Annotated in this window: 200 protein-coding genes, 3 tRNA genes, 5 pseudogenes and 1 riboswitch (2 of these 209 only partly in view); of the genes and pseudogenes, 119 read left to right on the top strand and 89 right to left on the bottom strand. The window is 71.0% G+C overall.

Annotation, left to right across the window (positions count from 1 at the left end):
* A protein-coding gene (locus ACQEVJ_RS06450; RefSeq protein WP_433098151.1) for an ROK family protein crosses the window boundary here: on the top strand, positions 1-1,191 show its 3' portion. Its footprint begins 72 nt before the window's first position; only the last 1,191 of its 1,263 coding nucleotides appear in the window; its start codon lies beyond the left edge, outside the window; it ends in the stop codon at positions 1,189-1,191.
* Here ACQEVJ_RS06450 and ACQEVJ_RS06455 read toward each other — a convergent pair.
* Positions 1,178-2,377 carry a cytochrome P450 gene (locus ACQEVJ_RS06455; protein ID WP_433098153.1) on the bottom strand — a complete coding sequence of 400 codons (1,200 nt, stop codon included), beginning with the start codon at positions 2,375-2,377 and terminating at the stop codon, positions 1,178-1,180. The two genes, ACQEVJ_RS06450 and ACQEVJ_RS06455, sit on opposite strands and share 14 nt — an antisense overlap.
* 199 nt (positions 2,378-2,576) lie before the next feature.
* On the opposite strand from ACQEVJ_RS06455, the gene ACQEVJ_RS06460 reads away from it, so the two are divergent.
* Complete coding sequence (locus ACQEVJ_RS06460; RefSeq protein WP_433098155.1) at positions 2,577-2,921, top strand: MmcQ/YjbR family DNA-binding protein; 345 nt, start codon at positions 2,577-2,579, stop codon at positions 2,919-2,921.
* A 139-nt stretch (positions 2,922-3,060) separates the two neighbouring features.
* Here ACQEVJ_RS06460 and ACQEVJ_RS06465 read toward each other — a convergent pair whose 3' ends face one another.
* Both ACQEVJ_RS06465 and ACQEVJ_RS06470 read right to left on the bottom strand, forming a co-directional pair.
* Complete coding sequence (locus ACQEVJ_RS06465) at positions 3,061-3,732, bottom strand: FadR/GntR family transcriptional regulator (RefSeq protein ID WP_433098157.1); 672 nt, start codon at positions 3,730-3,732, stop codon at positions 3,061-3,063.
* Positions 3,733-4,092: 360 nt separating this feature from the next.
* Positions 4,093-4,749 (bottom strand): TetR family transcriptional regulator, encoded by a 657-nt coding sequence (locus tag ACQEVJ_RS06470; RefSeq protein WP_433098159.1) that lies wholly within the window; start codon positions 4,747-4,749, stop codon positions 4,093-4,095.
* A gap of 209 nt (positions 4,750-4,958) precedes the next feature.
* Between ACQEVJ_RS06470 and ACQEVJ_RS06475 the strand changes: the two genes are divergently transcribed.
* Together ACQEVJ_RS06475 and ACQEVJ_RS06480 are read left to right on the top strand one after the other, a co-directional pair.
* Entirely contained in the window at positions 4,959-6,026 is a 1,068-nt protein-coding gene (locus tag ACQEVJ_RS06475; RefSeq protein WP_433098161.1) for an acyl-CoA dehydrogenase family protein, read from the top strand.
* Positions 6,026-7,198, top strand: a complete 1,173-nt coding sequence (locus ACQEVJ_RS06480; protein ID WP_433098163.1) for an acyl-CoA dehydrogenase family protein — start codon at positions 6,026-6,028, stop codon at positions 7,196-7,198. Before ACQEVJ_RS06475 ends, ACQEVJ_RS06480 begins: the two co-directional genes overlap by 1 nt.
* Before the next feature lie 36 nt (positions 7,199-7,234).
* On the opposite strand, the gene ACQEVJ_RS06485 is transcribed toward ACQEVJ_RS06480, so the two are convergent.
* Positions 7,235-9,124: a hypothetical protein gene (locus ACQEVJ_RS06485; protein ID WP_433098165.1), complete on the bottom strand. Its 1,890-nt coding sequence runs from the start codon at positions 9,122-9,124 to the stop codon at positions 7,235-7,237.
* A gap of 283 nt (positions 9,125-9,407) precedes the next feature.
* Between ACQEVJ_RS06485 and ACQEVJ_RS06490 the strand changes: the two genes are divergently transcribed.
* From ACQEVJ_RS06490 to ACQEVJ_RS06505, 4 genes are read left to right on the top strand one after another with little or no spacing between them, the layout of a single operon-like run.
* Complete coding sequence (locus ACQEVJ_RS06490; protein WP_433098167.1) at positions 9,408-10,523, top strand: ABC transporter ATP-binding protein; 1,116 nt, start codon at positions 9,408-9,410, stop codon at positions 10,521-10,523.
* Positions 10,520-11,194 carry an ABC transporter permease gene (locus ACQEVJ_RS06495; RefSeq protein WP_433098169.1) on the top strand — a complete coding sequence of 225 codons (675 nt, stop codon included), beginning with the start codon at positions 10,520-10,522 and terminating at the stop codon, positions 11,192-11,194. Before ACQEVJ_RS06490 ends, ACQEVJ_RS06495 begins: the two co-directional genes overlap by 4 nt.
* Positions 11,191-11,853: an ABC transporter permease gene (locus ACQEVJ_RS06500; protein WP_433098171.1), complete on the top strand. Its 663-nt coding sequence runs from the start codon at positions 11,191-11,193 to the stop codon at positions 11,851-11,853. Before ACQEVJ_RS06495 ends, ACQEVJ_RS06500 begins: the two co-directional genes overlap by 4 nt.
* A gap of 39 nt (positions 11,854-11,892) precedes the next feature.
* A complete protein-coding gene (locus ACQEVJ_RS06505; protein WP_433098174.1) occupies positions 11,893-12,813 on the top strand; it encodes an ABC transporter substrate-binding protein in 921 nt (306 codons plus the stop codon).
* A gap of 87 nt (positions 12,814-12,900) precedes the next feature.
* On the opposite strand, the gene ACQEVJ_RS06510 is transcribed toward ACQEVJ_RS06505, so the two are convergent.
* The 15 genes and pseudogenes from ACQEVJ_RS06510 to ACQEVJ_RS06580 form a co-directional block, all read right to left on the bottom strand.
* Positions 12,901-13,674 (bottom strand): Cof-type HAD-IIB family hydrolase, encoded by a 774-nt coding sequence (locus ACQEVJ_RS06510; protein WP_433098176.1) that lies wholly within the window; start codon positions 13,672-13,674, stop codon positions 12,901-12,903.
* The gene (locus ACQEVJ_RS06515; protein ID WP_433098178.1) at positions 13,671-14,495 is read right to left on the bottom strand and encodes an inositol monophosphatase family protein; all 825 of its coding nucleotides are present in this window, start codon (positions 14,493-14,495) and stop codon (positions 13,671-13,673) included. Before ACQEVJ_RS06515 ends, ACQEVJ_RS06510 begins: the two co-directional genes overlap by 4 nt.
* Complete coding sequence (locus tag ACQEVJ_RS06520; protein ID WP_433098180.1) at positions 14,486-15,250, bottom strand: HAD family hydrolase; 765 nt, start codon at positions 15,248-15,250, stop codon at positions 14,486-14,488. Before ACQEVJ_RS06520 ends, ACQEVJ_RS06515 begins: the two co-directional genes overlap by 10 nt.
* Positions 15,247-16,377 (bottom strand): ABC transporter ATP-binding protein, encoded by a 1,131-nt coding sequence (locus tag ACQEVJ_RS06525; RefSeq protein ID WP_433098182.1) that lies wholly within the window; start codon positions 16,375-16,377, stop codon positions 15,247-15,249. Before ACQEVJ_RS06525 ends, ACQEVJ_RS06520 begins: the two co-directional genes overlap by 4 nt.
* Positions 16,378-18,204, bottom strand: coding sequence for an ABC transporter permease (locus ACQEVJ_RS06530; RefSeq protein ID WP_433098184.1), 1,827 nt, complete (start codon positions 18,202-18,204; stop codon positions 16,378-16,380).
* A gap of 141 nt (positions 18,205-18,345) precedes the next feature.
* A complete protein-coding gene (locus ACQEVJ_RS06535) occupies positions 18,346-19,005 on the bottom strand; it encodes a DUF47 domain-containing protein (protein WP_433098186.1) in 660 nt (219 codons plus the stop codon).
* Positions 19,002-19,982, bottom strand: coding sequence for an anion permease (locus ACQEVJ_RS06540; protein ID WP_433098188.1), 981 nt, complete (start codon positions 19,980-19,982; stop codon positions 19,002-19,004). Before ACQEVJ_RS06540 ends, ACQEVJ_RS06535 begins: the two co-directional genes overlap by 4 nt.
* Positions 19,982-21,832 (bottom strand): 3D-(3,5/4)-trihydroxycyclohexane-1,2-dione acylhydrolase (decyclizing), encoded by a 1,851-nt coding sequence (gene iolD, locus ACQEVJ_RS06545; protein WP_433098190.1) that lies wholly within the window; start codon positions 21,830-21,832, stop codon positions 19,982-19,984. The genes ACQEVJ_RS06540 and iolD overlap by 1 nt, the downstream gene beginning before the upstream one ends.
* The gene (gene iolB / locus ACQEVJ_RS06550) at positions 21,829-22,641 is read right to left on the bottom strand and encodes a 5-deoxy-glucuronate isomerase (protein ID WP_433098192.1); all 813 of its coding nucleotides are present in this window, start codon (positions 22,639-22,641) and stop codon (positions 21,829-21,831) included. Before iolB ends, iolD begins: the two co-directional genes overlap by 4 nt.
* Complete coding sequence (locus tag ACQEVJ_RS06555; RefSeq protein ID WP_433098194.1) at positions 22,638-23,513, bottom strand: Cgl0159 family (beta/alpha)8-fold protein; 876 nt, start codon at positions 23,511-23,513, stop codon at positions 22,638-22,640. Before ACQEVJ_RS06555 ends, iolB begins: the two co-directional genes overlap by 4 nt.
* The gene (gene iolC, locus ACQEVJ_RS06560) at positions 23,506-24,513 is read right to left on the bottom strand and encodes a 5-dehydro-2-deoxygluconokinase (RefSeq protein ID WP_433112593.1); all 1,008 of its coding nucleotides are present in this window, start codon (positions 24,511-24,513) and stop codon (positions 23,506-23,508) included. The genes ACQEVJ_RS06555 and iolC overlap by 8 nt, the downstream gene beginning before the upstream one ends.
* Positions 24,514-24,554: 41 nt before the next feature.
* Complete coding sequence (locus ACQEVJ_RS06565; protein WP_433112596.1) at positions 24,555-25,142, bottom strand: sugar phosphate isomerase/epimerase family protein; 588 nt, start codon at positions 25,140-25,142, stop codon at positions 24,555-24,557.
* Between the two features lie 9 nt (positions 25,143-25,151).
* Positions 25,152-25,244: pseudogene (locus tag ACQEVJ_RS06570) on the bottom strand (inosose dehydratase); the annotation flags it as partial.
* Positions 25,245-25,402: 158 nt separating this feature from the next.
* Positions 25,403-26,404, bottom strand: a complete 1,002-nt coding sequence (locus ACQEVJ_RS06575; RefSeq protein WP_433098196.1) for a Gfo/Idh/MocA family protein — start codon at positions 26,402-26,404, stop codon at positions 25,403-25,405.
* A gap of 109 nt (positions 26,405-26,513) precedes the next feature.
* The gene (locus tag ACQEVJ_RS06580) at positions 26,514-27,257 is read right to left on the bottom strand and encodes a GntR family transcriptional regulator (protein ID WP_433098198.1); all 744 of its coding nucleotides are present in this window, start codon (positions 27,255-27,257) and stop codon (positions 26,514-26,516) included.
* A 201-nt stretch (positions 27,258-27,458) separates the two neighbouring features.
* On the opposite strand from ACQEVJ_RS06580, the gene ACQEVJ_RS06585 reads away from it, so the two are divergent.
* Positions 27,459-28,628 (top strand): ABC transporter substrate-binding protein, encoded by a 1,170-nt coding sequence (locus ACQEVJ_RS06585; RefSeq protein ID WP_433098200.1) that lies wholly within the window; start codon positions 27,459-27,461, stop codon positions 28,626-28,628.
* 55 nt (positions 28,629-28,683) lie between these two features.
* Here the strand turns inward: ACQEVJ_RS06585 and ACQEVJ_RS06590 are convergent, their stop codons facing one another.
* Complete coding sequence (locus ACQEVJ_RS06590) at positions 28,684-29,958, bottom strand: phytase (RefSeq protein WP_433098202.1); 1,275 nt, start codon at positions 29,956-29,958, stop codon at positions 28,684-28,686.
* Between the two features lie 163 nt (positions 29,959-30,121).
* Here ACQEVJ_RS06590 and ACQEVJ_RS06595 point away from each other — a divergent pair, with 163 nt between their 5' ends.
* On the top strand, positions 30,122-30,601 hold the full coding sequence (locus ACQEVJ_RS06595; protein ID WP_433098204.1) for a flavin reductase family protein: 480 nt from the start codon (positions 30,122-30,124) through the stop codon (positions 30,599-30,601).
* On the opposite strand, the gene ACQEVJ_RS06600 is transcribed toward ACQEVJ_RS06595, so the two are convergent.
* Positions 30,594-32,285: a S49 family peptidase gene (locus tag ACQEVJ_RS06600; RefSeq protein WP_433098206.1), complete on the bottom strand. Its 1,692-nt coding sequence runs from the start codon at positions 32,283-32,285 to the stop codon at positions 30,594-30,596. The genes ACQEVJ_RS06595 and ACQEVJ_RS06600 overlap by 8 nt on opposite strands.
* Before the next feature lie 92 nt (positions 32,286-32,377).
* On the bottom strand, positions 32,378-34,033 hold the full coding sequence (locus ACQEVJ_RS06605; protein WP_433098208.1) for a glycosyl hydrolase family 18 protein: 1,656 nt from the start codon (positions 34,031-34,033) through the stop codon (positions 32,378-32,380).
* A 215-nt stretch (positions 34,034-34,248) separates the two neighbouring features.
* Between ACQEVJ_RS06605 and ACQEVJ_RS06610 the strand changes: the two genes are divergently transcribed.
* Both ACQEVJ_RS06610 and ACQEVJ_RS06615 read left to right on the top strand, forming a co-directional pair.
* Positions 34,249-35,391, top strand: coding sequence for a sensor histidine kinase (locus ACQEVJ_RS06610; protein WP_433098210.1), 1,143 nt, complete (start codon positions 34,249-34,251; stop codon positions 35,389-35,391).
* Positions 35,388-36,044, top strand: coding sequence for a response regulator (locus ACQEVJ_RS06615; RefSeq protein WP_433098212.1), 657 nt, complete (start codon positions 35,388-35,390; stop codon positions 36,042-36,044). The genes ACQEVJ_RS06610 and ACQEVJ_RS06615 overlap by 4 nt, the downstream gene beginning before the upstream one ends.
* On the opposite strand, the gene ACQEVJ_RS06620 is transcribed toward ACQEVJ_RS06615, so the two are convergent.
* Positions 36,034-36,768, bottom strand: a complete 735-nt coding sequence (locus tag ACQEVJ_RS06620; protein WP_433098214.1) for a DUF2306 domain-containing protein — start codon at positions 36,766-36,768, stop codon at positions 36,034-36,036. The genes ACQEVJ_RS06615 and ACQEVJ_RS06620 overlap by 11 nt on opposite strands.
* 162 nt (positions 36,769-36,930) lie before the next feature.
* On the opposite strand from ACQEVJ_RS06620, the gene ACQEVJ_RS06625 reads away from it, so the two are divergent.
* Positions 36,931-37,914, top strand: a complete 984-nt coding sequence (locus tag ACQEVJ_RS06625) for an NAD(P)-dependent alcohol dehydrogenase (protein WP_433098216.1) — start codon at positions 36,931-36,933, stop codon at positions 37,912-37,914.
* A gap of 27 nt (positions 37,915-37,941) precedes the next feature.
* Here the strand turns inward: ACQEVJ_RS06625 and ACQEVJ_RS06630 are convergent, their stop codons facing one another.
* Positions 37,942-38,907, bottom strand: a complete 966-nt coding sequence (locus ACQEVJ_RS06630; protein ID WP_433098218.1) for a helix-turn-helix transcriptional regulator — start codon at positions 38,905-38,907, stop codon at positions 37,942-37,944.
* Positions 38,908-38,968: 61 nt separating this feature from the next.
* Here ACQEVJ_RS06630 and ACQEVJ_RS06635 point away from each other — a divergent pair.
* Positions 38,969-39,616, top strand: a pseudogene (locus tag ACQEVJ_RS06635) (epoxide hydrolase family protein); the annotation flags it as partial.
* 151 nt (positions 39,617-39,767) lie between these two features.
* Positions 39,768-40,124 (top strand): alpha/beta fold hydrolase, encoded by a 357-nt coding sequence (locus tag ACQEVJ_RS06640; protein ID WP_433113334.1) that lies wholly within the window; start codon positions 39,768-39,770, stop codon positions 40,122-40,124.
* A gap of 51 nt (positions 40,125-40,175) precedes the next feature.
* Here the strand turns inward: ACQEVJ_RS06640 and glgB are convergent, their stop codons facing one another.
* The 4 genes from glgB to ACQEVJ_RS06660 are packed head-to-tail and all read right to left on the bottom strand — an operon-like array spanning position 40,176 to position 47,656.
* Positions 40,176-42,413: a 1,4-alpha-glucan branching protein GlgB gene (gene glgB, locus ACQEVJ_RS06645; RefSeq protein ID WP_433098220.1), complete on the bottom strand. Its 2,238-nt coding sequence runs from the start codon at positions 42,411-42,413 to the stop codon at positions 40,176-40,178.
* 47 nt (positions 42,414-42,460) lie between these two features.
* Positions 42,461-43,828 carry a maltokinase N-terminal cap-like domain-containing protein gene (locus ACQEVJ_RS06650; protein WP_433098222.1) on the bottom strand — a complete coding sequence of 456 codons (1,368 nt, stop codon included), beginning with the start codon at positions 43,826-43,828 and terminating at the stop codon, positions 42,461-42,463.
* On the bottom strand, positions 43,825-45,576 hold the full coding sequence (treS, locus tag ACQEVJ_RS06655) for a maltose alpha-D-glucosyltransferase (RefSeq protein WP_433098224.1): 1,752 nt from the start codon (positions 45,574-45,576) through the stop codon (positions 43,825-43,827). Before treS ends, ACQEVJ_RS06650 begins: the two co-directional genes overlap by 4 nt.
* Before the next feature lie 31 nt (positions 45,577-45,607).
* The gene (locus ACQEVJ_RS06660) at positions 45,608-47,656 is read right to left on the bottom strand and encodes an alpha-1,4-glucan--maltose-1-phosphate maltosyltransferase (RefSeq protein ID WP_433098226.1); all 2,049 of its coding nucleotides are present in this window, start codon (positions 47,654-47,656) and stop codon (positions 45,608-45,610) included.
* Between the two features lie 378 nt (positions 47,657-48,034).
* On the opposite strand from ACQEVJ_RS06660, the gene glgP reads away from it, so the two are divergent.
* On the top strand, positions 48,035-50,632 hold the full coding sequence (gene glgP / locus ACQEVJ_RS06665; protein WP_433098228.1) for an alpha-glucan family phosphorylase: 2,598 nt from the start codon (positions 48,035-48,037) through the stop codon (positions 50,630-50,632).
* A gap of 68 nt (positions 50,633-50,700) precedes the next feature.
* A complete protein-coding gene (locus ACQEVJ_RS06670; RefSeq protein WP_433098230.1) occupies positions 50,701-51,759 on the top strand; it encodes a glycosyltransferase family 4 protein in 1,059 nt (352 codons plus the stop codon).
* A gap of 150 nt (positions 51,760-51,909) precedes the next feature.
* On the opposite strand, the gene ACQEVJ_RS06675 is transcribed toward ACQEVJ_RS06670, so the two are convergent.
* Entirely contained in the window at positions 51,910-52,293 is a 384-nt protein-coding gene (locus ACQEVJ_RS06675; protein WP_433112599.1) for a transposase, read from the bottom strand.
* A 355-nt stretch (positions 52,294-52,648) separates the two neighbouring features.
* Positions 52,649-52,786 (bottom strand): annotated as a pseudogene (locus ACQEVJ_RS06680) (helix-turn-helix domain-containing protein); the annotation flags it as partial.
* Between the two features lie 293 nt (positions 52,787-53,079).
* On the opposite strand from ACQEVJ_RS06680, the gene ACQEVJ_RS06685 reads away from it, so the two are divergent.
* Entirely contained in the window at positions 53,080-53,853 is a 774-nt protein-coding gene (locus ACQEVJ_RS06685; RefSeq protein WP_433098232.1) for an enoyl-CoA hydratase/isomerase family protein, read from the top strand.
* Between the two features lie 21 nt (positions 53,854-53,874).
* On the opposite strand, the gene ACQEVJ_RS06690 is transcribed toward ACQEVJ_RS06685, so the two are convergent.
* Entirely contained in the window at positions 53,875-54,750 is an 876-nt protein-coding gene (locus ACQEVJ_RS06690; RefSeq protein WP_433098234.1) for an alpha/beta fold hydrolase, read from the bottom strand.
* A gap of 43 nt (positions 54,751-54,793) precedes the next feature.
* Positions 54,794-57,502: a LuxR C-terminal-related transcriptional regulator gene (locus ACQEVJ_RS06695; protein WP_433098236.1), complete on the bottom strand. Its 2,709-nt coding sequence runs from the start codon at positions 57,500-57,502 to the stop codon at positions 54,794-54,796.
* Positions 57,503-57,663: 161 nt separating this feature from the next.
* Between ACQEVJ_RS06695 and ACQEVJ_RS06700 the strand changes: the two genes are divergently transcribed.
* The 8 genes from ACQEVJ_RS06700 (at position 57,664) to ACQEVJ_RS06735 (ending at position 68,083) form a co-directional block, all read left to right on the top strand.
* A complete protein-coding gene (locus ACQEVJ_RS06700; protein WP_433098238.1) occupies positions 57,664-58,032 on the top strand; it encodes a hypothetical protein in 369 nt (122 codons plus the stop codon).
* Between the two features lie 12 nt (positions 58,033-58,044).
* Positions 58,045-59,265 (top strand): DUF6395 domain-containing protein, encoded by a 1,221-nt coding sequence (locus ACQEVJ_RS06705; RefSeq protein ID WP_433098240.1) that lies wholly within the window; start codon positions 58,045-58,047, stop codon positions 59,263-59,265.
* Entirely contained in the window at positions 59,250-60,104 is an 855-nt protein-coding gene (locus ACQEVJ_RS06710) for a M55 family metallopeptidase (protein WP_433098242.1), read from the top strand. Before ACQEVJ_RS06705 ends, ACQEVJ_RS06710 begins: the two co-directional genes overlap by 16 nt.
* Positions 60,105-60,188: 84 nt before the next feature.
* Positions 60,189-61,772: a flavin monoamine oxidase family protein gene (locus ACQEVJ_RS06715; protein ID WP_433098244.1), complete on the top strand. Its 1,584-nt coding sequence runs from the start codon at positions 60,189-60,191 to the stop codon at positions 61,770-61,772.
* The gene (locus ACQEVJ_RS06720; protein WP_433098246.1) at positions 61,773-62,288 is read left to right on the top strand and encodes a YbaK/EbsC family protein; all 516 of its coding nucleotides are present in this window, start codon (positions 61,773-61,775) and stop codon (positions 62,286-62,288) included.
* 106 nt (positions 62,289-62,394) lie between these two features.
* Positions 62,395-64,680, top strand: coding sequence for a protein kinase domain-containing protein (locus ACQEVJ_RS06725; protein WP_433098248.1), 2,286 nt, complete (start codon positions 62,395-62,397; stop codon positions 64,678-64,680).
* An 11-nt stretch (positions 64,681-64,691) separates the two neighbouring features.
* A complete protein-coding gene (locus tag ACQEVJ_RS06730; RefSeq protein ID WP_433098250.1) occupies positions 64,692-66,635 on the top strand; it encodes a serine/threonine-protein kinase in 1,944 nt (647 codons plus the stop codon).
* Between the two features lie 206 nt (positions 66,636-66,841).
* Positions 66,842-68,083 (top strand): serine/threonine-protein kinase, encoded by a 1,242-nt coding sequence (locus ACQEVJ_RS06735; RefSeq protein ID WP_433098252.1) that lies wholly within the window; start codon positions 66,842-66,844, stop codon positions 68,081-68,083.
* 29 nt (positions 68,084-68,112) lie between these two features.
* Here ACQEVJ_RS06735 and ACQEVJ_RS06740 read toward each other — a convergent pair whose 3' ends face one another.
* On the bottom strand, positions 68,113-68,580 hold the full coding sequence (locus ACQEVJ_RS06740; RefSeq protein WP_433098254.1) for an alpha/beta fold hydrolase: 468 nt from the start codon (positions 68,578-68,580) through the stop codon (positions 68,113-68,115).
* An 828-nt stretch (positions 68,581-69,408) separates the two neighbouring features.
* Here ACQEVJ_RS06740 and ACQEVJ_RS06745 point away from each other — a divergent pair.
* Complete coding sequence (locus ACQEVJ_RS06745; RefSeq protein ID WP_433098256.1) at positions 69,409-70,188, top strand: electron transfer flavoprotein subunit beta/FixA family protein; 780 nt, start codon at positions 69,409-69,411, stop codon at positions 70,186-70,188.
* Positions 70,189-70,198: 10 nt separating this feature from the next.
* Positions 70,199-71,152 carry an electron transfer flavoprotein subunit alpha/FixB family protein gene (locus ACQEVJ_RS06750; RefSeq protein ID WP_433098258.1) on the top strand — a complete coding sequence of 318 codons (954 nt, stop codon included), beginning with the start codon at positions 70,199-70,201 and terminating at the stop codon, positions 71,150-71,152.
* A 69-nt stretch (positions 71,153-71,221) separates the two neighbouring features.
* On the opposite strand, the gene ACQEVJ_RS06755 is transcribed toward ACQEVJ_RS06750, so the two are convergent.
* Together ACQEVJ_RS06755 and ACQEVJ_RS06760 are read right to left on the bottom strand one after the other, a co-directional pair.
* The gene (locus ACQEVJ_RS06755) at positions 71,222-72,436 is read right to left on the bottom strand and encodes an MFS transporter (protein WP_433098260.1); all 1,215 of its coding nucleotides are present in this window, start codon (positions 72,434-72,436) and stop codon (positions 71,222-71,224) included.
* Positions 72,437-72,575: 139 nt separating this feature from the next.
* Positions 72,576-73,067, bottom strand: coding sequence for a TetR/AcrR family transcriptional regulator (locus ACQEVJ_RS06760; protein ID WP_433098262.1), 492 nt, complete (start codon positions 73,065-73,067; stop codon positions 72,576-72,578).
* Between the two features lie 102 nt (positions 73,068-73,169).
* Here ACQEVJ_RS06760 and ACQEVJ_RS06765 point away from each other — a divergent pair, with 102 nt between their 5' ends.
* A complete protein-coding gene (locus ACQEVJ_RS06765) occupies positions 73,170-74,324 on the top strand; it encodes a cysteine desulfurase family protein (protein WP_433098264.1) in 1,155 nt (384 codons plus the stop codon).
* A gap of 165 nt (positions 74,325-74,489) precedes the next feature.
* Here ACQEVJ_RS06765 and ACQEVJ_RS06770 read toward each other — a convergent pair whose 3' ends face one another.
* The 3 genes from ACQEVJ_RS06770 to ACQEVJ_RS06780 form a co-directional block, all read right to left on the bottom strand.
* The gene (locus tag ACQEVJ_RS06770) at positions 74,490-75,044 is read right to left on the bottom strand and encodes a hemerythrin domain-containing protein (protein WP_433098266.1); all 555 of its coding nucleotides are present in this window, start codon (positions 75,042-75,044) and stop codon (positions 74,490-74,492) included.
* A complete protein-coding gene (locus tag ACQEVJ_RS06775; protein WP_433098268.1) occupies positions 75,041-75,961 on the bottom strand; it encodes a Rieske 2Fe-2S domain-containing protein in 921 nt (306 codons plus the stop codon). The genes ACQEVJ_RS06770 and ACQEVJ_RS06775 overlap by 4 nt, the downstream gene beginning before the upstream one ends.
* A gap of 126 nt (positions 75,962-76,087) precedes the next feature.
* Entirely contained in the window at positions 76,088-77,128 is a 1,041-nt protein-coding gene (locus ACQEVJ_RS06780; RefSeq protein ID WP_433098270.1) for a DUF695 domain-containing protein, read from the bottom strand.
* 76 nt (positions 77,129-77,204) lie between these two features.
* Here ACQEVJ_RS06780 and mnmA point away from each other — a divergent pair, with 76 nt between their 5' ends.
* The gene (gene mnmA / locus ACQEVJ_RS06785) at positions 77,205-78,290 is read left to right on the top strand and encodes a tRNA 2-thiouridine(34) synthase MnmA (protein WP_433098272.1); all 1,086 of its coding nucleotides are present in this window, start codon (positions 77,205-77,207) and stop codon (positions 78,288-78,290) included.
* A gap of 2 nt (positions 78,291-78,292) precedes the next feature.
* On the opposite strand, the gene ACQEVJ_RS06790 is transcribed toward mnmA, so the two are convergent.
* A complete protein-coding gene (locus ACQEVJ_RS06790; protein ID WP_433098274.1) occupies positions 78,293-78,925 on the bottom strand; it encodes an MBL fold metallo-hydrolase in 633 nt (210 codons plus the stop codon).
* Positions 78,926-78,944: 19 nt separating this feature from the next.
* Here ACQEVJ_RS06790 and ACQEVJ_RS06795 point away from each other — a divergent pair, with 19 nt between their 5' ends.
* The 7 genes from ACQEVJ_RS06795 (at position 78,945) to ACQEVJ_RS06825 (ending at position 86,176) form a co-directional block, all read left to right on the top strand.
* Positions 78,945-79,949, top strand: coding sequence for a methionine synthase (locus ACQEVJ_RS06795; RefSeq protein ID WP_433098276.1), 1,005 nt, complete (start codon positions 78,945-78,947; stop codon positions 79,947-79,949).
* Positions 79,950-80,177: 228 nt separating this feature from the next.
* Complete coding sequence (locus ACQEVJ_RS06800) at positions 80,178-80,639, top strand: hypothetical protein (RefSeq protein ID WP_433098278.1); 462 nt, start codon at positions 80,178-80,180, stop codon at positions 80,637-80,639.
* A 262-nt stretch (positions 80,640-80,901) separates the two neighbouring features.
* Entirely contained in the window at positions 80,902-83,313 is a 2,412-nt protein-coding gene (gene ligA / locus ACQEVJ_RS06805; RefSeq protein WP_433098280.1) for an NAD-dependent DNA ligase LigA, read from the top strand.
* A 182-nt stretch (positions 83,314-83,495) separates the two neighbouring features.
* Positions 83,496-84,116, top strand: coding sequence for a hypothetical protein (locus ACQEVJ_RS06810; RefSeq protein ID WP_433098282.1), 621 nt, complete (start codon positions 83,496-83,498; stop codon positions 84,114-84,116).
* Between the two features lie 28 nt (positions 84,117-84,144).
* Complete coding sequence (locus ACQEVJ_RS06815; protein ID WP_433098284.1) at positions 84,145-84,438, top strand: winged helix-turn-helix domain-containing protein; 294 nt, start codon at positions 84,145-84,147, stop codon at positions 84,436-84,438.
* A gap of 20 nt (positions 84,439-84,458) precedes the next feature.
* On the top strand, positions 84,459-85,340 hold the full coding sequence (locus ACQEVJ_RS06820; RefSeq protein ID WP_433098286.1) for an ABC transporter ATP-binding protein: 882 nt from the start codon (positions 84,459-84,461) through the stop codon (positions 85,338-85,340).
* A 98-nt stretch (positions 85,341-85,438) separates the two neighbouring features.
* Positions 85,439-86,176, top strand: a complete 738-nt coding sequence (locus tag ACQEVJ_RS06825; protein WP_433098288.1) for an ABC transporter permease — start codon at positions 85,439-85,441, stop codon at positions 86,174-86,176.
* 140 nt (positions 86,177-86,316) lie between these two features.
* Here the strand turns inward: ACQEVJ_RS06825 and ACQEVJ_RS06830 are convergent, their stop codons facing one another.
* Together ACQEVJ_RS06830 and ACQEVJ_RS06835 are read right to left on the bottom strand one after the other, a co-directional pair.
* Positions 86,317-87,753, bottom strand: coding sequence for an ATP-binding protein (locus ACQEVJ_RS06830; protein WP_433098290.1), 1,437 nt, complete (start codon positions 87,751-87,753; stop codon positions 86,317-86,319).
* A gap of 254 nt (positions 87,754-88,007) precedes the next feature.
* On the bottom strand, positions 88,008-89,432 hold the full coding sequence (locus ACQEVJ_RS06835; protein ID WP_433098292.1) for a glycoside hydrolase family 6 protein: 1,425 nt from the start codon (positions 89,430-89,432) through the stop codon (positions 88,008-88,010).
* Between the two features lie 308 nt (positions 89,433-89,740).
* On the opposite strand from ACQEVJ_RS06835, the gene ACQEVJ_RS06840 reads away from it, so the two are divergent.
* From ACQEVJ_RS06840 to ACQEVJ_RS06870, 7 genes are all read left to right on the top strand, one after another.
* A complete protein-coding gene (locus tag ACQEVJ_RS06840) occupies positions 89,741-91,882 on the top strand; it encodes a putative bifunctional diguanylate cyclase/phosphodiesterase (protein WP_433112602.1) in 2,142 nt (713 codons plus the stop codon).
* Positions 91,883-91,978: 96 nt separating this feature from the next.
* A complete protein-coding gene (gene gatC / locus ACQEVJ_RS06845; RefSeq protein WP_030506108.1) occupies positions 91,979-92,278 on the top strand; it encodes an Asp-tRNA(Asn)/Glu-tRNA(Gln) amidotransferase subunit GatC in 300 nt (99 codons plus the stop codon).
* Positions 92,275-93,765, top strand: coding sequence for an Asp-tRNA(Asn)/Glu-tRNA(Gln) amidotransferase subunit GatA (gene gatA, locus ACQEVJ_RS06850; RefSeq protein ID WP_433098294.1), 1,491 nt, complete (start codon positions 92,275-92,277; stop codon positions 93,763-93,765). Before gatC ends, gatA begins: the two co-directional genes overlap by 4 nt.
* Before the next feature lie 25 nt (positions 93,766-93,790).
* Complete coding sequence (locus tag ACQEVJ_RS06855) at positions 93,791-95,035, top strand: AAA family ATPase (protein WP_433098296.1); 1,245 nt, start codon at positions 93,791-93,793, stop codon at positions 95,033-95,035.
* Positions 95,035-95,670, top strand: a complete 636-nt coding sequence (locus ACQEVJ_RS06860) for a DUF4276 family protein (RefSeq protein WP_433098298.1) — start codon at positions 95,035-95,037, stop codon at positions 95,668-95,670. Before ACQEVJ_RS06855 ends, ACQEVJ_RS06860 begins: the two co-directional genes overlap by 1 nt.
* A complete protein-coding gene (gene gatB, locus ACQEVJ_RS06865; protein ID WP_433098300.1) occupies positions 95,663-97,171 on the top strand; it encodes an Asp-tRNA(Asn)/Glu-tRNA(Gln) amidotransferase subunit GatB in 1,509 nt (502 codons plus the stop codon). The genes ACQEVJ_RS06860 and gatB overlap by 8 nt, the downstream gene beginning before the upstream one ends.
* 349 nt (positions 97,172-97,520) lie before the next feature.
* The gene (locus ACQEVJ_RS06870; RefSeq protein WP_433098302.1) at positions 97,521-99,485 is read left to right on the top strand and encodes a VanW family protein; all 1,965 of its coding nucleotides are present in this window, start codon (positions 97,521-97,523) and stop codon (positions 99,483-99,485) included.
* A gap of 51 nt (positions 99,486-99,536) precedes the next feature.
* Here ACQEVJ_RS06870 and ACQEVJ_RS06875 read toward each other — a convergent pair whose 3' ends face one another.
* Complete coding sequence (locus ACQEVJ_RS06875) at positions 99,537-100,724, bottom strand: PQQ-dependent sugar dehydrogenase (RefSeq protein ID WP_433098304.1); 1,188 nt, start codon at positions 100,722-100,724, stop codon at positions 99,537-99,539.
* Positions 100,725-100,790: 66 nt separating this feature from the next.
* On the opposite strand from ACQEVJ_RS06875, the gene ACQEVJ_RS06880 reads away from it, so the two are divergent.
* From ACQEVJ_RS06880 to ilvC, 5 genes are all read left to right on the top strand, one after another.
* A complete protein-coding gene (locus tag ACQEVJ_RS06880) occupies positions 100,791-101,711 on the top strand; it encodes a 2-hydroxyacid dehydrogenase (RefSeq protein WP_433098306.1) in 921 nt (306 codons plus the stop codon).
* A gap of 300 nt (positions 101,712-102,011) precedes the next feature.
* Entirely contained in the window at positions 102,012-104,648 is a 2,637-nt protein-coding gene (locus tag ACQEVJ_RS06885; RefSeq protein WP_433098308.1) for a putative bifunctional diguanylate cyclase/phosphodiesterase, read from the top strand.
* A 217-nt stretch (positions 104,649-104,865) separates the two neighbouring features.
* On the top strand, positions 104,866-106,686 hold the full coding sequence (locus ACQEVJ_RS06890; protein WP_433098310.1) for an acetolactate synthase large subunit: 1,821 nt from the start codon (positions 104,866-104,868) through the stop codon (positions 106,684-106,686).
* Positions 106,687-106,735: 49 nt separating this feature from the next.
* The gene (gene ilvN / locus ACQEVJ_RS06895) at positions 106,736-107,260 is read left to right on the top strand and encodes an acetolactate synthase small subunit (protein ID WP_030506098.1); all 525 of its coding nucleotides are present in this window, start codon (positions 106,736-106,738) and stop codon (positions 107,258-107,260) included.
* Positions 107,261-107,316: 56 nt separating this feature from the next.
* Positions 107,317-108,309: a ketol-acid reductoisomerase gene (ilvC, locus tag ACQEVJ_RS06900; protein ID WP_357043142.1), complete on the top strand. Its 993-nt coding sequence runs from the start codon at positions 107,317-107,319 to the stop codon at positions 108,307-108,309.
* Between the two features lie 130 nt (positions 108,310-108,439).
* On the opposite strand, the gene dacB is transcribed toward ilvC, so the two are convergent.
* From dacB to ACQEVJ_RS06920, 4 genes are all read right to left on the bottom strand, one after another.
* Positions 108,440-110,029 (bottom strand): D-alanyl-D-alanine carboxypeptidase/D-alanyl-D-alanine endopeptidase, encoded by a 1,590-nt coding sequence (gene dacB, locus ACQEVJ_RS06905; RefSeq protein ID WP_433098312.1) that lies wholly within the window; start codon positions 110,027-110,029, stop codon positions 108,440-108,442.
* A gap of 81 nt (positions 110,030-110,110) precedes the next feature.
* Complete coding sequence (locus ACQEVJ_RS06910) at positions 110,111-110,644, bottom strand: FHA domain-containing protein (RefSeq protein ID WP_433098314.1); 534 nt, start codon at positions 110,642-110,644, stop codon at positions 110,111-110,113.
* A gap of 123 nt (positions 110,645-110,767) precedes the next feature.
* Positions 110,768-111,703: a CAP domain-containing protein gene (locus ACQEVJ_RS06915; RefSeq protein WP_433098316.1), complete on the bottom strand. Its 936-nt coding sequence runs from the start codon at positions 111,701-111,703 to the stop codon at positions 110,768-110,770.
* Positions 111,704-111,874: 171 nt separating this feature from the next.
* Positions 111,875-112,513: a DinB family protein gene (locus tag ACQEVJ_RS06920; protein ID WP_433098318.1), complete on the bottom strand. Its 639-nt coding sequence runs from the start codon at positions 112,511-112,513 to the stop codon at positions 111,875-111,877.
* Between the two features lie 89 nt (positions 112,514-112,602).
* Between ACQEVJ_RS06920 and ACQEVJ_RS06925 the strand changes: the two genes are divergently transcribed.
* Positions 112,603-113,658, top strand: coding sequence for a sigma-70 family RNA polymerase sigma factor (locus tag ACQEVJ_RS06925; RefSeq protein WP_433098320.1), 1,056 nt, complete (start codon positions 112,603-112,605; stop codon positions 113,656-113,658).
* Here the strand turns inward: ACQEVJ_RS06925 and ACQEVJ_RS06930 are convergent.
* Positions 113,572-115,017, bottom strand: a complete 1,446-nt coding sequence (locus ACQEVJ_RS06930) for an MFS transporter (RefSeq protein ID WP_433098322.1) — start codon at positions 115,015-115,017, stop codon at positions 113,572-113,574. The two genes, ACQEVJ_RS06925 and ACQEVJ_RS06930, sit on opposite strands and share 87 nt — an antisense overlap.
* A 124-nt stretch (positions 115,018-115,141) precedes the next feature.
* Positions 115,142-116,029, bottom strand: coding sequence for a hypothetical protein (locus tag ACQEVJ_RS06935; protein WP_433098324.1), 888 nt, complete (start codon positions 116,027-116,029; stop codon positions 115,142-115,144).
* Between the two features lie 406 nt (positions 116,030-116,435).
* Here ACQEVJ_RS06935 and ACQEVJ_RS06940 point away from each other — a divergent pair, with 406 nt between their 5' ends.
* From ACQEVJ_RS06940 to ACQEVJ_RS06965, 6 genes are all read left to right on the top strand, one after another.
* Entirely contained in the window at positions 116,436-117,089 is a 654-nt protein-coding gene (locus ACQEVJ_RS06940) for a DUF4872 domain-containing protein (protein ID WP_433098326.1), read from the top strand.
* A gap of 68 nt (positions 117,090-117,157) precedes the next feature.
* On the top strand, positions 117,158-118,747 hold the full coding sequence (gene serA / locus ACQEVJ_RS06945; RefSeq protein ID WP_433098328.1) for a phosphoglycerate dehydrogenase: 1,590 nt from the start codon (positions 117,158-117,160) through the stop codon (positions 118,745-118,747).
* A 312-nt stretch (positions 118,748-119,059) separates the two neighbouring features.
* Positions 119,060-119,182, top strand: a complete 123-nt coding sequence (locus ACQEVJ_RS06950; RefSeq protein ID WP_433098330.1) for a hypothetical protein — start codon at positions 119,060-119,062, stop codon at positions 119,180-119,182.
* Positions 119,183-119,236: 54 nt separating this feature from the next.
* The gene (locus tag ACQEVJ_RS06955) at positions 119,237-120,445 is read left to right on the top strand and encodes an ROK family protein (RefSeq protein WP_433098332.1); all 1,209 of its coding nucleotides are present in this window, start codon (positions 119,237-119,239) and stop codon (positions 120,443-120,445) included.
* Positions 120,446-120,521: 76 nt separating this feature from the next.
* Positions 120,522-121,568, top strand: coding sequence for a 3-isopropylmalate dehydrogenase (locus tag ACQEVJ_RS06960; protein ID WP_433098334.1), 1,047 nt, complete (start codon positions 120,522-120,524; stop codon positions 121,566-121,568).
* A 144-nt stretch (positions 121,569-121,712) separates the two neighbouring features.
* A complete protein-coding gene (locus ACQEVJ_RS06965; protein WP_433098336.1) occupies positions 121,713-122,804 on the top strand; it encodes a branched-chain amino acid aminotransferase in 1,092 nt (363 codons plus the stop codon).
* A 97-nt stretch (positions 122,805-122,901) separates the two neighbouring features.
* Here the strand turns inward: ACQEVJ_RS06965 and ACQEVJ_RS06970 are convergent, their stop codons facing one another.
* The gene (locus ACQEVJ_RS06970; RefSeq protein ID WP_433098338.1) at positions 122,902-123,495 is read right to left on the bottom strand and encodes a hypothetical protein; all 594 of its coding nucleotides are present in this window, start codon (positions 123,493-123,495) and stop codon (positions 122,902-122,904) included.
* Between the two features lie 235 nt (positions 123,496-123,730).
* Positions 123,731-124,384: an O-methyltransferase gene (locus ACQEVJ_RS06975; protein WP_433098340.1), complete on the bottom strand. Its 654-nt coding sequence runs from the start codon at positions 124,382-124,384 to the stop codon at positions 123,731-123,733.
* A gap of 273 nt (positions 124,385-124,657) precedes the next feature.
* Here ACQEVJ_RS06975 and cimA point away from each other — a divergent pair, with 273 nt between their 5' ends.
* The 4 genes from cimA to ACQEVJ_RS06995 all read left to right on the top strand — a co-directional run bounded on the left by cimA (position 124,658) and on the right by ACQEVJ_RS06995 (position 128,779).
* Complete coding sequence (gene cimA, locus ACQEVJ_RS06980) at positions 124,658-126,232, top strand: citramalate synthase (protein ID WP_433098342.1); 1,575 nt, start codon at positions 124,658-124,660, stop codon at positions 126,230-126,232.
* Positions 126,233-126,623: 391 nt separating this feature from the next.
* Positions 126,624-127,007, top strand: a complete 384-nt coding sequence (locus ACQEVJ_RS06985) for a group I truncated hemoglobin (RefSeq protein WP_433098344.1) — start codon at positions 126,624-126,626, stop codon at positions 127,005-127,007.
* Positions 127,008-128,129, top strand: coding sequence for a globin domain-containing protein (locus tag ACQEVJ_RS06990; RefSeq protein ID WP_433098346.1), 1,122 nt, complete (start codon positions 127,008-127,010; stop codon positions 128,127-128,129). It abuts the gene before it with no gap.
* On the top strand, positions 128,126-128,779 hold the full coding sequence (locus tag ACQEVJ_RS06995; RefSeq protein ID WP_433098348.1) for a DivIVA domain-containing protein: 654 nt from the start codon (positions 128,126-128,128) through the stop codon (positions 128,777-128,779). Before ACQEVJ_RS06990 ends, ACQEVJ_RS06995 begins: the two co-directional genes overlap by 4 nt.
* 31 nt (positions 128,780-128,810) lie before the next feature.
* On the opposite strand, the gene ACQEVJ_RS07000 is transcribed toward ACQEVJ_RS06995, so the two are convergent.
* The gene (locus tag ACQEVJ_RS07000; RefSeq protein WP_433098350.1) at positions 128,811-130,481 is read right to left on the bottom strand and encodes a heparinase II/III family protein; all 1,671 of its coding nucleotides are present in this window, start codon (positions 130,479-130,481) and stop codon (positions 128,811-128,813) included.
* A gap of 201 nt (positions 130,482-130,682) precedes the next feature.
* Here ACQEVJ_RS07000 and ACQEVJ_RS07005 point away from each other — a divergent pair, with 201 nt between their 5' ends.
* Positions 130,683-131,282 carry an HD domain-containing protein gene (locus ACQEVJ_RS07005; protein ID WP_433098352.1) on the top strand — a complete coding sequence of 200 codons (600 nt, stop codon included), beginning with the start codon at positions 130,683-130,685 and terminating at the stop codon, positions 131,280-131,282.
* 71 nt (positions 131,283-131,353) lie between these two features.
* Here the strand turns inward: ACQEVJ_RS07005 and ACQEVJ_RS07010 are convergent, their stop codons facing one another.
* Positions 131,354-131,734, bottom strand: coding sequence for an antibiotic biosynthesis monooxygenase family protein (locus ACQEVJ_RS07010; RefSeq protein ID WP_433098354.1), 381 nt, complete (start codon positions 131,732-131,734; stop codon positions 131,354-131,356).
* An 85-nt stretch (positions 131,735-131,819) separates the two neighbouring features.
* On the opposite strand from ACQEVJ_RS07010, the gene ACQEVJ_RS07015 reads away from it, so the two are divergent.
* Both ACQEVJ_RS07015 and gltX read left to right on the top strand, forming a co-directional pair.
* Positions 131,820-132,590, top strand: coding sequence for a fumarylacetoacetate hydrolase family protein (locus ACQEVJ_RS07015; protein WP_433098356.1), 771 nt, complete (start codon positions 131,820-131,822; stop codon positions 132,588-132,590).
* Between the two features lie 28 nt (positions 132,591-132,618).
* Positions 132,619-133,947 carry a glutamate--tRNA ligase gene (gene gltX, locus ACQEVJ_RS07020; protein WP_433112606.1) on the top strand — a complete coding sequence of 443 codons (1,329 nt, stop codon included), beginning with the start codon at positions 132,619-132,621 and terminating at the stop codon, positions 133,945-133,947.
* Here gltX and ACQEVJ_RS07025 read toward each other — a convergent pair.
* Positions 133,844-135,181, bottom strand: a complete 1,338-nt coding sequence (locus tag ACQEVJ_RS07025; RefSeq protein ID WP_433098358.1) for an MATE family efflux transporter — start codon at positions 135,179-135,181, stop codon at positions 133,844-133,846. The two genes, gltX and ACQEVJ_RS07025, sit on opposite strands and share 104 nt — an antisense overlap.
* A gap of 55 nt (positions 135,182-135,236) precedes the next feature.
* Between ACQEVJ_RS07025 and ACQEVJ_RS07030 the strand changes: the two genes are divergently transcribed.
* Positions 135,237-135,776 (top strand): PadR family transcriptional regulator, encoded by a 540-nt coding sequence (locus tag ACQEVJ_RS07030; RefSeq protein ID WP_433098360.1) that lies wholly within the window; start codon positions 135,237-135,239, stop codon positions 135,774-135,776.
* Between the two features lie 3 nt (positions 135,777-135,779).
* On the opposite strand, the gene ACQEVJ_RS07035 is transcribed toward ACQEVJ_RS07030, so the two are convergent.
* Complete coding sequence (locus ACQEVJ_RS07035) at positions 135,780-137,774, bottom strand: M3 family metallopeptidase (protein WP_433098362.1); 1,995 nt, start codon at positions 137,772-137,774, stop codon at positions 135,780-135,782.
* A 251-nt stretch (positions 137,775-138,025) separates the two neighbouring features.
* On the opposite strand from ACQEVJ_RS07035, the gene ACQEVJ_RS07040 reads away from it, so the two are divergent.
* From ACQEVJ_RS07040 to ACQEVJ_RS07055, 4 genes and pseudogenes are all read left to right on the top strand, one after another.
* Positions 138,026-138,097, top strand: a tRNA-Gln gene (locus ACQEVJ_RS07040).
* 43 nt (positions 138,098-138,140) lie between these two features.
* Positions 138,141-138,213: transfer RNA gene (locus ACQEVJ_RS07045), tRNA-Glu, on the top strand.
* 13 nt (positions 138,214-138,226) lie between these two features.
* A tRNA-Glu gene (locus ACQEVJ_RS07050) sits at positions 138,227-138,299 on the top strand.
* A 510-nt stretch (positions 138,300-138,809) separates the two neighbouring features.
* Positions 138,810-139,187, top strand: a pseudogene (locus ACQEVJ_RS07055) (ester cyclase); the annotation flags it as partial.
* On the opposite strand, the gene ACQEVJ_RS07060 reads toward ACQEVJ_RS07055, so the two are convergent.
* The 3 genes from ACQEVJ_RS07060 to ACQEVJ_RS07070 all read right to left on the bottom strand — a co-directional run bounded on the left by ACQEVJ_RS07060 (position 139,184) and on the right by ACQEVJ_RS07070 (position 142,468).
* The gene (locus ACQEVJ_RS07060) at positions 139,184-139,906 is read right to left on the bottom strand and encodes an MgtC/SapB family protein (RefSeq protein WP_433098364.1); all 723 of its coding nucleotides are present in this window, start codon (positions 139,904-139,906) and stop codon (positions 139,184-139,186) included. The pseudogene ACQEVJ_RS07055 and the gene ACQEVJ_RS07060 sit on opposite strands and share 4 nt — an antisense overlap.
* A 104-nt stretch (positions 139,907-140,010) precedes the next feature.
* On the bottom strand, positions 140,011-141,714 hold the full coding sequence (locus ACQEVJ_RS07065) for a hypothetical protein (RefSeq protein WP_433098366.1): 1,704 nt from the start codon (positions 141,712-141,714) through the stop codon (positions 140,011-140,013).
* A 37-nt stretch (positions 141,715-141,751) separates the two neighbouring features.
* Positions 141,752-142,468 (bottom strand): IclR family transcriptional regulator, encoded by a 717-nt coding sequence (locus ACQEVJ_RS07070; protein ID WP_079312748.1) that lies wholly within the window; start codon positions 142,466-142,468, stop codon positions 141,752-141,754.
* A 139-nt stretch (positions 142,469-142,607) separates the two neighbouring features.
* On the opposite strand from ACQEVJ_RS07070, the gene leuC reads away from it, so the two are divergent.
* From leuC to ACQEVJ_RS07095, 5 genes are all read left to right on the top strand, one after another.
* Positions 142,608-143,993, top strand: coding sequence for a 3-isopropylmalate dehydratase large subunit (gene leuC / locus ACQEVJ_RS07075; RefSeq protein WP_433098369.1), 1,386 nt, complete (start codon positions 142,608-142,610; stop codon positions 143,991-143,993).
* 31 nt (positions 143,994-144,024) lie between these two features.
* Positions 144,025-144,612 carry a 3-isopropylmalate dehydratase small subunit gene (gene leuD / locus ACQEVJ_RS07080; protein WP_433098371.1) on the top strand — a complete coding sequence of 196 codons (588 nt, stop codon included), beginning with the start codon at positions 144,025-144,027 and terminating at the stop codon, positions 144,610-144,612.
* A complete protein-coding gene (locus ACQEVJ_RS07085) occupies positions 144,591-144,851 on the top strand; it encodes a hypothetical protein (protein ID WP_433098373.1) in 261 nt (86 codons plus the stop codon). Before leuD ends, ACQEVJ_RS07085 begins: the two co-directional genes overlap by 22 nt.
* Before the next feature lie 53 nt (positions 144,852-144,904).
* Positions 144,905-145,201: an HU family DNA-binding protein gene (locus ACQEVJ_RS07090; protein ID WP_142562214.1), complete on the top strand. Its 297-nt coding sequence runs from the start codon at positions 144,905-144,907 to the stop codon at positions 145,199-145,201.
* 262 nt (positions 145,202-145,463) lie between these two features.
* A complete protein-coding gene (locus tag ACQEVJ_RS07095) occupies positions 145,464-147,482 on the top strand; it encodes a SpoIIE family protein phosphatase (protein ID WP_433098375.1) in 2,019 nt (672 codons plus the stop codon).
* Here the strand turns inward: ACQEVJ_RS07095 and ACQEVJ_RS07100 are convergent.
* Positions 147,461-148,972, bottom strand: a complete 1,512-nt coding sequence (locus tag ACQEVJ_RS07100; protein WP_433098377.1) for an MFS transporter — start codon at positions 148,970-148,972, stop codon at positions 147,461-147,463. The two genes, ACQEVJ_RS07095 and ACQEVJ_RS07100, sit on opposite strands and share 22 nt — an antisense overlap.
* A 151-nt stretch (positions 148,973-149,123) precedes the next feature.
* Between ACQEVJ_RS07100 and ACQEVJ_RS07105 the strand changes: the two genes are divergently transcribed.
* A complete protein-coding gene (locus ACQEVJ_RS07105; protein ID WP_433098379.1) occupies positions 149,124-149,495 on the top strand; it encodes a YciI family protein in 372 nt (123 codons plus the stop codon).
* A complete protein-coding gene (locus ACQEVJ_RS07110) occupies positions 149,492-150,706 on the top strand; it encodes an RNA polymerase sigma factor (RefSeq protein WP_433098381.1) in 1,215 nt (404 codons plus the stop codon). The genes ACQEVJ_RS07105 and ACQEVJ_RS07110 overlap by 4 nt, the downstream gene beginning before the upstream one ends.
* A gap of 3 nt (positions 150,707-150,709) precedes the next feature.
* Here ACQEVJ_RS07110 and ACQEVJ_RS07115 read toward each other — a convergent pair whose 3' ends face one another.
* Together ACQEVJ_RS07115 and ACQEVJ_RS07120 are read right to left on the bottom strand one after the other, a co-directional pair.
* On the bottom strand, positions 150,710-150,892 hold the full coding sequence (locus ACQEVJ_RS07115; protein ID WP_433098383.1) for a hypothetical protein: 183 nt from the start codon (positions 150,890-150,892) through the stop codon (positions 150,710-150,712).
* Positions 150,893-151,120: 228 nt separating this feature from the next.
* A riboswitch (M-box (ykoK) riboswitch) is annotated at positions 151,121-151,290 on the bottom strand.
* Between the two features lie 141 nt (positions 151,291-151,431).
* Positions 151,432-151,632, bottom strand: coding sequence for a hypothetical protein (locus tag ACQEVJ_RS07120; RefSeq protein WP_433098385.1), 201 nt, complete (start codon positions 151,630-151,632; stop codon positions 151,432-151,434).
* Positions 151,633-151,703: 71 nt separating this feature from the next.
* Here ACQEVJ_RS07120 and ACQEVJ_RS07125 point away from each other — a divergent pair, with 71 nt between their 5' ends.
* On the top strand, positions 151,704-152,972 hold the full coding sequence (locus ACQEVJ_RS07125) for an MFS transporter (protein ID WP_433098387.1): 1,269 nt from the start codon (positions 151,704-151,706) through the stop codon (positions 152,970-152,972).
* On the opposite strand, the gene ACQEVJ_RS07130 is transcribed toward ACQEVJ_RS07125, so the two are convergent.
* A complete protein-coding gene (locus tag ACQEVJ_RS07130) occupies positions 152,969-153,733 on the bottom strand; it encodes a TetR/AcrR family transcriptional regulator (protein ID WP_433098389.1) in 765 nt (254 codons plus the stop codon). The genes ACQEVJ_RS07125 and ACQEVJ_RS07130 overlap by 4 nt on opposite strands.
* A 198-nt stretch (positions 153,734-153,931) precedes the next feature.
* Here ACQEVJ_RS07130 and ACQEVJ_RS07135 point away from each other — a divergent pair, with 198 nt between their 5' ends.
* On the top strand, positions 153,932-155,395 hold the full coding sequence (locus ACQEVJ_RS07135) for an MFS transporter (RefSeq protein ID WP_433098391.1): 1,464 nt from the start codon (positions 153,932-153,934) through the stop codon (positions 155,393-155,395).
* A gap of 113 nt (positions 155,396-155,508) precedes the next feature.
* Here ACQEVJ_RS07135 and cofC read toward each other — a convergent pair whose 3' ends face one another.
* Complete coding sequence (cofC, locus tag ACQEVJ_RS07140) at positions 155,509-156,159, bottom strand: 2-phospho-L-lactate guanylyltransferase (RefSeq protein WP_433098393.1); 651 nt, start codon at positions 156,157-156,159, stop codon at positions 155,509-155,511.
* A 77-nt stretch (positions 156,160-156,236) separates the two neighbouring features.
* Here cofC and ACQEVJ_RS07145 point away from each other — a divergent pair, with 77 nt between their 5' ends.
* From ACQEVJ_RS07145 to ACQEVJ_RS07155, 3 genes are all read left to right on the top strand, one after another.
* The gene (locus ACQEVJ_RS07145) at positions 156,237-157,034 is read left to right on the top strand and encodes a lysophospholipid acyltransferase family protein (protein ID WP_433098395.1); all 798 of its coding nucleotides are present in this window, start codon (positions 156,237-156,239) and stop codon (positions 157,032-157,034) included.
* Positions 157,035-157,087: 53 nt separating this feature from the next.
* Positions 157,088-158,095 (top strand): NAD(P)H-dependent glycerol-3-phosphate dehydrogenase, encoded by a 1,008-nt coding sequence (locus tag ACQEVJ_RS07150; protein WP_433098397.1) that lies wholly within the window; start codon positions 157,088-157,090, stop codon positions 158,093-158,095.
* 87 nt (positions 158,096-158,182) lie between these two features.
* Entirely contained in the window at positions 158,183-159,298 is a 1,116-nt protein-coding gene (locus ACQEVJ_RS07155) for a D-alanine--D-alanine ligase family protein (RefSeq protein WP_433098399.1), read from the top strand.
* Here ACQEVJ_RS07155 and ACQEVJ_RS07160 read toward each other — a convergent pair whose 3' ends face one another.
* A complete protein-coding gene (locus ACQEVJ_RS07160) occupies positions 159,299-159,754 on the bottom strand; it encodes a DUF3515 domain-containing protein (RefSeq protein WP_433098401.1) in 456 nt (151 codons plus the stop codon). It lies immediately after the preceding gene.
* A 23-nt stretch (positions 159,755-159,777) separates the two neighbouring features.
* Positions 159,778-160,011 carry an Lrp/AsnC family transcriptional regulator gene (locus ACQEVJ_RS07165; protein WP_030506047.1) on the bottom strand — a complete coding sequence of 78 codons (234 nt, stop codon included), beginning with the start codon at positions 160,009-160,011 and terminating at the stop codon, positions 159,778-159,780.
* Between the two features lie 65 nt (positions 160,012-160,076).
* Here ACQEVJ_RS07165 and ACQEVJ_RS07170 point away from each other — a divergent pair, with 65 nt between their 5' ends.
* From ACQEVJ_RS07170 to thiD, 3 genes are all read left to right on the top strand, one after another.
* The gene (locus ACQEVJ_RS07170) at positions 160,077-161,027 is read left to right on the top strand and encodes a thiamine-phosphate kinase (RefSeq protein WP_433112609.1); all 951 of its coding nucleotides are present in this window, start codon (positions 160,077-160,079) and stop codon (positions 161,025-161,027) included.
* 70 nt (positions 161,028-161,097) lie between these two features.
* Complete coding sequence (locus ACQEVJ_RS07175; protein ID WP_433098403.1) at positions 161,098-162,582, top strand: hypothetical protein; 1,485 nt, start codon at positions 161,098-161,100, stop codon at positions 162,580-162,582.
* Between the two features lie 177 nt (positions 162,583-162,759).
* The gene (thiD, locus tag ACQEVJ_RS07180; RefSeq protein ID WP_433098405.1) at positions 162,760-163,557 is read left to right on the top strand and encodes a bifunctional hydroxymethylpyrimidine kinase/phosphomethylpyrimidine kinase; all 798 of its coding nucleotides are present in this window, start codon (positions 162,760-162,762) and stop codon (positions 163,555-163,557) included.
* Between the two features lie 93 nt (positions 163,558-163,650).
* On the opposite strand, the gene rpmB is transcribed toward thiD, so the two are convergent.
* Complete coding sequence (rpmB, locus tag ACQEVJ_RS07185; RefSeq protein ID WP_079312702.1) at positions 163,651-163,836, bottom strand: 50S ribosomal protein L28; 186 nt, start codon at positions 163,834-163,836, stop codon at positions 163,651-163,653.
* 206 nt (positions 163,837-164,042) lie between these two features.
* Between rpmB and ACQEVJ_RS07190 the strand changes: the two genes are divergently transcribed.
* The 12 genes from ACQEVJ_RS07190 to ftsY all read left to right on the top strand — a co-directional run bounded on the left by ACQEVJ_RS07190 (position 164,043) and on the right by ftsY (position 177,991).
* Positions 164,043-165,611: a DAK2 domain-containing protein gene (locus tag ACQEVJ_RS07190; protein WP_433098408.1), complete on the top strand. Its 1,569-nt coding sequence runs from the start codon at positions 164,043-164,045 to the stop codon at positions 165,609-165,611.
* A 36-nt stretch (positions 165,612-165,647) separates the two neighbouring features.
* Positions 165,648-167,810 carry an ATP-dependent DNA helicase RecG gene (gene recG, locus ACQEVJ_RS07195; protein WP_433098410.1) on the top strand — a complete coding sequence of 721 codons (2,163 nt, stop codon included), beginning with the start codon at positions 165,648-165,650 and terminating at the stop codon, positions 167,808-167,810.
* Between the two features lie 397 nt (positions 167,811-168,207).
* On the top strand, positions 168,208-168,777 hold the full coding sequence (rsmD, locus tag ACQEVJ_RS07200; RefSeq protein WP_433098412.1) for a 16S rRNA (guanine(966)-N(2))-methyltransferase RsmD: 570 nt from the start codon (positions 168,208-168,210) through the stop codon (positions 168,775-168,777).
* Positions 168,778-168,794: 17 nt separating this feature from the next.
* Entirely contained in the window at positions 168,795-169,271 is a 477-nt protein-coding gene (gene coaD / locus ACQEVJ_RS07205; RefSeq protein WP_139580059.1) for a pantetheine-phosphate adenylyltransferase, read from the top strand.
* A 70-nt stretch (positions 169,272-169,341) separates the two neighbouring features.
* Positions 169,342-169,896: a YceD family protein gene (locus ACQEVJ_RS07210; RefSeq protein ID WP_433098414.1), complete on the top strand. Its 555-nt coding sequence runs from the start codon at positions 169,342-169,344 to the stop codon at positions 169,894-169,896.
* A 1-nt stretch (position 169,897) separates the two neighbouring features.
* A complete protein-coding gene (gene rpmF, locus ACQEVJ_RS07215) occupies positions 169,898-170,077 on the top strand; it encodes a 50S ribosomal protein L32 (protein WP_030506036.1) in 180 nt (59 codons plus the stop codon).
* A 353-nt stretch (positions 170,078-170,430) separates the two neighbouring features.
* Positions 170,431-171,180: a ribonuclease III gene (rnc, locus tag ACQEVJ_RS07220; RefSeq protein ID WP_433098416.1), complete on the top strand. Its 750-nt coding sequence runs from the start codon at positions 170,431-170,433 to the stop codon at positions 171,178-171,180.
* 16 nt (positions 171,181-171,196) lie between these two features.
* On the top strand, positions 171,197-172,072 hold the full coding sequence (gene mutM, locus ACQEVJ_RS07225) for a bifunctional DNA-formamidopyrimidine glycosylase/DNA-(apurinic or apyrimidinic site) lyase (RefSeq protein ID WP_433098418.1): 876 nt from the start codon (positions 171,197-171,199) through the stop codon (positions 172,070-172,072).
* A 44-nt stretch (positions 172,073-172,116) separates the two neighbouring features.
* Entirely contained in the window at positions 172,117-172,386 is a 270-nt protein-coding gene (locus ACQEVJ_RS07230) for an acylphosphatase (RefSeq protein WP_433098420.1), read from the top strand.
* Between the two features lie 188 nt (positions 172,387-172,574).
* A complete protein-coding gene (locus ACQEVJ_RS07235) occupies positions 172,575-172,769 on the top strand; it encodes a hypothetical protein (RefSeq protein WP_433098422.1) in 195 nt (64 codons plus the stop codon).
* A 260-nt stretch (positions 172,770-173,029) separates the two neighbouring features.
* Entirely contained in the window at positions 173,030-176,758 is a 3,729-nt protein-coding gene (locus tag ACQEVJ_RS07240; RefSeq protein ID WP_433098424.1) for a chromosome segregation SMC family protein, read from the top strand.
* Between the two features lie 51 nt (positions 176,759-176,809).
* The gene (gene ftsY / locus ACQEVJ_RS07245) at positions 176,810-177,991 is read left to right on the top strand and encodes a signal recognition particle-docking protein FtsY (protein WP_433098426.1); all 1,182 of its coding nucleotides are present in this window, start codon (positions 176,810-176,812) and stop codon (positions 177,989-177,991) included.
* Between the two features lie 46 nt (positions 177,992-178,037).
* Here the strand turns inward: ftsY and ACQEVJ_RS07250 are convergent, their stop codons facing one another.
* Complete coding sequence (locus ACQEVJ_RS07250; protein ID WP_433098428.1) at positions 178,038-179,108, bottom strand: PLP-dependent cysteine synthase family protein; 1,071 nt, start codon at positions 179,106-179,108, stop codon at positions 178,038-178,040.
* 328 nt (positions 179,109-179,436) lie between these two features.
* Between ACQEVJ_RS07250 and ACQEVJ_RS07255 the strand changes: the two genes are divergently transcribed.
* Positions 179,437-180,030, top strand: coding sequence for a sigma-70 family RNA polymerase sigma factor (locus ACQEVJ_RS07255; protein WP_079312684.1), 594 nt, complete (start codon positions 179,437-179,439; stop codon positions 180,028-180,030).
* 115 nt (positions 180,031-180,145) lie between these two features.
* Here ACQEVJ_RS07255 and ACQEVJ_RS07260 read toward each other — a convergent pair whose 3' ends face one another.
* Positions 180,146-180,949: an EamA family transporter gene (locus ACQEVJ_RS07260; RefSeq protein ID WP_433098430.1), complete on the bottom strand. Its 804-nt coding sequence runs from the start codon at positions 180,947-180,949 to the stop codon at positions 180,146-180,148.
* A gap of 98 nt (positions 180,950-181,047) precedes the next feature.
* On the opposite strand from ACQEVJ_RS07260, the gene ACQEVJ_RS07265 reads away from it, so the two are divergent.
* From ACQEVJ_RS07265 to ACQEVJ_RS07285, 5 genes are all read left to right on the top strand, one after another.
* Positions 181,048-181,680: a helix-turn-helix domain-containing protein gene (locus ACQEVJ_RS07265; RefSeq protein WP_433098432.1), complete on the top strand. Its 633-nt coding sequence runs from the start codon at positions 181,048-181,050 to the stop codon at positions 181,678-181,680.
* A 121-nt stretch (positions 181,681-181,801) separates the two neighbouring features.
* The gene (locus ACQEVJ_RS07270) at positions 181,802-182,107 is read left to right on the top strand and encodes a hypothetical protein (RefSeq protein WP_079312678.1); all 306 of its coding nucleotides are present in this window, start codon (positions 181,802-181,804) and stop codon (positions 182,105-182,107) included.
* Between the two features lie 34 nt (positions 182,108-182,141).
* Positions 182,142-182,963 carry a polysaccharide deacetylase family protein gene (locus ACQEVJ_RS07275; protein WP_433098435.1) on the top strand — a complete coding sequence of 274 codons (822 nt, stop codon included), beginning with the start codon at positions 182,142-182,144 and terminating at the stop codon, positions 182,961-182,963.
* A complete protein-coding gene (locus ACQEVJ_RS07280) occupies positions 182,960-184,465 on the top strand; it encodes a helicase HerA-like domain-containing protein (RefSeq protein ID WP_433098437.1) in 1,506 nt (501 codons plus the stop codon). Before ACQEVJ_RS07275 ends, ACQEVJ_RS07280 begins: the two co-directional genes overlap by 4 nt.
* 58 nt (positions 184,466-184,523) lie before the next feature.
* Positions 184,524-185,150 carry a DUF2461 domain-containing protein gene (locus tag ACQEVJ_RS07285; protein ID WP_433098439.1) on the top strand — a complete coding sequence of 209 codons (627 nt, stop codon included), beginning with the start codon at positions 184,524-184,526 and terminating at the stop codon, positions 185,148-185,150.
* Positions 185,151-185,226: 76 nt separating this feature from the next.
* Here the strand turns inward: ACQEVJ_RS07285 and ACQEVJ_RS07290 are convergent, their stop codons facing one another.
* Both ACQEVJ_RS07290 and typA read right to left on the bottom strand, forming a co-directional pair.
* On the bottom strand, positions 185,227-185,874 hold the full coding sequence (locus ACQEVJ_RS07290) for a superoxide dismutase family protein (RefSeq protein WP_433098441.1): 648 nt from the start codon (positions 185,872-185,874) through the stop codon (positions 185,227-185,229).
* 280 nt (positions 185,875-186,154) lie between these two features.
* A complete protein-coding gene (gene typA, locus ACQEVJ_RS07295; RefSeq protein ID WP_433098443.1) occupies positions 186,155-188,008 on the bottom strand; it encodes a translational GTPase TypA in 1,854 nt (617 codons plus the stop codon).
* Between the two features lie 706 nt (positions 188,009-188,714).
* On the opposite strand from typA, the gene ACQEVJ_RS07300 reads away from it, so the two are divergent.
* Positions 188,715-189,470 carry an alpha/beta hydrolase gene (locus tag ACQEVJ_RS07300; RefSeq protein ID WP_433098445.1) on the top strand — a complete coding sequence of 252 codons (756 nt, stop codon included), beginning with the start codon at positions 188,715-188,717 and terminating at the stop codon, positions 189,468-189,470.
* Between the two features lie 177 nt (positions 189,471-189,647).
* Here the strand turns inward: ACQEVJ_RS07300 and ACQEVJ_RS07305 are convergent, their stop codons facing one another.
* Together ACQEVJ_RS07305 and ACQEVJ_RS07310 are read right to left on the bottom strand one after the other, a co-directional pair.
* Complete coding sequence (locus tag ACQEVJ_RS07305; RefSeq protein ID WP_433098447.1) at positions 189,648-191,084, bottom strand: aldehyde dehydrogenase; 1,437 nt, start codon at positions 191,082-191,084, stop codon at positions 189,648-189,650.
* A gap of 122 nt (positions 191,085-191,206) precedes the next feature.
* The gene (locus ACQEVJ_RS07310; protein WP_433098449.1) at positions 191,207-194,269 is read right to left on the bottom strand and encodes a M14 family zinc carboxypeptidase; all 3,063 of its coding nucleotides are present in this window, start codon (positions 194,267-194,269) and stop codon (positions 191,207-191,209) included.
* Between the two features lie 212 nt (positions 194,270-194,481).
* On the opposite strand from ACQEVJ_RS07310, the gene ACQEVJ_RS07315 reads away from it, so the two are divergent.
* Positions 194,482-195,378 carry a coiled-coil domain-containing protein gene (locus ACQEVJ_RS07315; RefSeq protein WP_433098451.1) on the top strand — a complete coding sequence of 299 codons (897 nt, stop codon included), beginning with the start codon at positions 194,482-194,484 and terminating at the stop codon, positions 195,376-195,378.
* Here ACQEVJ_RS07315 and ACQEVJ_RS07320 read toward each other — a convergent pair.
* Positions 195,360-196,640, bottom strand: a complete 1,281-nt coding sequence (locus ACQEVJ_RS07320; RefSeq protein ID WP_433098453.1) for a GH1 family beta-glucosidase — start codon at positions 196,638-196,640, stop codon at positions 195,360-195,362. The genes ACQEVJ_RS07315 and ACQEVJ_RS07320 overlap by 19 nt on opposite strands.
* 76 nt (positions 196,641-196,716) lie before the next feature.
* Here ACQEVJ_RS07320 and ACQEVJ_RS07325 point away from each other — a divergent pair, with 76 nt between their 5' ends.
* On the top strand, positions 196,717-197,361 hold the full coding sequence (locus tag ACQEVJ_RS07325; RefSeq protein ID WP_433098455.1) for a TetR family transcriptional regulator: 645 nt from the start codon (positions 196,717-196,719) through the stop codon (positions 197,359-197,361).
* Positions 197,362-197,682: 321 nt separating this feature from the next.
* Here the strand turns inward: ACQEVJ_RS07325 and ACQEVJ_RS07330 are convergent, their stop codons facing one another.
* On the bottom strand, positions 197,683-197,892 hold the full coding sequence (locus ACQEVJ_RS07330; protein WP_433098457.1) for a hypothetical protein: 210 nt from the start codon (positions 197,890-197,892) through the stop codon (positions 197,683-197,685).
* A 477-nt stretch (positions 197,893-198,369) separates the two neighbouring features.
* Here ACQEVJ_RS07330 and ACQEVJ_RS07335 point away from each other — a divergent pair, with 477 nt between their 5' ends.
* A complete protein-coding gene (locus ACQEVJ_RS07335) occupies positions 198,370-199,065 on the top strand; it encodes a hypothetical protein (RefSeq protein WP_433098459.1) in 696 nt (231 codons plus the stop codon).
* A gap of 185 nt (positions 199,066-199,250) precedes the next feature.
* Positions 199,251-200,093, top strand: a complete 843-nt coding sequence (locus tag ACQEVJ_RS07340) for an ATP-binding protein (RefSeq protein ID WP_433098461.1) — start codon at positions 199,251-199,253, stop codon at positions 200,091-200,093.
* Between the two features lie 89 nt (positions 200,094-200,182).
* Here the strand turns inward: ACQEVJ_RS07340 and ACQEVJ_RS07345 are convergent, their stop codons facing one another.
* The 5 genes from ACQEVJ_RS07345 to wrbA form a co-directional block, all read right to left on the bottom strand.
* A complete protein-coding gene (locus tag ACQEVJ_RS07345; protein ID WP_433098463.1) occupies positions 200,183-200,494 on the bottom strand; it encodes a hypothetical protein in 312 nt (103 codons plus the stop codon).
* The gene (locus ACQEVJ_RS07350; RefSeq protein WP_433098465.1) at positions 200,491-201,078 is read right to left on the bottom strand and encodes a hypothetical protein; all 588 of its coding nucleotides are present in this window, start codon (positions 201,076-201,078) and stop codon (positions 200,491-200,493) included. The genes ACQEVJ_RS07345 and ACQEVJ_RS07350 overlap by 4 nt, the downstream gene beginning before the upstream one ends.
* Entirely contained in the window at positions 201,075-202,979 is a 1,905-nt protein-coding gene (locus ACQEVJ_RS07355) for a hypothetical protein (protein WP_433098467.1), read from the bottom strand. The genes ACQEVJ_RS07350 and ACQEVJ_RS07355 overlap by 4 nt, the downstream gene beginning before the upstream one ends.
* Before the next feature lie 581 nt (positions 202,980-203,560).
* Positions 203,561-203,875: a YciI family protein gene (locus ACQEVJ_RS07360; RefSeq protein ID WP_433098469.1), complete on the bottom strand. Its 315-nt coding sequence runs from the start codon at positions 203,873-203,875 to the stop codon at positions 203,561-203,563.
* A gap of 8 nt (positions 203,876-203,883) precedes the next feature.
* Positions 203,884-204,492 carry an NAD(P)H:quinone oxidoreductase gene (gene wrbA / locus ACQEVJ_RS07365; RefSeq protein WP_433098472.1) on the bottom strand — a complete coding sequence of 203 codons (609 nt, stop codon included), beginning with the start codon at positions 204,490-204,492 and terminating at the stop codon, positions 203,884-203,886.
* Between the two features lie 123 nt (positions 204,493-204,615).
* Here wrbA and ACQEVJ_RS07370 point away from each other — a divergent pair, with 123 nt between their 5' ends.
* Positions 204,616-205,206 carry a TetR/AcrR family transcriptional regulator gene (locus ACQEVJ_RS07370; RefSeq protein ID WP_433098474.1) on the top strand — a complete coding sequence of 197 codons (591 nt, stop codon included), beginning with the start codon at positions 204,616-204,618 and terminating at the stop codon, positions 205,204-205,206.
* 15 nt (positions 205,207-205,221) lie between these two features.
* Here the strand turns inward: ACQEVJ_RS07370 and ACQEVJ_RS07375 are convergent, their stop codons facing one another.
* The 3 genes from ACQEVJ_RS07375 to ACQEVJ_RS07385 form a co-directional block, all read right to left on the bottom strand.
* Positions 205,222-205,371, bottom strand: a complete 150-nt coding sequence (locus ACQEVJ_RS07375; protein ID WP_433098476.1) for a hypothetical protein — start codon at positions 205,369-205,371, stop codon at positions 205,222-205,224.
* 740 nt (positions 205,372-206,111) lie between these two features.
* Positions 206,112-207,023 (bottom strand): aldo/keto reductase, encoded by a 912-nt coding sequence (locus ACQEVJ_RS07380; protein WP_433098478.1) that lies wholly within the window; start codon positions 207,021-207,023, stop codon positions 206,112-206,114.
* A gap of 45 nt (positions 207,024-207,068) precedes the next feature.
* Positions 207,069-208,733, bottom strand: coding sequence for a pentapeptide repeat-containing protein (locus tag ACQEVJ_RS07385; protein ID WP_433098480.1), 1,665 nt, complete (start codon positions 208,731-208,733; stop codon positions 207,069-207,071).
* Between the two features lie 221 nt (positions 208,734-208,954).
* Between ACQEVJ_RS07385 and ACQEVJ_RS07390 the strand changes: the two genes are divergently transcribed.
* Positions 208,955-209,353, top strand: coding sequence for a MerR family transcriptional regulator (locus ACQEVJ_RS07390; protein WP_433098482.1), 399 nt, complete (start codon positions 208,955-208,957; stop codon positions 209,351-209,353).
* A 55-nt stretch (positions 209,354-209,408) separates the two neighbouring features.
* On the opposite strand, the gene ACQEVJ_RS07395 is transcribed toward ACQEVJ_RS07390, so the two are convergent.
* Positions 209,409-211,313 (bottom strand): ABC transporter ATP-binding protein, encoded by a 1,905-nt coding sequence (locus tag ACQEVJ_RS07395; protein ID WP_433098484.1) that lies wholly within the window; start codon positions 211,311-211,313, stop codon positions 209,409-209,411.
* A 229-nt stretch (positions 211,314-211,542) separates the two neighbouring features.
* Here ACQEVJ_RS07395 and ACQEVJ_RS07400 point away from each other — a divergent pair, with 229 nt between their 5' ends.
* The 3 genes from ACQEVJ_RS07400 (at position 211,543) to ACQEVJ_RS07410 (ending at position 214,684) form a co-directional block, all read left to right on the top strand.
* The gene (locus tag ACQEVJ_RS07400) at positions 211,543-212,829 is read left to right on the top strand and encodes an ABC transporter substrate-binding protein (protein WP_433098486.1); all 1,287 of its coding nucleotides are present in this window, start codon (positions 211,543-211,545) and stop codon (positions 212,827-212,829) included.
* A gap of 80 nt (positions 212,830-212,909) precedes the next feature.
* Entirely contained in the window at positions 212,910-213,794 is an 885-nt protein-coding gene (locus ACQEVJ_RS07405) for a carbohydrate ABC transporter permease (RefSeq protein ID WP_433098488.1), read from the top strand.
* Positions 213,791-214,684, top strand: coding sequence for a carbohydrate ABC transporter permease (locus ACQEVJ_RS07410; RefSeq protein ID WP_433098490.1), 894 nt, complete (start codon positions 213,791-213,793; stop codon positions 214,682-214,684). The genes ACQEVJ_RS07405 and ACQEVJ_RS07410 overlap by 4 nt, the downstream gene beginning before the upstream one ends.
* Positions 214,685-214,757: 73 nt before the next feature.
* Here the strand turns inward: ACQEVJ_RS07410 and ACQEVJ_RS07415 are convergent, their stop codons facing one another.
* A complete protein-coding gene (locus tag ACQEVJ_RS07415) occupies positions 214,758-215,753 on the bottom strand; it encodes a helix-turn-helix domain-containing protein (protein WP_433098492.1) in 996 nt (331 codons plus the stop codon).
* Positions 215,754-215,832: 79 nt separating this feature from the next.
* Between ACQEVJ_RS07415 and ACQEVJ_RS07420 the strand changes: the two genes are divergently transcribed.
* Positions 215,833-217,116, top strand: coding sequence for an MFS transporter (locus ACQEVJ_RS07420; protein WP_433098494.1), 1,284 nt, complete (start codon positions 215,833-215,835; stop codon positions 217,114-217,116).
* Here ACQEVJ_RS07420 and ACQEVJ_RS07425 read toward each other — a convergent pair.
* Together ACQEVJ_RS07425 and ACQEVJ_RS07430 are read right to left on the bottom strand one after the other, a co-directional pair.
* Positions 217,046-218,104 (bottom strand): LacI family DNA-binding transcriptional regulator, encoded by a 1,059-nt coding sequence (locus ACQEVJ_RS07425; protein WP_433098496.1) that lies wholly within the window; start codon positions 218,102-218,104, stop codon positions 217,046-217,048. The genes ACQEVJ_RS07420 and ACQEVJ_RS07425 overlap by 71 nt on opposite strands.
* 93 nt (positions 218,105-218,197) lie before the next feature.
* The gene (locus tag ACQEVJ_RS07430) at positions 218,198-218,989 is read right to left on the bottom strand and encodes an IclR family transcriptional regulator (protein WP_433098498.1); all 792 of its coding nucleotides are present in this window, start codon (positions 218,987-218,989) and stop codon (positions 218,198-218,200) included.
* Positions 218,990-219,235: 246 nt separating this feature from the next.
* Between ACQEVJ_RS07430 and ACQEVJ_RS07435 the strand changes: the two are divergent.
* Positions 219,236-219,621: pseudogene (locus ACQEVJ_RS07435) on the top strand (ABC transporter ATP-binding protein); the annotation flags it as partial.
* Positions 219,622-219,705: 84 nt separating this feature from the next.
* Entirely contained in the window at positions 219,706-220,896 is a 1,191-nt protein-coding gene (locus ACQEVJ_RS07440) for an MFS transporter (RefSeq protein ID WP_433098500.1), read from the top strand.
* Here ACQEVJ_RS07440 and ACQEVJ_RS07445 read toward each other — a convergent pair whose 3' ends face one another.
* The 4 genes from ACQEVJ_RS07445 to ACQEVJ_RS07460 all read right to left on the bottom strand — a co-directional run bounded on the left by ACQEVJ_RS07445 (position 220,897) and on the right by ACQEVJ_RS07460 (position 223,488).
* The gene (locus ACQEVJ_RS07445) at positions 220,897-221,499 is read right to left on the bottom strand and encodes a Uma2 family endonuclease (RefSeq protein ID WP_433098502.1); all 603 of its coding nucleotides are present in this window, start codon (positions 221,497-221,499) and stop codon (positions 220,897-220,899) included.
* A gap of 50 nt (positions 221,500-221,549) precedes the next feature.
* Complete coding sequence (locus tag ACQEVJ_RS07450; RefSeq protein ID WP_433098504.1) at positions 221,550-222,107, bottom strand: cysteine dioxygenase; 558 nt, start codon at positions 222,105-222,107, stop codon at positions 221,550-221,552.
* A complete protein-coding gene (locus ACQEVJ_RS07455) occupies positions 222,104-223,015 on the bottom strand; it encodes an amidohydrolase family protein (protein ID WP_433098506.1) in 912 nt (303 codons plus the stop codon). Before ACQEVJ_RS07455 ends, ACQEVJ_RS07450 begins: the two co-directional genes overlap by 4 nt.
* A 101-nt stretch (positions 223,016-223,116) precedes the next feature.
* A complete protein-coding gene (locus ACQEVJ_RS07460; protein ID WP_076438990.1) occupies positions 223,117-223,488 on the bottom strand; it encodes a phage holin family protein in 372 nt (123 codons plus the stop codon).
* 182 nt (positions 223,489-223,670) lie between these two features.
* On the opposite strand from ACQEVJ_RS07460, the gene ACQEVJ_RS07465 reads away from it, so the two are divergent.
* The 5 genes from ACQEVJ_RS07465 to ACQEVJ_RS07485 form a co-directional block, all read left to right on the top strand.
* The gene (locus ACQEVJ_RS07465) at positions 223,671-223,946 is read left to right on the top strand and encodes a hypothetical protein (RefSeq protein ID WP_433098508.1); all 276 of its coding nucleotides are present in this window, start codon (positions 223,671-223,673) and stop codon (positions 223,944-223,946) included.
* Positions 223,947-223,999: 53 nt separating this feature from the next.
* Positions 224,000-224,692 carry a response regulator transcription factor gene (locus tag ACQEVJ_RS07470; protein ID WP_433098510.1) on the top strand — a complete coding sequence of 231 codons (693 nt, stop codon included), beginning with the start codon at positions 224,000-224,002 and terminating at the stop codon, positions 224,690-224,692.
* Positions 224,689-225,762, top strand: coding sequence for an ATP-binding protein (locus ACQEVJ_RS07475; protein ID WP_433098512.1), 1,074 nt, complete (start codon positions 224,689-224,691; stop codon positions 225,760-225,762). The genes ACQEVJ_RS07470 and ACQEVJ_RS07475 overlap by 4 nt, the downstream gene beginning before the upstream one ends.
* Before the next feature lie 4 nt (positions 225,763-225,766).
* Positions 225,767-226,153 (top strand): OsmC family protein, encoded by a 387-nt coding sequence (locus tag ACQEVJ_RS07480; protein ID WP_433098514.1) that lies wholly within the window; start codon positions 225,767-225,769, stop codon positions 226,151-226,153.
* Between the two features lie 1,042 nt (positions 226,154-227,195).
* Positions 227,196-227,348: the 5' portion of a hypothetical protein gene (locus tag ACQEVJ_RS07485; protein ID WP_433098516.1), read on the top strand. Its footprint extends 447 nt past the window's final position; only the first 153 of its 600 coding nucleotides appear in the window; its start codon is at positions 227,196-227,198; its stop codon lies off the right edge, out of view.

Consider the following 227,348-nt stretch of genomic DNA (forward strand, 5'->3'; position numbering starts at 1 on the left):
GCGCACGGTCCGCTCAACCGGGGCGAGCTCAGCCGGCGGTGCGGCCTGTCGCGCACGACCCTGCACGACACACTCAGCGGGCTGCTGGCCACGGGCGCGGTGGTCACGGCGATGCCCGACGAGGCGCCGCGCGGCCGGGGCCGGCCCGCCGAGAAGCTGGCCCTCAATCCCGCGGTGGGCCAGGCCCTCGGCATCGACTTCGCCCGCCGCGCGGTGCACGTCGCGGCCGTCGGCGTGACGTACGAGATCGTGGGCTCGGCGGGGGAGGCGCACCCGCCCGGCCTGCCGTGGCCCGACCGGGTGGCGCTCGCCGAACGTCTCGTACGGCGGCTCGTCGGCGGCGGGTTGTGGCAGGGGGTGCTCAAAGGCGTGGGCGTGGGCGTCGTGGGCCCGCTGGCCGGGGCGCGGGACAGGACCCTCTCCGGCGTCGAGGCCCTGCTCAGGGAGCGTTTCGGCGGGCCGGTGCTGCTGGACAACAACACCAGGCTCGCGGCGCTCGCCGAGTCGACGTGGGGCGCGGCCGCAGGCGACCAGGACGCGCTCTATCTGCGGCTCTCGTACGGCGTCGGCGGCGGGGTGGTGGCCGGAGGGGTGCTGCACCGGGGCGCCGACGGGGTGTCCGGGGAGATCGGGCACATTCCGGTGGACCCGGCAGGAAAGCCCTGCGAGTGCGGCGGCACGGGGTGCCTGGAGACCGTCGCCTCGATCAGGGCGGTGCTCGACGGGTACCGCGCCCGGGGCGGCCGTGGCGACGACCTGCCCGCGCTGGCGGCCGCCGTGGAGGCGGAAGACCCGATCGCCCTGGGCCTGCTGCGCGACGTGGGCACCGAGGTCGGCCGGGTGCTCGCCGCGCTGTCCAACGCGATCGGGCCCAGGGTGATCGTCATCGGCGGCGAGCTGGCCGAGATCGGCGCTCCGCTCCTGGAGCCCGTCCAGGAGGCCCTGGACGCGGGCGCGGTGCCGATCTCGCGCCACCGGCTGACCCTGCGCCGGGCGACGCTCGGCGAGGTCGCCGGCGCGTTCGGCGGCGTCGCCCTGGCGCTCGGGGAGTCTCCGCTGCTGTCGCGCTACCCGGCCGCGGAGCCGGAGCCCGGCCGCGTGGACTCACGCGCCGGCGGGCACGGCGGGGTTCCGGCCCGGCCACGCCTGGCCCTGACCCCGCTGTCGTTGACGCCCGTCAGCCGAGGGTGACGGGCAGCGTCTTGATGCCGTTGATGAAGTTGGACCTCAGCCGCGTGGCCTCGCCGCTGCGCCGGATGCCCGGCAGGCGCTCGGCCAGCACCTCGAACAGCACCCGAAGCTCCAGCTTGGCCAGGTGGTTGCCGAGGCAGAAGTGCGCCCCGCCGCCGCCGAAGCCGATCTGCGGGTTGGGGTCGCGGCCGATGTCGAACTCGTCGGGCCGCTCGAACACCTCGGCGTCCCGGTTGGCCGACGCGTAGAAGACCACCACCTTGTCGCCTTCGGCGATCTTCTGGCCGTGGATCTCGGTGTCCGCCGTGGCCGTACGCCGGAACAGGTTGACCGGGGACACCCAGCGGACGATCTCGTCGGCGGCCGTCCTGGCGAGGGAGGGGTCGTCCACCAGGCGCTTCCACTGGTCCGGGTGCTCGAAGAGGGTCAGCATGCCTCCGGACGCCGCGTTCCTGGTGGTCTCGTTGCCCGCCACGATCAGCAGCAGGACGAACAGGTCGAACTCGTCCTCGGTCAGCGTCTGCCCGTCCTCGTCGGGCTGCAGGAGCTTGGTGACGATGTCGTCGCGCGGTTCCTGCCTGCGCGCCGCGGCCAGCTGGTGGGCGTACGAGTAGACCTCGAAGGCGGCGGCCTGCCCCTCCTCCGGGCTCGTGGAGTAGTCGGGGTCGTCGCTGCCGATCATGCGGTTGGACCACTCGAAGATCTTGTCCCGGTCCTCGACCGGCGCGCCGAGCAGCTCGCAGATCACGTACAGCGGGAGCGGCGCGGCGATGTCCCGAACGAAGTCGACCTCGGGCTTGCTCTGCACCTCGTCCACCAGCGCGTGGCAGATGTCCCGGATGTGCTCCTCCAGCCGCCCGATCTGGCGGGGGGTGAAGCCGCGGTTGACCAGCGAGCGGCGCCGGGTGTGGTCGGGCGGGTCCTGGTTGAGCATCATCAGCCGCTGGAACTCGCGCTGCTCCTCGGGCATCTCGTCGAACAGCGCCAGCTTGCGGGCCGAGGAGAACAGGTCGGAGTGACGGGAGACGTGGACGACGTCCGCGTGCTTGGTGACCGCCCAGAATCCCGGCCAGTCGTCTTGTCCCTCGTGCCAGTAAACGGGCGCGTTGTCCCTGAGCCAGCGGAGCTGGTCGTGCGGCACCCCGCTGCGCGCGTAGCGGTCCTTGTCGACGAGGTTGATTTCCATGGCATCCACCTAATCGGGTTTGGCTGCCCTTGATAAGAGGGACGATCGCCCTGCCGGCGCTCGGCGACGGTGTGATCGAGCGCTTGTCCGCGTTGATTCTGAAACGTGTTCTATTACGTGGGCGACGGCCCGTCAAGCGACCCCAAGGTGAGGGATCGCTGCTGCCGTCCTGTCGGTGGGCTCTGGTACGACTGGGCGCATGGGTGTGAGCGTCGAGGAGTTCCTGGCCATGCTGGGCCGGTTGCCCGAGGTCAGGCAGGGCGAGAGCGGAGACTGGGTCTCGTTCAAGGTGCGCGGAAAGGGGTTCGGCTACCTGTGGGAGCGGACCGAGACGGTTGGCCTCAAGGCGACGATCGAGGAGCAGATCGCGCTGGTGGCCGAGCGGCCCGAGGTGTTCGAGCCGCAGTTCACCGCCGGGCGTTTCGGCTGGGTCGTGGTCCATCTGGCGAAGATCGACCCTGATGAGCTGTTCGAGCTGGTCACCGAGGCGTGGTGCCTCACCGCGCCGAAGTCCCTCGTCGAGGCGCACGAATCCCGCTCCTAGCTAGGGCACTGTCCGCAAACGTTCACCGAAGGGGGCGAGGACCGCAGCCAAGGCCCAGCGGAGCGGGCTTCGCGAGGACCGGCTGTTCCTTCCGGCGCGGTGACCGCCCGGCCAAGGTTCGTGGACAGCCCACTGGCCGTCACAGCGCGCGGCGCAGCCACTCCTCGACGCCCGCGATGTGGACGGTGGCCCAGGCCTGGGCGATTTCCGGCCGGCGGCCCGCGATGGCCTCGTAGATGGCGGCGTGCTGCGCCCGCGTCGTCTCGGCCGCGCCCTCCTGGGTGAGACCGCGCCAGATGCGCGCCCGCGCGGTCGGGCCGGAGATGCTCTCGATGAGCGAGCCGAGCACGGGGTTGCCGGAGCCCTCGGCGATCCGCTGGTGGAACCGCAGGTCGTTGGCGACGAAATCCTCCGTGCTCGGCTCCTCGGGGAACGCGTCCAGGATGTCGCGCAGCTCGGCGATGTCCTCGTCGGTCATCCGGGTCGCCGCCATCGCCGTGGCCGCGGGTTCGAGGATGCGCCGCACCTCGAAGAACTGCAGGACCGTGTCGTCCTGGTGGAAGTCGACCACGAACGACAGGGCGTCCAGCAGCAGGCTGGGCTGCAGGCTGGTGACGTAGGTGCCGTCACCCTGCCGCACGTCGAGCACGTTGATCAGGGCGAGCGCGCGGACGGCCTCCCGCAGCGAGTTGCGCGACAGCCCCAGCCGCTCGGCCAGGTCCGCCTCCCGGGGCAGCCGGTCGCCCGGACCCAGCTCACCCGACAGGATCATGTCCTTGATCCTGCTGATCGCCGCGTCGGTGACCGCCACGCCCCGTCTCCTTGCCGCGTGCCTTCGTCCGGGGGTCGCTCAGAGGCGTCCCCGGGGAATTGTACGACCAGGTCCTGATCATCCTGGTGGAAACGGGCCGTGGGACCCGTTTCGTGCGCTCGACGACCGGGAGGGGCCGCTGGCGGCAGGTTCGCCCGGTTCTGTCATGCTTGAGAAGATCGGGAGCGGGTACCTCGCTGCCTGCCGCATTGGAATTGGATCCAATAGAGCTGGAACCTGTTCTATGCGTACAAGAGTGATTGCGTGAACGCGAGCAATCTGACTCAATGATCTTACTGGCGGTTATGCCGTAGTCGATGCCGTGGTGCGGGAAAACCCGGTCATCAATAGAAGGAAAATCTAGAAATCCGCCAGCAGTCGTTCGGCGGCGATCTCGATGCGGTGCTGGATCTGTTCGTAAGTGCGTCGCCCGCGCAGCATCTCCAGCAACTCCTGCACCCAGACTCCCCCCAGGGAGCCGGTGAGCGCGAGCTGATCCTCCGCCGGAAGGTTCACCGTGCGGCCGTCGGTGGCGACGCGTAGCAGCAGGCTCGCCATCCGGTCGCCGAACGGCGCCTCCACCTCCGCCATGATCAGGGAGCGGATGAGCGCGTCGGCGAGTTCCGGCTCGCGCATCAGGCCCCGGGTTGCCCGCATCAGCACGTCGACCGCACGGCCGGCGGGGTTGGCGGCGTGCGGCGGGCGCCTCTCGATGCTGGATTCCAGCAGGTCGATCTCCTCGCCGACCACCGCCACGACCAGGTCCATCTTCGAGGGGAAGTAGCGGTAGAGCGTTCCCAGGGCGACGCCCGCGCGCTCGGCGACCGTGCGCATCTGCATCGCCTCGACGCCTCCGCGGGAGGCGAGGGCGGCCGCCGCCTGGACGATGCGCCGGCGCCGTTGGTGCTGGCTCCGGGTGCGGACCCCGGGGGTCGCCGGGGCCGGATGGCTGCCCGTGCCCGAGGGGCCTTCGGGGAGCGATGGTGGAGCGTCGGCGACTGCATGCGAAGTGCGCATAGGAACACGTTATCTGATTTCCGCTCCTTCCGGATGGTTACCCGTCAGTCACAAATACGCTGGCGGGTATATGACTTTGGTGTTTCGGCCGCATGTCGTCGCCGGTTCGTGAGCCTCCCTCTGGACAGAGATTAGAATCCGTTCTAGTTTGCGGTTCTGGACGGGGATCTCGCCCCCCAGGCAGGTCCGTGGAACACGCGGGAGGTCCGGTGGACTTCGATCTCGACGAGACCCATGCGGAGTTGCGCGCGCTGGCCGCGTCGGTGCTGGACCGGGAGGCGGACCAGGCAAGGATCGAGGCGCACGAGCGCGGCGGCCGGCCGTACGACGCGGGGGCGTGGAAGGCGCTGGCGCAGGCGGGCCTGCTCGGCGCGTGCCTGCCGCCCGAGGCGGGCGGGGCCGGGCTCGGCCCGCTCGCGATGGCGGTGATCCTGCGTGAGGCGGGGGCCCGCGTCGCGCCGGTCCCCGCGCTGCCCGGCCTGATCGCCGCGCTGACCGTGGCCGGGCACGGGACGGACGCCCAGCGGCGGGCGCTCGCGCCGTTCGCCGAGGGGGAGGAGGTGCTGACCGTCGCCTTCCGCGAGGCCGGGGCGCGCCCGGGTGACCCGCCTGCCGCGATCGCCAGGGACGGAAGGATCACGGGGCGGCCCGGAATCGTCCCGTACGCCGCCGAGGCGTCGGCCATCCTCGTGCCCGCGCACTCCGGGGGCGAGGCCGCGCTGTTCCTCGTACGGCCCGGGGACGCGCAGGTGCGGTCGGTGCCGACGGCGACCGGGGAGCCCGCGGCCGTGGTCACTTTGGAGGACGCGCCGGGCGAGATGGTGGGGGAGCCGGACGGCGCGGCCGTCACCGCGTTGCGGCTGAACACCGTGGCCGCCGTGACCGCGACCGCTTCCGGGGTCCTCGCCGGCGCGCTCGCGCTGACCAAGGGATACATCGCCGGGCGCAGGCAGTTCGACCGGGTGCTCGCCGAGTTCCAGGCCGTGACCATGCAGATCGCCGACGTCTACATCGCCTCGCGCGCGCTCGACGTCGCCATGTGGACGGGAGTGTGGCGGCTGGGCGCAGGGCTGCCCGCGGAGCGGGACCTGGCCGTCGCCGCCTACAACGCGGCCGGAGACGCCGTACGGGCGCTCTACACCTGCCAGCACCTGCACGGCGGCATCGGCCTCGACCTGACCTATCCGCTGCATCGTTACTTCGGCCTGGGCAAGCACCTCGCCCATCTGCTCGGTGGCGAGCAGGCCCAACTCGACCTGATCGGAGCCCTGGTCTGATGTTCATCGAACTGACGGCGGAGCAGCGGCGGCTCCGCGACGACCTGCGGGAGTACTTCGCGTCCTGCCTGACCGCCGAGCAACGCGCCGAGATCGCCCGGGACCCGTTCGGCGAGGCGTACATGGCGCACTGCCGCAGGCTGGGCCGCGACGGCAAGCTCGGCCTCGGGTGGCCGAAGGAGTACGGCGGGGGCGGCTACGGCCCGGTCGAGCAGCAGATCTTCGCCAACGAGGTCACCCGGGCCGAGGTGCCCTATCCCCTGATCACGCTGCAGACGGTCGGCCCGACGCTGATGCGGTACGGCACCGACGCGCAGAAGGAGTTCTTCCTGCCGCGCATCCTCGCAGGAGAGTGCCACTTCGCGATCGGCTACAGCGAGCCGGAGGCGGGCACCGACCTGGCCTCGCTGCGGACGACGGCGGCGCCGGACGGCGACCACTACGTGGTCAACGGCCAGAAGCTGTTCACCTCGGGCGCGCACCACGCCGATTACGTCTGGCTGGCGGCGCGCACCGATCCGGCGGCGAAGAAGCACCGCGGGATCACCATGATGATCGTCGACTGCACGGACCCCGGGTTCTCCTGGACGCCGATCATCACGATGGACGGCCGCCACCACACCAACGCGACGTACTACTCGGACGTGCGCGTCCCGCTCGACATGGTCGTCGGCGAGGTGGACAAGGGCTGGGACCTGATCGTCAGCCAGCTCAACCACGAGCGCGTCACGCTCGGGCCCGCCGGAAACATCGGGCACACTCTCGACCGTTTCGCCCGCTGGGCGAAGACCAACCGGGGGCGCGACGGCGCGCCGCTGTGGGAGCACCCCGACGTACGGCGGGCCTTCGCCGAGGTGTACGCGTACTTCCGCACGAACGAGTTGCTGAACTGGCAGGTCGCGGCGTCAATGGACCTCGGCTGGCTGGGCGCGCCCGACGCGTCGGCCACCAAGATCTACGCCTCCGAGCGGGTGCAGGACGTCGGCCGGATCGTCGGCGACACGCTGGCCCGCTTCGGCGACCCGTACGACGAGGAGACCCGCGATCTGATCGAGCGGGTGGACCGGGGTGTCAAGGGCGCGCTCGTGCTCACCTTCGGCGGCGGCGTCAACGAGGTCCAGCGTGAGTTGATCGCCATGCTCGGGCTCGGGCTGCCCAAACCTCCCCGCTGAGGCCGCGTCCGGCGGCCTGCGTGGCGTCAGGCAGGCTCAGGGCGTGAAGACCGTCGGCACGTTGAAGAAGACGACCAGCGCGATGATCAGGCAGATCAGGATGCCGACGACCTCCCACAGCCAGTCGTAGTGCCGGTCGCCCTTGACCCGCCGGCCCCGGCTCGCGCGGTTGCCGCCGCCGGACGGCTTGCCGGCGTGCTTGCTGCCCGTGTGCCTGCTCGCCGTGTTCTTACTCGCGGTGTTCTTACTCGCGGTGTGCTTGCGGCCCGAACGGCGGGAGGTGGCGGGCGCAGGGACGGGGACCGCCGTGGCGGCCGGGTGGACCAGGGCGTCCGTGTCCGTCGCGGACGGCTCGGCGGCCCGCTCGCCGTCCGTCTCCGCCGACGGGGGCGCGTCCACGACCCCCTCGGCCGGACGGAACGGCTCGGCGGGCTGCTCGGCCTCCTGAGGCGCGGGGGCGAACACGTCCGTGGGGGGAGCGGCCGGGAGGGGCGACGCGGCGGGCGGCGTCAGCGGAGACTCGTCGGCCGGCTCCTCGGTCCGAGGGAAGGCGTCGCCGGACTCGGCCTGCCGCGATGTGCCCGCCGCGTCGGCCGCACCGAACGCGTCGAAGGGCACGGCGAAGCGGAGCGTGTCGAACAACGCGTCCAGCGGATCCGTCGGGCGGGGCGCGTCGGCGGTGCCGAAGGCGTCGAAGGGCTCTGTCGGGCGTGGGTCGGTTCTGGCGGTTCCGAAGGCGTCGAACGACTCCGTGGGGCGGGGTGCGCCGGCAGTGCCGGGCTCTGTCGGGCGTGGGTCGGTTCTGGCGGTTCCGAAGGCGTCGAACGACTCCGTGGGGCGCGGTGCGCCGGCAGTCCCGAGGGCGTCGAACGGGTCCGCGCGGTGGGAGGCGTCGGAGGTGCCGAAGGCGTCGAACGGCTCGGGGGTGGTCTTCGCGACGTCCGGAGCAGGTGGCGGCGTGACGGACGCGCTCTGCACGGGTTCCTGCGGGGACGCCTGCGGCTCCACGGGTGCGGCCAGGGCCGCCGGTCGCTCCGCCGGCGCGGGCCGCTCTGTGCGCTTCCTGCGCAGCCGGCCCTCGCCGAGCGAGTTGAGCAGCGCCCCGCGCAGCCGGGGCATGGGCTCGGTCGTCGCCTCGTGCTTGGCCTTGCGCCGGGAGCCCTGCGGCTGCGCGATGGCGTCGGTCTTGACCACGCACGTGTTGGTGACCTGGTCGGGATCGCTCAGCGGCAGCGGCCAGGTCGGAGTGGTCGGCCACAGCCTCTTGGTGACCAGCCCGGAGGACTGTTCCCCGCCCGTCGTGGTGCTCCCCGGCTCCTCGTACGGCAGCGCCGCCAGCACCCGGTCGCGTACGGACGCGGCCGGTCGGCGCCAGGGCAGCCGGGCCAGCACGTCGCCGACGGGGGAGACGCCGATGGCGTCGTAGACCTCCGCGACGGAGGTGTGCACGAACGGCGCCGACCTCGCGGCGGTGACCGCCGTCTCCAGCGTCTGGGCGAAGCGGCGCGTCGCCCCCGCGATCAGCTCCTCGGCGGTGTCGGCCGCCACGTCGAGGACCAGCGCCAGTTCGGGCGCCGTGAGGCCGCACACCTCCGACAGCAGCAGAACCTCCCGCTGGTGCGGCCGGATGTCCCGGAACACCCGCTCGATCAAGGCGGTGGCGGGGTCGGCGATGGAGTCGACGGCCGGCAGCGCGTAGCTGACGTCCCGGCGGTAGATCTCCCGGCGCGCCAGCGCGTAGAGCGCGGCGCGCGAGGGCGGCTCGGCGGCCGGAGCGGTGGTGAAGACGGCGACCACGGCGTCGGCGGCGGACGCGGTCTCACCGAGCTGGTCGTGGCAGTACGCGAACAACCCCGCGGCGTGACGCTCGAAGAGCTCGGCGATCAGCTCGCTCCTGGAGCGCTGACCGGTGAGCGGTGGAGTCACGACCGGCTCCTCTGAGTTTCGTGGCTGGTCCGTATCGGAGGACGGGGCGGAGGGACGGGAGAGGCGTGAGAGTAATCATGCCAACACATCACCGCGCCACGCATCATGAGATGCCCTATTGATAGATATCTAGGCCCGGATATCGGAGGTTCCCACCGTAGGCTGGCCGCCGGGTGTTGTGTCCGGAACGGGTCGCGTTGGATATCCGGGGGGCTGACGGGGAAGAGCGAGTGGGCCTCCCGCTGTTGGCTTGATCGCACACTCTTTCGAAGGGCGAGATGGCGTGATCATGTTCGAAGACGTCACCAAGCGCTACCGGGATGGAACGGTGGCCGTGGACGACCTCAGCCTGGAGGTGCCCACGGGTGCGATCACCGTGTTCGTGGGCCCTTCCGGCTGCGGCAAGACCACATCGCTGCGGATGATCAACCGCATGATCGACGCCACCTCCGGCCGCATCACCCTGGACGGTCAGGACGTGCGCGAGATCGACCCGCCCACGCTCCGGCGCGGCATCGGCTATGTGATCCAGCAGGCGGGGCTGTTCCCGCACCGCAGGATCGTGGACAACGTGGCGACCGTGCCGTACCTGCTGGGTTGGAGCAAGAAGAAGGCGCGCGCCCGCGCGATGGAGCTGCTCGAGCTGGTCGGGCTCGACCCCGGCCTGGCCGGCCGCTATCCCTTCCAGCTCTCGGGAGGGCAGCAGCAGCGCGTGGGCGTGGCCAGGGCGCTCGCGGCCGACCCTCCGGTGCTGCTGATGGACGAGCCGTTCAGCGCCGTCGACCCGATCGTGCGGGCCAGCCTCCAGGACGAGCTGCTGCGGCTGCAGTCGGAGCTGCGCAAGACGATCGTGTTCGTCACCCACGACATCGACGAGGCGGTCAAGCTCGGCGACACGGTGGCCGTCCTGCGCGTCGGCGGGCGGCTGGCCCAGATGGCCGGCCCGGCCACGCTGCTCACCGAGCCCGCCGACGACTTCGTCCGCGAGTTCCTCGGCCGCGACCGGGGCATCCGGCGGCTGTCGTTCATCTCGGCCAAGGAGGTGCGGCTGAGCGCCTCGCCGCCCGAGCTGGCGACCGACGAGGACGGCAAGCCGCTCGGCTGGCGGACCGCGGACGGGCTCGCGGCGTACGGCACCTTCAACCCGGAGACCGACTCGCTGCGCGTGGCGCTCGACGCGGCGTTGCTGTCGCCCAACGGCACCGCGGTAGCCGTGGACGAGGATGGCCGCGTGCGCGGCGTGGCCGGCCGGGACGCGATCGACGAGCTGCTCGCCACGTACGCGCCGCCCGCCGCGGGCCCCACCCTGGACGCCTCAAGCCGCTCGTCCGCGGCCGATGCACCCCCGGATGGCGGCTCCCCCTCCGACGCCGGCTCCTCCGAGGGGGCGCCCACATGAACGACGAGCCTCTGGTCCGCTGGGACTGGATCGCGCGCAACTGGGCCAACGGAGGCCCCACCGCGATCAGCGCCCTGCTGGAGAACCACGTCGTGATGGCCTTCCTGCCCGTCCTGTTCGGGCTGGTCATGGCCCTGCCGCTGGGCCTGGCCTGCGTGCGCTGGCGCTGGCTCTACCAGCCGACGGCCGCGCTGATGAACGTCACCTACTCGCTGCCGTCCCTCGTGCTGTTCTCGATCTTCCTGTCGATCACCGGGCTCACCCGGTCGACCGTCGTCATCCCGCTGACGTTCTTCGCGCTCGCGGTCCTGATCCCCGCCGTGGTGGACGGCCTGGCCTCGGTGCCCGATCCCGTACGGCAGTCGGCGGTGGCCATGGGGTTCCGGCCCGCGCGCCGGCTGCTCCGGGTCGAGCTGCCGGTCGCGGTGCCGGTGGTCCTGGCCGGGCTGCGGGTCGCGACCGTGTCCAGCATCAGCCTGGTCAGCGTGGGCGCGCTGATCGGCCAGGGCGGACTGGGCAACCTGTTCATCGACGGCTGGCAGCGGCAGTTCTACACGCCCATCGTGGTCGGCATCGTGCTCATCGTCCTGCTCGCCGTGCTCGCCGACGGGCTGCTCGTGCTCGCCCAGCGGCTGCTGACCCCCTGGTCCCGGGCGAGGAGGACGGCGTGAACTGGCTGGCCGACTTCTTCGGCGACGCGGCGCACTGGTCGGGCCCCGACGGCATCCCGGTCCGGCTGCTGGAGCACCTGGAGTTCTCGGCGGCGGCCTTTCTCGTCGCGGCGCTGATCGCCGTGCCGCTCGGCATGTTCATCGGCCACACCGGCCGCGGCGCGCTGCTCGTCGTGGTCGCGGCGAACGCCGCCCGGGCGTTGCCGACGCTCGGCCTGCTCGTGCTCGTGGTGCTGCTGGCGGGCGTGGGGACCGTCCTGCCGGTGCTGATCCCGCTGATCGTGCTGGCGGTCCCGCCCATCCTGGTGAACACGTACGAGGGCGTGCGGGGGGTGGACGCCGACCTGCGCGACGCCGCGTACGGCATGGGCCTGCGCGGGCGTCAGGTGCTGTTCCAGACGCTGACCCCGGTCGCGCTGCCGCTGATCCTGCTGGGCCTGCGCCTCGCCGCCATCCAGGTCGTCTCGACCGCCACCGTCGCGGCGTTCGTCGGCCTCGGAGGGCTCGGCCGCTTCATCATCGACGGCCTGGCGACCAAGACCTACGCGGACGTGATCGGGGGAGCGGTCCTGGTGGCCGCCCTCGCCCTGGCCGTCCAGTTCGCCTTCGTCCTGCTCGACCGGGTGGCCGTCTCACCCGGCGTTCGGCAGATCCGCTAATCTCGCTATTATCCCCCTAGAATGAAGGGATTATTTGGTATGAGGCGTATCATCGGCGCCGCGGCGGTCGCCCTGACCGCGGCGCTCACGTTATCGGCCTGCGGCGGCTCCGACCCGCTGTCCACGACCGCGTCCGCCGCCCCGTCGGCGTCGGGCTCGGGCGGTGCGGCCTCGGCCAAGGTCGTCGTCGGCTCCTTCAACTTCCCCGAGAGCGCCCTGCTCGCCTCGATCTACGCCCAGGCCCTCCAGGCCAAGGGGGTCACGGTCGAGGAGAAGCCCAACATCGGCAGCCGCGAGGTCGTCTACGACCAGGTCAAGAGCGGCGGCCTGACCGTGCTGCCCGAGTACGCCGGGTCGCTGCTGGCGTTCGTCGACAAGTCGAGCACGGCCAGGACCAAGGACGAGATCCTCTCGGGCCTGAAGGCCAAGCTGCCCCCGGAGCTGGAGGTCCTGGAGCCCGCGGCGGCCGAGGACAACAACTCCCTGACGGTCACCAAGGCCACGGCCGACAAGTACAAGCTGACGACCATCGAGGACCTGGCCAAGGTGTCGAAGGACTTCGTCGTCGGCGGGCCGCCGGAGTTCAAGCAGCGCCAGGAGGAGAACTTCAAGAACGTCTACGGCCTGGAGTTCAAGCAGTGGAAGCCCACCGGGGACACCACCGCTGACGCGATCAAGAGCGGCACGGTCCAGGTGGGCAACGTGTTCACCACCGACCCCAAGATCGTGCTGAACGACCTCGTGCCGCTGCAGGACAACAAGAACGCCTTCGGCTCAGAGAACGTGACGCCCCTCGTCTACAAGGCCGGGGTGGACGACACCGTGACCTCCACGCTGGACGCGATCTCCGCCAAGCTGGACACCCAGACGCTGGTCTCCCTCATGAAGCGGATCTCCGTCGACAAGGACGACCCGCCCGTGGTGGCCAAGGACTGGCTCACCCAGAACGGCCTGCTCTGACCTGAAGCACACAGCCCCGGACCCTTCCCGGTCCGGGGCTGTGTGCTTCAGCCGGTGATGAACGGCGTTCAGCCGGAATGTGTCCGCTCAGGCGGACAGGGCGAGTTCGACGACGTCGGCGACGGCGCCGTCGGCGCAGGCGCCGACCACGACGTCCGCCGCGGCCCGGACGTCCGGGTGGCCGTCGCCGACCGCCACCCCGAGCCCGGCCGCCGCGATCATGTCGATGTCGTTGGGGTTGTCCCCGACCGCGGCGATCTGCTCGAGCGGCACGCCGTGGGACGCGGCGAGCGCGCGGAGCGCGGTGCCCTTGGTCGCACCCTCCGGCAGCACCTCCAGGTAGGTGGCCTCGGACCGGACCGTCACGGTGCCGGGGATCGCCAGGTCGGGGAGCGGGTCGCCGATCAGCATGCACTTGGTGATCTCACCGGGCGGCAGGTCCGACCAGTCGCCCGGATCCCGCAGGACGATGCCGTCGCGCCGGGCGTAGTCCCGCAACTGCGGCACGTCGTGCACGGCCAGCGCCTCGCCGCCGCGGAACGCCACCGGATACACGTCCTCGGGAAGGTCGCCGAACAGCTCCAGCAGCGTCCGCCACGCGTCCGGCGGCAGGTGACGGGAGCGCAGCACGGCTCCCGTGCCGAGGTCCACCGTACGGGCGCCGTTGTAGAGGATCGCCGCCCCGTCGAGCCCCAGCTCGTCGTAGAACGGCCGGGCCGACAACTCCATCCGCCCGGTCGCGATGACGACCTCCCCGCCCGCGGCGCGGAAGCGGCGCAGCGCGTCCCTGCTGGCGGGCACCATGGCCAGGTCGCGCCCCACGAGGGTGCCGTCCAGGTCGGTCACAATCCAGCGGATCACGACGCGGCCCCCGCAGCGACCGCCGCCGAGATGTCGGGGAAGACCTCGGCCATCACCGACCCGGCGAGGTCGAACCCGCCGACGCACGCGACGTAGCCGCCGGGGGTGAAGACGCTGCCGGACAGCGGGACGAACACCCCGCCGGCCCGCTCGACCAGGAGCGACCCGGCCGCGATGTCCCAGGCGTTGACGTTCGTGCCGTGCGCGACGTCGGACCAGCCTGCGGCGACGTGCGCGAGCTTCAGCGCCGCGCTGCCGGGACGGCGGGTGGTGGCGAAGGCGTGCTGGATGCGGGCGAACCGGTGCAGCGCGTCGTCGCCTTCCGCCGTGAGGTCGCGTGGGGTGGGGTAGCTCGACAGCAGCACGGCCTCCCGGTCGGTGCGGGCGCCGGAGCTGCGCAGCGGCGCGCCGTTGCAGAAGGCCCCGCCGAGCGAGGCGGTGAACTCGTCGTCGCGCACGGGGTCGTAGACGACGCCCGCCACCACCTCGTCGTTCACGGAGGCGGCGATCGAGGTGCAGAAGAACGGCAGCCCGGCCGCGAAGTTCGCGGTGCCGTCGATGGGGTCGACATACCAGCGGACCTCGCCCTCGCCGCGTACGCCGCCCTCCTCGCCGACCACCACGCTGCCGGGGCACAGGCGGTCGATGACCTCCCGGATGCGCGCCTCGGCCGCCTTGTCGTGCTCGGTCACCGGGTCGTGGAAGTCGCGCTTCGTGGTGATCTCGGGTCTGGAGCGGAAGGCGTGGCGGAGCAGGTCGCCGACCGATCTGGCCGCCCTGACCGCGATGGCGGCCAATTCACGTGAGGTGTTCAGGTCCATGTCTCCTCCAGAAGGGTCAGCAGGCCGCGCGGGTCCTCCACGGTCGCCTGGGGGCTCTGGCGCACCCGGTAGGGGATCTTGTCGGTGCTGCCGGAGACCATCAGGACGGTCGCCCCGACTCCGGCCCGGGCGCCGCACACCACGTCGCGGTCGTAGTTGTCGCCGACGTACCAGACCTGCGCGGGGTCGGCGCCCAGGGCCCGGCAGGCGATCCAGATCATCTCGGGGTTGGGCTTGCGTACGCCGACCTCGTCGCTGTAGACCTGCACGGCCACCTGGCGGTCGAGCCCGGCCGTCGTCATGAAGTCGCGGTGGACGACGCCGCACAGCGCGTTGCTGACGACCGCCGGAGTGACGCCGTGCGCCCAGCAGGCGGCCAGCAGCTCCTCCGTCCCCGGCCGCAGCTTGCGCCCGCTGCGCAGCTCGCCCATCCGCCGGCACAACGGGGTCGCCTCGGCGGTCACCACGGCACGGGCCTGCTCGGGCCAGTCACCCCCGACGTAGTCGGCCCAGAACTCCCGGTGCGTCATCTCCGCGGGCGCGAAGCGCCGGGAGGTGGAGTCCTTCCAGTACTTGTCGGCGCGCGCGCCGGCCCGGATGTCGGTCTCGACCTCCTCCGCGGTGAGGCCGTCGAACCCCGCCCGGCGCAGGAGTTCGTGCACCTCGACGGCGAGCTCGGCCGCCCATGACGGGCGGCGGGCGGTCTCCACGATCACGCCGCCGAAGTCCAGCAGCAACGCCACGGGCCTGATCACGCCACCGCCCCCTTCGCGGGAGACACCGCTCCGTCCCAGGCGGACAGCCGCGCGCCGTCCGCGCCGAACAGGTGCATCCGCTCGGTCCAGCAGGTCACCACGTCGCCGGGGGCCGCCTCCACCGGGGTGTAGGACACGGCGTACAGCTCGGTGTCGAGGACGCGCAGCCGTACGGTCCAGGACGACCCGGCGGGCAGCACGGCCTCGACGGCGGCCTCCTCGCACCAGGTGGCGCCGGGCGGCGGCCCGAGGCGCAGCGCCTCTGGCCGGATGCCGACGGCGGCCGGCGAGCACTGCGCTCCTCGAAGACTCCCGGGCACCCGGGACTCGGCGAAGCGCAGCAGCGACCCGGCCAGACCGGTGGGGGATGGCCCGACGTCGACGATCGCCATGGGCGGGCTGCCGACGAACTCGGCGACGAAGCGGTTGGCGGGCCGGTCGTACATGTCCATCGGCGCGGCCACCTGCTGTAGCTCGCCCTCGTTCATCACCGCGACGTCGGTGGCCATGGTGAGGGCCTCCAGCTGGTCGTGGGTGACGAAGACGATCGTCGCGCCCGACTCCTCGTGGATGCGCTTGAGCTCGGCGCGCATCTCCAGGCGCAGCCGGGCGTCGAGGTTCGACAGCGGCTCGTCGAGCAGCAGCACCGACGGGTTGACGGCGAGCATGCGGGCGAGCGCGACGCGCTGCTGCTGGCCGCCGGACAACTGGGAGGGGTAGCGGTCCATGGCGGCGTCGACGTGCACCATCTTCAGCGCGGCCTCGGCCCTGGCCCTGCGCTCGGGGGCGGACACCTTGCGCATGCGCAGGCCGAACTCCACGTTGTCGCGCACGGACAGGTGGGGCCACAGCGCGTAGTTCTGGAAGACCAGCCCCATGCCGCGCTTCTCCGGCGGGACGTACAGGCCGCGCTCGACGGAGTCGAGCACCCGGTCGCCGACGGTGATGGTGCCCGCCGTGGGCTGCTCCAGACCGGCGATCATGCGCAGGGTCGTGGTCTTGCCGCAGCCGGAGGGCCCGAGGAGGCACATGAACGCGCCGTCGGGGACGGTGAGGTCGAGGTTCTTCACGGCGTGCTCGCCGCCGCCGTAGCTCTTGGCGACTCCGGTCAGCGTGATGGCTGGCATCTATCCTCCTAGGCCGGACGCCAGGCTGCTCTTGGTCAGCCGCTGGGTCAGGTACGTCATGGTGAAGGAGACCAACGCGATGACGAGGACGACCGCGTTGGCGAGCTGGGTGTATCCGTAGTCCACGAGGCCGATCGACAGCGTCGTGAGCAGTTCTGTGCCGGTCGTGGTGAGCATGACCACGATGCTGAGCTCCTTGAGCCCGGAGACGAACGGCAGCACGATCCCGGTGACGAGCGCGCCCTTCTGGATCGGGAAGATGATCCGCCGCATCCGCTGGAACCAGGGCGCGCCGGCGATCTGCGCGGCCTCCTCCGGCTCGCGGCCGAGCTGGGTCATCGCCGCGATGCCCGAGCGCGAGCTGTACGGCAGGTGGGTCACCGCCATCACCAGGATCAGCAGGAAGGTCGTGCCGTACAACGCGGGGACCGGGCCGCGGGCCACGGCGAACAGCGACAGCGACGCGGCGGCGAACGCGATGCCGGGCACGAGGTAGGGCAGGAAGGAGACCTGGCGGAGGAAGAAGGCGACGCGCGGGGCCGTGCCGCGCACCACGACGTATCCCACCAGCAGCCCGGCGACCGCGCAGATCACCGAGGCCAGGCCGACGATGCGCAGGGAGTTCCACGCCGCCGCCCACAGCTCGGAGCCGCGGAAGACGCCGTGCGGGAACCCGACCGCCCCGGGCAGCCGCTCGGCGAACCAGTAGTCGAGGGTGAAGGTGGACAGGTCCAGCGGCGTACGGGTGACCGTGGACACCAGCAGGGTGAACACCGGGACCAGCACGCTCACCCCGAAGACCACCAGGCCGAGCGCGAACGCCGGCCAGCGCAGGCGGCGCAGGTCGCTCAGCCGGTCCATGCCGCCCTTGCCGCCGACGGTGACGAACCGGCGGTGCTCGCGGGTCATCCGGGTGTCGGCGAGCACGATCATCACCCCGATGATCACGATGACCGTGGCGAGCACGGAGGCCACGCCCGTGCTGCGGTCGCGGATCGACTGGAACAGCCCCGTCGACAGCACGCGGAAGTCGGCGGGCAGCCCCAGCACGTACGGCGTGCCGAACGTGCCGAGCACCCGGCCGACCACGAGGAGCACGGCCGACGACAGCGCGGGGAGCATCAGCGGGATCACGATGCGGCGGACGACCGTGCGCTGCGGCGCGCCGAGGATGCGCGCCGAGTCCACGAGCTGCGCGTCGATGCGCCGCAGCGCGTTGCCGACCAGGAGCAGCACGAACGGGTAGTAGTGCAGCCCGAGGGTCACGATGATCGGCAGCGCGCCGTACGCCAGCCAGTCGGGCGTGCGCACGCCCTGCGCCTGCAGGAACCCGACCTGACCTCCGGCGCGCTCGTTCTTGAACAGCGTGAGCCACGCCAGGGAGAAGGTCCACGACGGCAGCATGTACGGGATCACCAGCGAGCCCGCCAGCCACTTGCGTCCCGGCACGTTGGTGCGGGTCACCAGCCACGCCATGCCGCCGCCGAGAACCAGGGCGAACAGCACGGTGCCCAGCGCGACCACCAGCGTGTTGAGCAGCGGTTGCCAGAACAGCAGCCCGCTGATCTGGGAGCGGAAGACCCGCCAGAGGTAGTAGCCGGTCCATTCGCCGACCGCCTGCCCGGCGTGCACGTCGTCGCCGTACTGCAGGCGGAAGGCGTCGGACAGCACGGCGACCAGCGGCGCCACGACGAGGTAGCCGAGCACGACGACGAGGATCAGCCCGAGCGCCGCGGTCGGGTCGTGGCGCAGGACACGCAGCCGATAGAGCAGCCTGCGCGATCTGGGTGGTCGAGGCGGCGTCTCCGCCTTGGTCACAACAGCCATGGGGGGGTACTTCCTTCGAGGTCGGGGACCGCCGGGGTGCGGGGCCCCGCTTTCTGCGTTGCCGGGATGTCGGGAAGGGCGGGGAGTCGGGCCGTCGGGGTTCGGGACGCGGAGCGGGTTTCCCGCCTGTCGGGACGCGGCTCAGTGGCTGCGCTTGAGCATGGCGTCGGCGAGCGCGTCGGCGGCCTCGCCGAGCCGCCGGCCCACCGCGTCGAGGCGGGCCAGCAACTCGCGCTCGCGCAGCGTCTCCATCCGCAGCGGGCCGCTGAACAGCTCGGCGAGCCGGGCCTGGCAGAGCTGCCGCAGGCGGGTGCAGCACTTGCGGGTGGCGAGCACGGCGACGGTCACCGAGCCGGGGTCGTCGAGCATCTTCAGCACGGCCGCGTCCAGCTCGGCCAGGCCGTCGATCACCGCCTGAAGCGGCTCGACCGCGAAGCCGAGGTCCTCCGGCCCGAACAGGTCGGTCTCGCGTACGTAGTCGCGCAGGTGGTCGAGGACGTCGTCGATGGACCGGGAGAGCCGGAACAGGTCCTCCCTGTCGATGGGGGTGGCGAGCACCCGGCGCAGGGTCTCCACGAGCTCGGCCCGCGCCGCGTCCCCCTCGTGCTCCACCTCGGCCATCCGGGCCCGCGCGGCCGACCGGTCCGTCGCGCCGGTGGCGGTGGCGCGGGCGAGCCCGGCCCCGTCCCGCGCGACCGCGATCTGCCCGCGGACCAGGCCGACCACCCGCCGTGCCGACCGCCCCCGCAGGTCGTCCCAGGCCCGCGCGAACCGGCGGGCACGCCCGCGCGCGCCGGTCACAGCACCCTGAGCGCCAGCCCCGCGAGGCAGCCCAGCGCCACCGACGACGGCAGCGTGACCAGCCACGCCGTTCCCATGTTCACCACTGCCTGCCATCGCACCCTCCTGGCTCCTTCGCTTGCCGCCACGCCGACCACACCGGCCGTGATGGACTGGGTCATGCTCACCGGGCTGCCGAGGGCAGAGCTGCCGAGCACGGCGCCGGTGGCCGCCGTCTCCGCCGAGACGACGTGCAGCGGCCGGGTGATGACCAGGCCGCGGCCGAGCCGGGCGCCGACCCGGGGGAGACCCGCAAGCGCCCCGGCGAGGAAGAGCGCCGCGAGGACGGCCATCCACACCGGCGGGACGTCGACCGGGCCCACCCGGCCGAGCCCGCCGCGGCCCACGCCGATCGCCACGCTCGCGACCGCGATCATCTTCTGGCCGTCGTTCACCGCGTACGCCAGGCACTGGGCCACGTACGCCAGCAGGTGGGCGATGCCCACGAGCCGGGGCATCCGCTGGTAGGACGGCACCCGGCGGGACGCCGTCCCGAGCAGGTAGCCGAGGGCCAGCCCGGCCAGGGGCGCCCCGGCCCCGACCGCGAGGACGGTGGCCACCCCCCGCCACGACACCGGCAGCCCCGCGCCGAGCCCGGCGCCGGTGATGCCGCCGATCACGGCGAGCGTGAGGCTCGTGGGCAGGCCGCGGCCGGTCAGGACCGCGACCACCGTCACGGCGACCACCACTCCGGTCAGGAAGGCCGCCGCCCCCTGCCCGGTGTCCAGCCCCGCCAGCCGCTCCGTGAACGTCCGCGCGACCGTGACGCCGAGCACGAACGGCCCGGCGAACAGGGCCGCGGTGAGCAGGGCGGCGGCCGTCCAGCCCGGAGAGCGGGGAAATCGCAGTCCGAGCCCGATCAGGGTCGCCCCGTCGTTGGCCCCGCTGATCAACGTGAAGAGCACCGCCGCCGCGGCGAACGCGAGCGTCCACCCCATCAGAGGTAGGGCCGCTGGTCACGCTTGGCCTCGTCGTAGCGCTCGCGGGCGGCGCGCGCCTCGGCGAGCCCGGACACCTCGGCCACCGGCACGTCCCACCACGCCTCGGCGGCGGGTGCGGGGCCGGGGACCGTCTCGACGTAGACCACGGTCGTGCGGGAGGACGCGACGGCCTTGCCGAGCGCGGCCCGCAGGGTCTGCGGATCGGCCGCCGTCAGCACGTCGGCGCCGAGGCTGGCCGCGTTGGCGGCGAGGTCCACAGGCAGCCGCTCCCCGTCGAGCCGGCCGTCCGGGCCGCGCCTGCGGTAGGCCGTGCCGAGCCGGAGCGCGCCGACCGACTCGCTCAGCGCGCCGATCGAGGCGAAGCCCTGGTTGTCCACCAGGACGATGACGAGCTTGACGCCCTCCTGCACGGCGGTGGCGATCTCCTGGGCCATCATCAGGTAGGACCCGTCGCCGACGAGCACGAACACCTCGCGCTCCGGGGCGGCGAGCTTCACCCCCAGCCCTCCGGCGATCTCGTAGCCCATGCAGGAGTAGCCGTACTCGACGTGATACTGCCCGGGGTCGGAGGCCCGCCACAGCCGGTGCAGGTCGCCCGGCATCGACCCGGCCGCGTTGACCACCACCCCGCCCGCGGCGACCTCGTTCAGGACGCCCAGCACCACCGGCTGGGTCAGCTCGGTCCCGCCGTAGAACCGGTCGGTCTCGGCCTGCCACGCGGCGGCCAGTTCGGTCGCCCGGCTCGTCCAGTCGGGGTCGGCCCGCCAGTCCACCTCATCGAGTGCCTTCAGCGCCTCACGGGCGTCGGCGACGAGCGTCTCGGCCGCGTGCTTGGCCGCGTCGAACGCCGTCACGTTGACGTTGAGGAACCCGGCCTGCCCGAACAGCGTCCGCGAGGCGGTGGTGAAGTCGCTGTAACGGGTGCCGATCCCGATGACCAGGTCGGCCTCGCGGGCCAGGGTGTCGGCGGCGCGGGTCCCGGTGTGCCCGATCGCGCCCACCGCGCACCGATGGTCGTACGGCACCGCGCCCTTGCCGGCCTGGGTCTCGGCCACCGGCACGCCGTGGCGTTCCGCGAAGCGGGCCAGTTCGGCGCAGGCGCCGCTGTACTTGACCCCGCCTCCGGCGACGATCAGCGGGCGGCGCGAGCCGCGCAGCAGCTCGGCGGCCCTGGCCAGGGCCGCCGGTTCTGGGACCGGCCGGGCCACGTGCCAGACCCTGCGGGCGAACAGCTCCTCGGGCCAGTCGTACGCCTCGGCCTGCACGTCCTGCGGCAGCGCCAGTGTCACCGCGCCGGTCTCGGCGGGGTCGGTGAGCACCCGCATGGCCCCCAGCAGCGCCGCCGGAAGCTGCTCGGGCCGGTTGACCCGGTCCCAGAAGCGGCTGACGGGCTTGAGGCAGTCGTTGACGCTGACGTCGTACGACCGGGGGTCCTCCAGCTCCTGCAGCACCGGCGAGGCGACCCGGGTGGCGAACAGGTCGCCGGGCAGCAGCAGCACCGGCAGCCGGTTGATCGTGGCCAGCGCGGCCCCGGTGACCATGTTGGTCGCGCCCGGCCCGATCGAGCTGGTGCAGGCGAGCGTGGACAGCCGGTCGGACTGCCGGGCGTAGCCGGCGGCCGTGTGCACCATCGCCTGCTCGTTGCGGGCCAGGTAGTAGGGCAGCGGGTCGTGGGTGCCCGCGCCCTGCTCGGCCAGTGCCTGGCCGATGCCCGCGACGTTGCCGTGCCCGAAGATGCCCAGGCACCCGGCGATCAGCCGGTGCTCCACGCCGTCGCGCTCGGTCCACTGCCGCGCGAGGAACCGCACCAGCGCCTGCGCCACCGTGAGCCTCGTCGTGTTCCTCATGACACACCTCCGAGCCGGGGATCGACGGGCTGATCGGCCCACGAGTCGCGGATCCACGCGTGCCTCGGATCGTCGGAGAAGGCCATGGACCGCTTGTCCGCCGGGCCCGCCAGAACGTTCAGGTAGTAGAGGTCGTAGCCGGGCGCGGCCATCGACGGGCCGTGGTAGCCGTGCGGGACGAGCACGACGTCGCCCGCCGACACCTCGGCCAGCGTCTCGTGCGTGCCGTACACCCGCTGGTAGCCGGGGCCGCCCTCGAAGTAGTAGATCTCCTCGAGCACCGCCTCGTGCTCGGACGGCGTGTCGTGCTTGTGGGGTGGATAGGACGACCAGTTGCCGCCCGGTGTGATCACCTCGACCGCCACCAGCTTGTCGCAGTCGAACGCCTCCGGGGAGCAGAAGTTGTTGACCTGCCTGGTGGCCTGTCCCGCGCCCCTGATCTCCACCGGCACGGCGTCGGCCGGGCCATACCTGATGGGGAAGCGGCGGGTGGCACGGGCGGCAGGGAGCGCGATCCTGCCCCTGCCGGTGATCGTGACCCGGGCGTCGATCGGCACGTACGCGAAGTCGGTCGGCCCGGAGAACACCGAGGGGCGTCCGGTCAGCGACAGCCGCAGGCCGTCGGCGACGACGTCGCACGCCCCCGCCAGCGGCAGGACGAGCATCTCCTCCTCGCCGGTGGACAGCTCCACCGGCCGGTCCGCCAGGTCCACGACCCGCAGCCCGGCGTACGTCCAGCCCGCGGCCTCGGGGGTGATCTCCACGTTCCAGGGGCCGGAGGCGGCCGTGCCGTGGGGAATGTAGGTCATGTGCTCTCCAGCAGGTTGACCGCGGCGTCCACGGCCGCCGCGACGTCGTCGTCCGGTGGGTAGAGCAGCGCCCGGCCGGCGACCAGGCCGCGCACGCCCGGCAGGCGCAGGGCCTTGCTCCAGGAGTCGTAGATCTCGTCGGAACCGGGTTCGCCGCCGAGCAGCAGCACGGGCAGGGTCGTGGCCTCCAGGACGCGTTCCATGTCCTCGGTCACGGGAAGCTTGAGCCAGGTGTGGGCGGAGGTCGCCCCCAGCCCCTGGCCGACGCTGATGGCGCGGATCATCGCCTCGGGCGACAGGTCGTGCCGCACCACGCCCCCGACGCGCCGGGACCAGAACGGCTCGATCATCGCCATCAGCCCGTGCCGCGCGAGCTGGGTGACGGCCTGCCCGCAGCTCGCCAGCGTGGCGGCGGTCGCGTGGTCCTCCAGCCCGATCCGGCACAGCATCTTGCCGCCGTCGAAGCCCATCGCCGCGAGCGAGTCGGCGTCGTAGGCGGTGAAGCGGTCGTCGAACTCGAACGCCGCGCCTTGGACGCCGCCCCGGTTCATCGACCCGATCACGATCTTGTCGTCGAGGGCGCCGAGCAGCAGCAGGTCCTCCACGATGTCGGGGGTGGCGAGCAGCCCGTCCACGCCGGGCCGGGCCAGGGCCGTCGTCAGCCGGTCGAGCAGGCTGATCCGGCTCTCCATCGCCATCGGGCGTCCGGCCACCCCGAGCGCGCCCCGGGCCGGATGGTCGGCCGCGATGATCAGCAGCCGGCCGCGCCCGCTCAGCAGCGGACGGCGCCTGCGGACCGCGGCGGCCTCGGCCACCCGCTCCGGGTGCCAGGCCCGGTCGTCCAGCAGGCGGCGGTAGTCCTCCTCACGCATGCCCGGCGTCCCCCCTTCCTGTTTCTCCATGAGGGACGTCCCCCTGGATGACGTTCCCCGGGTCCGGGGGAAGCCCCCGTGCGGAACCCCGGGCTACGACGGTCTCGATCTCGCCGAGGGTCGGCATCGCCGGAGCGCATGCCAGCCGGCCCGCGACGATCGCGCCCGCGGCGTTGGCGAACCGCAGCGTCCGCTCCAGGGGCCAGCCCGCGAGCAGCGCGTGGCACAGCGCTCCGCCGAAGGCGTCCCCGGCGCCCAGCCCGTTCACCACCTCGACGTCGACGGGCGGCACCTCCACCGCCTCACCGGCCGTCATGCCCAGCACCCCCGCCGATCCCCGCTTGACGATCGCGAGTTCGACCCCGGCGTCGAGCAGGGACCGGCCGGCCGCCTCGGGATCGCGCAGGCCGGTGGCCACCTCGGCCTCGTCGAGGTTGCCGACCGCGACCGTCACGTGTTCGAGCGCCTCGCGCACGTGGCGTCGGGCCGTACGCGGGTCGGGCCAGAACATCGGCCGATAGTCGAGGTCGAGCACGGTGTGCGGGGCGCGTCCCCGGGCCTTCAGCGCGGTCAGGTGCGCGCCGCGCGACGGCTCGTCCGACAGCCCGGTCACGGTCGTCCACAGCAGCGCGGCGCCGGTGACGGCGGCCAGGTCGAGCTCGGCGGGGAGGATCTCCAGGTCGGGCGCCTTGGGCCAGCGGTAGAAGAACAGCGGGAAGTCCTCCGGCGGCCGGATCTCGCAGAACGTCACGGGAGTCGGCAGGCCCGGCACCGCGGTGACGTACCGGTCGTCCACGCCGTACGCGCGCAGCGCGTCGTGCACGAACCGCCCGAACGGGTCCGCGCCGGTCCGGGTGATCACGGCGCTGCGGCGGCCCAGGCGGGCGGCGGCCACGGCCACGTTGGTCGGGCTGCCGCCGAGGTACTTGCCGAAGGTCGTCACCTGCCGCAGGGAGACCCCGACCTCCAGCGGGTAGAGGTCCACCCCCACCCGTCCCATGGTCAGCACCTCCGGCGCCGCCTCGTCGCCCGCGGTGCCGGTCACGCGTCCTCCGGGGAGGCCAGGCCCGTGAGGTACGCCAGGCTCGCGCGCACGTCCTCCACGGGATCGGCGTCGGCCGACGTCAGGATCACGTCCTGCTCCATGACGTACCAGCCGGTGTAGCCGGCGGCCGTCAGGCCGGAGACGATGCCGGCCACGTCCACGTCGCCCCGGCCGAGCGGACGGTACATCCCGGTTCGCACCGCGTCGGTGTAGGTGAGCTCGCCCGCCCTGACCCGCCCGGCGAGGTCCGCGTCGACGTCCTTGAGGTGCGCGTGGGCGATCCGCTCTGGGGCCTTCCTGACGACGTCGAGCGGGTCGGCGCCGCCGGCCAGCAGGTGCCCGGTGTCCAGGCAGAGGGAGACGGCCGCGCCCTCCAGGACCCGCTCCACCTCCTCGCCGGTCTCGACCATGGTGCCCACGTGGGGGTGCAGGGTGACCAGGTGGGAGATCTCCCGGTCGATCCGGTCGAGGTTGGACAGGAGCGTCCGCCAGCCCTCGTCGTCCAGGGCGGGGCGTCCGTCGTAGCCGTCCACCCCGGTCGCGGCGGCCAGCACGACCACCGCGTCCGCCTCGAAGGCGGCCACCGTGTCCCGCAGGGCGGGCAGCGGGTCGTGCGCCGGGTCGTGCAGGACGACCGGGACGAAGCCGCCGATCGCGCGCAGGCCGTAGCCGCCGAGCAGGGCGGTGCGGTGGTCCGGCTCCGGCGGCAGGAACCCGTCCGGGCCCAGCTCGGTGGCGGTCAGCCCGAGCGCGGCCATCTCGGCCAGCACGCGTTCGGGGGCGAGCTGGTGGCCCCAGCCGGGCACCTCGCAGACCCCCCAGGAGATGGGGGCGGCGGCGATCCTCACTTGGTCACCTCCACCACGCGGACGGGACGGTCGGTCCGGCGGGACAGGTCCGCCGCCTCGGCCACGTACAGCGCGGCCAGGGCGTCGCGGACCGTGCAGGGGCTCTCCCGCTCGCCCCGCGCCGCCTCCAGGAAGGCGGCCATCTCCGCGACGTACGCCTCCTCGAACCTGGCCTGGAAGTCCGGCCAGGGGTCGCCGTCCGGTGCGAAGCCCTCGGCCGAGCGCAGCGGGGTGCGCCCGCCGAGCCCCGCCGCCCAGGCGCCGCGGGTGCCGGCCAGCTCCATCCGCACGTCGTAGCCCGCGCCGTTGTAACGCGAGCCCTGCAGGGTGGCGAGCGTGCCGTCGTCCATCGTCAGGATCGCGGCGCTGGTGTCCACGTCGCCCGCCTCGGCGAAGAACTCCTCGCCGCGGTTGGCGCCGGTCGCGTAGACGGTGTCCACCTCGCGGCCGGTGACCCAGCGCAGGATGTCGAAGTCGTGGATGTGGCAGTCGCGGAAGATGCCGCCGGACGACGGGATGTAGCCGGCGGGGGGAGGCGCGGGATCGGCGGTGATCAGGTGGACGCGGTGCAGCACGCCAAGATCGCCGGAGCGCAGCGCGTCGCGGGCGGCCAGGTAGCCCGCGTCGAAGCGGCGCTGGAAGCCGATGTGCACGACGGCGCCGGTGCGCTCGACGGTCTCGGCGACCCGCAGCGTCTCCTCCACCGTGGGCGCTGCCGGCTTCTCACAGAAGGCCGGGACGCCCAGCTCACAGGCGCGTTCGAGTGCCTGCGCGTGGGTGGAGGTCGGAGTGGCGATCACCACCGCGTCCGCGTCGAAGGGGTCGCCGACCGTCGCGGAGAACGGTGCCCTCGAGAACCGTGCCGTCGAGAACCGTGCCGCCACCTCCTCCGCCCGGCTCCGGTCCACGTCGGAGACCACCAGCTCGTCCGCGAGACCGGCAAGGGTGGCGGCATGGAAGGCGCCTATGCGGCCAAGGCCCAGCAAACCCACACGCATGTGTCAGCTCCTCGTCCAGGGGCCTCCAGTTCTAAATGAGCGGAAGGTAAAGGTCAAGAGTTTGTCCTGACATTCGGATGAACTATCATCCCGATGACAAAAGCGTGACTCAGCGCTCGACGAGGGTGACCTCGAGGGAATAGTGCGAGGCGCGGTACACGTGTGAGCCGTGCTCGACCGCCCGGCCCTGGTCGTCGTACGTCGTCCGGACCATCGTGAGCAGCGGGCAGCCGCGCCGCTCCTCCAGTAACCGGGCCTCCGCCGGGGTGGCGGCGCGGGCGCCGATGCGCTGGTGCGCCACCCGCATCCGGATGCCGGTCTGGCGCAGCATCTCGTAGAGCCCGCGCTCCTGCAGCGACTCGGAGGTCAGCGGGGCCAGCCCGACCGGCAGCAAGTTGTGCAGCAGGGCGAGCGGCTCTCCCATGGCGTACCTGATCCGCTCCAGCCGCAGCACCTCCGTGCCCGGTTCGAGGCCCAGGGCCGCCGCGGCCTCCTCCTCGGCCGGTACGGTGTCCAGGGACAGCACCCGGGTCTCCGGCTCCTGCCCGGCCCTGCGGAGGTCGTCGTAGAGGCTGGTGAGCTCGACCGCGCGCTTCACCTGGCCGTGCACGACCTGGGTGCCGACGCCGCGCTTGCGGACGACCAGGCCCTTGTCGACGAGGAACTGGATCGCCTGGCGGATGGTGGGGCGGGAGAGGCCGAGTTGCTCGGCGAGCAGGATCTCGTTGTCCAGCCGGGATCCGGGGGGCAGCTTGCCGGCCTGGATGGCCTCGGTGATCCGCTCGGCCACCTGGAAGTAGAGGGGCACGGGGCTCGACCTGTCGAGGTCGATGTCCAATCTGGTGACTGTCACGACTCGACGGTAGCTGACATCAGAATGTCTTGACCAATGCCACCGAAGCCCGATTAACGAAAGATGTCCAGTTCGCAACGGCGGTCATTATGTCTTGACAAACTATTCACGTGACGTTCATCGTGGAGCCACCGCGGCGCCGGATCGGGGCTCTGGGCGGCGCCCGACGACCCCCCGAGAGGCAAGAGGAGTGACGCCACCTTGAGGCGTACCCGGAAGATCGTTCCCCTGGCACTGCTCGCGCTCGCCGTCGCCGCCTGCGCGCCCTCCACCGGCACCGACGCGCCCTCCTCGGCGACGAGCGCCGAGCCGCTGCCGGGCCCCTCGATCGACGCGTCCCTCGACCTGGACGCGCTGGTCGCCGCCGCGAAGAAGGAGGGCGGCCTGCTCGTCTACGACTCCAGCGGCGACATCGAAGAGGTGGCCAAGGCGTTCACCGCCAAGTACGGCATCCCGATGGAGGGCGTGAAGTCCGACACCCCGCAGACCGCCGAGAAGATGACCAGGGAGCACGCCGCCGACAACGTCACCATCGACGCGGCCATGTACGAGGACGGCGGAGTGCTCGTCGGCCAGCTCATCCCGCAGGGCGTCGCCCAGACTTGGGTGCCCGCCGACCTGAAGGACCAGATCCCGGCCGAGAGCCGGAACCCGCTGCTCGCGCTGTCGAAGGCCACGGTCTTCGCGTACAACATCAAGCTCTCGCCCGGCGGATGCCCGGTGAAGAACGTGTGGGACCTGACCGAACCGGAGTGGGCGGGCAAGCTCGTCATGCAGGACCCTCTCGGCAAGCCGACCGTGCTGTCGTTCTTCACCCAGCTCGACGCGCACGGCAACCAGGCGCTGGAGCAGGCGTACCAGGCGAAGTACGGCAAGCCGCTGCAGACGGAGGAGAAGAGCGCCGCCTACGAGTGGGTCAAGCGCATCTCGGCCAACAAGCCCGTGCTGACCGGCTCCGACGAGGACATCTCGGCGGCGGTGGGCGCGCCGAACGCCACCGACAAGAAGATCGGCTTCATGTCGATCTCGAAGTTCCGCAACAACGAGGACAAGGGATACGCCCAGGCGACCTGCGAGGGGATGACGCCGTTCGTCGGCTTCAGCTACCCCAAGTACGTCGCGATCGCCGCCAAGAGCAAGCACCCGAACGCGGCCAAGCTGTACGTCCACTTCATCATGACCGAGGAGGGCGTGAAGCACGAGATCGGCGAGGGCGGCGTCTCCGGCAACAGCACGGTGAAGCCGCTGGTCACCCCGGCCGGCCTGAGTGACTGGAAGGGGCAGCTCTTCCACACCGACCCCGCCGGGCTGCTCGGCGACCTGCGCAACCGGCAGACGGTCTCGGACTTCTGGCGCGTCAACCACGGCTGACCCGGTGAACGGAGCGGCCCCCGGGGATGCCCGGGGGCCTTCTGATGTGCCCGCGTCAGTCGCGCGGGTCCCAGCCGTCGGTGTCCACGTCGAGGTCGAGCTTGCCGGCGATGTCGTCCCACTTGGTGAACTTGAAGTTCGTGATCTCCCGGCCGGGCTCGGCGGGGGTGTTCTCCCCGTCGTGCGCGACGAACAGGCCCTCGTCGAAGTCGCCGAGCGGCACGTTCAGCACGGCCGAGCCGTCGCTGTGCTCGACGCCGTCGCGGCCGTTCTTCTCGCCCACCCGGAACTGGCCGAGGTAGGAGTTGGACCCCTCCCTGCGGTAGACGGCGAAGGTGCTGTCGCCCTGGCTGGAGGCCAGCAGGTAGCCCTTGCCGTCCTCGCGGTAGTAGATCGTCAGGCCCTCGGCGTCCGCCGCCAGGTGCCTGCCGCCGTAGCCGGGGTCGGCGCCGGGCGTGCACTCGTCGGTCGCGGCGTCGTACGTGCCGGGCACGCCGAACTCCTTCGTCTTGTCCACCAGCACCGGCGTGCCGGTGAGGTCGGCCCGCATCCGCCAGATGCCGACGTCCTCCTGGGCGGCGTAGAGGACGTCCTTCTCCTGGTCCACGACCATGCCCTCGACCTGCGGCTGCACTCCGGGCTCGTCGCACGGGGTCCAGGTCTGCCCGTTGGGCAGGGCGAACGACGCGGGCAGGTCGAGCGTCCTGACCAGCTGGTAGCCGACCTTCCCGCCCGGCTTCGCCAGCAGCTTCACCAGCCCGACGGAGGTCCTGTGCCGCCGGCTGACCAGCGCGTACGTCCCGGTGGAGTCCGTCCAGGTGGCCAGGCCGTACGCCGTCTCCTTGTCGTTGACCTGCTCCTGGGTGGAGTTGAAGACGAACGGCGCGGCCGGGTCGGTCACGTCGGTGAGCCGGCCGTGGGAGACGGCGTAGATCCTGAGCTGGTCGCGGCCCCGGTCGGAGACCACCGCGAGGTCCCTGCCGCCGAAACCGTAGGCCACGTCGACGTTGTTGAACCTGCCGACCTCGTCGTCGGGGCCCGGCGCGGCGGGCGCGGGCAGGTGCTGGACCTGCCGTCCGTCGAGGTCGTAGACGAAGAGCCCGGCCTCCTTGGCGGTGCCGATCACCACGCTCTTGTCCGAGTCGTGGGGGTCCACCCAGATGGCGGGGTCGTCGCCGTTGGCGTTGCCGCCGGCCTCGTCGTCGTACAGGGCGGGGGTCTCCACCTGCGGGTACACGGTGGCGACGCCCTGGCTCGACGCGGGGACCGCCGCCCCGCCTATCAGGGAGATCGTCAGGGTGGCAAGGAACAGCCCGGACAGGGGACGCATCGCGCCTCCTCGGTTGGGGGATGATGTCGCCTCGACCGTAATGACCAAATAACGCCAATGCAATAGGTCATCCTTATGTCAGGACATAAGCACAGTTAGGAGGCCGGTTGCACGTCCCGGCCCTCGGTGGCACAGTCGCACGCCGGAGGGGAAGGAGTGCCAAGTGGGACTGTTCACCGAGGCCATGGGGCAGGTGGCCGCGGGCGTGGCGGTGGTGACGGTCAAGGACGACCGCGACGATCTGGGCACGACGGTCGCGACCCTGATGTCGGTGTCGCTCGACCCGCCACTCGTGCTGATCAGCCTCGACTCGTCCGGATACCTCGCCGAGGTGCTGCTGCGCAGGGACCGCTGGGCCGCGAGCGTCCTGGCCGACGGCCAGCAGACGGTCGCCTCCAGGTTCGCCACGGCCGGACGGCCGGGCGCCCGGCTCCTGCTGGCCGGGGTCGCCCACCACCGCGGCGCGCACAGCGAGGCGCTGGTCGTGGAGCGCGGGGTGGCGGCGATCGAGGCCGAGACGGCGCGGGTCGTCCCGGCCGGCGATCACACGCTGTTCATCGGAGAGGTCCTCGGCGTCGACTACGTCGACGCGTCCAAGGCCCCGCTCGTACGGCTGCGCGGCCGCTACCGCCCGGTTACCTGATCGTCCACCAGCCCGGCAGCACCAGCGGGCCGTACGCCGGGAGGCCGAGCTGCCCGGCCATCCGCGCCAGCGGCCCCCACGCCTCCAGGCGCACCCGGGCGAGCGCGGCCGACTTGTCCTCGCTGGACTCCGGCGGGCGCAGCCGCTCCAGGGGGTGCAGGCGGGGATAGGTCCGTACGGGCGCGTCGCCGGCCAGCCCGGCCCGGCGGCGGGCCAGGGCGAGGGCGTCCTCCAGGCCGCCGAGCTCGTCGGCGAGACCGGCCGCCCTGGCGTCGGCGCCGGTCCACACGCGGCCCCTGGCCAGCTCGTGCGCCCGCTCCTTGGTGAGGCCGCGGCCCTGCGCCACCTTCCCCACGAAGTCGTCGTAGATGCGGTCGAGCCAGGCGTTCACCCGCTCCCACTGGGCGTCGGAGAACGCGGTGGACGGCGAGAACATCCCGGCGTTGGCGCCCTCGGCGACCGACTCGGTCACCACGCCGAGCTTGCCGAGCAGCTCGCCGACGACGGGCTTGCCGCCGAACACGCCGATCGAGCCGGTCAGCGTGCCCGGCTGGGCCACGATCACGTCGGCGGCCATCGACACGAAGTAGCCGCCGGAGGCCGCCAGGTCGCCCATCGACACGATGACCGGCTTGCCCGCCCGGCGCGCCAGCACGACCTCCCGCCAGATCGCGTCGGAGGCGACGTACGACCCGCCGGGGCTGTCCACGCGGAACACGATGGCCTTGACCTTCTCGTCCCGCCGGGCCGAGCGCAGGGCGGCGCAGATGGTGTCGGAGCCCATGGCGCCCCCGCCGCCCAGCGGCGAGCGGCCGCTGCGCCCGAGACGGATCATGCCGTTGCCGTGGACCAGGGCGACCGTGTCGGCTCCGGGATGGGGGAGCCTGCCGGCCAGCGTGCTCTTGGCGTACCGCGACACGTAGAGCAGGTGCGCGCCGTCCTCGACGGTCTCCGCGTAGACCTCGTCGCGATACTTCAGCGCGTCCACGAGCCCGGACTCGACGGCCTCCGACCCGATGAACGGGCCCTGGTCGATCAGCTCGCGCACCCTTTCGGGGTCGAGGCCGCGCGCCTCGGCGATGCCGGCGACGATCTGCTCGGTGACCGACTCGGCGATGCGCCCGGCCGACTCGCGGTGGGCGTCGGTCATGTGGTTCTGGGTGAAGGTGTTGGCGGCGGTCTTGTACTCGTGTCGCTGGCCGAGCTGATACTCCACCCCGGCCTTGGCGAGCGCGTCGCGCAGGAACCGCTGCTCCAGCGCCACCCCGGTCAGGCCCACGTCGCCGGAGGGCTGGAGGTAGACCTGCTCGAAGGCGCTGGCCAGGTAGTAGGGGACGGTGCCGGCGCCGAACTCGCCGAACGTCTCGGCGAACGCGACGGTCCGCTTGCCCGCGGCGCGCAGCTTGACCACGGCCGTGCGCAGCTCCTGCACCATGCCGAGGCCGAGCGGGTTGCCGCCGATCTTGACGATCAGCGCGGTGACGCGGGGGTCCTTGCGGGCACGGCGCAGGCCCGACAGCACATCGGTGAGGCGCGGCTTGCGCATGGACAGCAGGGCGGTGACGGGGTCGGCGGGCGGGCCTTCCGACAGTCCCTCGGTCAGGTCCAGTTCCAGCACGAGCGGCGCGGTGCGGCGCTGCCGCAGCTTGCCGACCGTTTCTACGATCGTCCTCGTCGCGTCCATAAATGCCACCATAAGCGAAGGTTTCGCCAGGATGGGCGGATGATCAGGGCCCCCGCGCGAGACGCGCGGGGGCCCTGGCCGGCTCGAAGCGGTTACTTCAGGCCGTTGGACATCGCGGTGATCAGCTCACCGTTGGTGGTGTCGCCGCTGAACTCCCAGAAGAAGGCCCCGCCGAGACCCTGGTTCTTGGCGTAGGTCATCTTGCCGCCGATCGTGGCGGGGGTGTCGTAGCTCCACCAGTTCGAGCCGCACTTGGCGTAGGCGGTGCCGGCGACCGTGCCGGTGGCCGGGCAGCTGGTCTTGAGGACCTTGTAGTCCTCGATGCCCGCCTCGTACGTGCCGGGCGCGGCGCCGGTGGCGGTGCCGCCGGGGGCGTCCTGGGTGACGCCGGTCCAGCCGCGGCCGTAGAAGCCGATGCCCAGCAGGAGCTTGCTCGCCGGCACGCCCAGGCTCTTCAGCTTCTGCACGGCGTTGTCGGTGTAGAAGCCCGCGATCGGGATGCCGGAGTAGGACGTGAGCGGCGAGTGCGGAGCCGTCGGGCCCTTGGCGTCCCAGGCGCCGAAGAAGTCGTAGGTCATGACGTTGTACCAGTCGACGTACTGCGCCGCGCCGCCGTAGTCGGCGACGTCCATCTTGCCGCCGGAGTTGCCGTCGGCGGTGATCGCCGCGGTGATCAGGTAGTCCTTGCCGAACTTGGCGCGCAGCGCGGCCATGAGGTTCTTGAGCGCTGCCGGACCGCTGCTGTCACAGCTCAGGCCGCACGCGTTCGGGTACTCCCAGTCGATGTCGATGCCGTCGAACACGTCCGCCCAGCGCGGGTCCTCGACCAGGTTGTAGCAGGAGTTCGCGAACGCGGTGGGGTTGGCCGCCGCCTGCCCGAAGCCGCCCGACCAGGTCCAGCCGCCGAAGGAGTAGAGGATCTTGATGTTCGGGTACATCGCCTTGAGCTTGCGCAGCTGGTTGAACGCGCCGCGCAGCGCGTTGGGGTTGTCCCAGGTGTCCGCCTTGCCGTCCACGCTGTTGGCCGTGGTGTAGGCCATGTCGTAGTCGGCGTAGGAGTCGCCGATCGCGCACTGGCCGTTGGTCACGTTGCCGAAGGCGTAGTTGATGTGGGTGAGCTTGGCGGCCGAGCCGCTGCTCACGATGTTCTTCACGAAGTACTGGCGGCCGTAGACGCCCCAGTCGGCGAAGTAGCCCATCACCTTCTTGCCGCCGGGCGGCGGCGGGGACGTGCTCGGGCTCGGCGAGGGCGACGCGGAGGGCGACGCGGAGGGAGACGCGGACGGCGAGGCCGAGGGCGAGGCGGACGGGCTGGGGCTCGGGCTCTTGCTCGGGCTGGCCGAGGGGGAGGTGGTCGGCCCGCCGGCGCAGGGCGCGCCGTTCAGGGTGCAGTTCAGCGGCGTCGAGCCGCCGGGCGCTCCTATGAAGCCGAAGCTCGCCGACGCGCCGGCCGCGAGCCCGCCGCTCCAGGAGGGGTTCTTGAACGTGTAGTGGTTGCCGCTCTTGGTCATGGTGGCGTCCCAGGCCGAGCTGATCGTCGCGGTCGAGGGCATGTCGACCTCGACGGTCCAGCTCGGCAGGGCGTCCGACCCGGCCTTGACGGTGAACTTGCCCTGGAAGCCGGAGCCCCAGTCGGAGTCGACGGCGTACGTGGCGGTGGCGGGGGTGGCGGCGGTCGCGGTCCCGAGCGCGAGCGGCGCGAGTAACGCGGCGCCCGCGATCAGGGACCCTAGGAGGATCTTTCGCAACGGAGCTCCTGCTCTTGGGGGGTAAAGGACAGGAAAGTTTCCTATTAGTTAGGAGAGTAAGCATGGACGACGAAGGGGTCAACGCCCTCGTGGCCCCCTAAGCGTCGTTTAAGCCTCCGCTAAGGTCGCGGCGCCGGGCCCGGAGGGCGAAGGCGACAGGAGAGTTTCCACTTCGGGGCGGGCGCGGCGGGCGCCGGCTCTCGTACCATGATTCGGTGCACGGCTTCGTCCGCTCCGTGTGGTACGAGCCCCGTCCCCCCGACCCACCCGTACGTGTGTGGCGGGACTGGGCGCTCGTCGGGGTGCTCGTGCCGCTCGCGCTACTCGAAGGGGCGCTGCGGCCGGACCTTCCGTGGCGGCCCTTCGCGGTGGCCGTCACCGTCGGGCTGGTGCCCACCATGCTGTGGCGGCGGACCCGGCCGCTGGCGATGCTCGCGATCTGCTTCGTCGCCACGGGTGTGATCCCGATCCTCGTGACCGGCGCGACGCTCGACACGTACACGCTGGGATACATGCTGACCCTGCCGTACGCGCTGTTCCGGTGGGGGTCGGGCCGTGAGATCGTGACCGGCCTGGGAATCATGCTCGCCGCCGCCGGTCTCTCCGTGCTCGTCGACCACGCCGCTCTGCCCGACGCGGTCGGGCCGTTCGCCGTCATGCTCGCGACCACCAGCCTGGGCGGCGTGTTCCGATATCGGGCCGGGGCGAGGATGCGCGAGCTGGACCGGGTCAAGCTGCTCGAACGCGAGCAGCTCGCCCGCGACCTGCACGACACGGTCGCGCATCACGTCTCCGCGATGGCCATCCGCGCACAGGCCGGGCTCGCCACGGCGGCGTCGCGTCCGGACGCCGCGGCCGAGGCCCTCCGCGTGATCGAGGCCGAGGCGGCACGGGCCCTCGACGAGATGCGCGCCATCGTCCGCGTCCTGCGCCGGGACCGGCCGGCGGAGCTGACCCCCGGCCGGCGCATCGTCGAGCTCAAAGGGCTCGCGAGCCGGGGCGGCTCCCACCACCCGACGGTCGAGGTGGAGATATCGGGCGACCTGGACGGCCTGTCGCCGTCGGTCGAGGCCGCGGTCTACCGCATCGCCCAGGAGGCGGTGACCAACGCCGTACGGCACGCGCGCCGCGCCACCCGGGTCGAGGTGCGCGTCGCCGCCGACGAGACGGCGGTGCGCCTGTGCGTGAGCGACGACGGCGACGGGGGCTCCACGCGCCCGGGTGCGCCGCCGGGATACGGGATCATTGGCATGAGCGAGCGCGCGAACCTGCTCGGCGGCACGTGCGTGGCCGGCCCGGACCGCGATGGGGGGTGGACGGTGACCGCGGTGCTTCCCCGGGCCGGGGGCGCGACATGAGTGTCCGGGTGCTGATCGCCGACGACCAGGAGATCGTCCGCACCGGGCTCTCGATGATCCTCGACGCCCAGCCGGACATCGAGGTCGTCGCCACGGCCGCCGACGGGCGGCGGGCCGTCGAGCTCGCGCGGCGCCTGCGCCCCGACGTGTGCCTGTTCGACATCCGCATGCCCGGGACCGACGGCATCGAGGCGACCCGGTCCCTCGCGGGACCGGACGTCGCCGACCCCCTCGCCGTCGTCGTCATCACCACGTTCGACCTCGACGAGTACGTCTACGCGGCGCTGAGAGCCGGCGCCCGGGGTTTCCTGTTGAAGAACGCCGGCGCCGACATGCTCGCGCAGGCCGTCCACGCCGCCGCCGGCGGCGACGCGCTCATCGCCCCGAGCGTCACCGCGCGGCTGCTCGGGACCTTCGCCCGCACCGGTCCCGCCTCGTCACCCGCGCAGCCCATCGAGACGCTCACCCACCGGGAGGAGCAGATCCTCGCCGCGGTGGCGCGCGGCCGGACCAACGGCGAGATCTCCGCGGAGCTGCACATCTCGCTCAGCACGGTCAAGACCCACATCGCCAGCCTGATGGCCAAGCTCGGCGCCCGCAACCGCGTGGAGATCGCCATCTGGGCCTACGAGACCGGCCGCGTCAGGAGCTGACCGGGGTCCCGGCTCCCGATCGGCGCGCCGTCGAGGCGCGGGCCGGCCGTCTGCGCACGGCCCACTCCGCGACGGCGAGGTTGATCACCCATCCGGCGCCCATCAGCAGCGCACGGGGGAGCGGACCGGGCTCGCCGGCCAGTGCCATCCAGGGACCGACGGTCAGCAGCTGGGTGCCCGCGCCCATGCCGATCGCGTAGCCCCGTGTCATCCAGGCGCGGTGACGGGTGACGTCCCGCCGCCGGATCGCCGCGAAGCCGAGGACGAGGGACACGATCATGAAGGTGCCGAACACCAGTCGCAGGCCCACGAGCAGGGCGCTGTCGTTGGACAGGTGGGGATAGAACAGCGTCATCCACAGACCCGTGAACGCGCTGACGAGCCCGGACGGAACCAGGAGCCGTCCCATGGCGCGGTGCCAGGCGGGCCTGCGACGGCGTAACCCGGGGGCGAACTGGAGGGCCCCCAGGACGCTGAAGAGGGTGACGGAGATGATGTGCGCGACGACGGGAAGGGGCGTCGCGAAATACCGGACGCTGTCGTGCGTGATCGGCCCGCCGGCGGCCAGCTGGGACAGCCGGGTGGAACCGGCGATCACGGGGACGGCGCTGAGCGCGATCAGCGCGGCGGGCACGAGCCACCCCGCCCTGCGGTTCCTGCCCGATCGGCCGCTTTCCTTCGCCTGGCTGTGCGCGAGCGCGGGCCGTTCCATCGATTCGGTCATGCGCCGATCGTGGTCCGGGAGGGGGCGGTGGTTCATCGGCGGAACGGCCGGATCCACACCGCCCGATCGGCTGCCGATCGGGCGTACTTTCGGCTGATACGCCCTGCGTGCGGCGCTTCTTACGCTGGCACTCCCCACCGCCGAGGTGACGAGGAGAATCCGATGAAGGCGTTCGTCTTACGCTCGTACGGTCCGCCCGACGTCCTGGAGCTCGCCGACGTCGGCACGCCCGTGCCCGGCCCCGGCGAGGTGCTGGTGCGGGTGCGCGCCACCTCCGTCCAGCCGTACGACTGGCACCACATGAGAGGCGAGCCGTACATCGCGCGCCTGATGGGCGGCACGCTCGGCCTGCGCGGGTCGCGGGTCGCCATCCTGGGCGCCGACGTGGCGGGACAGGTCGAGGCGGTCGGCGCCGGCGTCACCGCGTTCCGGCCGGGTGACGAGGTGTTCGCGCTGCTCACGCAGGGCGGCTTCGCCGAGTACGTCTGCGTCAGGGAAGGCGAACTGGCCCGGAAGCCGGAGAACCTGTCGTTCGAGCAGGCGGCGGCGGTGCCGATGGCGGCCGTCACCGCGCTGATGGCGCTCGACCAGGGAGGGGTCCAGGCGGGGCACGACGTCCTCGTGAACGGCGCCTCGGGCGGCGTGGGGACCTTCGCCGTACAGCTCGCCAAGGCGTTCGGCGCCGAGGTCACCGGTGTGTGCAGCGGCCGGAACGCCGACCTGGTGCGGTCGATCGGCGCGGACGAGGTCGTCGACTACACGAAGGAGGACTTCACCCGGCGCGGGCGGCGCCACGACCTGCTGCTCGACATCGCGGGCACCCGCTCGCTGCGGGCGTGCGCGCGGGTGCTGAAGCCCCGGGGGACGCACGTCGTCGTGGGCGGGCCGGCCGGACGCTGGCTGCAACCCGTCGGCCACATCATGGCGACGCTCGCGGTGTCGCCGTTCGTGTCCCAGCGCGTGGTCGTGACCCGGGTGGGCGACGGCGGAAACACCCGGGGCGACCTGATGCGGCTGACCAAACTCATCGAGGACGGCAAGGTCGCCCCGGTGGTCCACCGCAGCTATCCGTTCGACGAGATCCCGGCGGCCGTCGGATACGTGGAACAGGGGCACGCCTCCGGAAAGGTCGTCATCACGGTCTGACCGTGGACACGGCGGCGCAGACACTCCCTAAGCCTCGGCCGCCACGCGCAGCCGGTTGGCCAGGTCGCGCAGGACCGGGATCAGCTCGGGCGGGTCCAGCACCCGGAACGGGAATCCCTTGGCCGCGACGTGCAGGGCCAGCGTCTCCAGCGAGTCGGAGCCCGTGTGGAACAGGCAGGCGTCGGCGCCGTGCGCCTCCAGTCGGCCGGCCGTGGGGGAGGAGCGCCGGGCCACCGCCTCGATCGGGGCCTCGAACAGGATCCGGGCCCGGTAGCGGTAGGGCGCCGACGAGATCGCCTGGGAGACGTACGCCGCCACGTCGCCGGAGGGGGGCGTACGCGGGGTGAAGCGGGCGCCGGGCGGGTCCACAGGTCCCTGGATCCGGTCGGCCCGGAAGGTCCGCCAGTCGTCGCGGTCCACGTCCCACGCCAGCAGATACCACCGGCGGTGCGTGTGAGCCAGCCGGTGGGGCTCGACGGTACGGACCGACAGGCCGTCCCGTCCCGGATACCGCAGCCGCAGCCGCCGGTGGTCCCGGCAGGCCGCCGCGAGCGCGGTCAGCAGGCCGGGGTCGACCGCCTCGCTGACCGGCGCCGACCCGGTCAGCGGCACGGCCGCGGCTCGGAACGCGGTCACCCGGTGCCGGAGGCGGGCCGGGAGCATCTGCTCGAGCTTGGCCAGCGCCCGCACCGAGCTCTCCTCCAGCCCGGCCACGCTGCCCGTCGCCGCCGTGCGCAGCCCGATCGCGACCGCCACCGCCTCCTCGTCGTCGAGCAGCAGCGGCGGCAGCGCCGTGCCGGTGCCGAGCCGGTAACCGCCCGCGACTCCCGGGGTCGCGTCCACCGGATAACCGAGGTCGCGCAACCGGTCGATGTCGCGCCGCACCGTACGCAGGCCCACGCCGAGCCGTTCGGCCAGATCGGCGCCTCGCCAGTCGCCGCGCGCCTGGAGCAGCGACAGCAGCCGGAGCAGTCGTGCCGAGGTTTCCAGCATGACCGGAATTGTGCCGCTATTGGTGACCGAAGCTGACACCGATCGTTCCTACGGTGATCGCATGACGAACACCGAGATCCGTCCGTTCCGCATCGAGATCCCCCAGGCCGACGTCGACGACCTGCGCGAGCGGCTGGCCCGCACCCGCTGGGCCCCCGAGCTGCCGGGAACCGGCTGGGAGCGCGGCGTGCCGACGGGCTACCTGCGCGACCTGGCGGTGTACTGGGCGGAGAAGTACGACTGGCGGGCGCACGAGGCGGCGATCAACGCCCATCAGCAGTTCACGACCACGATCGACGGCATCGATCTGCACTTCCTGCACGTCCGCTCGGCCGTGGCGGACGCCACGCCGCTGCTGCTGCTCCACGGCTGGCCCGGTTCGATCGTGGAGTTCCTCGACGTGATCGGCCCGCTCACCGACCCAGTGGCGCACGGTGGCGACCCCGCCGACGCCTTCAACGTGGTGATCCCGTCGCTTCCCGGGTACGGCTTCTCCGGCCCGCTGCCCGCTGTCGGCTGGACCGACGGACGGGCCGCCGCGGCGCTGGCAGAGCTGATGGACCGGCTCGGCTACGACCGGTTCGGCGTGCAGGGCGGCGACGTGAGCGCCTTCATCGCCCCGCTGATCGGCCGGGCGGCGCCCGAGCGGGTCATCGGGGTCCACCTCAACGCGCTGGTCACCTTCCCGACGGGGGACCCGGCCGACATGGCCGCGCTCACCGAGGCCGAACGGGAGCGCCTGGGGCGGATGAAGGACTGGCAGGACCGGTCGAGCGCGTACATGGCAGATCCAGGGCACCCGCCCGCAGACGATCGCGCACGCCCTGCACGACTCCCCGGCCGGCCAGCTCGCCTGGATCGTGGAGAAGTTCCAGGAGTGGACCGACCCGGCCGCCGCGCTGCCCGAAGACGCCGTGGACCGCGACCGGATCCTCACCGACGTCAGCCTCTACTGGTACACCGGCACCGCGGGCTCGGCCGCGCACACCTACTTCGAGCGGTTCAACGACCCGTCCATGTGGGCGCCGCGCGAGCGATCGAGCGTGCCGACGGCCGTGGCGTTTTTCCCCACAGACTTCGCCATCCGCGGGTTCGCCGACAAAACGCACGCCATCGTGCGCTGGACCGAATTCGACCGGGGCGGCCACTTCCCCGCCCTGGAGGCGCCCGGCCTGCTCGTGGAGGACCTGCGGGAGTTCTTCCGCGGCCGCGCCTGAGCTGCTCCGCCCGATCCCGGGGTCCGCGCCGCGGACCCCGGTCGGCAGGGCTCAGGACTCGGCGACCAGGCCCTCGGGCTCGGCCTCCGCCTCTGCCTCCTCGGCGGCCGTCTCGGCGCGCTCCTCCATCTCCGGGCTCACGGCCGTCGGGCTCTCCACCGGCCGCAGCCAGACGACGCCGAGCGGCGGCACGCTCAGCCGGGTCGAGCACGGCAGACCGTGCCGCGGCACCTCGACCGACTCGACCGCACCCATGTTGCCGACGCCGCTCCCGGCGTACTCGTACGCGTCGGTGTTGAGGATCTCCTCCCACCGCCCGGGGGTGGGCAGGCCGAGGTGGTAGTCCTCGTGCGGGGCGCCGGAGAAGTTGGCGACGCAGGCAAGCACCGAGCCGTCCGCGCCGTACCGCAGGAACGACAGCACGTTGCCCGAGGCGTCATCGGCGTCGATCCAGCGGAAGCCCTCGTGGGTGTTGTCGCGCGAGTACAGCGCGGGCGAGTCCCGGTAGACGCGGTTGAGGTCCTTCACCAGGCGGCGTACGCCCTGGTGGTAGTCGAAGTCCAGCACCCACCAGTCGAGGCCGTTCGCCTCCGACCACTCGCCGCCCTGGCCGAACTCGCAGCCCATGAACAGCAGCTGCTTGCCGGGATGGGCCCACATGAAGCCGTACAGCGCCCGGAGGTTGGCGAAACGCTGCCACTCGTCGCCCGGCATCTTGCCCAGCAGCGACCCCTTGAGGTGGACGACCTCGTCGTGCGACAGCGGCAGCACGAAGTTCTCCGAGAAGGCATACATCAGGGAGAACGTCATCTGGTGGTGGTGATACTGCCGGTAGATCGGCTCGCGGGACATGTAGCTGAGCGAGTCGTGCATCCAGCCCATGTTCCACTTGAAGCCGAAGCCGAGCCCGCCGAGGTGGACCGGCCGCGACACGCCGGGCCAGGCGGTCGACTCCTCCGCGATCGTCATGATTCCCGGCTCTTCGCGGTAGACGACGGAGTTCATCTCCTTGAGGAACTCGATCGCGTCGAGGTTCTCCCTGCCGCCGTACACGTTGGGCGTCCACTCGCCCTCGCGGCGCGAGTAGTCGAGGTAGAGCATCGAGGCCACCGCGTCCACCCGCAGGCCGTCGACGTGGAACTCCTTCAGCCAGTAGAGCGCGTTGGCCACCAGGAAGTTGCGCACCTCGTTGCGGCCGAAGTCGAAGACGTACGTGCCCCAGTCGGGGTGGGTGCCGCGGGCGGGGTCGGCGTGCTCGTAGAGCGGCGTGCCGTCGAAGCGGGCCAGGGCCCACTCGTCCATCGGGAAGTGCGCCGGCACCCAGTCCACGATCACGCCGATGCCGGCGCGGTGCAACTCGTCGACGAGGTGGCGGAAGTCGTCGGGGGAGCCGAACCGCGAGGTCGGGGCGTAGTAGGAGGTCACCTGGTAGCCCCACGAGCCGCCGAACGGGTGCTCGGCGACCGGCAGGAACTCCACGTGTGTGAACCCCATGTCCTTGACGTACGCGACCAGCTCGCGGGCGAGGTCGCGGTAGGACAGGCCGGGCCGCCAGGAGCCCAGGTGTACCTCGTAGGTGCTCATCGGCTCGGCGAGGGCGTCGCGCGACGGCCGGGCGGCCATCCACTCCTCGTCGCGCCACTCGTACGCGGACTTCTCGACGATGCTGGCGGTCGCCGGGGGGACCTCGGTGCGGCGGGCCATCGGGTCGGCCTTCTCCCGCCAGATCCCGTCGAGGCCGAGGATCTGGAACTTGTACCGCGTGCCCTCGCCGATCTCCGGGAGGAACAGCTCCCACACGCCCGACCGGCCGAGCGAGCGCATCGGGTGGGCGGCCCCGTTCCAGTGGTTGAAGTCGCCGATCACCCGCACGCCCTGCGCGTTCGGCGCCCACACCGAGAAGGCCGTCCCGTCCACGTCCTCGTGGCGCACCACCCGCGCCCCGAGCACCTCCCACAGCCGCTCGTGCCTGCCCTCACCGATCAGGTGGAGGTCCAGCTCGCCCAGCGTCGGCCAGTGCCGGTACGGATCGTCCGTCTCGTACGGCGGGGCGTCGGGATAGGTGATGCGCAGGCGATAGTCGGGGACCTTGTCGACGCCGGGCAGCGTCACCTCGAACACCCCGAACGCGAGATGGCTCATCTCGTGCGCCGACCCGTCGGCCAGCACCTCGACCTTCTCCGCGAAGGGGCGCAGGGCCCTGATCGCGACGCCGTCGGGCCCGGGATGGGCCCCCAATATGGAGTGGGGGTCGTGGTGTGCGCCCCCCGCCAGCCGGTCCAAGTCCATGTCGCCCAACCTGCCCTAGAACATCTCCTCCGAACACCCTGATCTTCTCAGCGGAACGCCGCGAGTGGGATGGGCAGCCACGAGGGGCGGTTGCGCGCCTCGTAGACGACCTCGTACACCGCCTTGCTCAGCTCCAGGGCGCGCAGCAGCACCGCGTCGTCGCCGCGGATGCGCCCGCCGCCCTCCGAGTAGCCGGCCAGGAACGCGGCGCGGTTGCGCTCCGACCACTCCCTGGCCCGGCTCTCCAGCCCGTCGGCGTTCGGATGCCCGGCCAGCAGATGCCGTGCGGCGTATTCGAACGAGCGCAGCATGCCGGCGACGTCACGCAGCGGCGAGTCGAGCGCCCGCCGCTCGGCCAGCGGCTGGCCCGGCTCGCCCTCGAAGTCGAGCACCACCCAGTCGGTCATGGTGCGCATGACCTGGCCGAGGTGGTAGTCGCCGTGCACCCGCTGCACCGGGATCTCGTGGCCGAGGTCGGACAGCCGGTCGAACGCGTCGGCGGCCACGGCGGCGTGCTCGCCGAGGTGCGGCACCTCGGTGACCGCCTTGTCCAGCCGGCGGCGGAACCGCTCGGTCATCCGCTTGATCTCGGGCGGCTCGATCGTCCCCGTGGGGAAGGCCTGCGCGAGCTCGCGGTGCACCTGGGCGGTGGCCAGTCCGAGCCGCTGCGCCTCGGCGGCGAAGTCGCCGCCGGCGTCCTCCGCCGGCATGTCCTCAGCGCACGCGTAGAGGTCGCGCACGCTGGTCAGCGCCATCGACCAGCCCTCGTTGGCGTTCTGCAGGTACTCCTGCATGATCGCCAAGGTCGTCGGCTCCTTGCCGGGACGGTCAGCACCGTTCAGCTCGGTCTCGATCCAGCCGTACGGCCTGGCCACATGAGCCGAGCCCGCGTCCGCGAGCGCCGTGATGATCTCCAGCTCGGGGTTCACCCCCGGGTTGAGCTGGCGGAACAGCTTGAATATGTACTTGTCGCCGTACACCAGCGAGGTGTTCGACTGCTCGGCGGTCAGCACGAGGCTGCGTTGCGAGGTGTCGATCTCCGCCCCGTGCGCGGGGTGGAAGCCGAGGCCGTCGAACCGGCGGTCGGCGGCCATCCCCTCCAGCAGGTGCCGCGTCAGGGCGGAGTCGTGCAGCGCGTCGTAGACGTTCACCTCGCGGCCGTCGCGGCGGCACGTGCCGATCAGCACGTGCCCGAGCCGGTCGGGCAGGTGCTCGCGCAGCCCGACCGGGATCTGGTAGCGCGTGCGGCGCTCCCCCTGCCGCACGCACACGATCAGATGGAGCAGCGCCGGGTCGCCGGCGGCGATCTCGATCTCGGAGTCGATGGACAGGTCGTCGATGGCGCGCCCCTTGCCGGCGAACCACCGTTGTCCGGTGATCCAGCCGGCCAGGAGTCCCTGAAGTGAAGTCGTCACTCCTCCTTCGTGCCGGCCGTCCTCTGCGTGACGGGCAGTGTGAACCAGTAGAACCCATGCCCAGGGAGCGTCAAAAGATACGGAAGCTCACCGATCGGCGGAAAAGGAACTCCGCCCATGCACTCGACCGGCGTGGATCCCTCGAACCTGCGCAGGTCGAGCTCGACCGGCTGGGGGAAGCGCGACAGGTTGTTGACGCACAGGACCCGGTCGTCGCCCAGCTCGCGCACGAACGCGAGCACGCTCGGGTTGGACGAGTTCAGCTCGGTGAACTCGCCGAGGCCGAACACCGGGTGACGCTTGCGGATCTCGATCATCCGCTTGGTGAAGTGGAGCAGCGAGCTCGCGCTCTTCTGCTGCGCCTCGACGTTGATCGCCTGGTACCCGTAGATCGGGTCCATGATCACCGGCAGGTAGAGCCGGCCGGGGTCGCAGCTCGAGAAGCCCGCGTTGCGGTCGGGCGTCCACTGCATCGGCGTGCGGACGCCGTCCCGGTCGCCGAGCCAGATGTTGTCGCCCATGCCGATCTCGTCGCCGTAGTACATCACGGGCGAGCCGGGCAGGCTGAGCAGCAGCGCGGTGAACAGCTCGATCTGGTTGCGGTCATTGTCCAGCAGCGTCGCCAGCCGGCGGCGGATGCCGACGTTGGCCCGCATCCGGGGGTCCTTGGCGTACTCGGAGTACATGTAGTCGCGCTCTTCGTCGGTGACCATCTCGAGCGTCAACTCGTCGTGGTTGCGCAGGAAGATGCCCCACTGGCAGTTCTCGGGGATCTTCGGCGTCTGGGCCATGATCTCCGAGATCGGGTAGCGCGACTCCCGCCGCACCGCCATGAAGATGCGCGGCATCAGCGGGAAGTGGAAGGCCATGTGGCACTCGTCGCCCCCGGTGACCGGGTCGCCGAAGTACTCCACCACGTCGGCCGGCCACTGGTTGGCCTCGGCCAGCAGCACCCGGTCGGGGTAGAGGCGGTCCACCTCGGCCCGCACCTGCTTCAGGTACGCGTGAGTCGCCGGCAGGTTCTCGCAGTTGGTGTCCTCCTGCTCGAACAGGTAGGGGATCGCGTCGAGCCGGAACCCGTCGATGCCGAGGTCGAGCCAGAAGCGGATGACCTCCAGCATCGCGTCCTGCACCGCGGGGTTCTCGAAGTTGAGGTCCGGCTGGTGGTGGAAGAACCGGTGCCAGTAGTACTGCCCGCGGACCGGGTCGTAGGTCCAGTTGGACGCCTCGGTGTCGATGAAGATGATCCGGGCGTCCTTGTAGCTCTCGTCGGTGTCGCTCCAGACGTAGAAGTCGCCGTACGGGCCCTCGGGGTCGTGCCGGGACGCCTGGAACCACGGGTGCTGGTCGCTGGTGTGGTTCATGACCAGGTCGGCGATGACGCGGATGCCCCGTTTGTGCGCCTCGTCGACCAGCTTGATGAAGTCCCCCAGGTCACCGAAGTCAGGAAGGATCTTCATGTAGTCCGAGATGTCGTACCCGCCGTCCTTGAGGGGGGACTCGTACAGCGGGAGCAGCCAGAGGCAGTCGATGCCGAGCCACTGGAGATAGTCCAGCTTCTCGATGAGGCCGCGGATGTCGCCGGTGCCGTCGCCGTTCGAGTCGGCGAAGCCCCGGATAAGCACCTCGTAGAAGACAGCCCGCTTGTACCAGCGCCGATCCCGTGGTTCCTCCTCGGTGAAGGTGTTCGGGACGGGCTGTGTGTGACTGGGCTGCGTGTGACTGGGCTGAGGTGTCGTCGAGCTCACCTTTTGACTCCCCGGATGTGCCGAGCTGCGCTCACGGGCGGTGCGCTGACCCGTGGCGGAGCGTGAGAATGTGTGCGGGATGGACGTGCGGGTCGAGGCGCACGTAGTTCGCCTGCCCCCAGCGGTACGACTCGCCCGACAGTTGGTCGTCCACGACGAACTCGGCATGCCAGTCGAGACCGAGGGTGGGCATGTCGAGCCAGACCGTCGCCTCGTGTGTGTTTTGTGGATCCAGATTGACGACGGCCAGCACGACATCGCCTAGTCCGTGCCGTCGTGAGGCCGTGTCATAGGCGCCGGGCAGCCGCTTTGAGAAGCAGATCACGTCCGGCTGGTCGACGTTGTGAAACCGTAGGTTACGCAATTCCTGGAGCGCCGGGTGTGCTCTTCTCAACAAATTGAGCTGGGTAATGAACGGGGCAAGGCTGCGGCCCTCACGTTCCGCCTCCGCCCAGTCACGGGGCCTGTACTGGTACTTCTCGCTGTCGAGGTACTCCTCGCTGCCCGGACGGACTGGGACGTTCTCGGCCAGTTCGTACCCAGAGTAGACCCCCCAGGTGGGTGCCATCAGCGCCGCCAGGACCGCCCGGATCTTGAAGGCCGGCACGCCTCCGTGCTGAAGGTACTCGTGCAGGATGTCGGGCGTGTTGACGAACAGGTTCGGCCGCAGGAAGTGCGAGGTCTCGTGGGACAGCTCCCGCAGGTACTCCTCCACCTCGGGCTTGGAGGTGCGCCAGGTGAAGTAGGTGTACGACTGGTGGAACCCGATCTTCGCGAGGGCCTGCAGCATGGCCGGGCGGGTGAACGCCTCGGCGAGGAACAGCACGTCGGGGTCGGTCGTGTTGATGTCGGAAAGCAGCCGCTCCCAGAACCGGACCGGCTTGGTGTGCGGGTTGTCCACCCGGAAGATCCGCACGCCGTGGTCCATCCAGTGCCGGACCACCCGCTTGATCTCCGCGTAGATCCCCTCGGGGTCCTTGTCGAAGTTCAGGGGGTAGATGTCCTGGTATTTCTTCGGCGGATTCTCGGCGTACGCGATCGAGCCGTCGGCCCGGATGTTGAACCACTCGGGGTGCTCCTTCACCCATGGGTGGTCGGGGGAGCACTGGAGCGCGAGGTCGAGGGCGACCTCCATGCCCAGCTCGCGTGCCTTGGCGACGAACTCGTCGAAGTCCTCGATCGTGCCCAGATCGGGATGGATCGCATCGTGCCCACCCTCCTGTGAGCCGATGGCCCAGGGCGACCCGGGGTCGTACTGGTCGGGGGTCAGGGTGTTGTTGCGGCCCTTGCGGAACTGCGTCCCGATCGGGTGGATCGGCGGCAGGTAGACCACGTCGAAGCCCATCTGGGCGATCGCCGGGAGCCGCTTGGCCGCCGTCCTGAACGTCCCCGACTTGGACGCGACGCCCTCCTGCCCCACCATGGCCCCCTCGGAGCGGGGGAAGAACTCGTACCACGAGCCGTACAGCGCCCGCCGCCGGTCCACTCGCACGCGGTTGCGGCCCGACCGGGTGAGCAGATCGCGCAGCGGGTGCGCGGCGATCAGCGCGGCCGTCTCGGGCAGCTGGGTCACCGCGAAGCGCGCCCTGGGGTCGACCGCCTCGTCGCGCAGGCGGGCCGCGAGGGCCAGCAGCGCGGCCCGGTGCCCGCAGGTGCCGCCCGCCTCCGCCGCCGTGCAGTCCGCCGCCCGCACGCCCTTGGCCGCCCGTTCGAACAGCCGGGCGCCCTCCTCGCACATGAGGTCGGCGTCCAGGTTGCGGGGGATCTTGATGCCCGCGTCGTGTATCCACGTGGCGATCGGATCACTCCAGGCCTCCACCCGGAACTGCCACAGGCCCTCGTTGGGCAGCGTCACCTCCACGCTCCACCGGTCGGTGCCGGGCGCGACCTCGCGCATGGGCAGCATCCGGCCCGGCGTGCCGCTCGGGTCGATCAACACCACGCCGGCGGCGACCGCGTCGTGTCCCTCCCGGAACACCGTCGCGCTGATCTCGAAGGTCTCTCCCGCGGCGGCCTTGGCGGGCCACTGGCCGCAGTCGACGACGGGCTGGATGTCCTGGATGGGAATGCGTCCGATCATCGTCACTTCGTACTCGGGGGCGGCACACCGGGTGCCGCCGGGGCTTGCGGGGCAGGAACGTCTGTGGTCAGGCGGGCAGCACGAGAAACAGGATCCGTTGGCGGCGGTCCTTCCTCGTCCATACAGGGGGTTGCCCTAATAGTCCACTCTTACCCCTGCCGAACGAAAGACCGCTCGTCGTGTTTGGGACGGCGTCCCCGGGAGATCGATCATTGCGTGCCGGTCACGCTGTCCGGCATGGCCATCGCCAGGTCAAGGGTACTTTGGTGGAGTTTGAACCGGTTTGATGGTGGTGAGAGCGTTCGAGAAGTGGCATCGCAGTACGACAAGTTTGATTCGGTCGCGCGTCGTGGCGCTGAGTAACTAGGGTCTGGCCCCGTGAGAGCTATCCGCAGGTTCACTGTCCGAACCGTTCTTCCCTCGCAGCTCGCACCTCTGGGCGAGTTGGTCCAAAACCTCCGTTGGTCGTGGCACCCCGAGACCATGGACCTGTTCGCCGAAGTGGATCCCGAGGTCTGGGAGCGCGTCGATCACGACCCCGTCGCGCTGCTCGGCGCGGTCGAGGCCGACAGGCTGCGCGAGCTCGCCCAGGACCGGCGCTTCCTGCGCCGCCTGGCAGACGCCGCCGACGACCTGCGCGAGTACATGACCGCCCCCCGGTGGTACCAGTCGCTGGAGGGCGCGCCGAAGGCGATCGGCTACTTCTCGCCCGAGTACGGCATCTCCGCCGCCCTGCCGCAGTACTCCGGCGGCCTCGGCATCCTCGCCGGCGACCACCTGAAGGCCGCCAGCGACCTCGGTGTGCCGATCCTCGGCGTCGGCCTGCTCTACCGGCACGGCTACTTCACCCAGTCGCTGTCCGCCGAGGGCTGGCAGCTTGAGCACTACCCCTCCCTCGACCCCGGCGGCCTGCCGCTCACCCTGCTCAAGGAGGAGGGCGGCGCGCCCGCCCGCATCAAGATCAGCCTGCCGGAGGGGCGCGTCCTGCACGCCCAGATCTGGGTGGCCCAGGTCGGCCGGGTGCCGCTGCTCCTGCTCGACTCCGACGTCGCCGAGAACGACACGGTCGCCAGGGACGTGACCGACCGCCTGTACGGCGGGGGCGGCGACCACCGGCTGATGCAGGAACTGCTGCTCGGCATCGGCGGCGTGCGGGCCATCCGGGCCTACTGCCGGATCACCGGCCACCCCGAGCCCGAGGTGTTCCACACCAACGAGGGCCACGCCGGCTTCCTCGGCCTGGAGCGCATCCGCGAGCTCACCGAGGCCCGGCTGTCGTTCGAGGAGGCCCTGGAGGCCGTACGCGCCGGGACCGTGTTCACCACCCACACGCCGGTCCCCGCGGGCATCGACCGGTTCCCGGCCGAGATGATCGCCCGGCAGTTCGGCGGGTCCAACGCGTGGCCGACGGTGTCGGTGGACCGCATCCTGGAACTCGGCGCCGAGCCGGACGGCCCCGAGGCCGACAAGTCGGTCTTCAACATGGCCGTCATGGGCATGCGGCTGGCCCAGCGGGTCAACGGCGTCTCCGAGCTGCACGGCCACGTCAGCCGGGAGATGTTCCAGGGCCTGTGGCCGGGCTTCGACGTGGACGAGGTGCCGATCGGCTCGATCACCAACGGCGTCCACGCCCCGACGTGGGTCGGCCGGGAGATGATGGAGCTCGCCGGCAAGGAGCTGCCCTCGCTGATCGACAAGGCGCAGGGCTGGGAGGGCGTGCACAAGCTCTCCGAGGCCGACATCTGGGGCATCCGCGCCAAGCTGCGCGCCCGCCTGGTCGAGGAGGCGCGCCGGCGGCTGCGCAAGTCGTGGCGGCAGCGCGGCGCCAGCGAGGCCGAGCTGGGCTGGGTTGACGAGGCGCTCGACCCGGACGTGCTGACGATCGGCTTCGCCCGGCGGGTGCCCTCGTACAAGCGGCTGACCCTGATGCTCAGCCAGCCCGGCCGGCTCCGCAGGCTGCTGCTCGACCCGGACAAGCCGGTGCAGATCGTCATCGCCGGCAAGGCGCACCCGGCCGACGAGGGCGGCAAGAAGCTCATCCAGCAGATCGTCCGCTTCGCCGACTCGGAGGACGTGCGGCACCGCATCATCTTCCTGCCCGACTACGACATGGCGCTCGGGCAGCTCATGGTGACGGGCTCCGACGTGTGGATGAACAACCCGCTGCGCCCGCTTGAGGCGTGCGGCACGTCCGGCATGAAGGCGGCGCTCAACGGCGGCCTCAACCTGTCCATCCGCGACGGATGGTGGGACGAGTGGTACGACGGCAACAACGGCTGGGCGATCCCCAGCGCCGACGGCGTGGACGACCCCGACCGCCGAGACGAGCTGGAGGCCACGGCGCTGTACGACCTCATCGAGCGTGAGGTCGCCGACCGCTTCTACGACCGGGCCGCCGACGGCCTGCCGCGGCGCTGGCTGGAGATGGTCAAGCACACGCTGAGCTCGCTCGGGCCGAAGGTGCTCGCCGGGCGCATGCTGCATGACTACGTCACCGACCTGTACACCCCGGCGGCGGCCTCCGCCGGCGCGCTCGCGGCCAACGGCTACGGCGACGCCCGGCTGTTCGCGGCCTGGAAGCTGCGCGTGGCCAAGGCGTGGCCGGGCGTACGGGTCGAGCACGTCGAGGCGACCGGCCTGGGGGACACCCCCGAGCTGGGGGCCCGGCTGGAGCTGCGGGCCACGATCGCCCTCGGCGAGCTGTCGCCCGAGGACGTCCAGGTCCAGGCCGCCTACGGCCGGGTGGGCGCGCACGACGAGCTGCTCTCACCCGGCTACGTCACGCTGAAGGTCGACTCGGTGGGCGACGACGGCCGGGCGCACTACACCGGCGTCGTGCCGCTGGACCGCACCGGCGCGTTCGGCTACAGCGTGCGCGTGGTCCCGTTCCACCCGCTGATGGCGTCCGTGGCGGAGCTCGGCCTCATCGCCGTCCCCGAGGAGCCGGTCGGCATGACCAACGGCACCCTGCGCTGACGCGGGTCACCCCTCTCACCCGCTTCCGTCGCAGGTGAGTCGCAGGTGAGAGGGGTAAGACCAGCACCATGGCACGGGCCCTGCACATCGGGATGGTCGCCCCGCCGTGGTATGACGTCCCGCCCCGCACGTACGGCGGTATCGAGGCGGTGGCCGCCGCCCTGGTCCGCGGCCTGCGGGAGCGCGGGCACCGGGTCACCGTCGTCGGGGCGGGTGACGGCGTGGATCTGCGTACCTACGACGAGCCGCCCTCGGCACGGATCGGCGAGCCGTTCCCCGAGGTGGTGCACGCGGCCGAGGCGGCCCGTCTCCTGCGGGGCCTGGACGTGGACATCGTCCACGACCACTCGCTGGCCGGGCCGCTCACCGCCGCAGGGCGGCTCGTGCCGACGGTCGTCACCTGCCACAACGACGTGAGCGGGGAGCTCGGGAACTACTACCGGAGCCTCGGCGCGGACGTGTCCCTGGTGGCCGTCTCCTCGGCCCAGCGCGCGCACGCGCCCGACCTGAACTGGGTGGGGCGGGTGCACAACGCGGTCGACGTCGCGGCGTGGCCGTTCCGGGAGCGCAAGGACGACTGGGTGCTGTGGCTGGGGCGGCTCAGCCCGGACAAGGGCGCGCACCTCGCGATCGAGGCGGCGCGGGCGGCGGGGCGCCGCATCCTGCTGGTCGGCAGGCGAGCCGAGCGGGCGGAGCAGACCTACTTCCGCGAGCGGGTGGAGCCACTGCTCGGGCCCGACGTCGAATACCTGGGAGAGGCGGACGGCCCGCTCAAGAACGAGCTGTTCTCCCGGGCCCGGTGCCTGGTGCTCCCGCTGCTCTGGGACGAGCCCTTCGGCATGGTCATGATCGAGGCGATGGCCTGCGGCACGCCGGTGGTGGCGCTGCGGCGGGGCGCCGTGCCCGAGGTCGTGGTGGACGGGGTGACCGGCTTCGTCCGCGACACGCCCGACGAGCTTCCGGCCGCGATCGAGGCGGTCTCCGCGCTGGACCCGCACGCGGTGCGCGACCGCGTGGTCCGGCACTTCGACGTGCCCGCGATGGTCGAGGGATACGAGCAGGTCTATCACGAGGTGACGGCCGCGACGGCGGCCGCTCCCCGGCGGCCCCTCCCGCTCGGTCGCTGATCTCCGTTCACTGAGTATCAGTGTTCTCAGTGACTCGCTCGTTGCCAGGCGAAGGTCCCCGTCTTACCCGGACGGGGGCCCGGTGCGGGGTAGACGCTTCACAGCCACCTGCCGGGCTGCACCCGGTCTTACGGTCGGCTCCACGTCCGTTTACCGTCTCCGGGCCACTCCCGGCGACGTGCTTGACAAGGCAAGCCAGATTGAGCGCGGCGTTGCGGGTCCCGGTCGATCATTGAGGGCTTCCACCACGATCGTGCCGTACTCGCGTGCCAGGCTCGTGGTGAGCTTGTGAATCGCGTCTCGGCGCAGGGCGGCCACCCGGTGGTGGACGCGGTTGCGGGCGGCGTCGGCGCGCCGCCACCGGTTCGACGGACGCAGCCCCGTGCGCCTGTCCGGCCCGCGCCTGCGCGACACCGCCCGCGACAGGCGGCGCAGCGTCCGCGAAGCACCCGCCCGCCTCGTACCGCACGGTGGCCGAGGAGATCCGCGCGGTCCCGGCCTCGATCCGCCGGGCCAGCTTGCGGGTGGACTCATGCGTCATGATCCTGCCCAGGCGGGGCAGCACCAGATAGGTGCGGCCCTCCAGTCGGATCGTCCCAGTGGTGAATCGCACCGACAAAGCCGCCGTGCGCTTGGACCGGAAGACTGGGAACCCCACCTTCGGTCCCTTACGATCGCCCTTCCTGAAATCACTCCAGTTCTTCAACGCGGCGGCCAGGCGCTCCAGGCCGCAGGCGTTGGCCTCCTTGGAGTTGTCCGCCCACCACGGCGCCACATCGTCTTTGGTCGTGTTCCACGCCTTGCGCAGTGAGTACATCGACCACGACAGCGGCGGAGTCAGCTGCTCATCGGCAATGCCGTACGACCTTTCCGCCTCCCGCTGCGCGAGGTTGGCCTTGACCAGAGCCAGACCCCAATTGAACGTGACCCGCGCCGCGCCGCAGTGCGACGCCAGGGCACGGGCCTGGGCAGGAGTGGGATCGAGGGCGTACCGGTACGCCTGGACGACCAGCAACAACCCTCCCAACGATCGCCAAACTCTATGTAGTCGGATGTTAACGGTGCGTCGCTGAATGTGGGGGGTTTCTGACGACTCGGCAGGCCGCCGCGGTGCTCGGCGTGAATGAGCGGATGGTGCACTCCTACGCGCGTGACCACGACGACTTTACCCAGCCCGAACGGTTCGGCCGGACCCTGGTGTGGAAGGTGGAACCGCTGCGACAGTGGCGGGCCAAGCACCCGCCCAGGCGGAAGAACACGGCGAACACTGACAGGTGCTGCAATAAATCGCAGCAGATCCAAACCTCTATGGTGGGGGCCATGGGTGAATTCGTCAGGGTGGAGATCTCCGAGCACATCGCCACGATCCGGCTCGACCGGCCGAAGATGAACGCGCTGAACCGGCAGGTCCAGGAGGAGATCGCGGAGGCAGCGCGGCTCGTGGACGCCGATCCGAACACGCACGCGGTCATCGTCTACGGCGGCGAACGCGTCTTCGCGGCCGGCGCCGACATCAAGGAGATGGCGGTCATGTCCTACGCCGACATGGCCGTGCACTCGCGCACTCTGCAGGACTGCTTCACCGCCGTCGCGCGGATCGGCAAGCCGGTGATCGCGGCGATCACCGGGTACGCGCTGGGCGGCGGCTGCGAGCTCGCGCTGTGCGCCGACTGGCGGGTGGCCGGGGAGAGCGCGAAGCTCGGCCAGCCGGAGATCACCCTCGGGATCATCCCCGGCGCGGGCGGGACCCAGCGCCTGCCCCGGCTCGTCGGGCCCGCCCGGGCCAAGGACCTGATCTTCACCGGGCGGCACGTGGACGCCGCCGAGGCGCTCGCCATCGGTTTGGTCGACCGGGTGGTGCCCGACGGCGAGGTCTACACGGCGGCGCTCGAACTCGCCGCGACCTTCGCCGAGGGGCCGGTCGCCGCGGTCCGGGCGGCCAAGTTCGCCATCGACCACGGCCTCGAGACCGACCTCGACACCGGCCTGGAGATCGAGCGGCTCCAGTTCTCCGGCCTGTTCGCCACACAGGACGCCAAGGAGGGCATGACGGCCTTCGCCGACAAGCGCCGCCCCAAATTCACGGGCAGCTGACACCCGGCCGACGGGCCGGGGTCACCCGGTGACCGTGTGGGCGAGGACGGCGTCGGCCAGTTCCGCGTGCACCTCGGGCGGCAGAGTGTGGCCCATGCCCTTGACCGTCATCAGCCGGGCGCCGGGGATCGACTCGGCGATGACGGCGCCGTGGCCCGGCTTGGCGGGTTCGTGCGTGCCCTCGACGACCAGGGTGGGCGCCTTGACCCGGTGCAGGGCGTCCACCGGCTCGAAGTCCGGCTTCGCCGCCGCCGCCAGCCGGTGGTTGGCCGCCGCGTCGAGGTTCCGCGCCCGGTCGTACAGGCGTTCCTGCAGCCTGCGCGAGGCGTCCTCGTCGAACGGCAGCCCGGTGCCGTGCAGCACGCGGTCCTCCGCGATCATGCGCTCGATCCGCTCCCGCCGGTCGCGCGGCGGCGGCGCGGCGATCAGCTCGCGGTAGAACGCGACGAACTCCTGCGTGGGCTCCGGCAGGCTGCCCTCGGGCTGCGGCTCGCCCATCAGCGCCCGCATGAGCACCGCGCCCTCACCGCCGCCGAGCGGCGAGGAGGCGATGACGGTGAGCGTCCGCACGCGCTCCGGCCGCTCCACCGCGATCAGCTGCCCGAGCAGCCCGCCCGCCGAATGGCCGACCAGATGCGCGCTGTCCAGCCCGTGCGCGTCCATCACCCGCAGCACGTCGTCCTTGATGTCGGCCCATGTGTACGGATCCTTCGAGAAGTCGATGACGTCGGACATCCCGGTGTCGCGGTGGTCGTAGCGGATCACGCGCCGGCCGCCGGCGGCGAGCCGGCCCACGAACTCGTCCGGCCACAGGATCCCCTGCGACATCGAACCCATCACCAGCACGATCGGCGCGTCGGCCGCGGCCCCGAACTCTTCACTCCAGATGTTTTGCATGGCTAGAGAATCTCGTCCGCGGCCGCCCGTGCCTTCCGTAGAACTACTGGGCCTTCTGCAGAACTACTAGCCGAGCCAGTTCCGTACGTGAGGTGATGCCGAGCTTCGGATAGATCTTGTACAGGTGGTATTCGACCGTGCGCGGGCTGAGGAACAGCCGGGCGGCGATCTCCTTGCTGGTCGCGCCGCCCGCCACAAGGGTGGCGATGCGCAGCTCCTGCGGGGTGAGCGCGTCCAGCGCCGTCCCCCGTACGTGGGGTATCGCCTCGGGAACCGGGGCCGTGTCCTTCTCGGCGCCCTTCCCGATGTCCTTGCCGACGTCCTTCCCGATGTCGTTCCCGACCCGGACGCTCTCGCCCGCCGCACGCAGCTCGCCGTACGCGCGCCGCGCCCACGGCGCCGCTCCCGCACGCTGGAACGTCTCAAACGCCGCGCGCAGGTGCGCCCTGGCCTCACCCGGCCGGTGCGTACGGCGCAGCCGCTCGCCCAGCAGCAGCCCCGTCCTGGCCGCCTCGAACGGGTTGGCGTGCAGTCGTGACGCCTCCAGGAGCGCCTCGACCGCCTGGTCGTCCGGCAGGACCAGGCCGCGGCACCGGGCGAGCAGTGCCCGCGACTCGGCCGTCCCCGCGTGGGCCGACCAGCGCTCGTACGCCTCCAGCGCCTTCCTGGCGGCGTCCTGGTCGCCGCCGCCCACGGCGGCCTCGATCCGGTCCGGCGTGGTCCGCCAGACCACCGTCGGATGCCCGGCGCCCGGCCCCGCCGAGACGATAGCGGTGAACCGGTCGTGCGCCGCGGCGAACCGGCCCAGGCACAGGTCGAGCATGGCCAGGGCGTACGCCGCGACCCCGACGCGCAGGCCCACCCGGTGCGGGACGGCGATGGCCAGCGCCTCCCCGGCGTACCGGGCGCAGGGCTCCTCCTCGCCGCGCAGGGCCGCCACGGCCGCGAGGTTGGCCAGATGCGCGGCCACGGTGTTGGCGTATCCGGCCTCGCGAGCCAGCTCCAGCCCCTCCTCCGAGACGGCCCGGCTCTCCGCGAGGCGCCCGGCCAGCCGTTCCGCGGTGGCGACGAACTCCAGCACCACGGGCAGCTGGCCCGTCATCCCGGAAACCCTGGCCACCCGCCCGGCCCGCTCGGACAGCTCGGCCGACAGGTCGCCTTCGCCCAGATAGCTGGCCGCCGCCGTCGCCCACAGGAACTCGCTCGCCTCGCGCAACTCACCCGTACGGCCGAGGGCCCGCCTGAGCAGGTCGTGCCCGCTGCCGTCGGCGAGCGTCGCGCCGATGCCGGTGACCACGTCGCGCAGGAACCCCTCGGGGAAGGCCGCCGCCCGCCGCCCGATCTCGATGATGGCCGCAGTGTCGCCGACGTACGACGCCGCCTCCGATGCGTCGGCCAGCATGTCCAGGGTGTCGCCCGACGCGAGGATCCGTACGGCCTCGGCGGCGTCGCCCGAGTTCAGCTCGAACCGTCCGCGCAGCTGGGCGATCTCCATGGTCAGCGCCGGGTCCGCCGCGGCCTGCTCGCGGGCCTCGGCCAGCAGGGACTCCGCCTGGCCGGGACGGCCCCCGAGCCATGCGGCCACGGCGGCGTCCTTGAGCCGCCGGGCGCGCACGAGCGGTTCGGGGGTGAGCTCGGCGGCCCTGGTCAGGGCGGTGGCGGCGGCGCCGTATCCGCCCCGGTCCCGGGCCCGTTCCGCGGTCCGCGCGAGCGCGGCGGCGACCGATTCGTCCTGGCCGAGCGCGGCCCCGGCCAGATGCCAGGCCCGCCGGTCCCCGCCGGACACCTCGGCCAGCGCCGCGTGCGCCTCGCGGCGTGCGGCGGGGGAGGCCGCCTCGTACACCGCCGACCGGATCAGCGGATGGCGGAACCGCACATGCGTCCCGGACACGCTCGCGAGCCCGGCGGACTCGAGCTCGGGCAGCGCCGCTTCGCCCGCGGCCGGCCGCTCGGCGGCCCGCAGCACCAGGTCGAGATCGCTCTCGACCGCCGCGAGCAGGGCCGTCAGCCGCGCCTCTTCGGACAGCGCGGCCACCCGGTCGCCGAAGAGCCGGTTCCCGCCGGGCAGCGGGTCGGGCAGCGGTTCCCGGCCGGCCCGCTGTGCGGGGGTGAGCAGCCGGGCCGTCTCGCGCAGCGCCAGCGGATTGCCTCCGGTCAATGTCACGAGGTCGCGCCTGACCGGCGCCGCGAGTGTGAAGCCGGCGTCGAGCAGTTCCGCGGCGGCCGGTTCGGCCAGCCCCGAGATCTCCAGCGGGGGCAGGCCCTTCACCGGCACGTCGCCCCGTACGGCCAGAGGCATCGCGATCGGCTCGGTGCCGAGCCGCCTGGCGGCGAACAGCAGGGCGTCGGCCGACGGCCGGTCCACCCATTGGAAATCGTCGACCACGCAGATCAGCCCGTCCGGCGCGGCGGCCTCGGCCAGCAGCGACAGCACCCCGGCCGCCAGCAGGAACCGATCGCCGGAACCGGCCGGGGCCAGCCCGAGCGCGCCGCGTACGGCCTCTGCCTGCGGTTCCGGCAGCGCGTCGAGCAGCCCGGTCACCGGCAGCAGCAACTGGTGCAGGGCGGCGAACGCCAGATCGGCCTCCGCCTCGACCCCCGTGGTCCGCAGCACTCGCATGGGCCCGCCCCGGGAGGCCGCCTGGTCGAGCAGCGCCGTCTTGCCGGCACCGGCCTCGCCGCGCAGCACCAGCGCGCCCCCGGAGCCTTTCCTGGCCCGATCGATCAGGTCGTCGATCGCGGCCGTTTCCACCGATCTGCCGTAAAGCACAACCGCAGACTGTATTGCGTGGCGAGGTCGCGTCCGACGTCCCTGTCCGGGGAGATGGCTGGAAGGCCGTTTCCCAGCCAGCTCTGAACAACTCTGCATTTTGCGTCAAGAAACGATCCAAAATGCCGCTATCGTGGCGGCTCATGATGCGCTTGCGAGTGCCGGGCCTGTCGCGGCTGCGCCGGGCGCTGCTGTCACGGCTCGACTCTCGGTACGTCACCAAGCCCGACCACCGGCAGGACCTGAAGGACGCCCTCTGGGAGGTCCAGATGCTCCGCCGGGAGGTCGTGGCGCTGCGCGGCGAGGTCGACCGGCTGCGGCGGGGAACGGGGACGCCCGTCAAGGCGGCCCCGGAGCCCAGGGTGACGGTGGACCCCAAGGCGGCCGAGGCGCACCGGCTGGCGACCGAGACCGCCGAGGCGGTGGACACGCTGCTGCAGAACGAGATGCGCATCTGGCAGGCGATCGACGACCTGTCGGAACGGGTGGGCGCTCCCGGACGGGCGAGGTAACCGGTCGTGCGGGTGCAGTGGACACGTGACGCGGACGTCTGGCGGCTGGTCTTCCTGCTCGACGCGGAGGACGAAACCACGGGGGCCTGCACCGACGGCCAGGCCATAGAACTGCGGACCAACTCCTGCCACGTCCGGACCGGGGACGCCGGTGCCTCCCCGCATCCCGACCTGCTGGCGGTCGCCGCGTGGACCGTCGTCGCGCCGTGGACCAGACGGCGGGTGACGTTCGACCGGCCGATCTCCCCCGGGCTCGCCGAGGCGCTGCGTACGGGGTGGGGAGTGGACGCCGGGCCGGTCGGGGCGGACGCCAGGAGCGGCACCCGTCTGGCCATCTCCTACAGCGGGGGCGCGGACTCGATGGCCGTGGCCGACATGTTCCCCGACGCGCCGTTTGTGCACTTCCAGCGGGTGAGCCACCCCCGAGTGCCCAACCGGTGGACGCACTACCGCTCGGACGTGCTGGCCCGGCTCGCCCGGCAGACCGGCCGGGAACTCCACATTGTCCAGTCGGATCTGGAGTTCCTGCTGAGCCGTCCCCGGCCTGGTTTTCCCGAGCACCACGCCGTCATGGTGGGAGCGTTGCTCCTCGCCGACGACCTCGACTTCGGGGGTGTCGCGCTGGGCTACGAGATCGGGTCGCGCTGGCTCGGCGGCGACCGCTACGTCCTCCGCTACACCCCGGACAACCCCATGTGGGCACCGGAGGGGAAGTGGGGACGGCTGTTCACCGCGGCCGGGCTGCCGATGGTGCTTCCCGTCGGCGGCGTGAGTGAGGCCGTGACGATGCGTGTCGCCCTGGAGTCGGATCTACGTGAGCACGTCCGCTGGTGCCTGCGCGGCTCGGGCGACGGCCCCTGCGGGCTGTGCGGCAAGTGCCTGTACAAGGAGCTGATCCAGGCCGCCGTCGAGGGCCGTCCGATGCGCACTGCCCTGACCGCCGATAGTGCTCCTGCCCGTTCCTGGCAGAAGCCGCCGCCGTACGGCGGACAGGAGATGATCGAGTACGGGTGCGCCCGTGTGCCGAACATCGCGGAGACGCCGTTCGCCAAGGCGGCGGAGCACCTCCAGGCGACCGAGGAGTCCACTCGCTGGCTGGACCACTGCTACCGGCCGGCCGTCGACGAGGTCCCCGAACCGTGGCGCAAGCAGGTCGACGCCTTCGTCGGTGAAAACATCGGGCTGATGACCGAGGACGAGGCGCTCAGGGTGGAGACGTGGGGGGAACGATGAAGATCTACCTGTCGGTGGACATGGAGGGGGTCACCGGACTGACCGACCCCGAGGAGATGCACCACGGCGGCCGCGGATACGAGCGCGGCTGCGAGCTGATGACGGGGGACGCCAACGCGGTGATCCAGGGCGCCTTCGACGCGGGCGCCGCGTCCGTGCTGGTGAACGACGCCCACGGGTCCACCAAGAACCTGAGGATCGACCTGCTGGACGAGCGGGCCACGCTGATCAGAGGTCCGGGCAAGCCGCACCGCATGGGGCAGGGACTGTCGGCCGACCTGGACGCCGCCTGCTTCGCCGGCTACCACGCCCGCGCCGGCGTGTCCCACGGGGTGCTCAACCACACGTGGATGGGCAAGGAGATCCAGAACGTCTACCTGAACGGCGAGATCTGCGGCGAGACCCGGATCGTGGCCGGCTTCGCGGGCTCGCTGGGCGTGCCGGTCGCGCTCGTCACGGGCGACGAGGCGGTGTGCGAGGAGGCCGAAGAACTGTTCGGCGACGTCGAGACGGTCGCCGTGAAGAAGGGCATCGACAAGTTCTCCGCCGAGCTGCTGCCCCCGGCCGTCGCGTGGCGGCGCATCCGCGAGGGAGTGGCCCGCGCCCTGGGCAGACTGTCCGATTTCCGGCCCTATGTGGTCGAGCCGCCGTACACGCTGGGCGTGGAGTGGAACTCCACCGCCATCGCCGCGGCCTGCGCGATCGTGCCCGGCGTGCGGCTCGCCGGTCCCCGGCACACCGAGTTCACCACCGACGACTACCACGAGATCATGGCGTTGTTCGGGATCTTCTCCATGATCGGCGGCCAGGTCGCCTGCGGCAGCGGCCGGTACGGCTGACGCCGCTCTTCCCCCGACACGGCTGACGCCGGTTCACCCCGATCACGGCCGAAGCCGGTTCCCCCAACGACGAAGGCAGGCAGGGTGGCTAGCAGTGACCGCGTGACGCGGGAGCGTACGGGGGCGCTGACGCGGCGCGCCTTCCTGGTGGGCGTCGGCGCGGCCGGAGGCGCCGGAGCGATGTACGCGGCGATGGGCGCGCTCGGGCTCGCACCCGATGACCAGCAGAAGGACTACACGCCGCCGAGCCGCTCCGACTTCGCCCTCAGCGGGAGGGGCGCCGGGTCGGTGGTGATTCTCGGGGCGGGGATCGCGGGTCTGGCCGCCGCGTACGAACTGGGCAAGGCGGGCTATGACTGCACCGTCCTGGAGGCCCGCGACCGAGTCGGCGGGCGCAACCTCACGTTGCGCGGCGGTGACCGGCTGCCCGAGTTATCCGGAGCGACGCAGGAAGCGCGGTTCGGGGAGGGCGTCTACCTCAACGCCGGGCCGGCCCGCATCGCCCAGTGGATGGTCACCCTCGATTACTGCCGGGAGTTGGGCGTCCCGATCGAGTTGTTCGTCAACGACAACTCCAGCGCGTACGTCTACAACAAAGGCATGAAGGCGCCGGTCCGGGCGCGTACCGCCCGTGCCGACACGTACGGCTACATCAGCGAACTGCTGGCGAAGGCCACGAACGCGGGCGCGCTGAACCGGCGGCTGACGGCAGGAGACAAGAACCGCCTGCTCCATTTCCTGTCGGAGTTCGGCGACATCGGCAAGACCTACACCTACACCGGGTCGGAGCGCAGAGGGTTCTCCGTGAACCCGGGCACGAGCGAGGGCGTGCCGCTGGGCTCGCCGCCGCCCCTGTCGGAGGTCCTCGGTTACGGGCTCGGCCGCTCGATCACGTTTCCGTTCGGCTACGAGATGGCCATGCCGATGTTCCAGCCGGTGGGCGGCATGGACGCGATCGCGGCCAAGCTCGCCGACGCCGTGGGCCGCGACCGCATCCGCACCTCGGTCGAGGTCAAGAAGATCACCAACCTGCCCGACGGCGTGGAAATCGAGCACACAGGCGGCTCCAGCAAGGCGGACTTCTGCATCGCGGCGCTGCCGCCGCACGTGCTCGCGCGGATCCCCGGCAACCTGGACGCCCGGGTCGTCACGGCCCTGCGGACGCCCACTCCGGTGTCGGCCGGGAAGATCGGACTGGAGTACCGTCGCCGCTGGTGGGAGACCGACGACCGGATCTACGGCGGCATCACCGAGACCGACCTGGACATCGCACATATCTGGTACCCGTCGTACGGTTTCCACGGCACGCGCGGGTTGGTGGTCGGCTACTACAACCTCGACGAGGACGCCGACGCGTACGCCCGTCTCACCCACGAGGAGCGGCAGCGGCGGGCGCTCACCCAGGGCAAAAAGATCCACGGCGAGAAGTACCGGTCGGAACTGCTGTCCAGCGTCTCGATCGCCTGGCAGCGGCAGCCGTACATCGAGGGCGCCTGGGTCGCCTGGCCCTCCTACGAAGGCGCCTTCGCGCTCCTGCAACGGCCGGCCGGCCGGGTGTACTTCGCGGGCGACTGGCTCACGCACCTCATCGCCTGGCAGGCGGGGGCGCTGGAGTCGGCCCGTAAGGTGGTCACTCAACTGCACGAGCGCGCCGTCAAGGAGGGCTGAATGCCGCTCGAATGGATTCCCGCGTCCGACCGGCCGGACCTGCTCGCCGATCCCGTCGCCAAGGCCGTGGCCTCGCTCGATCTCAAGGTGGAGGTCGCCGAGATCGATCCCGCGCTTTCCGACACCGCCGAGTTCTGCGAGCGGTACGGCGTGGCGATGGAGGACTCGGCCAACTGCGTCGTCGTCGCCGCCAAGCGGGGCGGGGAGACGCGGTACGCCGCCGTCATGGTGCTCGCCACCGGACGGGCCGACATCAACGGGATCGTGCGCCGCCATCTGGACGCCCGGAAGGCGTCCTTCGCTCCGCAGGCGGAGGCCGTCGAACTGACCGGAATGGAGTATGGCGGCATCACGCCGATCGGGCTGCCCGAGGGCTGGCCCGTGCTCGTTGACGAAAACGTGACCCGGCGGCCGTTCGTGGTGATCGGCAGCGGCATCCGCCGCTCCAAGCTGGCGCTTTCCGGCGAGGCGCTGGTCGCGGCGACCCGGGGGGAGGTCCTCGCACTCACCATTTGACCGACTGCCTGGAAACCGTTTGCGCCTTTCCTCCGTTGTGCTGAGCGGAGATGTGGCGCGATGGTTCACTCATGGGCGTTCTTTTAGTCGGTATGGTGCTTAGGCAATGAATCAGGACGACCGACTGGGCCCGTACCGGCTGCTGAGGCGGCTCGGTGAGGGCGGCATGGGCGTGGTTCACCTCGCCCTCGACCCGCAGGGCAGGCAGGTGGCCGTCAAGGTCCTGCGCTCGGAGGTGGCGGGCGACGACGTCGCGCGCAGACGTCTGTCGCGTGAGGTCGAGACCATGCGGCGGGTGCGCGGACCGAACATCGCGGAGGTCGTCGACGCCGACGTCACGGGGCGCAGGCCGTACATCGTCACCCGCTACGTGCCGGGGCGGCCGCTCGACGAGATCGTCAAGAACGACGGCCCGCTGCCCCTCGACGCCGTGCTCAAGGTCGCCGTCGGGGTGGCAGAGGCCCTCGCCGCCGTGCACGCCGCCGGGGTCATCCACCGCGACCTGAAGCCGGGCAACGTGCTGATGCTGGACGGCCAGCCGGTGCTGATCGACTTCGGCATCGCCCAGGCGGTCGACGCCACCCGGCTCACCCAGACCGGCATGTTCATCGGCACGCCCGGCTACCTCGCCCCCGAGATCATCGAGGGCCACGAGGCCGGGCCGCAGGTGGACGTGCACGCCTGGGCCGGCACCGTGCTGTACGCCGCCACCGGCCAGCCGCCGTTCGGCAAGGGCACGCTGGAGATGATCTTCTTCAACATCACCTCCGGCCGGGCCAACGTCGAGGCCGCCCCCGCGCCGATCCAGCCGATGCTGCGCGCCGCGTTCAACCGCGACCCGGCCAGGCGGCCGACCGCGGCCGAGCTCGTACGGCAGCTCGCGCGGCTCATGCCCCAGTCTCCGGGCGGCAGGCCCCGCGTGCCCGACGAGATCACGACGGTGCCCAACGTCGACGACACCGGCGGTCAGCAGCAGGTGCCCGGCTTCGGCCGGCCGGGCGGGCCGCCCACCGGCGGCTCACCGGTGACCGGGCAGCCGGTCACGGGCCCGCCGCCGACCGGGTCGCCGATGCCGCCGATCACCCCGCCGGTCGCGCCGGTGGCGACGCCGCCGGTCACGCCGTCCCAGCCGGGCGGCCGGGCCGAGGAGTTCGTCTCACTGCTGCGGGAGACGCCCGCGGCGGGCCAGGGCGGCGACCCCTTTCCGACCGTGCGGGTGACCGGAGAGGACCTGCGCCGGGCGGGCCTCGGGCCGGCCGGGCCGTCGAACGGCCCGGTGGCAAGCCCGGCGGAGGGCGACGTCCCCACCCGGATGGCTCCGCCCCGCACCCCGCAGACCGGCCCGTCCGGTCCGCCCGCGTTCCCGGGCACGCCCACGTCGGGCCCGGCTCCCGCATTCGGCGGGCCGTCCGGGCCGCCGCGTGGCCGGCCGGACGACTGGCCCACGCCGATGCTGCGCCCGGAGGGCGACATCCCCACCCGGCGGGTTACCTCCGAGGAGGTGCGCCAGGCCGTCGCCGGCGATCCCACCGGATCACGCGCGGCGTCCCCCGGGTTCGGTCAACCCGGGTCCCCTCAGCATGGATCCGCGCAGCGCGGGTCCCATGAGCACGGGTCCTACGAGCAGGGCGACGTGGCGGCGCGCGACCGCGCGCTCTTCGGGCACGCGCCCGAGATCTACGAGCGGACTCCGCACATCCATCAGCCGAACGCCTTGCCGTTCATGCCGACGGTGCGGGTGCCGCCGCCGGCGCCGCCCCCGCCCGGGGGGCTGCTGCAGCGCTCCAAGGCGTACGGCGTGGCGAGCGCGCTGCTGCTCGTCGTGATGACGTCTCTCGCGGTCGTGGCGCCGCTGCTGGTGTGCCTGGTGGCCGTGCCGGCCGCGGTGCTGCTGCGGGCCGCCGACCTGGCCCAGCCGCACCTCGGCTCCCGCCGTCCTGCGGGCGCCGCGGCGGCCGACGTGCTGCGGGTGCTGAGCCGTCCGGCGGAGCTCGTCAAGTCGATCGGCGTCACGATTGCGCTCGTGCCGTACGCACTGATCCTGGGGCTGCCGGTGACGCTGCTGCTCACCGTCCTCCTCGGTGCCACACCCGGGCTCCGGCTCGCGGCGCTGAGCTGGGGGATCGCGACGGCGTTGTGGACGATCTGCGCGGGGCCCGGGGTGGTGGGCCCGGGCAGGCAGATCCGGCGGACACTGGCGTCACTGGTGCCCGGCGAGGGAGCGGCGAAGGGGCTCGCCTGGGGGATCGGCGCCTTCGCGGTGCTGACGGCGGCGATCGCGCTCTCCAGCCTGCTGGGTAAACAGACAGCAGGGCACTTCTGGGGCCCAATCGACGTTGTGTCAGTACTGGAACGACTGAAAGACCTGCGTAACCAGGCGGGGAACGGGTGACGGGGGACGACATGTCGGCTACTGAGGCTCCAGAGAGGATCGGGCCCTACCGGCTGCTTCGGCAGCTCGGCGAGGGCGGCATGGGGGTGGTCCATCTCGGCCTGGACGCGGAGGGGCGCGAGGTCGCGGTCAAGGTCCTGCACCCGCACGTCGCGACCGACCTCAAGGCGCGTGACCGGCTCACCCGCGAGGTCGAGACCATGCGGCGGGTGCGCAGCAAGCGCGTCGCCGAGGTCCTCGACGCCGACCTGACCGGCGCCGCACCCTACATCGTGACGCGGTACGCCCCCGGGCGGACCTTAGAGCAGACGGTGCTTGAGGACGGGCCGCTCACCGACGACGGCGTGATCCGGCTCGCGATGGGCATGTGCGAGGCCCTGGTCGCCATCCACGCGGCCGACGTCATCCACCGCGACCTCAAGCCGGCCAACGTGATGCTCGTGGACGGCGAGCCGCTCGTGATCGACTTCGGCATCGCCCACCTGGTCAACGCCACCCGGCTGACCCAGACGGGGATGTTCGTCGGCACCCCCGGCTACCTCGCACCGGAGATCATCCGGGACACCGAGATCACCCAGGCCGCCGACGTGCACGCGCTGGCGGCCACGGTCTTCTTCGCGGCCACGGGAAAGGCGCCGTTCGGCTCGGGCACGTTCGAGTCGGTCTGCTACAACATCCTCGAAGGCAAGGCGCAGGTGGACCTCGCGCCGGCCTGGCTGCGGAGCTGGCTCCGCGTCGCCCTGGCGCCCGAGGCCACGTCGCGTCCCACGGCCGCGTCGCTGCTCCGGCTCACCCGTTCGCTCGACCCCTCGGTCACCGTGCTCCAGGAGACCGCCCACGAGCCGCCGCGCGACGGCGGGACGCGGATCCTGGACGGCACGCGCGTGTTCGACGAGCCGGCGCGGAGGGACGCGGGCGGCCCGGTGAATGGGGGCGGCCCCGTTAATGGGGGCGCCTCGGTGAACGGCGCCAACGGGAGCCGGACCAGCATGCTGCCGGCCGACGACGACAGCTACTCCGACCTGCTGCCGCCCGTGAACTACGTGGAGCCGGAGCGCCCCCGCCGGGAGCCCCGGGCGCCCAGGCAGCGCCGCCCGGTGTCCGCACCGCCTCCGGCGCATCCGCAGGCCCCGCCGCACGGGCAGGCGACCCTGCCCCCGCCGCCGTACCAGCCTGCGATGTACCCGCCGTACCCGGACCAGAGGGTGGCGGGCTACCCGGAGCCCCAGGTCGCGCCGCCGCCGGCTCCCGCCGCGCCGTACGAGCCCGAGCCGAGGCGGGCCCCCTACCGGGCCCCGCATCCGGTGCTCGCGGCCCTGCTGCTGGCCACGCTCGTGGCGCTGGCCTGCCTGCTGCCGGTCGTGGTGAGCCTGTTCGCCGTCGTGGCGGCGCTGTGCCTGCGGGTGGGTCAGTACCTGCTCGGCGATCTCGCCGACCGCCGGGCCGCTCGGGGCAGCAGCGGGGCCGACCCGCTCCTCGCGGTGCTCGGCACTCCGTGGGCGCTGATCAAGGCCGGGCTGGCGACGGTGGTCCAGGTGCCGCTGGCCGTGATGTTCGCGATGTGCGTGTGGGGCGGGTTCCACTACATCGGCGGGGTCAGGCCCGACCCCGCCGCCGCGTACGCCGCGGCCGCCTTCGTGGCCGGGCTGTTCCTCCTGCCCGGTGGCAAGGCGCCCCGCAAGGCCGTATCCCGGACGCTGAGCGCGGTGATCCGGAGCCCCGGAGCGGGAATGATCGTGACGATCGCGGTCGGCACGGTCGCGCTGTTCGCGATCATGACGGCGCTGTCCGCGGACGCCTCGTGGATTCCCTGGCGGCCGCCGTCGGTGGCGGTGGACCACATCGTCGCGGATCTCAAACAGAAGGGTCAGGACACGGTCGTCAACCTGATCGGCGGCGTGATCGGGGACATCATGGACAGGATCGGCCTGGGCTTCCTGACCTTCTGGACCTGACCGCCCCGGTCCCGACGGTGAACCGGGAGGCGCCGAGCGAAGCGGAGGCACCGAGCGAGCCGGAGGGGCGCGCCGGTGTATGGACTGAGGAGCGAGTGGGGGAGCGAGGTACGAGCGACTCCGAGCGACGAGGGAAGTGTTCATTGCGCGCCTCCGGCACGACCACCGGATAAGACCGTCCCGACGAGCGAAGCGGGAGACACAGTTTGGGAACGCCGGAACAGCTTGGTCCCTACCGTCTGATCTCCGCGCTCGGCTCCGGGGGGTTCGGTGAGGTCCACCTCGCGCTCGACCCCGACGGGCGCACGGTGGCGGTGAAGGTCCTGCATCCCCACGTCGCCTCCGACGGGTTCGCCATCACCCGTCTCGCCCGCGAGGTGGAGACCATGCGCCGCGTTCGCGGGGCCCACGTCGCCGAGGTGCTGGACGCCTCGCTGTCGGGGGAGCGGCCCTACATCGTCACGCGGTACGTCCAGGGCCGGCCGCTCAGCACGGTCGTGGCCAAGGACGGGCCGGTCGCCGGGGCCGACCTGCTGCGGCTCGCCCTGGGGCTGGCGGAGGCGCTGGAGTCCGTCCACGCGGCCGGTGTCGTCCACCGCGACCTCAAGCCGGCCAACGTGATCGTCTCCGATCGCGAGCCGTACGTGATCGACTTCGGCATCGCCTGCGCGCTGGAGTCGGCCTCGGTCACCGCGTCGGGCGCCGTCGTCGGCACGCCCGGTTATCTGGCCCCCGAGGTGCTGGAGGGCAGGGAGGCCGGGCCGGAGGCCGACGTGTTCGCCTGGGGGGCGACGCTGGCCTTCACCGCGTCGGGGCGGCAGCCGTACGGGACCGGGCCGGCCGCGGCGATCGCCTACCGGGTCGTCCACCGCGAGCCCGACCTGTCGGGCGTGCCGTCCTGGCTCGTCCCGATCGTGGAGCGGTGCCTGAGCGCCGATCCGGCGGACCGCCCGGCGACGGCCGAGCTGGCCGGGCTCCTCAAGGAGGCCGCGCCGGTGCTGGACGGGATCGAGCCGGCGCGGCCCGCGCTGTCGGAGGCGGCCACCCAGGAGTGGCGGCCCGGTGATCGGCGGCAGAACGATCGCCGGCCCTCGCGGGGAACCCGGCGGGGAGAGGTGGACGACCTGCGCGCCGCGCACCGGGAGAAGCTGCACCGCCGCTGGGTGATCGGCTCCGCGGTGGTGGTCGGCCTGTTCGCCGCGGCGGCGCGCGCCAACCTGCCCGAGGTGTCGCTTCTCCTGCTGGTGCTCTACGGCATCGCCCTGCTCGTGGACGCGGGGTTCGGGCTAGTGGGCAAGTCCAGACGGCGGCTCGTGGTGGACCTCGTGGGCGGCGTCGGGGCCGTCGCGGTGTGGGCGCTGCTCAGCACGCTGTTCAGCACGGTGACGCTCCTCATGGCCGTCGGCACCGTCCTGTTCCTGCTCGTCATGCTCGTGTTCGCGAGCTGAACCTCGACCTGGTCAGCGGCCTCAGCCCGTCATCGCGCGCCGAAGAATTCACGCAGAGCCTGGGCCACGACGAGCGGGGATCCGTCGTCCTCCGGTCCCGAATGGCCGACCCCCGGCAGGTCGATGCTTCGCGCGTGCGGGAGCACCTCGGAGAGTTTCCGGAGTGCGAGACGCAAGTATGCCGCGCTCTTCGTACCGCCGAGGAGCAGCACCCGCGCATCGAGCGCCGCGTAGTCCATGACCGTGTCGGCCATCTCCCTGATCACCTGTACGTCGAATCGCAGCGTCGGGATGAGCGCCTCGACCGGCACCTCATCGGGGGATCCGTCGCCCTGCAAGCGCGCGCCGATCGCCAGGAGCGGCACGAGGGCGAAGCGGGGGATCCTGGTGAACAACGACGGCTCGGTGTCCAGGCCCTTCATCCCCGTGACCAGCGCGGACGCGGATCTTCCCGCAGCGATCTCGCGGTCGAAGCGCGCCGCCCAGTCCGTCGGCACCGAGCCGCCGATTGACAACGGAGGCTCGTACAGGGCGATCCGGTCAAGGTCGGGCGTGACCAGGGCCGTACGCAGGGTGACGAGCGCGCCCGAGCTCAGGCCGAAGATCTGCGACGCGCCGGTCGCCGTGACGAGCGCCTGCAGGTCTTCGACCTCCGCATGACACTGAACTCGGCGCCGTGAGGGCCGCTCAGCCCACGTCCGCGCCGGTCGGGCCTCGCCTGGGGGATGGTCGGCCCCGCCTCGGCGGCGGAGGGAGTGAGGGCGGCGGTCGGCGAGGGCGGCGGTGACGTGACCAGGGTCGGCGCGTCGGCGCGGTGGATGACCAGATCGGTGACCACACCACAGCCGGACAGGCTCACGACGAGAGCCACGATCAGCCACGTCCCACGCACCGGCAAAGTCCCCCAAGATCGACCGTAGAAATGCCAACATATCGGACATCCGAGCACGGCGAGCGCCCTGCGGACTCGGCCCGCTTGCGATCATGGGATGGTGGACGCGGGCGGCGACGGCCCTCCGGAAGTCCCGGTCATGGGGACCTGCGCGACGCCTCCGGAACATAGTTCGGTAGGGTGGCAGTGGGCGTGACCGGGTTCTGGGTAATTCCTCAACCGAAGGACGCGGCCGTAAAAACCTGGAGGTTTGCACCTAAGCTACCGATGGGTAACATACGCCTGGGGGGACCAGGGTCAGCTCGACACCCGGGCCACCTGCGCAGGCACGCCCGCGAGTACCTGGCAGTCTTGCATCACGTGCGCGTACCCCGCGCCACGTACCGAAAACCGCGGCGTCAGCCGTACGGAAAGGGGAGGTCGGCCACCGGCCATGAACATCGTCGTCTGCGTGAAGCAGGTCCCCGACACGGCGACCGAGCGCAAGCTGAGGTCCGATGACAAGACGCTCGACCGTGACGCCGCCGACGGCGTCGTGAACGAGCTCGACGAGTACGCGGTCGAGGAGGCGCTGCGGCTCAAGGAGGCCCATGGAGGTGAGGTCACCGTCCTCAGCATGGGCCCCGCCAAGGCGACCGAGACCATCCGCAAGGCCCTGGCGATGGGCGCCGACAAGGCGGTGCACCTGCACGACGACGCGCTGCACGGCTCGGACGCCCTCGGCACCTCCTACGCCATCTCCCAGGCCCTGAAGAAGATCGGTTTCGACCTGGTGATCCTGGGTTCGGAGTCGACCGACGCCCGCACCGGCATGCTCGCCGCGATGCTGGCCGAGCGGCTCGGCGCCCCGCAGCTCACGCTCGCCAGCAAGGTCGAGGTCGAGGGCGGCGCCATCCGGGTCGAGCGGATCACCGACTACGGCTACGACAAGGTCGAGGCGTCGCTGCCCGCCGTCGTGTCGGTGGTCGAGAAGATCAACGAGCCGCGCTACCCGTCGTTCAAGGGCATCATGGCCGCCAAGAAGAAGCCGGTCGAGACGCTCGGCGTCGCCGACGCGGAGATCGCGGCCGGCCAGGTGGGCCTGGCGAGCTCCTGGAGCGAGGTCGTCGACTTCGCCGCCGCCCCGCCGCGTGCCGCGGGCACCGTGATCAAGGATGAGGGCGACGGCGGAGCCAAGGCCGCCGAGTTCCTCTCGTCGAAGAAGTTCATCTGAGGGGCTTGGGATGAGTGAGATTCTGGTTCTCGTCGAGCACGTCGACGGTGACGTCAAGAAGGTCACCCTTGAACTGCTGACCCTCGCCCGGTCGCTGGGCACGCCGGCCGCCGTGTGGGCCGGCCCCGGCTACTCCGACGCCGCGAAGGCCAGGCTCGCCGAGTACGGCGCCGAGAAGATCTACGTGGCGGCGGCCGACGAGATCGGCGACTACGTGGTGGCGCCCAAGGCCGAGGTGCTGGCGCACCTGGTGTCCGAGCGGTCCCCGGCCGCGGTCTTCGTCGCCGCGACGGGCGAGGGCAAGGAGATCGCCGGTCGTCTGGCGGTCAAGACGGACTCCGGTGTGATCTCGGACGCGGTGGGCGTCGGTGAGGGCTTCGTCGCCGAGCAGTCCATCTTCGGCGGCGGCGTCAACGTCCGCAGCCGCGTGACCAAGGGCACGCCGATCATCACGGTCCGCCCGAACAGCACCGCCCCCGTCGCCGCCGCCGCGGCCGGCGCCGAGGAGAAGGTGGAGGTCGCGCTGTCGGACGCCGCCCGCGCGGCCAAGATCGTCGAGCGGGTCGTCCAGGAGAAGGGCGCCCGTCCTGAGCTGACCGAGGCCGCGATCGTGGTCTCCGGCGGCCGGGGCGTGGGCTCGGGCGAGAACTTCGCGATCATCGAGAAGCTCGCCGACGCGCTCGGCGCGGCGGTGGGCGCCTCGCGTGCCGCCACCGACGCCGGCTGGTATCCGCACCAGTTCCAGGTCGGGCAGACGGGCAAGACCGTGTCCCCGCAGCTCTACATCGCGGCCGGCATCTCCGGTGCCATCCAGCACCGGGCCGGCATGCAGACCTCCAAGACCATCGTCGTGATCAACAAGGACGCCGAGGCGCCCCTGTTCGAGATCGCCGACTTCGGTGTCGTGGGCGACCTGTTCCAGGTCGTCCCGCAGCTCACCGAGGAGATCGAGAAGCGCAAGTAGGACCCGGGCCGGGAGCGGCGTCGCACCAGGAGTGCGACGCCGCTTCCGTCTGCCGGGGCAGGCCGGGAGTCACGCGGCCAGGGGGAGGGACCGCTCCTCGTCCTCCGCCGACGCCCGCAGCGGGATGATCTCCGTACGGGACGCGGGCAGCAGCCGCGCGGCCACGGAGATGACGACGCCGAGCACGACCGCCACGCCCATCGCGACCCGCAGCGAGGCCGCGGCGGACAGGAAGCCGACCACCACGGGCCCGAGCAGCAGGCCCGCATAGCCCATCGCGCTCGCCTGCGCGATCGCGGGGCCGGGGTCGCGTGTCGCGGTCCCCGCCAGCGACAGCGCCATCGGCGAGATCGTCGCCACCGACAGCCCGATGAAGAACAGCCCGGCCACGGCCGCCACGGTCACCGGCGCGGCGATGACCACGAGGAACGCGAGCGCGGTGGCGGCGCCGGAGAACATGATCAGTCCGCGGGCGCCGTAGCGGCCGCGCAGCCGGTCGCCGGCCAGCCGGGCGAGCAGCATGCCCGCCTCGAACACCGGGTAGCCGAGCGCGGCGACCGCCTCGGAGGCGTGCAGCGTGCCGATCAGGTACAGGCCGTTCCAGTCGGCGACGACGCCCTCCACCATGAACGCGGCGAACGTGACCGCGCCGAGCAGGTAGACGACGCCGGGCAGCCTGCGCCGGGAACGAGCCGACGCCTGGCCGGCCTCGTCCGCCTCGGGCGCGGGGTCGGGCAGGTGCATGCGGCTGACGGCCAGCGCCGCCGGCACCGACACCAGGGCGACGACCAGGATGTGGGCGGTGAGGGACAGGCCCAGGGCGATGGCCGCCGTGCCCATCAGGCCCGCCGAGATCGCGCCGACGCACCAACCCGCGTGCATGCCGCTCATGATCGGCCGGCCGTACGCGCGCTCGACGGTCGAGCCCTGGGCGTTCATGCCGACGTCGACCGCGCCGAACGCCATGCCGAACAGCGCGGTGGCCACGGCCAGCACCGGGAAGGACGGCGCGAACGCGACGAGGACCAGTGATGCCGCGCACAGGGGGGCGGCGACGCGCAGGACGCCGCGGCTGCCGATCCTGGCCAGGACGACGCGCATGAGCTGCATGGTGAGCAGCGCGCCGATCCCCCAGCTGAGCAGGGTGAGCCCGACCGACGACTCCGGCAGGCCGAGCCGGTCGGCCAGGGCGGGGAGGCGCACGGTGAAGGTTCCACACATCAGGCCGGCCAGGACGAAGGTGAGGACTGCCCCGTGACGGGCCTTCCTCAAAGCGCGGGTCATCACAGCTTCCTTTCCAGGTGAGTCGAGTGGGTTTCCGGGCCCGGATTTACGGGCAGACACCAGCAGGTCGCCCTTTCACGGCTGAGCCGGAAGGAAGGGCGACCACCAGGTGTGGGTTCAGGGGTTCGCAAGCGGCGTGCTACAACAGGGCGAGCAGCCTGGCGCGGATCGCGGCGTAGTCGATGATCGCCGCACAGTGGGTGGCGGCTTCCCAGACGCCCTCACAGGCCAGCCGTACGACCTGGGAGGCCAGGGGGTCGGGCTCGTCGTCCAGACCGTGCCGCATCCAGCGGACCATCGCCTCGCGCAGCGGCGCGAGCAGTTCGGGATCGCCGGCCGCGCCCGTGACCACGGCCCATCGTCGGAGCCGGCCGGTCTCCACGGCCTCGAACGTCGCGGCGACGTACGCCCGGGTGTAGGTGCTCTCCGACTGCGCCTCGATCAGCGCGTCGAAGTCCGCGATCAGGCGCTCGATCATGCCTTTGACGAGCGCTTCCTTGCTCGCGAAGTGATAGAGGAGACCGCCCTTGCTGACACCGGCGCGCTCGGCCACCGCCGCCAGGGTCAGGGCCTGTGCGCCCTGGTCCTGCAGCAGGCCCTCGGCCGCGTCCAGCAGTTCGTCCCTCCTCATGCCATCTACTGTACCGTCTGGACGGTTAAGTTGCGACACGTGCCGGTGTCCCCCGCCCGCCCGGATACGCTTGGTGGGCTGAATACGTGTCAGGGAGGGGTCGTGGGAGCTACGTATCTGGACCATGCCTCGACCACACCGATGCTGCCCGAGGCGATCGAGGCGATGACCGTCCAGCTCGGGCAGGTCGGCAACCCCTCGTCCCTCCACGCGGCGGGCCGCCGCGCCCGCCGGGTCGTCGAGGAGTCGCGCGAGACGATCGCGTGCGCGCTCGGCGCCCGCCCGAGTGAGGTCGTGTTCACGGCAGGCGGCACCGAGGCCGACAACCTCGCCATCAAGGGCCTGTTCTGGGCGAGGAAGCGGCCCAGGATCCTGATCAGCTCGGTCGAGCACCACGCCGCCCTCGACCCCGCCCACTGGCTCGGCGACAACCACGGCGCCCGGGTCGAGCTGCTGGAGGTGGACGAGCGGGGCCGGGTGGATCCGGAGACGCTGCGCGAGGCCATCGCCCGCGACCCGGACGACGTGGCGCTGGTGAGCGTCATGTGGGCCAACAACGAGGTGGGCACCGTACAGCCGGTGCGCGTGCTGGCCGCCATCGCGCACGAATACGGCATTCCCTTCCACACCGACGCGGTGCAGGCGGTCGGCCAGCTCCCGGTCTCGTTCGCCGAGTCCGGCGTGGACGCCATGACCGTCTCCGGCCACAAGGTCGGCGGTCCCGTGGGCGTGGGGGCGCTGCTGCTGGCGCGAGGCGTCGATCCGGTGCCCGTCCTGCACGGCGGCGGGCAGGAACGCGACATCCGCTCGGGCACTCTCGACGCGCCGGCCATCGCCGGGTTCGCGGCGGCGGTCGAGACGGCCGTCGCGCGGCAGGACGTCACGGCCGAGCGGCTGTCGGCGTTGCGCGACGACCTGATCGAGCGCGTACGGCTGGCCGTGCCCGATGTCGTGCTGAACGGTGATCCGGTGAACCGGCTGCCGGGCAACGCCCACTTCTCGTTCCCCGGCTGCGAGGGGGACGCCCTGCTCATGCTCCTCGACGCCAAGGGCGTGGAGTGCTCCACGGGATCGGCCTGCTCGGCCGGGGTCGCCCAGCCGTCCCACGTGCTGCTCGCCATGGGCCAGGACGGCGTACGCGCCCGCGGCTCGCTGCGCTTCTCCCTCGGCCACACCTCCGTGGAGGAGGACGTCGACCGGGTCGCCGGGGTCATCGGGCACGTCGTCGAGCGCGCCCGCCGTGCCGGTCTGTCATAGCTTCCCCCGTTTTCCCCCTGAGGCTCGGGCGCGGTGCGTTACGAGGCGCTGCGCGCGCAGTTGCGGGAGGCGCTGCCGCTGATGGCCCGCCTGCCCGTCCCGCGCCCGCGCGTCCCCTCGTCTGATCCAGGTCGCGTCCCTAACGGCGCCTGTCGCGCCGTACGCCTACCGGGCAGTGCGGCGCAGCAGCGCCCGCTGCAGGCGAAGGACCGCCCGGATGCGCCGCGACGAGCGCAGCGCGTCCAGGTGGCCCTGGAGCCGGTCGCCCAGCTCGACGAGTCGTTCCTCGTCCATGAAGCGCTCGACCTCGGGGAACATCTCCTGCTCCTCGTCCAGGTGGGCGTGCGACTCCAGCGCGTCGTGCATCACGCCCAGCTCCCGGTCGAACCGCTCGGTCCGCGGGTCGGCGCGCACCAGCGCCGCGAGCTGGTCGGTGAGCTGGCGGTGCTCGGACCAGGCCGCCGCGATGCCCGGCGTGACGTCGTGCGTGGCGGGATAGAAGATCTCCTCCTCGATGCGCTCGTGCATCCACAGCTCGTCGAACAGCTCGTCGGCGAGCGCGCGCCGTCGCCCGGGCTGGGAACGCGGCGTCTCCTTCAGGCGCCGCATGATCCCCCGCAGCACCTCGTGGTGCTCCACGAGCACCCGCGTCGCCTTCTTCTGCTCCTGCGGGGCCGGCGCCTGCCGCACCTCCGTGAGCACCTGCGGCCTCCTCCTCACGGCTGCACCTCCTGCTGGTGGACCAGCGTGCTGCCGGGGGGAGCGGTGGCCACCGCCGGCGCCCGGCGCACCTCGATCCACCCGTCGCGTACGCGGGTCTGCAGGCAGGGCGCGGGCGCGACGGCCGGGCCGTTCAGGCTCTCCCCGCTGTGCAGCTCGAACTGGGAACCGTGCCAGGGGCAGGTGAGGGAGCCGTCCCTGAGCCACCCCTGGGACAGCGGAGCGCCCAGATGCGGGCAGGCGTTCTCCAGAGCGTGGATGCGGCCGTTGGAGCGGACCAGGACGACCTCCACGTCGCCCGCCCGCACCCGGCGCGGGCTCTTCTCGGTCAGGTCGCGCTCGGCCAGCACGGGGGTGAAACGGCGTGGTTCGAGCTGCCTGTCCGTCTGGTCGACCCCGATCTGGTGGCGGTAGGTGAGCGCGCCGCCCAGGAAGCCGCTGACCGCGATCACGGGATAGCCGAGCAGGGCGGTGAGCCGCCCCCGCAGGTGGTGCCCCCGGCCCCGCTGCCACCACGACCAGCCGTACAGGCCGATGGCGAGCGTGTTGAGCGTGCCGTGGACCAGCCCGACGCGCCGGGCGTTGTCATGCGTGTACTGCCAGTCGTGCAGGCCGGTCACCGCCGCGGCCAGCGCTCCGGCGAGGCCGATGCCCACGGCTCCGCGCGCCGCCCGCTTCTGCCCGGTGAGGTCCAGGATCAGCGCCATCGTCCAGGAACCGATCGGGACGTCGGTCAGCAGCGGGTGGAGGGGGTGACCCAGCCAGACGCCGTGCAGGAAGCCGCGGGCGCGGCTCCTGGTGATCCCGAGGAGGTTCTCCGCGAACGCGAGACCCTGTTCGAGCCGATGACCCGGCCGGTCGAGGCGGCCGTCGCCTTCGATCGCGTTCAGCATCCGGTCCAGTGCGCGTTGAGCCATCTCCCACCCCAATCCCATCGCCGGATCGGCCCCGCAGCATGCGGGAACGGGGGGCGCTCGCCCGCGCGTTGCGTCTATCGCGACGTGCCCGTGCTCAATTGTGGCGAAACGCGCTGAATGTCCGGTTCAAGTCAGAAAGGGAGCCACCGCGCTCCACGAGGGGTCCTCGGCCACGTCGACGCGGGCACTCCCCTCCTTCCACTCGGTGGCGACCTCCTCGACCACGGGCGGGACGGCCGCCGCGGGGTCGGCGTACACGTGCAGCACCCGGCTGCCGTCGGCGCTCAGGTGGGCCGTCAGCACGGCCGAGCCGAGCGCGGCCAGCCGTCCGGTCAGCCGCTCCTCGAAGTCGCGCAGCGCGTCCAGGGAGGCTCCCGCGGGCAGCCCGTCGCCGTCGGCCTCCCGGTAGGGCAGGGTGACGGCGATGTGCTGGTCGAACAGCGGGAAGTCGACCGGCCGGAGGGGATAGCGGGCGGCGGCCGTCAGCCTGCCGCCGGTGGCGGTGTGGCCTTCGAGGAGTGCCCACTGCTCCTCCTTGAAGCCCTCCGCCACGTCGGTGACGACGGAGGGCAGATGGATCGCGGGAAGGGCGTCGATCGGCTCGAACTCCGCGGCCACGATCTCGCCCACCCAGCGGGCCACCTCGTCCTCGCCCAGCAGCCAGTCGAGCGCGAGGAGGGTCGCCTCCATCCGCGTGTCGTCGTCGACGTCCGGGTAGATCGGGTGGAAGGCGGTGACGTCCACGCGCGGCGTGCCGGGCGGCACGCGCAGCGCCACCACCAGCCGGTCGAGGCCGAACTCCCGGCCGCCGACGTCGACCGTCAGATCCGCGGCCTGCGGGTTCGCCTGCCGCGACGGATAGAACTCCCACATCGCGTCCGCCGGCGGCGCGGCCAGGGCCCAGCGGTGGGCGAACGGCCGCAGCTCCGGGTCGCCGGACGCGCTGACGACCAGGGCGTTCACGGCCAGGCGGCCGGGAGCGATCTCCCAGACGAGGGACGGATGAAGCGCGGTGACGGCGGGGCCGATCAGCTCGGCCAGGGCCTCGGGGTCCTCCGCCTCGACGTGCGCGTCGATCTGGGGACGGGCCTGGTCCCACCAGGTCCAGAATGCCGCGATGGCCTCGGCGGGGTCGGCGGACTCGCTCTTGCGCCCGAACAGTCGCATGACCCCGCATCCTCCCAGCCCGCCCGCTCCGATGCCAACGCGGGCGCGGCCCCGCGGGCGGTAACCTCGAACTGTTATGGGTCCCACACGAAAGCTCCGCGTCCTCGCCGCCATGTCCGGCGGGGTCGACTCCGCGGTGGCCGCCGCCCGGATCGCCGAGGCGGGGCACGACGTGACCGGCGTCCATCTGGCGCTGTCGTCCAACCCGCAGTCCTATCGCACCGGCGCGCGCGGGTGCTGCACGCTGGAGGACGCCCGCGACGCGCGCCGGGCGGCCGACGTCATCGGCATCCCCTTCTACGTGTGGGACATGGCGGAACGGTTCCATCGCGACGTGGTCGAGGACTTCGTCAGCGAGTACGCCGCCGGGCGCACCCCCAACCCCTGCCTGCGCTGCAACGAGAAGATCAAGTTCGAGGCGGTGCTCGACCGGGCGCTCGCGCTCGGCTTCGACGCCGTCGCCACCGGCCACCACGCGCGGCTGGATGACGGCGTGCTGCGGCGCAGCGTCGACGAGGCCAAGGACCAGTCGTACGTGCTGGGCGTGCTCACCCGCGAGCAGCTCGCGCACGCGATCTTCCCGCTCGGCGGCTCGACCAAGGCGCAGGTGCGCGAGGAGGCGGCGCGGCGTGGGCTGACCGTCGCCGACAAGCCCGACAGCCACGACATCTGCTTCATCGCCGACGGCGACACCCGGGCGTTCCTCGCCGATCGGCTCGGCGCGTCGCAGGGGCCGATCGTCGACGCGCTCACCGGCCAGGTGGTCGGCAGCCACCAGGGGGCGTACGGCTTCACGGTCGGGCAGCGCAAGGGCCTGCACATCGACCGGCCGGCCGCCGACGGCAGGCCGCGCTACGTGCTGTCGATCGAGCCGGTGTCCAACACGGTCACGGTCGGTCCCCGCACCTCTTTGGAGGTCCGGAGCATGGTGGGCGAGCGGCCGGTGTGGAACGGCCTGGTGCCGGAGCCGTACGAGCCGATCACCTGCACCGTGCAGTTGCGTGCCCACGGCGAGGTGTACGGCTGCCGCGCCCAGTTGTCCGGCGGTGAGCTGCACATCGAGCTCGACCGTCCGGCGACCGGCGTCGCGGCGGGCCAGGGGGCCGTCCTGTACGACGGGGACGCCGTCATCGGCTCCGCCACGATCGCCTCGGCCGTCTGAGATCAGGAGATCTCGACGGACTCCCCGGCCGGGATGCGGCGGAAGTCCGCCTTCTGCTTGTCGGCCTCCATGCCGAGCCAGTTGTCGATCAGCTTCGCGCCGATCTCGTTGACCAGCCCGTCGTGGGTCGAATAGGCCCGTGCGGGCCGGACGTAGCGCAGGTAGAGGATCGTCTCTGCCGCCTTGAGCCACGGCGCGTTGGTCGGCACGAGCAGCGTGGGCACGTCGCGCCCGGGCGGTGTGAGGGCGTCACCGGGGTAGAACACCTCGTCGTCCACGAAGAAGCCGACGTTCTGCACGGGCAGGACGTCGGGAAGGTTGAGCGCGTGCCACTCGCCGACCGCCCGCACGTGGAAGCCCGCCGTGTCGAAGGCGTCCCCGTGATGGACGACCTGGACCTTCGCCGGGATCTTGCCGAGCTGGTCGGCGACGCCCTGGCAGGTGAAGATCTCCAGATCGGGGCTCGCGTTCTTGAGCAGGTTCGCGTCCACGTGGTCGAAGTGCTCGTGGGTGATGAGCACCGCGTCCGCGCCGTCGAGGAGCCCCTCGCCGCTGAACGAGCCGGGGTCGATGACGAGCGTCCGCCCGTCCTTCTCCAGCCGCCAGCACGCGTGACCGAGTTTGGTGAGTTTCATAATCCATAAGCTAGTCACCGTGAGCGACTATCCATGGGCCGAGGGCACGGCCACCGGCGTGGGGTCCTATCCGGGCGAGGACCATCTGGAGGCGGTCAGGACGGCCTTCGGTGAACTGCCCATGCCCTACCTGCCCGAGCTGCCCGGCCGGGGCGTGGGCGCCGACATGATCGGCCGTACGGCGTCACTGCTGGTCGAGCTGCCGGTGGAGGTGCAGCCGTCCGGCTGGCGGCTCGCCGACCGGCCGGGACGGGACTTCAAGCGGGCCAGGGACCACCTCACCCGCGACCTCGACGGCCTGGAGGAGGTCTCCCAGGGCTACGAGGGGCCGTTCAAGATCCAGGCATGCGGGCCGTGGACGCTCGCCGGTGCGATCGAGCTCAGGCACGGCGACAAGGTGCTCGCCGACGCGGGAGCCGTACGCGACCTGACCGAGTCGCTGGCCGAGGGGCTGGCGCAGCACGTGGCGGAGGTCCGGCGCCGGATCCCGGGAGCCGGCCTCGTCGTCCAAATCGACGAGCCGGGGCTGCCCGGGGTGCTGGCGGGCACGGTGCCGACCGCGTCCGGCTTCGGGCGGCTGGCCGCCGTCGAGCCCCCGATCGCGGCCGAGCGGCTGAGGACCGTGCTGTCCGCGCTCGCGCCCGCCTTCCCGATCGTCCACTGCTGCGCGCCGGGCGTGCCGTACGAGGTGATCCGTACGGCGGGAGCGCGGGGCGTGTCGGTGGACGCGGCGCTGCTGCGCCGCCGTGACGAGGACGAGCTGGGCGAGACGATCGAGAAGGGGCTCGCGCTGTTTCTCGGTGTCGTGCCCGGTGTCGACACCCGGCTGGCGGACGTCGGCGTGGTGGCCAAGCCGGCGGTCGAGCTGTGGCGGCGCCTCGGCTTCCCGCCCGCCCGGCTCGCCGAGCAGGTCGTGCTCACCCCCGCCTGCGGCCTGGCCGGGGCCTCACCCGCGTACGCCAGGGCGGCGCTGGCCCGGTGCCGGGAGGCGGCCCGGGTGCTGCGCGAGGACCCTGGCGAGTGAGGGCAGCGCGAGTGAGGGCAGCGCGAGTGAGGGCGGCGCGAGTGAGGGCAGCGCGAGTGAGGGCAGCGCGAGTGAGGGCGGGCGAATCGGGTCGCCGCTGGTGAGGCTGCCGCTGGTGGGGCCGCCGCTAGTGATCCAAGCGGCCTCCCAGCTCATCCCCAAGTGATTCACAAGCCTTCTCACATATCTCTTGACGTGCTGGAAGTTCAGACGCTCAGGAGAAAGACCATGCGAAGCGCTGCGCGCCTTCTGCTCCCTCTCGCCGCCGCCGGGCTGTCCGCCGCACTGGCCGCCGGTCTCGTCGCGGCCCCCGCGGCGGCCTCGGCCTCGTCTGCGGGATCGGCCGCGTCGGCGGCGGAGACCTGGGAGTGGGGGCCGACGGCGTCCTCCGACACCAAGGGCTGGGCGAACGGGTACGTCCGGTCGGGCTCGTCGGGCCTGCGCATCGTCGGCGACCTGTACGACGCCGGCGGGGCCAGGACCTGCTCCTGGGTGAAGATCAAGTGGCTGACCGACCGCGGGAAGTATCGCACCGCGAGCTACCGCAACTGCTCCCAGTCCACCCCGCGGACGTTCACGGTGAACGCCGGGTACATGCTGCTGGCCAAGGCCATGGTCTGCCGGGGCAGCGCGACCCGGATCACCGGCAAGTGCTCTCGCTGGGAGCGGGTCTGGACCCAGGGAGGATGACCCTCGGGCCGGTCCCCTTCCATCCACGGCGACCGGCCCGAGTACACCCGGACAAAAAGGAATGAAAGTGGGCCGCAAGCGGTCTACCGTAATTCTCGATCGCTCCTGAAGCGAGGGGCCGCGCGGTCTGGAGCGGCCCTCTCGCCGAGCGGTCCGGCGGGAGTCGCCCACGTCCTCGGCGCGGCTCCCGCCCCGTCCTTCGCGAACTGTCGGTGGCCGGAGATACGGTTGCCCTGGGGTCTGACGAGGGGAGACGGGCGACGTGACCGACAGGGCTGGCGAGACTGACGGGCTCGACGACGCCGGGCTCGACGGCACCGGGCTCGATGACACCGGGCTCGACGGCACCGGGCTCGATGACACGGAGCTCGCGGATGAGGCGAACGGGCACGCGGAGGCCGCGAGCGAGGTCGAGAGCGTGACGGGCGCCGCCGAGACCACCGGCAGCGCCGCCGGAGAAGCACAGAGCGCCAGCGGAGAAGCACAGAGCGCCAGCGGAGAAGCACAGAGTGCGCCGGCCGAAGCGCGGGAGCGGCACGCCGAGCTCTCGGAGCTGCTCGACGACGCCAACTGGCGCTACTACGTGCTCGACTCGCCCACGGTGAGCGACGCCGAGTACGACGGCTGGATGCGGGAGATCCTCGCGCTGGAGGAGGCGCATCCCGACCTGCGCACGCCGGACTCGCCTACCCAGAGGGTGGGAGCGCCGATCTCCACGGAATTCGCCCCCGTCACCCATCTCCAGCGCATGGAGAGCCTCGACAACGCCTTCAACGACGCCGACCTCGCCGGCTGGCAGGCCAGGGCCGAGCGGCTGATCGAGGCCGACCCCGGGCCCTACCTGTGCGAGCTGAAGATCGACGGTCTGGCAGTGGCGCTTGTTTACGAGAAGGGCCGCCTCGTGCGGGGCGCGACCCGGGGCGACGGGCGCACCGGCGACGACATCACCCCCAACATCCGCACGCTCGGCGACGTGCCGCACCGGCTCGACGGGGACGACGTGCCCGACCTGCTGGAGGTGCGCGGCGAGGTCTTCCTGCCGGTCGAGGGTTTCAAGAAACTCAACGAGCAGCTCATGGACGCGGGCAAGCCGCCGTTCGCGAATCCGCGCAACTCCGCCGCCGGCTCGCTGCGGCAGAAGGACCCGCGCGTCACCGCGCAGCGGCCGCTGCGGATGATCGTCCACGGCGTCGGCAAGTGGGAGGGCGGCGGTCCGCTGCCCGCCACCCAGTCGGCCGTCTACGAACGGCTGCGTGACTTCGGACTCCCGGTCAGCGACCGCTACAAGGTGGTCAAGAGCCTCGACGAGATCCGCGAGTTCATCTCCTACTACAACGACCACCGCCACGACCCGGAGTACGAGATCGACGGCGTGGTGGTCAAGGTCGACCGCATCCCGGTGCAGCGGCAGCTTGGCAGCACCAGCCGGGCCCCGCGCTGGGCCATCGCGTTCAAGTACCCGCCAGAGGAGGTCACCACCAAGCTCCTCGACATCCAGGTCGGTGTGGGCAGGACGGGCAGGGTCACGCCGTTCGGCGTGATGAAGCCGGTGGTGGTGGCCGGGTCCACCGTGGAGCGCGCGACGCTGCACAACGCCTCGGAGGTCGCGCGCAAGGGCGTGCTGATCGGCGACACCGTGGTGCTGCGCAAGGCGGGCGACGTCATCCCCGAGATCGTCGGTCCTGTGGTGGACCTGCGGCAGGGCGGCGAGCGGGAGTTCGTCATGCCCACGCACTGCCCGGAATGCGACACCGAACTGGCCTACGAGCGGGAGGGCGACGCCGACCTGCGCTGCCCGAACGCCCGTTCCTGCCCCGCGCAACTGCGTGAGCGGATCTACTTCGCGGCAGGACGCAACGCGTTCGACGTCGACGGGCTGGGCTACGTCGCGGCGACCGCGCTGACGCAGCCGCTGCCGCCGCAGGAGCCGCCGGTCCGCACGGAGGCCGACCTGTTCGACCTGACGATCGAGAAGCTGCTGCCGATCAGGTCGGTGGTCCGCGACCCCGACACGGGCCTGCCGAAGACCGATCCGGAGACCGGCGAGCCGAAGGTGGTCTCCTTCTTCGCCAACATCTCGGGCGAGCCCAGCAAGAACGCCGAACTGATCCTCCAGCAGCTGAAGGAGAAGAAGGACCAGCCGCTGTGGCGGGTGCTCGTCGCGCTGACGATCCGGCACATCGGGCCGCCCACGGCCCGCGCGCTCGCCGCGGAGTTCCGCTCGATCGAGGCCATCGCCAAGGCGTCCGAGGAGGAGCTGGCGGCGGTGGAGGGCATCGGCCCGCGGGTGGCCGCGACCATCAAGGAGTGGTTCGCGGTCGACTGGCACCAGGAGATCATCGAGAGGTGGCGGGCCGCCGGTGTTCGGATGGCCGACGAGTCGCCCGCCGACGAGGGGCCGCGTCCGCTGGAGGGGCTCACCTTCGTCGTCACCGGGACGCTGACCGACTTCAGCCGCGACGAGGCCGCCGAGGCCATCAGCGCCAGGGGCGGCAAGGTCACCTCGTCGGTGTCGAAGAAGACGGGTTTCCTGGTGGTGGGGGACAACCCCGGTTCGAAGTACGACAAGGCGGTCAAGGCCGGCGTCCCGATCCTCAACGAGGAAGGCTTCCACGTCCTCCTCGACAAGGGCCCCGACGCCGCCCGCGCCGTCGCCGTCACCCCCGAGGAGTGACCCCGGCCGCTCAGCCGGCCGGCTCACCTACGCGCGTGCGGTGATCGCTCTGATCTCACCTGACTGATCCGTGGCGTCGTCACGGCCATTGACTCGCTGTCTTCAACAAGTTTATAGTGCAAACTAGTTTGATTGTTAACTCACTATGGACGGGTCGCATGCAGGCCGAAAACTCCCCACCTTTGAGCCCGGAGGAGACGCTGCGTCTCATCTCCCGGGGACGGGCCGAGGCGCGGCGCAAGCTGGGCGGAAATCCCCTGCTCCTGCACGTTCCCTGGGGGCTGGCCTGGTTCTTCGGCCTCGGCGCCATGTTCTTGCGGCACGGCCCGGACGGACGGGTGTTCGTCGACATGCCGGAGTTCCTGCCCCTGGTGATCCTCTTCGGGGGCATGGCGGTCGCACTGCTGATCACCGCTGTCGGGGGCTACCGAGGCAACCGGGGCGTCAGCGGGCGCTCGTCCGAGCAGGGTCTCATGTACGGGCTGACGTGGACGCTGGGAATGGTGGGCGTGACGGCGATCACCGGCTATCTCACCCAGTTCCTGCCGGATTCACATCGGGAGCTGGCCTGGGCGGCCGTGACCATGGCGACGGTCGGCATCCTCTATCTCGCCGGGGCGGCGATCTGGGCGGATTGGGGGATGTTCGTCTTCGGCGGCTGGCTGACGGTCACCAACATGGCCGGGGTGTGGACGGGCCCCGGATGGCATTCCCTCGTCTCCGCGGTCGCGGGCGGCGGCGGCCTGATTGTCTTCGGGGTGATCCTGGAGCTCAGAAGCCGGATGGTCGTTGATGGGCACTGACTCTCCGCTCGGCGAGGAGTTGGATCCGGTGATTCACGCGCAGGCGCGGCTGCGGGTGGTCACGGCCCTGTCCACGTTGGCCGAGGGCGATCGCGTCACGTTTCCCTGGCTGAAGGACCTGCTTGGCATGTCCGCCGGAAATCTCTCCGTCCACCTGCGCAAGCTCGACGAGGCCGAGTATGTGGAGATCACCAAGTCCTTTCAGGGCCGCACGCCGGTGACCTTCGTCCGGTTGACCACGCGCGGCCGCCTCGCCTTCGAGCAGTACGTCACCGCGTTGCGACGGCTTCTCGACGCGGGCAACGCCGGTCCTCAGGAATAGCGAAAGGTCGGGATTCCCGCATGAACGATGTCGTGGCCACGGCCGACCGGGTCAGCCGGCGGTATGGCGATGCCTATGCCCTCGACGAGGTTTCCCTGCAGGTGCGGGCCGGCGAGATCGTCGGCCTGCTGGGGCCCAACGGTGCCGGAAAGAGCACGCTGATCAACCTCCTGGTCGGGCTCCGCCGCCCTACCTCCGGCAAGGTGGAGGTCTTCGGACGCGACCCGCGCGAGCCGCAGGCCCGCCGCCACATCGGCGTGACCCCCCAGGAGACCGGACTGCCGCCCACCCTCAGGATCCGCGAGTGCGTCGACTTCGTGGCCGCCCATTTCGCCGACCCTGCCGACCGCGACGAGTTGCTCGACCGGTTCGGCCTCACGACGCTGGCGCATCGCCAGACGGGAGGACTGTCCGGCGGGGAGAAGCGAAGGCTCGCCGTCGCGCTGGCCTTCGTCGGCCGTCCCCGCCTGGTCTTCCTCGACGAGCCCACCACCGGACTGGACGTCGAGGCGCGGCGCGCGCTCTGGCAGGGCATCCGTACCTTCCATGACGAAGGCGGGACGGTCGTCCTGACCAGCCACTACCTGGAGGAGATCGAGGCCCTGGCCGAGCGGGTCGTCGTCCTGAGCGGCGGCAGGGTCCTCAGCGACGACACCGTGGAGGCGGTCCGCTCCCTGACCGGAGTCCGGCGGGTGAGCCTGTGCATCGCCGAGGTGCCGCCGCTGCCCGGAGTGATGAGCGTGGAACGCGAGGGCGACCGCACCCACCTGCTCACCACGGACGCCGACCAGTTCGTACGCGATCTGGTGATGAGCGGCGTCGCCTTCCAGGATCTGGAGATTCGGGCGACCTCGCTTGAAGAGGCCTTCTTGTCCATCACCGCCCGCGTGGCCGCGGCATAGGACTGACGCCCCACGACGATCGTGGTCCTCGCTCCGGCCCGGCGACCGTCCGAAGGCCGAACGGCCTCTCCATATCCCCCTACGAGAGCAGGTCTGCCATGCAGCTCGCCCTGGTCCATGCCAGATATCAGTTCGTTGAGACCATCCGCGTGCCGATCGCCGTTCTCAGCGCCGTCTTCTTCCCGACGGCCGCGATGGTCTTCTTCGTCGTACCCTTCGCCGGGGACGACCCGGTCGCGTCCACGTACGCGACGGCGTCGATGGTGACCTTCTCAGTCATGATGAACTGCCTCTTCAGCTATGGCGTCGGGGTCGCCGAGGAGAGAGCCCAGCCGTGGGATCCCTTCACCCGCACCCTGCCCGTGGGGCCGGGTCCGAAGTTCGCCGGCCGCATCCTCAACAGCGTGGCGTTCATGCTGATGTCGCTGATCCCGGTCGTCGCGGTCGCCGCGATCGCCACCGAGGCGACGATCACGGCGTTCCAGTTGGTGGCCGCCATCGGCACCCTCGTCGTGGTGGCCCTGCCGTTCACCCTGATGGGGCTGGCCATCGGCTACGCCCTGCCCAGCAAGGCGGCTCTGGCGACGGCTCAGATCATCTTCTTCCCCCTGGCCTTTGGCGGCGGACTGCTGACGGCGCCCGGACACGCGCCCGGTTTCGTCGAAGTCATCGCCCCCTTCCTGCCGACTCGGGGCGCAGTGGAGCTGATGTGGCGTGCGGTGGGCGACTTCACGATGAATGTCATGTCAATGATCATGCTTGGGGTCTGGATCCTGCTCTCCGGCGCTCTGGCCGCGTGGGCATATCGCCGGGACGAGGGCCGCCGCTTCGCCTGAAGCCCTGTCGCGCTGTCATCCGTGGGCTGTCACGCATGACGGCGAGGCCGCGCCGGCCACCCTCGCGGGCAGGGGGTTGACGCCGGCGGCCGTCGTGATCTCGATGGCGGGGGTTCTCACCGCGGGGCCGGCCAGGTCGTCTACGACTGCCAGGCGGCCAACAGGTCTTCGGGACCCCAATGCGCGGCGAGCGGCAGGCCGTCATCGACACCGGAGCGTGAAACGGCCACCAGCGGAGTCGTGGGGTCGGCACCGGGGACGGCGAGCATGTCCCGCACCAGGCTTTCGTACTCATGCCGGCCGAAGGACCCGTTCTCCAGCCATTTGATCGAGCCGAGGAAGTGGACGCGCCGCGCGACCGGCTCACGGTCCGCCCCGACGAGGTCGATCTCGGGATTGTTCTGACGGTTCCACCATCCGCCGATGGCCTCGGTCTCGGGCCATCGGTCGTCGGGCAACAGCCGCAGCAGTCCCTCACGGACGACGGGCTCGACGGCGCGGCCACGCCAGGAGGTCCAGGAGCGTTCGATGGCGGCGAGGACACGTTCGCCCCGGCCGCGCTCGACCAGCGGAATGCCACGGTCGAGGAAGGCCAGCCAGAATCGCAGATACGGATCGGCGATCCGATAGCGCTTGTTCTTCGTGTCCGGCTTGGCCGACAGCGGGGTGTCGGCGGCCAGTACCCGCTTGCCGATGAGGGTGGACAGCAGCGGGGAAAGCGTGCCGGAGGCTAGGGGAGCGGCGCCACCCGCCTCGGTGGCGATGGCGGAGAACGTGCGCTCCCCGCTCCCCACCGCCGACAGGACCGCACGCGAGTGGGAGGTCTCAGGAAACTCCCCGAGCAACGACAGCTCGCCGGCCATCAGCAGGGCGGACAGCGGATTGGCCAACGACTCCCGGAGGTAGTCGACGCGGCTCATGCCTGGCTGCCAGGCCTGGACCACCTCGGGAAAACCACCAGTGATCAGAAAGGCGTCGATGGCGTCGGCGGCGTCCTGTCCGGTCATGACGGCCACATCCGCGGGGTGGAGTGGCTGGACGGTCATCTTCGCGGCGCGACCGAAGAAGGGTCGGCCATAGGACTGCAGCGCCTCCATAACCGACAGGTCACTGCCGACCAGGATGAGCAGCACCGGCTTGGCGGACAGGTGCCGATCCCAGACCGTCTGCAACGCCCCTTCGAACTCGCGATCCTGTTCCACCAGCCACGGCACCTCGTCGATGACCGCGATGCTCGGCGTCTGGTCGGGCACAGCCACGGCCAGGGCGCGCAGTGCCTGGTTCCAGTCTCCGGCCTGCACCCCGGCGATCAACTCGGCGCCCGGCAGTGCGGACTGCGCGAGCATGCCGATGAAGTCGGCGCGCTCGGCCACGGGATTACGGCCCCTGGAGGCCTGGAAGACCACGTACGGCACGCCGGCACGGTCGCAGAACTCCTGAACCAGTCGCGATTTCCCCACGCGACGTCGGCCAGTCATGATCACAGCGCGCCCGCGAGTGCCGCCCCGCCCCTCCGCCACCTGCCGCAGTTGCTGGTCCAGCAGTTCAAGATCTGCGGCTCTTCCCTTGAACTCCACTAGTCGCCTCGCTCATACGTAGAATCAATCTAACGTAGATGCGATCCTACATTGCGGGGGCATCGTTAGCGGGAGGCGACCGGCGAAGGGGCCTGGGAGCGAAGGCATGCCGGCCGGAAATCCCAACGCCGGGACGCGCCTCATCGGCCTGGCCGGTCTCGGTCTCATGGAGATCCCGCCGGCCTCGCCCTCCTGATCCGAAAGGCGTGCCGTACGGCTTCCCAGCCGTACGGCACGCCTGAACTACGCGGGGGTCAGGAGGTGGTGCAGACCAGGGGAGAGGGGGTGCTGGCGGTCCCGCTGGAGCTGCCGAGGAAGCCGAACGTGGTGTTCGCGCCGGGGGCGAGGCTGCCGTTCCAGCTCAGGTTCGTGGCCGTGATGCTGCCACTGGTGCCGGTGAGGTTGGCGTTCCACGACTGGCTGATGGACTGCCCGCCGGGCATCGTCCACTTGACCGTCCAGTTGTTGATCGCCGAGGCGCCCGCGCTGGTCACGGTGATCTCACCCTGGAAGCCGCCCTGCCACGAGCTGACGACCTTGTAGACCGCCGTGCAGCCGCGGTCGCCGGTGAAGGTCGGGGACGGCGAAGGCGAGGCCGACGGCGAGGCCGAGGGGGACGGAGACGGAGACGGCGAAGCCGAGGGGGACGGAGACGGTGACGGAGACGGCGAGGGCGACGGGGACCGGGACGCCGACGGAGACGGCGAGGGGCTGTCCGTGGGCGGCGGGGCGGCCATCGCCAGGTCGTAGGCCCGCTGCGCCACGAACTGACCCGCGGGGCCGATGCAGCCGTCGGACTCGCCCGGAGGCTTCACCCACAGGTATGCCGCGATCGCCGAGTCGCCGGTGTTGGTGGTGCTCCAGGTGCCGGTGGCCCGGCCGGCCGGGTCGCACCACTCGCTGCCCGCCGGGCCGTTGCCGTTGCGGCTCGTGTCGATCACGGCCTTCAGCCCGGACACGCCGGTGGCGGAGATGACGCTCTTGGCGTACGAGACCAGGCCGGAGGAGTACCGGTAGTTGGAGACGTTGAGCGAGATGCCGTCCGCGCTGTTGGCGACGTCGGCGCCGCGCAGCCGGTTGGCCATGTCGGAGGCGCTCACCCAGGCGTCGTGACCCGCGTCGAAGAAGACCTTGACGTTCGGGGAGGTGGCCTTGAACTTCTTCCCGGCGTACGCCATGGAGGCCTGGACCTCGGCCTGCTGGGAGGCGTTCATGCAGTTCGGCATGATCGACAGAGCGTCGGGCTCCAGGACGATGTAGGCCGGCCGCCCGCCGAGACCCGCGGCGACCTGGTCGATCCAGGAGCGGTACGACGCGTGGTCGGGGGCTCCGCCCGCGCTCGCGCCGCCGCAGTCGCGGTTCGGCATCTCGTACACGACGACGATCGGGATCTTGCCGGCCGACGCGGCGGCGCCCACGTACGCGTCGACCTGGCCGCGCACGGTCGAGGGGTTGTAGCTGGCGAACCACCGGCCCTGCGGGACGGCGGCGATGCGGTCCCTGATCACCGAGGTTTTGCTGTCGCCGGGGTTGGCGGCCACCCATTTGGCCGCGTTGGTCGTCGGATCCACGTAGAAGGCGGAGTCGGCGGCCTGTGCGGCGGAGGAGGTGAGCACGGACGCTCCCACCGCGGCCGTGGCGACCGCTGCGAGCACAGCCGCCGTCAATCTGCGAGACATGGAAATACTCCGTCCGGTAATGTGGGAGCGCTCCCACAGGTATCTCGGATGGTAGGGAGCCGACGGCGGGTCCAAGAAGGGTCGGTCAGTGTTTGTCTGGACGACCAACCTAATAGGCGCAGGCGGGCGGGGGATCGGACCTGTGGAGCACCTGAAACTTTCACCGCATGTCCGGTCAGACCGTGATATCTCCAGAAATCATGGTGACGGAGTGTGCCCAAGCGGTTTCGCGAAGTGGCCCAGAGGCCGTACCCTCCCATAGTGACCTCTTGGGGGGTTTCTTACCGATGACGCTTTCACGCGGTCTTATGCCGCTCGCCGGGGTGCCACGCGTCCTTCTGCCCGCGGTCGACCTGGGCGAATCGTCCACGCCCGTCGACACCCGGGACACCGGACCACGCCCCGGCTCGCCCTTGTGGGCCTACCTCACGGCGGTCTCCGCCGTCGGCGTCACCGCGCTGGTGATCACGCAGGTACGGCTCGGCTTCGGCGAGCTGAGCGAGGTGGCCCGCACCCCGCTGTTCTGGATGCTGACCGTCCTGGTGGTGCTGGGCGAGCTGCGCCCGGTCATGTTCAGCTCCTCGACGCTGGTCGGGGGCACACCGACCTCCACGATGTTCACCTTCGCCGTGCTGATGTACCAGGGCCTGCCGACGGCGGTGCTGATGCAGGCGGTCGCCGTGGTGGTCAGCGGGCTGGTGCACCGCAGGGCCTGGCACCGGGTGCTGTTCAACCTCGCCCAGGTGACCCTGGCCTGTACGGCGGCCGCGGCGGCCTTCGCCGCGTTCGGCGCTCATCCGGCGCCCCGCGTGCCGTGGACGCCCGATGGCGGGGACATCCCCGCCATCGCGCTGGCCGCGGCGGCGTACTTCGCGGTCCGCGCGATCCTGGTCTGCCAGGCGGTGGCGCTGCACGAGCGCCGGCCGCTGGCCCGGGTGATGAAGGCGTCGATCGGCCCGCAGGCCCTCGTCTACGGGGCGCTGCTCGGGCTCGCGCCGCTGGTCGTGGTCGTGATGGCGCACTCCACGGCCCTGGTCCCCCTGTTCGTCGCGCCGCTGACCGCGGTCTACTTCACCGCGACGCTCTCGCTGCGCCGCGACCACCAGGCGACCCACGACGGGCTCACCGGCCTGCCCAACCGCAAGATGCTCATCCTGCGCACCGAGGAGGCCCTGGCCGAGGCGCGCGAGCACGAGCGGGTGGGGCTGCTGCTGCTCGACCTCGACCGCTTCAAGGAGGTCAACGACACGCTCGGCCACCCGGTCGGCGACCGGCTGCTGCAGATCGTGGCCCACCGGCTCACCCACAGCGTGCGGCCCGGGGACGTGGTCGCCCGCCTCGGCGGGGACGAGTTCGCGGTGCTGTTGCCGTCGATCAGGGACGCCCAGGCGGCCAAGGAGGTCGCCTCGCGGCTGCGGGTCGCGCTGACCGAGCCGGTACGCCTGGAGGGCATGACCTTCGACCTCGACGCGTCGATCGGCATCGCGCTCTACCCCGACCACGCGCCGGACTTCGAGCTGCTCATGCAGCGTTCCGACGTGGCGATGTACCTGGCCAAGGAGGGCCGCACCGGCGTCGAGTTCTACCTGTCGGGCAAGGACCGCAACTCGCCGGAACGGCTGAGCCTGCTCGGCGACCTGCGCCGGGCGATCGACGCCGACGAGCTGGAGCTGCACTATCAGCCCAAGGTGAGCCTGGAGGACGGCAGGGTCGAGAGCATCGAGGCGCTGCTGCGCTGGTGGCACCCGGTGCGCGGGCCGATCTCGCCCGCCGAGTTCATCCCGCTGGCCGAGCAGTCATACCTGATGCGCGAGCTCACCCAGCACGTCATCGGCCACGCGCTGCGGCAGGCGGCCCGGTGGTGGCACGCGGGCGTCGACGTGCCGGTCTCGGTCAACGTGTCGGCCCGCGACCTGCTGGATTCGGGCCTGCCCGAGCAGCTGGAGTCCGGGCTGGAGAAGCTGGACCTGCCTCCCGAGGCGATCCGGCTGGAGGTCACCGAGCGCATCCTCATGACCGACCAGGCCTACAGCGCCGACACGATCCGCACCCTGGCCGGTCTCGGCATCCAACTGGCCCTGGACGACTTCGGCACCGGCTACTCCTCCCTGGTCCGGCTCCAGCGGCTCCCGGTCTCCGAGGTCAAGATCGACGCTTCGTTCGTACGGCGGCTCGGGGAGTCGCCGGACGACGAGCGGATCGTCCGCTCGATCATCGACCTCGTACGGTCCCTCGGGCTGAGGTCGGTCGCCGAGGGGGTCGAGTCGCCGGAGATCGCGACGCTGTTGCGGGAGATGGGCTGCCACGCGGGCCAGGGGTGGTGGCTGGCCAAGCCCATGCCCGCGAGCGAGGCGACCACGTGGTTGCGCGGCCGGCTCAGCGCCGCCTTCCGGGACCGGGAGAGCGGCGGCGCCCGTCTCGCGCCGTCCACGACGCAGGCGTCGCATTAAGACCATGTGACGCGGCGTCGTCGGGTCGGCCGCGCTCGGCGACGAGCCCTAGGATGGGTAGGTCCAATCTCCATCATGAAACGGGTTCGACGACTCATGTCCGCCATAACCCGCGATGAGGTCGCTCACCTCGCCCGGCTGTCCCGGCTGGCACTGGCCGACGACGAGCTCGACCACTTCGCCGCCCAGCTCGACCAGATCGTCGGCGCCGTCGCCCGCGTCGCGGAGGTGGCGGCCGACGACATCCCGCCGTCCTCGCACGCGCTTCCGCTGACCAACGTGTTCCGGCCCGACGACGTACGGCCCGGCCTCACGCCGGAGGGCGCCCTGTCCGGCGCGCCCGCGGTGGAGGACGACCGCTTCCGCGTGCCGCGGATCCTCGGGGAGGAAGAATGAGCTTGATTCGCAAGACCGCCGCCGAGCTCGGCGCGCTGGTCGCCTCCCGAGAGGTCACCGCCGTCGAGGTCGCCCAGGCCCATATCGACCGGATCGCCGAGGTCGACGGCCGGGTCAACGCCTTCCTGCATGTGGACGCGGAGTCCGCGCTGGCACAGGCCCGCGCGGTAGACGAGCGCATCGCCGCCGGCGAGAAGCTCGGCCCGCTCGCCGGGGTGCCGATCGCGCACAAGGACGTGTTCACCACGACCGGCATGCCGACGACCGCCGGCTCGAAGATCCTCGAAGGCTGGCACCCGCCGTACGACGCGACCGTGACCCGGCGCCTGCGCGAGGCCGGCCTGGTGATCCTTGGCAAGACCAACCTGGACGAGTTCGCCATGGGGTCGTCCACGGAGAACTCGGCGTACGGCCCGACGCACAATCCCTGGGACCTGTCCCGGATTCCCGGCGGTTCCTCTGGTGGTTCGTCCGCCGCGGTGTCCGCCTACGAGGCGCCGCTGTCCACCGGCACCGACACCGGCGGCTCGATCCGCCAGCCCGCCGCGGTGACCGGCATCGTCGGCATGAAGCCGACGTACGGCGGCTCGTCCCGCTACGGGCTGATCGCGTTCGCGTCCTCGCTCGACACGCCCGGGCCGTTCGCCCGCAACGTGCTCGACGCGGCGCTGCTGCACGAGGCGTTCTCCGGCCACGACGCGCTCGACTCCACCTCGATCGACGCGCCGGTCCCGCCGGTCGTCGAGGCCGCACGGCACGCCGACGTGGCGGGCATGCGGGTCGGCGTGGTCAAGGAGTTCGCCGGGGAGGGCTACCAGCCCGGCGTGCTCGCCCGGTTCAACGAGGCCGTCGAACTGCTGGAGTCGCTCGGGGCCAAGGTCGTCGAGGTCTCCTGCCCGACCTTCACCTACGCGCTGCCCGCGTACTACCTGATCGCGCCGTCGGAGTGCTCGTCCAACCTGGCCCGTTTCGACGCCATGCGATACGGCCTGCGCGTCGGCGACGACGGCACCCGCAGCGCCGAGGAGGTCATGGCCCTGACCCGGGCGGCCGGTTTCGGCCCCGAGGTCAAGCGGCGCATCATGCTCGGCACGTACGCCCTGTCCTCGGGCTACTACGACGCCTACTATGGGCAGGCCCAGAAGGTCCGCACGCTGATCATGCGTGACTTCGAGGCGGCCTTCCAGCAGGTGGACGTGCTGGTCTCGCCGACCACGCCGACCACGGCGTTCCCGATCGGGGAGCGGGCCGACGACCCGATGGCGATGTACCTCGCCGACCTGTGCACGATCCCGACCAACCTCGCCGGCAACGCGGCGATCTCGGTGCCGTGCGGCCTGGCCGATGAGGACGGCCTGCCGGTCGGACTGCAGGTCATGGCCCCGGTCCTGGCCGACGACCGCTGCTACCGGGTCGGCGCCGCCGTGGAGAAGGCCTTCGAGAGCCGGTGGGGCGGCCCGCTGCTGTCCCGCGCGCCCGCGCTCTAGTCGCCGAGAGGAGGGGAACGGCGGCATGATCACCCGCATCGAGATCGACGGCTTCAAGTCGTTCGAGAACTTCGCGCTGGATCTGCCTCCGTTCCTCGTGCTCATCGGCACCAACGCCAGCGGCAAGTCGAACCTCCTCGACGCGTTGAACTTCATCTCGGTGGTCGCCACCCGCGGCGTGGACGCGGCAGTGGCCGAAGTACGTGGCGATCCTCGTGGCCTGTTTCGCAGGCGCGGAGACGGCACGCGGGCCGATCGGATGACCTTCGCCCTGGAGTTCCTTCTCGCCGAACTACCCAAGGACGTGCCAGTTCGATGGCGCTACGAGGTGGATCTCGCTTGGGCGGAACCGGAGGGCGCCCTCGAGGGAATCGTCGCCCTCACGCAGCGGCTCCGAGGGCCACACGGGGACGAGATCGCCCTGGAGGTCGCGCCTGAACTGCAGACCCGCTTTCTCAAGAAGGAGCCGGGTCTGCTGGAGCTCGTGCTGTTCCACAAGAACGCCGGTCCGGTGGCGGCGAACGACCGGCTCGTCCTGCGCCACCTGTGGAACGAATTCGCGAGGATGCGGTTCCTGCACCTGGAGGCGGGAAGCCTGCGCCGGGCGAGCGAGTTGGGCGGTCCTTCCCACCTGGACCCGACTGGCAGGGACCTGCCCAATTACCTACGCTCACTGGCGCGGGAGACGGCCTCGGACAACCTCCCGCTGGGTGTCCTCGGCGAGATCAAGATGCATCTCGTCGGACTGGTCAGAGAGATCAGCGATTTCCAGATCGTCGAGGACGAGCGGCGACGGGATGTCCGGTTGGAGTTCTCCTCTCCTTATGAGAAGGGGCTGGACGCGGAGTTCGCCTCCGACGGCACGCTCCGCATGCTGGCCATTCTGGCCGCTCTGCATGATCGGGGGACGGTTGCCGTCGAGGAGCCGGAAAACGGTGTTTTCCCGGAGAGGCTGCGGCAGCTCCTGCGTCTGGCGATCGGACTCGTCAAGGAGGGCACGGAAGCCACCGCCTCAGGTGCGGGGGACGCCCCTCACCGCCAGGTGATCTTTACGAGCCACTCTCCGGTGGTGCTCGACGCGGTGCCCCGCGAGAACATTGCGTTCCTCGACATGACCACCGTCTTAGAGGGCGGGATCGCCAGCCGAGTGAGCCGGGTACGGCGGCTGCGGGAGGACGCCGGGCCGGTGCGGGTGGACGGCGAGCGGTGGTCGCGCGTCACGGATTCCGAACTCGACAGGTTCCGGGCTGGAGTGGAGGAACCGGTCTGATGCGGAGCCTGAGCTGCGTCCTAATCAGAGAAGGGCCGTCGGACGACTGGTTCCTGCCGATCCTGCTGCGCCGGGCCCTGGAGGACCTTGTGATCGAGTCCTTCCCGGCCTGCCGTGAGGTGCAGGAGGTGCGCAGCCTGCCGAAGGCGGGCAACCAGAGTCCCGAGCCCGTGCTCAGGGCCCTGGAAGGGGAACGGGGAACGTTCGACGTGGTCCTTTATCACCACGACGGCGCTCCTCCGGCCAAGTCGGGTCCTGTGCTGGAACGCATGCGGCAGACTTGGAAGGCGAGCGACTTCGAGGAACCGCTGGTGGCCGTCGTCCCGATGAGGGAGACGGAGGCCTGGGTGCTCGCCGACGAGGCGGCCCTCGTGAGGGTGCTCAACGTGCGCAAGCTCGGCCGGACGGTCGTGACCGGGCCGGATGTAGAGTCCTGCCGCAATCCGAAGGCCGTTATCGACGTGCTACTCGGTGGGGCCGGTCTCAACCCGAACGGGAGCGGCGTGCTCCAGAACTTCTATGTGTCGGTGGCGGAGAACGCCGGCATCGCTGAACTGCGGAAGGTGCCCGCCTTCCAGCAATGGTGGAATGACATGATCGAAGCATTGGAAGGACTGGGTTACCAGCATGGCTGATACCGCGACGCTCATGCCGTACGACGAGGCGCTGGAGCGCTTCGAGCCGGTGCTGGGGCTGGAGACGCACGTCGAGCTGGGCACCGCCTCGAAGATGTTCTGCGGCTGCCCGACGGCCTTCGGCGCGCCGCCGAACACGCAGGTCTGCCCGGTGTGCCTGGCGCTGCCGGGCTCGCTGCCTGTGTCCAACGAGAAGGCGATCGAGTCGACGATTCGGATCGGCCTCGCCTTGAACTGCACCATCGCGAAGTGGTGCAGGATGGCCCGGAAGAACTACTTCTATCCGGACATGCCGAAGAACTACCAGATCAGCCAATACGACGAGCCGCTGTGCACGGACGGCTACCTGGACGTCGAGGTGGACGGGAAGATCGTCCGCGTGGAGATCGAGCGGGTGCACTTGGAGGAGGACACCGGCAAGTCGACCCACGTCGGGGGCGCGACCGGGCGGATCCACGGCGCCGACTACTCGATCGTCGACTACAACCGGGCCGGCATCCCGCTCGTCGAGATCGTGACCAAGCCGATCGCGGGCACCGACCGGCTCGCCCCGGAGGTCGCCCGCGCGTACGTCACCGAACTGCGCGAGGTGATGCGCTCGCTCGGCGTGTCGGACGTGCGGATGGAGCAGGGCTCGCTGCGCTGCGACGTGAACGTCTCGCTGATGCCGCGCGGCTCGGCCGAGTGGGGCACCCGTACGGAGACCAAGAACGTCAACTCGCTGCGCAGCGTCGAGCGGGCGGTGCGGGGCGAGATCGAGCGCCAGGCCGCCATCCTCGCCGAGGGCGGGCGGATCGTGCAGGAGACCCGCCACTTCCACGAGGACACCGGGCAGACGACCTCCGGCCGGTCGAAGGAGGAGGCGCAGGACTACCGCTACTTCCCCGAGCCCGACCTGCTGCCGATCGCGCCCGACCCGGCCTGGGTCGAGTCGCTGAAGGCAGCGCTGCCCGAGCTTCCTTCGGCGCGGCGCAAGCGGCTCCAGCAGGAGTGGGGCGTGTCCGACCTGGACATGGCCGCCATGCACAACGCCGACGCGATCGACCTGGTCGAGGCGACGGTGGCCGCGGGCGCTCCCGCCGCCGACGCGCGCAAGTGGTGGATGGGCGAGCTGGCCAGGCGGGCCAACGAGTCGGCCACGGCGCTCGCCGACCTGCCCATCACCCCGGCGCAGGTCGCCCGGGTGACCGAGCTGGTCGCCTCCGGCGCGCTGAACGACAAGCTGGCCCGCCAGGTGCTGGAGGGCGTGCTCGCCGGCGAGGGCGGCCCGGACGAGGTCGTGGAGAAGCGTGGTCTCCAGGTGGTCAGCGACGAGGGCGAGCTGTCGGCGATCATCGACCAGGTGCTGGCGGACAACGCCGACGCCGCGGAGAAGGTGCGCGGTGGGAAGATCGCGGCCGTGGGCGCGCTGGTCGGCGGCGTGATGAAGGCCAGCCGGGGCAAGGCGGACGCGGGCCGGGCCCGTGAGCTGATCCTGGAGAAGCTCGGCGTCCAGGGCTAGAAGAGAGTGCCTGGCGAACGCCGCCTTGCTGGGAGGACCCGGTGAGGCGCCGTCAGGGGCCCGCCCGCAGCAGGGCGTGAGAACGGCCGGCCACGGTTCCGCGTGGCCGGCCGTCGGCCTGTGCCGGCCGGTTTGTGAACCGGAAACCCGGTCTGATCCGGGCCGGCCCGCCCTGTCCCGAGCCGGTATGTCCGGGCTGCGTGCCGTCGGGGTGAATGCCCTGTTGCGTATGGAAAAGCCGGATGGCTCCCGAGGAAAGCGCAGAAGGTGTTGCGTCAGGACATATCCAGCGGAGGGTGTTTTAGGGTTAACTGATCGGAGTTGACCTTGAGCCGGAGGTGACCGAGGCGTGCGCAACGCCGGAGCGTCCGTCGACCCGCCCACGGATCCGTCCGGGACGGCGTCCGCGACTCCGCGCAAACATCCGGTGCGCCGCGTCACCTCGCTGCCCCGCGGGGTCTCGGCTCTCCCCCGAGGGGTGTCGGCCGACATCTTCGCCCAGCCGCCCGCTCCCGCCGTCCCGGCCGCCAAGCCGTCCGGCAACGGAAACCTCCCGCCGCCGGCTCCGCCGGTCGAGCCGTGGCGGGTTCCGGAGCGCCCGGCGCGTGAGGAACACGCCGTCGTCCCGCCGCCGGACCTCGAACTGCTGGACCCCGTTCCCCAGAGTCGTACGCTCCGCCGTGGGCTGATCGGCCTGGCGGTGCTGCTCCTGACGCTCTATCTCGTGCCGGCCGTCTCCATGGCGGGGAAGGTCCTGCCCGGCACGATGGTGCTCGGCGTGGACATCGGCGGGAAGAGCGAGCCCGAGGCCGTCGCCGCGTTGCGCGAACGGCTGTATGCCCAGACCAGGACGCCGATGATCGTACGGCAGGGCACGCGGCGGCTGACCCTTGACCCGCAGCAGGCCGGTCTCACACTCGACGCCGAGGCCACGGTGCGCGCCGCGCCGGCGGGCTTCCCCAGCCCGCCGGAGGTGTGGAGCGCGCTGACCGGCAGCCGCGAGGTGAGGCCCGTCGTGTCGGTGGACCGCAGCAAACTCGACGAGGCGGTCGCCAGGGACATCGCCGCGCCACTGGAGAGGCCGGGGCGGGAGGGCGACGTCTCGTTCGACGGAGTCACCCCGGTCCCGATGTATCCGCGGGTGGGCCGCGTCATCGACAGGAGAGCGACGGCCGACCAGATCGTCAGGGGGTACCTCGACCCCGAGGCCGTCGTCGTGGTGCCCACGACGCGGGATCTGCCGCACATCACCCGTGCGGAGGTGCGGCGCGCCCTGCATTGGGCGACACGGGCGGTGGCCGCGCCGCTCACGCTGATCAACGGGACCGCCTCCGTCAGCCTGTCGCCGGTCACACTGGCGCGGCACCTGACGTTCGTGCCCGACGGAGCGGCCCTGCGGCCGCGCTTCGACGCCGAGGCGGCGGTCGCCGGTGTCGAGCCCACGCTGGTCGGCTCCGCGCGGGCGGCCCGCGACGCCACCTTCACGATCAAGGACGGCCGGCCGGTCCTGGTGCCCGGCAGGCCGGGCGACCGGGTGGACACCGACCGGCTCGCCGCGGACGTGCTGACCGCCCTCGACGGAGGTGGCCGCACCGTGGCCGTATCGGTCGTGAACGGGCCGCCGCGGATCACCGACGACGCGGCGCAGCGGATGGGGATCCAGGAGGAGGCCGGCCGTTTCACCACCTCCTACGCCTGCTGCCCCCAGAGCGCGGGCAACATCCGCGCGGCCGCCGCGCTCCTCGACGGCCGCCTGGTGGAACCGGGGGAGACGTTCTCGTTCAACGAGGTCGTCGGCCCGCGCACCGTGGTCGCGGGCTTCGACGGCGTCGGCCCCACCGCGATCCACGGCAGGGCCGGCACGGAGGCGGCGGGGATGACCCAGGTCGCGACCGCCCTGATGAACGCCGTGATCCGCGCCGGGCTTCGGGTCGTCGAGCACACCCCGCCCGAGGTCCACGCCTCCCACCTGCCGGTCGGCACCGAGGCCGCGGTGTCCTTCCCCGACCCGGACCTGCGCTGGAAGAACGACTCGCCGTACGGCGTGCTCGTCCGGGCGTCCGCCACCGGCACCTCGCTGACCGTGACCCTGTGGAGCACCAAGCGGTACGACGTGGACCTGCAGGGGCCGGTCGTCGGGCAGCGGGTCGCGCTGCCCGCGGTGACCGGTCACGGATCGGGCTGTGTGGCGACGCGGGGAGAGCCCGGCTTCACGGCCACGGTGACGCGGGTGCTGCGGCAGGGCGATGAGGTGGTCTCCCGGCAGACCTTCCGCACCTCCTACCGCGCCCAGGCCGAGGTCGTCTGCCACTGATCGGGAAGAGGCGCTGATCGGGAAGAGGCGCTGATCAGGAGGAGGCGCTGATCAGGAGGAGGGCCGCACCACCAGGATCCGGTCGTCGCCGTCCCTGGGGGAGCCGCGCCCGTCCCGGTTGCTGGTGCTCACCCACAGCGTTCCGTCGGGCGCGGCGGCCACCGCGCGCAGCCTGCCGTACTCGCCCGTGTACAGCGCGGCGGGACGGCCGACGCGGCCCGAGGCGTCCACCGGCACGCGCCACAGGCGCTCGCCGCGCAGCGCCGCGGCCCACAGCGCCCCCCGGGCGTACGCGAGGCCGGACGGTGACGCCTCGGCGGTCGACCAGGTGAGCAGCGGGTCGGTGTATCCGGGCCGGCCGCCCACCCCCTCGACCTCCGGCCAGCCGTAGTTGTGGCCCTTCTCGATGAGGTTGATCTCGTCGTAGGTGTTCTGGCCGAACTCAGTGGCGTACATGTGTCCCCGGTCGTCCCAGGCCAGGCCCTGCACGTTGCGGTGCCCGTAGGTCCACACGAGGGTGCCGAAGGGGTTGCCCGGGGCGGGCCGGCCGTCCGTCGTCATGCGCAGGATCTTGCCGCCGAGCGAGTTCCTGTCCTGGGCCATGCCGCGCTCGCCGGTCTCCCCGGTCGAGGCGTACAGGTAGCCGTCGGGGCCGAAGGCGAGGCGGCCCCCGTTGTGGATGGCCCCCTTCGGGATGCCGGTGACGATCACCCGGCGGTCGGAGAGCCGCCCGTCGTACCGGTAGCGGACGATCCGGTTGTCGTTCTCCGCGGTGTAGTACACGAAGACGAAGTGGTCACCGGCGTAGCGGGGCGATACGGCCACGCCCAGCAGGCCGCCCTCGCCGCTCGCGGACACCCCCTCGATCACGCCGGCCTCGTGGACCTCGCCGCGCGGCGTGACGCGCAGCAGCCGCGCCGACTCGCGCTCGGTCACCAGCGCGTCGCCGCCGGGCAGGAACGCGATCGCCCAGGGCACCGCCAGACCGGTGACCAGTGTGCGCGGCCGGGCCGGCGTGGTCTCACCGCCGCCCGGAGTCGCGCCCGTGGCGGCGCCCGGAGTCGCGTCCGCAGTGGCACCCGGAGTGGCACCTGGAGCGGCGCCGGTGACGTCGCTCGCGGCGGTCAGCGGCGGGGGAGTCCTGCCGCTCCCGCCCTCCTCGCCCGGCGCGCACGCCACAGTCGCCGACAGGAGGGCCGCCCCCAGGAGCGCCGCGCCCACACCGTGCCTGTTCGCCATCCCCGATGACCTCCTCATGTACCCCATACTCGCTGGCGGGCGCGATGGTTCCCTAGGTTGTTCCTCGTGAAGATCTGGGTCGCATCACAGGACATCGCCGACGCCCTCGCGGAGCTCCCCGAAGGGCTCCCTGCCCTCGACTGTGCCGTGTACGACGGGAGGACGCCGCCGCCCGGCCCGCCCGAGGAGGTGGAGATCTGGGTGCCTCCGCTGGTCCCGGTGCCGGACATCCCCGGCCTTCTGGGCCGCATGACCAGCCTCCGCCTGCTGCAGACCGTGACGGCGGGGGTCGAGCCGTACCTGCCTCATGTGCCGCCGAAGGCGGTCCTGTGCAACGCGCGGGGCGTCCACGACGCGGGCACGGCCGAGTGGGCGGTGGGCGCGATGATCGCGATGCTGCGGGAGTTCCCCGGCTTCGCGGCCGCCCAGGCCAGACGCGAGTGGACCTACCACCACACCGGCGTCCTCGCCGACTCCACCGTGCTGATCGTCGGATACGGCTCGATCGGCGAGGCGCTCGAACGGCGTCTGGCCGGGTTCGAGGTGGAGATCGTCCGGGTGGCGCGCACGGCCAGGGACAACGTTCACGGCCAGGACGAGCTGCCGGCGCTGCTGCCCGCCGCGGACGTGGTCGTGCTGCTGGTGCCCGCCACGGCCGGGACGGCCGGTCTGGTGGACGCCCGGTTCCTCGCCCGGATGAAGGACGGCGCGGTGCTGGTGAACGCCGCGCGCGGGTCGGTCGTGGACGCCGACGCGCTGCTGGCCGAGTTGCGGGCGGGCAGGCTGCGGGCGGCGCTCGACGTCGTCCCCGTCGAACCGCTGCCGTCCGATCACCCGCTCTGGACCGCGCCGGGGGTCTTCATCACCCCGCACATCGCCGGCAGCACGCCCGCGTCCGTACGGCGCACGCGGAGGCTGGTGCGGGAACAGGTCATCCGTCATCTGACGGGCCGTCCACTCGATAACATGATCACCGGGCATTACTGACCGCTCCATTAAGGATTCCGGAACGTGGCTGCCTCGTGACCTGGGGTGCGTACGGTGAAGCTCAGCGTGCGCGGCTGGTTATCAGATCGGTGACGACTCGCTCGTTGTCCCCCTCTCGATCAGCGGCTGTGCGCACACTGGCCATGTGACAGGGAGAGTAAAGCCGAGTCGAGAACGGGAGGGGCAGTGACGACACACCCCACCGGACCCGGCGACGCTTATGCGACTCCGGCCTCCGCCGAAACCACGGAGGACACGACGGCCGGCGGTGAAGCGGCGACAGGTGCAGAGGCGACGCGCGTGAACGTCAGGCGTGACCCCCGGGTCCCACTCACCACCGCTGCCGGGCTCGGCGCGGTGGCGGTCGTCGTGGCCCTGGTCACCGGAGGCTCCGCGCCGGTCGTGACCGCGATCGCGGGGGTCGTCACCGGCCTCTTCGCGGCCGTCTCGCTGATCATGGCGGCCTCCCGCGTCGTCCCCGCACACCGGCGCCAGCCCGGCGCCTGGCGGTGGATGGCCGCCGGGTCGCTGACCTGGCTCCTCGGCGTCGGCGTACGTCCCGTGGCCGACGGCACGCCGTTCGTGCTCACGTTCGCCGACCTGCTCATGCTCGTCGGATCGGTGCTGCTCGCGATCGGCTGCGGCCTGTCGGTGAAACCACCCGCGTTCACGCGCGGGGTGATACGCCAGGCCGCCGACGCCTACCTGGGCGCGGCGTCGGTCTTCGCCGTGGCCTGGGTCGCCGTGCTCGGTCCGGCGTTCAGGAAGGCGGAGGACACCGGAGCGTTCTTCGTCGCGCTCGCGCTGCCCGTGGTCTGCCTGCTCGCGACCTGCGCGGTGACCCCGGCCGTGGCGGCGTCCCGGTCGGGCAACCGGGTGGCAGGGCTCACCGGCGTGGGGGTGCTCGCCGCGATAACGGTGGCCGAGATGGCCACGGCGCTCGCCCGTCTCGACGGCGACACCCCGCCGCTCGCGGCGGGGCTCGTCGTCCCGGCCATGCTGCTCGTCCTCGCCGTCGCACCGTGGGTGCAGGAGGACCGGCCGGCCAGGCCGCTGCACGCCGCGCTGACGGCCGCCACCCCGCTCGTGCTGGTCGCCGCCGCCACGCTGGTCGCCGCCCTGTACGCGATCGGGGGCAGTCGCGACGCCGCCCTGGTAGTCGTGGCCGCCTCGGTCGTCCTCGTCCTGCTCGGCCGGTTGTTCGTGCTCCTGGTCGAGACCGCGGGCATGCGCCGCCTCGTCGACGTCGGCGAGCAGCAGTTGCGCAGGCTCGCTGAGAACACCGGCGACGTCGTGCTCGTGTGCGACCCCGGCGGGGTCGTCCAGGAGGTGGGCCCCGGCCTCGAGGCGACGTACGGCTACCGCCCCGAGGACCTCGCCTTCCGGCCGATCTTCGACTACATCCACCCCGAGGACCTGCCGGCCGTACAGGCCCTGCTCGACCGCATGACGGACGAGGACGACGGGACCGAGCAGGTGGGCGGCACCCGCATCTCCTGCCGGTTCCGCGCCTCCGACGGCACCTGGCGTCCCACCGAGTCGGTCGCCGCCCGGCACGTACGCGACGACGACCTCGTCCTGGTCACGATCCGCGACCTCAGCGACCAGGTGGCCCTGCGCAACCAGGTCACCCACCTGACCTTCCACGACGGGGTCACCGGGCTGCCCAACCGGGCCTACTTCGAGGAACGCGCCCGGGACGTGCTCACCCGCCGCGGCGCCGGCGGGACCGCGGTGATCTTCCTGGACCTCGACGGCTTCACCTCCGTCAACGACTCCGTCGGCCACGCCAGCGGCGACCACCTGCTCGGCCAGGCCGCCCGCCGCCTGCGCTCGGCCGTACGTGCCGACGACACGCTCGCCCGGTGGGGCGGGGACGAGTTCGCGGTGCTGCTGGAGGGCGGCGCGTCCGGCGGCGCCGACGCGCAGACCGCCATCGACCTGGCCGAGCGGCTCGTCCGCGCGGTCTCGAACGAGCCGTTCCGGGTCGCGGACCGGGACATCGCGCTGACGGCAAGCGTCGGCGTGGCGTTCGCCGAGGAGGACCTGCCTCCCGGTGACCTGCTGCGCAACGCCGACGTGGCGATGTCGCGGGCCAAGGAGCTCGGCGGGCGCCGGGTGGAGGTCTTCGCCACCCATATGCACGCCGACGTCCTGCGCCGCCTGGAGATCGCCTCCGATCTGCAGCGGGCGCTGCTGGAGAACCAGTTCGCGATCGAGTACCAGCCCGTGGTCGACCTGGCCACGTCGCGGGTGACCGCCGTCGAGGCGCTGGTGCGCTGGTGGCGGGGCAGCACGTTCGTGCCGCCGGAGCAGTTCCTCGGGCCCGCCGAGGACACCGGGATCATCGTGCCGCTCAGCGAGTGGATCCTGCGCGAGGCGTGCCGTGAGGTGGCGGCCTGGCGCGCGTCGTCCTGGGACATCGGGCTGGCGCTGAACCTGTCCGCGCGGCAGATCATGGCCCCGCGCTTCGTGGAGACCGTGGCGGAGGCGCTGAGCGAGAGCGGGCTGCCCGCCAGCGCGCTGACCCTCGAGGTCATCGAGGAGATGCTGGTCGAGGACGCCGGAGAGATGATCAGCAGGCTGTCGGAGCTGAGGACCCTCGGCGTACGGCTGGCCATCGACGACTTCGGCACCGGCTACGCGTCGCTCGCGTTCCTGCGCCAGCTGCCGGTCGACATGATCAAAATCGACCCGTCGTTCGTCTCCGGGCTCGGCCGCGACGACACGCTGACCCTGCTGACGAAGACGATCGTGCAACTCGGCAACGATCTCGGCCTGATCGTCGTCGCCGAGGGCATCGAGCGTCCCGAGCAACTCGACCTGCTGCGCAAGATGGGCTGCACGCGCGGCCAGGGCTATCTGGTGGCCCGCCCCATGACCGCACGCGGCGTCGACTCCCTCATGCCCACCACCACCCTCCAGAACACCGCGTAGTCGCTCTCCGGGACGCTGGAGGGGCGCCGGTGGCATAACCTGGGAGTCCGTTGTGGGTGTCTTGGATGGCGAGACGGGCGTCCCAGATGATTTGACGTGGAGGCGCTCCATCGGACATCGTTGTGCCATGCATAGCGGTGGGATTCTCGTAGTACTTCGCAGGCGCGCAGCCTGACGAAGCACTAGGTCCTGCGCGCGCCCCAGCTCCGCTCAGCGGATGGGGCATTTTTTATGCCAGGAGTCACGCCAAGCAGCCCAGCCAGTAGCAAGCTCAGCCACAAGGAACGAGCCGATGACCGAGAAAATGACAGGTGCCCAGGCCCTCGTGCGGGCGCTGGAGCAGGTCGGGGTCGACACGGTGTTCGGGATCCCGGGCGGGGCCATTCTCCCCGCCTACGACCCCCTCTACGACTCGACCAAGGTCCGGCACGTGCTTGTACGGCACGAGCAGGGCGCCGGCCACGCGGCCGAGGGGTATGCGCAGGCGACCGGCAGGGTCGGGGTGTGCATGGCCACCAGCGGCCCGGGAGCGACCAACCTGGTCACCCCGATCGCCGACGCCTACATGGACTCGGTGCCGATCGTGGCGATCACCGGTCAGGTGGCTTCACCGCTGATCGGGACCGACGCCTTCCAGGAAGCCGACATCTCCGGCATCACGATGCCGATCACCAAGCACAACTTCCTGGTCACCAAGGCCGAGGACATCCCGCGGACCATCGCCGAGGCGTTCCACGTCGCCTCGACCGGCCGGCCGGGGCCGGTGCTGGTGGACATCTCCAAGGACGCGCTGGAGGCCACGACCACGTTCTCCTGGCCGCCGGTGATGCAGCTGCCCGGCTACCGTCCGGTGACCCGGCCGCATTCCAAGCAGATCCGCGAGGCGGCCCGGCTGATGACCGAGGCGAAGCGGCCGGTGTTCTATGTCGGCGGCGGCGTGCACAAGGCCCGGGCCTCGGCCGAACTGCTGGAGCTGGCGGAGCTGACCGGCATTCCGGTGGTCACCACGCTGATGGCGCGGGGCACCTTCCCGGACAGCCATCCCCAGCACATGGGAATGCCCGGGATGCACGGCAGTGTCTCGGCGGTGGGCGCGCTGCAGCGTTCGGACCTGTTGATCGCGCTGGGCACCCGCTTCGACGACCGGGTCACCGGGCGGTTGTCGAGTTTCGCACCGAACGCCAAGGTGATCCACGCCGACATCGACCCGGCGGAGATCTCCAAGAACCGGCATGCGGACGTGCCGATCGTGGGGGACTGCCGTGAGGTGATCGGGGATCTGATCACGGCGGTGCGGTCCGAGCAGGCCGACGGCCGCAAGGGGGACTACGCCGACTGGTGGAAGATCCTCAACGGTTACAAGGAGACCTACCCGCTGGGGTATGAGGAGTTCGCCGACGGGTCGCTGGCTCCGCAGTACGTCATCGAGCGGCTGAGCGCGCTGGTGGGGCCGGAGGCGATCTACACCGCGGGTGTGGGCCAGCATCAGATGTGGGCCGCGCAGTTCGTCAGGTATGAGAATCCGGGGACGTTCATCAACTCCGGTGGGGCGGGCACGATGGGCTTTTCCGTGCCGGCCGCGATGGGCGCGAAGATGGGCTGTCCGGACAAGGTCGTGTGGGCGATCGACGGCGACGGTTGTTTCCAGATGACCAATCAGGAGCTGGCGACCTGCGCGATCGAGGGTGTGCCGATCAAGGTGGCGGTCATCAACAACGGCAACCTCGGTATGGTGCGCCAGTGGCAGACCCTGTTCTACGACGAGCGGTATTCCAACACCGATCTGCAGCGGGTGAAGCGGATTCCCGACTTCGTGAAGCTGGCCGAGGCCTACGGTTGTGTCGGTCTGCGGTGTGAGCGTCCGGAGGATGTGGACGAGACGATCCGTAAGGCCATGGAGATCAACGACGTGCCGGTGGTGGTCGACTTCGTCGTGCACCAGGACGCGATGGTCTGGCCGATGGTCGCCGCAGGCACCAGCAACGACGACATCAAGTACGCCCGCGACATGGCGCCGAACTGGGAGGGTGGAGAATGAGCCCCGCCCCGGCCCGACGCGACAACGACCAGCAGTGCGAGGAGATGGCATGAGCCGCCACACGCTGTCCGTCCTGGTGGAGAACAAGCCGGGCGTGCTGGCCCGGGTCGCCGCCCTGTTCAGCCGTCGCGGGTTCAACATCGACTCGCTGGCCGTCGGACCCACCGAGCACGACGACATCTCGCGGATGACCATCGTCGTGAACGTGGAGGACCTCCCGCTGGAGCAGGTCACCAAGCAGCTCAACAAGCTGGTCAACGTCATCAAGATCGTCGAGCTCGACAACAGCCAGTCGGTGCAGCGCGAGCTGATGTTGATCAAGGTGCGGACCGACTCCGAGAGCCGGTCGCACGTTCTCGAACTCGTGAACCTCTTCCGGGCGCGTTGCGTGGACGTGGCCCCGGACGCGGTCACGATCGAGGTCACCGGGACGACCGACAAGCTGGAGGCGTTCGTCCGGGTCCTTGAGCCGTACGGCATCAAGGAGCTCGTGCAGTCGGGCATGGTGGCCATCGGCCGCGGCGCCCGTTCCATCACCGACCGCTCGCTTCGCGCCCTCGACCGCAGCGCATAGTCCTATGGCAGGCACGTCGCGACGGACAACCCGTGAAAGGCAAGCAAGTGACTGAGATCTTCTACGACGACGACGCCGACCTGTCGATCATCCAGGGCCGCCACGTCGCGGTGCTGGGTTACGGCAGCCAGGGCCACGCCCACGCGCTGAGCCTGCGCGACTCGGGCGTGGACGTCCGGGTCGGCCTGCCCGAGGGCTCCAAGAGCCGGGAGAAGGCCGAGGCCGACGGACTGCGCGTGCTGTCGCCGGGGGAGGCCGTCGAAGAGGCCGACCTCACGATGATCCTCGCGCCGGACCACGTCCAGCGGCACCTGTACGCCGAGCACGTCGCGCCGAACCTCGTCGAGGGCGACGCGCTGTTCTTCGGTCACGGCCTCAACATCCGCTACGGCCTCATCGAGGCCCCAGCGGGCGTCGACGTGGCCATGGTGGCGCCGAAGGGCCCGGGTCACCTGGTCCGCCGCCAGTACTCGGCCGGTCGCGGCGTGCCCTGCCTGGTCGCCGTCGAGCGTGACGCCACCGGCAACGCCTGGCCGCTCGTGCTGTCGTACGCCAAGGGCATCGGCGGCACCCGCGCCGGCGCGCTGAAGACGACCTTCACCGAGGAGACCGAGACCGACCTGTTCGGCGAGCAGGCCGTGCTGTGCGGCGGAGTCTCCGAGCTGATCAAGGCCGGGTTCGAGACGCTGATCGAGGCCGGCTACCAGCCGGAGGTCGCCTACTTCGAGTGCCTCCACGAGATGAAGCTGATCGTGGACCTGATGTACGAGGGCGGCATCTCCAAGATGTACTGGTCGGTGTCCGACACCGCGGAGTACGGCGGCTACACCCGCGGCCCGCGCGTGGTCAACGAGGAGACCAAGAAGGAGATGCGCCGCATCCTGGACGAGATCCAGGACGGCCGTTTCGCCCGCGAGCTGGTCGAGGAGTTCGACTCCGGCCAGACCAACTTCAAGCGCTACCGCGAGGAGCTGGCGGGCCACTCGATCGAGCAGACCGGCGGCAAGCTCCGCCCGATGATGAGCTGGCTCAAGGGCGAGCAGGCCTGACGCTCGCGAACGCTCGCGTCACCGCGGCGCCGCACCCCGCCGATGAGGTGGGGGGCGGCGCCGCGTCGCGTTTCACGGAATCCGTCGTCGCCGGTGCGGCACCAGAGCCAGAGGTATCAGCCCAGAGGGATCAGCACTGGGCGGGCTTGAGCCAGGAGCATTCGAGGTCACCGGCGGGCGACAGCGGGGACGACGGAGCGGCCTCCTGCGGCGACGATCCGGAAGTCACGCTGCGCGCGGCCGCCGTCTCGTCCACCGCGGCATCCCTGCTGAATTGGGCCAGCCTGACGGCGATCCGGTCCTCCAGGTCCCTCGGCGCGCCGGAGAGGTAGCCGTTGCTGACTACCGAGAAGACCAGCGGCTCGCCGTCCGCGCTGGTCACGTAGCCCGACAGCGCGGTCACGCCGGTCAGCGAGCCGGTCTTGGCGTGCACGTTCCCGGCCGCCGCCGTGCCGCCCATTCTGCTGCGCAGCGTCCCGCCGACCATCCGGTCCGGCTCTCCCGCGATCGGAAGGGCGGCGTACCAGGTGGGGAACCAGGGCTTGCCGCGCGCCGCCGCGAGCAGGGCCGTGATTCCGGCGGGCGTCAGGGCGTCCATCCTGGACAGGCCGGAGCCGTCCCGCAGCCGCAGCGTCTTCACGCCGTTCGCCTGCGCGAACGCGGCCGTGACGGCGAGTCCGGCCGCCCACGTCCCCGCGCCGGAGACCTTGCGTCCCATCGTCTTGGTGAGGATCTCCGCGTGCATGTTGTTGCTCAGCTTCAGGAACGGCACGAGCAGGTCGCCGAGGGTCATCGACTGCCGTGAGGCGACCGCGGTCGCCTTCGCCGGGGCGGTCCCGCGTACGGTCGGCCCGATCACCTTCACGCCGTGCCGGGCCAGCCCGTCCCGGAAGAGGGCGGCCGCGTAGAGCGTGGGGTCCCACACCGCGACCCACTCGTCGTACGGCTCGGAGACCGTGCCGCTGACCACGACGGTGTTGGTGCCGTGCTGCCGCTCGACGAGCACGTCCGTCTCGTCACCGGTGACGGCCCTGTTCACGATCTTCACGTAGTCGGTCGCCGGTGTGGTGGACACCTTGGCGGCCTTGCCCGGGCCGCCTCCGGGCGCGACCGAGACGATCACCGAGCCCGCGTCGTAGTCTGTGTCGGGCGCCGCGGTCAGCGCGGAGATCTGCCCGGCGTAGTAGTACGGCTCGTCGTCCCAGGCCCAGTCGGTGCCGAGCCGTACGTCGTCGAACCAGGTGTCGTCGGCGACCAGCCGTCCCGTGACGACCTTGACGCCGGCCGCCGCGACCCTGGCGGCGAGCGCGTCGTAGTCGGCGGCGAGCATGGTGGGGTCGCCCGTGCCCCGCAGCGTGAGGTCCCCGACGACAGTGCGGCCCACCTTTGACGCGGCGAGCACGTCGGTCGTGAACCGGAAGTCCGTGCCGAGCGTGTCGAGGGCGGCGGCAGAGGTGAGCAGCTTGGTGTTGGAGGCGGGGGCGAACAGCTTGTCCGCGTCGAGGGAGTAGAGGTCCTCGCCGGTGGCCGCGACGCGCACGGCGACGCCCGCCCGCGCGGGAGCCAGCCGGGAGTCGGCGAGGATCTGGTCGAGGTCGCGGGTCAGGTCCGCTATGCCGGGGGCCGGGTCGCGCGCCCCGGCGGGGACGCCTGAGCCGGCGATCCCGGTGGCCAGGACGGCACCGGCCAGCATGATCGTGATACGTCGTGACAACCGCACAGTCCGCTCCCGGGTGGGTGGCTTTCCGCGATCGTCGGTGAGCGGTGCCGGGGCGGCAATACGGGAATTTACGTATAGCGATCAGGCCGGCATCGAGACCAGGAACACGCTGTCGCCGAAGGCCACCTCGTCGCCGGCCCGCACGGACGCGGGGCCGACCAGGCGCCAGCCGTTCAGCCGGGTGCCGTTCATCGAGCCGAGGTCGACGAGCAGCCAGGAATCGTGCTCCCGCCGCAGTTCGGCGTGCACCCGCGAGACGGTCAGGTCGGCGAGGACGAGGTCGCAGGAGGAACCGCGGCCGACCAGGTAGCGGGCCCGGCCGTCGGCGGGCAGGGCGAGCCGGGGCAGCCGGGGACGCCGCCAGGCGGACTCGATCCGGCTGCTCAGCTCCGACACGGAGGCGACGGCGTCGGTGATCCTTCTGCGCCAGCGCCCGCGGTGCGGGAGGTCGGCGACCAGCTCGTCCAGCTCGCCGCGGCTGCGAGCACGAAGCGCCAGGTCCACCCGGCCGACGAAGGTCTCCATGGACAGGCGTCCTTCAGCGGCCCGGTCGCGGAGCTCGCTGAGTGCACGCTCGCGGTCCCCGTCCGAGGCGCGAACCGGGGGAGAGCTCATGAATGGAGTATCCGCCGCAGTGGTCCGAGGTGTCCAGAAGAGCGCCGTATTCCCTCCAATCCCGGCACGGGAGCGGGGCCGCCGGGCGTGGCGTCCCCGCTCCTGGCCGAACTGGCGGCGTCTCTACTGCCGTCCGAAGTCCTGGGTCCAGTACGGGCCGCCGGCGGCGACGTACCCGACCCCGATGTCGGTGTAGTTGCAGTTGAGGATGTTCTGCCGGTGTCCGGGGCTGTTCATCCAGCCCTGGACCACCGCCTGGGCCGTGCCGTAGCCCTTGGCGATGTTCTCCGCCGCCGCCCGCCAGGTGTAACCGGCGGACGTGATGCGGTCGGCGAAGGAGCGGCCGTCCTTGGACGTGTGGTCGAAGTAGTTCTTGGCGGACATGTCGGCCGAGTGGGCGTACGCGGCGGCGCGCAGGCGCGCGTCGTGCTTCAGCGGGCCGCAGCCCGCCTTCGCCCGCTCGGCGTTGGTGAGGCGTACGACCTCGTTCTCGATGGCGGTGCCCACGGCCGAGCCACTCGTGGGAGAGGCGCTGGGAGTGGCGGAGGCGGGGGCGCTCGCGGAGGGACTCGCGGTGGGGGCCGTGCTGGGGGCCGTGCTGGGGACCGCGGAGGGGCTGGCTGTGGGGCTGGCCGTCGGAACGGCGGTGGGGCTTGGGGAAGAGGTGGCCGTGGGGACCGGGGTGGGGATGTCGCAGTCGAGGCGTACCGGCCTCGACCGCGACACGTGGCCACGGTAGTCGGTGACGACGCTGTAGTAGGCGCCGTCGGTGCAGGTCAGGGCGACGACGACGCGTGCGTTCCTGATCACCTTGGAGCCGCTCTTGACCACGCGGTCGGGGCCCGGCCTGCTGTTCACGATCCGGACCCGGAAACGGGCGTTGTCGACGCAACCGGCCCGCGAGCCCGCCGCGCGGATCTTGCCATCCACGGTGACGTAGGGCTTCGCGGCGGCGACCCGGCAGCCCGTGTGCTGGGCCTCGGCCTGAGCGGGTCCGGCCGCCACGCCGACGGCCGCGACGCTCCCGAGGCACAGGACCGCTCCGAGCGCTCTGTTCACGATCATTCCTCCAGTGGGGGTTAGACGCTGGGGAAGTCGTCATTATGGTGCGCTACAGACCGACATGTGGTGATAAATCGGTCCAACCCGAAAAGTATCTACCTTCTCTTAAACTTCCTTTATCCTGCGTATGTCATGGGATGTCCGATAATCCCCAGGTCAACCGCATGATCAGCGAAGAGAGCGCCTTGAGGGGCGCTTAAGGTCGTGGTCGGCCTCCCGCGCCACGCGCTCCAGCTCCTCGCGGTAGCTCTCCCACCACGCCAGATCGCCGGCCGTCACCACGTCGTCGCCCTCCCGGTACCCGGTGCCGCCGTCGATCGACTCGCGGACGATGTCGGCGTGGCCGGCGTGCCGGTGCGTTTCGGCGATCATGTGGACCAGCACGCGGTGCAGGGTCGCCCGCCGGTGCTCCTCGGGCCACCACACGATGTCGGCGACCGACTCCAGCGGCAGCGCCGCGATCGTGGCGTCCGCGTGTCCCCAGGCGCGCCGGTACACCCCGGTGACGTACTCGCGGGACTCCCCGGCGGTGGCCCACATGTCCGTGTTCCTGGCGAAGGCGGCGGGCCCGAGATCGGGACGGAACCAGGGCACGGGCTCGTCGAAGTGACGGCCGAACACGAACCCCAGATACAGCAGCTCGACACCGGCGAGATGCTTGACCAGCCCCAGCAGGTTGGTGCCCGTCGGCGTCAACGGGCGGCGGACGTCGTATTCCGAGAGCCCGTCCAGCTTCCACAGCAGGACGTCGCGGGCATCCTGCAGATAGCGGCGCAGGTCGGCCTTCAGATCCGCCTCGGTGATCACGGCGTGTCTCCTGTTCGGGAAGGAACGGTCGGGAGCCGGTCGTGCTCCCCGGGAGGGAAGACTCCCGATGTGAGGCAGAATCGTCGCTCGTGGGCGAGGTTTTTTCCCCGACGGCAGCGGACGGCGACCTGGCGCGGGCGCGAGACGGGGACGAGGCCGCGTTCTCCAGGCTGGTCCGGCCACTGCGCCCGGAGCTGCACGCCCACTGCTACCGCATGCTCGGCTCGGTCCACGACGCCGACGACGCCCTCCAGGACGCCCTGCTGCGGGCCTGGCGGGGCCTCGCCCGCTTCGAGGGCCGCTCCTCGCTGCGCTCGTGGCTGTACGCCGTGACCAACCACGCCTGCCTCGACCTCGTGGAGAGCCGGGGCAGGCGGGCGTTGCCGATGGACCTGGGCCCGTCGAGCGAGCGCGCGGTCGTGGACGGGCAGGGTCCGCTCGGCGACGTCGCCTGGCTGGGCCCCTATCCCGACGCCGGCCTGACGGACGGCCCGGCGGGGCGCTACGAGCGGCGCGAGGCCGTGGAGCTCGCCTTCGTCGCCGCTCTGCAGCACCTGCCCGGCAACCAGCGTGCGGCGCTGCTGCTCTTCGAGGTGCTCGGCTTCTCCGCCGCAGAGATCGCCGCGATGATGAAGACCTCGGCCGCCTCCGTGAACTCGGCTCTGGCGCGGGCCCGCAGAATCCTCGCGGAGAAGGCGCCCTCCCTCGACCGGCAGCGGGCGCCGCGCACGATCGGCGACCCCCGGGTGCGGGAGATCGCCGTCGGATTCGCGTCCGCCCTCGAAAGCGGGGACGCCGACGCCCTGATCGCGCTGCTCACCGACGACGTCACCTGGTCGATGCCCCCGCTGCCGCGCTGGTATCGCGGCATCGCGGCGGTCACCGACTTCGCCGTGCAAGTGCCGCTCACCCGCTGCCCGAGCTGGCGGTATGTCCTGACCGGCGCGAACGGCCAGCCGGCCGTGGCCTTCTACGTCGGTGAGGGCGCCGCCCGGCCGCACACCGCCTGGTCGATCACCGTGCTGACCCTGCGGGACGAGCGGATCTGCGAGATCACCTCATTCCTCGGCGCGGAGCACTTCGCCGGGTTCGGGCTGCCCGCCGTCTTTCCCGGCGTTCTCACCGCCGGAGACGGCGGCCGGTGAGGCCGTGATCCCGGCCGCGCCGCCGACGGCGGCGAGGCGGTCGGCGGTCAGGTTGTATTTGAGGGTCATCAGCACGCCCGCGAACGTGATCAGGGCGGGCACCACGGTCACGCCGATTATCACGGCGACGTGCGCGCTGTCCGGCTGGATCACCGGATGCTCGGGATCGGAGGAGACGAAGCCCCCCGCGCTCAGCACCCACCCGTACGTGGTCGCCCCGAGCGCCGCCACCGCGCTCTCCACCGCGGTCCACAGGCCCGTGAACACTCCGCCCCTGCGCTCGCCGCTCACCTCGCCGTCGTACGCGATGACGTCGGCGAGCATGGAGAACTGCAGCAGTTGCAGGCCCGCGTATCCGACGCCGACGATCATCACGCACAGGTGCGCGTACAGCTCGCCGAGCGCGGGCGTCGCGAGGATCAGCAGCGCGCCGGCCGTGAACAGCGCGCCGGACAGGATCATCGCGCCGCGCTTGTCGAGCTTGCGGGCCAGCCACACCCACAGCGGCATCGTGACCAGCATCGGCCCCACGAGCGCCGCGAAGAGCGTGGTGGTGGCGGAGGTGTCGTCAAGCGCGTAGGAGGCGAAGTAGGGCGCCCCGGCGAGCATCACGCCGGCCCCGAGCGTCTGCGCGGAGCTGAGCCCGAGCAGCCACAGGAACGGCTTGCTCGTGCGGGCGGCGGCAAGCTGCTCCCGCAGCGTCCCCTCGGAGCTCTGCTGGCCGGTGAAGGGGGCGCGGGCGGTGCCGAAGAACGAGGCCAGCATCGCGACGAGCAGGATCACGCCGAAGGCGACGCCCATGGTGCGATACCCGTCGGCGGTGTCGCCGGCGATCATCGGGGCGAGGATGCCGCTCATCGCGATCCCGACCGCGATGAGGACCATGCGCCACTGCAGCAGCGAGGTCCGCTCGTGGTAGTCCGTGGTCATCTCCGCGGGCATCGCCTTGTACGGCACCTCGTAGAGGGCGTATCCGGTCGCGGCGGCCAGGAAGGCGACGCCCACGTACAGGGCGGCGGGCGTGCCGGTGAGCGGCGGCCCGGCGAACATGAGGGCGAACGACACCGGCAGCACGAGGGTGCCGGCGAGCAGCCAGGGCCGGCGCGGTCCCCAGCGTGAGACCGTGCGGTCCGACCACCGGCCGACCAGAGTATTGGCGACCAGGTCCCAGGCCTTGGGCAGGAAGAGCACGATGCCCGCGAACGCGGCCGGCACCGCGAGCACGTTCGTCATGTAGAAGAGCAGCAGCAGCCCGGGGATCGCGGAGAAGTTGGCCGTGCAGAGCGAGCCGACGGCGTACCCGAGGCGAACCCCGAGGGAGACCTTCGACGGGGAGGGCGTCGCCGCCGTGGAGACCATGGCGACATTCAAGCCGAGCAAGCGTCCGTTCGGAAGCAGTCTCCGGCAACGGTTCGGCGGCTGCCCGGTGTCTTGCCGATCTCCGCCGGACGGCGCCGGCGGAGATCGGTCACGGGGTTCCGGCTCAGTCGCGCACGTCGGGGCAGACGACGTGCGCGCCGACCTCGATCAGGCGGCGTTCGGTGTGCGCGTCGGCGACCCGGGCCATGAGCACCGGGGCCTCGCTGGCCGCCAGCTGCGGCAGCCGGGCGCGCACCCGCCGGTGCAGGTCCTTGACGAGGTCGTCGGCGCCGAGGGTGTGCACCTTGACGTGCAGCATGATCCCCCACAGCCCGGCGGCCGTCCGCGCCTCGGAGATCCAGACGTGGTGGACGTAGGGATACTCCGGCAGCAGTTCGGCGACCGCCACCCGCAGCGCCGGCAGGATCGGATGACGCGTCCTGCGGTAGCCGGGGTCGACGACCTGCATCGCCCCCGACAGGTGCTGGCGGGGGGCGGGAACCCACTGCGACGGAAGCGCGGAGGGCGCCGCGGGGACCGGGGCGGGCGCGGGCGGCGGGGGGGCCTCCCGCGTGGCCTGCGCGCGGGACACGGTCGCCATCGCGCCCGTGGCGTACGCCGTGGGGGCGGCCGAGCCCATGGCCGACAGCGCGGGAGCGGGACCGGTGCGGGTCTGCTCCAGATAGCGCCGCAGGTCGTCGATCGGCACGGCGGCGGCAGCGGGACCGGCCGCGTCGATCACGATCTCGCGCACGCCCGTGACGCGCTGGATGTCGAGGATGGTGTCGACGTCGCACGCCGACAATGTGTGGCTGCCACGGTGCCGGGCGTAGGTCGCCGGCCCCGTGTAGCCCAGCAGAACGCGTTCGCCGTTCTGTGTCGTGCCGAGCACCACTGAGCGGTCGGGGCGGACCGCCACCAGGATGCCCCACTCCGCGAGGGCCGCCAGGAGTTGCCGGGGGCTGCCATGCCGCGCGAGAACGTCGCCCAGAGAGGGGTTCCCGATGCTCATAGCCTGAACGATAGGGACTGGACCATGGCGAATCAGGCTAATCCCCAAGATTAGGTGCGATCAATACCGAGATGGGTGCCAGTCCGTATGGATCAGGCGTAGGCGGGGTACATCGACCGGCTAGGCCCATATGTGAGCGAGTCTCATGAACCCCGGCTGTCCCGGCAGCCCCTCCGCATCGGCGCTATGCTCCTTCGGGGCGCCGTTCCTGCGCCCGACCTCCTGAGGGCGTGGGCACGGGCTCGCCCATGAGATCAGCCGTACGGGCTCGCCGCGCGTCGCGGAGGGGGCGCTGCGGGAGACACTCGCGTCCGGCGGCGTCGCCGTCTGCAGGGTCGGCAGATTCGCGCTGCCCTGGCGGCCCGGCCTGCCCTTCCCCGACCCGCTCGAGGTCGCCGTCGTCGGCGTGGAGGCAGCCGGACGGACAGAGGAGGCGCTCGTCCTGGACACGCGCCCAGAACCCGAGCGGCTGCCGCTCGCCGCCTTCATGGCCGCCTGGTCCTCGCTCAAGAAGGAACGCCATCACCTGGTGTCCGTTCCCGCCTCCGCGGGGGCCGGCGCCCCACGCGGTGACCTGGACGCCGCCGTACGGGAGGCGGTCGGGGAGACCGTGGCCCGGCTCACCGGACCGGTGCTCGGCAACGCCTTCGACGTCAACTTCGGCCTGTCCGGCATGCGACGGCTGGCCGCCCAGCTGGCCGCCCGGCGCGGCACCGGATGGACGCGCCGCTTCGCCGATCCCCGGGCCTTCCACGCCGCCATGATCCGGCTATACGAGTGCCTGGAGATCGAGTACACGGCGCCCGGCGCCACCCGCCCGCTCTACGCCGCCTTCCTCGACGAGGCGGCGGGCCTGCTCGGGGGGACGGCCTGCGGGCAGGCTGGCCGCTGGACGAGGCCGCGCGGCTCGCGACGCTGGACGACCTGGCCGCGTTGGCGGCGCAAGCCGTACGGACCGAGGAGGAGGCCGTGGAGGCGCTGCGCGCGATTTGAGACCGGGTCGTCGTGCCGCCGCGACACCGCCGAGACCTTGGGTGTCTCGTATGCCGGGCGCTCGTGAGAGCTTTCACAAGGCCCCGATAGACTCACGTCGTCCGCGCTGTCGCACTTCACGAAGGACTCAACCCAGTGAACAAGCCCGTCGTACTTGTCGCAGAAGAGCTCTCAGAAGCGGGTCTCGCCGTGCTCGGCGCGGACTTCGAGGTCCGGCACACCGACGGCGCCGACCGGTCGCAGCTGCTGCCCGCCCTCGCCGACGTGGACGCCCTTATCGTACGCAGCGCCACCCAGGTGGACGCGGAGGCCATCGCGGCGGCGTCCAAGCTGCGCGTCGTCGCCCGCGCCGGTGTGGGCCTGGACAACGTCGACGTCGAGGCCGCGACCAAGGCCGGCGTCATGGTCGTGAACGCCCCGACCTCCAACATCACCAGCGCCGCCGAGCACACGGTCGCGCTCATCCTCGCCAGCGCCCGCAACGTCGCCCAGGCGCACTCCGCGCTCAAGGACGGCGAGTGGAAGCGCTCGAAGTACACCGGTGTCGAGCTCGACGAGAAGGTCATCGGCATCCTCGGCCTCGGCAAGATCGGCCAGCTTGTCGCGCAGCGCCTGCAGCCGTTCGGCGTCGAGATCATCGCGTACGACCCCTATCTGCAGCCGGCCCGCGCGGCGGCGATGGGCGTGCGGCTGGCGTCGCTGGAGGAGGTGCTCCAGCAGGCCGACTTCATCACGGTCCACCTGCCGAAGTCGAAGGAGACCGTCGGTCTCATCGGCGACCGTGAGCTGCACATGGTCAAGCCGACCGTCCGGCTGATCAACGTCGCCCGCGGCGGGATCATCGACGAGAACGCCCTCTACTCCGCCCTCAAGGAGGGCCGCGTCGCCGGCGCGGGCATCGACGTGTTCGCCAAGGAGCCCTGCACCGACAGCCCGCTGTTCGAGTTCGACCAGGTCGTGGTGACGCCGCACCTCGGCGCCTCCACCCACGAGGCCCAGGAGAAGGCCGGCACGCAGGTCGCCCGCAGCGTCAAGCTGGCGCTCGCCGGCGAGTTCGTGCCCGACGCGGTGAACGTCCAGGGCGGCGCGGTCGCCGAGGACGTCAAGCCGGGCCTGCCGCTCACCGAGAAGCTGGGCCGCATCTTCACCGCGCTCGCGGGCGAGGTCGCCGCCCGCCTGGACGTCGAGGTCCGCGGCGAGATCTCCGCGCAGGACGTCCGGGTCCTGGAGCTGGCCGCCCTCAAGGGCGTCTTCACCGACGTCGTCGAGGACGCGGTGACCTACGTCAACGCGCCGCTGCTGGCCAAGGACCGCGGTGTCGTGGTCGAGCTGGTCACCAGCGCCGAGAGCCCCGACTGGCGCAACGTCATCACGGTGCGCGGCGTGCTCGCCGACGGCCGCACGGTCTCGGTCTCCGGCACCCTGTCCGGCCCCCGGCAGATCACCAAGATCGTCGAGGTCAACGGCTTCGCGATGGAGATCGAGCCGACCGAGCACCTGGCGTTCTTCACCTACGCCGACCGCCCCGGCATCGTCGGCATCGTCGGCCGCCTGCTCGGCGAGCACAACGTGAACATCGCCTCCATGCAGGTCTCCCGGGACGTGAAGGGCGGCAAGGCGCTCATCGCGCTGACGGTCGACACGGCGATCCCGTCCGAGATCGTCGAGCAGATCGCGGGGGAGATCGGCGCCGACAGCGGCCGTACGGTCGACCTGGAGGACTGACACCCCGGCATCAGCTCATCGAACGGCCCGGCGCCCCGCGCGCCGGGCCGTTCGCGTTTTCCCGTCCCGTGGACCACGTCTCACGAAGTGAGATACTAGGTCGTCCTACGAGATTGTGGGGTACTCTTGCGATGACGAGGCGCCCCGCACTTCTACCTGCCGCGACGGGGCCTGATCAGGGCAGGCCGGCCCGTCGCGGAGCGCCGCGCCGCCGGCCTTCGGCTCGCCCGTGACGCGTGACCCGCGTTCCATCGGCGGCCGACGTTCCGGATCCGCGACAGGCGGATCCGTTCTCAGCATTCCTCCGTCGAAGTGAGAATCGCCATGTACGACATGTATCCCTGGGGTCGTTCCGAGGACGTTGAGGACGAGGCGGCCGCGGCCCTGCAGATCGCGCTCGACCGCCGCGACAACGGGGGCGTACCGCAGCGCTGACCCGGCCGCGGTCGGCGGGACCGGCCACCCTCCGGATGTGCCAATCTTGAGTGCGTGGTGAGCATCGGCGGTGGGGCCGCGAACACGACCAGCCTGCTCCGGCTGATCAACCAACGGGCCGTGTTCACCGAGATCTTCCGTCTCGGCAAGGCCTCGCGCCCCGAGCTCGCCCAGGTGACCGGGCTGTCGAAGCCGACGATCTCGATGGCGCTGGCCGACCTGGAGCGTGCCAGGCTCGTCCGCCCGGTCGGGCTGCGCACCGGCGGAGCCGGCCGCGCCGCGCTGCTCTACGAGATCAGGCCGGAGGCGGGCTGGGTGCTCGCCGCCGACATCGGCCGCACCACCGTGCGGCTCGCCCTCGCCGACCTGGTGGGCGACGTCGTCGTCCGCAGGCAGGAGCCCGCGTGGGCGCGGTCGTACGACGGGCTGCTGGAGCAACTGACGCGGTTGGCGGCCGAGGTCGCCGCCGAGGCCGGCCTGGAGCCCGGTGACATCACCGTCACCGTGTTCGGCGCCCCGGGAATCCACGACAAGGAGAGCGGGGCGCTCCGGCTCGCGCCGAACCTGCCCGGCTGGGAACGTCCCGGCGCGGTGGACGCGCTGGCCGGCGTGACGGGCTCGCCGTACACGGTGGAGAACGACGTCGACCTCGCGGCGGTGGGGGAGGGCGCCTACGGCCTGGGCAAGGGGGTCTCCGACTTCGTCCTCATGTCCATCGGGACGGGCGTCGGCATGGGTGTGGTCATCGACGGCGGTCTCTACCGGGGCGCCCGGGGAGCGGCCGGCGGGATCTCCTACCTGCCGGTGGGCCTGCCGGCGGGCGAGGACGGGCCGGGTCTGGGCCGGGGGCGTGGCATGTTCGAGTCGGTCGCCTCGGCGGACGGCGTGGTCGCGGCCGCGGCCCGCCTCGGCATCACGGCGGTCACGGCCAAGGAGGTCTTCGACGCCGCACGCAGCGGCGACCCGGTCGCGTGCACGGTGGTGGCCGCCGAGGCCGGCCTCGTCGCCCGCGCCCTCGCCGGGGTGATCGCCGTGCTCGATCCCGAGCTGGTCGTGCTCGGCGGCGGTATCGGCGCACAGGCAGGCGACCTGCTCGCCGGTCCGGTGGCGGAGCGGCTGGAGACGCTGGTGGCCCTCACGCCGCCGCGGATCGAGGTGTCCACGCTCGGGCCGGACGCCGTGATCCTCGGGGCGCTGGCGGTCGGGCTGTCCACGGCGCGCGACCTCGTCTTCGAGCGCGCCGTCGCGGCGGGACCCGCCTGACGGGCGCGTATGCCCGGCAATGGACCGAATGGTGAGATCGTGTTTCGATCTCCGAGACAACCGGTAAGGTACACGCATGGAGTCGAGCAACATCCGCCTGGCAGTGATCCCTGGTGACGGTATCGGCACCGAGGTCGTCACCGAAGGCCTCAAGGTCCTCAACGCCGCGGGCGTCAAGTCCGAGACCACCGAATATGATCTCGGTGCCAAGCGCTACCACGCGACCGGGCAGACGCTTCCCGATGAGGTGCTCGACGAGCTGCGCGGCTACGACGCCATCCTGCTGGGCGCCGTCGGCGACCCGAGCGTGCCGCCCGGCGTCCTGGAGCGCGAGCTGCTGCTGCGTCTGCGCTTCGAGCTCGACCACTACGTGAACCTCCGCCCGGTCAAGCTGTTCCCCGGCGTGACGACCCCGCTCGGACAGGCCCGCCCCGAGGACATCGACATGATCGTCGTCCGCGAGGGCACCGAGGGCCCGTACGCCGGCGCCGGTGGCGTGATGCGCCGCGGAACGCCGCAGGAGATCGCCACCCAGGAGTCCCTGAACACGGCCTACGGCGTCGAGCGCGTCGTGCGCTACGCCTTCGAGAAGGCACTGGCCCGGCCGCGCCGCAAGCTGACCCTGGTCCACAAGACCAACGTGCTGACGTACGCGGGCGACCTGTGGGCGCGCACCGTCGACCGGCTCAGCCTGGAGTTCCCCGAGGTCGAGACCGACTACTGCCACGTCGACGCGGCCTCCATGTTCTTCATCACGCAGCCGCAGCGGTTCGACGTGATCGTCACCGACAACCTGTTCGGCGACATCCTGACCGACATCGGCGCGGCGGTCGCGGGCGGCATCGGCCTGGCGGCCAGCGGCAACGTCAACCCGGCCCGTACGGCGCCGTCCATGTTCGAGCCCGTCCACGGCAGCGCGCCCGACATCGCGGGCCAGGGCAAGGCCGACCCGACCGCCACGATCCTTTCGGTCGCCATGCTCCTCGACCACCTCGGCCACGCCGAGGCCTCGGCCCGCGTCGAGCAGGCCGTGGCCGACGACCTGATCGAGCGTCAGAGCGCGTGGACGGCGCGCTCCACCCGCGAGATCGGCGACGACATCGTCGCCCGAGTAGCCGGCTGATCCCGGCCGCTCATCCCGACATCATGCGCATGGCGGCCCGGTATGGGCCGCCATGCGCTTTTTCATACCTGCCAAATGCCCTAGTTTTCCCTTAGCCGACTCGTCGCACAATTACTACGACGACGAAGAGAGAAGGACCTCGCCATGACCACCCACCTCAGGTTCGACGTGCAGCTCAACCCGCAGGCCCGCAGTGCGGCCGAGCGTGAGCAGGTGCTGGCGAGCCCCGGCTTCGGCCAGGTCTTCACGGACCACATGATCTCCATCGACTGGACCGAGGGGGAGGGCTGGCACGACGCGAAGCTTCAGCCGTACGGCCCGCTCGTCCTCGACCCCGCCACGTCGGTGTTCCACTACGCCCAGGAGCTGTTCGAGGGGCTCAAGGCGTACCGGCAGTCGAACGGCTCGATCGTCGCCTTCCGGCCGTACGCGAACGCGGCGCGGTTCAACCAGTCGGCGCTGCGGATGGCGATGCCGGAGGTGCCCGAGGAGACGTTCGTCGAGTCGCTCGAACTCCTCGTGCAGACCGATCGCGACTGGGTGCCGACCACCGACGGCCACAGCCTCTACCTCCGCCCCTTCATGATCGCCACGCAGCCCGCCCTCGGGGTGAACCACCCCTCGCGGAGCTACAAGTACATGGTGATCGCCTCGCCCGCCGCGTCGTACTTCACCGGCGGCCTCAAGCCGGTCTCGGTCTGGCTGTCCACCGAGTACACCCGTGCGGCGCCCGGCGGCACCGGGTTCGCCAAGTGCGGCGGCAACTACGCGGCGGCGTTCGTGGCGCAGCGGCAGGCCGTGGAGGAGGGCTGCGACCAGGTCGTCTGGCTCGACGCCTTCGAGCACCGGTGGGTCGAGGAGATGGGCGGGATGAACCTGTTCTTCGTCTTCGGCGACCGCCTCGTCACCCCGGCGCTCACCGGGACGCTGCTGCCCGGCATCACCCGTGACTCGATCCTCAGCCTGGCCGGCGAGCTGGGCTACACGGTCGAGGAGGGCAAGATCTCCATCGAGGATTGGCAGGCGGGCTGCGAGTCCGGCGAGCTCACCGAGGTCTTCGCCTGCGGCACCGCCGCCGTCGTCACCCCCGTCGGCTCGGTCAAGGGCATCGACCGGAGCTGGACCGTCGGCGACGGCACTCCGGGGCCGGTCACGATGAAGATCCGCGAGGAGCTCGTGGGCATCCAGTACGGCAGCCGCCCCGACGCCCACAACTGGATCCACAAGATCTGCTGACGGCCGCGGCGCCGTTCCGGTCCGGCGAGGCACGTACGGCGAGCCGGTGTGGTCTCCGGAAAGGCGTGCCTCCGGGCCTGGTTCATGACGGGTGCGGTCAGCCGGACGCGCCTGGGCAGGCCGTGCCCTTCACGAGGACGGACAGCGACAGCAGCCCTTGGAACAGGCCGGTGCACCCGCAGGCGCCCGCGCCGTCTTTGCCGTCGGCCCTGCTGTCGATCCTGAACAGGGGCCGCGGGGCCGGGCACGGCGCCGGCTCCGCCGGGGCGGTGAGCGGGGTCGCGACGGGAGACGGCGTGGGCGTCGCGGTCACCGTGACGGTGACCGTAGGCACCGGAGTGGGCTTGGCGGCGGGCGCGGGCGCCGGGCTTACGGTCACCCGCGGGCCGGCGATGGTCACGTGCTGGGTGATGTTGCAGACCTGGGCGCGCCGGCACAGCGCGTTCTGCACGTTCGAGGAGCCGCCGGCGGTGTTGGTGGACGTGTGCTGGTAGCCGCGGTTGCGCGTGGCGCCGGCCACCGACAGCTTGTCCCCGGGCCGGTCCCGCGGGTCCTTCCCCTGGGTGGTCTCGACGTTGCGCACCGCGCGATCGGCGCGGCCGTGCCCGTTGTCGGCGGCGGCCCCGAGCGGGGCGACACCGGCGATGAACGCGGTCGAAGCCGAAGTGCCGGCGAGAAGCAGACCGGCCATCCTGCCGGTGAGAAACGCCCCGCCGCCGCGCCGACAAGTCATTCGTCGCTCCCTGTTCGGATCAGACGCCTGGTCGCATCAGACGCTGCGTGATAAAGACGAGCCCTGGGCAAAGCGATCCGCCAATGCGAACCGCTTCGCGAGCGTACTCACCGAGGGGGCGCCGATCATGTGTCCCGCGCCTCTATGGCGGGTTATTACGCCATCATTGCCATACGTCCATCCGATCTCGGGTTCAGCTCTTCCTGACGAGGGTGAGGCCGTCGGCGATGGTCAGGAGCACGCTCGTCACCCGGGAGTCGCGTGTGACGAGGTCGTTGAACTCCCGCATCGCGGGCACGTTGCCCCCGGCGGCGGGATCGGTGATGTCGCCGTGCTGGAGCGTGTTGTCCACGGCGATCAGGCCGCCGGACTTCAGCCGGGCCAGGATCTCCTCGTAGTAGACCGGGTAGCCCGCCTTGTCGGCGTCGATGAAGGCGAAGTCGAAGCTCTCGCCCGGTGGCATGGCCCGCAGCGTGTCCGCGGCCGGGCCGAGGCGCAGGTCGATGCGGTCGTCGAGGCCCGCCTTCTCCCAGTAACGGCGGGCCACCGCCGTCCACTCCTCGCTCACGTCGCAGGCGATCAGACGCCCGCCGGCGGGCAGGCCCCTGGCGATGCAGATCGACGAATAGCCGGTGAAGGTCCCGACCTCGACCGCCCTCCGGGCGCCGCTGAGCCGGACCAGCATGGTGAGCAGGGTGCCCTGCTCCGGCGCGATCTGCATGCTGATCCGGTCGCCCACCAGCCGGTAGGTCTCCTCGGCCAGGTCGGCGAGCAGGTCGTCGGGCGGGCTCGTGTGCGCCGCGGCGTACGCGGCGACGGCCGGTTCGATGAAATTGGCAGCCTTCATGGTCGCCACACTAGATCGTCGAGGCTCTGACCTGCGTGAACACTCTCTGATATCTCGTACTATGAGATCGATGTGCCAGAGGGTGACCGGCTGTGGCAAACTGCTCAGCACCATGTACTACGGTCTGCTCATTATCGGCAGGCGCGCCGGCTGAAGGACATCGCCGGCGCGCAGACCTCTCACGTCCGTGAGAGGTCTTTTTGTTTGGGCGGCCTTCTCGGTTGGGGCCGATAAGCGCGCGGCGAGACGTAACCCCGCGAAGGAGACACAGAGATGGCCGACGATCGTTTCCACGTGTACGACACGACGCTCCGCGACGGCGCCCAGCAGGAGGGGCTGAACCTCACGGTCGCCGACAAGCTGGCCATCGCACGTCACCTGGACGGCCTCGGCGTCGGCTTCATCGAGGGCGGCTGGCCGGGTGCGAACCCCAAGGACACTGAGTTCTTCCGGCGGGCTCAGACCGAGCTCGACCTGAAGCACGCGCAGCTCGCCGCGTTCGGCGCGACCCGCCGGGCGGGCGTGAAGGCCGCCGACGACCCTCTGGTGGCCGCGCTGCGCGAATCCGGCGCGCCGATCGTGACGCTCGTGGCCAAGAGCCACGACCGCCACGTGGAACTGGCCCTCCGCACCACTCTGGAGGAGAACCTCGCGATGATCCGCGACACGGTCTCCCACCTGACCGCGGAGGGCCAGCGCGTCTTCCTCGACGCCGAGCACTTCTTCGACGGCTACCGCTCCAACCCCGCGTACGCGCTAGAGGTGCTGCGCACGGCCGCGGAGGCCGGGGCGTCGGTGGTCGCGCTGTGCGACACCAACGGCGGCATGCTCCCCGACGAGCTGGCCGACGTGGTGCACGAGGCGGCCGGCACCGGGGCCCGCATCGGCATCCACTGCCACGACGACACCGGCTGCGCGGTCGCCAACACGCTGGCCGCGGTCAAGGCGGGCGCCACGCACGTGCAGGGCTGCGCCAACGGCTACGGCGAGCGCTCCGGCAACGCCAACCTGTTCACGGTGGTGGCGAACCTCCAGCTCAAGCGGGGATTCGATCTCGTGCCGCCGCAGTCGCTGCGCGAGATGACCCGCATCGCCCACGCGATCACCGAGGTCACCAACGTCACGCCGAACTCCCACCAGCCGTACGTCGGGACGTCGGCCTTCGCGCACAAGGCGGGCCTGCACGCGTCGGCGATCAAGGTGGACCCGAACCTCTACCAGCACATCGACCCCGCCGAGGTCGGCAACGACATGCGCATGCTGGTCTCCGACATGGCCGGCCGCGCCTCGGTCGAGCTGAAGGGCCGCGAGCTGGGCTACGAGCTCACCGGCGAGCAGTCCAGGCGGCTGGTCGAGCGGGTCAAGGATCTGGAGGCCAGGGGGCACACGTTCGAGGCCGCCGACGCGTCGTTCGAGCTGCTGCTGCGCGACACGGTCGACGGCGAGCAGCGGCGTTACTTCACCGTCGAGTCGTGGCGGGTGATCGTCGAGCGCCGCCCCGGCGGCGACGTGGTCAGCGAGGCGACCGTCAAGCTCCACGCGAAGGGCGAGCGGATCATCGCGACCGGCGAGGGGAACGGCCCGGTCAACGCGCTCGACAGGGCGGTGCGGCTGGCGCTGGAGAAGCTCTACCCCGAGCTGGCCGGGGTCGAGCTGATCGACTTCAAGGTCCGCATCCTGGAGGGCACCCACGGCACGGACGCGGTGACCCGGGTGCTGATCACCTCGAGCGACGCGACCGGCGAGTGGGCTACGGTCGGGGTGGGCGAGAACGTCATCGAGGCGTCCTGGCAGGCCCTGGAGCAGGCGGTGACGTACGGCCTGCTGCGGGCGGGCCACAGCGCCTGACCGGCAGGCGAGCCCTCTCACGGGGCCGGTACGAGTGGTGCTCACGTTGCGCGCGTGGCTGCTGTGGTTTTAGTGACATTTAGTCTAGTTGGTGCTTAGATAGGCGAAGCCCTGAGGCGGTCTTCGCCACGATCGGCGACCCCGGCCGCGGTTCCAGCCTCAGCGCCCCGCTCTGGCTCAACGGAGGGTGAAGGCAAGAAGTACCTGTGCACTGAACCCCGTGCTGTCGCGGCGCCTGCCGTCGGCTTCTGATCTTTCTATCGGAGGCGACCGGTGCCGCGGGAGCCGAGCGACCGTTTGTCACCATGACCAGCCGCGTGACTGCGCCGAGTTCGAAAACTTTCGGCCCGTAGTCATCCCCCTCGCTGGTGCACCCGGAATGGGAGGGTCTGTGATCACCTCGCCGTCATATTACGATCAGATCGGCGGCGCGCCGGTCGTGCGCGACGTCGTCGAGCACTTCTACGAGCGCGTGCTCGGCGACGACGATCTGAAGCCGTACTTCACCGGTATCGACATGCCCAGGCTGAAGCGGCACATGGTCATGCTGCTGTGCTCGGTCCTGGGCGGCCCCGAGCCGTACGAGGGCCGTGACCTGGGTGAGGCCCACGCCGGCATGGGCATCACGTCGGAGCACTACGACAAGGTGGGCGAGCACCTCTTCGCGGTCCTGCAGGCCGGCGGCGTCGGCGAGGACATCCTGCGCGACGTCGGCCTCGTCCTCGGCAAGGTGAAGTCGTCCATCGTCGCCGAGCCCGCGGAAACGGCCGACTGAGTGGATACGCAGGCTCTCAAGGACAGCTGGCACCTCGTCTCCCGATCGGGCGACCAGGTGCCGCTGTACTTCTATTCAGTTCTTTTCCTGATGAACCCGGACGTGCGAGACATGTTCCCGGTGTCGATGGCGCGCCAGCGTGACAAGCTCGTGGCCGCGCTGGGAAAAGTCATCAGCAACGTCGACCGGATCGAGGAAGTCGTCCCGGTCCTGCAGCAGCTCGGCCGCGACCACCGCAAGTTCGCGGTGACCGCGACGCACTACCCCGCCGTCGGTCAGGCGCTGCTCGCCACGCTCGAGCACTTCCTGGGCGACCGGTGGACTCCTCAGCTCGCGCACGACTGGACGCAGGCGTACAACCTGGTCGCCCAGGTGATGGTGGAGGCCGCCAACGACGCGTCGAAGACCTCCCCGCCCTGGTGGGAGGCCGAGATCGTCAGCCACGAGATGCGCACCCTCGGCATCGCCGTCATCCGCGCCCGGCTGAACTACCAGTACCCCTTCCGTCCCGGCCAGTCGGCGTCGATCTCCTACGCCATGCGCCCGCGCGTCTGGCGGTTCTACTCGTTCGCCAACGCGCCGCGCCAGGACAACACCGTCGACCTGCACGTACGCATGGTCGACGGCGGCGTGCTCAGCTCCGCGCTCGTCATGGGCGCGCGGCGGGGCGACATGCTGCGCGTGGGCGCGGCGGTGGGGGAGCGGCTGACGCTGTCCCCGGACGTCCAGGGCGACCTGCTCATGATCGCGGGCGGGACCGGCCTCGCGCCGCTCAAGGCGATCGTGGAGCAGATCGCCTACGAGGGCCCGACGCGCAGGGTGGACCTCGTCTTCGGCGCCCGGAACACCAGGGAACTGTACGACTACGAGGCGATGGCCAAGATGGCCGCCGAGCACCCCTGGCTCAACGTCGTGCCGGTCGTCTCCCACGACCCCTTCTACCGGGGCACCCGCGGCTACGCCGTGGACGTCGCGCTGCAGGGATGGCGTGGCCAGCACGTCTACGTCTGCGGCTCGGAGGAGATGGCGCAGGCGACCGTCGGACGGCTGCTTGACGCCGGCGTGCCGACCGAGCAGATCCACTTCGACGAGTTCACGAGCGACAAAGGTCGGGAGTCATGACGGCGGAGATGCCTTGGGGAAGCCCGGCGGGCGAGCGCCAGCCCCTCACCCCGGATCGGGTACGCAAGCAGGAGTTCACGCGCACATCGCTCGGGCGCCGCGGCTACAGCGAGGACGAGGTGCGCACGTTCCTCTACCGCGTCGCGGAGGACATGGCGGCCAGCGACAAGGAGAAGGCGGACCTGCGGGCGTACATCGACCGCATGAAGCAGTGGTACAAGGAACACGGCATGAACCCGGAACAGGCCGCCGCGTCCCAGACCCTGAACGTCGACGCCATCAACATCCTGTCCCGCGCCCAGCAGACCGCCGACGCGCAGATCGCTGAGGCGGAGGACTACGCGCGGCGCATCGTGAGCCAGGCCCGCCAGCAGTACGAGGAACTCCTGACGGAGGCGCAGCGGCAGGCGGAGGAGGCCGCCAACCAGGCGGTCGGCGCCTACCGTGCCTCGGGCGACGGGCTGCAGAGCGCCGAGGCCGAGGAGCTGGAGCGCCGGATCGCCTACCTGCGTACGTTCGCTGACGTCACGCAGGTGCAGTTGCGGGCGGTCCTGGAGGGACTGGCCCACGAGGTCGACAAGCTCGGCCACGTGCCGGACCAGACCAACCAGTTGGCGGGCGGCTTCTCGTCACCGTCTGTGTACGGATAACCGCCCGCCACCCTCCTGTCGGGGGAGGAGGCTACGACAGCGTGCCGGAAGAACTCACGCGCAGCGTGACCGAACCGGCCGGGGTGTGAACGATCAGAGTGCGTCCTGAGCAGCTGACCTCCGGCCGGTCGGTTCCGGGCACCACCACGGTCAGCAGCGACTCCGCCACGGGTGAGACGATCACGGGCGCCGGCTCCTTGCGCATGTAGCCCGGCGAGATCCAGCCCTGGTAGGGCGAGGTCTCCCCGCGCACCACCCGCTGGCCGCCGACGGGCTTGCACGACGGCATCGCGAGCTGGACGATCGACGCCTTCCACCCGCCGTCGGCCACCACGACCTGCCCGCCCGAGTTGGACACGACCTTCAGCCCGGGATCGAGGTGCCACAGGTTCTGGAGCTTCCCGCCGCCGCTGTCGAGCACCGCCATCACGTCCTCGCGGTGGTTCACCAGCACCGACCGCTTGCGCGGCACGCCGTACGCCTTGTCGGTGAACGTGAACGTCTGCCGGTCCTTGCGCACGGACTTGTCCACCAGCGGGGTGGGGGTGTGCCCGCGGAACTTCCTGCCCACGAGGATCGGCACGTTGTGGGCCTCCGGGCTGAGCGTCCACCGCCGATAGGGCGTGTTCTCGTACGAGACGAAGCCCGCCTCGGTGAGGATCGAGCGGCCCTGGGCGTAGTAGGTCACGCCCATGTGGTCCTCGTGGCCGTGGAACTTCAGCGCCGGCCCGAAGCGGATCGAGTAGTAGGCCGACTTGGGGTCGTCCCAGGTGGTCCGGCCGAAGACGTACCCGGCGTTGAAGACCTGCACGGTCGAGTCGGCGTGGTCGAAGGCGGCCGGCTGGACGTCGGCGGGCCCGTCGCCGATCGGCACCATGTAGCCGTTGGGCTGGGTGGCGGCGCTGATATGCCGCGGCAGGCTCTCCCAGCGGATGGCCAGCGCCGTGGGGACCTTCATCTTGCAGTCCTTGATCGTGTCGACCGCCACCCTGAGCCGGTCGTGCACGTAGATCGCGTAGCGCGGCGCCTGCTCGCGCAGCGAGCCCTGCCCGTCGATGTCGAGCTTCATCGACTTCACCATGCGGCTCACGGCGAGGTTCTTCCACTTCGGGTTCCCGTAGCGGCAGCCGATGCGCAGCAGGCCGATGTCCTGGTCGAGCCCGTGGTTGTGGCCGAGCTCGTAGTTCTTGGGGTTCGACAGCAGCTTGGCGTGCAGGGCCAGGCTGTTCTTCAGCCAGTCGGCCTTCACGTACCTGCTCAGGCACACCAGGGCCGGGGCGCGCAGCGCGATCGGGTGCTCGGCCCAGGCGTATGTCGCGGTCGTGCGCCCGCCGTACGGGTTGTCCGCGACCCAGTCCTTGGCGATCTCCGTGGCCCGGCTGAGGTAGTCCTCCTCGCCGGTCGACTCGTAGTCGGCCACGAGCCGGCCCATCCACCGCAGCGACTGGAACACCATCTGCCAGGACCTGTTCCTGTACGGGTCCATGCGCCAGTCGACGTCCTTGCCGACCGTGATCGCGGGCATGCCGAGGAAGGACAGCTTGCCGCTCATGACGTCACCGGAGGTGGGGGTGGCGGGCAGCCAGTCCCCCTGGCACTCGGGTGTGCGGTGCGGGGCCTGTGCCTGGGCGGGCGCGGCCATGGTGAGCGCGGTCAGCGGGAGAACGGCCACCAGGGAGAGGGCTGAGAGGCGGCGGAACACGCCGGATTCCCCTTCCGAGATCGAATTGGGAGCCGCTCATGGTGTCCGGATTCTGGTGATCTGGTCAAGTCGCTCTGGTTACAACTGCACAACTGCTCACAAACAATCACAGAGGTGGATGGGTATCTCTGGCCTGAATCATGCGGGAAGTGGCCGTGCGGCCGCTCGCGCCCGGCCCGTCGGCTCTGCCAGCCTGGGGCCATGCCGGCCCCGTTCTCAGAGACGTTCCCCGAGACACCCGCGGCGGCGGCCGCGCTCGCCGTCGCGACTCGCTTCTGCCCGCCCGCGCTGCTCAACCACTCGATCAGGTCGTACCTGTGGGGCGCCGGGTACGCCCGGGCGCACGGGATCGGCTTCGACGACGAGCTGTACTACGTGTCCTCCCTGCTCCACGACATCGGGCTGACCGAGACCTTCGACAGCCACGCGGTGCCGTTCGAGGAGGCGGGGGGACGTCTCGCCTGGGTCTTCGGCATGTCCGCCGGATGGTCGCCGGAGAGGTCCGCGCGGGCCGAGGAGATCATCGTCGTCCACATGCGCGACTCCGTCGCCGCGTCCGAGGACCCGGAGTCGCACCTGCTGCAGGTGGCCACGTCGTGGGACGTGTCGGGACAACGGCCCGAGGAGTTCCCGGCGGACGTCCGGGCCGCCGTGCTCGCGCGCCATCCCCGGCTCGGGTTCGGCGCGGAGTTCCTCGCCGCCTTCGAGGAGCAGACGCGGCGCAAGCCGGGCTGCGCGGCGGCCTGCTCCGTCACGGAGGGCATCGGCGCCCGGATCGCCGCCAACCCCCTCGACGCTTGAACGGCCCCTCGGACACCTGACCGCCCCCGGCCCTGCCTGACCGGGGGCGGTCCGTCGTCAACGGGCCCGGCTCAGCCTTCCTGCTTGGGGCCCGTGCTCTCCACGACCTCGAACGACCACAGCTCGGAGTCGGACGCGGCCGGGCCGCCCTGGCCGTGCCCGTGACCATGCCCGTGTCCGTGGCCCTGGCCCTGCGCGGCGGCCTCGGCGGCGGCCTGCGCGTGCCCCGCCTGGAATGCCCGGCTCTCCTGCCAGCGCCGGAAGTCCTCCTCGCTGCGCCAGCGGGTGTAGACGAGGTATCGGTCGCTGCCCTCCACGGGCCGCAACAGCTCGAACCACTCGAACCCGTCGGCCGACTCCACCATCCCGGCCCGGTTGGCGAACCGCTTCTCCAGTTCGCGCCGCATCTCCTCGGGCACCGTCAGCACGTTGATCTTCACGACCGAAGGCACATCGACTCCCGTAGCGCTCGACAACCCACCTGGTACGTGACCACCTTACGTACGCCCGGCCGCGGGGCGGCACTAGGCTCGTGACGTGCGTATCGCGAGGTTCTCGATGGGCGACCAGGTCGCCTTCGGTGTGGTGGAAGAGGGCGGACAGGTCGTCGCCCGGATCGGCGGCCATCCCTTCCACGGGGTGGACTTCACCGGCGAGCGGTTCCCGGTGGCCGAGGTCCGTCTGGTCGCCCCCATGCTGCCCAGCAAGATCGTCGCTATCGGCAAGAACTACGCCGACCACGCCAAGGAGATGGGCGGCGAGCCGCCGGCGGAGCCGGTGGTGTTCCTCAAGCCCAACACGACCGTGATCGGGCCGTCGGAGGCGATCGCCTACCCGGGGAAGCTGTCGGAGCGGGTCGACTACGAGGGCGAACTGGCCGTGGTGATCGGCCGGCTGTGCCGTGACGTCCCCGCCGAGCGCGCGGGCGAGGTGATCTTCGGATACACCTGCGCCAACGACGTGACCGCACGCGACCTGCAGGCCAGGGACGGGCAGTGGACCAGGGCCAAGGGCTTCGACACGTTCTGCCCGCTCGGCCCCTGGATCGAGACCGAACTCGACCCGGCCGACCTGGCGATCACCACCACGCTCAACGGCGAGGTCAGGCAGAGCGCCCGCACCTCTCTCCTGCTGCACGACATCCCCGCGCTCGTCGCGTACGTGAGCGCGGTCATGACCCTGCTGCCCGGCGACGTCATCCTGACCGGCACGCCCGCCGGGGTGGGCCCGATGTCCGTGGGCGACGAGGTCGGCGTCTCCATCGAAGGAATCGGAACTCTCACTAACCGGGTGATCTCACGTGACTAGGGTGCGCTTCGCCCCTTCGCCCACCGGCATGTTCCACGTCGGCGGCGCCCGTTCGGCGCTGTTCAACTGGGCGATCGCCGAACAGTCCGGCGGCACGTTCGTGCTGCGCATCGAGGACACGGACGCGGCACGCAACCGGCCGGAATGGACCGAGGGCATCATCTCGGCCCTCGCCTGGATCGGCATCAACGGCGACTCGCCGCACTTCGAGGGGCCCTACTTCCAGTCCGCCTACGAGCAGCAGCACCGTGAGGCCGCGGCCAAGCTGCTCAAGGACGGCAAGGCCTATCACTGCACCTGCACGCGCGACGACGTGAAGGCCAGGACCGGCTCGGAGCACCAGGGCTACGACGGCCACTGCCGCGACCTCGGCCTGACCGAGGGCGCCGTGCGGTTCCGTACGCCCGACGAGGGCGTGACGGTCGTGGACGACAAGGTCCGCGGGCGGGTGGAGTTCCCCAACTCGGCCATGGAGGACTTCGTCATCGTCCGCGGGGACGGCTCGCCGCTGTTCATCCTCGCCAACGTGGTGGACGACATGGAGATGCGGATCGACCATGTCGTACGGGCCGAGGAGCACCTGTCGAACACGCCCAAGCAGCAGCTTCTGTGGAAGGCGCTCGGCGCGGAGCCGCCGGTCTGGGCGCACGTACCGGTGATCGTCAACGAGAAGCGGCAGAAGCTGTCCAAGCGCCGCGACAAGGTCGCCCTGGAGTCCTACCGCGACGAGGGCTACCTCGCCGAGGCGATGGTCAACTACCTCATGCTGCTCGGCTGGGGGCCCGGCGACGACCGCGAGATCATGCCGTGGTCGGAGATGATGCCGCTGTTCCGGCTGGAGGACGTGAACCAGGCGCCGGCGTTCTTCGACGAGAAGAAACTGCGGGCCTTCAACGGCGAGTACATCCGGGCGCTGCCCCGCGAGGTGTTCGTCGCCCGCTGCGAGCCGTGGCTCGACCCGTCGTGGGACCGCTCGGTGTTCGACCGCGTGGCCGACCTGGTGCAGACCCGGGTCGCCGTGCTGTCGGAGGTCACCGCCAACGTCGACTTCCTGTTCCTGGACGAGCCCGTGTTCGACCAGGCGTCCTGGGACAAGGCGATGAAGCCGGGGGCGGCCGAGATTCTGGCCGGGTACGCCGAGCGGCTGGAGACGGTGAGCTGGGACCCCGACTCGCTCAAGACCGCCCTGGAGGAGGTCGGCCTCGCCCACGGGCTCAAGCTCGGCAAGGCGCAGGCCCCCGTCCGCGTGGCGATCACCGGCCGGACCGTGGGCCTGCCGCTGTTCGAGTCGATCGAGGTGCTCGGCCGCGAGCGCTCGCTCGACCGAGTGCGCGCGGCCCTCGCCAGGCCGGCCTGAGCAGGACGAGCGACAGCGCGGCGCCGGCGGCCATCGCCAGCCAGACCCCCGTGGTTCCCATCCGGGAGCCGAGCAGGAAGGCCAGGGGCAACTGGACGGCGAAGCCCGCCAGCGTGGCCGCGAGCAGGCCGGCGCCCCGCCCGCCGGCCTGCAGGACGCCGCCGACGGCGATCAGGCCGCCGAAGGGCACGAGATAGAGCGGCATGCAGCGCAGGAACCACACGGCCTCCGCGGCCACCGCCGGGTCGGCGGTGAACGGGCCCACGGCCGCCGGGGCGAGCGCGTTCAGCACGAGCGAGGCGGCCAGTCCCGCGGCCAGGCCGTACCGCAACACGGCGACGGCGTCATCACGCCGTGAAGACGGGCCCTCCGCCTCGCCGGCGCGCGAGGTGCGGATCATCGCCGCCTGGCGGAGGGCGTAGAAGGACATCACCCCGGCCATCATGATCTTCAAGCCGATGCCGTACCCGGCGAGCGCGGCCACGCCCTGCCGGCCGACGATGCCGGCCAGCGCCATGCCCACCAGGGCGCGGGCGAGGAAGTCGCCGGACATGGGCAGCCCCGTACGCAGGATCGCCACCGCGTCCGCGCGGTTCGCCGGGACCTTCTCCGTCCCCCTCCTCATGGGCAGCCGCCGGGCGAGCAGGAGGCCGGACACGGCCAGTGTGGCCAGGCGGGCCGCCACGGTGGCCAGCGCGGCTCCCCGCACGCCCATGCCGAGCCCGTAGATCAGCAGCGGGTCCAGGCCGATCACCAGGGCGTTGCACAGCAGGGCGGTCCGCATCGGCGTCCGGGTGTCGCCGAGGCCCTTGAAGATCCCGTCGACGAGGTTCTGGGCGAAGAAGACGGGAATCCCGGCGAACGCCACCGCGTAGTAGCCCGCGGCCAGCCCCACCGTGACGGGATCGTCGGTGAACAGCCGGGCCACCGGCTCGCGCAGCAGCACGCCGGGCACCGCCACGGCCAGGGCGAAGACGCCCAGGAGCAGCCAGGCCGTACGGATGACCGGAGCCAGCGGGGCGCGGCCGTCCCGCCGTCCGATCAGGACCGTCGTGCCCGTCCCGACACACAGGATCACACCGAGGGCCAGGTTCTCGGTCGTGGTGGCGACCGTGACCGCGGCGACGGCTTCGCTGCCGAGTCCGGACACCCACAGCGTGTCGATCAGGCCGACGGCCACGACGGCCGTCAGGAGTTCGACGTAGACGGGCAGGGCGAGCCTGATCAGTCTCATGCGCATACCTCGAATCGAGCTATATCGATTAGGGGTATAACGATACGATGCTGCCGTGGCAAGCGGTGACCTGGCATTGGCGATCCTCGGTTTCCTGGACGAGGAGCCGATGCACGGATACGAGCTCAAGCAGCGGGTCGCCGGGCTGAGCGGGCACGTCCGGCCGGTCAGCGACGGCGCGCTCTACCCGGCGATCGCCCGGATGGAGGCGGCCGGCCTCCTGGAGCGGCACGAGGAGGAAGGCTCGGGCGCCGCCCGGCGCCAGGTGCTCTCGATCACCGCGCGGGGCCGGGAGGAACTGCTCAGGCGGCTGCGTGAGCCGTCGGACGTCGAGATCAGCGACCAGGCGAGGTTCTTCACGTTGCTGGCGTTCCTGTCCCGGCTCCCCGACGCCGAGGACCAGGTGAGGGTGCTGCGCCGGCGACTGGCCTTCCTGGAGACGCCGGCGAGCTTCTTCTACCGCGGCGACAGGCCTCTCAGGGCCGAGGAGACGACCGATGCCTACCGCCGCGGGATGATGCTCGTCGCCCGGGCCGGGAGCGCCGCGGAGAAGGACTGGCTCAGGCAGGCCATCTCCGCGCTCGCCCCGTCGTGACCCCTACAGCAGCCCGCGGCGGTCCAGCAGCGGAGTGATCTCCGGGTCACGGCCGCGGAAGTCCCGGAACGCCGTCATCGAGTCGACGCTGCCGCCCCGGGACAGCAGGGCCCGGCGGAAGGTGTCGCCGTTCTCCCGGCGCAGCCCGCCGTTCTCGTTGAACCACTCGACGGTGTCGGCGTCGAGGACCTCGCTCCAGATGTAGGAGTAGTAGCCGGCGCTGTAGCCGCTCGCCCAGATGTGGGCGAAGTACATGCTGCGGTAGCGCGGCGGGACGGCCGGCAGGTCCACCCCGGCCTCCCGCAGCGCCCGCCTCTCGAATTCCTCCACGTCCTCGCCGACGTCCCCGTCGCCGTCGTACGCCGTGTGCCACGCCCAGTCGAGCAGGGTGGCGGCCAGGTACTCCAGCGTGGCGAAGCCCTGGTTGAACTTCTGCGTCTCCAGCATCCGGTCGACGAGGTCCTGCGGCATCGGCTCGCCGGTCTCGTGGTGCCTGGCGTACTCGGCCAGGATCTCCGGATGGGTCGCCCACATCTCGTTCACCTGGGAGGGGTACTCGACGAAGTCGCGCGGCACGGCCGTCCCCGAGAACCGGGGGTGGCGCACGTCGGAGAACAACCCGTGCAGCGCGTGCCCGAACTCGTGGAACATCGTGTTGACCTCGTCGAACGTCATCAGGGTCGGCTCGCCCTTGACGATGTTGAGGTTGTTGACCACCACCGGCCTGGTGCCCTCCAGACCCGACTGCTTCACCAGGCTGTTCATCCACGCCCCGCCCCGCTTGGAGGCCCTGGCGTGGAAGTCGCCGAGGAACAGGCCCAGCGGGGAGCCGTCCTCATTGCGCACCTCGAAGACCCGCACCTCGGGGTGGTAGCCGTACAGGTCGGGGCGCTCGTGGAAGGTGACGCCGTACAGGCGCGTCGCCGCGTTGAAGACGCCCTTCTCCAGCACGGTGTTCAGCTCGAAGTAGGGCCGCATGCGGCGGCTGTCGATGTCGTAGCGGGCCTTGCGCACCTTCTCGGAGTAGAACGCCCAGTCCCACGGTTGGATCGGGTGCCCGGCGATCTCCTCCAGGTCGGCCTGCTCCTTGCGGGCGTTGGCCACGGCGGGCGGCACGAGCCGGTCGAGCATCTCGGTGACCGCCCGGGTCGTGCCCGCCGTCTGGTCGGCCAGGACGTACTCCGCGTGGCTCTCGTAGCCCAGCAGCCGCGCGCGCTCCCGGCGCAGGACCGCGATCTCCTTGATCAGTTCGGCGTTCGCCGCGCCCCGCCCGACCGAGGCCCGGTGGATCCGCTCCCGCAGGGACCGGTTGGTCAGCTCGGCCAGGGTGGGCTGGCCGGTGGGCAGGACCAGTGCGATCAGGTACTTGCCGTCCAGCCCGCGCTCCCTGGCCTGGTCGGCGAGCGCCTGGATCGCGTCCTGCGACAGCCCGTCGAGTTCGGCCGCGTCCTCGACCACCACGGCCCGCTCGTTGGTGTCGGCGAGCAGGTTCTGCTGGAACGCCGTCCCCAGGGCCGAAAGCCGCTCGTTGATCTCCCTGAGCCGATCCTGGTCCTGCGGGCCCAGCGTGGCGCCCGCACGGGTGAAGTCGGTGAGGTAGCGCTTCAGCAGCCACCGCTGCTCCTCGTCGGCCGCCTCGACCGCCTGGATGCGCGCGAACAGCTTCGCGTTGAGGTGGATCGCGTCGGCGTGCTTGGCGAGCTTCGGCGTGACGTCCTTCTGGATCTCCTGGACACCGGGCGTCGTGTCGGAGGACGCCTGGTTGAAGAACACCGCGGAGACCCGTTCGAGCAGAGCGCCGGACTTCTCCAGTGCCTCGATGGTGTTCTCGAAGGTCGGAGGCTCCGGGTTCTCGGCGATCGCCTCGATCTCCGCGAGTTGCTCGGCCATGCCCTGCTCGAACGCCGGTGCGTAGTGCTCCTCCCTGATCTCCTGGAAGGGAGGCAGCCCGTAGGGCAGGGTGCTCGGGCTGAGGAAGGGGTTCGCGGCCGAGGTCATGGCTGGCGGCTCCTCACGTGGTGCTGGCGTTTGTCCCAGCCTCGCACAGGAGGACGGGGCCCTGCGCACAGGAGGATCGACACCCTCTTCGCGGGAGGATCGACGCCCTCTTCCCGGGAGGATCGGACCCTTCGCGCGGGGGATCGGATCACGAGATCGCGAGGCGCGCCGCAATCGTTTTGGTAGTGGGTCGCAAGCTGGGCTATTCTTTCGGAGTCGCAAGCGGGAGCCGCGAGGCCCCCGCAAGCAGATGGGGTATGGGGTAATTGGCAGCCCGACGGATTCTGGCTCCGTTAGTCTAGGTTCGAGTCCTGGTACCCCAGCTGGATCCCCCCAAGGGATTCTGCTGGAAACAGCGCAGTGCAAGGTCCCGTCGTCTAGTGGCCTAGGACGCCGCCCTCTCAAGGCGGTAACGGCGGTTCGAATCCGCTCGGGACTACTTCACTGCACTCGGCTCCGTCGTCTAGTGGCCTAGGACGCCGCCCTCTCAAGGCGGTAGCGCCGGTTCGAATCCGGTCGGGGCTACATCATCGAGAACCCTCGGCACCTCCCCGTGTCGGGGGTTTTCGCCGTTACGGGACGCCGCGCCCTGTCCATGGCCCGCTGCGCGGGCGTGAATCCGGTCGGGCCGCAGTCGGAAGATCCGGTCCCCGTGTCGGGGGTTTTCGCCGTTACGGGACGCCGCGCCGTGCCCATGGCCCGCTGCGCGGGCGTGAATCCGGTCGGGCCGCAGTCGGAAGATCCGGTCCCCGTGTCGGGGGTTTTCGCCGTTACGGGACGCCGCGCCGTGCCCATGGCCCGCTGCGCGGGCGCGAATCCGGTCGGGGCTACATGATCGGGAACCCTCGGCACCTCCCCGTGCCGGGGGTTTTCGCCGTTACGGGACGCCGCGCCCTGTCCATGGTCAGCGAGCTGACAGTGTGAGGGGCCCTCGAATGTCGCCGCCTACGCTGGGAAGTAACCGGAGGGGGGTGATGGACGCGGTGACACGGGCACGGGAGGTCATGGACCAGATAGGCCGTCTTTTTCGACGCCCACGACGTGGACGGGGCGATGCGGCTGTTCGATCCGAGGTGCGCGCTCGTCGGCCCCGAGGGCGCGGCGGACGGGCGTGAGGAGATCGCGTCTTACCTGACGCGGTTCTTCGCCACGTTTCCCGACTACCGCCGGTCGACCTGGCGCACGATCGACGTCGGCGACTGCGCCGTGGACGAGGTCACACTCACCGGGACGCACAAGGGCCCGCTGCTGCTGCCGGACGGCGAGGAGGCCCAGGCGACCGGGCGGCGCATCTTCGTGCGCTCCTGCGAGCTCATCACGGTCCAGGACGGACTCGTGGTCAGCTACCAGGTGTACTTCGACCAGCTGGAGCTGCTCGCGCAGCTAGGGCTCTACCCGCCGCCCGCCGCCTAGAGGTGCTGGGCGTTGGCGTCGTCGCAGGAGACGGTGAGCACGCCCTCTATCTCGGCCAGCCTGCTCGTGAGGTCCCCGACCGAGCCAGGGCCGTGGATCAGCAGGGTGACCGTGATCGTGCCGGCCTCCTGGCCCCTGCCGGGCTGCTCCAGCGACAGTTCGTCGACCACGAAACGGCGGCCCGTGCACTCGGCCAGGGCCTGCCGCAGCACGCCCCGGCCGTCCAGATACGACAGGCGCAGCCGCGACTGCGCGTGCTTGGAGCGGGGGAGCCGGGCGGCCAGCGGGGTGAGCCCCAGCATCACGACGAAGTTCCCCGCCGTGGCCAGGATGGCCAGCGGCCACAGGCCGGCTCCCGCGGCCATGCCGACTCCCGCGGTGAGCCACACGGCGGCGGCGGTGGTCAGCCCCTTGACCGCGTCGCGGCGTACGAAGATCAGCCCGCCGCCGATGAAGCCGATGCCGGAGACGATCTGGGCCGCCACCCGCGACGGATCGAGCACCACGGAGTCGCCGAGGACGTCGGAGAAGCCGTGCTTGGACACGAGCATGAACAGCGCGGCGCCGAACCCCACGAGCGTGTGGGTGCGCAGACCGGCGCTCTTCTGCCGGATCTCCCGCTCCAGTCCGATGGCCGCCGACAGCACGAGCGCGATGGCGAGGTCCACGGCCTGCTGCCACCATGCCACATGGCTCACCACGAGTGAGATCGGCGTCACGCGACCAGACTAAGTCCGCGCGCCCCGAATTGGTCACGGGTGCCGCCGTCGAAGAGACGGCGAGGGCCGGGGCGGACGCCGCCGCCCCGGCCCGAGCGACCCCGCTAGCGTCCCGACCGGGCCTTGAACAGCGCCCGCTTGGCGGCCTTGACCACCTGCTTGTCCGGGTGTGTCTCGCCGATGAGCTCCAGCAGCTCCTCGATGTGGGGGTGACGGACCTTCCAGATCACGTCGAGCAGCCCGATGAGCGTCTGCGCCGGGCCGATGTCGTGCAGGCTGGACACGAACTCCGGCCGGCCGAGCCCGGCGGAGATCGTCCACATGTCGAGGATCAGCCAGTGGGTGTCCGCCTGGGTCGGCTCCGGGGCGTCCTCGACGTCCATCTGGGTCAGGTGCGTCGCGGCGTACGGCCGCAGCGAGGGCTCCTTCAGCGCCTCCAGCCAGGCGGGTATGGCGGCCTCGCCCAGCGAGCCCACCAGGCTGGCGGCCTGGACCCGCACGAGGGCGTCCGACTCCTCCTCGGCGGCGGCCTCGAGCAGCTCGGAGGCGGCCCGCGCCGAGTCGCGCAGCGCGAGCCAGGCGGCGAACTCCTCGTCGGCCTCCTCCTCGGACATGTCGGCGCTGAACGACAACAGGTCGAGCGCGGTCATGGCGTCGATCGCGGGTCGGGCGTCGATCTCGATGTCCTCGTCGTCCAGCAGGTGGACGAGGCCCTCCGTGCCGAGTGGCGTCAAGGTCACCGCGTCGCCCTCGACGGTGACCATGCCGTAGCCGGTCAGCCAGGCGAGCGCGGAGGCGAGCGGGTCGCCGGCCGCGGCCCAGGCGTCGGCGCCCAGGTCGTCGTACTCCGCCGCGGCCTCGGCCAGCTCCTCGCGCAGCGAGGGCACCGGCCGCGTGCCGCCGGCCAGCAGCACGCGGATCAGCAGCGCGCGGGTCAGGCCGGACAGGGCCAGCGTGAGGTCGTCGTCGTCCAGTTCCGGGTCGCCGTAGTCGAGCGAGTGGAGACCGAGCATCCAGGCGTCCAGGACGTCGTCGTCGTCCTCGAAGGGCCAGGCGGAGGTGTCGGAGTCCACGCTGACCGTGTCGTCGCCGTCGGGGGCGAGGAACTCCAGGTCGATCGCGAGGTTCCACAGGTTCCAGATGTTGCGCGCGTCGGGCAGGCCGAGCGTGCGCACCGCCTCGTCCACCTCCGACTCGGTGAGCAGCGTCTCCTCGCCCACCTTGCGCCCGGTGCCGACCCACAGCGCCAGGTCGCGGGCCTGCGCGATGAGCGTCACCCGGCGGGCCGCGTCGGCCAGCTCGGTGTCGGGACGCAGCCGGATCGTGGGCAGGGCGCCGATCTCGTCGGCGAACGGCTCGAAGTCGCCGAGGCCCTCGTCGGTCTCGTCCTCGTCGAGCTCGTCCTCCTCCTCGTCCCAGTCGCGCTCGGCGATGGTGTCCTCCATCGCGTCGACGAAGTCGTCCTCGACCTCGTCCAGCTCGGCGAGCAGGGTCTCCAGGGACGCCGAGCCCGGCGAGAGCCGTCCGGTGGCCGAAAGGAACGTCAGGTAGGCCCGGACGGCGGGGACCATGCCGTCCGCGGCGGCGTCGGGGTCCTCGACCACCTGGGGCATGCGCTCCAGCAGGACCGTGCGCACGTCGCCGTGCTTCCACAGCCCGACGTCGTCTCGGGCGATCAGGCGGTGCCACAGGGCGACGGGGCCCACGAGGTCGGGGTCGCTGCCGGGTGCGTTGTCCGGCGCCCAGAGGATGAATTCTTGGAGCAGGGGACGCAGTTCAGCGGCGGCTGCCTCGATGCGGTCTGTCACCCCGCCAGCCTAGGGCTATCGGGACACCGCTCTCCAATCAGTTCGCGCGACGCATGGCTTCGGTTATCCGCTCGGCGGCGGCGACGACGGGGGCGGCGTGCATCCGGCCGGGCGTACGGGTCAGCCGCTCTATGGGACCGGACACGGAGACCGCGGCGATCACCTTGCCGCCGGCGCCGCGGATGGGCGCGGAGACGCTCGCCACGCCCTGCTCGCGCTCGCCGACGCTGTGCGCCCAGCCCCGCCTGCGTACGCTCGCGAGCGTGGCGGCGGTGAACTTGGCGCCTCGCAGGCCGCGGTGCAGCCGGTCGGGCTCCTCCCAGGCGAGCAGGATCTGCGCGGCGGACCCCGCGGTCATGGGCAGCGCGGAGCCGACCGGCACGGTGTCGCGCAGTCCGCTGGCGCGCTCGGCGGCGGCCACGCAGACCCGCTCGTCGCCCTGGCGCCGGTAGAGTTGAGCGCTCTCCCCGGTGAGGTCGCGAAGCTGGGTGAGTACCGGCCCGGCGACGGCCAGCAGCCGGTCCTCGCCCGCGGCGGTGGACAGTTCCGACAGGCGGGGTCCGAGGATGAACCGGCCCTGCGTGTCGCGGGAGACGATGCGGTGGTGCTCCAGCGCGACGGCCAGCCGGTGGGCCGTGGGCCTGGCCAGACCGGTGGCCTGGACGAGCTGTGCCAGGGAAGCGGGGCCCGCCTCCAGGGCGTTGAGTACGAGAACCGCCTTGTCGAGTACTCCGACCCCGCTAGAGTTGTCCATACACCGATACTGCCGTCTCGCCATACGAGATGCAAACGCAATGTTGGGAATCAGCAGATACAGTGTCCATATCCCGATATTTCCGTCTCATGATGAGAGACGCGGATCGGGGGTCTGAGCGCGAGGAGGCGTCACAACCATGGGTCGCACACTGGCTGAGAAAGTCTGGGAGCAGCACGTCGTTCGCCGTGCCGACGGCGAACCCGACCTGCTCTACATCGACCTGCACCTCATCCACGAGGTGACCAGCCCGCAGGCGTTCGACGGCCTGCGCATGGCCGGCCGCACCGTGCGCCGCCCCGACCTCACGATCGCCACCGAGGACCACAACGTCCCGACCGTGCTCGGACCGATCTCCGACCCGGTGTCCCGCACGCAGGTCGAGACGCTGCGCAAGAACGCCGCGGAGTTCGGCATCCGCCTGCACCCGATGGGCGACGCCGGCCAGGGCGTGGTGCACATCATCGGCCCGCAGTTCGGCCTCACCCAGCCCGGCATGACGATCGTCTGCGGTGACTCGCACACCTCGACTCACGGGGCGTTCGGCGCCATCGCGTTCGGCATCGGGACCTCCGAGGTCGAGCACGTGCTGGCCACCCAGACGCTGCCCGCCTACCGGCCCAAGACGATGGCCATCGAGGTCAAGGGCGAGCTGCCGGTCGGCGTGACCGCCAAGGACCTGATCCTCGCGATCATCGCGAAGATCGGCACCGGCGGCGGCCAGGGCTACATCGTCGAATACCGGGGCGAGGCCGTGCGCAAGCTCTCCATGGAGGGCCGCATGACCGTCTGCAACATGTCGATCGAGGCCGGCGCGCGGGCGGGCATGATCGCCCCCGACGAGACCACGTTCGAGTACCTGCGCGGCCGTCCCCACGCGCCCACCGGGGAGGCCTGGGACCGGGCCGTCGAGTACTGGAAGACGCTGCGCACCGACGACGACGCCGAGTTCGACAAGGTCGTGGAGATCGACGCCTCGGCCCTCACGCCGTTCGTCACGTGGGGCACCAACCCGGGCCAGGGCGCGCCGCTCGGCTCCGCGGTGCCGACGCCCGAGCAGTTCGCCGACCCGGTCGAGCGGGCCGCCGCCGAGCGGGCGCTGGAATACATGGGCCTGACCGCAGGCACGCCGCTGGGCGACATCCAGGTGGACACCGTCTTCGTCGGCTCCTGCACCAACGGCCGCATCGAGGACCTGCGCGCCGCCGCCGAGATCCTGCGCGGCCGCAAGGTCGTCACCCGCACGCTGATCGTCCCGGGCTCCATGGGGGTCAAGAAGGCGGCCGAGGAGGAGGGCCTGCACGAGGTCTTCAAGGCGGCCGGGGCCGAGTGGCGCGAGGCCGGCTGCTCGATGTGCCTGGGCATGAACCCCGACACCCTGAAGCCGGGCGAGCGCAGCGCCTCGACCTCCAACCGCAACTTCGAGGGCCGCCAGGGCAAGGGCGGGCGCACCCACCTGGTTTCGCCGCAGGTGGCGGCCGCGACCGCGGTGACCGGCCGGCTGACCGCCCCCGCCGACCTCTAGTCCGCCCGCCCAGTCCCAGGAAGAGATCATCATGGACGCCTTCACCACTCACACCGGCCGGGCCGTGCCGCTGCGCCGCAGCAACGTGGACACCGACCAGATCATCCCGGCGGTCTGGCTCAAGCAGGTCAGCCGTACGGGCTTCGAGAAGGGCCTGTTCGCCGCCTGGCGCGAGGACCCGTCCTTCGTGCTGAACGACCCGGCGTACGAGGGCGCGTCGATCCTGGTGTCCGGGCCGGACTTCGGCACCGGCTCCTCGCGCGAGCACGCCGTCTGGGCCCTGCAGCAGTACGGCTTCCGCGTCGTGATCGCCTCGCGCTTCGGCGACATCTTCCGCAACAACTCCACGAAGATGGGCCTGTTGCCGGTCATCCTGCCCGAGGACGTGGTCGAGCGCCTGCAGGACGCGGCCGAGGCCGACCCGAAGACGGAGATCACCGTCGACCTGGTGGAACGCCAGGTGCGCTCGGGCGATCTGGTGGCCTCGTTCGAGATCGACGACTACACCCGCTGGCGGCTGATGGAGGGCCTCGACGACATCGGGCTGACCCTGCGTCACGCGGACACCGTCGAGGAGTACGAGAATGGACGGCAGCCATGGCTGCCGACGACCGTCTGAACGATCACCAGACCGGAGATGAGCTGCTGGCGCGGCGACTGCGTGATGCGCATCGCCGCGTCAGAGCGTTAGCCTTACCACAGGAGGAGCAGGCCCGCCTGGCGCGACGGCTGCTTGCTATCTGTGACGTGGCAAAGCGGGACATAGCCCATGCGGCCGCCCGGCTGGACGCCTTCATCGCCTATCTGGACGGCACATTCGACACGCCGAGCAGGCGAAACATGCCCCCCGGTGATTGAAGTCCCGCGACCTCGTCCCCTAATTTCAAGCGCGTAAGGGGGAGGAAACCGAAATGAACAAGAAAGAACTCGTCGACGCGATCACCGATCGCGTCGGTGACAAGAAGACGGCGACCGAAGCCGTCAACGCCGTCCTCGACGCCATCCAGAGCGCTGTCGCGAGCGGGGACAAGGTCTCGATCACCGGCTTCGGCGCCTTCGAGATGGTGCACAAGCCGGCTCGTACGGCCCGCAACCCTTCCACCGGCGATCCGATCAAGGTGGAGGAGAGCTGGGCGCCCAGGTTCCGCCCCGGCGCGGACTTCAAGGAGCAGGTCAACGCGGGTGGCAAGGCTGCCAAGAAGAAGTAGCCGGCCCCACCCCGCACCAGTGGACGGCGCTCGGAGCCCCCGGGCGCCGTTCGTCGTTTCATGCCCGGTTTCGTGGCCGCACAGGGCGGTGATCCCACTCCCTGACCTGCGCAAACGTGTGTAATCTTCAGGTAAGCGAGTCGCGGGGCGCGTATGCGGGGGACCCACCGACCGCGTGCGTACGGTTCGACCGGGGGAAGATGCAGTGCAAGTCGGCCAAAAACGTGAGACGCCAGCCGGCCAGGAAGGTCGGTCCAGTCGGGTGGCGCTGGACGCGTTCGACCAGGCGCCGGCCGGAGTCCTGGTGACCCGTGGGCCGGACCACCGCCTGACGTACGCGAACGACGCCGTCCGGACGATGTTCGGAGACCTGCCGATCGGGACGCCCGTCCGGGACGGCCTCGGGCAGGGCACCCTCGCCGTGCTCGACGAGGTACGCAAGACGGGGAAGACCGTGCGCCTCGACGAGGTCCCGGTGACCGTGGACCGGAGTGCCGGACCACACGAGCGCCTCTTGCGGATGAGCCTTTCCGGCATCGCCCTCCAGGGCGGCGAGAGCGGACTGCTGGCCGTGGTCCAGGAGGTCACGGCGCAGGTTGTCGCGCCGGAGCGGATCCGCGGCATGGAGAAGGAACTGCGCCGCCTCCAGAGCCGCTACCAGAGCATGTTGTGGGTGGACGCGCACATGGTGTGGGTGACCGGCCCGCACGGCGAGGCCAGGGAGGTGAGCCAGGGCTGGCAGCGACTGACGGGACAGACGGTGGAGGAGAGCCGCGGCCACGGCTGGCTGCGGGTCTTGCACCCCGAGGACCGCGTGCCCGCCGAGGAGTCATGGGACAAGGCCACCGAAGAGGCGGTCTCGCTCTACGAGCAGATCTACCGCGTCCGCACCTGCGACGGCGCCTACCGGCACATCCGGTTCCGGGCGGTGCCGGTGCACGAGGACGGCGCGCTGGTGGAGTGGGTGGGCGCCTCCACCGACGTCGAGCAGGAGTGGCAGGAGGAGCGCCGCCGGCGGCTGCTGGACCGCGCGGCGGCCGCGGCGACCGACATCACCAACCTGGAGGAGATGTGCCAGGCGCTCGCCGACGTGATCGTGCCGGAGCTCGCCGACTCGTGCCACATCTACCTGCTTCCCGAGTCGAGCAGTAGCCTCCCGCACGCGCCGATCGTCACCGAGCGCGTCGCCGCCGCCGTCCGCCCGGGACTGTCGGCGCTGCCGCCGCGGCGCAAGGACTATCACCCCGTCGACAGCGGGTTCGTACGCGCGGTACGGCGCCGCCGCCCCGTCCACGCGTCCTTCCCTCCCGGGCGTCCCCCGTTCCCCTGTGCCGACCTGGTCGCGAAGTGGCTGGCCGAGACCCGGTCGCACAGCCTGGCCATCCTGCCGCTCGTCGTCGAGGGCGAGGTGGCGGCGGTGGTGACCACCAGCATCTGCGCTGATCGCCCGCCGACCGCGCCTGACGACATCCGGCTGATGCGGGAGATGCTCGACCACACGCACGACGCCGTCAGCAAGGCCCTGCGGTTCCGCCGCACGCAGAAGGTGGCGCTGGCCCTGCAGCACAGCCTGCTGGCCGAGCCGCCCGGCGTCCCCGGCCTGGAGCTCGCCGCGCGCTACCAGGCGAGCCCGACCGCCGCCGAGATCGGCGGAGACTGGTACGACGCGTTCCTGCTGTCCTGCGGGGCCGTGAAGCTGGTCATCGGAGACGTGGCCGGGCACGACCTCTCCGCCGCCGTCTGCATGAGCCAGGTGCGGAACATGCTGCGGGCGCTCGCCGTCGACCGCGACGAGTCCCCGGGCGACGTCCTGCGGCGGCTGAACAGCGCCCTGGAGACCCTGAACGGCGAGAGCACGGCGACCTGCGTCCTGACCCGTCTCGAAAGGGACGGCGACGGCCTGTGGCAGCTGGCGTACTCGGTGGCCGGGCACCCGCCGCCGTTGCTGGTGACCGGCGACGGGAAGGGCCGCTTTCTCCAGGACGCGGGCAACCCCCTCCTCGGCCTCAACCACGACCAGCCGTGGATCAGCGCCGTGGAGCCGCTGCCGCCGCACAGCACCCTGCTGCTCTACACCGACGGCCTCATCGAGCGGCGGGGAGAGGACCTCGGCGACGGGCTCGAACGGTTGCGGCTGTGTGCCGAGCCGCTCGCCCGCGAACCCCTGGGCCGGTTCTGCGACGAACTGCTGACCGGGATGCCGGTGACGGGAGAGGACGACGTCGCCATGATCGCGCTGCGTGTGCCGCCGGCAGGGTGCTATGAGGGAGTCGCCTCGTAGCCGGCCTCGTAGTCAGGCAGTGCGGCCGGGGCGGTCCGGGTCGCCGGGCGCATGGCCAGGACCAGCACGGCCAGCCCGGCGAAGATGACCGCGGCGACGACGCCGGTGACGTGCACGCCGGCGGTGAACGCCTCCCGCGCGGCGTGCAGCAGTTCCGCGCCCTCGCCGGCGGGAAGGTGGCGGCTGGCGGTGACCGCGCCGGCCAGCGAGTCGGACGTGCCGTCCATCCGGCTGCGGTAGACCACTGCGGCCACCACGCCGAGCAGCGCGAGGCCGAGCGAACCGCCGAAGTAGTTGCCGGTCTCCGACATCGACGCCGCCGACCCGGCGCGCTCCGGCGGCACGGACCCGACGACCAGTCCGGTGCCCAGCGCGAACAGCGGGCCGGTGCCCAGCGCCAGTGTGGCGATGCCGATCATCACCAGCGGCAGGGCGCCCGCGCCGCCCACGCCGACGCCGACCAGCAGCAGGCTGCCCAGCGCCGACCCCGCCAGCCCCCCGGCGATCGCGGTCGTCCGCCTCATCCGCCGGGCCAGCGCCGGTGCGGTCATGGTGCCGACCGCCACGCCTAGGCCCATCGGCGCGAACAGCACCGCCGACGCGAACGGCGAGTGGCCCAGCACGCCCTGCAGATACTGGGTCACCATCAGGCCCGTGCCGGCCATGGCGACGCCGGCGAAGACCAGCGCGACGAGTACGGCCGTGAACGGGCGGTTGCGCAGCAGCCGCAGATCCAGCAGCGGCGCCTCCAGCCGCAGTTGCCGGCGTACGAACAGGAATCCGATGGCCGCGCCGGCGACGAGGGCCACCGCCGGGACGACCGGCACGCTCCCGGCGGTCAGCTGCTTGATGCCGTAGACCGTCAGAAGCACCGCCACGAGCGACAGCCCGACACTGGCCGGGTCCAGCCGACCGGCCTGGTCGCCGCGGAACTCCGGCAGCAGGACCGGCCCGGTGAGCAGCAGCAACACCATCGCCGGCACGGCGACCAGGAACACCGATCCCCACCAGAAGTGCTGGAGCAGGAATCCGGCGAGCACGGGGCCGAGCGCCCCGCCGGTGAACTGGCAGGTCGCCCAGATCGCGATGGCCTTACCGCGCTGCCGTTCGTCGCGGAACATGTTGGTGATCAAGGCGAGCGTGGACGGCGCCAGGGTCGCTCCGGCGACGCCCAGCAGCGCACGCGCGACGATCAGCATCGGCGGACTGGCCGCGAAGGCGGCCACGACCGACAGCACCGCGAACGCCGCTCCACCGATCATCAGCAGCCGCCTGCGGCCGATCCGGTCGCCGACCGTGCCCATCGTGATCACCAGGCCGGCGACCACGAATCCGTAGCTGTCACTGATCCACAGCTGCTCGACGCTGGTGGCCCCCAGGTCGGCGCTCAGTTGTGGCAGCGCGAGGAGCAACGCCGTCGCGTCGATCGCGACGAGCAATGCCGGCAGCGCCAGGACGACCAGTCCCAGCCACGCCCGGTTGACTCGCATATGTGAAAACTCCCTGCTCTCTCGACGTCTCGCCGGTTGGTCGGAGCGGTCGGCGGTTTTTTGACACGGATATGTGTCAAGACGGCGGCGACGGCTCCGACCAACCGGTGGAATGGCCCGGCGGGGGCTCGCGAACCACGAGGAGAACGAGATGAAGTTCCTGATCAGCATGCACATCAACCCGGCCGTGCTGGACGCGCTGACCGACGAGGAGAGGGCGGCGATCGGCGAGGGCCACGGCAGGTTCATCGAGGCGCTGAAGGAGTCCGGCGAGCTGATCAGCACGCAGGCGCTGGCCGACCCGTCACAGGCCGCGGTGGTGTCCGTGCGCAACGGCCAGCCGGTGGTGACCGACGGCCCGTTCCTGGAGTCCAAGGAGTATCTGGGCGGCTTCTACCTGATCGACTGCGAGAACAAGGAGCGGGCGATCGAGCTGGCGGCGCGGATCCCGGACGCCGCGATCGAGGGCCTCGGGATCGAGGTGCGGCAAGTCATGTTCGCTGACGGACAATTGGAGGCATGACAGCACCGGTCGTCGAGGACCTGCTGCGTGAGCTCACGCCGCAGGTCCTCGGCGCGTTGGTACGCCGCCACGGCCGGTGCGAAGGGTGTGAGGACGCCGTACAGGAGGCCGTCCTCGCCGCCGCCGTGCAGTGGCCGGCCGAGGGAGTGCCGGACAACCCGCGCGGCTGGCTGTTGACCGTCGCGTCCCGGCGGCTCATCGACCAGATGCGCAGCGACCACGCGCGCCGTGAGCGGGAGTCGGCGACGGCCGCCGTCGAGGTGACGCCGGAGGACGTGCCGGACACCGACGACACGCTCGTCCTGCTGTTCCTGTGCTGCCATCCCACGCTCACCGCGGCCTCCCAGGTCGCCCTGACGCTTCGGGCGGTCGGCGGCCTGACCACTGCCGAGATCGCCCGCGCGTTCCTGGTGCCGGAGGCCACGATGGCGGCCAGGATCAGCCGGGCCAAGCAGCGCGTCAAGGCCGCGGGCAGCTCGTTCAGCCTGCCGGACGGCGCGGAGCTCCAGGAGCGGCTCCGCGTCGTCCTGCATGTGCTCTACCTGATCTTCAACGAGGGCTACACCGCCTCCTCTGGCAGCGAGCTGCACCGCGCCGACCTCGCGAACGAGGCGATCCGGCTGACCAGGATGGTGCACGCCCAGCTGCCCGAGGACGGCGAGGTGGCCGGGCTGCTCGCGCTCATGCTGCTGACCCACGCCCGCCGGGAGGTCCGTACGACGCCGGGCGGCGACCTGGTGCCGCTGGACGAGCAGGACCGGACGAAGTGGGACCGCGGGCTGATCGACGAGGGCGTCGGGCTGGTCAAGGCGGCGCTGGCCGGCCCGGCGCTGGGCCCTTACCAACTACAGGCCGCCATCGCCGCCACCCACGCCGACGCGGCCACGGCCGAGGAGACCGACTGGCCGCAGGTGCACGCCCTCTATCTGATCCTGGAGCGGATCGCGCCCAACCCGATGGTCACCCTCAACCGGGCGATCGCGCTCGCCGAGACCGAGGGCCCCGCGGCCGGGCTGGCCCTGCTGTCCACGTTGGACGGCGACGAGCGGATGGCCGGGCATCACCGGTTGCTGTCCGTACGCGCGCATCTGCTGGAGAAGACCGGCGACACGGCCGGGGCGTACGAGCACTACCGGCGCGCCGCGAAGTCCACCGCCAGCATGGCCGAGCAACGCTACCTGGAGTCGCGGGCCAGCCGGGTCAGGGCATAGACATCAGATTCCGAGCAGGTGCCGGAGGACCAGCAGCCCGAATTCCAGCCCCACCTGCAGGCCGATCCCCGCTTCGGCGGAACCCACCAGCGCGAGGGCGAGAGGCATCAGGATGGGGAACAGGACACGGGCTGTCCGGACCAGGATCTGCGGCAGCGTGAACGGAACGGAAATCGTGATCGTCATGACGGACCTCCTGTCTCGTGCCGGGTGTGCGGCACGGATGAGAACCCGTCACCTGCCGTGACAGCGGGCGGGAACCGCCTCGACGACGCCGGAGCGCCGCGTCGCGCCGGGGAAGGCGACGGGATGGGATGGTTGCGGACTACTGCCGGAAGTCATCCCGACCACCTCCTCACGGTCGTGCGGCGGCGCCCATGGCACGGCGGATGGCCGCCGGCGGCGCCTGTCGATCTCGCACCCCTCACGTAAGAGCTTTGGCACTGCGCGGCGTGATCCCTGGGAGGGAAGCCACTTTGGGTCACCCCTTAAGCCGGGGAGACCTGTCCTGACCCGGGACGTCTCTCGACGAGGAGGATCAGTGGCCTGTGTCCGCGCAGACGCCTCACCGAACGAGGTGCCTACCCCTCCAGTACACCTCCGGCCAGGCCATCGGGTCAAACCCGCCCTGGTCAGGTGGCCGGTCAGGCGATGACCGGTGCGGTGGGGGACTTGATCGACGGGGGAGCGATCAAGACGGTCTGACGGGCCAGGGTGTCGGAAACTCAGGGCGTCGGGAACGTGGAGAGCGTCACGTAGGCGACACGGCCGTCCGCCATGACGAGGGCGACCCGCTGGCCGGGGCGCAGGTGCCGCAGCGGCCCGGCGTCGAACGCCTCGCCGTCGAACGGGATCCGGGTGCCGTCGTCGAGGAAGACCCAGCCCGAGCGGGTCGCGGGGTCGAAGCTCTGCACCGTCGCCTGCACGCCGCCAGCCTACCGCCGCGCGCGGAAAATCCTTTGACCGGTAGATCTTCCGGCTGCCAGCATGTCCCGCCATGACCGAGGCGGCACCGAGGAGCCTGTGGCGCGTCCGCGACTTCCGGCGATACGCCGGGGCCGACGCGATCAGCAAGCTCGGCAGCGAGGTCTCCCTGGTCGCCCTGCCGCTCACGGCGGCGCTCACCCTCCACGCGAGCCCGTTCCAGGTGGGGCTGCTCACCGCCGCGGAGATGGTGGCGTTCCTGCTGGTCGGCCTGCCCGCCGGAGCCTGGGTGGACCGGATGCGGCGCCGCCCCGTCCTGGTCGCCGCCGACGTGGTCCGCGCGCTGGCGCTGCTGTCGATCCCGGCCGCGGCCGTGTTCGGCGTGCTCGGCCTGCCCCAGATGTACGCCGTGGCCCTGCTGATGGGGCTGTGCACGGTCTTCTTCGACGTCGCCCACCAGAGCTACCTCCCGTCCATCGTCGGCCGGGAGGACCTCGCCCGCGGGCACGGCACGCTCGCCGCGAACCAGTCGCTCGCCCAGCTCGCGGGCCCGGGGATCGGCGGCTGGCTGGTGCAGGCGCTCACCGCCCCGATCGCGGTGGTCGCCGACGCCCTCAGCTACGGCGCGTCCGCGCTGCTCCTCCTCGGCGTACGCGCGAGTGAGGGGCGCTGGGGCGACAAGCCCGGCGCGGGGGAGAGGCGGGGCGGCGAAAGGAACGCCCGAGGCGGGAGCCGGCTGTGGTCGGAGATCGCCGAAGGGCTCCTGTTCGTCGCCGGGCAGCCCGTCCTGCGCAGGGTCGCCGCCGTCGGAGCGCTGATGATGCTGTCGTTCGGCCTGTGGTCGGCCACGGTGCCGCTCTACCTCGTCCGCGAGGTCGGCACCAGCCCCGGCACGTACGGAATGCTGCTGTCGGCCGGCGCCGTGGGCGGGGTGGCCGGCGCCTGGCTCGCCCCGCGGGTCGCGGCCCGCCTGGGCACGGGCCGAGCCATGTACGCCGCGGCGTGGGCGGCCACGGTGTGCACCGCTCCGCTCGCGCTGACGGCGGCGGGCCCCCGCCTGCTGATCCTGCCGGTGGCCTTGGCGGCCAGCGGGGTGGCGACCACCGTCTTCAGCGTGGCGCAGGGGGCCTACCGCCAGTCGATCTGCCCGCCACACCTGCTCGGCCGTCTGAGCGCCACCATGCGGTTCCTGATGTGGGGCCCGATGCCGCTCGGCGGCCTGCTGGCGGGCACGCTCGGCCAGCTCGCCGGGGTGCGCGTCGCGTTCTGGGCCGCCTGCGGGGTCTACACGCTCGCCCACCTGCCGGTCCTGCTCGCGCCGCGGATCCGCGAGGTCTCCTAGCTCTCCCCGCTCTCCTCGCCGGGGTCCGGCTCGATGTGCTCGGGGTCCGGCTCGCCGACATAGGAGGCGAGACCGCGCAGGATGATCTCCAGGCCGAGCTCGAACCGGTAGTCGTTCGACTCGTCCATCATGATGTCGGAGAGCCCCACCAGGTTCGGGAACCGGTCGGGCGGCAGTGAGGCGAAGTAGTCCTTGATCTCGTCGCGCAGCTTGTGCCACGACGTCTCGGCCTCGCGGTAGCGCTGCTGCCAGAGGCTCTCCTCCAGAGCGAACCCGTTGATGTACGTGGACAGCATGTCGCCGGAGATGGCCAGGACCCGCCGCGGCAGCCCGGCGGCGCCGAGGACGGCCATCAGCCGCTCGACGTAGGGGAGCAGCTCCGGTGTGAACGGAACGTGGCCCATCGTGAGCTTCGCCAGGTCGCGATGGCTCAGCAGCCGCTCACGCGCCTGGCGGGCGAAGTCCGTGATCTGCTCTCGCCAGCGCTCGGGGTCGGGCTCGGGCAGCTCGTAGCCCTCGAAGGTGCGGTTGTACATGAGCTGCAGCAGCTCGTCCTTGTCGCGTACGTGGACGTACAGCGCCGAGACGGCGACACCGAGTTCGGCGGCGACCTGCCGCATGCTCAGCCGGTCGTAGCCCTCACGGTCGAGGACCGTGTAGGCGGCGTCGACGATCCGCTCGCGGCTGAGGGGCACCCTGGCCGGCGTACGTCGCTTGGGCGGACGCTCCCACGGCGGTGTGGGCATGTCCGGCTGCGTCATGAGGACCTCCCGCTGTTCCGCCCATGGTAGTGAACACCGCTCCACGATGGCGAACACCGCTCTCCATTTCGAGATATATCTTGTGGGGTCGACGAACGAGATATATCGTGGTGAACATCGAACTTGGCGCTGAACACTGATCGGTGTTAGAACAGCGCTCACTTTACTATGAACAATGTTCAGTCCCAAGGAGGGGCGATGTCGGAACCCATCACGGCGGCGGCGCCGCCGGCACCGGCGACCGGAGCGCCGTACCGCTGGCGCTGGGCCGCTCTCTTCGTGATCCTCGCCGGGGAGGTCATGGACCTTCTCGACGCGATGGTCACCAACATCGCGGCGCCCGAGATGCGCGCCGACCTCGGCGGCTCCGAGGCCGTCATCCAATGGCTGGGCGCCGCCTACACGCTCTCGATGGCCGTGGGTCTGATCACCGGCGGGCGGCTCGGGGACATCTTCGGCCGCAGGCGCATGTTCCTGATCGGAGCCGCCGGGTTCACCGTGGGTTCCCTGCTGTGCGCCGTCGCCCAGTCGCCCGAGATGCTGATCGGCGCCCGGGTGATCCAGGGCCTGTTCGGCTCGATCATGCTGCCCCAGGGCCTCGGCATGATCAAGGAGATGTTCCCGCCCACGGAGATGGGCAAGGCGTTCGGCATGTTCGGGCCGGTCATGGGGCTGTCGGCCGTCGGCGGCCCGATCCTCGCCGGCTGGCTCGTGACGGCCGACTTCTGGGGCACGAGCTGGCGGATGATCTTCTTCATCAACCTGCCGCTCGGCCTGGCCGCGCTTCTCGCCGGGCTGCGCTTCCTGCCCGAGTCGAGGTCGCCGCGGCCGCCGCGGCTCGACCTGGCCGGGGTCGCGCTGGCGTCTGTGGGCGCCTTCCTGGTGATCTACCCGCTGGTGCAGGGCCGCGAGCACGACTGGCCCGCGTGGGCGTTCGTCATGCTCGCCGCCTCGGTCGTCGTCTTCGCCGTCTTCGGCTGGTTCCAGGCCCGCCGCAGCCGCGCGGGCGGCGATCCGCTGATCGTGCCGAGCTTGTTCCGCAAGCGCGCGTTCACCGGCGGCCTGTTCACCGGCATGGTGTTCTTCTCCGGCATGGCCGGGTTCATGCTGGCCTTTAACCTCTACTGCCAGCTGGGCCTCGGCTACTCGGCGCTCAAGGCGGGGCTCGCGATGGTTCCCTGGTCGGCCGGCATGATCCTCGGATTCGGCCTCGCGCAGGGGCTGCAGAAGTTCGGGCGCAAGCTGCTCCAGGGCGGCATCCTGGTCATGACGCTGGGCGTGCTCGGCGTCCTGCTCACGCTGAACCTCGCGGGCATGCACGTCAGCCCCTGGCAGCTCACCCCCGCGCTGGTCGTCAGCGGAATCGGCATGGGCCTGCTGATGTCGCCCTTCTTCGACATCGTGCTCGCCGGCGTGGAGGAGCACGAGACGGGCTCGGCGTCCGGCACGCTGACGGCGGTGCAGCAGCTGGGCAACGCGTTCGGCGTGGCCCTGCTCGGCACGGTCTTCTTCGACCTGCTCGGCGACGTGCCCACCGCCGGGAGCTTCGACCAGGCCATGAAGATCACCCTCTGGGTGGTCGCCGGAATGCTCCTGCTCACCTTCGCCGTGGCCTTCCTCCTGCCGAAGCAGGCCCGCGAGAACGCGGAGGCGGCCCACTGACACGACATCAGGGGTGACCACGCCGGAGCGGGGGCTCGGCGTGGTCGCCTTCGCGTGTCCGAGGTACCTTCGCCGGACACTCCTCGGCGGGGTGGTCAGACGGCAGCCGTCCGCTACGGGCGCGGGGCCGCGCCGCCGAGGATCAGGGCGGCGACAGCGGCGGTGGCGGGGCCGACGCCCAGGACCAGGGCCTCGCGCAGGTCCTCCACCGTGTCCACGTCCCTGCGTACGGACGCGATCCCCGGCGGGGTCAGTTCCTTGGCCCCCCGGGACAGGTGCCTCGCCCGCGACTCGCCGCCGAACCCCGGCCGGAAGGACACGCCCGGCCGTACGCCGTAGAACGTCGTGCCCACCTCGGCGGCGTCGGGGACGAACGCCTGGTCGAACTCCAGCGCCGCCGCGAGCACCGTCTCCAGCTCCGCGGGCCGCAGGGCGGGCAGGTCGGCCTGCAGGGCGCCGACGGCGTCGTCCGGCGCGAGCCGTACGGCCTCCTCCGCCCCGGCCCGCAGGGCGGTGTTCAGCCCCCGGTCGGGATCGGCCACCACGTGGGCCCCGAGCGCGGCCAGCCGCCGCGCGGGCAGCGGGTCGGCCGTCACGACCACCACGCGCGCCACCAGCGGGCACCGCAACGCCGCCGCCACGGTGTCGGAGGCCACCGCGACCGCCAGATCGGCCCGGTGCGGCCCGGCCGCCGCCGCGAGCCGTGTCTTGGCCCGGATCAGGGTCTTCACCGGGACCACTATTGACCATCGCGCGAGGTGCATGCCTGTAGCATCCCGCCTCGACATCGCGCATGGCCAACCGGGAGACTTGTCCCGGATCCCGGTGATTTGGAGACCCTGTGAGCCACCCCAGCGAGCCCTCGTCCGACCCGACCACTCCCGCGGCCACACCCGCAGTGCCCGCCCCCGCCACGGTGAGCCGGCGTGCCGGCCGGCCGCCGCGCTTCTGGGAGACGCTCGCGGTCGTCGTCGTCAAGCCGCTCTCACGGCTGTTCGTGAAGCGCAGGTGGCGCGGCGGGGAGCACATCCCCCGCACCGGCGGTCTGATCATCGCGGTCAACCACCTGTCGTGGTCCGACCCCGTGCTGCTCTCGCACTACCTGTACAACAACGGGCGGTGGCCGACGATCCTGGCCAAGGCGGGTCTCTTCCGGATCCGCGGGCTCGGTCACGCCATCGCCCAGCTCCAGGCCATCCCGGTCGAGCGGAACAGCACCGAGGCCACCAAGTCGCTCAAGATCGCCGAGGAGCGGCTGCGGAGCGGCGCCTGCATCCTGTTCTATCCCGAGGGCACGATCACCCGCGATCCCGACCTGTGGCCCATGGTCGGCAAGACCGGCGTCGCCCGGCTGGCCCTCGCCACCGGCGTGCCGGTCGTCCCGATCGCTCACTGGGGCGCCCAGGAGCTGCTGCCGTACGGGGCGAAGAAGCCCCGCCTGCTGCCCCGCGCGACCTTCCACGTGCTGGCCGGGCCGCCGGTCGACCTGTCCAAGTACGCCGGGCAGCCCATGCGCGGCTCGGTCCTGCGCGACGCGACCGCGGACATCACGGCCGCCATCACCGACCTGCTCGCCGAGATTCGGGATGAGAAGGCGCCGGAGGTCCCTTACGACCCCAAGAACGCGGCCAACGGCTGAGCGGAGCGTACGGTGAGGGAGGAGCGCGCGGAGCAAGAGGAGTGGTGCGGCCAGTGAGCAGGGCGGCTGTTTTCGGAACGGGCTCGTGGGGCACCACGTTCGCGATGATCCTCGCCGAGGCGGGCACCCCCACGACCCTGTGGGGCAGACGGGCGGAGATCGTCGACGCGATCAACGAGACCCGGGAGAATCCCGAGTATCTGCCGGGGATACGGCTACCCGACACGATCCGTGCCACGACGGACCCCGCCGAGGCCATGGACGGCGCCGACTTCGTGGTTCTCGCGGTGCCGTCCCAGACGCTGCGCGCCAACCTCGAGGTGTGGAAACCCCACATCCCGCCGGGGGCCGTGCTGGTCAGCCTGATGAAGGGCGTCGAACTCGGCACCTGCAAGCGGATGAGCGAGGTCATCTGCGAGGTGGCCGAGGTGCCGGAGCGCCGGGTGGCCGTGGTCTCCGGGCCCAACCTTGTCCCCGAGCTGGCCCAGCGGCAGCCCGCCGCGGCCGTCGTCGCCTGCTCAGACGAGGAGGTGGCCGCCCGGCTTCAGGAGGCGTGTCACCTGCCGTGGTTCCGGACCTACACGAATCCGGACGTGGTGGGCGTCGAACTCGGCGGCGCGGTCAAGAACGTCATCGCGCTGGCCGTCGGGGTCGCGGTCGGCATGGGCCTGGGCGACAACGTGCGCGCGACGCTCATGACGCGCGGGCTGGCCGAGATCGCCCGGCTGGGCGCGGTGCTCGGGGCGGACCAGCACACCTTCGCCGGCCTCGCCGGGATGGGCGACCTCGTCGCCACCTGCACCTCGCCGCTGTCGCGCAACCGCACCTTCGGGGAGAACCTGGGCCGCGGCATGACGATGGCCGAGGTCGTCGCCGCCACGAAGCAGACGGCCGAGGGGGTCAAGTCGTGCGAGTCGGTGCTCGAACTGGCCAGGAAGCACGACGTGGAGATGCCCATCACCGAGGTGGTCGTCGGGGTCGTCCACGACGGCATGACCCCCGGTGAGGCCGCCGTGCTGCTGATGTCGCGTACTCCCAAGCCGGAGCGCTACGGCGTCTGACCAGGGTCTGATCGGGGATAACGGACCTCCGCGACGCGCGGGGCTGACAAGCCGTTTTGCGCCTCGAACACGGTAGATTCGGGCATCATGAATGAGGATCGCGAGTCCACGTCACGCGTGCGCGTGGCAGTCGTCTTCGGCGGCCGCAACTCCGAGCACGCCGTCTCCCTGATGGGCGCCGGCAGTGTGCTGGAGGCCATCGACCGGTCGAAGTACGAGGTCATCCCCATCGGCATCGCCCAGGACGGGCGCTGGGTGCTGGCGTCGGGCAACCAGTCCTACGCGATCGAGTCCGGCCGCCTGCCCGTCGTGGACGACTCCGGCACGGCGCTCGCGCTCCCCGGGGACTCCGGCGCTCTCGTGGCCCTCGAATCCGGTGAGATCCCGCGCGCGCTCGGCCGGGTGGACGTCGTGTTCCCCATGCTGCACGGCCCGTTCGGCGAGGACGGGACGATCCAGGGCCTGCTGGAGATGGCGGGTGTCCGCTACGTGGGCTCCGGCGTGCTGGCCAGCGCGGTCGGCATGGACAAGGCGTACATGAAGCTCGTGCTGCGCGCCGCCGGGCTGCCGGTCGGCCCGTTCGTGGTCGTACGCGACCGCGACTGGCGGCTCGACCGCGGCCGGGTGCTCAAGGAGGTCGAGGAACTGGGCTGGCCGGTGTTCGTCAAGCCGTCCCGTGCCGGGTCGTCGCAGGGCATCTCCAAGGCGCACGACCCCGAGTCGCTGGAGGCGGCGATCGAACTCGCCCGCGAGCACGACCCGAAGGTGCTGGTCGAGGCCGCCATCGTCGGCCGGGAGATCGAGTGCGCGGTGCTGGAGTCGCTCGGCGACGCCGCAGCCGAGGCGAGCGTCCCCGGCGAGGTGCTCGTCCAGGGCGACCGTGAGTTCTTCGACTTCGAGGCCAAGTACTACCCCGACCAGATGGCGCTCCAGGCGCCGGCCGACATCCCCGCGGAGGTGGCCGAGACGGTGCGGTCCATGGCGGTGCGCGCGTTCGAGGCGCTCGGCTGCGAGGGCCTGTCGCGGGTCGACTTCTTCTACACGCCGTCCGGCGAGCTGATCGTCAACGAGATCAACACCATGCCGGGCTTCACGTCGCTGTCGGTCGCGCCGCAACTGTGGGCCGCCACCGGCCTGCCGTACGCCGGCCTGGTCGACCGGCTGATCCAGCTCGCGCTGCGCCGGCGCGCGGGCCTGCGGTAGCTATTCCGGAATGCTCGACTTGATCGGCCCTGCGAGGTCGACCAGCACGGACCCGGGCTGGTGGTCCTTGCCGATCGTCACCTCGACGTACGCCACCCGGTTGGTGGACGTGAACAGCGTCGGCCGGCGCGGGTCCTGGAACCAGCCGACGCCGTTGATGTCGCTGACCTCCGCCGTCGGCTCCATGGCGGCAGGCCGGGGCACGCCGCAGCGCAGGGCGATCTGGCCGTCACCCCAGACGGCGACGTACGGCGAGGGAGGCTCGGAGCCGACCCGGTCGAGCCCGTCGAGCTTCTTCGGCAGTGCCGCGTCGAGCTTGCGGCAGGCCGCCGCCGCCTCGCCGGTGGGCGTGGGCGGCTCCACGTGGACGGTGGACGAGCAGCCGGTGATCAGGGCGAGCGCTGCCAGGACCGTGCCTGTCAGCGTGGCGTGTGCGGGCCCCTTCGCCTCTCGCATCGTCTCCCCGGCTCGTGCTCCGCTCAGATGTGGACGATTGGACACGTCAGTGTACGGGTGATGCCATGCACGGCCTGGATCTGGGCCACCACGAGCTTGCCGAGTTCGTCCACGTTGTTGGCCTGCGCGCGGACGATCACGTCGTAGGGGCCGGTGACATCCTCGGCCTGTGTCACCCCGGGGATGGAGGAGATCTCCTCGGCCACGTTGGCGGCCCTGCCGACCTCGGTCTGGATAAGGATGTAGGCCTGCACCATGACGTCCTCCGGGTAGAGATCAGTGCCGGAGCGTAACCGTACCTCGAATGCACTAGGGGTGTGCTATCACAGTCGGAGATCTCGGCGAATTCGGAGTAATTCAGCGGATATCGGGACGCCTTCCGCGGACCGCGGCCGTACTTCTGGGCCCCGGCGACGACGCCGCGGTCCTGAAGGCCCCCGACGGGCGCGTTGTCGTGAGCACGGATCTACTGATCGAGGGTAGGCACTTCCGCCGTGACTGGTCGAGTGGCTACGACATCGGCCGTAAGGCGGCGGCACAGAACCTTTCCGACATCGTTGCTATGGGCGCCGATCCCACCGCCCTCGTGGTCGGTCTGGGACTGCCCGCGGACGTCGGCACCGACTGGCTGGACGCCCTGACCGACGGCTTCCGCGACGAGTGCGATCTGGTGGGGGCGACCGTGGCCGGGGGCGACATCGCCCGCTCGGAGATCGTCGTGCTCGGCGTGACCGCACTGGGCGACCTCGGTGGCAGGGCTCCGGTGACCCGGTCCGGCGCGCGTCCCGGTGACGTGGTCGCGGTGGCGGGCCGCCTCGGGCACGCCGCGGCCGGCCTGGCCCTGCTCGGGGCGGGGGTGACCGGTGGCACCTCGGATCTTGTGACCCTGCTCGAGGCGCACCGCCGTCCCCGGCCGCCGTACCCCTGCGGCCCGCGGGCCGCGCTGCTCGGCGCGACGGCGATGCTCGACGTCAGCGACGGCCTGCTGCAGGACCTGGGGCACGTCGCCGACGCGAGCGGTGTGGCCCTCGAACTGGACACCGGCGCCCTGCCCGTGCCGGAGGCGCTGTCCGCGGCGGCGCGCGAACTCGGCGCCGACCCCCTGGAGTGGGTGCTGACCGGCGGTGACGACCATGCACTGGCCGCGACCTTCCCTCCCGAGGTACCGCTGCCGCCCGAATGGACGCGTTCAGGGGTGGTCACGGAGGGTCGCGGGGTGCGGGTCGACGGACAGACCTGGACCAAAGGGGGATGGGATCACTTCCGTGCATGATGTGAAATTTGTGACATAGGTGTATTAGATCTGTTATTAAGTATGGCGGTCGGCAACAGGAAGGACCGTCATGGGCCGTCACACGGCAGGACGCAAGGCGCGGGAGGGACAGCCCTCCCCGGTTCAGGACGACCCTCCGGAGGGGGCCGCCGGCCCGGACCACCTGGCCTTCCGCCCTCCGGCGACGCCGATTGACACCCCGAATCCCCTTCCGGGGATCGGCCACGCCGGGCCGCGGCCGAGCGGCGGGGACGCGCCCTGGCCGGCGCCGCCTCCGGAGACGACCGGTGCCAGTGTGACAACCGGCGGCGCTGTGCCGTGGCCCGTGCCGCCCTCGGAGGCGACGACCCGGATGTTCGCCGCGCTGTCGCCCGAGAGCCTGGAGTCCGAGAGCCTGGCATCGTCCGAGCGTCCGGCACCGTCCGAGCGTCTGGTGTCGTCCCGGGGCTCCGACGGGGGCCGCGGCTCTTCCGGGCAGGGCCGGGACGACCACGCGGAGCGGCCGAGGCGCCTGCGGCGGCTGGCGCTCGTCTCGGGGTTGTCGGTGCTGCTGGCCGTGGGTGTCACGACCGGCGGCGCACGGCTGATCGCCGGGCGGACCTCCCTGACGATGGAGCAGCCGACGACGGCCTGCCCGATCTCCGAGAACTGCGCCGCCACGGGCGGGCCGTACGGAGCGCCCGGCTCCGGCGAGGCCCTCGGCGGCACGCCCGTCCCGGGTGATCCGACCGGCGACCCGGTCGAGGACGGCCAGGACCGGTCAGGCCAGGAGGACTCCGGCACGACCGGTGCCGGGCAGGACAAGGGCCGGAGCAACGGGCAGAGCGGCACAGGGCAGGGCGACACCAGGCAGAGCGACACAGGGCAGGGCGGGTCGGCGGCCCCTCAGGCCACACCGGGTCCCACGGCGACCTCGAAAGGCCAGGATCGCGACCACACGTCCGCCCGTACGCGCACCCCGTCCACCTCCGCCCCGCGCGCGTCGACTCAGGCGTCTCCGCGGGTGGACGATGCTCCCGCCGCCGTCACGGACGCCGTGGGCGACACGGCGCCCGGCGAGACCGCGCTGGACGACGGCAAGGACACCGGGAACACCGGGAACACCGGGAACACCGGGAACACCGGGAACACCGGGAACAGCGGGAACAGCGAGGACGCCGCGGGCACGGCCGACGCCGGCACGACCGGCACGGACAGGGCGCGGACGGAGTCCGCGCTCGCCGGCGGCGGTCCGGCCGTACGGGTGCGGTTCACGGTCACAGGGCGTGACGAGGGCGGGTACGCGGCGCGGCTCGCCGTACGCAACGAGGGACCGGCCCTGCCCGCCTGGACCATCCGGCTGGCCGTCGGCGGGCAGGTGACGGCGGTCGAGGGGGCGGGCTGGCGGCAGCAGGGGAACACCCTGACCCTGAGCTCGGAGACCGCGCTGGGCGAGGGCGGCACGCTGACGCTGACCATCCACGCCGACGGCGCGTCGGCCGCACCCGCCGACTGCGTGCTCGCCGAGGGGCGATGCGAGGTGACCGGCCCCGGCTCGTCCAGGCGTCGCGACTGACCTGCCCTGATCGGTTCCGCCCGGCCGGGCGTGGCGTCGAGGCGGCCGTGACCGCCCCGGCCGACCTGCCCTGATCGGGTCCGGCCGGCTGTGCGGGCGGCGTCGATCGGTCCTCACGGCCCCTCCGAGGATGGGGCGTTTTCGGGGGAGCGGTGGGCATTTTGGTTGGATGGTCGTATGACCACCCCACCACGTGTTCTCACCATCGCGGGCTCGGACTCCGGCGGCGGCGCCGGCATCCAGGCCGACCTGAAGACCATGCTGGCCCTCGGCGTGCACGGCATGAGCGTCATCGCGGCCGTGACGGCGCAGAACTCACTGGGCGTGCAGGGCTACTGGGAGCTGCCCCCCGAGGCGGTGCGGGCACAGCTCGACTCGGTCCTCGGCGACATCGGAGCCCAGGCGATCAAGACGGGCATGCTGGCGTCGTCCGTGCTGGTGGAGACCGTCGCGGAGGTGCTCGCGGGCGTGACCGCGCCCGTCGTGGTGGACCCGGTCGGCGTCTCCAAGCACGGCGACAGCCTGCTCGCGGCGGAGGCCGTGGAGACCGTCAAGGGCCTGCTGCTGCCGACCGCGACCGTGGTCACCCCCAACCTGTGGGAGGTCGAGCAGCTCACGGGCGTCAAGGTCGAGGACGAGGACGACCTGCCCCGCGCGGCCGAGGCCGTGCTGGCCCTCGGCCCGAAGTGGGCGCTGATCAAGGGCGGCCACCTCCCCGGGGAGCCGGTGGACCTGCTCACCGACGGGTCGAGCGAGCACCGCTTCACCGCCGAGCGGCACGACAACCGGCACACCCACGGCACCGGCTGCACGCTCGCCTCCGCGATCGCGTCGTACCTCGCTCTCGGCGAGGACGTGCCCGGCGCCGTACGGCGGGCCAAGGAGTACATCACGGGCGCGATCGCGCACGGCTTCCCTCTGGGCGCGGGCATCGGCCCCGTGGACCACGGCTGGCGGACGCGGGCGGACGCCTGAGCGGGCGCCTCGGCGCTCTTCCCAGGGTTTCCCTCACAGGAACACGAGAGCCCGCCACCGATCCGGTGGCGGGCTCTCGAGGGAGTCAGACGGTCAGCGCGAGACCTTGCCCGCCTTGATGCAGGAGGTGCAGACGTTCATCCGCTTCGGCGTCCCGTTGACCACCGCGCGCACGGTCTGGATGTTGGGGTTCCAGCGGCGGCGAGTCCGGCGGTGCGAGTGGGAGATGTTGTTGCCGAAAATCGGCTTCTTGGCGCAGACGTCGCAGACGGAAGCCACGGTAATCGCTCCTTTGAATCAGTCGATCGGCCCGGCGCCGGTGCAGCGGCTCGTCCGAGCAATGCCGGGACAACCGGCTGGCCACACGAGGATATCCGATGTTCACCGGTGCACGCCAAACGGGACTCCGGCGAACGGGGATAGTCTCGTACCCGCCAACGGTAGCGCATCGAGGGGCTGGAGCGCGCGGAAGGAAGGTCGGCCGGATGCTCAAGGTGCTCGATCCCCCCGCGGTGCGCCGCTGGTCCCGCCACTGCGCGGCGGCCCTCGGCCGGGCCAGGGCGGAGATCGACGCGCTCAACGTGTTCCCCGTGCCCGACGGGGACACCGGCACGAACCTGCACCTCACGATCCTGTCGGCGGCCGAGGCGGTCGACGCGCTGCCCGGCGACGCGGACGCGGGCGCCACGTGGGAGGCCCTGACACGTGGGGCCCTGCTCGGCGCGCGGGGCAACTCCGGGGTGATCGTCAGCCAGGCCGTCAGGGGCATGGGCGAGGTGCTCGGGCGCGCGCCGGGAGGCGGCGCCGACCTGCGTGACGGCCTGACGAGGGCGGCCGAGATGGCCAGGGCGGCGGTCGTCCGGCCGGTGGAGGGCACGGTGCTGAGCGTGCTGTCGGCCGCGGCGCATGCCGTACGCGACGCGCCCGACGACCTGGCCGAGGTGGCCCGCCGGGCGGCGGACGAGGCGCGGCGCGCCCTGCGCCGTACGACGGGGCAGCTCGGCGTGCTGTCCCGCAACGGCGTCGTGGACGCGGGCGCGGCCGGGCTGGTAGTCATGCTGGAGAGCCTGGCCGAGGTGGTGACCGAGGCGTACAGCGAGCGGCACGAGGTGCCGGCCCCCGCCGCGCGGATCGCGCCGGAGGAGCTCGCACGGCAGGACGCGGGCGGCCCCGGTTACGAGGTCATGTACCTCCTGGACGCGGACGAGGTGGACGAGCTGAGGGGCGAGCTCGACGCGCTGGGCGACAGCCTGGTGATCGTCGGCGGGGAGGGCCTGTGGAACGTCCACGTCCATGTGGACGACGCGGGCGCGGCGATCGAGGCCGGGCTGCGGGCCGGGCGCCCGCATCGGATCAAGGTGACCTACCTCGGGGGACGGCCGCACGAGCCGGGCCCGGCGAGGGGCGTCGTCGCGGTCGCCGCCGGGGACGGACTGGCGGCGCTGTTCCGGGAGGCGGGAGCGGTGGTCGTGCGGCGTGACCCGGGGTCGGCCCCGACGGCGGCGGCCCTGCTGCGGGCCGTCCGGGAGGCCGGGGCCGAGGTCGCGGTGCTGCCCAACGACGCCGCCGTGCACGACGTCGCCGTGGCCGCCGCGGAGATCGCCAGGGAGGAGGGCGTGACGGTCAGCGTCCTGCCCACCCGGGCGTCGGTGCAGGGCCTGGCCGCGCTGGCCGTGCACGACCCGCTGCGCCGCTTCGACGACGACATCGTGGCGATGACGGACGCCGCCGGGCACACCCGCCACGGGCACGTGTGGGTGGCCGACCGCGATGCGATGACCAGCGCGGGGATCTGCCGTCCCGGCGACGTGCTCGGGGTGGTGGACGGCGAGGTCGCGCTGATCGGCGCGGACCTGGCCGCGACCGCGGTCGAGGTCGTCCGGCGCCTGGTCTCCGGGGGCAGCGAGATGGTCACGGTCGTCACCGGCGCCGGCGCGCCCGAGGCGCTCCTGCCCGCCGTACGCGACCACCTGGAGCGCGCCCGCCCGGACCTGGAGATCGTCGTGTACGAGGGCGGGCAGGGCGGCTATCCCCTCCTGATCGGCGTCGAGTAGCCGGATTGTCGGCCAGTACGGGTAGTAATTGGTGTCGTGACGAGCTTCGACGAGCCGCTCAAGAAGGTGGTCGGCAGGTCGGCCGCCCCGCTGGAGAGCGCGCTGGGCATCAGCACGGTCGGTGAACTGCTGCGCCACTATCCGCGGCGGTACGCGCAGCGGGGGGAGCTGACGCCCATCGCGTCACTGGAGCACGACGAGCACGTCACCGTGGTCGCCAAGGTGTCGTCCGCCGTCCGCAGGCCGATGAAGAACCGGCAGGGCACCTGGCTCGACATCGAGGTGACCGACGGCAAGGAGAAGCTGCACCTGGCCTTCTTCGGCAAGGGCGCCTACGTCGCCGAGCAGCGGCTCACCCCGGGCACCGAGGCGATGTTCTCCGGCAAGGTCGGCGTTTTCGTCGGCGGGAGGACCAGGCGCGTCTCGCTCACCCATCCCGAGTACGAGTCGTTCGACGAGACGGAGGAGACGGCCGAGGAGTTCGCCTCCGCGCTGGTGCCGATCTACCCCTCCGCGCAGGGGCTGCCGAGCTGGAAGATCCGCCGGGCGGTGCGCACGGTGCTCGACGTGCTCAGCCTGGACGACCCGGTGCCCGCCGAGATACGGGAGCGGCTGGGGCTGCTGCCGATCGAGGAGGCGCTGCGGCGCGTCCACCGGCCCCGCAGCCAGGCGGACGTCGCCCGGTCGCACGACCGGCTGAAGTTTGACGAGGCGTTCGTCCTGCAGGCCGTCCTGGTGCGGCGGCGCATGGCCGCGTCCGCCTGGCTCGCCAGGGCCCGCCCCGGGCGCGACGACGGGCTGCTGCGTGAGTTCGACAAGCGGCTGCCGTTCCAGCTCACCGACGGGCAGCGGCAGGTCGGCGAGGAGATCGCCGCCGACCTCGCCCGCGAGCACCCCATGCACCGGCTCCTGCAGGGCGAGGTCGGCGCGGGCAAGACCGTGGTCGCGCTGCGCGCGATGCTCCAGGTGGTCGACTCCGGCGGGCAGGCCGTGCTGCTCGCGCCCACCGAGGTCCTCGCCCAGCAGCACCACCGGTCGATCGTGAACATGCTGGGTGATCTCGCGGCCGGCGGGATGTTCGGCGGGACCGCGGTCGCGCTGCTCACCGGCTCGATGGGGGCCGCCGCGCGGCGCAGCGCGCTGCTCGACGCGGCCTCCGGCACGGCCGGCATCGTGATCGGCACCCACGCCGTGCTGCAGGAGCACGTCCAGTTCGCCGACCTCGGGCTGGTCGTGGTCGACGAGCAGCACAGGTTCGGCGTCGAGCAGCGCGACGCGCTGCGTGAGAAGGGCGGCGGCGGTCGTCCCCACGTGCTGGTCATGACGGCGACGCCGATCCCGCGCACGGTCGCGATGACCGTGTTCGGCGACCTGGAGGTCTCCACGCTGTCCCAGCTGCCATCGGGCCGGGCTCCGATCACCACCCACGTGGTGCCCGCCGCGGAGAAGCCCCACTTCCTCGACCGCGCCTGGCAGCGGGTCCGGGAGGAGGTCGGCCTGGGCCGCCAGGCGTACGTGGTGTGCCCGCGCATCGGCGACCAGGAGGGCGACGAGGGCGACCTGGCGAAGGACGACGACGAGCGCAGGCCGCCCCTGGCGGTGCTCGACGTCGCGCACACGCTCGGGGAGGGGCCGCTGGCCGGGCTGCGGATCGAGGCGCTGCACGGCAAGCTCGCGCCCGAGGACAAGGACGCGGCGATGCGGGCCTTCGCCCGGGGCGAGATCGACGTCCTGGTCGCGACCACGGTCATCGAGGTCGGCGTCGACGTTCCCAACTCGTCGGCGATGGTCATCATGGACGCCGACCGCTTCGGCGTCTCCCAGCTCCACCAGTTGCGCGGCCGGGTGGGCCGGGGCGGCCTGCCCGGACTGTGCCTGCTCGTCAGCGAGGCCCCGGAGGGCACCCAGGCGCGCCGCAGGCTCGACGCGGTGGCCGAGACCCTCGACGGCTTCGAACTGTCCCGTGTCGACCTGGAGCAGCGCCGGGAGGGCGACGTGCTCGGCGCCGCCCAGTCGGGGCGCAGGTCCTCGCTCAAGCTGCTGCAGCTTCTGCGCGACGAGGACGTGATCGAGGCCGCCCGGGCCGAGGCGACCGCCCTGCTGTCCGCCGATTCCGAGCTGTCGGCCCATCCGGCCCTGCGTGCCGAGATCGACACCATGGTCGCCGACGAACGCGCCGAGTTCCTCGAAAAGGCGTGACCGCCGTCCCCGCCCGCGGCGCCCCGCGGCATGCGCGGGGACTCAGCGGCATGTAACGGGGGCGGGAAAGTGAAACGGGCGCCGTGTGAACACGACGCCCGTTAAGGACCCAGGGCCCAGCCTTGGGACGGCCTCCCCCCGAATGCCGTCCCCGGCTGGGCCCGCCCTCGGGTCAGGTGCCGAGGGCGCCGACGTGCGGAAGGGCTCACGATCACGCCGGCCGGCCTTCCCCTGGGTCACCGTGAAGGCCGCAGAACTCATGATGCGCATGTGACGGAGCCCGCGATACGGCTCTTACTCATTCGTCGCCGCCGCTTGCCCACTCTTGACCTGTGCGATCTTCCCGGCCCTCCACCCGCCGTGCCGGGAAGGCCGTCGCGGGCGGGACAATGAAGGCGTGACGCGGGTGATCGCAGGGACGGCGGGGGGACGCAGGCTGGCCGTCCCGCCGGGGAGATCGACCAGGCCGACGAGCGACCGCACCCGGGAGGGCCTGTTCGCCACCGTCGGCTCCTCGCTCGGACCGCTGGACGGGGCCAGGGTCCTCGACCTGTACGCCGGGTCGGGCGCCGTCGGGCTTGAGGCGCTGAGCAGAGGGGCCGCCCACGCGTTGCTGGTCGAGTCGGACGCCAGGGCCGCGCGCACGATCAGGGAGAACATCGCGTCTCTCGGGTTGCCGGGGGCGGCCCTCCGGGCCGAAAAGGTCGAGCGGGTGGTGGACCGGCCGTGCGAGGAGCCGTACGACTTCGTCTTCGCCGACCCGCCCTACGCCGTCACAGACGAGGCGGTCTCCCGGGTGCTGACGGCGCTGCGCGACAACGGCTGGCTGGCGGAGGGCGCGCTCGTGGCCGTCGAGCGGGAGTCGAGGGGTAAGGACCTGGTGTGGCCCGCGGGCTTCACGGAAGACAGGGTCCGTCGATACGGCGAAGCGGCCGTTTGGTACGGTCGCGCAGCCGGGAACCCGTGAATCTATGGGGGTGCGCCTTGCGTCGCGTCGTCTGCCCGGGATCGTTCGATCCCGTGACCAACGGACATCTGGACATCATCGGCCGGACGTCACGGCTGTATGACGAGGTCGTCGTGGCTGTGCTCATCAACATCGAGAAGCACAGCCTGTTCACCGTCGACGAGCGCATCGAGATGCTCCAGGCGGTGACGAAGGAGTACGGCAACATCCGCGTGGAGAAGTTCCACGGCCTGCTGGTCGACTTCTGCAGGCAGCAGGGGATTCCGGCCATCGTGAAGGGCCTGCGGGCGGTCAGCGACTTCGACTACGAGCTGCAGATGGCCCAGCTCAACTACCGGATGTCCGGCGTCGAGACGCTGTTCATGTCCACCAACCCGGAGTACTCGTTCCTGTCGTCCAGCAGGCTCAAGGAGATCGCCCGGTACGGCGGGGACGTCTCCGGCCTGGTCCCCGACCTCGTCCACCAGCTGCTCGTGGAGCGGCTCAGAGGCTGAACCGGGGCTGGTATTCTTTCCTTTCAGCCTTGCACGACGGCGGTGATTCGCCATGCCTAATGAGAGCAGGATGAGTCTGCACAGCCTCGATCCCCGAGCCCCCTGGGTGATCTCCACCCACGACCTGGGGCGCCGACCGGGATCGATGCGCACGCTCAGCCCGGTCCTCCCGGCACCGGCGGACCTCGCGGTCGGAATGATCGGCGTTCCCAAGGACGCTGACGTCGAGCTGGACATGCGGCTCGAGGCGGTGATGGAGGGCGTGCTCGTCACGGGCACGGCGCGGGCTTCCCTGACGGGAGAGTGCTCGCGCTGCCTGGACCCGTTGACCTCGGAGATCGAGGTCGACTTCCAGGAGCTCTACTTCTACTCGGCGGAGGACGCCGGAGAGGACGATCTGCTCCTCGACGGCGAACTGCTCGATCTCGAGCCGGTATTCCGTGACGCGGTGGTGCTCGCACTGCCGCTGAGCCCGGTGTGCGGTGATGACTGCCCCGGTCTTTGCACGGAATGCGGGATCAGGCTGGCGGAGGCCGGCCCTGACCACCGGCACGAAACGATCGACGCCCGCTGGGCGGCGCTGCAGGGTTTGGTTGTGGAACAGGAAGACGATCAGGAGGGTTGACGTGGCCGTCCCCAAGCGGAAGATGTCGCGGAGCAACACCCGCGCCCGCAGGTCCCAGTGGAAGGCGGCGGCGGTCGCACTCGTGAGCTGCCCGCAGTGCCGCTCGCCCAAGCGCCCGCACGTGGCGTGCCCGACCTGCGGCACCTACAACCGCCGTCAGGTCGTCGAGCCGTCGGCCTGATCGCGCGTAGAGCTGCCTCACGAGCGCGGATCCAGATGGATGCATCGCAAGGCGGAGGAGGAGCCCGTAGCGGAGCTACGGGCGACGACGACGTAGCGAGGCGCCATCTGGGCCGCGCGTAGCCGTCGGGACGCCGGCCGGATCGTCAAGGCGAGCCGGTCGGCGTTACCGTGCTTCACAGGAACGTGCGGTGGCGGTTGGACGGTACGCACCGACATGCACGCCCGCGGTCGTGGTGGACGCCGGGGCCATCGGCTCCCGGCGGACCGGCGTCCACCACGCCTTCGGGCCTTCGGCCGGCCCATCTGCCTCCCGTGCACGGCCCTGCCTGCACTAGGAGTTGGGAGGATTTCATGGCCGCGCCGTCTGTAAAGCCCGTGCCCGTCGAGGTCGCCAGAGACGAGCTGTACCAAACGCTGGACGTCAGGCTCAGCACCGGCATCCTGGAGCGGGCGCTGACGCACCGCTCTTACGCGTACGAGAACGGCGGGCTGCCGACGAACGAGCGCCTGGAGTTCCTGGGCGACTCGGTGCTGGGTCTCGTGGTGACGGACACGTTGTTCCGCAACCACCCGGACCTGCCGGAGGGCCAGCTCGCCAAGCTGCGCGCCGCCGTGGTCAACATGCGGGCGCTCGCGGACGTCGCCAGGACGCTCGACCTCGGCAAGTACCTGCGGCTCGGCCGCGGCGAGGAGGGCACGGGCGGCCGGGACAAGTCGTCCATCCTGGCCGACACGCTGGAGGCCCTGATCGGCACGGTCTACGTCGACAAGGGCCTCGACGAGGCGTTCCGCGTCGTCCACCTGCTGTTCGACCCGCTCATCACGCGGTCGGCGTCGCTCGGCGCCGGGCTCGACTGGAAGACGTCCCTGCAGGAGCTCACCGCGGCCGAGATGCTCGGCGTGCCGGAGTACCACGTGGACGAGAGCGGTCCCGACCACGCCAAGTCGTTCTCCGCCATCGTGCGGGTGGGCGGCAAGGAGTACGGGAAGGGCTCAGGGCGCAGCAAGAAGGAGGCCGAGCAGCAGGCGGCCGAGGCGGCCTGGACCGCGATCCGCGCGCTGCGCGACGCCCGCGAGGGCGCCGGCCCCGTGCACGCCTGAGCCCGGGAGACGGCGCATGCCCGAACTGCCCGAGGTCGAGGTCGTCCGCAGGGGCCTGGAAAGCTGGGTCGCCGGCCGGGCGGTGGCCGCGGCCGAGGTCCTGCACCCCCGGGCGGTCCGCCGCAACGTCGGCGACCTGCCCGCCCAGCTCAAGGGCCGCACGCTGGTGTCGGCCGAGCGGCGCGGCAAGTACCTGTGGCTGCCCCTGCGGGACGGCGGCGAGGAGGAGCCCGGCGAGGCGCTGATCGCCCACCTCGGCATGAGCGGCCAGCTTCTCGTCGTGGACCCGTTGTCGCCCATCGAGAAACATCTGCGCGTGCGCATGGGCTTCACCGACGGCGGCCTGGAGTTACGCTTCGTCGACCAGCGCACCTTCGGACACCTCCTGGTGGCGCCCATGACCGCCGGACGGGGGCGGCCCGTGCCCGAGCCGATCGCGCACATCGCCGCCGACCCGCTGGAGGACGCCTTCGACGACGCGGAGTTCGCCGTACGGCTGCGGCTGCGCCGTACGGGGATCAAGCGGGCGCTGCTCGACCAGTCGCTGATCAGCGGGGTGGGCAACATCTACGCGGACGAGGCGTTGTGGCGCGCGCGCCTGCACTGGGCGCGGCCGACGGAGACGCTGACCCGGCCGAAGATCGCCGAACTGCTTGCGGCGGTCCGCGCGGTCATGGCCGAGGCGCTGGGGCAGGGCGGCACCTCCTTCGACAGCCTGTACGTGAACGTGAACGGCGAGAGCGGCTACTTCGACCGCTCGCTCGCGGTCTACGGCAGGCGGGACGAGCCCTGCCGCCGCTGCGGGACGCCGATCCGGCGGGAGGCGTTCATGAACAGGTCCTCCTACAGCTGCCCGAAGTGCCAGCCCCGCCCGGGGAACGCCCGTCCGTAGACCCCCGCCTGTGGCGGCCGGAGTCGATCTGGATACTTGTAGGCGTGGTTCGGTTGACGGCATGGGTCCGGGGACGGGTGCAGGGTGTGGGGTTCCGCTGGTGGACCCGGGCCCGCGCACTTGAGCTCGGGCTCGTCGGGTGGGCTTCGAACCTGGCCGACGGGAGGGTCGAGGTCGTCGCCGAGGGCCCGAAGGAGTCGTGCGAGAGGCTCCTGTCGTTGTTACGCACCGGAGACACGCCCGGCCACGTTGAGGGGGTGGTCGAGCGCTGGAGCGATGCGAAGAGAGGTATCGCCGGGTTTGTGGAGAGGTAGGGCTTCCCTCAAACCCCTCAAATCCGGTATATTTATCTAGCGAGAGTGCCCACCGGCACGTCTGTGCGGAGCGTTCAACTTGACCGTCTCCATTGCCGGTGCGACTCTTGAGAGGAACCACGCGCACCCCTCCCGCGGCATGAAGTGCGCGAACCAGTCTGGTCACTCAGCGTGGAGGACCCTTTACTATGGCGAAGGCTCTACTCGGCCACGTCGGCGGTCCTGACCCTCGAATGATCTCGGAAATGCGCCGCCTCCAGCAGCGCATCCGCGACCTCGAGGCAGAACTCACCCGGCTCCAGGCCCAGAACGACGCGCTCGAAGCGCAAACTCGTGACGAGGCCCTGGTCCGGCTGCAGGATCGCGAGCCGGCTCTCACCTGAGGACCGGCAGGAAACGGGAAAGGATTGTAGGGACGCCCCGCAAAGGCGTCCCTTGCCATTTCCACCGGCGTTCCGCGGCAATTGATTCGCCGGCTAACTGATCGTAAATAACGAGCCGAGGGCGGGATGGGCGAACCGTCCGGCTTGTCGTATCCCTCTTCATTCCCCAGGCGGGCCGCCGGTGCCTATCCCCGCGTACCCGGCCCCTGGGAGCTGTAGTCTTTCCCCCCAAACGCCGGGCGGCACCGAGGGGGGCGGACGTGTATCTGAAGACGCTCACCTTACGGGGCTTCAAGTCCTTCGCCTCGGCCACCACCCTCCGCTTCGAGCCGGGCATCACCGCCGTGGTGGGCCCCAACGGCTCCGGCAAGTCCAACGTCGTGGACGCCCTCGCGTGGGTGATGGGCGAGCACAGCGCCAAGTCGCTGCGCGGCGGCAAGATGGAGGACGTCATCTTCGCGGGCACCTCCAGCCGGCCGCCGCTCGGCCGCGCCGAGGTCACTCTGACGATCGACAACAGCGACGGCGCGCTCCCGATCGACTACACCGAGGTGACGATCAGCCGGCTGATGTTCCGGTCCGGCCAGAGCGAGTACGCCATCAACGGCGACACCTGCCGCCTGCTCGACATCCAGGAGCTGCTGTCCGACTCCGGCATCGGCCGGGAGATGCACGTCATCGTCGGCCAGGGCCAGCTCGACCAGGTGCTGCACGCGGGGCCCGAGGAGCGCCGTGCCTTCATCGAGGAGGCCGCGGGCGTACTCAAGCACCGCAAGCGCAAGGAGAAGGCGCTCCGCAAGCTCGATGCGATGCAGGCCAACCTGACCCGCGTCCAGGACCTCGTCGCCGAGCTGCGCCGCCAGCTCAAACCGCTGGGCCGGCAGGCCGAGATCGCCCGCAAGGCGGCCGTCATCCAGGCCGATCTGCGTGACGCGCGGCTGCGCCTGCTCGCCGACGACGTGATCACCCTCCGCGACACGCTGCAGCGGGAGGAGGCCGACGAGGCGGCCGTACAGGCGCGGCGCGCCCGGGTGGAGGCGGAGCTGGCCGAGGGCCAGCGGCGGGAGGCCGAGCTGGAGGCGGCCGAGAACGAGGCCCAGCCGCGCCTCAAGGCCGCCCAGGAGACCTTCTACCGCCTCTCGGCTCTGCGGGAGCGGCTGCGCGGCGTGGAGAGCCTCGCGGCCGAACGGCGGCGGCACGCCGCGGACGCCGCGTCCGTCGAGCGGCGCGGGCGCGACCCGGAAGACCTGGAGCGCGAGGCCGCCGAGGTGCGGGAGCAGGAGCGGGTGCTGGCGGAGGAGCTGGACGAGGCGCGCGAGCGCCTGGAGGCCGCCGTCGAGGTCCGCGCCGAGGCCGAGGAGGCCCTGGCCGCCGAGGAGCGGCGCCTGACCGCCGCCTCCCGCGCCGCGGCCGACCGCCGCGAGGCCCTCGCCCGTCTCCGCGGCCAGGTCGAGTCGGCCAGGAGCCGGGCCAGGGCCGCCGGAGACGAGATCGGCAGGCTCGCCAAGGCCGTCGAGGACGCCACCCGGCGCGCGGAGCAGGCCCAGGACGAGCTCGACGCGCAGGCGCTCGACGAGCCGCCGGCCGACCCCGAGCTCGCGGCCGAGCTGGAGGCCGCGCAGGAGGGCGTGGACCTCGCCCGCGCCGCGGTGGAGGAGGCCAGGGCCGTGGCCGAGCAGGCCGAGGCCGTCGTCGAGCGGACGCGGGCCGACCTGGCCGCGCCCAGGGACGCGCTGGCCGCCGCCAAGGCCGCCGTGAGCACGGCCCGGGCCGCCGACCAGGAGTCACAGCGCGCGGTCGCCGCTCTCCAGGCCCGGTGCGAGGCGCTGGAGATGAGCCTGGCCGGGGGAGCGGACGGGGCCGCCGCGCTGCTCGGCGCCGGGCTGCCCGGCGTGCTCGGCCCGATCGCCACGCTGCTCGCCGTACGCCCGGGGGCGGAGGCGGCCGTCGCGGCCGTGCTGGCCGTGGACGGGGTGGCCGTCGCCTCGCTCACCGCCGCCGTCGCGGCCGTCGAGCACCTGTGTGAGGCCGACGCGGGCCGCGCCGCCCTGCTGATCGCGGGCGACAGGCAGAGCCGCGGTGGACAGAGCGGAGGCGGGCGGCCGGAGGTGCCGGTCGCGGGCGCCGAATGGGCCGCCGACCTGGTGACCGTGCCGGACGAGTTCCGCCCCGCCGTGGAGGCGCTGCTGTCCGACGTGGTCGTGGTGCCCGATCTGCTCACCGCGCGCAAGGTCGTGGACGCCCAGCCGGAGCTGCGTGCCGTCACGACGTCCGGCGACCTGCTCGGCGTCCACGCCGCGCACGGCGGCTCGGGCGGCGGTTCCTCGCTGCTGCAGATGCGCACGGCCCTGGACGAGGCCGCCGCCGATCTCGCCACCGCCAGGGCCGAGGCCGAACGGCACGGGGAGGCGCTGGACGAGGCCGTGGCCGCCGAGCGGGAGTTCCAGCTCGCGCTGGAGGCGGCTCAGGCGGGGGTCGCGGAGGCGCAGAGCGGCGTGAGCGTCGCCCAGAGCGGCGTCAACGCCGCGCAGAACGGGCTGAACGCGGCGCAGGCCGGGCTCGACCGCCTGCGCGGCAGGCAGCGGGAGGCCGACCAGCGGGCCGCGGCGGCGGCCAAGCAGCTCGCCCGGCTGGAGGCCGCCGTCAAGGCCGCCCAGGACGAGGCGGCCCGGCTGAGCCGGTCCGTGCTGGACGCCCAGGAGGCGCGCGAGCAGGCCCAGGCCGCGGTGGTGGAGCTGGAGGAGCAGCTCGCCGAGGCAGAGTACGCCGCCGAGCTGGAGGCGGAGCCGACCACCGACACCCGGGACGAGCTGGCCGCCACCTGCGGCGTCACCCGGCAGGCCGAGATGGAGGCCCGGCTGACCGTCCGTACGGCCGAGGAGCGGGTGCGGGGCATCGCGGGCCGGGCCGAGGCCCTGCTGCGCGCGGCGCAGCGCGAGCGGCAGGACCGCGCCAGGGCCGCGGCCGACCGGGAACGCCGCCGCAGGCAGGCGGAGATCGCGGCGGCGGTGGCCGACGGCGCCCGTGCCGCCCTGAGCGCCCTGGAGGGCTCGCTCGCGCGGGCCGCCGAGGAGCGCGACGAGGCCGAGCGGGCGCGCGGGCAGATCGACGCCGAGCTCAAGCAGGTGCGCCAGCGCGTGCGGGAGCTCAGCTCCGAGCTGGACGCCCTGGTCAACCGGGTCCACGGCAGCGAGATGGCCAGGACGGAGCGGCGGCTGCGCCTGGAGCAGATGGAGCAGCGTGCCCTGGAGGAGTACGGCATCGAGCTCGAACCGCTCATCGCCGAATACGGGCCGAGCGTGCCGGTGCCCGGCGACCCGCCGGTGCCGTACGTCCGGGAGGAGCAGGAGAAGCGGGCCAGGACGGCCGACCGGCAGATGACCCAGCTCGGCAAGGTCAACCCGCTGGCGCTGGAGGAGTTCGCCGCCCTTGAGGAGCGGCACGCCTTCCTCACCTCCCAGCTCGAAGACCTCAAGAAGACCCGGCGCGACCTGCTGCTCGTGGTCAAGGAGGTCGACGACCGGGTCGAGCAGGTCTTCGCGGCGGCGTACGAGGACGTGGCCCGCGAGTTCGGGCAGATCTTCCAGCGGGTCTTCCCCGGCGGGGAGGGCCGCCTGCTGCTGACCGACCCCGAGGACATGCTGACCACCGGGGTCGAGGTCGAGGCCCGGCCGCCGGGCAAGAAGGTCAAGCGCCTCTCGCTGCTGTCCGGCGGCGAGCGGTCGCTGACGGCCGTCGCGTTCCTCATCTCGATCTTCAAGGCGCGTCCGTCGCCGTTCTACGTGATGGACGAGGTCGAGGCGGCGCTCGACGACACCAACACGCAGCGGCTGCTCACCCTGTTCGAGGAACTGAGACAGACTTCACAGCTCATCGTGATCACGCACCAGAAGCGCACGATGGAGATCGCCGACGCGCTGTACGGCGTGTCGATGCGCGGCGACGGCGTCACCCAGGTCGTCAGCCAGCGCCTCCGCGAGAAGGTCTAGGGAAGTCGCCCCTGGCTGGAGTAATGCGGGTCATCTGGGAAACTGCATGGTGTGGACGGTTACCTCGGCATCATCGTGATCGTGGCCATCGTCGCCATATTGGCGGTGGGTGGCCTGTGGCTGCTGTTCCGGCCGAAGGCGAAGGACCTGCCGCCCGCCCCGCCGGCCCCGCCCGAGCCGAAGGCTCCCGTTGTGGAGGAGCCCGCGAAGACGGGGCTGGGCGAAGAGGACGGCGGCACGACGACCACACTGCCGCCGCCCGCCCCTCCGATCGAAGAGCTGATCAAGGCTCCCGAGATCGAGGTCCCGCCGCCCTCGGCCGGCCGGATGGTGCGGCTGCGCGGCAGGCTCGCCCGTTCGCAGAACGTCCTCGGCCGGGGCCTGCTCGAACTGCTGTCGCGGGACCGGCTCGACGACGAGGTCTGGGACGAGATCGAGGAGACTCTGATCACGGCCGACGTCGGCGTGGCCCCCACCCGTGCGATGGTGGAGGAACTGCGGACGAAGGTGAAGGTGCTCGGCACCCGCACCCCCGTGGAGGTGCGCAAGCTGCTGCGCGAGGAACTGCTCGCGCAGATCGCGCCGGACCTCGACCGGACCCTGCACACCCAGCCGCACGGGGAGCGGCCGGCCGTCGTCCTCGTCGTCGGCGTCAACGGCACCGGCAAGACCACGACCTCGGGCAAGCTCGCCCGGGTCCTGGTCGGCGACGGCAGGAAGGTCGTGCTCGGCGCCGCCGACACCTTCCGCGCGGCGGCCACCGACCAGCTCCAGACGTGGGGTGACCGCGTCGGCGCGGGTGTGGTGCGCGGCCCGGAGGGCGGCGACCCGGCGTCCGTGGCGTTCGACGCCGTCGCCAAGGGCATCGAGGACAAGGCGGACACCGTCATCGTCGACACCGCGGGACGGCTGCACACCAAGACCGGCCTCATGGACGAGCTGGGCAAGGTCAAGCGGGTCATCGAGAAGAAGGCGGCGGTGGACGAGGTGCTCCTCGTCCTCGACGCGACCACCGGGCAGAACGGCATGCGCCAGGCGCAGGTCTTCGCCGAGGTGGTCAACGTCACCGGCATCGCGCTGACCAAGCTGGACGGCACTGCCAAGGGCGGCATCGTGATCTCGGTCCAGCGTGAGCTGGGCGTGCCCGTGAAGCTGGTGGGCCTCGGCGAGGGGCCGGACGACCTCGCGCCGTTCGACCCCGACGTCTTCGTCGACGCGCTGCTCGGCGACTGACGGACAGGAGACGGAGGTGGGCCGGGATCCCCCGGCCCACCGGTCGTCAGCTTCTGAGGAAGGCGCGCAGCTCTTCGAGGTGGGGGTCGATGTCGATGCCCTGCTCCGACAGCCAGCGCGGGTCGCCGTAGGTGTCGCGGTAGCGCTCGGCGCCGTCGCAGATCAGCGTGACCACGCTGCCGCGCTCGCCCCGCTGCCGCATCTCCCTGATGATCTGCACCGCCGCCGCGATGTTGGTGCCGGTCGAGCCGCCGACCTCCCGGCGGGTGACCTCCCTGACCCAGTGCATGGCCGCGATCGACAGGGCGTCCGGCACCTGGGTCATCCGGTCGATGACCGTCGGCAGGAACGAAGGCTCGACCCGCGGCCGGCCGATGCCCTCGATCCGCGATCCGGCGCCGCCGTGCTCCTCGCCCGAGGCCCAGGACGGATAGAACGCCGAGCCCTCGGGATCGGCCACGCACAGCCGGGTCTGGTGGCGGCGGTAGCGGATGTAGCGGCCGATCGTCGCCGAGGTGCCGCCGGTGCCCGCGCCGACGACGATCCACGCGGGCTCCGGGTGCCGTTCGAGCGCCATCTGCTGGAAGATGCTCTCGGCGATGTTGTTGTTGCCCCGCCAGTCCGTCGCCCGCTCGGCGTAGGTGAACTGGTCCATGTAGTGCCCGCCGGTCTCGGCGGCGAGCCGGTGCGACTCGTCGTAGATCGCTCTCGGGTCGTCCACCAGGTGGCACTTGCCGCCGTAGAACTCGATGATCTCCCGCTTCTCCGGCGAGGTGCTCGCCGGGATCACCGCGATGAACGGCAGGCCGAGCAGCCGGGCGAAGTACGCCTCGCTCACGGCGGTGGACCCGCTGGACGCCTCGATGATCGTGGTGGTGGGCCCGATCCAGCCGTTCGCCAGGCCGTACAGAAAGAGCGACCGGGCGAGACGGTGCTTGAGTGAACCGGTCGGGTGCACCGACTCGTCTTTCAGATAGAGGTCGACACCCCAGTGCGAGGGGAGCGGGAACACATGCAGGTGAGTGTCACAGCTTCGGTTGGCGTCGGCCTCGACGGCCTGGATGGCGTCGGCCACCCAGGCCCTCGTGACCGGATCGTGCCGATCCAGGTGGTTCATGGCGCCACTCTGGCACGCTTCTCGGCATGAACACCAAAGTGGAGGCCGTTCTACGGCTTCCCGCTTCGCCGGTCGGCGGCCAGTGAAATCTGCCACATTTTACTCTGGATTGAGGCTTCAGTGTTACGCTAATGAGACTTGTTCGGCTTGCGCGTGACCTGGCCGCGCGGGCCTGGTCTCTGCAGCGATGGCGCTGACCAGGCCGGACGAATTAACACCGTGCTTAGGCCCCAATCGGCACGATGTCCTTGGCACAAGGATGAACGACTGACCTCGCATGTGTTCCGGCCGGACGGGTAACGGGGGAGAAGTTCCGTAGGGGGAAGAGATGATCTCGACCGACGAGCAGCGGCAGGCATGGTTCGAGCGTGAGGTCGTGCCGGTGACGAGCCAGCTCTACGCGTCCGCCATGCGTCTGACGCGCAACCCCGCCGACGCCGAGGATCTGGTCCAGGAGACCGTCGCGAAGGCGTTCACGTCGTACCACCAGTTCCGTGAGGGCACGAACCTCAAGGCGTGGCTGCACCGCATCCTCACCAACAACTTCATCAACGACTACCGGAAGAAGCAGCGCTCGCCCAAGCTGTCGGCCGCCGAGGAGATCGAGGACTGGCAGCTGGCGGCGGCCGAGTCGCACATGTCGACCGGGCTGCGCTCGGCCGAGACCGAGGCGCTCGACCAGATCCCGGACAGTGTCGTGATGAACGCCCTGCGGGCCCTGCCGGAGGACTTCCGGGTGGCCGTCTACCTGGCCGACGTCGAGGGCTTCGCGTACAAGGAGATCGCCGACCGGATGGGCACCCCGATCGGCACCGTGATGTCGAGGCTGCACCGGGGCCGCCGCCAGCTCCGGGGGATGCTGGAGGACTACGCCCGCGAGGAGGGCGTCGTACGCGTCCCCGAGCAGGTGTGCGCGGCCTGACCCGCGCCTGACGGGCCCGTGAGGAGCGCAGGGACGTAGTCCCGCGCCTGCGGGCCCCCGGACGCCGGGCGTGCGACACCTCGCCTCGGGGGCGGGATGCGCTTCGGGGCGCCGTTCAGGCGGCGGCGATGAGGGCGATCGCGCCGAGTGCGAACCCGACGCCGGTGATCTGCACGGGGCTCAGCCGCTCGCCCAGGACGTAACGCGCGAGCAGCAGCGTGCTCGCCGGATAGAGCGACACCAGGACGGCCACCAGGGTGAGCATCCCCCGCTGCGCCGCGAAGAGATAGAGCACGTTGGCGGCCATGTCGAGCACCCCGGCCGTGATCGTCACCGTGAGGCTGCCGGGCACCGGGCGCAGGCTCCTGCGCGTCGCGAGGGCCAGCAGCACGACCAGCGTGATCGACGCGATCCTCGCCCCCAGCAGGGGCCACGTGCCGGAGTCGGCCGGGGCCAGCTTGAGCAGCACGAAGAACCCGCCGAAACCCGCTCCCGACACCAGGGCGGCGAGGATCGGCCCCGCTTTCGAGCCGCTCGCTCCGCCGTTCGGCTCGCGGCTGACCAGCAGGACGGCGAACAGGCCGAGCGCGACGCCCACGAGCGCCAGGGCGGAGGGCCGGTCACCGGTGAGGAGGCCGAACACCACGGGGACGGCCATCGCGGTCGTGGCCGTGGTCGGGGCGATCACGGACATCATCCCGGTGGCCAGGCCGCGGTAGAACAGGACGATGCCGAAGGCGCCGGCGACTCCGGAGGCCATCCCCCAGGCCAGCGCGGCCATGCTCGGGTGGCCAGGCAGCACCGGGAGGAGGGCGGCGACCAGCAGCAGGCCGCCGAGCTGGGAGAGCACGACGACGGCCAGCACCTTCGACCGCCTGGTGGCGAGACCCCCGAAGAAGTCGGCCGTGCCGAAGATCACCGCGCATGCCGTAGCGAGGGCCACCGCCGTCACAGATCCCCCAAGAGATTGCCTCAATAGTGCAATGGATTGTAGTAGGAGATCACTAGGCTGTACTTATGGCTGATCCTGCGACGATCACCGCGGCCATCGCCGCGAACGTACGCGGCCAGCGGGCCCACCGGGGGATGACCCTCGACGAGCTCGCGGCCAGGTCGAACGTGAGCCGCGGCATGCTCATCCAGATCGAGCAGGGCCGCACCAACCCGAGCGTCAACACGCTCACCCGGATCGCCGACGCGCTGGGCGTGACCCTCGCGCGGCTGGTGGAGGTCGCCGACACCCCGGTCGTCCGGGTCGTGCACGAGTCCGAGGTGGTGACGTTCCGGCATCCCGGGGGAGGGTCGGCCCGCCTGCTCGTGGGGACGGACGCGCCCGCGATCCTGGAGCTGTGGGACTGGCGGCTCGGGCCGGGCGAGCACCACGACGGCGACGCGCACCCCGCCGGCACCCGCGAGATGCTCACCGTCCTGGAGGGACGGCTCACGCTGACCGTGTACGGCAGGAGCCACGTCGTGGGGTCCGGCGACGCCGTCGTGTTCAGCGCCGACCGGCCGCACCGGTACGCCAACGAGCACGACGAACCCCTGCGGTTCGTGATGGTGGTCACCGAGCCCCCGGAGCCGCCCGATGTAACAGTGCCGCCCGACCTCCGTGAGCCTCCTGATGTCGGAGAACCCGCACATGACTGACCAGTAAGGGCTGCGTGGTGACGCTCAGTAGCCGATGATTACAGAATGAATCCGCAAGCGGCGCTCCAAGGTTGGGTACATCCCTTTTTGTGCGTGTCTGCTGTGCAGGGGGCGGTGGCCGGTGAGTGAATCGCGAGTCGCGGTGGAAAAACTTCGCGCGGAACTCGCCGCGCTCGGGGTGGCCGACGCCTACGAGATCGGTGACGAGGCTACTCTCTCCGTCTGGATAGGCCTGGTCGTGACCTTCCGTGAGGGCTTTTACCGTTGGCGCGAGGGTGCCGTGAAGTGCCGGCACCTGGGTACTGATCCGGCAGGATGCGCTATCCGGGTGGCTCGCAGGTACGCCGAACTCAAGGCGGACGTGCCGCCCTGGTGGGAGGAGCTGGAAAAGGTTCTGCGGGGGGGAGCGGCCGGAGGCTATCCGTAGCGTTCGTGGCCCCCCGCCTGCTCCGGGGGGTCGTATGCGGATCAGATCCGTTCTGCTGTCGTTGCTGCTGCTCGGCGGGTGTGCCCAGGTGCGGTCCGTACCGGTCTCGGGGGAGCGGCCCGGGCCCGCGGCGCCGCATCCGCGCTTCGGCACGCCGCGGCATTTCGACGCCGACCTGCTGCGCTTCCGGCTCGCGGGGACGCAGCGCGGAGCCCCGCCACGACTGCCGGCGGTCCCGCCGCCCCGGCACGTCGACTGCAGGCAGCACAAATGCGTGGCGCTGACGTTCGACGACGGTCCGGCCGAATACACCGGGCACGTCCTCGACCTGCTCGCGGCCCACCACGCCCGGGCCACGTTCTTCATCCTCGGGCAGATGATCACGGGTGAGACGCGGGACTTCGTCCGGCGGATGGCCTCCGAGGGCCACGAGATCGGCAACCACTCCTGGGACCACGCCTCGCTGACGGGGCTGTCGCCCGACGGCCTGCGCCGCGAGCTCGACCGCACCCAGGAGGCCGTGCGGAAGGTGACCGGCGTGACGATGCGGCTCATGCGCCCGCCATACGGCGCGACGAACCAGGCGGTGGACAACGAGACGAAGCAGACGGGGCTCGCGCAGATCCTGTGGGCCGTCGACACCCTCGACTGGCTCAACCGCAACCCCACGGTGATCGCGCAGCGCAGCGCCGCGGCCAAACCGGGCGACATCGTGCTCATGCACGACATCCACCCCACCACCGTCCAGGCGCTGCCCCATCTGCTCGACGAGCTCGACCACAAGGGCTTCACGTACGTGACCGTCTCGGAGCTGCTCGGCAGCCCCACGCCCGGGAAGAAGTACACGAACCGGTGAAGGGCTACGACTTCGAGGGGCCGGCGCTGGAGCTGGGCGCGCTCGTACGCGAGGACGGCGCGGCCGATCCCTCCGAACGCGTCCGCATTCCGGTGCGCATGATGAACCGGCACGGCCTGGTGGCCGGGGCGACCGGCACGGGGAAGACCAAGACGTTGCAGCTCATGGCCGAGCAGCTCGCCGCTCAAGGCGTGCCGGTGTTCCTCGCGGACGTCAAAGGCGACCTGTCCGGCCTGGCCTCGCCGGGGACGCCGGGCGACCGGATCGCCCGCAGGGCCGCCGACGTGGGCCAGGACTGGGCGCCGGAGGGCTGCGCTGCCGAGTTCTTCTCCCTCGGCGGCGTGGGGGAGGGGATCCCGCTGCGCGCCACCATGAGCGCGTTCGGGCCGACGCTGCTGTCGCGGGTGCTCGAACTCAACGAGACCCAGGAGTCGTCGCTCGGGCTGATCTTCTACTTCGCCGACACGCACGGGCTGCCGCTTCTGGACCTCAAGGACCTGATCGCCGTCATCCGCTATCTGACCGAGACGCCGGAGGCGCTGAGCGGCATCGGCGGGCTGTCGGCGTCGACCGCCGGGGTGATCCTGCGCGCCCTGGTGAACTTCCAGGCCCAGGGGGCGGAGGCGTTCTTCGGCGAGCCCGAGTTCGACGTGCGCGACCTGCTGCGGACCACGCCGGACGGACGCGGCGTGATCTCCATCCTGGAGCTGCCCGCCGTGCAGGATCGTCCGCAGCTGTTCTCCACGTTCCTGATGTGGCTGCTCGCGGACCTGTTCGAAACGCTGCCGGAGGTGGGCGACCCCGACAAGCCGTCGCTGGTGTTCTTCTTCGACGAGGCGCACCTGCTGTTCGAGGACGCGTCCAAGGCGTTCCTCAGGTCGATCACCCAGACCGTGCGGCTGATCCGGTCGAAGGGGGTCGGGGTCTTCTTCGTCACCCAGACGCCCAAGGACGTGCCGGCCGACGTCCTCGCCCAGCTCGGCGCGCGCGTGCAGCACGCGCTGCGCGCCTTCACCCCGCAGGACGCCAAGGCGCTGAAGGCGACCGTCTCGACGTTCCCCGCCTCCTCCTACGACCTCGAACGGGTGCTCACCGAGCTCGGCATCGGGGAGGCGGTCGTCACGGTCCTGTCCGAGACGGGGGCCCCGACGCCGGTCGCCTGGACGCGGCTGCGCGCGCCGCGGTCGCTCATGGCGCCCTCCGCTCCGGCGGTCGTCCAGGGGATCATCGCCGCGTCCCCGCTCCTGCCGAAGTACGGCACGGCCGTGGACCGGCAGTCGGCGTACGAGATCCTCGCCGCGCGTCTGGCCCGGCAGCAGGAGCCCGAGCCGGAAGCGCCGGTCGAGAGGCCCGAGGAGAGACCGGCGCCGGCCCCCAGGCAGTCGGCGCTCGAAGGGATGCTCGCCTCGAAGGAGCTCAGGTCGCTGGCCCGCACCGCCGCCACCGCGCTCGGCCGGGAGATCACCAGATCGATCTTCGGCACGGCGAGACGGCGGCGCTGAGCGCGTCCGCGCGGTCCCGACCCCGGGACTGTCGGTGGGGCGTGCGAAGGTGGGTGGCATGGGTTTCAGCGGGTTCCCTGATGAGGCGCTCATTTTCTACGAGGGCCTTCTCGCCGACAATTCGAAGGCGTACTGGACGGCCCACAAGGAGTTGTACGAGTCCGGGGTGCGGGCGCCGATGCTCGCGCTCATGGACGAGCTGGAGCCGGAGTTCGGACCGGCCCACATCTTCCGGCCGCACCGCGACGTCCGGTTCGCGAAGGACAAGTCGCCATACAAGACGCATCAGGGGGCCTACTGCGGAGCGGGCGTGGAGGGCGTCGGCTACTACGTGCAGGTGGACGCCGACGGCCTCTACGTGGCGGCGGGCTGGTGGATGCCGGGCGACCAGGTGCTCCGCTACCGCGAGGCGCTGGACGACGACACCGCCGGGGCCCTGCTGGAGGAGATCCTCGCGGCCCTGCCCGATGATCTGACGGTCGGCGGCGACCGGCTCAAGACCCGTCCCCGCGGCGCGCCGGAGGACCACCCCCGGCTCGAACTCCTCCGGCACAAGACGCTGCACGCCGGGCGGCGGTTCGAGCCGGAGCTGTGGCTGCACACCCCGGAGACCCTCGACCGGGTCCGCTCGACCTGGCGGGAGCTGGTCCCGCTGGTCGACTGGTTGCGCCGCCACATCTCCTGACCACGTCCCCGGCCCGTCGCCCGTCGCCCGTCGCCCGCCGCGCGTCCGGAGCGGCCCCACGAGCGGCGGACCCGGATCAGGCGCGGACCTTGACGACCCCGCAGCCGATCCGGGCACCGGCGTCGCCGGTCTTGCGCGTGGTCACGTCCGGGCCGGTGGCGCCGGTGGCGTCGGGTCGGTGGAAGTACCTGTCCGGGATGTGCGCGAAGTTGTCCGGCCCGGCGTGCACCACGAACGCACTCCCGTTGGCGTCGTCCAACTGCTCCAGGGTGAACCTGTCGGTCACGAAGGACGCGGAGGCGGTGCCGTCGGCGGCCACGAGCAGCGGCGGCATGTCCCCGGCTCCGTCGCCGTGCTCCCCGGGGCCGAGGTGGCTCCCTGCGCTGGAGAACGCGCTGCCCGTCGCCCGGTCGACGGAGCGCGCGTCGCAGATGCCGGCGGCGTGGACGTGGAAGCCGTGGAAGCCGGGAGTGAGCCCCCGCACGCTGACGCTGACCCTCGACTTCTTCGCGTCGTACCGCTCGACCCGCACGGTGCCGAGGACGCGCCCGGCGGTGTTCTTGATGACGGCGGTCGCCGACTCACCTGCCGACTTCTCGGGGCGGGTCTGCGCGGCGGAGGCCGCCGCCATCCCGGCGGACAGCGCCGGCACGGCCGGGGCGGCCGCGGCCGCGAATCCCAGGGCGAGCCCGGCGGCCAGGGCGAAACGGGTTGTGCGGGGCATGGTCGCTCCTCCTCAGACACTCGATGCCTGCGACAGGAGAGCACGGCCGGGCGTGGCGGGGAGCGGCACACGACGCCATCTGTGCCCGCCGTTTACCGCCTCTTGCCGTCAGAGCCCCGCGCCCAGTCGCCCGCCCCCTGGGACGCCGTCGCCGAAAGGCCGGTCCTCTTGTCATCCCGGTAGAACCCGGACGGGCCGGTGCGGGCGGGCGGAAAAGCCGAAACCCCCGCCGATCGAATCGGCGGGGGCGCGGGTGAAGGAGCCTTTCGGGTGAAGGAGCTCAGTTGCCGCGCTTGGCGCGGGCGGCGGCGCGGCCCCGGCTGGCCGCGTCGAGGACGACCTTGCGGATGCGCACGGTCTCCGGGGTGATCTCCACGCACTCGTCGTCGCGGATGAACTCCAGGGCCTGCTCCATGGACAGGACGCGCGGCGGGATCAGCTTCTCGGTCTCCTCGCTGGTGGAGGAGCGCATGTTGGTGAGCTTCTTCTCCTTGGTGATGTTCACGTCCATGTCGTCGGAGCGGGAGTTCTCCCCGACGATCATGCCCTCGTACACCTCCGTGCTGGGGGAGACGAACAGCGTGCCGCGCTCCTGCAGGTTGAGCATGGCGAACGCGGTGACCTGACCCGCACGGTCGGCCACCAGCGAGCCGTTGTTGCGGGTGCGCAGCTCGCCGAACCACGGCTCGTACGTCTCGAACACGTGGTGCACGAGGCCGGTGCCGCGGGTCTCGGTGAGGAACTCGGTGCGGAAGCCGATCAGGCCGCGCGCCGGCACCAGGAACTCCATGCGGATCCAGCCGGTGCCGTGGTTGGTCATGTGCTCCATGCGGCCCTTGCGTACGGCCAGGAGCTGGGTGACGGCGCCCAGGTACTCCTCCGGGCAGTCGACCGTGAGGCGCTCGACCGGCTCGTGCACCTTGCCGTCGACGACCTTGGTCACGACCTGCGGCTTGCCGACCGTCAGCTCGTAGCCCTCGCGGCGCATCTGCTCCACGAGGATCGCCAGGGCCAGCTCGCCGCGGCCCTGCACCTCCCATGCGTCCGGGGTCTCGGTGGGCAGCACGCGCAGCGAGACGTTGCCGACCAGCTCCTTGTCGAGGCGGTCCTTCACGAGGCGGGCGGTGACCTTGGAGCCCTTGACCTTGCCGACCAGCGGGCTGGTGTTGGTGCCGATCGTCATGGAGATCGCCGGCTCGTCGACCGTGATCAGCGGCAGCGGACGCGGGTCGTCGGGGTCGGCGAGCGTCTCACCGATCATGATGTCCGGGATGCCGGCGATCGCGATGATGTCGCCGGGCCCGGCCTCCTCGGCGGGCTTGCGCTCCAGCGCCTCGGTCATCAGCAGCTCGGAGATCTTGACGCGCTGCACGGTGCCGTCGGTGCGGCACCACGCGACCTGCTGGCCCTTGCGGATCGTGCCCTGGTGGACGCGGCACAGCGCGATACGGCCCAGGTAGCTGGAGGCGTCGAGGTTGGTGACGTGGGCCTGGAGCGGCGCGGACGGGTCGTACACCGGCGCCGGGATCGTGCTCTTGATCGTCTCGAACAGCGGCTCCAGGTCGGAGGAGTCCGGCATGCCGCCGTCGGCGGGACGCTCCAGCGAGGCCCGCCCGGCCTTGGCCGAGGCGTACACGATCGGGAAGTCGATCTGCTCCTCGGTGGCGTCGAGGTCGATGAACAGCTCGTACACCTCGTCGACGACCTCGGCGATGCGGGCGTCCGGCCGGTCCACCTTGTTGATGCACAGGATCACGGGCATCTTCGCGGAGAGCGCCTTGCGCAGCACGAAGCGGGTCTGCGGCAGCGGGCCCTCGGAGGCGTCCACCAGCAGCACCACGCCGTCGACCATCGACAGGCCGCGCTCGACCTCGCCGCCGAAGTCGGCGTGGCCGGGGGTGTCGATGATGTTCAGGGTCATGCCGCCGTGCCTGACCGCGGTGTTCTTCGCGAGGATCGTGATCCCCTTCTCGCGCTCCAGGTCGTTGGAGTCCATGACCCGCTCGTCGACGTCCTGGTTGGCCCGGAAGGCGCCGGACTGCCATAGCATGGCGTCGACCAGCGTGGTCTTGCCGTGGTCGACGTGCGCGATGATCGCGATGTTCCGCAGGTCGTCGCGGGTGTTCATAGGCATAGTGAAGTCTCGCTCTGGTTCGTCGGGGTGTCGTCCGCGTCCCGGGACCGAAGCGAGACGCACATCCGCCGCATGACACGGCCTAGCCATTTTAGTTGATCCCGATCGCCGCCACACGCCGCCGCCGTACGGGACCCTCGATGGCAACGCCGTCGCCGCGCCTCGCATTCCATCCCGTCCAAAGGCTTGCCGTTCCGGCAGGTGAGTCGGCTGCGACGGATGAAGGTCTCGTGCTGCTGATCGCCTGGGCGGAGTTGCTCGTGCCCCTTCTCGTCCTCGCCCACCTCCTGCTGCGGCGGCGCACGTGATCCCGTCGGCTCGGCCGACGCCGCTCGCCGGGCTTGTCGGCGGCGGCCCTGCCGCTCACCTACCTGCCGGTCCTCATGATCGCCAACGATCCCGACTACATGGGGGAGAAGACCAACGGCAGATTCAGCAACGTGCTGGGCAGTTTCTACATGGTGCTGCTTCTCGTCGTGGTGCTCGCGGCCATCCCCCTGATGATCGCGACGAAGGCGGGGCGGCGACGACCCGGTCGGAGGAGGGGAGTGGCCGAGTGGGACCAGATCGAGTCGCTCGACGACGAGGACGTCAGGCTGGGGGTCGCCTGGGACCGGCTGCGCTCGACGCCGACCTGTGACAGTTCCCGTCGTGCGCGGGGGGCATGTGGGGGATATGTGACATGGGGGGAAATAAGGTCGGGGGCATGGCTCTCGCTGCTGCTTTCGGAGCGATGCTGCGCACGGCGGACGGTGTCCGCATCGACGCGGCGCACACGCCCAACGGCTCACTCGATCTCGGCATCGTGGTCGCGCACGGCTTCACCGGAACGTGGAGAGGGCCGGACACCCGGCGCATCGTGCACGTCCTGTCGAAGTTCGGCGGCGTGGTGTCGTTCGACTTCCGGGGGCACGGACGCTCCGGCGGCCGATCCACGGTGGGCGACCTGGAGGTCCTCGACGTGGACGCGGCGGTCAAGCACGCCCGCTCGATCGGCTACCGCAGGATCGCCACGATCGGCTTCTCGATGGGCGCCGCCGTGGTCGTACGGCACGCCGCGCTGCACCGGGGCGTGGACGGGGTGGTGTCGGTGAGCGCCCCGGCCCGCTGGTACTACCGCGGCACCAAGCCGATGCGCCAGGTCCACTGGGCGATCGAGCGCTGGCACGGCCGGCTGGCGGCCCGGCTGGCCAAGCGCACCAGGATCGCGGTCGGTGGATGGGACCCCGTCCCGCTCCCGCCGTACGAGGCGGCGGCGCTGGTCGCGCCCACACCGCTGCTGATCGTGCACGGCGACCGGGACCCGTTCTTCCCCACCGAGCACGCCTACCAGTTGTACGAGTGCGCCGCCGAGCCGAAGGAGTTGTGGATCGAGCCCGGCTACGGCCACGCGGAGGCGGCGGCCACCCCTGACCTGGTCAGAAAAATTGGTCACTGGATTTCGCGAACCAAAACCCCATAAGGGTCGTCTATGAGGGTTGTGCGGATCCGGAACCCCTCCAATCCGCGCCGCCGATTGGGGATCGGCGCACACCCTCACGGGTGTGGCCCAGCGTCGCGGGGGCGCGCTGGGCGGTTTCACCGGCCCGGTACGGCACCACGCCGTACCGGGCCGGAGGGACGTTCCGCCGGGACGCGTTCAGCCCAGACGGGCGATCGACTTGGCCTCCAGGTAGGCCGACAGGCCCTCGGGACCGAGCTCCCGGCCGAGGCCGCTGGCCTTGAAGCCGCCGAACGGCGTGTTCGGGTCGAGCGTGTGCATCATGTTGACGCCGTACGTGCCGGTGCGCACCCGGCGGGCGACGTCCATCCCGTGCTCGGTGTCGGCCGTCCAGACCGAGCCCGACAGGCCGTAGTCGCTGTCGTTGGCGATCCGCACCGCGTCCGCCTCGTCCTCGAACGGGATCACCGCCAGCACCGGGCCGAAGATCTCCTCACGGGCGATGCGCATGTCGTTGGTGGCCCCGGCGAAGACGGTCGGGGCGACGTACCAGCCCCGGTCGTACGGCCGGTCGAGGCCGCCGACGACGGGCTTGGCGCCCTCCTCGATGCCCGCCCTGATGTAGCCCTCGACCCGCTCCTGCTGCCGCCTGGCCACCAGCGGCCCGATCCCGGTGGCCGGGTCGGCGGGGTCGCCCACCTGCTGGCTCGTCACCATCTCGGCGACGGCCTGGACGACCTCGTCGTATCGGTTGCGGGAGGCGAGGATGCGGGTCTGCGCGACACACGCCTGGCCGTTGTTCATCAGCGAGGCCATCGACAGGAAGCCCATGGCCGAGGGCAGGTCGCAGTCGTCCAGGATGATCGCCGCCGACTTGCCGCCGAGTTCGAGCGTGCAGCGCTTGAGCTGCTCGCCGCAGATCGACGCGATCCTGCGGCCGGCGGCGGTCGAGCCGGTGAAGGCGACCTTGTCGACGTCCGGGTGGGAGACGAGGTGCTCGCCCGCCTCGCGGCCCGCCGCGACGATGTTGACGACCCCGGCGGGGATGCCGGCCTCCTTGATCATCTCGGCGAGCAGGTAGGAGTCGAGCGGCGTCTCGGGAGCGGGCTTGAGCACCATGGTGCAGCCCGCGACGAGCGCCGGGGCCAGCTTGGTCATGGTGACGAACTGGGGGACGTTCCAGGGGACGACGGCCGCCACCACGCCGACCGGCTCGCGTCGTACGATCACCGAGCCGAACAGGCCGGGCCGCTCCTCCTCCTCGGGGAACGTCGCGCCGAGGCCGGCGTAGTACTTGAGTATGCCCAGCGGTTGTGGCGCCTGGGCGAGCTGGGAGAACGTGATCGGAGAGCCCATCTCCGTGGTGATGATCTCGGCCATCTCGGCCTGGCGCGCCTCGTAGATCTCCGCCAGCCGTCCCACGATCGCCGCGCGCTCGGCCATCGTCATCCGCGGCCAGGGCCCGTTGTCGAAGGCGTCCCTGGCGGCCGCGACGGCCCGGTCCATGTCGGCGGCGGTGCCGTCCGGCACCCGGCCGACGACCTCCTCGCTGTGGGGAGAGATCACCTCGATCGTGCCCGTGCCCGCGGGGGCCACCCAGTCGCCCCCGATGAACAGCGTGTCGTGCTGCAGCATGCCTGCCTCCTGATCGGGTGCGTCCTCGCGCACTCAGTCAGACCGAACCATGTTCTGCTCGGCCTTGGCAAGAGCTGCCGCGGTCCGGCCCGCGCCGGGCGGCGCGGGCCGGACCGCGGGCCCTACGGAAGCGCTCGTCCGAGCAGGTGGGCCATCGCCCGGCGGACCAGGTCCGTCCGCATGGCCTGAGTCGTCGCGCCCTCCGCGCCGAACCCGAAGTAGACCGTGTCCTTCGTGGTTATGCCCGCGCCGTCGTCGAGCGACCGGTCGCTGCGCGTCCAGTCGTTCAGCGCGATCCCCGACCCGGGAGGCGGCCCGGCGACGGTCCAGCCGCCCAGGTCGTCCTCGAACGAGGTCTCCGAGACGGTCGCGCCGTCGGCCTTGACGGTCGCGTCGTCCAGCCACACGCCGAGGCCCTGGGTGCCCCAGTCGCTGATGTAGGAGATCGACACCTCGACCTTCTTGCCCGCGTACGCCGTCAGGTCCACCGACCACTGCTGCCAGCCGTTCGACGAGCCGGAGGCCGCGTGCCACGCGCCGGTCGTGCCGGTGGCGGTGCAGGACGACGCGCCGTCGTACGTCTGGTAGTGGGCGGTGAACGGATGGATGTCCACCCAGCCGGCGGCACAGCTGTCGCCCGCCTCCTGAGAGGTGTGCCCGTTGGCGTCGGGCAGCGTCGTCCAGTCGTCCTGGCCCGCCGTGTGCGCCTCGACGGTCAGGAAGTCCCAGTTCGGCTCGGTGTTGTAGGACGTCCAGAACGACAGCTCGCCACTGGTCTTGCCGGTGAGGTCGATCGTCCTCGTCAGGCGCTTCCAGGACACGTCCGCCTGGCCGCTCTGCACGTCCCAGGAGCCGGTGCGCGGGCTGAAGGGCGATCCCGCGCCGTACTGCCACTTCAGCGCGGCCGAACTGGCGAACTGCGGGAACCGGTCGGCCGGCAGGACCGAGGAGGTCGTGACGAACGAGGCGGTGCGGTCCTGGTTACCGGGCGAGTCGCCGCCGTTGAGCGTGCCGGTGAAGCCGGCGAACGCGCCGCCGGCGCCGCGCAGCGGCAACGTGTTCCCGTCGGTGTCCTGGCCGCCGCCCTCCACGTAGGTGTAGGCGCCCAGGTAGTACTGCACGAAGTCGTTGCTCAGCGAGAGGCACGGCGGCTTGCTCAGGGTCGTGCACTCGGGTTGCGCCGGGTAGTCCGGCTCGTACCAGTAGGAGCCGTTCGTGTTCTGGGCGTACAGCGCGTACTTGCCGGTGGCGAGCAGCTTGCCGCCCTCGTTGAGATAGTCGCGGAACGCCAGCTCCAGGGCCTCGGCCAGATTGGCGGCGGTGCCGCCGGGCTGCCCGGACGCGCGGGGGATGATGTCGTCGCCGGTCTCCCAGACGACGGCCTTGTAGTGGCTGAGGACCCCGAGCGGGTGGGGCGCCTTGCGGCCGTTCTTGTCCACGTCGTAGACGTCGGAGGAGTAGCCGGCCTCCGAGAGCGCCTTGGCGTAGTCGTCGGCGTACTTCGCCTCAGTGACGCCCTGGGCCGGGCTGATGCCCGTGACGTCCTCCGCCGCGACGATCAGGACCTTGCCGCCGATGTCGGTGGCGACCTTGTAGGTGAACTCCTCGCTCTTCTTGGTGAGCGAGCGGAACCACACCTTCACGGTGTCGCCGGGTTTCGCGCCCTTGACCGTGCCCCTGAGCTGGTGGAAGTAGGTGTCGTAGCCGTCGCCGTACCGCTTTCCGCCCTTCCACTCGGAGGTCGTGACGATCTTGGTGCGCCCGCCGTTGATCTGGTATTCGAGGAAGACCGGCCCGAGCTTGCGCTTGGCGTCCACCTGCACGACCTGGTCGGTGCCGTAGCTGACGTCGAACGCGTCCACGACGAAGTCGGGCACGGTGTTGCCGAGGTGGCTGACCGGCTCGCTCAGGTTCGGCGCCGACTTCAGGACGTCGAGAGCGAAGGGAAGCTGTTTCTCGAACTCGGCCTGCACCAGCGCCTCGTCGTCGGGGAAGACGAAGCCGCAGCCGTCGCAGCCCTCGTCCAGCTCCGGCGTCCAGGCGAGCGTGCCGTACGTCTTGTGCGCGTGGTCGTTGGTCTCGCCGTTGGTGGTGTAGAGCTCGGCGCCGACCCCGGGGTCGAAGCCCGGGACGGCCGGGTTCTCGTCGGTGCCGGTCAGCGCCAGGTAGACGGGGTCGTCCGCGGTCTTCGTCTCGACCTGCCAGCCCTCGGGATACAGCAGCAGCGGGCCGAAGGAGTGATAGTTGACCTGCGCCTTGAAACGCAGCCGCTTGAGCAGGCCGTCCATCGCCCGGGTCTCGGGCTCCGACGCCGGGCCGGTGCCGCGGTAGGACTCGCTGCTGAAGACGCTGGAGGAGCCCTCTTCGTCGTACCCCCAGCGGGTGGGGAAGTTGCGGTTGGGGTCGACACCGTCGTTGCCCGTGATCTGGCCGTCGCCGTCGTTGTCGCGCAGGTTCTTCCGCCAGAGCCGGTTGCCCTCGGTGAAGGTGAAGTCGTAGCCGTCGGGGTTGGCGACCGGCACGAACCACACCTCGGTGGAGGTCAGCAGCCGACCGACGTCGGATTTGCCCTTGTTGGCCACCAGATATTTCAGCAGCCGCATGTCGACCTCGGTCGCGATCCACTCACGGGCGTGCTGGGTGGCCGAGTAGAGCACCGCAGGCTTGACGCCGTCGGGCAGCACCCGGGCCAGCTTCGTCAGCTTCAGCGCGAGGATGTCCTTCCCCTGGAGGGTCTTGCCGATCGTCTCCAGCTTCGCGACGTCCTTGTTGGCGTCCGCGATGGCCCTGAGCTGGTCGGCGATCCCGCCCTTCTCGGAGTAGGACTTCCAGACGGTGTATCCGCCGGCCGCCTGCGCCTTGGCGGCCTGCATCTGCGTCTGGCCCTGCGGGTTGCGCACCGGCTGCGGCCGGTAGCCCAGGATCTGGAGCTTCTTGAGCTCAGCGGGGGTCGCCGTCAGTTCGACGTGCTCCTTGTCGCCCGCGAGTTGCCGCTGGACGACGTCGTAGCCCTTCTGGGTCAGCGTGCCCGCGGTGCCGGGCGCGCTGTCGAGCTGGTAGAGGTCGGCTTGGTCCGCTGGGGGGAGCGGGTCGCCCTGGCCGGCCTGCGCCGGGGAGCCCGGCAGTAGGAGCGCCGCGCCGAGAGCCGCGGCGGCCAGAGTCGAGACGATCTCTCGTCGGGACATCGGTGAGCCCTTCGTGGGGGGTGACGATCTCCCGAATCTCTGCCGGAGTCAAATCGCGTTCAAGTGCGGTAAGGCGACGCGTAAGTCTCGAATTGGTCACAGAAGCGGAAGTTTGGAGGTTGTCCGCTTTGGACCCAAGAGTTTCACCTGTTCCGGTAGCAGACGTAAAGATCGTCTTCTATAGTTTCAGGCCGAATCCGAGTGGAGGTCGCGTGCGGTCGGGACGCTGGGCCAGACTGGCGGTGGTCACCACCGCGCTGCTCGTCGCACCGTCCGTTTTGGACGCGCTCACCGCCGAGGCCGAGCCGGACCAGCAGGCCAAGCTCCGCAAGCTCACCCAGGAGGCCGCCGCGCTCCAGAAGGAGTACCGCGGCGAGATCCTCAGCCTGGACGACGCGAAGAGGGCCGCGCAGAAGGCGTCCGGCAGGGTCAAGAAGCTGAAGGGGGACCTGCTCGCGGCCCAGCGGCAGGTGGCCGCGTTCGCCCAGACCTCGTACATGAGCGGGGGCGCGGACGCCTCCCGGCTCTTCTCCTTGTCGGCCGACCCGAGCTCACTGGCGACGCTGGCCTATCTCGGCACCGCCAGGACCGAGCGGCTCAACAGCGTCAAGGACCTCGTCGCCAAGCAGAAGAAGGCGGCCGCCGCGGCCGCCGGCGAGATCGACAAGCTGCAGGACCACATCAAGGAGCTCAAGTCGAGGCGCGGCGAGGTCGAGCGGCTGATGGCGAAGTACGGCTTCCAGACGCCGGACGCCGGCAGCGGCCTGACGCAGCGCCTGGTCTCGACGCGCAACGCGATCATGTCGCAGTTTCCGATGCCTTTCGGCGTGGGCTGCCTGCGGCCCGGCGATCCGGGAGAGCACGGCAAGGGCAGGGCCTGCGACTTCATGATGAGCAGCGGCGGCCGCATGCCCGACGCGGTGGCCAAGGAGCGCGGCGATGCTCTGGCGCAGTGGTGCATCCAGCACGCGAGCGAGTACGGGATCATGTACATCATCTGGCAGCAGCGCTACTACGACATGCGGACGCGTGCCGGTTGGCGGATGATGTCCGACCGCGGGGGCATCACCGCCAACCACTACGACCACGTTCACGTGTCGGTGCTCTGAGCCTCCAGGAACTTCCGCAGCCAGTGGTAGGACGCCTTCGGGGTGCGCTCCTGGGTCTCGAAGTCGACGTGGACCAGGCCGAACCGCTGGTGGTAGCCCTCGGCCCACTCGAAGTTGTCCAGCAGCGACCAGACGAAGTAGCCCCGCAGGTCCACGTCGGCCTGGCGCATCGCCTTGATGTGGCCGTCGAGGTAGGCGATCCGCTCCTGGTCGTCCAGGCCGTCGTACGAGCAGCCGTTCTCGGTGATGTAGACGGGCGGCAGCGCGTCGCCGTACCGGGCCTTGAGGGAGTCGAGCAGTTCGCGCAGGCCGTCGGGGACGACGGGCCAGCCGAAAGCGGTGATGGGAACGCCGGAGATCTCCTCGAACCGGAACGGCAGGCCGTCCCCGCCGGGGCCGCCGATCCGCGTCGGGTTGTAGTAGTTGATCCCCAGTCCGTCGAGGGGCTGGGCGATCGTCTCCAGGTCGCCGGGGTGCACGGGGATTTCGACGCCGAACGCCGTCAGGTCGGGGTAGGCGCCGGTGAGGACCGGGTCGTTGAACAGCCGGTTGTGCAGGATGTCGTACGTCTCGGCGGCGGCCAGGTCCTCGGGGGAGTCCGAGGCGGGCCAGACCGGGGTGCAGTTGTTGGTGATCAGCACCTGCTCCGCCCCGGCCGCCCGCAGGGCCTGCGCGGCCAGGCCGTGCCCGAGCAACTGGTGGTGGGCCACTGGCAGCGCGTCGAACATGAGCGCCCTGCCCGGGGCGTGTATGCCCAGGCCGTATCCCTCCACCATGTGGACGAACGGCTCGTTGAGCGTGATCCACATGCGTACGCGGTCGGCCAGCCGTTCGGCCACGACGGCGGCGTAGTCGCCGAAACGGCGGGAGGTGTCGCGATCGAGCCAGCCGCCCTCGTCCTCCAGCGCCTGCGGCAGGTCCCAGTGGAAGAGCGTCGGCACCGGAGTGATGCCGCGCTCGCACAGCGCGTCCACGAGACGGTCGTAGAAGTCGAGCCCGGCCTGGTTGACCGGGCCGGCGCCGGTGGGCATCACCCGCGGCCAGGCGATGGAGAAGCGGTAGGCGTTCACGCCGAGGCCGGCCATCAGCGCCACGTCCTCGCCGTAACGGTGGTAGTGGTCACAGGCCACGTCGCCCGTGTGCCCGTCGCGGACTCTGCCGGGCGTGTGGGAGAAGGTGTCCCAGACGGAGGGCCCTCTGCCGTCCTCGGCGACCGCCCCTTCGATCTGGTAGGACGCGGTGGCCGTACCCCACAGGAACATAATGCCGCCTCTCTCAGTTAATATGAGGAGAACTCATGTTAACTCGGTTGCGCGAAAAGCGGGAGAGAATGGCGAGATGACCACAGGGGGAGCCTTGCGCCGCCGGCCCGCACAGCGCCGCAGTCAGGAGCGGGTCGAGCGCATGCTGGACGAGTGCGCCCTGCTGCTCGACGAGGTGGGGTACGCCGCCCTGACCACCAAGGAGGTCGCCCGCCGGGCCGAGGTGCCGATCGGCACCTTCTACCAGTTCTTCACGGACAAGCAGAGCCTGGTCCGCGCGCTCGCGCTGCGGAACCTGGAGGCGTACCTGGACCTGATCGCGTCCCGGCTGGCCGCCGCGCCGCTGTCGGACTGGACCGGCGTCGTGGACCTGGTCGTCGACGAGTTCGTACGCATGAAGCGGACCACGCCCGGTTTCGGCGTGGTGGACTTCGGCGAGGTGCTCTCCGCTCCCGGCGGCCCCGCTCTGCCCGGCACCCAGCGCATGCTCGACGAGGCGCTGGAGAACAACGTGGTCGTCGCCGACCGGCTGCGCTCTCTCATCGTGGACCTGCTCGGCGTGGCGCCGGGCGACGGCCTGTCCCGCGCCTTCGTGGTCGCCGTCGAGGCCGCCGACGCCGTGCTCAAACTGGCCTTCCGGGCCCACCCGGACGGCGACCCCGACCTCATCGCCGAATGCAAACGCCTCGTCCGCCGCTATCTTTCGGACCACTTGGCCTAGGCACGCGAAAGCCGGGCCACCACCTGCGGAGGTTAACCCGGCTTCACTTCGTGACCTCGACCGGGTCACGCGTTGCTCAGGATATTGGGCCTCCGCTTTTGGCGCAGCAGCTTCAGCCCGGCCGGACCTGCCCGCCGCTCGGGGGCTTACCAGGGAGGCGGTCCGAGGTGCCGTGGTCAGACGGCGGAGGGTGGGGTCTCCATGGCGCCCACGGCCGCGAGGCCGATGAGGTGGAGGCCGAGGCGTTCGGCCTCATGAGTGGTGAGCGTGCGGCCTCGATGCGCCAGGGCGGGCAGGTTCGATGGCGTAAGGCCGCGAGGATCACGGCGCCACCGCCGTCGTGTCGGCCAGGCTCTCTTGCTCCGCCGTGACCCGGCACAGTTCCTGCAGGTCGTCGGCGTCGACCGTACGCAGGGCTCCGGCCTCTTCGGCCTCTTGGGGGAAGGGGCGCTCGCGGGTGGCCCAGAACCGACCGGCGTCGCTTCGCATGATGCGCCAACCGGCGAAGACCGTGCCTCTATCGTTTGTCATTGGGTCAGGACCTCGTTTCCTGATCAAGGGACCCGTACGGCGGTGCAGTCGCCTGCGGGTCCCGCTGTTTTCGTGGCTGACGTGCCGTTTCCCGTTCATACTGAGGCGGGATCAGAGGTCGATTAAGCGTTTTGAGCTGGCCGAACAGCAGAGCCAATATCGCCAATAGGGAGGGGTATGCCGCGCAGGCCGAATCCGGTGGATCCCGGTGCGTCTCCGCTGCACCTGTTCGGTGCGGCGCTGCGCCGGATGCGGGGCGATGTGTCCCTGACCAGGGTGGGGGAGGAGATCCTTACCGATTGGTCACGGATTGCCCGATGGGAACGCGGGGAATGCCTGCCTCATGCCGATTCGGTACGCCGCCTCGACGGGTTTTTCGATGCGGACGGATTCCTGATCGCGCTGCATCGAGCGGCGGCCGAATTGAATCGGCTCCGTGCCGAATCAACAATGCCGGATCAGGACAAAGGTGAATCCATGGAGCGTCGTCGCCTGCTGCAACTGGCGATCGCGAGTCTCGGCATGGGGGCGCTCGGCGGTGCCGCTTCGGACGAGCCGGTACGCCGTCTGCTCGACCTGGCGATGAACGGCGAACCTCGAAGCATCGAGGACTGGCACCTCTCCTGCGCCGACCACCTGCATGCACTGCGCACCCGTCCTCCTGCGCAGGTGGTGGCGGACCTGCTCATGGATCTGATGGCCGTGCGGCAGCAGATGGAGACCTCGACGCCGGATGACGTGACCGAGCTGCACCGGGTCACGGCGGCGCTCGCGTCCGTTCACGCCAACGCGCTGACCCGGCTCGGCGAGCACGGCTCCGCCCTGCGCTGGTGGCGTACGGCGCGTCAGGCCGCCGACGCCTCCGGGGACCTGCGGCTCCGGCTGCTGGTTCGCGGCGAGGAGGCCGGTCACGGCCTGTACGGCCAGCGCGACCCGCAGACCGTCCTCGGTCTCGTCGAGAGCGCCGAGCGCATCGCGGGAGGGCCAACGGTGGACCTGCTGACCACCCGGGCCAAGGCCCTGACAGTGCTCGGCCGGCACGACGAGGCGCGAACGGCGCTGGACAACCTGCTGAGACTGGCCTCGGCGGGTGTCACCGCCGACTCCTTCGGCTTCTGGAAGCCCAACCAGATCCATTTCGCGGAGAGCTGGGTGCACGCCGGAGCGAGGTAAGAGCTACACGCTCGGGTCCATCATCGAAGCCGCCTCGCTCTCGGTGCCGCCAGTCAACGAGCTACCTCACCCGCTTGCCACCATCGTCTTTCACTACAGCCCGACACTGGATTACGCGCCAGAGTTCACCAGCATGGTCTCGCCGAACGACGACCCCCGGTGCGGAAGCTGCGGCGCTGACAGACGTGGTGATGCTGGTTCCGGAGGATCAACTCGACCAGCGCCGGGAGGAATACCCGGACATCAAAGTGCTGCCGTTGAAGTTCGGTTCCAGCGAACTGCGGGCGGAGCACTGGCGCTTCCTCATGGGCGCCATTGGCAACCAGTCCACGTACATCCGGCAGCTCCAGCGCATCATGAAGGCCCATCGGAATGATCTACGACTGGATGTGATCAGACGGGGTGTCGAGGAGTCGTCCCTGTCCGACAACCTCAAACAACTCGCGCAGCAGCGACTGGACCTGGCCGCTGAGTACATTGATGATGATGCTCGGGTCAAAGAACTGGTGCGACCTGGTCGGATGATGATCGTCGACCTGCGTGACGAGTTCATCGAGAAGGACGAAGCGCTTGGCCTGTTTGTCGTGCTCATGCAGCTGTTTGCTGAGGCGCAGGCTGACGGAAAACGGTTCAATAAGCTGGTCGTCTTCGATGAAGCGCATAAATACATCGAGAGCCCGGACCTGGTAGCGGGACTGGTCGAAAGCGTCAGAGAGATGCGCCATAAGGGTATGAGCGTCCTGGTCGCCAGCCAGGATCCACCCTCAGTGCCGATCTCCCTGATCGAGCTGTCGAACCACGTGATACTGCACAAATTCACCTCGCCGGCCTGGCTGAAGCATCTCCAGAAGGCCAACGCGTCCCTGGCGGAGCTCACGTCCACCAAGATGGCGGCGCTCACTCCAGGGGAGGCATACGTATGGTCCAGTAAGGCGACCGATGCGGCTTTCACGCGAAGTGCACTGAAAATTCGCCTTCGACCTCGAGTGACTCGCCACGGAGGAGGCACGAAGACGGCGGTCAATTGACAAGGACAAGCTGGCCCGTGAGGGAAGGTGATACCAGAATCAAATCACTCGGCGTGCCGTGGAGGCCCGACTGGTAGGGCATGAAAGTGTCAGGGCAGGCCGTACCTGACTCTGATCGTTCTGGCCTCCTCCTCGGTCACTTCCACAGGCGTGCGGGCCAGCGCTTGGCATAGGTCGGAGAGGATCCTGTCGCTCGCGATACGGACGCGGGAGCGGTGCTGGGTGAACTCTTCGTCGAAGCGCCTGGCCGCCGGTCCCGTCCACACCGTCCCGTTGTGGAAGTGCAAGTACGGCCCCTCGACGCGCTGCTCGATGTCATCGATCAGGGGTTCGACCGTCCGCAGGGCGTTCTGCAGGGCCGTGTGCAGCGGGTTGGTCACCAGTTGCGCCACAAGCGTCACCCCGTGGTCGGTGCATGAGAGGGACTTTCCGACGGAGCGCTCGCGTCAGTGATCAGCTTGGGCGCGATCAACTTCATCAACGCCACCACATCCGCCGCGTTGTCCCTACCCGCAGCTCCCATCTCCAGGCGAATGGTTAGTGCCGCCTTACCTCGTACAAGTAGGGCGGACGCCTCATTGTCCTTGCTATCGGGCGGCTCGAAGTAAGAGCCGATCGCTCCGGGAACGATCTCCGGCAGCGGTGAAGCACCCAGCCGGATGTTCTCCTCGACCTCTTCCCGGAATCCGCTCGGCGCAAGATCGATCAGCAGTACCTTCGGCTGTTCCCCGTTGCGCTGATAGACCACGCAACTTCCGTCGCCTATACCCTCGGAGATCGACAGGTCGAAGAAACCACGAGCCATCGGATTGTGAAGCCCTGTCATCAACTCCACTGCCCGCAGAGGGACGTAATCGCAGATATAGGGAGGAGCGGCCACAGTTGGCAAAGGTGTGTGATCTGCAGACTCCTCCCCGGATTGACATGCGGTCGCCGCCAGCGCTGTGGCCGACAGCGCCAGTATCGCGAGCCGGGTCGCCCTCATGACTGGTACTGAGAGAAGCCGCTTTTGAAGCCTAAATCCAATCGGTCCTCAACCTCCTGCCACGTCTTGCCCGCTGGGCCCTCGTGCAGCCATCGCTCATACGCCTGCAACCTCTGATCATTCTCGCTGCCGTTGGTCGCGCCTTTGCTGATCATCTCGTTCCTACTCATAAGCGTCTGGCCGTCATCCTTCAGAAAGTTGTTGGGATTGGCGCGGGGATCATCTCCCTTGCTCAGTCCTTCCAAGGATGCCCATGGGTGGGTCTTGGCCGGAGATTCGGCCGTTCCGAACAGCCCATGCTTCAGCATCGCCTGTGCGGTCAGGTCGTGCAGGAGAGTGCGAGTTTCATTCACAGCGATGTTGGCGTCGCTACGAGCCTTGCTCTCCGCTTCCCCTTCGATGCTGTCTTCGATCAATCCGGTCCATGCCCCCACGACACCGCTGATGACCGGCCAAGGTTCTGACTGCGGTATGGCTAGCCAGGTATTTACCACGGCGGTAAGAACCTTGACGTTCCGCTGCTGCGTCTTGTCGAGTTCCGCGCCTTCCTCTATTTTTGCCAGCCCGGCGGCGTCGGTGATCAGGGCGAAACCTGCCCCTATTCGCTTCGCATTGGTCATGAGAACCTGGTCGCCACGCCCGGCCATCTTCTCTGCAGCCCCGTAATCGATCGCCAGGCTGCTGAAGGCTGCCTGCGCGGCTACAACCGGGGTGAACGCCGATGAGTCGACGAACGCCTCCTGCATCACCTGGCGCAGTTCCTTCAAGTCGAACTGGGCGCCCCAGGGGTCCTGCTGAGGGATGCTTGGATTGTCGGCTCCCCATACCGCGGGAACACGGGTGCCGGTCCCGCTTTGGGCGACGCGGTCGATGTCGATGATGTAGTCGGCGAGGATGCGGCCGGTTGTGGGCGCGGGGACGAGTGATTCGGGCGGATCGCCGGCGTCGATTCGCTGGGCCTGCAGGTGGACGAACTCGGAGGCGAGCAGGGCCGACAGGTAGCCGCGGGACGGCTGGTCCGGTGAGCCCTCGTGATCGCGAAAGGTGAGCATCGCGGCCTCCAGCGCCTTGCCCAGCGCCTCGCCGCCGTCTTGTGTGTAACGCTCGGTCAGGAAATGCTTGAGCGCCGTGGTGTCTTTGGCGAAGAAGTCCTGAGCGGCGGCCGCATTCTTGCTGAGCGCCTCCATCAGCGGCACCATGACGTCCGGCGAGGCAGCGGGCAGCTTGCTCCGGGCGCGGTCCCAAGCGTCCAGTTTCCTTGCGACCGCCACCAAAAATGACGTGTCCGCCTTGCCGTTCTTCAGCGCGAGTGCGACCGCGTATGCCTCTTTCGGGTTGGCGGTGGCCGGGGGAGTGAGCTGGTCGCGCCAGGCCGGGCTCAGCCGGGAACTCGCCGTGCCCAGCGCGGCGCCGAGGGCGGCCTGCAACCGCGTCACCTTCCGATCGTCGCCGTGGTCGACGGTCTTCGCCATCAGTTCGCGGAAACCAGCCGCGCCAAGAGCGTTCATCAATCCGGCGGCGAAGTCGGGGTCGCCCTTTCGCTTCTCCAGCGCCTTCAGCGTCTTTTTGTCGATCTCGCCCTTTTCGGCGGCCTGGGTCACCGTGGTCACGGCTGCGTAGACATCAGGGTTATGCGCTGCCTTGCCGTACAGGGTCTCGTCGAAGTCGCTCAGGCCGCCGGGGACGCCGGTTCCGGCGCTCCACTCGCTCTGCTGAGCGCGGATCGTCTCGCTGCGGCGTCGCAGGTCTGGACGGCTGGCCGTCAGCCAATTCCTCATTTCACGGAGGGCGCCCAAGCCTGACGTGTCCAGGTTCAGCTGCCGCAGCGTCCGGTCGATGATCTGCTCGTTGCGGCCGAGCGTGTCTTCCGCACGGCCGAGCCCGCGCTCGAAGTCGTCCATAGCGGCGGGATTGATGCCGGAATAGCCGTCGCTGATGCCGGGGATCGGTGACGTCTGGGGCTGGGCGGAGGGCGTGGCGGTGGGCGGGGTTCCGCTCGGCTGTCGCGCCGCGGGCGGGGGCTCGGGAATCAGCGAGGGGTGCGGAGCCAGTGAGGGCGCTGGTGACGAGTCTGACGCGGATGACGGTGAGGCCATGAGGTGGCGAACTCCAGCGCGGTCGGCGAAACGCGACAACTCCAGCGCAAAGATTACGACCAAATCCCGCCATGGTAAAGATAAGTAGCAAGTTCCGGTATAGCTTGCGAATTACCGTAACTCGGTGACATGTGCGACCCCAGAGGACCGGAACCCTCTGGTGTTGGACGGAAACTTGCGCTGCTCCCGCTCATTTCTGCTCGCTGCGTTTCTGGTTGATGAAGTCCCGCCTTCGCCCGCTGACGATTGAATTGAGAACTTTGCACCGTCATGCGTGAGACTCCGTCACGCGGCAGGCGGCACCACCAAGGATCGCCGTCATCCCCCTTGGGAGTTTCCACCCGACAGCATGGCGCGACAACCTGGGCCCCGGGCTGGGGACAGGGTCAGCCTCGCGGCGCCTCGGTCGCGGGCAGCAGCTCTGCCAGGGCCGGATGGATTCGGCCCGGCTCGATCGTTGTGATCGAGTGGGTCGCGACGCCGTTCACGACGAACGGGTCCTGAGCGCTGATCCGCTCGATGGTCTCGCGGTCCACGCCGCATGCCACGATGGCCCCGCCCTGGGACGACGGCACAGTCTGCCCCGAGACCAGGAAGACGCCGTCCGCGTGGTGCCGTTCGAGATACCTGACGTGATCGCGAACGAAGGGGGCGGCGTCTTCCTCGGAGCCCGTGTAGTTCACGATCAGCAGGTGCAGCATGCCGTCATTCAAGCAGCCCGGCCGGCCAGGAGGCGGGTTGTGATGGCCGCCAGACGTTCACCCTGGTAGCGGGCGGCTGCGAGGGTCTCCTCGGAGGGAGTGCCCGCGCCGCCCCTATGAGCGGTGCCGTACGGGTTGCCGCCCGCCGGATAGACCACCGGGTCGGTGTAGCCGGGCGCGACGATGATCGAACCCCAGTGGTGGAAGGTGTTGTAGAGGGCGAGGGTCGTCGACTCGTTGCCGCCGTGGGCGTTGTGGGCGCTGGTGAAGCCGGTGGCGGGCTTGTCGACCATGACGCCCTGCTGCCACAGGCCGCCCGTGGTGTCGATGAACTGCTTGAGCTGCGACGCGATGTTGCCGAAACGGGTCGGCGAGCCGAAGGCGTAGGCGTCTGCCCAGGTCAGGTCGTCCAGTGTGGCGACCTCCACGTCTTTGGCGGCCTCGATGTGCTCCCGCCAGGCCGGGTTGGCGTCGATGGCGGAGTCCGGAGCCAGTTCGGGGACCCGGCGCAGCCGGACGTCGGCACCGGCCTTCTCGGCGCCCTCGGCGACCGCCCTGGCGAGCTGGTGGACGTTGCCGGTCGCCGAGTAGTAGATGACCGCGATCTTGGCACTCATGATGACGTCTCCTCCGAACGACGAGGATCAAGCGGTTAGTTATCCGGTTCGCTTCGAAGTAAATCGGATAACTATCCGGTTTGCAACCCGCTGGTGGATCTCTCGTCCGGTAGCCTCGGGACCATGCCCCGCACCGAGCTTTCCGTCACCGGACAGGCCCTGCCGGAGCGCGCGGACGCCGCCCGGAACCGGCGGAAGATCCTCGACGCGACCGCTCGCCTGATCGCGGAGCAGGGCCCGGAAGCCGTCACCATGAACGCGGTGGCGCACGCCGCGGGCATGGGCGTCGGCACCGTCTATCGCCGGTTCGGTGACGTGAGCCGCCTCCTGTTCGCGGTGCTCGACGACGGCGAGCAGCGCTTCCAGGAAGCTTTCATGACCGGTCCACCGCCTCTCGGCCCCGGCGCCCCGCCCGCCGATCGACTGCGCGCTTTCCTTCACACGGTCGCCGACCGGATCACCGAGCAGGGCGAGATCATGCGGGCGGCGGAGACCGCCTCACCGGGAGCCCGCTACCAGAGCGGCGCCTACCTCACCATGCACACGCACGTGTCCATGCTGCTGCGCGAGATGAGACCCGAATCGGACCCAGCGGTCCTGGCTCATCTGCTGCTCGCGCCGTTCGTGCCGAGCCTGTTCGAGCACCTCACGGTCGAACGCGGCCTGACGGAGGACCAGATCAAGGCCGGCATCGACAGCCTGCTCGGGCTCTAGCGACCCGCCGCCGTCTCATCGAGGTGACCGCGGCTTGACGACCCAGACGCCCGTGCCGTACATCGCCAGCCCGAGCGCGACGAAGGCGGCGGCGACGGGGTAGCGCAGCCCGGAGGGCATATATGTGGCCAGGAACCAGCTGTGGCGCAGCATGCCGTTGGCCACGAAGACGGCGGCGACGATGCCCTGGGGGACCAGCGGGATGGCGCCGAAGCCGAAGCACCACCAGGCGATCGTCTTCTGCGTCTTGGACAGCTGCTCGAAGCGGGACTGACTTCATCGTCGTCTGCGGCTTGCGGCCGGTCCGCATCACGTCCAGCAGTTCCGGGCCGTGCGACCGCAGTCGCCGCTCGGTGAGCAGGCCGAAGCCCCAGTAACACAGCACGCCGGTCACGACGCCGACGGCCACGCCAGCCCAGCCGTACCGGAGCGCCGCCAGCGCCGCGGGCGCGCCCGTGAGGAGCACCAGCGCCAGCATCAGATAGGCCAGCCCGGTCAGGCCGCCGTCGTCCTCACTGGTACGCAGCGGGTTACCCGCGCGGCGATGCGGGTCCGTGCCCGGCACCAGTCCGTACACCGAGACCAGCGGCACCAGCCCGGCCGCGCCGCCCAGCAGGGCGGGCAGCAGTGCCAGGATCAGGGGCCACGGTGTCCTGTTGCTTGGCGTACGAATCGCGATCGTGGGTGATGATCTCCACGAGCGCTGTCGCGGTGCAGGCGCATGAACTCGAGGTTCGTCTCGAAGTACACGCGCAGCGCGTCGGAGGCGGTCGTCTGCGCCGTGATGCGCGGCACCATCAGGATCCTAAACGCTCATTCAAAAGCTCCACAAGATCTACCGGCCGAAGGGCGCCTGCGGCGGGGCCGGCTTCGACCCCCGCCGCAGGCGCACAGCAGTCCTGGTGTCAGGCGGGGGCGTCGAGGCGGGCGATCTGCTCGTTGTCGAGCTTGACGTCGACGAGCAGCTCTTCGAGCTGGGCGACCGAGCTGACGCCGACGATCGGGACGATGTCCTGCGCCCGCAGCCAGGCGAGCACGACCTGGTTGCGCGTCGCGCGGAGCTCGCCCGCCACCTCGTCCAGCACCGCCAGCCGCCCGGTGGTGCCCGGGTGGTCGTAGTACTCCGGCAGCGGCTTGCCGGCGTACGCGCCCCCCAGCAGCGAGGTGTAGACCCACAGCGTCAGGTCGCCCTCGGAGCGCACGTAGTCGAGCAGCTCCTCGGTGACCAGGGTGTGCCCGCCCTCGGGCAGCCGTACGCCGGGGCGGGGGCGGAGGTAGGAGTGGCGCAGCTGCACGTGGCCATATCGGGTGCCGCCACGGGCCGCCGCCAGTGAGCGGGCCCGCTCCAGCCGCCACACCGCGTGGTTGCTCGCGCCCACCTCCTTGGCCTTGCCGGCGAGCACCAGTTCGTCGAAGGCGGCGACCGTGTCCTCCAGCGGCGTGGACCTGTCGTCGATGTGGGCCCAGTACACGTCCACGTGATCGGTGCCGAGCCGCCGCAGGCTGCCCTCGATCGCGGCCCGGATCACACCGGCGGACAGGCCCTCGGCGGCGTCGAGCGTACGGGCGCCGGGCACGGACGGGCGGGCGCCGCACTTGGTGCTGATCACCACCTGGTCCCGGTTGCGCCGGGAGGCGAGCCATCGGCCGATGGTGGTCTCGCTCTCGTCCCCGGTCGCGCCCTCCTGCCAGAACGGATAGTTGTTGGCCGTGTCGAGGATCGTTCCGCCGCCTTCGACGAAGCGGTCGAGGATGGCGAACGAGGTCGCCTCGTCCACGGTGGTCCCGAAGGGGATCGTCCCCAGAGCGATTCTCATGAGGGCCACCTTGCCGCCTGGAGCGCACTCCAGCGCAAGCGGCTTTCACCGGCGGCGGGTGAGGGCCTTGCGGCCGCGCGCCACGATGGTCTCGACGTCCGTCAGGTCGCTCATGTCGTGGGCGTTCGCCAGCGCCTCCTTCGCCGCGTCGTAGGCGTCCAGGACCGCGTTCCAGTCCACCTCGCCGGTCCGGTCCGTCATGCTGTCGATCTCCTCGCCCAGCCGGGTCACGTTCTCCTCCTGGGCGCGTCTGGCGTCCTCGAACCGGACCGCTCTCTCGGCGGCCTGCTCCCTGGCGACTCTCCGCCGCCGCACCCTCGCCGTGGTCAGCCCGACGACGATCCAGAGGCCGAGCAGGCCGGCGATCCCGAAGAAGATCAGCCAGCCGACGGACAGCCGGCTGGAGGACCCCGACAGGTCGATGTCCTCGGCGAAGTCCTGGTTCAGCCCGGTGACCTCGGCGTCCTGGAAGGTGGCGCCCCGCAGTTCGGCGGAGGACACGTCGGCGTCGGTCAAGGTGGCCTTGCGGAAGACCGCGTCCCGATACTTCCCGCTGTGGAGGTACGCCCGGTCCATCCTGGCGCCGGTGAAGTCGGCCTGGTCGGCCGTGACGCTGCTCAGCTCCGCGTCGCGGAGGTCGGCGCCGACCAGCTTGGCCTGCGTCAGGTTGGCGCTGCCGAGCGCCGCGTCCGACAGGTCCGCCCGGGACAGGTTCGCCCCCACGAGATCGGCGCTGCCGAGCTTGGCGCGCCGCAGTCGCGCGCCTCGCAGGTCGGCGCCCTTCACGGAGCGGAGGCTCGTCCCGACGGCGGAGACGTCACGGAGGATCGCCCGGTTCAGCTTGACCCCCGTCAGGTCGACGCCGTCCAGCTTGGCGCCGGTCAGGTCGGCGCAGCTCAGGTCGTCGGGGAAGTCCGCGACCGCGGTCAGGTCCCAGCCCCGGTAGTCCTGACCGCTGCCGGGCTCGCACGACGGGTCCGGCTCCGGCAGGAACCTGGGCACACCCTTACTCCCGGCCAGCCGGGCGTTCCTGACGTCCCGCAGATCGGCCCCGGTGAGGTCGGCGCCCCGGAAGTCCGCGCCGGTCATGACCGACCCGTACAACTCCGCGCCGCTGAGATCCGCCTGCCGCAGGACGGTCTTGATGAAGGTGGCGCCGTAGAGCCTGGCCTTCGCCGCCTTGATCCGCCTGAGGTCGGCCCGGCGCATGTCCGCGTCGTAGACGGCGGCGTCGGTCAGGTCGACGCCGACCAGCTTCGCGTCGTCGAACTGCGCGTCGTAGGCCTTGGCCCGCGCCATCGTGGCCCCGCTCAGGTCGGCCCCCTCAAAATGCGCGTAGTAGGGCGAGGAGTCGTCCATTGTCGCCTCGCGCAGGTCGCTGCCGCGCAGGTCCGCGTAGTACAGCTCGGCCTCGGACAGGTCGGCCTTGCGCAGCCTGGCCCCGGCCATCTGGGCGCTCCCGAGGTGGGCCCCCTTGAGCGAGGCTCCGCTCAGATCGGCCCCGACGAGCGGGCTGCGCACGGTCAGGCCGTCCAGCTTGGCGCCCCGGAGGTCCGCGCAGGACAGGTCGGCGGGCAGCGTCATCCGGGTGAGGTCCCGGCCGGCGAGATGCGGGCCGCTGCCGGGACGGCAGGGCAGGTGGTCGCGGGGTGCCGCCGCGGCGGCCGGGGTCATCGGGGCCGACAGCAGGACCGCAGCGGAAAGGGCCACCAAACCGGCGATTGAGCGGGGGATGCCGGGCATTTCTCACTGTCTCCATCGGGGACGCCGCCCGGACGCTCCCTGGGGAGGCGCGGGCACCGGATCGTACGTGGCAGGACCCGTTATAAACCCGCGAGTTGCGATCCGCTTGCGAAACACCTACAGGAACAACCCAGATGTACGGGAAAAGCCTTCATACGCACGAGATTCGATGTGACAGGATCAACGGCGTGGCCGTGTACACACCTGGACAGGTCGTCGAGGAGACCGGTTTCAGCCTCGACACCCTTCGGTACTACGAACGGATCGGGCTGCTGGAGCCGGTCGGCCGTAACGCGGCGGGCCAACGGCGGTTCACCGAGGACGACGTGAGCTGGCTCGGCATGGTCCGCTGCCTGCGGGACACCGGCATGCCGATCGCGGAGATGCTGCGCTTCGCCCAGCTCGTACGGCAGGGCGAGCACACCATCCAGGACAGGATCGCGCTGCTGGAGGAGCACGACCGGAAGGTCGAGGCCCAGGTCGCCGACCTGCGCCAGAAACAGGGCGCCATCCAGCGGAAGATCCAGTACTACAAGGACGTGCGGACCATGCGCGAGATGCTGCCCGACTGCGAGCAGGCGTCCTGAGGGCACGCATGGGTGACCGTGCCCGGCCCGCTCGTGGGCAGGCCGGGCGTGCGGCTCAGGTCGTGCGGTACGCCTCGGCCTGGAGGTTGTAGAGGTCGGCGTAGAGGCCGTCGAGGGCGATCAGTTCCTCGTGCGTGCCGTGCTCGTGGACCTTGCCGTGGTCGAGCACGTAGATGCGGTCGGCGTAGCGGACGCTGGCGAGGCGGTGCGTGATGAGCAGCACGGTCTGGCCGTCGGCGTGCCGCCGGATCCGCTCGAACAACGCGTGCTCGGCCCTGGCGTCGAGGGCGGCCGTGGGCTCGTCGCAGATCAGCAGGGGCGCGTCCCGGTAGAACCCGCGGGCCACCGCGATCCGCTGCCACTGCCCGCCCGACAGCTCCTGGCCGTTCTTGAACCGGCGGTCGAGCAGCGTGCGGTAGCCGTACGGGAGCTCGGCGATGACCTGGTCGGCGCCGGCGACCTCGGCGGCGCGGGTCACCTCGGTCTCGCCCTTCTCCATGCCCATCGTGATGTTGTGGCGGGCGGTCAACGGCCATCGGGTGTGGTCCTGCGCGATGACCGCGATCCTGCGGCGCAGGCTGTCCGGATCGACCTCGGAAAGGTCGACGTCGTCCCACCGGACGCGGCCGCCGTCCGGCTCGTACAGCCCGGCGAGGATCTTGGCGAGGGTGGTCTTGCCCGAGCCGTTCTCCCCGACGAGGGCCACGACCTCCCCGCGCTCGATGCAGACCGACACCCCGCGCAGGGCGGGCGCCGGCGAGGCGGGATAGGAGAAGGTGACGTCCTCGACCGTGATGCGGCCGAAGCGGTCGGGGGCCGTCCGGTCGCGGGCGGCAGGGATGCGGCCCTCGGCGTGCGCGATGAAGTCAAGGAAGTCGGTGAAGTAGAGCCCCTCCTCGTAGAGCCGGTTCGTCGCGTACATGAAGTTCGACAGCGACGTCTGCCCGGACCTGATGGCCAGCACCGCGGTGCCGGCCACCGCGAGGGGCACCGCCCCCGCCGCGAGCAGCAGGCCGAGCGCGACGTAGACCGCGCCCTGCCCCAGGCCGCCCAGCGCCTCGCCGAGCACGCGGGCGACGGTCTGCCGCCGCGCGAGGTCGACCATGACCCGCTGCTCGCCCCTGGCGACCGCGTCGAACATCCGCAGCAGGAAACCGCGCATGGTGAACGTGCGGACCTCGGCCGCGGTGTCCTTGTCCGCCAGCAGTTCCTCGATGATCCACTTGCGCCGTCTGGCCGGGATGAGCACCAGGGCGGTCGTGTAGCGCATCCTGGCGGCCCGGACGGCCGCCCAGGCGTCGGGGACGACCGCGAGCAGGAGCAGGGGCAGCAGCACGGGATGCAGCACGCCCAGCACGCCCGCCGCGGCCACGATGCCGACCAGGCCCGACAGCGCGTCGATGGCCGTGCTCACGACCATCTCGGCCATCTGCATCCCGCGCATGCGGGCCCGCTGCAACGCGTCGTGGAACTCGGGGTCGTCGAAGCAGACGAGGTCGACCCGGCTGGTCAGCGTGTAGAGACGCTCTTCCGTGATCCGGCTGACCTGGGGTTCGAGCCGGGACTGGGCCCAACCGGCCCCGGCCTGCAGGGCCGTGCGCGCGGTGGCGGCCAGGCCCACGAGCAGCAGGCTGGGCAGCGCGGCCCGGACCCGCTCCGGAGTCGGGCCCGCCTGGAACAGCGCGGTCAGCACGCCCGTCGTGGCGAGCAGGCCGAAGGCGGTGAAGACGCCGCCGAGTGTGCTCAGCGTGACCGTGGCCACGGTGTCGCGGGGGCTCGCCTCCCAGGCGATGCCCAGTGCCTGCCGGATCAGCCGGGGCAGTCGCCGCGCGACCGTGAGGAAGCCCAGCCCCGCCATCGTCCCGAAGTGCCGCGCCCACTGCGGAGACTCGACGTCCGCCATGTCCGGCAGGTCGTCCTCCGACAGATGATCAGGTCCCCCCTGTTCTGTGACCGTCATGCCTGCAGTGTGAGCGCCCGCGCCGACAATTTCCCGGGCCTCGGTCGCGGCGATTGCTTTGACGCACACCCCTAACACCTCGCCAGGGCCCGTATGCAGAGACGTTATCGGCACAAACTTGACGGCGTGCCGGTGGAAGTGGGTTGATGGGGCCTGCTGACAACGTTGTCAGCTATATGTGTCTTCGGGGGCCCGAAATCCTCGTGAAAAGCCTGAAGGGAATGTTGCGATGAGACGACGGTGGATGGCGGCCGTCGCGGTCTCTGTTGCAGGTCTGCTCACTCTTTCCGCCTGTGGTGGCGGTGACAAGAAGGAGAGCGGAGGCGGTCAGGCCGCGCAGAAGAAGGTCGAGGTCTTCTCGTGGTGGACGGGTCCCGGTGAGGCCGACGGCCTCAAGGCGATGCGTGAGATCTTCGCCAAGCAGAACCCGAACTTCGAGTTCTTCGACGCCGCGGTGGCGGGCGGCTCTGGCGACCAGGCCCGCGCTCTGCTGTCGAGCAAGCTGCAGGCCAACCAGCCCCCGGACACCTTCCAGGGTCACGCCGGCGCCGAGCTCCAGGGCTACATCAAGGGCGGCAAGCTGGAGTCGCTGAACTTCCTGTACGACGAGCTGAAGCTGAAGGAGGTCTTCCCGCAGCAGCTCATCGACCAGATCTCGGTGCAGGGCCAGGTCTACTCCGTGCCGGTGAACATCCACCGGTCGAACGTCCTGTGGTTCAACCCCTCGGTCCTCAAGAAGGCCGGCATCGACGGCGCGCCGAAGACCATCGAGGAGTTCGTCGCCGACCTCGAGAAGGTCAAGAAGACCGGGAAGATCCCGCTGTCGATCGGCTCGCAGTGGACCCTGGTGCACCTGCTCGAGTCCGTGCTGCTCGGCTCGCTCGGCACCGACGCCTACAACGCCCTGTGGACGGCCAACGCCGACTGGGCCAACGCGAACGTGACCAAGGCGCTGGAGAACTTCAAGACCATCCTGTCGTACGCGGGCAGCCCACAGGACGACTGGCAGCCGGCGGCCAAGCAGGTCGCCGACGGCGAAGCGGCCTTCAACATCATGGGCGACTGGGCCTACGGCTACTTCCACAACCCGCCGGAGGGTGGTCTCGGCAAGGAGTCGCACAAGGACTTCGACTGGGCCGCGTCGCCGGGCACGGACGGCACCTTCATGTGGCTGTCGGACAGCTTCACCCTGCCGAAGGGCGCGCCCAACCGCGACGGCGCGATCGCGTGGCTGAAGGTGGCCGCCAGCAAGGAGGGACAGGACGCGTTCAACCCGCTGAAGGGTTCGATCCCGGCCCGCAAGGACGCCGACCAGTCCCTCTACAAGGACTACCTGTCCTGGGACCTGGAGCAGTGGTCGAGCGACAAGCTGGCCGGCTCGATCCAGCACGGCGTGGTCGCCAACGACGCGTGGCGCACCGCCATCACCGACGCGGTCGGCCTGTTCCAGCAGGACAAGGACGTCCCCAAGTTCCAGCAGGCGCTGGTCGCGGCGGCCAAGAACAGCGGCCAGTGAGCTGATCTCCTCGTACGGCCCACGCTGTGTCCACAACGGCGTGGGCCGTACTTGACTTCTGAGAGGTACAAGTGACGCGGGTGCGCAGATGGCTGCCCGGGCTACTCCTGGTGTCGCCGTCGATCATCCTCATCGCGGTCTTCGTGTACGGCCTGCTGGGCTGGAACTTCAAGCTCGCCATGACCGACAAGCACGACGAGATCGCGGAGATCCCCGGCAAGTTCGTCGGGCTGGAGAACTTCACCGGTATCTGGAGCGAGGAGCGCTGGGGCCTGTCGGTCCGGCACTCGATCATCTTCACCGTGGCCTTCGTCGGCGGCGCGCTCGTCCTCGGCTGGCTCCTGGCCTTCCTGATGGAGAAGGGCATCCGGGCGGAGAGCGGCTTCCGCGCCGTCTACCTGTTCCCGATGGCCGTCTCCTTCATCGCCACCGGCGTGGTCTGGCGGTGGCTGATGAACAGCGCGACGGGTGAGCAGGCGGTCGGGCTCAACCGGCTCTTCCACTACCTCGGGCTCGACTTCCTGCAGTGGCAGTGGTTCCGCGACCCCGACTGGGGCATGGCCGCGATGGCGATCCCGGCGATCTGGCAGATGTCCGGATACATCATGGCGCTGTTCCTCGCCGGGTTCCGGGGCGTGCCGGAAGAACTGCGGGAGGCCGCCCGGGTCGACGGCTGCAGCGAGTGGGGCGTCTACCGGCACGTGGTGCTGCCGATGCTGCGCCCGGTGACGCTGTCCGCGCTGATCATCCTCGGCCACATCTCGCTGAAGGTCTTCGACCTCGTCGTCGCGGTGTCGGGCAAGCAGATCATCACCGACGTGCCCGCGACGTTCATGTGGACGGCGGTCTACGACTCCCACGACCCGGCGAAGGGCGCGACGATCGCGTCCTACATCGTGCTGTCGGTCGTCATCTTCGTCGTGCCCTATCTGATCTGGGACGCCCGTAAGGGGAAGCGTCAATGACCGCGCAAGCCGCCGAGAAGGCCCCCCGTACGGCGCCCGCCGCCCGGGTCCGCGAGAAGGGCCGGGCCGGCACGTGGGTGCGGCTCGTCCTGCTGCTGCTGTTCGTCCTGGTCTTCCTGATCCCGGTCTACGTGCTGCTGGTCACCAGCTTCAAGCCGCTCAGCGAGGCCGACCCCACGCAGGCGTGGAACCTCCCCAAGGTGTGGACGACCGAGGCGTGGAGCGTCGCCTGGGAGAAGCTCGAACCCGGCATCGTCAACAGCTTCCTGCTCGCGATCCCCGGTTCGCTGATCTCCGCGGCTCTCGGGTCGCTGAACGGGTACGTGCTGTCCAAGTGGCGCTTCCCCGGCGCCGACGTGCTGTTCACGCTGTTCCTGTTCGGCATGTTCATCCCCTACCAGGGCGTGATGATCCCGCTGGTGCAGCTCATGGTGAACCTGGGCGACACGCTCGGCGTGCCGCTGTACGGCGGCATCCCGGGCCTGATCCTCGCCCACGTGGTGTACGGCATCCCGATCTGCACGCTGATCTTCCGCAACTACTACGTCACGATCCCCGACGAGCTGATCGAGGCGTCCCGCGTCGACGGCGCGGGGATGCTGCGGACGCTCTGGTCGATCGTGCTGCCGGTCTCCGGCCCGGCGTTCGCCGTGGTGATCATCTGGCAGTTCACCTCGATGTGGAACGACTTCCTGTTCGCGGTCTTCCTCACCGGGCCGAGCTCCTGGCCGACCACGGTCATGCTCAACAACATCGCGGGCGCCGTGACGACGCCGTACAGCCAGCAGATGGCGGCGGCGATCCTGGCGTCCATCCCCACGATGGTCATCTACGTGCTGCTCGGCAGGTTCTTCATGCGCGGTCTCATGGCGGGCGCGCTCAAGGGCTGACTCTCAGGGGCGGACTCTCGGGGGCCGGCTCTCAGGGGCCGGCTCTCAGGGGCCGGCTCTCAGGGGCGGAGTCTCAGGAGTCCAGACGGCCCGTCACCAGCGCGTCCCCGAGAGGACTGCGCCGGTAGAGGACCTGCCGCCCGACCCGGGTGCCGGCGACCAGCCCGGCCGCGCGCAGCGCGGTCAGGTGGCCGCCGGCCGTGCCGAGCGCCAGCCCGAGGCGGGCGGCGAGCTGCGTGGTGGTCGCCGGGGTCTCCAGCTCGGCCAGGATCCGGGCCCGCGACCTGCCGACCAGCCCGGCGAGCGCCGCCGCGCCGCCCGCCCGCGGGTGCGCGGCCGCGATCCCGCGCGCCGGATAGACCAGCGCGTACGGCCATGCCTCGTCGAGATAGGCGATCACCTTGCGGACGAAGAGGCTGGGCAGGAACAGCAGGCCGCGTCCGCCGAGCCGGTGCCGTTCGTCCCGGTCGCCGAGGGTCGCCACCTCGATGGAGGCCGACGCCGGTCGCCAGCGGACCCGCGGGCCGAGGTCGTCGAGAGCCGCCGCCCAGCCGTACGTCGCCAGCCGCCCGGCCCGCTGGATCACGTCGCGCTCCAGGATCGCGTGGAAGCGCGGCCACTGCGGCGCGACCAGCTCGGTCCAGGTGCGCTCAAGCCCGTCGGCCAGGAGCGCGACCACGTCGTCGTGCTCCAGGACCTCCACGATCTCGGCGGGCGGAGGCGGCCACCCGTCCAGCGACATTGCGATCTCGGCCCGCGCCCGCTCCAGAGGCGTGGCCCGCATCGCCGCGATCTCCTCGGCGAAGGCGACGTTGACCCCGGTGGGCGGCGGTGCGATGAAGTCGGCGTTGTAGGCGCCCTGCCGGAACAGCGCGACCAGCGCCCGCGCACCCGGGCTGCCGGAAAGCAGCCGTGCGAAGCGAGGGCGTGCCGTCGCGGCCCAGGACGCGTGCGCGCCCGCCTGCGTGCGCCCCGACAGCATCCACATCGCGTGCATGGTCTCGTTGAGCGGGGAGATCGCGAAACGGCTGGCGGCGATGTCCTGCGGGCTCACCTCGATCCGGTACACACGCTCACCCTTCGGCCATTTCCGAAACGTTAGCGCGGCCGGAGGCGGCGCGCCGAGCATGGGCGCCGGGAGGTGGGCCGTGACCGTGGCCGCGAACCAGGAGAGATCGACGTTCCGGGCGTGCTTCGCCGTCGCGGAGTTCCGCGTGCTGTTCGGGAGCCAGCTTCTGCTGGTCCTGGGTGACACGGTGAAGATGCTCGCGTTCTCCGTGCTGGTCTACGCGCGGACGGGGTCGCCGGGGCTGGCCGCGCTGGCGTACATGATCGGGTTCCTGCCGCAGGTGGCGGGCGGGATGCTCCTGCTGTCGCTCGCCGACCGGTGGCGCCCGCGGGCCCTCATGGTCGCGGGCGACCTCCTGCGCGTGGCCACGTGCCTGGTTCTCAGCCTCGGCGACCTGCCGATCGGGGTCATGCTCGCGCTGGTGTTCGCCGCGGGCGTGCCCACACCCCTGTTCTCGGCCGCGCGCACCGCCGTGCTGCCCGACCTGCTGGCGGGAGACGCGTACGTGCTCGGCCGCGCGCTGTTCACCACGACCTCGGCGGGCGCGCAGGTCGCCGGGCTGGCCGTCGGCGGCGGGTTGCTCGCCGTGACGGGCCCGCACAGGGCGCTGCTGATCACCGCCGCGCTCTCGCTGGGCAGCGCGGTGCTGACCCGGTTCGGGCTGCGCGACCGCCCGGCGCGTGCCTCACACGCCACCCTGAGTCACCGGGCCGGGGCCGTACGGACGACGCTGCGGGTCAACCGGGCGCTGCTGGCCGGCCGCGCTGTCCGGGGACTGCTGCTGGCCGGGTGGCTGCCGCCGATGCTCTCGATCGGCGCGGAGGCCGTCTACGTGCCCTACCTCACGGGTGAGGGATCGGCGTGGGGCGCGGGGGTCGTGCTGGCCGCAGCGGCGGCGGGCATGGGCGTGGGGGAGTTCGCCGTCGGCAGGTTCGCCCCGCCCGCCGTGCGCGAACGGCTGACCTTCCCCCTGGCGCTCCTGCTGGGCGTGCCGCTGATCGGGTTCGCCGCCCGCCCGGGGGTTGCCTGGGCGGCGGCGCTGGCCGCCCTGGCTGCGGCGGGGCTCGCCTACAACCTGGGGCTCCAGCGGCGGTTCCTCGACGCGGTTCCCGAGGCCGCGCGCGGGCAGGCGTTCGGCCTGCAGACGTCCGGCCTGATGACGGCCCAGGCGCTGGGCGCCGCCGCCGCGGGCGCCCTCGCCGAACTCGTGCCCGCCCACCTCGCCATCGCGCTGTCGGGCTGCGGCGTGCTCGCCGTCGTGCTCGCGCTGCGCGGCGACCTGCTGAGCCGGGTCAGCTCGCCGTACGGTCCCGGCGGGGCAGGGGAGGGCGTTCGCCCGAGCCCCGCGGAACCAGCCGTGTAGCCAGTGCGATCCTGCTGGTCGGTCCCTCGTCCCCGGACAGGCGCATGAACAGCAGGTCGGCGGCCGTACGGCCGAGCCGGGCGGGGTCCTGCGCCACCACGGTGATGCCCAGCAGGTCGGCCAGTTCGAAGTCGTCGAACCCCACCAGGGCGAGGCCGCCCGCGGCGCCCGCGTCGGCGGCGTCCGTGAGCGACGCCAGCGCCCGCAGGGTCTCCACGGTGGTGCGGCCGTTGCCGGTCAGCAACGCGGTCGGGGGGTCGGACGCCGTGAGCAGCCTGGTCATGTCGGCCCGCATCCGCGCCGGGTGCGGCGGCCCCATGGCCACCAGGCCCTCGTCGTACGGCAGGCCGGCGGCGGTCAGCGCCTGCCGGTAACCGCGCAGCCGTTCGGCGGCGGTGAAGATCCCGGGGGAGTCGCCGAGGAAGGCGATGCGACGGTGGCCGTGCGCGATCAGGTGGGCCGTGCCCGTCCGGGCCCCGCCCGCGTTGTCGCACAGGACGGTGTCCGCCTCGCACCCCGCGCCCGGCGGCCGGTCGGCGAACACCGCCTTGATCCCGGCCTCGAACTCGGGCGCGAGGTAGCCGTGGTCGGTCCCCGCCGGCACGATGATCAGCCCGTCCACCCGGCGGGCGCAGAACGCGAGCACGAGGTCGCGCTCGCGGGCCGAGTCCTCCCGGGACGACCCGGTGAACAGCAGACAGCCGTGGTGCAGCGCGGCGTCCTCCACGGCCCGGCTGAGGCTGGAGTAGAAGGCGTCGGCGACGTCCTCGATGACCAGGCCGATGCTCGCGGTACGGCCCCGCCGCAGAATGCGCGCGCTGTCGTTGCGGCGGTAGCCGAGCCGTTCGATGGCGGCCTGCACCCGTCCCGCGGTCGCGGCGTTGACGCCGGGTTCGTTGTTGACGACGCGGGAGACGGTCTTGAGCGCCACACCGGCCGCCGCGGCCACGTCGTTCATGGTCGGACGGCCGCGTCTCGTCTCTCCCACGCAGGGATCATCTCCCATTTCACGGCCCTAGACAACGTTGTCAGTTCCATGGTGAGAGATGGTCGCTTTTGTGGGGACGTGGGGGTGTGCCGGTCAGGGGCGGCCGGGCAGCGCGCGGCTCGCGCCTCCCGTGGCGCGCAGGTCGGCCTCGATCCTGGCGGCGGTGGCGAGCAGCGGGGGGAGCAGGTCGCGGCGGGCCGACTCCAGGGTGGTGCGGCTGGCGTGCGAGGAGATGTTGAGCGCAGCCACCACCCGGCCGCCCCGGTCCCTGATCGGCGCGGCGATCGACCGCAGCCCCTCCTCCAGCTCCTGGTCCACCATGGCCCAGCCCTGGGCCCGTACGCGGTCGAGCGCGGTGCGCAGGGCGACCGGCGAGGTGGTGGTGTGCGGGGTCAGCCGCTCCAGGTCGGCGCGGGCGAGGTAGGCGTCGAGGTCCTCCGGGGGGAGCCCCGCGAGCAGCACCCGGCCCATGGAGGTGCAGTACGCCGGGAAGCGGGTGCCGATCGCGATCGTCACGCGCATGATCCGGGCCGTCGGCACGCGGGCCACGTAGACGATGTCGGTGTCGTCCAGCACGGAGACCGACGCCGACTCGTGCACCTCGGCGACGAGCCGTTCGAGGTGCGGCAGCGCGACCTCGGGCAGGGAGAGGCTCGACAGGTAGGCGTAGCCCAGTTCGAGCACCCGGGGCGACAGGGAGAACAGGCGCCCGTCGGTCCGCACGTAGCCCAGGCCGGCGAGCGTCAGCAGGAACCTGCGCGCCGCGGCGCGGGTGAGACCGGTCTTGCGGGCCACCTCGCTGAGCGTCAGCTCCGGGCTCGCCGCGTCGAACGCCCGGATCACGGCCAGACCCCGGGCCAGCGACTGGACGTGCTCATCCGCCATGACCGCCCACCTCCCGACCGAACCCTAGCGCCTGACCTGCCGTTCGCGATGCGTACGACCCCACACATCCGCATGGGACCACGGACGCCATTGACGGGCCGGAGACCCGGGCGCAGCTTCCCGAATATGTTCTTCTTATGAACGTCCGTTCGTGTAGCGAACAAGGCATCCGGCAGTGTCCATGCCTCGCTCCGCACGTACGGCACTCGTGACCGGCGTCGTCCTGCTCCTCACCGCCGCGTGCGGGTCCAGCAGTGGGTGGCCATCGCGCGGGCGGTCGCCTACGAGCCCCGGGTGCTGTGCTGCTGATGGACGAGCCGTTCGCGGCCGTCGACGCCCAGACCCGCGCCGAGCTGGAGGACCTCATCTTGCGCATCTGGCAGCTGCTCGGGATGACCGTGCTGTTCGTCACCCACGACATCGACGAGGCGATCTATCTGGGCGGCCGGGTCATCGTGCTGTCCGCCTCGCCCACCGTCGTGCTGGAGGACCTGAAGATCGACCTGCCCGCCGAGCGGGACCAGCTCTCCACCCGCGCGCTGCCGCGCTTCGCCGAGCTGCGCGGCCACGTCTACGCGCAGATCCAGCGGGCCAAGCAGGCCCGCCCGCCGGAGCGGGACGTGACACCGTGAGGGAGGAGACGGCATGGCCCTGCCGAGAGACCGGCCGGTAGGGTTTGGCGGGTGATGAGGGGGATTGTGAACAATCGGGGGAATGTGCTGCTGGTTGCCGGATTCGTCCTGGCGGCGCTCAACCTGAGGCCCGCTCTCGCGGGCGTGTCACCGCTCCTCCCGGCCATCATGCGGGACCTCGGCCTCAGCCCTGCCGGGGGCGGCGCGATCACCACGGTGATGGTGGCGTGCCTCGGCCTCCTCGCCCCGGTCGCGCCCGTGCTGGCCGGCCGGATCGGGCTGGACCGCACGCTGCTGGCCGGTCTGCTCGTCGTGGCCGCCGGCGTCGCTCTGCGCAGCGCGGACGGCGTGCCCGCGCTGTACTGCGGCGCCGCCCTGGCCGGCACGGCCATCGCCGTCATGAACGTCGTCATGCCGGGCCTCGTCAAGCAGCACTTCCCCGGCAGGATCGGGCTCTTCACCGGCCTGTACGTCTCGGTCATGGTGGGCGGGGCAGCCATGGCCTCGGCGGCGATGGTCCCGCTGGCCGGGCAGGTCGGCTGGCGGGCGGCGGCGGGGTCGGCGACCCTACTCGCGCTGCTGGCGGCGGCCCTGTGGTGGGTGGCTCTCACGAGGCCGGCCGCGCAGGACCCGGTGGCGCTGGTCGCGGGGCGGGGTGGCGGTTCCCGGCGCGGCGACCCCGGCCACCGGCCGTACGCGACCCTGCTCCGCGCGCCCGCGACGTGGTCGGTCATGGCGTTCATGGGCCTGCAGTCGCTGACCTTCTACGTCGTGCTGGCCTGGCTGCCGACCGTGTTCCAGGCCGCCGGTCTGCCCGCCGACGAGGCGGGATATCTGCTGGGCCTGACGAACCTCGTGCAGATCGCCGCGGCGCTGGCCGTCCCCCTGCACGCGGGCCGGGCCCGCTCCCAGGCGCCGCACGTGGTCGTGGCCGCGCTGCTGACCGTCGGCGGATATCTGGGCGTGCTGCTCGCGCCCACCACCGCGCCGTGGCTGTGGATGATCGTCCTCGGGCTCGGCCAGGGGGCCTCGATCGCGCTCGCCCTGCTGATCATCACGCTGCGTGCGCCCGATCCGGCCTCGGTGACCGCGCTGTCGGCGGTCGCCCAGTCGAGCGGCTATGTGCTGGCCGCTATCGGGCCGCTCGCGTTCGGCCTGCTCCACGAGCTGTCCGGCGGCTGGACCGTGCCCCTGCTCGCCGGGCTGGGGGCGTGCGTACTCCAACTTGGGGCGGGTGTGCTCGCCGCCCGCCCGGCGCGGGGACAGCCGGGATAGTCAGCGCGGCAGTCGTTCGAGGTCGATGTCGATGGGGAAGGGGGCGTCCACCGCGAGGCGGGTGTGGTGGACGCCGGTCACCTGATATCCGGCGCCGTCGGCGTCGAGTTCGAAGGAGCAGACGAAGGGCCGGCAGTCGGTGCTCTCGACCCGCCAGAAGTGGGGGATGCCGGCCGCCGCGTAGTGCCGAGGCCGAAGGTCGCGGTCCGGGGCGGCCGAGTCGGGGCCGACGACCTCGATGACCAGGCGCACCTCCTCGGCGAGGTAGCAGGTCCTCCGGTCGTCGGACGCGGCGAGGTCGTCTACCAGGGACACGTCGGGACGGGCGCGCCGATCCGGCCCCAGCAGGACGTCCATCCGGCTCACCGCCACCAGGTCGCCCGGCGCCTGCGCGTTCAGGACCGTGCGCAGGCCGTAGGTCACACGCTCGTGGAACCGCGTCTGAGGGCCCGTGGAGACGAGGCCCGCGTCGGGGTGGTCGGCGTCGGCCTCGCCGTCCCGCCGCTCGTCCACGGGGGAACGGAGCCGGGAGAACCGATCGGAGACGCCCCCGGCCCCGCCTCCCGGACGGGGCTGGAGCCAGTCATCGAGCACGCTGGTCATGGCAGCAGCCTAGCGTCACCCTGCGTGATGAACGAACTACTCGCGCCGCCCTAAGCCGGGTCGAGCGGGCGCAATTCGTCCGCGTACCCGACCGAAAGGCGGCGCATGGTCCCGTCGCCGGTGATGGTGTACTGCCCCATGCGCCACAGCGGCGGCGAGTACGCGTGGATCGAGACCGAGCCGGGCGCCTCGCCGGTCAGCCGGTGGATGTGGTCGGGCCCGAAAGAGAAGGCCTCGCCCTCCGCGACCGCCGTCTCCAGGTGGGCGCCGCCGATGCGCGGGTTGCACTCCTTCAGCTCGCCGGCCACCACGCGGACCGCGCCGGAGGAGACGTCGTGGTCGTGCCAGCCGGTGTCGTCCCCGGGCCGCCAGCACAGCAGCCACACGTCCACGTACGAGTCGCGGTGCAGTGAGACGTAGTGACGTCCCCCGTCCTCCGCGCCCTCGAAGCTGAGGTGGTGACGCCACAGCTCGGGCCGCGCGGCCAGGTCCTCGACCAGGTCGAGCAGTTCGCGGCGGTCGAGCGCGCGGGCGGGCAGGTCGCCGAAGGGGGCCAGGTCGGCCGAGGAGGCACAGAGCGCGCCTTCCTGGATCGTGGGCGTGCTCATTGGTGCGACTCCTTCCGGGACAGCAAGCGGCCGGGATTGGCCACGCGGACGGCATGATCGATGGCTCGTTGTGCGGGGTCGCCGGGGTCCGGCCACGCCGACTCGGCGTACGGCTGGTCGCTTCCGGCGACGAGGACGTCGATCCCGAGTTCGCGGATCACCGCGTCGGCGGCCCGGGGGCCGTAGGACGACGTCTCCAGGAACAGATCGGGATCCACCAGGCCGCGCCCGGCGGCGCCCCGGCTCAGCTGGCGCTCCCGGTGCAGCGGGGCCAGCCCGGCCAGCAGCGCGAAGCACACCTTCAGCCGGGGATGCCGGGGCCGGCCGAAGGCCTCGAACGCATACCAGGCGGCGTGCATCTGCTGCACGTACGGCACGACGGCGGCCCACCACGCCGGGCCCGCCGCCGCGGCGGGGCCCGGGTGGACGAACAGCGGCAGGCCGCGGTCCTCCAGCACGTCGAGCAGCGGGGCGGCCAGGGCCAGCCCCCGGGCGTCGCCGAGCGCGGTCGCCGGAAGCTGCAGCCCGGCCAGGCCCTGGTCGGGAGCGCGGTCGAGGGCGCGGGCGAGCCGTACGGGATCGGGGTCGGTCACCGGGGCGGCGGCCCAGGCGCCGAACGGCGCGGGCAGCGCGCGGGCGTCGGCGTGGTAGGCGTCGATGAGCGGCCACGCCTCCTCCGGCGGCAGGTGCTCGATCCCGAGCGGGCTCGACAGGGAGACCAGGGCGAGGTCGAGGTGCGCGTTGCGCTTGCGCCGGATCTCCACGTCGTGGTCGGCCGGGTCCGCCTCGTACGGCGGCTCGCCGTCGAGGACGAGCGTCCATCCGTCGAGGTACGGCGGGCGGGTGCGGCGGCGCAGCGCGTCGACGAGGGACGGCGTCCACAGGTGCTGGTGCACGTCCACGCTCATCGGCCGGCCTCTCCGAGAAGTTCCCTAATTCCCTACCCAGAATACATGCTTTTCGGGCAGGTGTGACCCGGGGGCGGATGGTGGTCCGCCCCCGGGGCCGGTCAGTCGTCGCCGAGGATCATGTTGAGGATCCAACTGATCACGCCGACGACGATGGCGCCCCAGAAGGCGGCCACGAACCCGTCGACGTGGAAGGGGAGGTCGAGCTGCTCGGCGAGCCAGCTCGTGAGCAGCAGCAGGGCGGCGTTCACCACCAGGGCGAACAGGCCGAGCGTGAGCACGTAGAACGCGCAGCCGATCGTCTTGATGATCGGCTTGATGACGGCGTTCACGAGGCCGAAGATCAGCGCGACCGCGAGGAGGGTGCCGATCTGCTTGGCGGTGGAGCCGGCGCTGACGGTGATGCCGTCCACCAGCTTGGTGGACGCCCACAGGGCCGCGGCCACCACGATGATCTTAAGTATGACCTTCACCTTAAGAATCCTTCCATGGCATGGCAAAGAGTGCGCGGTTCGCGTGTGGCCGGAATGGGCGGGCCTGCGCTGGGGGCGGGGAGGAGCGGCAAAAAGCCCGTCCGATTCTGGCGGTCTTTCTCCCGCCTCGGGGGTATAAGCGGCAAACCTGGGGGAAACCGACGAGTTGGGGGTGAGATCGGATGGACGTGGAAGAGCTCGAGACGCTCCCCGCGAAGGAGCTGCACGACCGTGCCGTGCGCTACGCCGTACGGCACGGCGACCTGGGATTCCTGTGGGATCTGCTGAAGGTCATCCCGGCGGCCGAGGCCGCCAGCGGCAACACCGACGAGACCGCGAACGACCTCAGCAGGGTCTCGGCGCTGCTCAGCGACGCGATCGGGGCGGGCGAGGGTGAGCTCGGCGACGCGCTCCGGCCGGTCTACGTCGACTATCTGTCCAAACACCCCGACGCCTGAGCGCGGGGGCCGGCGCTCAGCAACCTCTCATCTCCGCACGTCACAATGGCGGCGTGGTCAAGACACAGGTGCTCGTCGTCGACGACGAACCCGAGGTCCGCGACGCGATCGCGCGGGCGCTGCGCGTGGAGGGGTACGGCGTGGCGACCGCCGAGGACGGCGTGGACGCCCTCGACGCCATCGACGGCGCGGCACCCGACCTCGTGGTGCTTGACGTGCTCATGCCGGGCATGGACGGCATCGAGGTCTGCCGGACGCTGCGCGGCGACGGCAACCGGCTGCCGGTGCTCATGCTGACGGCCCTGGACGGCATCGGTGACAGGGTGGCCGGCCTCGACGCCGGCGCCGACGACTACCTGGTGAAGCCGTTCGCGCTGGAGGAGCTGTTCGCCCGGGTGCGCGCCCTGCTGCGCCGCGCCGCGCCGCCCCCGGAGGCCGGCTTCGCCGACCTGGTCCTGCTGCCCGACAGCAGGCAGGCCCGGCGCGGCCGGCGGCTCATCGACCTGACCAGGACCGAGTACGCCCTGCTGGATCTGCTGATCCGCAACGGCGGCCAGGTGCTGACCCGGCATCTCATCCTCGAACGCATCTGGGGCTACGGCTTCCGGCCCGGGTCCAACCCGCTGGAGGTCTACATCGGTTATCTGCGCAAGAAGACCGAGGCGGCGGGCGAGCCGCGGCTGATCCACACCGTCCACGGCCTCGGGTACGCGCTCAGGGAGCCCACCGCCGGGGAGGAGCGGTGAAGCTCCGCTGGCGGCTCGCGATGGCCTCCGCGCTGGCCGCCGCGGTGAGCGTGATCGTCGTGATCGTGGCCGCCTACGTCATCACCTGCCGCCGGGTCGAGTGGGCGATGGACCATTACGGGACGTACGAGAACTACGGCGGCTACGGCGATCGGCCCCCCAACGGCGTGCTGGCCGCCCTCGCCGACGTGGACGACCTCGGCTGGCCCTTCGTCGCCGTGGCACTCGGCGGCCTGGTGCTGTCGGGGGCGCTCGGCTGGCTGGCCGCCCGGGCGGCGCTGCGGCCGGTCAACGCGCTCAAGGACGCCGCCGGGCGGGTGGCCACCACCCGCGACCTGACCACCCGGATCGACGTGGCGGGAGACGACGAGCTGAGCAGCCTGGCACGCAGTTTCAACGCCATGCTCGACGCGCTGGAACGCTCCGCCAAGTCGCAGAAGCGCCTCGTCGCCGACGCCTCCCACGAGCTGCGCACTCCGCTCACCGCCCTGCGGACCAACGTCGAGCTGCTGATGAGGGGCGACCTGCCGCAGGAGGTCCACGAGGAGGTGAGCCGGGCCGTGGTGAGCGGCCTGGAGGAGCTCACGGCCCTCGTCTCCGACGTGGTCGAGCTGGCCCGCGACGAGGAGCCGGCCGTGCTCGTGGAGAGCGTCCGCCTCGACGAACTCGTGGAGCGGGAGGTCGCCCGGGCGGCCAGGCACTGGCCGTCGACGGCGTACTCCATGTCGGCCGAGCCGACGGTGGTGCGGGGCGTGCCCGACCGGCTCGCCAGGGCCGTCGCCAACCTGCTCGACAACGCGGCCAAGTACAGCCCGGCCGGCGGCCTGGTCGAGGTGTCGCTGCGGGGCGGCGTGCTGACGGTGCGGGACCACGGCCCCGGCATCTCCCCGGCAGACCTGCCGCACGTCTTCGACCGCTTCTACCGCGCGCCCTCGGCGCGGGCGCTGCCCGGGTCGGGGCTGGGCCTGGCCATCGTCGGCCAGGTCGTGGACAGCCACGGCGGCAGCGTGTCGGCCAGTTCCGCCCCCGGCGGAGGCACACTCGTGCGGCTGGCGCTGCCAGTAGGGTGAGGCCATGGGCTCTGTACGCGTCGAGCGGACCGAAGACGGGTTCGTCGCCCGCAACGAGCGCGGCGCCGAGATCGCGATGGGCTCCGGTGACGGCCTGTTCAGCCCGGTGGAGCTGCTGCTGGCCGCCGTCGGCGGCTGCAACGTCATGACGGTCGAGCCGCTCACCGCGAAGCGCGGCCACCGGCTCGTACGGCTGGCCGTCGAGGTCTCCGCCGAGAAGGAGAGCCCGACTCTGCTGCGCTCGGTCACTGTGACCTACGACGTGGAGCTGCCCTCGGAGGACTCCGGCGAGGTCTTCGAGGCCGTCGCCGAGCGGGTCCACGAGCGCCACTGCACGGTGAGCCGCTCACTCCAGAAGGGCACCGAGGTCAGGCTGGACCTCGGGAGGTAGCACGGGCGGGCGGGGCCCGTTCGGATGTAGGCCGGAAATCAACCTGCCTATGACGACTTCATGGCAAGGCCCCTTGTAGTGTTGAAGCAGGTTCTCAGGAGAGGCCGACAGACTTTCTTGATAAAGGACGCGGATGGGGGAACCGCGTCCGGAAAGCGGGGGACCCGCCGGTGCCTTTGGGGAGGGCATTCCTGGCGGAACCGCTTTGATCCGGAGCCGGGCAGTTGGGGGACTGCCCGGCTCCGGCATTTCCAGGGTCCTGTACCCGTTCTCCTCCCGTCCCTCCCTCCCCGCCGGAGCGGGGGTCGGCCTCGCCCCGGCCGCCCCGGGACCGTCTTGCCTTGCGGCCGATCCGGCGTCACGCAGGGGCCGTGTTGAGGGCGCGCACCCTCTCACCTGGCCGCCGGCCCGTTCACGTGCTTCCCGGCCGCCATCGATCCCTCTGCCCGCGTCATGACTATGGGCGGCCGCCGTCTCCCCTGCCCGGGAGAAGCGTCTTTGCCTTCGTAAACCGCGGTCTTCCTCTCGCTGTGCGGCTCCGCTTTTGCGTCGAGTTGCTTTATCGCGCCGTCACCGGTGATTTCTTTTGTGGTCTCTTGCCGTACGGCCTCCGGGCTTTGCCCTGCGCGGAAGGACCCTCTGTCACAGACCGTCAACATCACGAAGGCGGGGCGGCGGGGAGTGGTGCGACTTGGGGTAAACAGGGCCACAGGTAGATCTTCTGGGCGTTATGCGGCTTTTACTTTGCTCCGTCCTGACTCGTCCGGTAGTGTCCTGTTTGCCGCCAACCGGTGGCTGGATTGGACTTGGAGAGGAGATCACCGTGGGTGACCCCACACCGACCTCTGAGCCAAGGCATTTCGGATCACACGTCTGACTCACGACGGCCTTCCGGCCGATCGCCATAGCTTCAGCGCACACGCCTCCGGGTGACCGACTTCTCCCGCCCGGACACGTGGCCCGTCTTCGCGGTCTGCCGTACGCAGGTCCCTAGATGACGCATGGCCATCCACTGTCGTCTCACGAAAGATCCCCAGCCCTGATGAAGACTCTGTTTGACCTGCGTGGCAACCGACGCCTCACCGCCGCGGCCACGCTCGTCGGCGCGGCGGCCGTCACCGCGTCCCTCGTGGCCGCCGTGCCCGCGCCCGTCGAGCAGTCGGTCAACGAGGCCGCCACCGTTTCCGTCGCCGTC

The sequence above is a fragment of the Microbispora sp. CA-102843 genome, assembly GCF_050936215.1.
Taxonomy (GTDB): Bacteria; Actinomycetota; Actinomycetes; order Streptosporangiales; family Streptosporangiaceae; genus Microbispora.

Bases quoted from the DNA above. Each gene is read 5' to 3' on its own strand.
- ACQEVJ_RS06455 (WP_433098153.1), bottom strand. From the start codon at position 2,377: ATGGAAATCAACCTCGTCGACAAGGACCGCTACGCGCGCAGCGGGGTG.
- ACQEVJ_RS06460 (WP_433098155.1), top strand. From the start codon at position 2,577: ATGGGTGTGAGCGTCGAGGAGTTCCTGGCCATGCTGGGCCGGTTGCCC.
- ACQEVJ_RS06470 (WP_433098159.1), bottom strand. From the start codon at position 4,749: ATGCGCACTTCGCATGCAGTCGCCGACGCTCCACCATCGCTCCCCGAA.
- ACQEVJ_RS06480 (WP_433098163.1), top strand. From the start codon at position 6,026: ATGTTCATCGAACTGACGGCGGAGCAGCGGCGGCTCCGCGACGACCTG.
- ACQEVJ_RS06495 (WP_433098169.1), top strand. From the start codon at position 10,520: ATGAACGACGAGCCTCTGGTCCGCTGGGACTGGATCGCGCGCAACTGG.
- ACQEVJ_RS06505 (WP_433098174.1), top strand. From the start codon at position 11,893: ATGAGGCGTATCATCGGCGCCGCGGCGGTCGCCCTGACCGCGGCGCTC.
- ACQEVJ_RS06515 (WP_433098178.1), bottom strand. From the start codon at position 14,495: ATGGACCTGAACACCTCACGTGAATTGGCCGCCATCGCGGTCAGGGCG.
- ACQEVJ_RS06525 (WP_433098182.1), bottom strand. From the start codon at position 16,377: ATGCCAGCCATCACGCTGACCGGAGTCGCCAAGAGCTACGGCGGCGGC.
- ACQEVJ_RS06530 (WP_433098184.1), bottom strand. From the start codon at position 18,204: ATGGCTGTTGTGACCAAGGCGGAGACGCCGCCTCGACCACCCAGATCG.
- ACQEVJ_RS06540 (WP_433098188.1), bottom strand. From the start codon at position 19,982: ATGGGGTGGACGCTCGCGTTCGCCGCGGCGGCGGTGCTCTTCACGTTG.
- iolD (WP_433098190.1), bottom strand. From the start codon at position 21,832: ATGAGGAACACGACGAGGCTCACGGTGGCGCAGGCGCTGGTGCGGTTC.
- iolB (WP_433098192.1), bottom strand. From the start codon at position 22,641: ATGACCTACATTCCCCACGGCACGGCCGCCTCCGGCCCCTGGAACGTG.
- ACQEVJ_RS06555 (WP_433098194.1), bottom strand. From the start codon at position 23,513: ATGCGTGAGGAGGACTACCGCCGCCTGCTGGACGACCGGGCCTGGCAC.
- iolC (WP_433112593.1), bottom strand. From the start codon at position 24,513: ATGGGACGGGTGGGGGTGGACCTCTACCCGCTGGAGGTCGGGGTCTCC.
- ACQEVJ_RS06575 (WP_433098196.1), bottom strand. From the start codon at position 26,404: ATGCGTGTGGGTTTGCTGGGCCTTGGCCGCATAGGCGCCTTCCATGCC.
- ACQEVJ_RS06590 (WP_433098202.1), bottom strand. From the start codon at position 29,958: ATGCGTCCCCTGTCCGGGCTGTTCCTTGCCACCCTGACGATCTCCCTG.
- ACQEVJ_RS06600 (WP_433098206.1), bottom strand. From the start codon at position 32,285: ATGGACGCGACGAGGACGATCGTAGAAACGGTCGGCAAGCTGCGGCAG.
- ACQEVJ_RS06615 (WP_433098212.1), top strand. From the start codon at position 35,388: ATGAGTGTCCGGGTGCTGATCGCCGACGACCAGGAGATCGTCCGCACC.
- ACQEVJ_RS06620 (WP_433098214.1), bottom strand. From the start codon at position 36,768: ATGACCGAATCGATGGAACGGCCCGCGCTCGCGCACAGCCAGGCGAAG.
- ACQEVJ_RS06625 (WP_433098216.1), top strand. From the start codon at position 36,931: ATGAAGGCGTTCGTCTTACGCTCGTACGGTCCGCCCGACGTCCTGGAG.
- ACQEVJ_RS06630 (WP_433098218.1), bottom strand. From the start codon at position 38,907: ATGCTGGAAACCTCGGCACGACTGCTCCGGCTGCTGTCGCTGCTCCAG.
- glgB (WP_433098220.1), bottom strand. From the start codon at position 42,413: ATGGACTTGGACCGGCTGGCGGGGGGCGCACACCACGACCCCCACTCC.
- ACQEVJ_RS06660 (WP_433098226.1), bottom strand. From the start codon at position 47,656: ATGATCGGACGCATTCCCATCCAGGACATCCAGCCCGTCGTCGACTGC.
- ACQEVJ_RS06670 (WP_433098230.1), top strand. From the start codon at position 50,701: ATGGCACGGGCCCTGCACATCGGGATGGTCGCCCCGCCGTGGTATGAC.
- ACQEVJ_RS06675 (WP_433112599.1), bottom strand. From the start codon at position 52,293: ATGAGTCCACCCGCAAGCTGGCCCGGCGGATCGAGGCCGGGACCGCGC.
- ACQEVJ_RS06685 (WP_433098232.1), top strand. From the start codon at position 53,080: ATGGGTGAATTCGTCAGGGTGGAGATCTCCGAGCACATCGCCACGATC.
- ACQEVJ_RS06690 (WP_433098234.1), bottom strand. From the start codon at position 54,750: ATGCAAAACATCTGGAGTGAAGAGTTCGGGGCCGCGGCCGACGCGCCG.
- ACQEVJ_RS06700 (WP_433098238.1), top strand. From the start codon at position 57,664: ATGATGCGCTTGCGAGTGCCGGGCCTGTCGCGGCTGCGCCGGGCGCTG.
- ACQEVJ_RS06720 (WP_433098246.1), top strand. From the start codon at position 61,773: ATGCCGCTCGAATGGATTCCCGCGTCCGACCGGCCGGACCTGCTCGCC.
- ACQEVJ_RS06725 (WP_433098248.1), top strand. From the start codon at position 62,395: ATGAATCAGGACGACCGACTGGGCCCGTACCGGCTGCTGAGGCGGCTC.
- ACQEVJ_RS06730 (WP_433098250.1), top strand. From the start codon at position 64,692: ATGTCGGCTACTGAGGCTCCAGAGAGGATCGGGCCCTACCGGCTGCTT.
- ACQEVJ_RS06745 (WP_433098256.1), top strand. From the start codon at position 69,409: ATGAACATCGTCGTCTGCGTGAAGCAGGTCCCCGACACGGCGACCGAG.
- ACQEVJ_RS06750 (WP_433098258.1), top strand. From the start codon at position 70,199: ATGAGTGAGATTCTGGTTCTCGTCGAGCACGTCGACGGTGACGTCAAG.
- ACQEVJ_RS06755 (WP_433098260.1), bottom strand. From the start codon at position 72,436: ATGACCCGCGCTTTGAGGAAGGCCCGTCACGGGGCAGTCCTCACCTTC.
- ACQEVJ_RS06760 (WP_433098262.1), bottom strand. From the start codon at position 73,067: ATGAGGAGGGACGAACTGCTGGACGCGGCCGAGGGCCTGCTGCAGGAC.
- ACQEVJ_RS06775 (WP_433098268.1), bottom strand. From the start codon at position 75,961: ATGGCTCAACGCGCACTGGACCGGATGCTGAACGCGATCGAAGGCGAC.
- ACQEVJ_RS06780 (WP_433098270.1), bottom strand. From the start codon at position 77,128: ATGCGACTGTTCGGGCGCAAGAGCGAGTCCGCCGACCCCGCCGAGGCC.
- mnmA (WP_433098272.1), top strand. From the start codon at position 77,205: ATGGGTCCCACACGAAAGCTCCGCGTCCTCGCCGCCATGTCCGGCGGG.
- ACQEVJ_RS06790 (WP_433098274.1), bottom strand. From the start codon at position 78,925: ATGAAACTCACCAAACTCGGTCACGCGTGCTGGCGGCTGGAGAAGGAC.
- ACQEVJ_RS06800 (WP_433098278.1), top strand. From the start codon at position 80,178: ATGCGAAGCGCTGCGCGCCTTCTGCTCCCTCTCGCCGCCGCCGGGCTG.
- ACQEVJ_RS06820 (WP_433098286.1), top strand. From the start codon at position 84,459: ATGAACGATGTCGTGGCCACGGCCGACCGGGTCAGCCGGCGGTATGGC.
- ACQEVJ_RS06825 (WP_433098288.1), top strand. From the start codon at position 85,439: ATGCAGCTCGCCCTGGTCCATGCCAGATATCAGTTCGTTGAGACCATC.
- ACQEVJ_RS06835 (WP_433098292.1), bottom strand. From the start codon at position 89,432: ATGTCTCGCAGATTGACGGCGGCTGTGCTCGCAGCGGTCGCCACGGCC.
- ACQEVJ_RS06840 (WP_433112602.1), top strand. From the start codon at position 89,741: ATGCCGCTCGCCGGGGTGCCACGCGTCCTTCTGCCCGCGGTCGACCTG.
- gatC (WP_030506108.1), top strand. From the start codon at position 91,979: ATGTCCGCCATAACCCGCGATGAGGTCGCTCACCTCGCCCGGCTGTCC.
- gatA (WP_433098294.1), top strand. From the start codon at position 92,275: ATGAGCTTGATTCGCAAGACCGCCGCCGAGCTCGGCGCGCTGGTCGCC.
- ACQEVJ_RS06855 (WP_433098296.1), top strand. From the start codon at position 93,791: ATGATCACCCGCATCGAGATCGACGGCTTCAAGTCGTTCGAGAACTTC.
- ACQEVJ_RS06860 (WP_433098298.1), top strand. From the start codon at position 95,035: ATGCGGAGCCTGAGCTGCGTCCTAATCAGAGAAGGGCCGTCGGACGAC.
- gatB (WP_433098300.1), top strand. From the start codon at position 95,663: ATGGCTGATACCGCGACGCTCATGCCGTACGACGAGGCGCTGGAGCGC.
- ACQEVJ_RS06875 (WP_433098304.1), bottom strand. From the start codon at position 100,724: ATGGCGAACAGGCACGGTGTGGGCGCGGCGCTCCTGGGGGCGGCCCTC.
- ACQEVJ_RS06890 (WP_433098310.1), top strand. From the start codon at position 104,866: ATGGGGCATTTTTTATGCCAGGAGTCACGCCAAGCAGCCCAGCCAGTA.
- ilvN (WP_030506098.1), top strand. From the start codon at position 106,736: ATGAGCCGCCACACGCTGTCCGTCCTGGTGGAGAACAAGCCGGGCGTG.
- ACQEVJ_RS06910 (WP_433098314.1), bottom strand. From the start codon at position 110,644: ATGAGCTCTCCCCCGGTTCGCGCCTCGGACGGGGACCGCGAGCGTGCA.
- ACQEVJ_RS06930 (WP_433098322.1), bottom strand. From the start codon at position 115,017: ATGGTCTCCACGGCGGCGACGCCCTCCCCGTCGAAGGTCTCCCTCGGG.
- ACQEVJ_RS06935 (WP_433098324.1), bottom strand. From the start codon at position 116,029: ATGAGCATCGGGAACCCCTCTCTGGGCGACGTTCTCGCGCGGCATGGC.
- ACQEVJ_RS06960 (WP_433098334.1), top strand. From the start codon at position 120,522: ATGGAGTCGAGCAACATCCGCCTGGCAGTGATCCCTGGTGACGGTATC.
- ACQEVJ_RS06965 (WP_433098336.1), top strand. From the start codon at position 121,713: ATGACCACCCACCTCAGGTTCGACGTGCAGCTCAACCCGCAGGCCCGC.
- ACQEVJ_RS06970 (WP_433098338.1), bottom strand. From the start codon at position 123,495: ATGGCCGGTCTGCTTCTCGCCGGCACTTCGGCTTCGACCGCGTTCATC.
- ACQEVJ_RS06975 (WP_433098340.1), bottom strand. From the start codon at position 124,384: ATGAAGGCTGCCAATTTCATCGAACCGGCCGTCGCCGCGTACGCCGCG.
- cimA (WP_433098342.1), top strand. From the start codon at position 124,658: ATGGCCGACGATCGTTTCCACGTGTACGACACGACGCTCCGCGACGGC.
- ACQEVJ_RS06995 (WP_433098348.1), top strand. From the start codon at position 128,126: ATGACGGCGGAGATGCCTTGGGGAAGCCCGGCGGGCGAGCGCCAGCCC.
- ACQEVJ_RS07005 (WP_433098352.1), top strand. From the start codon at position 130,683: ATGCCGGCCCCGTTCTCAGAGACGTTCCCCGAGACACCCGCGGCGGCG.
- gltX (WP_433112606.1), top strand. From the start codon at position 132,619: ATGTTCCACGTCGGCGGCGCCCGTTCGGCGCTGTTCAACTGGGCGATC.
- ACQEVJ_RS07025 (WP_433098358.1), bottom strand. From the start codon at position 135,181: ATGAGACTGATCAGGCTCGCCCTGCCCGTCTACGTCGAACTCCTGACG.
- ACQEVJ_RS07035 (WP_433098362.1), bottom strand. From the start codon at position 137,774: ATGACCTCGGCCGCGAACCCCTTCCTCAGCCCGAGCACCCTGCCCTAC.
- ACQEVJ_RS07070 (WP_079312748.1), bottom strand. From the start codon at position 142,468: ATGGACAACTCTAGCGGGGTCGGAGTACTCGACAAGGCGGTTCTCGTA.
- leuC (WP_433098369.1), top strand. From the start codon at position 142,608: ATGGGTCGCACACTGGCTGAGAAAGTCTGGGAGCAGCACGTCGTTCGC.
- leuD (WP_433098371.1), top strand. From the start codon at position 144,025: ATGGACGCCTTCACCACTCACACCGGCCGGGCCGTGCCGCTGCGCCGC.
- ACQEVJ_RS07085 (WP_433098373.1), top strand. From the start codon at position 144,591: ATGGCTGCCGACGACCGTCTGAACGATCACCAGACCGGAGATGAGCTG.
- ACQEVJ_RS07090 (WP_142562214.1), top strand. From the start codon at position 144,905: ATGAACAAGAAAGAACTCGTCGACGCGATCACCGATCGCGTCGGTGAC.
- ACQEVJ_RS07100 (WP_433098377.1), bottom strand. From the start codon at position 148,972: ATGCGAGTCAACCGGGCGTGGCTGGGACTGGTCGTCCTGGCGCTGCCG.
- ACQEVJ_RS07105 (WP_433098379.1), top strand. From the start codon at position 149,124: ATGAAGTTCCTGATCAGCATGCACATCAACCCGGCCGTGCTGGACGCG.
- ACQEVJ_RS07110 (WP_433098381.1), top strand. From the start codon at position 149,492: ATGACAGCACCGGTCGTCGAGGACCTGCTGCGTGAGCTCACGCCGCAG.
- ACQEVJ_RS07115 (WP_433098383.1), bottom strand. From the start codon at position 150,892: ATGACGATCACGATTTCCGTTCCGTTCACGCTGCCGCAGATCCTGGTC.
- ACQEVJ_RS07125 (WP_433098387.1), top strand. From the start codon at position 151,704: ATGACCGAGGCGGCACCGAGGAGCCTGTGGCGCGTCCGCGACTTCCGG.
- ACQEVJ_RS07130 (WP_433098389.1), bottom strand. From the start codon at position 153,733: ATGACGCAGCCGGACATGCCCACACCGCCGTGGGAGCGTCCGCCCAAG.
- ACQEVJ_RS07135 (WP_433098391.1), top strand. From the start codon at position 153,932: ATGTCGGAACCCATCACGGCGGCGGCGCCGCCGGCACCGGCGACCGGA.
- cofC (WP_433098393.1), bottom strand. From the start codon at position 156,159: ATGCACCTCGCGCGATGGTCAATAGTGGTCCCGGTGAAGACCCTGATC.
- ACQEVJ_RS07155 (WP_433098399.1), top strand. From the start codon at position 158,183: ATGAATGAGGATCGCGAGTCCACGTCACGCGTGCGCGTGGCAGTCGTC.
- ACQEVJ_RS07160 (WP_433098401.1), bottom strand. From the start codon at position 159,754: ATGCGAGAGGCGAAGGGGCCCGCACACGCCACGCTGACAGGCACGGTC.
- ACQEVJ_RS07165 (WP_030506047.1), bottom strand. From the start codon at position 160,011: ATGGTGCAGGCCTACATCCTTATCCAGACCGAGGTCGGCAGGGCCGCC.
- ACQEVJ_RS07175 (WP_433098403.1), top strand. From the start codon at position 161,098: ATGGGCCGTCACACGGCAGGACGCAAGGCGCGGGAGGGACAGCCCTCC.
- thiD (WP_433098405.1), top strand. From the start codon at position 162,760: ATGACCACCCCACCACGTGTTCTCACCATCGCGGGCTCGGACTCCGGC.
- ACQEVJ_RS07190 (WP_433098408.1), top strand. From the start codon at position 164,043: ATGCTCAAGGTGCTCGATCCCCCCGCGGTGCGCCGCTGGTCCCGCCAC.
- ACQEVJ_RS07210 (WP_433098414.1), top strand. From the start codon at position 169,342: ATGAGTCTGCACAGCCTCGATCCCCGAGCCCCCTGGGTGATCTCCACC.
- rnc (WP_433098416.1), top strand. From the start codon at position 170,431: ATGGCCGCGCCGTCTGTAAAGCCCGTGCCCGTCGAGGTCGCCAGAGAC.
- mutM (WP_433098418.1), top strand. From the start codon at position 171,197: ATGCCCGAACTGCCCGAGGTCGAGGTCGTCCGCAGGGGCCTGGAAAGC.
- ACQEVJ_RS07235 (WP_433098422.1), top strand. From the start codon at position 172,575: ATGGCGAAGGCTCTACTCGGCCACGTCGGCGGTCCTGACCCTCGAATG.
- ACQEVJ_RS07250 (WP_433098428.1), bottom strand. From the start codon at position 179,108: ATGAACCACCTGGATCGGCACGATCCGGTCACGAGGGCCTGGGTGGCC.
- ACQEVJ_RS07255 (WP_079312684.1), top strand. From the start codon at position 179,437: ATGATCTCGACCGACGAGCAGCGGCAGGCATGGTTCGAGCGTGAGGTC.
- ACQEVJ_RS07265 (WP_433098432.1), top strand. From the start codon at position 181,048: ATGGCTGATCCTGCGACGATCACCGCGGCCATCGCCGCGAACGTACGC.
- ACQEVJ_RS07275 (WP_433098435.1), top strand. From the start codon at position 182,142: ATGCGGATCAGATCCGTTCTGCTGTCGTTGCTGCTGCTCGGCGGGTGT.
- ACQEVJ_RS07285 (WP_433098439.1), top strand. From the start codon at position 184,524: ATGGGTTTCAGCGGGTTCCCTGATGAGGCGCTCATTTTCTACGAGGGC.
- ACQEVJ_RS07290 (WP_433098441.1), bottom strand. From the start codon at position 185,874: ATGCCCCGCACAACCCGTTTCGCCCTGGCCGCCGGGCTCGCCCTGGGA.
- typA (WP_433098443.1), bottom strand. From the start codon at position 188,008: ATGCCTATGAACACCCGCGACGACCTGCGGAACATCGCGATCATCGCG.
- ACQEVJ_RS07300 (WP_433098445.1), top strand. From the start codon at position 188,715: ATGGCTCTCGCTGCTGCTTTCGGAGCGATGCTGCGCACGGCGGACGGT.
- ACQEVJ_RS07305 (WP_433098447.1), bottom strand. From the start codon at position 191,084: ATGCTGCAGCACGACACGCTGTTCATCGGGGGCGACTGGGTGGCCCCC.
- ACQEVJ_RS07310 (WP_433098449.1), bottom strand. From the start codon at position 194,269: ATGTCCCGACGAGAGATCGTCTCGACTCTGGCCGCCGCGGCTCTCGGC.
- ACQEVJ_RS07320 (WP_433098453.1), bottom strand. From the start codon at position 196,640: ATGTTCCTGTGGGGTACGGCCACCGCGTCCTACCAGATCGAAGGGGCG.
- ACQEVJ_RS07325 (WP_433098455.1), top strand. From the start codon at position 196,717: ATGACCACAGGGGGAGCCTTGCGCCGCCGGCCCGCACAGCGCCGCAGT.
- ACQEVJ_RS07330 (WP_433098457.1), bottom strand. From the start codon at position 197,892: ATGACAAACGATAGAGGCACGGTCTTCGCCGGTTGGCGCATCATGCGA.
- ACQEVJ_RS07335 (WP_433098459.1), top strand. From the start codon at position 198,370: ATGGAGCGTCGTCGCCTGCTGCAACTGGCGATCGCGAGTCTCGGCATG.
- ACQEVJ_RS07350 (WP_433098465.1), bottom strand. From the start codon at position 201,078: ATGAGGGCGACCCGGCTCGCGATACTGGCGCTGTCGGCCACAGCGCTG.
- ACQEVJ_RS07355 (WP_433098467.1), bottom strand. From the start codon at position 202,979: ATGGACGACTTCGAGCGCGGGCTCGGCCGTGCGGAAGACACGCTCGGC.
- ACQEVJ_RS07360 (WP_433098469.1), bottom strand. From the start codon at position 203,875: ATGCTGCACCTGCTGATCGTGAACTACACGGGCTCCGAGGAAGACGCC.
- wrbA (WP_433098472.1), bottom strand. From the start codon at position 204,492: ATGAGTGCCAAGATCGCGGTCATCTACTACTCGGCGACCGGCAACGTC.
- ACQEVJ_RS07370 (WP_433098474.1), top strand. From the start codon at position 204,616: ATGCCCCGCACCGAGCTTTCCGTCACCGGACAGGCCCTGCCGGAGCGC.
- ACQEVJ_RS07380 (WP_433098478.1), bottom strand. From the start codon at position 207,023: ATGAGAATCGCTCTGGGGACGATCCCCTTCGGGACCACCGTGGACGAG.
- ACQEVJ_RS07395 (WP_433098484.1), bottom strand. From the start codon at position 211,313: ATGACGGTCACAGAACAGGGGGGACCTGATCATCTGTCGGAGGACGAC.
- ACQEVJ_RS07400 (WP_433098486.1), top strand. From the start codon at position 211,543: ATGAGACGACGGTGGATGGCGGCCGTCGCGGTCTCTGTTGCAGGTCTG.
- ACQEVJ_RS07410 (WP_433098490.1), top strand. From the start codon at position 213,791: ATGACCGCGCAAGCCGCCGAGAAGGCCCCCCGTACGGCGCCCGCCGCC.
- ACQEVJ_RS07430 (WP_433098498.1), bottom strand. From the start codon at position 218,989: ATGGCGGATGAGCACGTCCAGTCGCTGGCCCGGGGTCTGGCCGTGATC.
- ACQEVJ_RS07445 (WP_433098502.1), bottom strand. From the start codon at position 221,499: ATGACCAGCGTGCTCGATGACTGGCTCCAGCCCCGTCCGGGAGGCGGG.
- ACQEVJ_RS07450 (WP_433098504.1), bottom strand. From the start codon at position 222,107: ATGAGCACGCCCACGATCCAGGAAGGCGCGCTCTGTGCCTCCTCGGCC.
- ACQEVJ_RS07455 (WP_433098506.1), bottom strand. From the start codon at position 223,015: ATGAGCGTGGACGTGCACCAGCACCTGTGGACGCCGTCCCTCGTCGAC.
- ACQEVJ_RS07465 (WP_433098508.1), top strand. From the start codon at position 223,671: ATGGACGTGGAAGAGCTCGAGACGCTCCCCGCGAAGGAGCTGCACGAC.
- ACQEVJ_RS07480 (WP_433098514.1), top strand. From the start codon at position 225,767: ATGGGCTCTGTACGCGTCGAGCGGACCGAAGACGGGTTCGTCGCCCGC.